The following is a 230,686-nucleotide window of genomic DNA, read 5'->3' on the forward strand; positions in this document are numbered from 1 at the left end:
GACCCGACCGAGACCACGGCGTCGAGCCCGCACCCGGCCGGGGCCAGCAGGGCCGCGGCCGCACCGGCCGACCGGTACGCCGCGTTCGCGCGCCCCACCCTCCAGCGGGGCCGGATCGCCGGCTGAACTTGCGTGCCGTCCCGGACAGGTCGGCACGCAGACTGCGGTCACCGCGGTTCGGCATGATTGGGATTATTCGAATTATTCGGACGGGTGGGTCCTGGCATGAGGGCGGAACGTCGCGTCTCACGCTAGGACCCACATGACCAAGAGTTCAGGCCCGACCGTTCGCCGGCTGCTGCCGCACGGCGCCGCCCACCACTTCTGACCGGCACGACGTGCAGGTCTGTCGGGTTCCCTGCGCTCGCTTGCCTGGACGGTGGTCGATTCCTAGCGTCGGGTCATGTCCTGGTTGCCGAGGTTGTGGCGTGCCCTTCCCGTCGGCCTCGTGCTGGCGTGGACGATCGTCCCCGCTGGCCCGGCCGTGGCCGCCCCCTGCACCGGCGTCACGTGCGTGCGGTACTTCGCGGACATCACCGTCGCGGCGACGGTCGACCCGCCGGTGCCCGTCATCGGCGGCGTCATCCACCGCTACACGGTCCAGGTGACCAACACGGGTTGGCGCGTCGGCGGGAACACCGCGCCGCGGCCGGGGATCGGCCCGGACTCGGGCCCGGTGTACGTGAACCTGCGCCGGGCGCCGGGTGAGCTGGACGTGCTCTTCACCAACGACAGCGGGGTGCCCTTCGACTGTTTCCGCGGGGGCAGCGGCGCGGGCCATGTGATCTGCCACGCCGAAAGCCTCCCGACGGGCACGGCCAGCCAGTTCACGTACTACTTCGAGACGCCGGGCGTGCCGGGGACCTACCAGTTCGTCGTCGACGTCGACAGCTACCGGTGGACCGAGTACGACGAGACCAACAACTCGGTCACCCTGACCTACGACGTGGGCTAGAGCGACGGTCCGGCCAGGGCGCGGGCGGCGCGCCGGCGGGATCGGGCGACCTCCGCCTCGGCCTCCGCGCGGCTCGCCCAGACACCGCGTTCGGCCTCGACGCTCTTGCCCGGATCAAGGGCCTGGTAGATCTCGAAGAAGTGCTGGATCTCGAGCCGGTGGAATGCGCCCAGGTCCGGAAGGTCCACCAGGTAGGCCATCCGCGGGTCCGCGGCGGGGACGCAGAGGACCTTTGCGTCCGGGCCTTTGGCGTCGCGCATTCGGAACATGCCGAATGCCCGGCAGCGGATCTGGCAACCGGGGAAGGTCGGCTCGCGCACCAGAATGAGCGCGTCGAGTGGATCGGTGTCCTCCCCGATGGTGTCCTCGATGAAGCCGTAGTCCTCTGGATATTGGGTGGCCGTGAACAGCGTGCGGTCCAAGCGGATCCGGCCGGTGTCGCGGTCCAGCTCGTACTTGTTGCGTGTTCCTTTCGGGCTCTCGACCGTCACGTCGAACTCCATGGGTGCCACGCTCCTTGACCTGATCAGTGTGCGGAAGTTCAGCGCCGGCATCGTGATCATGCCGGGGCGGGCGTTCGGGTCGATGCCATCGCCGCGATCAGCGTGCCGACGGCGATGGTGGCGAAGCCGACGCGGGCGTCGCCGGCGCCATAGGGCAGCCACAGGACCCCGTCGTGGACGAGGCCGCCGCAGGAGTAGACGACGTTGGGGACGTAGCCGTGGCGTTCGGTTTCGTCGGGTTCGAGGAGGGGGTCGGCGAGGTCGGCGATGACGTGTTCGGGTTGGTGCAGGTCGATGAGGAGGGCGCCGATGGCGTACTGGCGCATCGGGTCGGCGCCGTGGGTGAGCACGAGCCAGCCGGCGTCGGTCTCGATGCCAGATCCGCAGTTGCCGACCTGGATGAGTTCCCAGTCGTGACATGGCGCGCGCAGCGGTGTCGGCGTGCTCCATCGGCTCTGCCCGTCGAGGAGGCCAGCCCGCAGCGGGTCGGCGGACGCGTGCTGAGCAGCCTAAACGTTGCAGCCATCGCTGTAGGTCCGATCATCGCTGGTGTCAATGGAACGGGAGCGGGTCGACGATGCGTGCATGCGGCACGCGGGAGCGGCGACCTGGACAGCAACGTGCCAATCGACGGCAGGCCGTCAGCCACCAGGGTCCGGAGCGGCGCCCTCACCCTACGCTTTGAGTTGCGCGCCCTGATCCGGCCCGGTCAGCCAGACGACTTCGACGCGCACCGCGATGCCGCAGCCGGCCACTCGCACATGATCCTGCCGCGCGTGAACGACACAGGCGCTCAGCGATAGCGTGATCGTGTCGCTCCGGTCCCAGCGGCAGCTGGCGTACCAGGGCGTACGAGCGCGTTCACCTTCAGCGTGCGGCCGATCCGCGAGGTGCAGCGCAGGACCGAGTCAGGACCCGGTGGCCGGTCACTCTGCCTGGATGACGGCCGTGGTCCGTGGCGGCAGCACGGTGTTGGGGGACGTGATGGTGTCGAGGAGGAGCCGCTGTGCACATGGTTGTGGATCTCACCAAGTGTCAGGGCTACGCGCAGTGTGCGTTCCTGGCCCGAGTGCGTTTCAGATGCAGGGCGACGAGGCGTTGATGTACGACCCTGCGCCGAGCGACGAGCAGCGGGAGCAGGTGCTGCGCGCGGCCGCGGCCTGCCCGGTCCAGGCGATCCAGATCGACCGGGTGGGCGTCCACGACCTGCCGCCGGTCCACGGTGAGACCGTCAACCGGACGGAGCGGGTCGTCATCGTGGGGGCGTCGCTGGCCGAGCTACGGGCGGCGGAGGCGCTGCGCGAGGAGCGGTTCACCGGTTCCCTGACGCCGACGCCGACGCCGACGCCGACGCCCGTACGACCGGCCGCCGCTGTCCAAGCAGGTGCTCAGCGGCTGGGTACCGGCCTCGCACACCACGCTGCCGCAGCACCGGGACCTGGACGCGGAGGAGGTCGTCCGCTACGACGGCCGGGTGCAGTTCCTGCCCTGGCGCACCGCGCTGGACGACCTCGACGTGGCCGGGGTGACGATCCCGCGCGGCGCGCCGATCACCCTGATCCTCGCCGCGGGCAACCGTGACCCGGAGCACGTGCCCGACCCGGACGTGTTCGACCCGGACCGCTGGCCCGTCCTGCACCTCGGCTTCGGCGACGGCATCCACTACTGCTTCGGCGCCCCCTCGCGCGGCTGGAGGCGCAGCTCGCGCTGTCCGCCCTCGCCCCGATCCTGGCATCGGCGACGCTGGAGGAGGATCCCCCGCCGTACCGCGACAGTCCCGTCCTGCGCGGCCCCCGGCACGTCCGCTTGCGCCGCCGTTAGCCGGGGGTTGATGATCCGGGACCAGCCAGGAACCGCTCAGGGTTTGGGTACGCCCGCCCCGGGGCAGGTTCCAGCGCGTCGGGGGCACGAGTTCCCCGTCCGCCCGGTGCAACGAAAGGTGACGCAGGACGAACATCCTTTGTGGAGGGTCGTGATGTCGCTCGGCATGGCTTCGGAGCTGCCTGCAGGTGATCGTCGGCAGGTGCGGCCGCCATTGACTGCCTCGACCTGGGACGCCATGGCGGTGCGCGCGGACGTGGCCCGGTGGGCGGTGGACACGATCGACCCGATCGCTTACGTGATCGACGACTCCGGGTTCCCGACAGGCGCTGCGTCGCCGGGTGCTCCGAGGGCCCGGGCACTGACCGGGAGCTCGTTGACTGGCGTGAGCGTGCAACTGGCGACCGACATCGCGTCGGTGGCCGCGGACTGGCGGCTGTTCTGCCCGGCGTCCTGGGACGACAGGACCATCAGCGACCCGCCCGAAGCCGCCGCGGTCCGTGGCCGGCGCACCCGCGCAGGCATCGGCGGCGACGTGCGATACCGGGAGCAGTGGCGTCTCGTGCTGGACATGCTCGACGAGATGATCCAGGGGTGGAGGTTGCCGAAACTCCCGGTGGCCGCGGGCTGCGGCTACGGCGACCGCATTCCCTTCCGGCGCGGCCTGCGCGAGCGCGACCTGCGCTACACGGTCGAGGTCGACCCGGACCGACCCGGAGTGCCCGACCCAGTGGCCACGTTCAAGGAGACAGTCGTGGACGCCGGTCAGGACGCGACCCAGCAGGTGACATGGAGGCAGTGCGACCGGCGCACCGCCGGCAATCCGACGACGCTGCTGCATTCCCGGTTTCTGCGCCTGCAGAGCCGCCCGGCCGGTTGTGACGACAACGGCACCCTGCCCGAGGAGTGGCTGATCGCCGAGTGGCCGCCCGGCGTCGACGAGCCCGTCAGGTACTGGTTGTCCGACCTGGACAGCCGCACGTCCCTGCGGAGCGTGGTCCGCCTCGCGATGCTTTGCCGGCGGGTCGAACCCGCCGCTCGTGCGCGCGGCGACGCCGGCCATGCCCGCACGGCGTCGTAGGCGGTCAGACCTCGGGCGTCACGTAGAGGTTCGATCCGTCGACGAACGTGACCACCACGCCGGGTTGCTGGGACATGTCCGCGTCGGCATAGCTCTGCACCCCGGCGATCTCCCCATGGCCACCGGCCAGCACCTGCAGCAGCAACTGTCCGAGCTCGTCGAGTTGCGACACCGTCGCCGTGCCCGGCTTCGCGCGCGGCGCGTTCTCCAGCCGAGCGATGTTCGCCTGCAGGTCCGACGGATCTTCCCGATCGGTGCCCGGCGGATTGCCCCGAACCACTTGCACGTAGGCGACCCCGCCATCGAGCGTCTGCACCACCAGCCCGTACGGTTTCGGATAGTTCGCCGCAGCGAACGTCGTCACGAGTCCCACGTGTCCGACCATGCGTTCCAAAAGCAGTGCTTCGAACTGTTCCAATCTCATGGCCGCTCCCTCCTGGACCGACTCCCGGCGACACCCCGTCGCGGGATCCCCGCGGCACGCGCGGCGCTCAGGTCCCTTTCCGCGAGCATGCCGTGTCCCCCTCACGTTCGGAGGTCGACAACAGCCGTCGGTCCTGGACGCGGACCGCTGCTGACTGACGATGTCGCTTCCTCAGACTCATCCCGATCGCGCTCACCGGAACCGGCGAACACGTGACCTGTCCATGGCGGACTGCCAATCGCCGGGTCCAGGACGACGAGATCAGCGTACGCCGGTTCGACGCTCTTGGGTCGGCGTCTGGGTATCGGTTCCACGCAGTCGGGACACGTGCAGGTAACCAACGCCGCAAGCGGTGCGGTTTGCCGTCGATGTCCGGGTCTACGGGGTCGGGGCGAAGCGGTTGACGAAGGTCAGCGCCGTGTCGGCGACCTGTCGCCAGCCGTTGTCGATGGTCAACGAGTGGCCGCGGCCGGGCAGCTCCACGAACTCGGTGACGGCGGTGTTGCGCCGCTGCTTGTTGAATATGGCGTCGGAGATCGCTCTTGGCACCGTGTGGTCCTTCTCGCCGGAGATGATCAGCATCGGGCCGCGGGCGGGGTTGGTGCTGTTCACCTTCGCCTCGGTCCACGGGTTGAGGTTCGCGGCCGCCGCCTGGAAGATCGGCGCGCCGGAGGCGGGCACGGCGAACGTCTCGTACAGTTCTTTGGCCTCAACCTCGTCGACGGCGTTGGTGAACGCGTAGTGGAACTGCTCGAAGGTGAGCGGGACGGCGCGGTGCCGGTTGGCGGGGTTGCCCAGGGCTGGACTCGCGGCGCGCAGCGCGGAGATCGGCAGTGGCAGCACCCCCCGGAACGGGGCGGAGTCGATCGCGACGGTGGCTGCGGCGAGGCCCTGACCTGCGATGATCTGGGCGAGCAGACCGCCGAAGGAATGCCCGATCACGATCGGTTTCCTGTTCAGTTTGCCGATGATGGTCGTGTAGTGCTCGGCGACCTGACCAACGGTCTTGTTGGCGAAGACCGCCGGCTCGGCAATCGCCTCGGCGACGGTGTCAGGGTCGTCGGGCCAGCCGGGGCACATCGGTGCGTACCCGGCCTCGGTGAACACCGGACCCCAGCGGTCCCAGCTGCTCGGCAGCAGCCACAGGCCGTGGATGAACACGACCGGTGTCCGGCCTGTCGCGTTGGCCTGCTCAACCTGCTCGGCGTCAGTCAAGTGCGTCGGTGGTGGTTGTGCTCCCAGCTGGACGGACATGGCGTGCTCCTCTACTGCGGCCCCTGGTCGGGGTTCGGTGGTGTGTGGGTAGCGCCGGCTACGCGGCTGCGGTGACATCGTCGATCAGGGCGCCGAGCGCGCTGCCGGGCGTAGATCCGCAGCTGCGTCGATCCTTGCGGCATCGCGCCACGGACCTCTGGTTGCCATTGGATGATGTGCGGCTGCGGGAGCCAGTGAGCACAGCTCTGCCGCGATCTGCGTGGCCCAGTCGTCGATCGCGTCCCAGTCACGGAAGTCGCCGTCCGGCACGCGCAGCGCACGCACCATGGCCTTCTCCGCAAAGCCGAGCCGGCACCGGTCCAGACGGCCGGCGAACACGCGATGCCCGCGGGCGTTCATGGCCGCGACGATGCCGCGCACGTCGACCGGATCCTCGTCCGGCTTGGGCGGATCACCGATCGGACCGCTGGAGAACAACCACACCGACCGTGGCGGCCGGGCGGCGATCCGTACCGCGGCCAGGCGCGCCTCCTGCAGCCAATGTCCCATGTAGACGGCACTGCCCAGGACCACGGCGTCGTAGGAGGCCACGTCTGCGGTCTCGGCGGCCGGGCACACTTCGACAACCGCGCCGACCGGCAGCGCGTTGCGCACCGCCTCGGCGATACGGTCGGCGATCTGTGCGGTGGACCCGTGCTTGCTCGCGGCGCTGACCAGAACTCTCATGACGCTCTCCAGGTCTTGTCGATCTGCAGGTCCGGTGAGCGCGCTACGCAGGAAACAGCAACCACGCCCGGGTACCTCCGACCTCATTCGACCGTGCGCCTTGCGCGTCCACCAGGGCCGTTGGACCTGTGTCACGGGACGGGTCGTGGGGTTCGTGCACAGGGCGGGCCGAATCCCGGCCGGTTGGTGCCGTTCGGCCCGGGTGTCTGCGCCGTAGCAGTGCCATCGTGAGGCCATCGAGGATGCCACGACCTACCGGCCCCACCCAGCTGGTCGCCGCAGCAAGCGACGCAGCGGCGGCACGCAGGAAAGGAAACCCGATGATTCCTACTGACGCGCTCACGCATCCCACCGACGGCGCCGCGGTGACACACGCGCTGGTCGAGGCGGCCGCCGCGGCGGGGCACGCCCCGTCGATCCACAACACCCAGCCATGGCGTTGGCGGCTCGCCGACAACCTCCTGGACCTGCACATCGAGCGCAGCCGTGTCCTGGAAGCCACCGATCCGGACGCCCGGCTCGCGACGCTGAGCTGCGGCGCCGGGCTGCATCATGCCCGGGTCAGCCTGGCTGCGCAGGGCTGGCACGTCGCGGTGACCCGCACGCCCGATCCGGGCGACCCCGACCACCTCGCACGCCTCATCCTGGACCGGCGGGTGCCGGTCGAGCTGCCGTCACTGCGCCGTCTGCAGACGGTCCGGCTACGGCACACCGACCGGCGCCCGGTGACCGGCGAACCCGTCGGCACGGCGGACCTGCAGGCCATCACGGCGTCCGTCGAGGCCGAGGACACCTGGCTGCACATGCTGACCCCGGATCAGGTCCTCGAACTCGCCGGCGCCACCGACCACGCGCAACGCACCGAGGCAGGTGAGACCGCCTGGCAGGCAGAGCTGGCGTACTGGACCGGCGGCACCCGACCGGCCGGCACCGGCATCCCCGACGCCGCCATTCCCGACCGGGCCACCCGCACCACCGTTCCCGGCCGGACCTTCGGCCACCCGGGCGACCTGCCGATCAGCGCAGGACGGGACCGGGCCGCGATGTTCGCCATGTTGTACGGCCGTACCGACGATCCGGTCAGCTGGCTGCGTGCCGGCGAGGCCCTGTCCGCGGGGTGGCTCACCGCCACCGAACTCGGCATCTCGCTGCTGCCGTTCAGCGCCCCGATCGAGATGATCAGCACCCGCCAGGCGATGCGGGTCATCATCGCCAGCACCGGATACCCGTACCTCGTGGTGCGGCTCGGCCACTTCGACGCCGCCGAGGCCGGACCGCCGCACGCGCCGCGGCTGCCGACCGACCAGATCATCGACCGGGTGTAGTTTCGCCTCGTGGGCGGCCCAGCGGGAGGCGTAGGCTGCACGCGTCGCCCTGGACCCCGGTGGCGCGCCGCAGCGAGCCTTCGCCGTGGACATCGACGGGTCGGAGTCGCGACGTGGGCCTGCAGATCGCTCTTCGTGAGCGGCCGGTGCGGTGATGGCGGCACGCAAGCGGCTGTCGCCGCTGTTGCAGGCTGTCGTCGGGATCAGCGAGGACCTCGACCTGCGCAGCACACTGTCCCGGATCGTGGTCTCGGCGTGCCAGGTGGCGGACGCCCGCTACGGCGCCCTCGGTGTCATCGGACCGGACCGGACCCTGGTCGAGTTCATCACCGACGGGCTGACCGTCGCAGAACATCACGACATCGGTGACCTACCCACCGGCCGCGGCGTGCTCGGCCTGCTCATCGACGAACCGGAGCCGGTCCGGCTGGACGACATCAGCCTCCAGCCCCGTTCGTTCGGGTTCCCGCCCGGCCACCCGGTGATGCGCAGCTTCCTCGGTGTACCCGTGCGCATCCGTGACCAGGTGTACGGCAACCTGTACCTGGCCGAGAAGCGCGGCGCCGACCGGTTCAGCGACGCCGACGAGGAGATCGTGGTGGCACTCGCGGCCGCCGCCGGCATCGCGATCGACAACGCGCGCCTGTACGCGGCGGCTGGGCGGCGGCAGCGGTGGATGGAGGCGACAGCCGAGATCACCAACACGCTCGTCGGTCACGTCGACCGGACTGACGTGCTGCGACTCGTTGCCGAACATGCCCGTCACGTCGCCGATGGCGCGCTGGTCGCGATCCTGCTGTACGAGGAGACCACCGGCGAACTGCACGTCGAGGTCACGGCCCCGACCTCACCGACGCTCGACGGTGCGCTGATACCCATCGCGGGCACCCCGTTCGGGTCGGTGATCGCCGCCGGCTGCCACGTCCTTGTCGACGACCTCGCCGCCGCGGCGTCGTGGCCGGCCGCGGTCCCGAAGGGTCCGGCGCTGCTGGCGCCGCTGGCGATGACGGGCACGGTGCAGGGCGTGCTCGTGGTGGGCCTTGCGGCCGGCAACGTGGGCTTCGACGGCGACACCGACGTGAACATGATCCTCACGTTCGCGGCGCAGGCCGCGCTCGCGCTGGAACGCAAACGGGCGCAGGACGAACGGGAACTGCTGATGGTCGTGGCGGACCGGGAGCGCATCGCCCGCGACCTGCACGACGTGGTGATCCAACGCCTGTTCGCGACCGGTCTCGGTCTCCAGGCACTGACCCGCCGGACGCAACGTGATGACGTCCGGGAACGCCTCGACCAGGCGATCGACGAGCTCGACACGACCATCCACGACATCCGGACCGCGATCTTCGCGTTGCACACCCCGCCCACCGACTCGCTCCGCGCGGCTCTGGGGGCGGCCGTCGACGACGCGGCGCAGACCTTGGGCTTCCGGCCGCACCTGACGGTCATCGGTCCGATCGACCTGGCCGTCGCGGACACCCTGCGTGCCGACCTGCTCGCCGTCCTCGGCGAGGCACTGTCCAACGTGACCAGGCATGCCGGCGCGCACACCGTCGCAGTGGCCGTCGTGATCGAAACCGGTCGGCTCACGTTGCGGGTCGCGGACGACGGCGTCGGGGTGACCGGGTCACGCCCGGCGGCGCCCGGCGGCAACGGTCTCGTGAACCTGCAGCGCCGGGCCGAGTGCCGCGACGGCGTCTGCACCGTCACACCTGCCACACCCCACGGCACGGTGCTGACCTGGTCCGTGCCGCTCGACAGCTGAGTGCAGGAGGCACAAGGTCCTGTCCCTCAGGGCGGGCCGGCCCTGTTCCGACGCGCCCGCCGCCGGTGATGCTGATCGTGACAGGAGGCGCCGTGATGACCGGTACCCAGGCAATGATCGTGGTCGGTGTCGAAGGCACCGCCCGGTCCGAGGCCGGCGACACCGCCGCCATCGAGCTGGGTGCGTGGGAGGCGGCCCGCCGCCAGGCCGGCCTCCACCTCGTCCATGGTCATCAGGCAGCTCCGGAGTGGCTCCAGGACCGCACGACGGCGGACGACGGCGCGCCGGCACGCACCCGCACCATGCTCCACCGGATCGTTGACCGCACCACCATCGCGCACCCCGGCATCGTGGTCACCGGCGCCGTGGACGACGGTGGCCTGGCGGGCGCGATCACGGCCGCGTCGTGCGGCACCGGTCTCGCCATCGTGCCGGCTGACTCCAGGGTCCGTTACGGTGGGCTGCTCGCCGGCCTGGTCAGCATCCAGGTCGTCACCCACGCCCGGACGTCCGCGATTGTCGTGGCGCCGCCTGTTCCACGGCGAGCACCCGCCGTCGGTGCCCGGATCGTCGTCGGGGTCGACGGATCACCCGGATCGGCGGACGCGGTGGCGTTCGCGTTCGAGGAGGCGCAGGCACGCGGCGCACGACTGGACGCGATCTATGTCTGGGAGCCGTCGGTGCCCGACCGCGGCACCGACCTCGGTCCGTTCCACGCGGTGGCCGGCCGCATGCTCCGCGCGGCGACCGCACCCTGGGAGGACACGTACCCGGATGTCGTGGTCGGCCAGGCCGTCGTCTGCGGCGACAACCCGGTCCGAGCGCTCAACGACGCGGCGGACGGCGCCGACTTGATCGTCGTCGGGCGCCGCGGCAACGGCGGCTTCGACGATCTGCTCCTCGGCTCGGTCAGCGACGGGCTGGTGCGGTATTCGCGCCGCACCGTCGTGGTCGTCCGCAGCGCCGACGCCGGTTAGCGGACGCTGTCGCGGAGCAGGTTGGTGGCCAGGACCGCGGCCTGCGTCCGGCGTTCCAGCCCGAGCTTGGTCAGGACGCTGGAGACGTAGTTTTTGACCGTCTTGTCGGCGAGGTGCATCTCCTGCGCGATCTCGCGGTTCGTCATGCCCTGCGCCACGTACTGCAGGGTCCGGTGCTCCTGGTCCGTCAGCGACTTGAGCTCGTCGGGCGTGTCGGCGCCGTCGCGGATGCGGGCCAGGACCCGGGCGGTGACGGCCGGGTCGAGCAGCGACTGCCCGGCCGCGACCCGACGGACCGCGTCGATGAGGTCAGTGCCGCGGATCTGTTTCAGGATGTACCCGGACGCGCCGGCCATGATCGCCGCGAACAGTGCCGCGTCGTCATCGTACGAGGTCAGGATGAGCCCACGGATCGTCGGGTCGACGGCCCGCACGTCCCGGCACACGTCGATGCCGTTGCCGTCGGGCAGTCGGGCGTCCAGGACCGCCACGTCCGGCCGCAGCGCGGGGATGCGGTGCACGGCCTCGACCGCTGACCCGGACTCCCCGACGATCTCGATGTCGCCGTCCTGGCAGAGCAGCTCACGAATGCCACGCCGGACAACCTCATGATCGTCGAGCAGGAAGACACGGATCATTTGTCCAGTTGTACTCCTGACCGGCCCTGCCGGGCAGGGTCCAACGGCCCCTCAAGCCCGGGACCGGCCGTCGTTCCGGCACGACCCAACGGGGTCCTTTGCCCCTGACTGTCCGCTGCTGGACGGCGCACGCTCGAGGTACATCCAAGAAGTCCGACGTGCAGGAGACCGCCATGATCGATCAGACCGATGACACCACTCGCCGGATCGTCGTCGGCGTCGACGGCTCCCACGGCTCCAAGGTCGCGCTGCAATGGGCGATGGTGCAGGCACACCTGACCGACGCGACCGTCGAAGCCGTGGCCACCTGGCAGGAGCCGGCCCTGTACGGCTACGGCTACGGCTGGGTGCCCGCCACATACGAGGGCGAGAGCATCGCCACCATCACGGCGAAGGTGCTCGACGCCACGATCGCCGAGGTGTCCGCGACGATGGAACGGCCCGCCACGGTCCTGCCACGGGTGGTGGAGGGCCACGCGGCGCAGGTCCTGCCGGTCGCCGCGACCGGCGCGCAGCTGCTCGTGGTCGGCAGCCGCGGGCACGGCACCTTCGCCGGGATCATGCTCGGCTCCGTCAGCCAGCACTGCGTGCAGCACGCGCCGTGCCCGGTCGTCGTCGTGCCGCAGTCATGACCGCGCTGCGACCGCCCATCAACAGGCAGATCAATGCGCAACGCGTCGTGACCCACTGCTTCGGGTCCGGCGACTTCCTGCCCGCCTCCGACATCTTCGCCAACGCCGGCCAGACCGGCGCACGCAAGGTCGTCCTCAGCCGAACCGGCTGAGCGCACCTTCAACAAAGGAATGCCATGCCATACGTATGGATCGTCATCATCGCCGTCATCCTCGCGTTCATCGTCTTCACGCTCGCCGTGCGCGTGGTCAAGCAGTACGAGCAGGGTGTGCTCTTCCGGCTCGGCAAGGTCATCGGCGTCAAGCAGGCCGGCCTGACCGTCATCGTCCCGGTCGTCGACGTGCTGCACCGGGTGAGCCTGCGCATCGTCACCATGCCCATCCAGTCACAGGGCATCATCACCAGGGACAACGTCAGCGTCGACGTCTCCGCCGTCGCCTACTTCCGGGTCGTCGACGCGGTCAAGTCGGTCGTGGCCATCGAGAACGTCGGAGCCGCCATCAACCAGATCGCGCAGACCACCCTACGGAAGGTCGTCGGCCAGCACACCCTGGACGAGACCCTGTCCGAGACCGACCGGATCAACGTCAGCATCAAGGAGATCCTGGACCGCGCGACCGAGGAGTGGGGCGTCGTCGTCACCCTGGTCGAGCTCAAGGACATCCAACTGCCCGACAGCATGAAACGGGCGATGGCCCGCCAGGCCGAGGCCGAGCGGGAGAAGCGCGCAAAGATCATCGCCGCCGAGGGTGAAGCCCTTGCCGCCGACGCCCTCGGCACCGCGGCCGACATCATGATGGCCCACCCGCTCGCCCTGCAACTGCGCAACCTGCAGACCCTCGTCGAGCTCGGCGTGGACAAGAACACCACCGTCGTGTTCCCCGCCCCGCTGATGAGCACGATCGGTGAGCTCGGTTCCTTCCTCGCCCGCGAAGCCACCGCCGCCGCGGCGGCGCCGTCGGCAGGAGGCGACCGGGACCCGTCCGCGATGCTGCCCGAAACCAACGGGAGGCCGACCGTGTTCGCAACGTCCTAGTTGACCGGCTGAGGTCCCTTGAGGCGTCAGGGCGCTCCCCGTGCTTATCCGGTCTGCGCTCTGGCGGCCATCGCCCAGTTCCCGCTGCGGGTGCGGGTCAATACCGTGAGCCGGCCGGCGCTGCTCCCGGAAGACACCCGGCCGCGGTTGCGGCTACTCCGCGGTCACCGTCAGGCAGATCACTGTGAACGCCGTTGCTGCGCCCCCGGTGGTGAGCAGCAGGACCTGGCCGAACAGGCGGGCCGCCGGGTTGAACAGGCAAGGGACGGCGACGAGCGCGGCGACCGGGACGATCACGGCGTTGGTGAACACCAGGTAGCCCAGGTAGGGCCGGTGCTGTCCGGTGCTGGCGGACAGGAACAGCAGCAGGACGACGAGCAGCAGGAGCTGCGGGGCGACGCCGAGGATCAGCCCGGCCCGTCGGCCCCGGGTGCGCGGGGCAGGCGTCGACTCGTACCGGTCCGCCATCCGGCCAACCTACGCGTTGCGGCCGGTCCTTGATGGCGTATTGCCGCTGCTGGGAGCTCAGCGTGCTCCACCACTGCGCGACGGCCTTCGGTTCGGTACGCAGCGGTGGGACGATGCCGGTGAGCCGGCGCAGCATCGACGCAACCGGCCACCTGCCGGGCGCCTCGCTCGGGTCGTGGTCCTGCGGGGCGGGCCCGTCCGCGCCCGGGTAGGTTGCCTGCCATGACGGTGGGCAGCGCGTTCTGGATCGCCGCGGTCCGGGCCCGTGAGACAGAGCGTCCGGACCGGTTGTTTGCTGATGCCTTCGCTCGGGAGCTCGCCGGTCCACGCGGGTTCGCGATAATGGCCGCCTCGGAGCAGGCAAGTGGCGGCGAGAACAGCTTCATCCCGGTGCGGGTGCGGTGGTTCGACGATTTCACCATGGCGGCGGTCACCGCGGGCGTGCGGCAGGTGGTGCTGCTGGGTGCGGGGTTGGATACGCGGGCGTACCGGCTGGACCTGCCGGCGGACGTGGACTGGTACGAGCTGGACCGGCGGGAGGTGTTGGCCGGCAAGGACATCACCCTCGCCGGGCACGCGCCGCGGTGCCGGCGTCACGTCGTGGTGGGTGATGTCTGTGGTGATTGGGTGACACCCTTGCTCGACGCGGGTTTTGACCGGCACGGCCGGACGCTGTGGTTGGCCGAGGGCCTCTTCTTCTACCTGACCGAGCAGATGATCGTCGAGATGTTGCGCAGCGCCGCGCAAGGGTGCGGGGCGGGCAGCCTGCTCGGTGCCGATGTGATCGGCACGGCTGGTCTGGATTCCCCTGCCATGCGGCCCTATCGGGACTGGTGCCGGCAAAACAGTGTCCCGCCGCCGTTCGGTTCGGACGATCCGGAAGCGCTGCTGGTCAGCGGTGGCTGGCAGCTCGACCACATCACCGCGCCCGGTGCGCCGGATGCGAACTACGACCGGCTGCCCGCACAGCCTGATGGGCTGATGCCGGGCAGGACCCACCTGGTGACGGCGAGCCTGCCGGGGCTGTGAAGGCATCGAGCGTTCACGTCTTGACATTGGTCGATGTGGACTGGAACCTCTGAGAGAGCGCTCTCACGGGATAGCGCTTTCATCCCCTGTTGGAGGCAGTTGCATGCCCACCAGACGCACAGTGCTGCGCACTGTGATGGCCGCCGGCGTCGCCGGTGGCGCGGGTAGTCTCGTCGTGCCCAGCCCCGCCATGGCGGCACCGGCGTTGCTCTCGCTGCGCCGCCCTGCGACGGCGTCGTCGACGCTGAGCCCCGCGACCCCGCCCGCCGCCGCCGTCGACGGCAACCCCGGCACCGCCTGGACGAGTGCCTACCGCGACGGGCAGTGGATTCAGGTCGACCTCGGCCGCACCTACAGCCTCACCAGGGTCGACCTGTACTGGGGGGCCGCGTATGCCATGGGCTACGAGCTCCAGCTCTCGGTCGACGGCACGCACTGGACCACCCCCTACATGACCACCAACAGCGACGGCCCCGGCCTGAAGACCCCGCTCGCCACGGGGGACCAGGACGCGGGCTTCGCGGCCCGCTACGTCCGGGTCAACTGCCGGGTCGCCGCCACCCCGTCCGGGTTCTCGCTGTCGGAGATCCAGGTGTTCGGCCTGCCTTACGTCGCCGAGCCGCCCGGCAGTCTCGCCCGGGGCAAGTCCGCCACCGCCTCGTCGGTCGAGAGCCCGCACTTCCCCGCGTCGGCGGCGTTCGACGGCAACCCCGCCACCCGCTGGTCGAGTGCGTTCGCCGACAACCAATGGCTGCAGGTCGACCTCGGCGCGCTGTACACCGTCACCTCCTACAAACTGCTGTGGGAGGCCGCGTATGCGGTCGAGTACACCATCTACACCTCCGCCGACGGTGCCACCTGGCAGACGCAGTTCAGCACGGACTCCGGCTACGGCGGCGACGTGATCGGCGGCAGCTCCGGCTACCCGCCGTCGCGCTACGTGCGCCTCAACGCCGTGAAACGCGGCACCCGCTACGGCTTCTCGCTCTGGGAGTTCGCGGTGTACGGCGGCTGATGCGCTGCGGGCAACCGCGTCCCGCAAGGACACCCGGCTCCGTGTTGGCCCGGTCGAGATCGTCGGCCGGGCCTTGTCGTACCCCGTCACTATCGGCTGCGGCGCGGGGTATGGGCGGTAAGTACGCTTTGAAGTGGTTCCAACCGTGTGTGGAGGTGTCGGATGGGGAACGGCGGAATGCTGCCAGTCCCGGATCCACCTGCTCGGACCGAGGTGCTGCACGAGACCGAGCACACGCGCGTCACCCGGCTGGTGCTTGCTGGGTGCACGGTTGTCTGCAAGGAGCCGCTGGGGCCGGATGCGCAGCGGCGGGTGCGGCATGAGTCGGCGATCCTGGGGCGGCTGCGTGGTGTGGAGGGCGTGGCGCAGCTGGTGGAGACACCATGCCATCCGGGGGCGATCGCGGTGCGGGACGTCGGTGGCATCAGTCTGGCCGGGTTGGTGAAGCCGCTGGATGTTGCTGATCTGGTCGGGTGCGCCGTGGGGTTGGCGCGGGCGGTGGCGGGAATGCACCGCCGGGGTGTGATGCATCGGGACATCACGCCGGCGAATGTCGTGATTGCTCGCGACGGCACGCCGTGCCTGGTGGATTTCGGGTTGGCGTCGTCGTTTGCCGAGATTCGTCCGGAGTTCACGCATCACACGGAAATTGTGGGGACGTTGGCGTATCTGGCGCCGGAGCAGACGGGGCGTACGGCCCGGCCGGTGGATCAGCGCGCTGATCTGTACGCGTTGGGTGCGACGTTGTACGAGTTGGCGACGGGTGTGCCGCCGTTTGGCTTCGGTGATCCGTTGCGGCTCACGCATGCGCATTTGGCTCGGGTACCGGTGCCGCCGGTGGACGTGAATCCGGCGGTGCCGAGGTTGTTCTCGGACATTGTCATGCATCTGTTGGAGAAGGAGCCGGACAGCCGGTATCAGACGGCGGAAGGCGTGCTGCACGACCTGGAGTGGTTGCGGGACGCCGGTGCGGGTCGGGGAGCGGTCGGGGCGGTTGGGTTTCGGGTCGGCGCGCGCGATGTTCCGTTGCGGTTGTTGCCACCGTCGCGGCTGGTGGGTCGTGATGCGGAGGTGGCGGCGTTGGAGGCGGCGTTTGCGGAGGCGCTGTCGGGTGGATGTCGCGGGGTGTTGGTCGGTGGGGTGCCGGGGGTGGGCAAGACGGCGTTGGTTGACGAATTGCGGCCGGTGGTGACGGGTAGTGACGGCTGGTTCGTGGCAGGCAAGTTCGACCAGTACCGGCGGGATCTGGCGTTCGACGCGGTGCATCAGGTGTTTCGTGGGTTGGGCCGGTTGTTGCTGGCGGAGCCGGAAGGTGAGCTGGCCGAGGTCCGTGAGCGGATCCTGGACGCGGCCGGGTCGAATGCGGGGTTGCTGGCTGCGGTCGTGCCGGAGTTCGCGGCGTTGCTGGGAGTGCCGCCGGATTCGGGGGATCCGCTGACCGCGCAGGTTCGTTCGCAGCGGATGACTGCGGGGGTGTTGCGTGCGGTCGCATCGCGGAAGCGGCCGCTGGTGGTGTTCGTCGATGACCTGCAATGGGCGGGGCGGACGCCGTTGGGTCTTGTCGATCTGGTGTTGAGTGAGGAGCAGATCGACGGGTTGTTGTTGGTGGGTGCGTACCGCGAAGGTGATGTGGATGCGGCGCATCCGTTGGCGCCGCTGCTGTCGCGGTGGCGTGGGTATGCGGAAGTGCGGCATCTGCGGCTGGTCAACCTGTCGGTGCCCGATTCGGTGGCCATGGTTGCGGAGATGCTCCACGTGGATCAGGGCTCGGCGGCGGACCTGGTCGAGCTGATCAACCCGTCCATGTCCGGCAACCCGTACGAGACCGTGGAGTTGCTCAACGCGCTGCGACGCGACAGCATGCTGACCGTCACGGCTGCCGGCTGGCGGTGGGACGCGGCGGACGTGCGTGCGTATGTGGACCGGTCCGATGTGGCCGGGCTGCTGACGGCGGGCGTTGACGCCATGCTGCCGACGTCTCGGCAACTGGTGGAGGCGATGGCGTGTCTTGGCGGGCGTGCCGAGTTGAGCCTGTTGCAGGCGGCCACCGCCGAGCCTGCGGGTGTGGTGGAGCAGCGGCTGGGGCCCGTCCTCGACGACGGTCTCGTGCTGATGGTGCCCGGGGAACAGGAGGCGGTCCGGTTCCGTCACGACCGGATCCGCGAGGTGACCCTGCGCGGGCTGGGTCCGCAGCGGCAGCGTGCCGTGCAGTTGGCGATGGCACGGCGGTTGGCTGGTGTGCCGGAGTTGTTCGCGGTCGCGGCGGAGCAGTACCTGCCGGTGGTCGACGCGGTCGACGACGCCGCGGAGCGACGCCGCGTGGTGGAGCTGTTGCGGCGCGCCGCCGGTCAGGCGGCGTTGATCGGGGACTACGCGCTGGTGAACGCGCTGCTGACCGCCGCGTTGCAACTCGTCGACGCCCGCGACATCGCCGTGCTGGTCGAGGTGCACAGCGGCCGGCATGCCGCCCTGTACAGCGTGGGGCGCCTGGAGGACGCGGACGACGAATACCGCACGATCGAAGGGCTGTGCACCAACGCCTTGGACCGTGCGGACGCGACGGTGGTGCAGGTGCGCAGCCTGACCCACCGCAGCCGCCTGGCGGAGGCGATCGGGCTCGGCCTGGAGTCGCTGCGTGAATTCGGCATCGCCGTGCCGACCGCCGACCGGCTCCCGACGGAGGCCGACTGCCGGTTCGACTACCTGTCCCGGTGGCTGGACCACACGAAGGCCGCCGACGATCTGACCCGGCCGGACATCACCGAGCCGGCGCTGCTGGCCGCGATCCGTCTGATCAACGCCGTCCTGCCCGCGGCCTTCTTCGCTCCCGACCAGGCCCTGGTCGCCTGGCTGGGGTTGGAGGCGCTGCGGATCTGGATCGAGCACGGCCCCGCCGGTGCCCTGCTCGGACCGGCGAGCCACGTCGCCTTCAGCGCCCTGGAGATGCACGGCGACTACGCCTCCGGGTACCAGGCCCTGCGGCGGATCGTGGCGGTGGGCGAAGCCCGTGGCTACGAGCCTGACACCTCACAGGCGCGCTTTCTGTCCGCCCTCCTGAACTGCTGGTTCGAACCGGTCGAAGATGTCGTCCAGACAGGTCGGCGGGCCCGGGAGGGGTTGATCGCGGGGGGTGACCTGGCCAACGCCGCACACACCTACTTCACGACCGTGCCGGGCCTGCTGGACTGCGCGCCATCGCTGGACGTCTACGTTGCCGAGGTGGAGGCGGGGCTGGCCTTCGCCCGGCGGACCGGCGACGAACAGACCTCCGAATTGCTCGACGGCTACCGGCGGCTGGCCGGCGTGCTGCGCGGCGAGAGCCCCGCCGCAGCCGGTGCTGCAGTGAACGCCGACAGGTACCCCGACAGCCCGGTATCGCGGCTCCACACGCATGTCGCTCGCGGGATCACCGCTGCCATCCTCGGTGACCTGGCCGGCTTGACGCGGCACACCGCAGCGGCGATGCCACTGCTCCCGGCCGGCCAGGGCGTCTACCCGGTCGCCGGGGCGCAGGTGCTGCGTGGGTTGGCCCTTGCCGGGCAGGTCCGGGCCGGCCGTGGTGGTGAGCCCGCGGGTCTGCTGGCCGAACTGGACGATGTGACGCGGTGGCTGGCCGCCCGGGCGGAGGACGCACCGACGAACTTCCGGCATCTGCTGCGGCTGCTCGATGCGGAACGGGCCTGGGCGGTCGGCGACTTCCGCGCCGCCGTCCTCGCCTTCGACGCCGCCCGCCGCTACGCCGCCCAGGTGCAGCGGCCGTGGCAACGGGCCCTGATCGCCGAACACGCCGCCCGCTTCCACCTCGCCCACGGCGTCGAACACACCGGCCACACCCTCCTCGCCGAAGCCCGCCGGGAATACCTCACCTGGGGCGCAACAGCAAAAGTCAACCAACTGGACTGGGCCTACCCGACCCTGCGGCCGCAAGCCGACGCGAGCACCCGGCCCGACGGCGACCAGCGCTCCACCGTCACGACCGGCACGATCGACCTGCTCGGCATCCTGTCCGCCTCACAGGCACTGAGCTCCGAGACCAACGTTGCGGGCCTGCACTCCCGGCTGGTCGAGGTGCTCTCCACGATGACCGGCGCCACCGGCGTCCACCTGCTGCTGTGGAGCGAGGACCGGCAGGACTGGCTGCTCCCCGCACCCGTGGCCGGCGGCGTCATTTCGGCCGCCGGCACCGGCCACGAACGCGCGGTGCCATTGTCCGTGCTGCGATGCGCCCAGCGGTTGCGGGAACCCTTCGTCGTGAGCGACGCCACCCGTGACGACCGCTTCGCCCGCGACCCCTATCTCACCGACCTCACCTGCTGCTCGCTGCTGGCCGTGCCCGTCCTCAGCCGCGGCGCACTGCAGGCGGTACTGCTGCTGGAGAACCGCCTCATCCGCGGCGCGTTCACCACCGAACGCCTCGACGGCGTCAAGCTCATCGCCGGGCAGCTCGCCGTCTCTCTCGACAACGCCCACCTGTATGCCGAGTTCCGCCGCGTCGCCGACGAGCAGGCGGCGCTGCGGCGGGTGGCGACACTGGTCGCCCGCGGCGCCGCCCCCGAACTCGTGTTCGACGCGGTCGCCGACGAGGTCAGCACACTCTTCGGCGTCGACGGCACCCTGGTCGTGCGGTTCGAACCGGACGGCGACGCGACCGTGATGGGAAGCTACGGGTTCGAATACCCGCAACCCGGCTGGCGCGGCAGGCCTCCACCGGGCCGGGCCCTGGCGTCGGTGCAGGCCACCGGCCGAGCGGCGCGCCTCGACGTGGACGACCCGGACCCGATATCAGCGAGCGGCTTCGAGGCCATCGACCTCGGACTCCGCTCCGTGGTCGTCAGCCCGATCGTGGTCGAGGGTGGGCTCTGGGGCGTCATGGGCGTCGGATCCCGGCGCGAACGCCTGCCCGAGAACACCGAGCAGCGGCTGGCCGACTTCACCGAAATCGTCGCGACCGCCGTCGCGAACGCTGAAAGCCGGGCCGAACTCACCAGCTCACGGGCGCGGATCGTCGCCGCCGCCGACCAGACCCGCCGACGCATCGAACGAGACCTGCACGACGGCGCCCAACAGCGACTGGTCGCACTGGCGCTGCAACTGCGCACGGCGCAGGCCGAACTGCCGCCCGAGTTCGACGCGCTCCGGACCCACCTCGACGACGCCGTCAGCGGAGCGACCGGTGCCGTGGACGAACTCCGCGAAATCTCACACGGCATCCACCCCGCGACGCTGACCGAGGGCGGTCTCGGCCCAGCACTGCGCACGCTCGCCCGCCGCTCACCGACCCCCGTCGACCTCGACCTCGACGCCGTGCGGCGGCTGCCCGAACAGGTCGAGGTCAGCGCGTACTACATCATCGCCGAAGCACTCACCAACACCGCCAAACACGCACACGCCTCCATTGCCACGGTCACCGTCGCGGCGGACCCCGTCAACGCCGTCCTGCGGATCGAGATCCGCGACGACGGCACCGGTGGCGCCGACTTCGCCCGCGGCACCGGCCTGCTCGGCCTCAAAGACCGCGCCGAAGCAATCGGCGGCCGGATCGTCCTGCACAGCCCACACGGAGCGGGCACCAACCTGCGCGTGGAACTCCCGCTCACCCCCACGAACAGCGAGGACACGTCCCGGTAGCCGATGCCCCGGTCCAGCGACCCGGACCGGGGCACGGTCACCTTTCGTGCGGGGTCAGGGGACCCAGTAGTTGCCGCTGGCGACGATCATCACCTGCAGCTGGATGCTGGTGGAGTAGTAGTCGCTGCTGGTGAACGAGGTGTTGAGCATCTTGGTCCACAGCGCGTCGAGCCACGCCTGGCTGCCGGGGTCGGTCAGCGCGGCGACCGCGAACGGCGCGAAGAACGCCGGCTCGCTGCCTGAGGAGATCGCGCTGCCGCTGAGCGAGTAGCCGACCGCGATGCTGTTGGGGTTGCTGCCGGTCTTGCTCTTCACCCACGTGTTGAGCTTGCGGGCCGAGGCGAGCGACGCGGCGTTGCCGCTGGTGACCGCGTCCGTGCCGATGCGCCACGGCGTGCGGCAGGAGTTCCAGAAGTATTTGCCGTCGTTGGGATCCTCCAGTACCTCCCCGGGCGCCGGCTTCGGGGTGGTGTTGGTGTTCACCACGAAGTCGGGCAGCAGGCCGGTGCTCGACGCGTACTGGCTCTGCAGGTTGGTGATGAGGTTCTGGTGCGCGGTGCGGATCGTGTCCCACGCGGTGTCGCCGGTCGCGGCCCGGAACGCGCGGAAGTGGTCGATCATGAAGTCGGACGGGCGGGCGGTCCAGTAGAGGCTGTCACCCGGGGTGCTCCAGTCGCCGAGCAGCAGCAGGTGTGTGGTCGGGTTGACCTCGCTGGCCTTGATGGCGTTGATGTGCCGGATGGCCAGCTGCTTGTAGTTGTACGTGCCGGCGCTGCCCCACTGCTTGTCGGCCAGCAGCAGGCCGAACGCCACGTCCATGTCGCCGTCGGTGGCGGAGTCGGAGCCGTTGACGCTGCGGCACGAGGTGTCCTGTTCGGCCGCGAGCAGGTCCGGGTTGTTCACCGACGGGTGGGCGAGCATGTACTTCACCAGGCCGTCGAAGGCGCTCTTCGCGCCCGGGTCGGCGCCCGCCATCGTGGCGAGGACGACCATGCCGTAGCCCTGCGCCTCGGCGACGTAGGGGTGGTCGGCATCGGGGGAGATGATCTGGTACCACCCGTTGCCGCAGTTCTGCTTGACGAACGCGGCCTTCCACTTGTTGTAGTACGTCACGACCGCCTGGTCCACTGTGGACTGTGCGCCGCTCGGGCGCAGGGTGCCGGCGGCGTACGGGAACAGGTGGCTGCCGAAGGGTACCGCCGGTCCGGTCGGTGGGACGGTGGTGCCGGCGTCGACGCTGAGCCAGTCGACGTTCGGCCCGCCGTTGGCGGTGGTGGCGGTGGCCCGGATCGTGTTGGTGCCGGCGTTGAGGTTCACCGTGAAGGTCTTGCTCTGCCAGGTGTCCCAGTTCGTCGTGCTGCCGAACGACGTCGCCGCGGCGACCACTGCGCCGTTGACGGCGATGTCCATCGGGCGGTTGGTGGTGGTGCCGTTGGAGTACCGCAGGACGACCGTGGCGGCGCCGGCCGACGGCGCGGTCACCGACCACTGCACGGACGAGCCGCTGACGTTGTCGTAGTTGACGAATCCGGTGCCGCTGTAGCCGGCGTGGTTGGCCTCCACGACGCCTTGGGAGATGGTGGCCGACTCCGCCTCGTAGCGGGTCGTGGCCGCCGCGGCGGGGGAGGCCAGCGGCGTCAGCGCCGCCACGACCCCGAGCGCCACAAGCGGCACCGAAATGTGGAGCAGTCTCATGTGTACTCCCGAGTCAGCCGGTGTACTGGACGAGGATCTTGGTGTAGGCGTAGGCCGCCTGGGACACGCCGCTGCACGAGTCGGCGTCGCTGCCGCTGCCGCAGGCCCGGTCGCGGTTGATCGACCAGAAGGTCAGGCGGGCCAGGTGATGCTGCTGCGCGTAGGCCAGGATGGTCTGGAAGTCGGCGAGCGTGACGGTCTCGTCGGCCTCGTCGGTCTTGCCGTTCATCGACGAGATGCCGATCTTCGTGTAGGCGACGGTGTCGCTGTAGCCGTAGGCGCTCTTGACGGCGTTCTTCAGCCCGTCGGCGGCGCTGACGGAGGCGGCGCCCATCGTGCCGGTGTGGCCGCCGAAGTCGAACGGCATGATGGTCCAGCCGTCGTTGTCCAGGCCGGTCGCCGCGCCCTTGTTGATGAGGTCGATGCCGGCGGAGTCCGGCCCGGTCGGCGTCGTGCCGAACGTGATGAACGTCTTGATGCCGGGGTTGTTCGCCTTGACGGTCTTCAGCGCGCTGATGACCCGCTGCCGCACCGTGGCGTTGGAGAACTCGGTGTCCTCGATGTCGATGTCGATGGCCTTGAGCTGGTAGGCGTTGATGACCTTCTGGTACGCGCCGGCCAGCGCCGCCGCCGACGTGCACTTCTCGCCGAGCTTGTTGCCGCTCCAGCCGCCGAAGGAGACGATGACGTCGCCGCCGGCGCCGCGGATGGCGTTGATCTTCGCCTGGTCGTCGCCGCCGGTGAGCGGGCGGGAGCCGTCCCACAGCGGGTTGCAGCCGCCGTCGGAGAGCATGAAGGCCAGCGTGAAGAACTTGATGCCGGTCGCCGACATGACCGCCGTCGGGCTCTGCGGGTTGCCCCAGCCGAAGTACTCGTACGGGGCGACGGCCATGCTCGGCCCGCCGGTACCGCCGCCGTCGGAGACCGTGAGCTTGTCCACGTTGGGTCCGCCGTTGGCGGTGGTGGCGGTGGCCCGCACGGTGTTGGCACCCGCGTTCAGCGGGACGGTGACGTTGACGTCCTGCCAGGTGTCCCAGTTGCCGGTGCCGTTGAACGCCACGCCGGCGGCGGCGGTCGTGCCGTTGACGGCGATGGTCATCGGCCGGTTGGTGGTGGTGCCGTTGGCGAACCGCACGGTGAGGGTGGCGGTGCCGGCGGCCGCGGCGTTCACCGTCCATTGCACGGAGGAGCCGCTGACGTTGTCGTAGTTGACGAACCCGGTGCCGGTGTAGCCGGCGTGGTTGGACTCCACCACGCCGAGCGAAACGGTGGCGTTCTCCGCCTGGTAGGCCGTCGTGGCGGCCTCGGCGGACGGGACCTGCAGTGCGAGCGGTGTGAGCGCCGCCCCGACGCTGACCGCGAGCGCCGTCAGGCCCGCGCGCCGTCTGTTCAGTCGCATCGTTCCTCCCGAAGGAACTGTTAGGCAAGTTACCTGACAGTTGTAGGAGATGGGACCACCGCCCGAACGAGGTGTCAAGCGTCCATAGGTATCAATCCACATCCTTGACCGCCGCCCAGGTGGGTGTCTAGCATCGACCAACATCAGTCAGTCAAGGTGACTAACAATCTTTGACCGAGGGCGGACGCATGCAGACGACTCCCCGCTGGCCCGTGCGGTTGCTCGCGACCGTGCTCGTCGCCACCGCGCTGACCGGCCCCGCGACCGCCTCGACCGCCTCGACGGCCGCAGCCGCGACCGGTGTCACGGCGACCGCCGTCGGTGCCGCCGTGCCGCTCGCCGGCTACCAGATCCAGTCGACGGCGGCCACGGGCGACACCGGGGCGACCGTCTCCCAGCCCGGCTACACCGCGGCCGGCTGGTTCCCGGCCGCGCCGCGGTCGACCGTGCTGGCGGCCCTGCTGCAGAACAGCCGGTACGCCGACCCGTTCTACTCGACGAACATGCGGAACATCCCGGCGGGCGACTTCACCGTGCCGTGGTGGTACCGGTCGGAGTTCTCCGTCGCCGACGCGCCCGGCGTCGTGACGTTCCTCGACTTCAGCGGCGTGATCTCCAAGGCCGACGTGTTCGTCAACGGCACGCAGGTCGCCGGCAACACGCAGGTCGCCGGCGCCTACACCCACCACGAGGTGGACGTGACGGCGCTGGTGCACGCCGGGACCAACGCGGTCGCGTTCAAGGTCTACCCGAACGACGCCAACCGCGATCTCACCGTCGGCTGGATCGACTGGGTGCAGAACCCGCCGGACCGCAACATGGGAATCTTCCGCGACGTCCTCATCCGCCGCAACGGCGGCGTGTCGCTGCGGGGCGGGCACGTGCTGACGACGCTCACCGGTGCGCTGGACCGGGCGACCCTGACCGCGAAGGTCGACGCCCGCAACGACACCGCCGCCGCGGTGACCGCCACGATCGCCGGGCAGGTCGCCGGCGCCGCCATCAGCACGAGCGTGTCGCTGGCCGCGCACGAGACGAAGACCGTCACCTTCGGCGCGGTCACGCTCACCGGCCCGCAGGTCTGGTGGCCCGCCGGGATGGGCGCCCAGCCGCTGTACGACCTCAACCTCAGCGCCACCGTCGGCGGCACCGTCACCGACACCGCGCACGAACGGTTCGGCGTGCGGACCGTCACGGGCACGCTCGACGCGAGCGGGCACCGCGCGTACCGCATCAACGGCCGGCCGCTGCTGATCAAGGGCGGCGGATGGTCCCCTGACCTGTTCCTGCGCTGGGATCCCACCTTCGTCGAGGACAAGATCCGGTACACGCTCGACCTGGGCCTCAACACGATCCGCCTCGAAGGGCACCTCGAGCCCGACGAGTTCTTCGAGATGACCGACCGGCTCGGGGTGCTGACCCTGCCCGGCTGGGAGTGCTGCAACAAGTGGGAGGGCAACAACAACGGCGGCGAGCCCGGCGACGCGTGGGGCAGCGCCGACTTCGTCGTCGCCAAGAACTCGATGACCGCCGAGGCCGTCCGGCTGCGCAACCACCCGAGCGTCATCTCGTTCCTGATCGGCAGCGACTTCGCGCCGACGGCGACCGTCGAGCAGAACTACGTGGACGCGCTGCGCGCCGCCGACTGGCCCACCCCGATCGTCGCGGCGGCCTCGGACAAGTCCTCGCCGCTGCTCGGCTCGTCCGGCATGAAGATGACCGGGCCGTACGACTGGGTCCCGCCGAACTACTGGTACAACAAGCGCGAGGGCGGCGCGTTCGGCTTCAACTCCGAGACCAGCGCCGGGCCGGACGTCCCGACCCTCGACACGCTGCGCCGGATGATGACGGCCGGCGAGCTCACCACGCTGTGGCAGAACCCGACGTCGACGCAGTACCACCGCTCGCCGTCAGGCACCTTCAACAACCTGGGCATCTTCAACAACGCCATGATCGGCCGGTACGGCACGGCGACGAGCCTCGAGGACTACGTGCGCAAGGCGCAGCTGCAGCAGTACGAGAACGTGCGTGCGCAGTTCGAGGCGTACGGGCGCAACTTCAAGGACGGCACGAACCCGTCGACCGGCGTCATCTACTGGATGCTCAACAGCGGCTGGACGTCGCTGCACTGGCAGCTGTTCGACCGGTACCTGGACCAGAACGGCGCCTACTACGGTGCCAAGAAGGCCAACGAGCCGCTGCACATCCAGTACTCGTACGACACCAAGTCCGTCGTCGTGGTGAACTCGCGCCCGGCCGCGGCCAGCGGGCTGACCGCTCGCACCGCCGTCTACAACCTGGACGGCACGCAGCTGTTCACCAACACCGCGACCGGCCTGTCCGTCGCCGCCGACGGCGGGAGCACCACCGCGGTGACCATCCCGTCGATCAGCGGCCTGTCCACCACGTACCTGGTGAAGCTGACGCTCACGAACGCGGCCGGGCAGGAGGTCAGCCGCAACGTGTACTGGCTGTCCACGGCCAACGACGTGATCAACTACTCGGGCAACACCTGGTACTACGCGCCGACCTCCAGCTACGCCAACCTCAAGGGCCTCACCGGCATGGCCACCGCACCCGTGTCCGCGAGCGCGACGAGCACCGCCAACGCCGACGGCACGACCACCACGGCGGTGACGCTGCGCAACACCGGCACCGGCAAGGTCCCGGCGTTCTACCTCGACGCGCACGTGCTGGGGGCGGGCGCCGCGCCGGTACTGCCGATCACGTGGAACGACAACGCGGTCAGCCTCTGGCCGGGGGAGTCCACGACCCTGACCGCGACGTACCGCACCGCCGACCTGCACGGCGCGGGCGCGAGCGTGCGAATCGCCGGCTGGAACGTCGCGACGCAGACCGTCCCGGCCGGCGGCCCCGGCGGGCCGGGCGTCGTGCGGCTCGAAGCGGAGGGTGCGACCGTCTCGCAGGGCGCGGTCGAGTCCAACCATCTCAACTTCAGCGGCACCGGCTTCGTCAACGGCGACAACGTCGTGGGCAGTTCCGTGCAGTGGACCGTGAACGCGGCGGCGTCGGGCCCGGCCACGGTGACGATCCGGTACTCCAACGGCACGACCACCAACCGCCCGGCCAGCGTGGCGGTCAACGGCACGGTGGTGGCCGCCGGGCAGGCGTTCACCAGCACGAACAACTGGGACACCTGGGCGAGCGTCACACTCACGGTGAACCTCACCGCGGGCAGCAACACGATCCGGGTCACCGCCACCACGGCCAACGGCCCGGCCAACCTCGACTACCTCGAGGTCGGCTGACCGTTCCGGTGCGCGGCAGGGCGGCCGAGCCGCCCTGCCGCCGTGGTCACCGGCCGGGTGCCGCGCGGTCGAGGATGAGGGTGCGGGCCTCGGTCAGGCCGACGGCGAGCGCGCCGAGCAGCACGGCGTCGGTGCCGAGCGTGGAGACCTCGATGCGCGGCGGGCGCAGCGCGACGAGATGGCGGAGCCGCTCGGTGACCGGGCCGGTGAGCAGGTCGCCGGGCTGGCTGCCGACGCCGCCGCCGAGCACCACCAGCTCGGGATCGAGGACCGCGGTGATGCCGGCGAGCGCGTGGCTGACGTGGTCGACCTCGCGAGACACGACCAGACGCGCGGTCTCGTCGCCGGCGCGGGCGGCGTCGAAGACGTCCTTGGCGGTGACCGCGTCGTGCAGGCCCAGCCGTTGAGCCGTCCCGACGATGCCGTCGGCGGAGGCCACCGACTCGAACATGCCGCGGGGGCGCGCGGCAGGCTGGTCCAGCAGCGGGTCGCCCTCACCGACCGGCAGATAGCCGATCTCACCGGCGGCGCCGCGGAACCCGCGGTACAGCTTGCCGTCGATCATGATGCCCATGCCGGTGCCGGTGCCGATGGAGACATAGACGAAATGCCGGACGCCGCGGCCGAGCCCATAGGTCGCCTCGCCGACGGCCGCCAGGTCGACGTCGTTCTCCACCAGGTAGGTCGAGCCGGCGATGCCCGCGAGGCGTTCGACGCTGCCGCGCCGGTCCCAGCCGGGCAGGTTCGGCGCGAGGTGCAGGGCGCCGGTCGCCTTGTCGTGGATGCCGGGGGTACCGAACACGGCCAGCGTGATGTCGTCGCGGGCGATGCCGGCCGTGCCCGCCAACTCCTCGGCGAGGCGGGTGAGCTGGGCGACGAGGTCGCGGGCGCGGGTGCCGCGCGACGGCTCGTCCTTGCGCGCGACGATCGTGCCGACCAGGTCGGCGAGGCCGACGCGGACGTAGGAGCGCCCGACGTCGACCGCGAGCACCCAGCCGGCCTCGGGGCGCACCTCGTACAGGACCGCCGACCGCCCGGCGGCGCCCGCCCGCGACCCGGCCTGCCGCAGCAGCCCGGCGCGTTCGAGGTTGGTGAGCGCCATGGCCACGGTCGGCTTGGACAGCCCGGTCTGCTGGGCCAGCTCCGGGCGCGACACCGTGCCCAGCCGGAAGGTCTCGGCGAAGACGGCCCGCTCGTTCATCACCCGCAGCACGCTGGTCGTGCTGGCGGTGTTGGTGGTCTGCACGCAGACCAGCGTGCCACATCCTCTCGGAAAGGTCCTTTATCAATTTCGTAAAGGACCTTGCCAAGCGTCGCGGGGATGGCCGACCATGCACGCAGAACCCTCCGAGGAAAGGTGCCTCCGTGAGAGCCAGATGGTTCGTCGCAGTCATGACCGTCGCGGTCACCCTCGTCAGCGGGTGCGGCGGCGGCAGCACCGGGGACAAGAAGGGCGGCGGGGACGCGCCGACGATTGCGCTGTTCCTGCCGGAGTCCAAGACGACCCGGTACGAGGCGTTCGACCGGCCGCTGTTCGAGGCCAAGGTGAAGGCGCTGTGCGCCGACTGCAAGCTGCTCTACGCCAACGCCGACCAGGACGCCGCCAAGCAACAGCAGCAGGTGGAGGCCGCCCTGGCCCAGGGTGCCGACGTGCTGGTGCTCGACGCCGTCGACGCCAGCGCCGTCGCGTCGCTGGTGAACCAGGCCAAGCAGAAGAAGGTCCCGGTCATCGCCTACGACCGGCTGATCTCCGAGATCACCTACGAGTACTACGTCTCCTTCAACAACGTCCGGGTCGGCGAGATGCAGGGCCAGGCCCTGCTGGACGCCCTCACCAAGGCCGGAACGGCCGACAAGGGCAAGATCGTCATGCTCAACGGCGCGCCGACCGACCCCAGCTCGGCGGACTACAAGACCGGCGCGCACAAGGTCCTGGACGGCAAGGTCCAGATCGGCCGCGAGTTCGACACGCCCGACTGGAGCCCGGACAAGGCCCAGCAGGAAATGGAACAGGCCATCACGGCGCTCGGCCGGGACTCCATCGTCGGGGTGCTGTCCGCCAACGACGGCATGGCCGGCGGTGCGATCGCGGCGATGAAGCGGGCCGGCTACCCCGCCCTGCCGCCGATCACCGGCCAGGATGCGGAACTCGCGGCGGTGCAACGGATCCTGACCGGCGAGCAGTACATGACCATCTACCTCGACATCCGCCAGGAAGCGGAGAAGGCCGCGGAACTGGCGGTCGCACTGGGCAAGGGTGAGAAGCCGGCCGCGCCGACGAAGGTCGCCAACGGCACAGGCGACATCCCGGCGTTCCTGCTCGACCCGATCGCGGTCACCGCGGACCGGATCAAGGACACCATCGTCAAGGACGGCTTCTACAAGACGTCGGACATCTGCACCGGACCGGTCGTCGCGGCCTGCGCCAAGGCGGGAATCCAGTAGTGCTCGCCGCTTCCAACATCAGCAAACGGTACGGCGCGGTCCAGGCTCTGGACGGGGTGAGCCTGGACCTGCCGCCCGGTGAGGTGGTCGCCCTGGTCGGCGACAACGGCGCCGGCAAGTCGACCCTCGTGAAGGTCCTGTCCGGCGTCGTCACCGCGGACGACGGCACGATCGAGCAGGACGGCCACCAGGTCCGGATCGCCAGCCCGCACGACGCCCAACGGCTCGGCGTGTCGACCGTCCACCAGGACCTCGCGCTCTGCGAGAACCTCGACGTCGTCAGCAACCTCTTCCTGGGCGCCGAGCGGCGCCGCTGGACGGTCCTCAACCACATCCGGATGGAACGCTCGGCACGGGACCTGCTGTCCTCATTGGACGTTCGCATCCGCGACATCCGGGTGCCCGTCGCCATGCTCTCCGGCGGCCAGCGCCAGTCCGTCGCCATCGCCCGGGCACTCATCGGCGAACCGCGCGTCGTCATCCTCGACGAGCCGACCGCCGCGCTCGGCGTCGAACAGACCGCGCAGGTGCTCGGCCTGATCCGCCGCCTGCGCGACCGGGGACTGGCGGTGCTGGTCATCTCCCACAACCTGGCCGACGTCCGCGCGGTGAGCGACCGCATCGTGGTGCTGCGGCTAGGCCGCAACGCCGGCGAGTTCAACACCGCGGACGCCACGCCGGAAGCCGTCGTCGCCGCCATCACCGGGGGTACCGCGATCACCGGAGGTGCCGCGTGAAGCCGTTGCTGCGGGCGGCCGGCGGCCGCACCGACCTTGGCGCGTGGCCGGTCGTCGGCGGCCTGATCCTCATCGCGGTGGTGTTCGGCTCCCTCAACGAGCACTTCCTGTCCCCGGAGAACCTCACCAACCTGGCCCTGCAGATGGCCGCCACCGGCACCATCTCCCTCGGCATCATCATGGTGATCCTGCTCGGCGAGATCGACCTGTCGGCCGGCTCGGTCAGCGGCCTCTGCGCCGTCGTCATGACCATCCTGTACGTGCACCACGGCTGGAACCCGCTGCTCGCGGTGGCCGCGGCACTCGCCTGCGCCGCGCTGATCGGCCTGCTGCACGCCTGGATGTTCACCAAGCTCGGCATGCCCTCCTTCGTCGTCACCCTCGCCGGGCTGATCGGCTGGCAAGGTCTGATGCTGTACCTGCTGGGCCGCGGCGGCACGATCAACCTGCCGTTCGAGGGGCTGCTCGCCCGGCTGAGCGACACGTGGCTGCCGACATGGGCGGGCTGGCTGCTCGCCGCGCTCATCGTCGCCGGCCGCAGCGCCGGCTCGCTGCTCAACCGGAGACTGCGCCGCGCCGACGACCTGCCGGTCACCTCCGGTGCCGGGCTCCTGCTCCGGCTCGCCGGTCTCGCCGGCGTCCTCGCCGTCACGGTGCTCGTGCTGTCCGCCGACCGCGGCGTGCCGCTGCTGCTGGTCATCTTCGGCACGCTCGTCGTGTGCCTCGACCTGACGCTGCAGCACACCGTCTTCGGCCGCCACATGTACGCGGTCGGCGGCAACGCCGAGGCGGCACGACGGGCCGGCATCAACATCACCCGGATCCGCCTCCTCGCCTTCGTGGCCGCGTCCACCCTGGCCGCGTTCGGCGGCATCCTCGCGGCCAGCCGCCTCGCCGCGGTCAACCAGAGCTCCGGCGGCAGCGACACCCTGCTCATGGCGATCGCCGCGGCGGTCATCGGCGGCACGTCACTGTTCGGCGGCCGCGGCCGCGCCTACGCCGCGCTGCTGGGCATCCTCGTGATCCAGTCGATCACCAACGGCATGCTGCTGCTCAGCGTCGACTCCTCGGTGCGGTACATGGTCACGGCCGTGGTCCTCGCCATCGCCGTGGCGATCGACTCGCTCGCCCGACGGGGCCAGCCCAGGTGACGCGACACGTACTGGCAATCGACTTCGGTGGCACCAAGGTCGCGCTGGGAACGGCGGCCGTCGACGCGCTCGACGGCCGCCCGCACACCACGATGCGCCTGCCCACCGACGGCTCCCAGGGCGCGTTGCGGGTCCTCGAACGCACCCTCACCGCCGCCCGGGAACTGATCAGCACCCCGGCCGCGGTCGGCGTCTCGACCTTCGGCGTGGTCCGCGACGACGTGATCCGGCTGGCCCCGAACGTGCCCGGCTGGGACGGCATGGCCCTGCCCCCACTGCTGCGCGCCGAGTTCGGCGACACCCCCGTCGCGATCGACAACGACGTCAACGCCGGCGCCGCCGCCGAACTGCGCTGGGGCGCCCTGCGCGGCGTCGACGTCGGCCTGTACGTCAACCTGGGCACCGGACTCGCCGCCGCCCTGGTGGCCGGCGGCCGGGTCCTGCCCGGCGCCCACGGCGCGGCGGGCGAGATCGGCTACCTCCGCGACTCCGCCGCCGCCCCGACCTTCGCCGACGGCCACGCCCCGCTGGAGGAAGCCGTCTCCGGCAGCGCCCTGGCCCGCCGCGGCTCGGCCCTGCTGGGCCGCGAGGTGACCGCGGCCGAGCTGTTCGACCTGCGCGCCGAGCCCGGTATCGCCGCCCTGCTCGACGAGGCGATGGACACGCTGTCCCGGACGATCGCGAACCTCTGCATCACCCTCGACCCGCAGCGCGTCGTCATCGGCGGCGGCCTGATGGGCTCCGCACAGTACATCCTTCCGCAGGTCGCGACGGCACTGCGCCGCTCGGTGCCGTTCCCGCCCGACCTGATGACCGCCACGTTCGTCGACGACGCCCCGCTCGTCGGCGCCCTCGCCATGGCCCTGGCCGCCGCCGCCCGGTAACCAGCCGGCTCGGTTGCCGGGCTTCCCCCGGGTTCTGCGCGCGGGCCATTTCCTTGAGGGACCGCCAGTCCCGGCCATTGCTGTTACCGTCCGGCCATGACCCGACGTCCGCTGTGGCGACCGCTGCTCACCGTTGTGACGTATGTGGCCGTCACCGTGCTGGTGCTGTTGTTCGGCGTGATGAGCCTTCACCAGAACGCCTTCTTCCGAGGTGACGGCAGGGTCGTCGGGCTGCTCCTCGGCGGCATACTTCTCCTCCTTGGGGCGGGCCGGCTGGTCCTCGGTGCCGTCCGGACCGTGCACCGGTTCCGCGGTCACTGAGTTCGCAGCGCACCGGTCAGCCCTTGACCGCGCCCGCGGTGAGGCCGTCGGTCAGGAAGCGTTGGCCGAAGGCGTACATGAGCACCACGGGGATGCTGACGAGCAGCGACGCCGCGGCGAGCTGTCCCTGCGGCACGACGTCCCCGGCGATCATCGACTGCATGCCGACGGGGAGCGTCTTGTACTCGTCCTTCGTGATGAACACGAAGGCGAAGAGGAACTCGTTCCAGGCGTTGGTCAGGGTGAACAGCCCGACTGCCAGCAGCCCCGGCCTGGCCAGCGGCAGCACCACCCGGCGGAACGCCTGGACGCGGGTGCAGCCGTCGACCAGCGCGGCCTCCTCCAGTTCGATGGGGATCGACGAGAAGTATCCCGCCAGCAGCCAGGTGGCGAACGGTAGCGTGAAGGTCGGGTAGGTCAGCACCAGGGACCACAGCGAGTCGGTGAGCCGCACCCCGATGAGCAGCTGGTAGAGCGGGATGAACAGCAGCGCGCCCGGCATCACGTAGGTGAGCAGCACCGTGACGGTGAAGGTCTGTGCGCCGCGGAACCTCAGCCGGGCCAGCGCGTAGCCGGCCAGCGCGGCGCAGACCAGGGCCGCCACGGTGGAGGCCAGGGACACCAGCACGGTGTTGAGGTACCAGCGGCCGAAGGGCTGATTGGCGAACAGGTCGGTGAACTGCTGCAGGGTCCATGGTGTCGGCCACAGGTCGCTGTAGTGCATGACGATCTGGTCCTCGGACTTGAAGGCCGTGACGGCGATCCAGTACAGCGGGCCCAGCACGAAGACGAGCAACCCGGCCAGCGCGACACCGGAGCCCAGGCCCGACACCAGGGACGAGGTCCGGCGGCGACCCCAGGTCTGGAATGCGGAGACCACCCGGCCGACCGCCGCCGCGACGAGCATGATCACGCCGAGGACCACCGCCGCCTTCCAGAAGATGTGGGGCGACGCCCAGAGCATCAGCAGGGCGACCGCTGCGGCGATGACCCACGGCAGCGCCTTCCGCGCCGTCCCGGCCGGCTCTGATGCCCCGGTGCCGGCGTCCCGGCGCATCAACCGGACCAGGACGAACACCAGCCCGCCGATGACCGGCAACATCACGAGCGTGACCGCCGCCCCGGCGCCGTACTGCAGCTGCAGGATCGCCTTGGAGTACGCGACGAGCACGTACGGCGCGGTCGCGTCGCCCGGGCCGCCCTGCGTCAGCAGCCAGATGAGGTCGAAGTTGTTGAAGGTCCAGATCGACGACAGGGTCACCGTCACGGTGATGACGTGACGCAGCCCGGGCAGGGTCACGTGGAAGAACCGCCGCAATGACGAGGCGCCGTCAATGGTCGCCGCCTCGTACAGGTCGGCCGGGATGGCCTTCAACCCGGCGAGGAACGTGACGGTGAAGAACGGCACCCCTTTCCACACGTTGACGAGGATCACCGACGGCATGGCCAGCGACGCGTCGGACAGCCAGCCCGCGGGCCAGCTGTCGACCAGGTGCGCACTGGCCAGCAGCGGCCCGATCCCCGACTCGGTGAGCAGCGTGTTGACGCTGCCGAAGATCGGGTCGAGCAGGGCACGCCAGCTGAACGCCGTCACTACCGTCGGCACCACCCACGGCAGCAGGAGCAGCCCGGCCAGCAGGGCCCGCCCGCGACGCCGGTGATGCAGCAGCATTGCCGCGGACAGGCCCAGCACCACCTTGAACACCTCGGCGTACGCGGTGAACACGAACGAGTTCAGCACGCCCGTGCGGAACTGCTCGTCGCCGGCGAGGGCGATGTAGTTGTCCAGGCCGACGAACACGCTGTCCTGCCCGTGCCGCTCCGTGGTGCTGGTGACGACCGACCGGGCGATGGGCACGAGCACGAGCCCGCCGACCAGCACGGCCATGGGCGCCAGGAACAGCGCCGCCAACCGCCAGTCGCGACCCAGCCGCCGCTGGGTCGCCGTGAGGGAGCCGGACCCCGGCGACGAGGATGCCCTCGTCGCCGGGGGCGGCGCTTCCTGGACCGATCTCACTGCGGCAGGCCCTGCTGGTTGAAGATCTGCACCATCTTCGCGTGGGCGGCGGTCACGGCCTTTGCGGGCGCCGTTCCCTGGACGACCTGCTGCATCATGTCGGTGAGGACGTAGGCCGCGACGACTGCCTGCTGGCCGGCGTTGGCCTTCTGCGGGAAGGCCAGGCCGTTCTTCGTGGTCAGCGGCAGCGTCAGCTGGGTGATCTTGCGCAGCACCGGGAACGCGGGGTCGCCGCTGGTGAAGAACGGGTCGGCGTCCCAGACCTTCTCCCAGGCGGGCAGGGCCAGGCCGGGCGCCTCCTTCGCCACCCCGAGCAGTGCCTTGGCACTGACCAGGTACTGCGCCAGGAGCTTGGCGAGCGCGGCGTTCTTGGCGCCCTTGAAGATGACGAAACCCTGGGACTGGCCGAGCAGCAGGGGTTTGTCCGTCGCCGGCCCGATGCAGTCGGCGAAGACGTGCGTGTTGTCGTAGACGGGGTTCTTCTTGGTCTTGGAGTCCGCGTAGACGCTGAACTGGTTGCGGGTGTAGCCGAGGATTCCGGCGAGCCAGTTCTCGTTGTTGCTGGAGTCGGTCCAGGCGGCCACGCCCGGCGGCAGCATCGGCTTGTACTTGGGGTTGGTGTAGATGTCGCCCAGGAAGCTCACCGCCTGCACCGTCTCGGGCGAGTCGAAGATGACCTTCTTGCCGTCGTTGTCGACGATCGACCCGCCGTAGGCGTTGATCAGCCCCTCGATCATGCCGTTGGCGTCACCGGACCGGTTCACGGTCATGCCCCAGCCGTACCGGCGCTTGCCCGGATCGGAGATGGTCAGGCACAGGTCCCGCAGCTCCTCCCAGGTGTAGATCTCCTTGGGGGTGATGCCCTTGTCCTGCATCCAGTCCTTGCGCAGGAACGACCCGATGCCGATGAAGTGGTACGGGATGGCGAACCACTTGCCGTCGAAGACGCAGAAGTTCTTGGACTCCGCGGTGGGCTCGCCGTACTTGGCCGTCAGCGCCTTGACGATGTCCGTCACGTCCTCCAGGTCGCCCAGCGCGTGGAACTGCGCGACGAACCGTGAGTCGGTCATGAACGCCAGATCGCGCGCCACGCCGCCCTTGACCTCGGCGTCGATCTTGGCCACCACGTCACCGGCGTCCGCCTGGACCAGACTGTTCTCGATCTTCGTCCCGGTGGCGTCGGCGAACGTCTTGATCGAGCTGTCGAGCGCGGCGTTCGCCGCCGTTGAGTACAGCTTCTGCGACAGCACCCCCATCGCGGAGCCCTTCAACGACGCCGCGGCGTCGATCAGCTCCTGAGGAACCTCCGGCTGCACCTTGGGAGTCGACTTCGAGGGGCTGTCCCCGCACGCGGCCAGACCGGCCGCGCCGAGCATCCCCACCCCCATTCCCAGAAAGCCGCGCCGGGACCACAACGGGTTGTCATGCATGACCCTTTGCCTCCTTCGTCTCGCCTCATCGGTGCACGCCTAAGGGAGCCGGGAGGAACCCGAACGGGTCACGAACACCTCCCGGACCTCGTTCGATATTTCGAACACAGTTCGAAATATCGATTCGAGTGGAGGCGACGCTAGAGGACCCGCTGACGGGTGTCAATGTGTTCGAGCTGCGGCTGCGCCGGGCGGTCGGTCAGCCCGGTAACCGGTATCCCAGCCGGGCCGACAGCGCGGCGGCACCCTCGCGGACCAGCCGGGTCCACTCCGCGTACGCCGCGGGCGTCCAGCGGATGATCGGCGCGGAGACGCTCATCGCGGCGATGGTCGTGCCGGTGTGGTCGCGGATCGGCGCCGCGACGCAGCGGACCGCACTGTCGGACTCGCCGTCGTCGACCGCCACGCCCGCGGCGCGGACGCCGTCGAGCTCGGCGCGCAACCGACCCGGGTCGGTGATGCTGTCCGGCGTCATGCCAGGCAACTCGCCGTCCGGCACGAGCGCGTCGAGGTCGGCCGGATCGAGGCTCGACAGCAACATCTTGCCGACCGCCGTGCAGTGCGCGGGCAGCCGCCGGCCCACCGCGGACACCATCCGGACGGGATGCGTGCTGTCGACCTTCACCAGGTAGACCACGTCGGTGCCGTTGAGCACGGCGACGTGGACGGCCTCGTTGCAGGCGGCGGCCACGTCCTGCGCCACGTCCTGCGCCTCACGGACCAGGTCCAGCTGGCCGGCGAACGCGGCGCCGAGCTGGAACACCGGCATGCCGAGCCGGAACTGGACCGGTTGGCCGGGCACGGAGATCAGGTACGAGCGGGCGACGAGCGTGACGAGCAGCTCGTGAACGGTCGTGCGGGGCAGGCCGAGCCGCTCGGTGATGTCGCGGGCCGACAGCCGGGGGTTGTCAAGGAACAGTTCGAGGATGTCGAGTGTGCGGATGACCGCCGGTACCACGCGGGGCATGTGCAGTGTCCTTTCGAAATACCGGTCCGTGTCCGAGAACTCGACGCGGCGGTAGTTCGGCAGGATAGTGCTTTGACTTCGACCCACCGACGAACGTTGCGGTCGGCTCCCGCCCTGGAACGTTCCCAGGGCGGGAGCGGCCGCGTTATACGGTGCAGGTCAGTGCGGGCACGGCGTTCGTGCCGTTCCAGGTGCCGGTGAAGCCGAACGAGGTCGTGCCGTTGGCTGGGACGGCGCCGTTGTACGACGCGTTCGTCACGGTGATCGCCGAGCCGGACGTGCTCAGCGTGCCGTTCCACAGCTGGGTGATCGTCTGGCCGTTGGCGAACGTCCACTTGACCGTCCACCGGGAGATGGCGGCGGTCCCGGCCTTCACCGTGACCGAGGCCTGGAATCCGCCCTGCCACGGGCTGGTGATCGCGTACGTCGCCGAGCAGGCCCCGCCCGCCGGCGGCGGAGAGTTCGGCGGCTGTGACGTGCCGCCGCCCGGAGAGCTCGGCGGCGGGGTGGTCGGGTTGGTCCCGCCGTCCGGGGCGACCGCCCGGCCGGTCTGCGGGGAGATCATGCCCGCGCAGAGGTTGCGCGCCGCCAGGCCCTGCGCGATGCGCGGGATGGCGGCGACCGTGTTGGCCGGCCAGTCGTGCATGAGGATGATCTGGCCGTTGGTGAGGCGGGCGTTGGCCTGGACGATCGCGTCGACGCTGGCGTTGTTCCAGTCCTGCGAGTCGACATCCCAGATGATCTGGGTCAGGCCGTAGCGCGACAGGACCCCTTGCAGGGTGGAGTTGGTCTCGCCGTACGGCGGCCGGAAGAGCTTCGGGGTGCCGCCGCCGGCGTTGGCGATCGCCTGCTGGGTGCGGGAGACCTCCGAGTCGATCTGGGCCTGGCTCTGCTGGGTCAGGTGCGGGTGGGTGTAACTGTGGTTGCCGACCCACATGCCTGCGCTGACCTGAGCGCGGACCTGGGCCGGGTACTGGGCGGCGTACTGACCCTCGTTGAACATCGTGGCTCGTAGCCCGTTCTGGCGCAGCGCGTTGAGCAGGTTGCCGGTGTTGTTGCCGGGCCCGTCGTCGAACGTGAGCCCGACGTATCCGTTGCAGGTGGCGGCGTTCGCCGGGGAGGCGGCCCCGACGACGAAAGTGGTGAGAGCCGCGGCCGCCGATATGGCGGCGGCGGTGGCGAGCAGACGGCTACGCATGTTCATGGTGCGCGCGTTCCTCCTCAACAGGGGCAGCGTGCGACAACCCAGTCGGCGGCCGGGGTTGACGGATGTCGATGGCGCCAGTATTGGGCGACCTTCGCGGCGGTGTCAAAGCTTTCGAAACTCACTGCGCCGCTCCAACCGGCCGACCGAGGCCCATGACCGCCGGAACGGGCAGTCGTTCCTCCTGCGGTATTCGTTCGGCATGCAACTTTCAAGACCGGCCTCGGGTGCTGCGCAATTTCCGGACCCCTGTCGCGCTTTTCATTTGTGGTCGATGAGCACGCAGCTGAGCTGGCTCGAAATCAGCGGCTTACGGAAAGCCAACACGCACACGGCCGGCTCGCGGCCTCCGCCGTCCCGGTGCCGCATCCACCCCCGACGCTGCGCAATCATGTCCACGCCGCACCGAACACGCGCCGCCCGGCGGATGGACCAACCCGACAACCCGGTGAACTGTCAGGGACGCAACTGCCGTCCCCACGACAAGGAGCGCATCGGTGTCCGACGACCCTCCGCTCACACCCTTCGCGCGCCACCCCTTCCTCGCCCGTCCACCCGCCTGGCTGGCACCTGCCGGCTTCGCCGCGCTCGCCGTGTCGACCGTGGTGCTCTTCCTGGTCTTCTCCCGCTACAAGCTGTTCACCGGTATGGACGCGCTGGTCTACCGCCACGGCGCCGACGACCTCTGGCACGGTCGCACGCTGTACGCCTTCACACCCGGCGTCCTGCCGTTCACCTACCCGCCGATGGCCGCTGTCGCCTTCCTGCCGATGCTGCTCGTGCCGCCCTACGTGGCCGCCAAGGCGCTCGCCGCCGCGTCGCTGGCCGGCCTGTACCTCGTCATCTGGATCGGCCTGGGGATGATCGGCGTCCCTCGCGGCGGGGGACGGGCCGGCCTCGCCGCCGCCCTGACCGCAGCCGCCCTCTGGCTCGAACCCGTGGTGAGCGACCTCGAATTCGGCCAGATCAACCTGCTGATCCTGCCGCTGGTGATCGCCGACCTGGCAACCCCCAACCGCCGATGGCACAAGGGCATCGGCATCGGCCTGGCCGCCGCCGTCAAGCTCACCCCGGCCCTGTTCGTCGTCTACCTTCTGGCCACCAGGCGATGGCGCGCTGCCGCCGTGGCCACCGCGACCTTCCTGGCCGCCGCCGCCGTCGGCCTGCTGGCCGACCCGCACGACTCCACCGGCTTCTGGTCCGACCTGGGATCCTCCGACCGTGTCCGCGACGCGACCCCGCTCTGGTACGTCGGCGACCAGTCCCTGCACGGACTCCTGCTCCGCGCCGTCCACGGCGCCCAGTCGGCCGACCGCGCCTGGCTGGTGGCCGCGGCCGTGACCGTCGTCGCCACCCTCTGGCTCGCCACCCGAGCCAGCCGGACCGGCAACGAACTCCTGGCCGCAGTCCTGGTCTTCCTCGGCGCCGTCCTGGTGTCGCCCGTGTCCTGGACCCACCACTGGGTCTTCGTCGCCCTGCTCCCTGTGCTCCTTCTGGACGTAGCCCTGAACCGCCGCACCCACCCGTGGCCGGTCCTGCCGGCGGCGCTGCTCATCCTCGTCTTCCTGAACTGGCCCTCCTCGGCCACTGCCCACTTCGACCACAACCCCTGGGGCCTGGTCTTCCTCGACCCCCACTTCGACGCCGTCCCGTCCCAGGGCCCCCAACCCGAGCTGCACTGGACCTGGCCCCAGCACCTCCTCGGCGAGTCCTACACCCTCGCGGCCCTGGTCCTGCTCACCATGTTCGCGTTCCTGGCCTCCCGAACCCCACCACCAACCGCACCCGGCGACCCCCGGTTCAGCACCGCCGTGGTGCCCAGCGGAGGACGGTGAAGCACCCGGCGAACGCCGACGGTCAGCCCTCGTCCCGAATCGCCGCAGCCTCTTGCCGCGCGACCTCCGCCGCCTCGTGCTGCCCCGCCTGGTCGAGTCGGACGGCGAGCCGGTCCGAGAGTGCCCATGCGAGGTCGTTGCGTGGCCCCGGATTGGTTGGGTCGGCGTCGGCGAGTTGTCGGTACCAGGTGACGGCGGTCTGTGTGGGGTTGAGTCGTTCTTGAGTCGGCAGGTACCCGGCGACTTCGATGATCCGGCCGGTCAAGGCTTTGCGGTCCAGGTTGGTGGTGGCAGCGAGTTCCATGGTCAGCTTGATGGCCTCGCGGGCGGCGGCCGCCGACGCCTCGTCCATGCCGGCTTGGTTGAGTCGGACGGCGAGCCGGTCTGAGAGTGCCCATGCGAGGTCGTTGCGTGGCGCCGGGTTGGTTGGGTCGGCGTCGGCGAGTTGTCGGTACCAGGTGACGGCGGTTCGGGTGGGGTCGAGTCGTTCCTGGGTTGGTAGGTATCCGGCGACTTCGATGATCCGGCCGGTGAGGGCTTTGCGGTCCAGGTCGGTTGTTTCGGCCAGTTCGAGGGTGAGGGTGATGGCTTCGCGGGCGGCGGCGGCTGACAGGTCGTCCAGGCCGGCTTGGTTGAGGCGGACGGCGAGCCGGTCTGAGAGTGCCCATGCGAGGTCGTTGCGTAGCGCCGGGTTGGTTGGGTCGGCGTCGGCGAGTTGCCGGTACCAGGTGACGGCGGTTCGGGTGGGGTCGAGTCGTTCCTGGGTTGGTAGGTATCCGGCGACCTCGATGATCCGGCCAGTCAGGCCCTTGCGGTCCAGGTCAGTCGTTTCCGCCAGTTCGAGGGTCAGGGTGATGGCCTCGCGGGCGGCGGCCGCTGACAGGTCATCCAGGCCGGCTTGGTTGAGGCGGACGGCGAGCCGGTCCGAGAGTGCCCATGCGAGGTCGTTGCGCGGCGCCGGGTTGGTTGGGTCGGCGTCGGCGAGTTGCCGGTACCAGGTGACGGCGGTCTGTGTGGGGTCGAGTCGCTCCTGGGCTGGCAGGTATCCGGCGACCTCGATGATCCGGCCCGTCAAGCCCTTGCGGTCCAGGTCGGTTGCTTCGGCCAGTTCGAGGGTCAGGGTGATGGCCTCGCGGGCGGCGGCCGCCGACGGGTCATCCAGGCCGGCTTGGTTGAGGCGGACGGCGAGCCGGTCCGAGAGCGCCCAAGCGAGTTCGTTCTGCAGGTCGGCGGCCGTGGCAGGCGGTCCGTCGATGCCGGCGACGTAGCGGTCAGGGAAGATGTCGATGCCCAGGCGCATGGTGCGTGCGGCCTCGTCGCCGGCGGGTATCACTGCGGCGATCATGACGAGGTCATGGCCGATGTGCGCGGAGTCATCGACGCTGTACGGGCTCAACGGCAGCTCGGCCGCCGCCATCGCAGCACGGTCGCCGGCGCCCGCGGCCTGAGACTCCTGACCGATTGCCTGCAACTGCCGGACCTTGCCGAGCAGGCCCGTCAGGCGGGACCGGATGGAGACGGCGGACAGCGGTTCCAGGCCGGCGGCATGACTGAACGGGGTGCTGAAGACATCCGGCCCGCTCAGGTCCGGGCGCTGCAGGCCGAACGCGGTAACAGTCTCCCTCCATCGGGTCAGGTCCCTCTTGTACAGCCACGCCAGGTCCTCGGCCGAATGCCGGAACTGCTGTCCCCAGTGTGGTATCCCGCCGCATTGCAGCGCCGCGTCGTGGACGCGGTTCCAGAAGTCGGCGTAGATGTCTTCCTGGCGTACGCGGCCGGTGGCGACCTCGACGGTGGCCGTGCAATCGAAGCGTTGCATGGCGATGAACGCCGCCGATTTCGGCATGAACCGCAGGCCGATGAAGCCGAAGACCGTCGGCCGGTCGGGCGCCGCCAGCCGCCGCACCCTGTCGATGAACGTCAGATGATCGCCGGTGCGGACGTCGAATGCGAATTCCACGGAGTTGCCGCTCTGGGCGCCGTCCAGGGCGTAGTTGTGCAGGTCCAGCATGTCGCAGGCATGGCCGATCCGGACCGGCTTGCGAAAGTCGCCGCTCAGGGCATCGGCGACGCCGCGCAACACCTGCGGCCGCGCGATCGGGCCCAGGACCGGGTCGGTGATCAGGCGGTGCAGGATCAGCACGAGCGCTTCACCGCTGGTCGTGCTCTCCGCAGCGATGCGCCGCATCAGCGGGAAGAACACATCCAGGAGGCGCTGCGCCGCATCGACGCCGAGGGCGTGCCCCACGTGTAGCTCGAAGTCGGAGTATCCCTCCGTCAACATGTCGCCGAGCACGCCGAGAATCTGCTGCGGACTTCGGGGGTGATCGGCGACCGCCTTGGCAACACCGGTCGGCGCGGGGTTGGCCAGGTTCGCCTGCCCGACCCCGATGGATGTCGCCCACCGCCGCGTGATCCAGCACTGGTCGGTGGCGGACAGGTTGATCGCGATGTTGAGGTGGCGCAACGGTTTCTCGGGTCCGCCGCGAAGCCGGCGAGCGATCGCGGTCAGCCCCTGCTGCTGTTGCCAGATGTCGATCGGTGGCAGGTCCGGCTGCAGTCGCTTCAGGTACTCGTAGGTCCCGACGAACGTGCCGCCGTCGAGGTCCGTGAAGACGTCGTGGAACATCCCGGTGCGCCCGTCGGGTCCGAACCGGCTCGCCTCCAGCTTCTGGCGAATCGCCAGCCATGAGTGTGTGGTGTTCAGTTCGATGAGTGCGTAGTCCGGGATGACTTCCAGGATCACGGCGTAGACGACGCCGAGCCGCCCGACCGCCACGCGTGCGGTGTTCAGCCAGTCGTCGTTCTCGACGATCTTGGCGTCCGCGCACCAGTCCGGCAGGTGCCGGCTGATCGCGTCGCCGCCGAATTCGCCGGCCGTTGCCGTCACCCAGAATTCCTGGCCGCCGGCACCGACGATGAGCATCGCCCTGATCCAATCGGACAGTGGTGCCACCTCGAAGTCCGCACCGTGCGTGCCCGTGGAGACGGCACCGGCCAGGGTCTGACCGCCCCCGGCGCCCATCGTCGGCAGCGCGAGGCCACATTTCTTCAAATCGGTCAGCAACTGCCGGATCGGGATGCCGGCCTCGACGAACACGAAATGCCGCCCGGTGAGCTGGTCGGCGGCGACCGTGCAGATATTGGCCAGCAGTTTCCCGTCGTATCCCGCCGGCAACCGCCCTGATGGCAGCACCCCGCGCGGCGCGGGAAACGGCTGGCTCAAATGCCGGTCCAGGAACACCGTGGCGATCACGCTGTCGGCCACGTGCGCATCGGAGAGGGAATACATCGAACCCACGGCCCGTGTGCTCCGGCGCCGCTGCGTCGCCGCCAGCACCGCCGCGACCAGCGTCGCCTTGCGGTGCGGGGAATACACGTCCGCGCGGAACGGATGCAGCTCCAGCAGGTCCTCCAGCGACACTGCCTCGGAATACTCGTCGTCGCGGAGCGGATCGAAACACGACACCGGCTGCCCCCCATGGATCGGTGGTCGAATTCGACACGAGACACCGTGTCGAGGCTACTGCCACATCGGATCCCGGCCCACGCGATCGGCAATGTGACACCGGCGCTGTCATGAACCTCGATCTTCGTCGCCGCCTGCGGGTGGACGTTGCGCTGCCTGCGTTGGCGGCTTCGCTTTCGGGTCGGGACCTGCCGGCGTATCGACTGGCGCCAACTGTCCAGACGAGGCGGTGCCCGCTGCTCCTAGCGGGTCGATCGCCTTGGCGCCCAGGTAGCCCGCACCGGAGATACCCATCAGGACGAGCAGCGCGGAAGGAATTTCCGGCAGCCCCTTCGCCGGGTGTGAGATCACCTCGAGCAGGAAGTAGAGGATCGTGACCAGCGTGAATGCCAGGTATTGCGTATCCATCAGGGAGCCGTGGCCGCGGTCGTTGCACAGCAGATCGCGGATCCCGGCGGCGAAGCCGATCGCGTCGACGGTCGCCGGCGGCGACTTCGCCGACACCGGAGTGATCTTGCCCGATACGGCGACGTTGGTGTCCTTTTCCGACGCTGCCGGCGTGCCCGGCTGGACCTCTTTCTCCTTCGTGTCGGTGTTGACGCTCTTTCGGAGCTCGTCGAGAGCGTTGAGCACCTGCTTGCGTGCGGTGATCGCCACCGCCAGCGGATACCCCAGCAGGAGCAGGTACTCCCAGGCGAACGACGTGCCGAGCGTCGATGGGAATGTTGCGCCCGCCTTGACCACCGGGCAGCTCCCCACAACTTTCTGGCCTTCCGGGAACGGGCAGTTGGGGCTCCGGGCCAACAGGAGCAGGAACAGCAGGCCGAACAGCAGGGCCACGAACCACAGCACGGCTTGGAACTGCGACGTTGACGCGCGGCCGTCGGCGCCGATGATCAGGCCCTTGAGCCCGGCCCGCCGGAAGTCGAGGATTTTCGTCGCCATTTCCGCCGGGTCTTGACTGCCTTCTTCGGTCGGCCGTTCCGGAGCGTCTTTCGTGGACCTGATGGCGAGGTGCAGAATCATCGCCGGCACGACAACCATGAGCAGAGCCGTCAGCGCCGCCCAGCGAGCGGTGAATCGCCAGGCGAGCTGGTGGTCGAACCACAGGAACCAGCCCGGCCACAGAACGGCCACCGTCCAGCAGATCACGACGAGGAGGCTTATCGAAAACGCGGTCCGTGCCGTCGCAATCCTGGAGCCCTTGGACATTTCGTATCCTCTCGCCACGGCGTGATCGCATCGCGGTGAATTCGGCCGGCATTGACAAGCCCGGCAACTCAGCGTCACATCCCTGTGGATATTCGGAAACGCCCGCTCGGGCGATAGCTCGGTCCGGATCGGCGAAGTTCGTGACCGGCAGGTGGTCGATCCCCGAGAAGTGACCGAGGCGTTGTGCCTCTCGCAGCGGAAGCTGAAGGCCACTGGAGCGTCAAGAAGGTCCTACCACGTCGGCCGGCGCCGGCAGCTTGGTCAGGCGGGCGTTCCAGGCGGAGACGATCGAGTCCAGCAGGGTGTGCCTGGGATGCCACTGCAATTCGGCCCGGATGCGGTCGATCGCGGCGACGACCTCCGGCGGGTCGCCGAGCCGTGGCGGTCCGGCCTGGACCGGCACCACTGCGCCGGCGACCGACGCGACCGCACGGACGACATCCAGGACGGAGTGACCGCGGCCGGCGCCGGCGTTGTAGACCTCGGCGCAGCGTCTGCCGAGGAGACGGTGCGCGGCGAGCCGGTGCGCCTCGGCGAGGTCGGCGACGTGGACGTAGTCGCGGACGCCGGTGCCGTCCGCGGTCGGCAGCGCAGTCCCGGCGAGCATGAGCGGCACGCCCGTTTCCAGGGCGTTGAAGGTGAGGGGCAGGAGGTTTGTCGCGCCGCGGTCGCCGAGGTGTGCCGCGCCGGCACCGATGGCGTTGAAGTAGCGCAGCGCGATCCAGGAGATGTCGTGCGCCCGGCCGGCGGCGGCGATGAGCTGTTCCGCGACGAGTTTCGTCTGCCCGTACGGGTTGAGCGGCCGCAGCGGTGCGGTCTCAGCGACGGTTGCCGCGTCGGTCATGCCGTAGACGGCAGCGGACGAGGAGAACACCAACCGGGACACCCGCGTGTCGACCATCGCGGCGAGCAGCGCACCCACGACGCCGACGTTCTGCTGGTAGTACCAAATGGGGCGACGCACCGATTCCGGGGCGGACTTGCTGCCGGCCAGGTGCATGACCCCGGTGACGCGATGCCGGTCCAGCGTGGCGCGGAGCATGACGGGGTCGCCGGCATCGGCGACGACCAGGGGCACGTCGGCGGGCAGCCGGGCAGGGTCACCTGTGGACAGGTCATCGAGCGCGACGACGCGTTCACCGGCCGCGAGCAGGTCTGCGACCACGTGTGCGCCGATGTATCCGGCGGCGCCGGTGACCAGCCAGGTCATCGCGGCGCTGCCTGGTGCTCGCCGACGGTGCCGAGCCGCAGTCCCCGGTCGCGGGCCCAGTCGATCAGCCGGGGGAGTGCGGTGAGGGTCCGCTGCCATGAACCTGCGGCCGAGGTGCAGTCGGAGTCGTGCAGCAGGATCGTGCCGCCGCCGACAAGGGTGCTCGTCACGGTCCGCACGATCGAGGTGGGGGTGGCGCCGGCCTCCCAGTCGCGACCCCATGCCGTCCACAGCTTCGGCTGCAGGTCCAGGCGGCGGCAGGCGATGAGCGCGCCGGTGGTGAGCACGCCGTACGGGGGGCGGAACCAGCGCGGCCGGTCGCCGCCGAGCGAGGCGACGCGGTCGCGGGCCCTGGCGATGTCGTCGTAGGTTGCCCGCGGTGCGCGCCACAGCAGGCAGCGGTGCGCCCAGCCGTGCACCGCGAGTTCGTGCCCGGCGGCCAGGACCTCCCGGCCCAGTCCCGGGTCGCGGTCGAGCATCGAGCCGAGCACGAAGAACGTCGCCCGGATGTCGTGTTCGGCGAGGACCCGCAGGAAATGCGGGGTGGAGGTGCGGTCGGGTCCGTCGTCGAAGGTGAGCGCGACCCGGTCGCGCGGTCCGGTCCCGGCGAGTGCCGGCAGCAGCGCCCGCCGGCCCGGCGTGAACGCGGTGACCGCGGGCGCGGCGTGGATCGCCGCCGCGGCGAGCAGACCGGCGGCGAGCGGGCGCATCATGCCGCGGCCAGGTGAGCGGCGGCGAGCACGGCCTCGGGCAGCGCGGCGGCCGGGTTGAAGCCGCGCGGCCGGTCGAACGCCGCCCGCAAGCCGGCGTCGAGGTCGCCGCGGTGCCGGATCCATGGGACCCAGCCGATCCGGTCGAGGGCCTCGGCGTTCGTGGCGCCGTGACCCGGCAGGCACCGGTACGTGACGACCGGTACCCCGGCGGCGAGCGCTTCCAGGGACGATAGGCCACCGGCGTTCTGCACCACGACCTGGCAGGCGCGCACGAGGGTGGCCATGTCGTCGACCCAGCCGAGCGCGATCGTGCGTCCGGACCGGTTGAGCCGCCGGCGCAGGGTGTCGTTGCGGCCGCAGGCGACGACCGGCACGGCGAGCCCGGTCGCGGCGATCTCCTCGGCGGCGCGCTCGACGGAGCCGACGCCCCATGCCCCGGCGACGACGAGCGCGAGCGGCGCCGCCGGCAGGCCCCAGCGGCGCCTGGCGGCCGACAGGGTGTCTGCCGGGACGAGGCCGGTGAATGCCGGCGCGACGGCGGGTGCGACGACCCGCACGTCGGTCGCGCCGAGCTCCTTGGCCTGCCGGGCGGCGTCGTCGTGCAGGGCGAGGTGGACGTCGACGCCGTCGGCGATCCACAGTGGATGGACGGACAGGTCGGTGAGGTAGGTGATGACCGGCGCGGCGAGGCGCCCCTGCCGGCGGAGCCGTCCGAGGACCTGGCCGGCGAGGGGGTAGGTCGACACGACCGCCGCGGCGCCGGAGCCGATCGCCTCGAGGGTCATGTCGTCGGCGGAGGCGGTCAGGGCGGTGGTGGTGCCCGCCAGGCGGTGCGAGCCGGCCAGCGCCAGCAGCCACCCCCAGGTCCGCGGGACGGTGGTGAGCTGCCGCCGGTACAGGCCGCGCAGCAGCACTCCGGCCCGCCGGGGGACGAGGTCGACGAGGTCGTGCCGGTCGACCCGGTGGCCGTCGTTGCTCAGGCGCCGGGCCAGTTCGGCCGCGGCGCCGTCGTGCCCGGCGCCGAAGCTGGCGGAGATGATGACGATGCGCCGCCGTCCGTGCGGCGCTGGCTGGTGTTCCATTCCGGGCTCCCCTCGGGCCGGTGCGACCGGCCTGCGTCACGCTGAGGGGATGCTTGCCGTCCGGTGCTGAAAGATCGCTGAACCCGCAGCACCTGGGCCAGGGCCACGGTGACCGCCGTTGCCAGCAGCCAGCCGGCGAGCACGTCGGTGGGCCAGTGCGCCAGCAGCGCGACCCGGCTGACCCCGACGAGCACGGCCCAGCCGCCGACGACGGCGACCAGGACCCGCCGGGACCACCGGCCGGTCAGCGCGGCGCAGCCGAGGACGATGAGGACACCGGCGGCGACCGCGGACGATGTGGTGTGCCCGGACGGGAAGGCCCAGCCGGAGGTCGGGGTGAGCCGGTCGACCGGCCTGGGCCGGTGGACCAGCGCCAGCAGCGCGAGCCGGATGGCGGTCGCGGTCACCGCCGTGCTGAGCAGGAAGAGCAGGCCGATGCGCCGTCGCCGTACCAGCAGCGCCGCGGCCAGCAGCACCGCGGCGGGAAGCAGCACCCGGCTGTCCGCGCTGTGCGTCACCACCGACATCGCCGACCGCCAGCCGTCGTGGTGCAGCGCGAACCTGCGGGCGGCGGCACTGACCGCGGTGTCGAAGCGGATCAGCGGCCCCCACCGGGCCGCGACAAGCACGGTGAGGACGCCCAGCGCGACGGCGCAGAGCACGGGAACCCGTCGCATCAGCCGCCGTCCGGGTCCATGCGGTACCCGGCACCGCGGACCGTCCGGATCGCGGACCGCCCGTACGGATGGTCGATCTTCTTGCGGATGTAGCCCACGTAGACCTCGATGATGTTCGGGTCGCCGTCGAAGCTGGCGTCCCAGACGTTCTCGATGATGGCGGTCTTGGTGACCACGTCGCCGGCGTGCCGCATGAGGAACTCCAGCAGCGCGAACTCCCGCGGCGTCACCGCGATCTCGTCGTCGCCGCGGGTGATGCGCCGCCGCGCCGGGTCCAGGCGCAGGTCGCCGGCGCTGAGCACGACCGGGCGTTGCGGCGCACCCCGGCGGATCAGCGCCCGCAGGTGGGCGACCAGCACCACGAACGAGAACGGTTTGGTGAGGTAGTCGTCGGCGCCGAGGTCCAGCCCGTCGGCCTCGTCGTAGTCGCCGTCCTTCGCGGTCAGCATCAGCACCGGCGTCCACACGTCGCGCTGCCGCAGCTGCCGGCACACCTCGTAGCCGCTGAGCCCGGGCAGCATGATGTCCAGCACGATCGCGTCGTAGGCGCCGTTGGGCGACTCGGTCGCCGCCCACAGTCCGTCGACGCCGTTGAACATCAGGTCGGTGGTGAACCCCTCGGTGCGCAGCCCGTCCCGGATCGTCTCGGCCAGCCCGACCTCGTCCTCGACCAGCAGCAGCCGCATCCGGTCCTCCTACGGGTAGGCGCGGGCGTTGACGGGCGCCGGTGTCGTGGGCCGTTCGGCGGGTGCGTCGACCCGGCTGCGGGTCAGGTACCCGACCAGGGCGACCGAAGCGAGGAGGAACACCACGCTCGGCCCGACCGTACCCAGTCCCAGGCCGCCGTCGTCGCGGGATTGCGACAACCAGTCACCCAGCGACGCGCCGAGCGGGCGGGTCAGCACGTAGGCGGCCCAGAACGCGAGCACCGCGCCCAGCACCCGCAGCCGGAACCCGAGCGCGATGAGGGCGATCGCGGCGGCGAAGATGCCGGCGGACGGCAGGTAGCCGACGTTGATGCGCTCGGCGAGCAGGTCCCCGGCGGCGGTGCCGAGCGCGAAGGTGAACAGGATCGCCGCCCAGTAGTAGGACTCCCGCCGGGGCGTGGTGATGGTGTGGATCGACAGCGTGTGCTCGCTGCGGTGCCACAGGACGAACGTGGCGGCGAGCGCGGCCGCGAAGACGGCGATGGTGACCTCGAGCGGGACACCGAAGTTGTCGACGAGGTTGTCGGTGATGAGCGTGCCGACCACGCTGATCAGGATGACGACCAGCCAGTACCGCCACGGCACGTACCGTTGCGACCGGAACTGCAGCACCAGCGCGCCGGCGGTGAGGACGCCCATCACGACCGTCGTCCAGGTGAGCCCGAGCCCCAGGTTCATGTTGAGCAGATCGGCGGCGGTCTCGCCCACCGTCGTGGCCAGGACCTTGATGATCCAGAAGTAGACGGTGACTTCGGGCACCTTGTTCGCCATACGGCGGGCGATCGTCATTTCCGCAGCCTCACATGTTGGACCTGAACGGTCGCTGAAAGTGCCGGCACCCGCGGGGGTGATCAGCAGGAACGCGCACGCCGAGACGTAGGCGAGGGCCAGCCGGCCGTGCGCGGCGTCCGGCATCGGCACCCAGCGGGCGGTGAACAGGCCGAGGCAGGCGGTCGCGGTCCACCACGGCCACTCGGCGCGGGAGCCCAGGACGTCCCAGAGCGCCGCCCCGACCACGACGCCGGCGACGTAGTACTTGTTGGTGCCGGGATCCAGCACCACCCGGGCACCGACGGCGAGCAGCACCATGGCCGCCCACCGGCCGCGGCGCCACGCCAGCAGCGCCAGGACGGTGCCGAGCACCGCCTGCGCGGGCCGGTCCCACGGCGGGGTCCGGGCGTCGTGGACGCCGAGCACGCGCAGCGCCGACAGTTCGGTGTTGGGGATGGTGAAGTGCAGGGCGTTGCTGGTGGCCGGATCGGCGAGGAAGAACGGCAGCCACGCCGCGGCAATGACGGCCGTCATGGTCGTGGCCGCGGACAACGCCTTCCGCCGCCCGTCGAGCAGGAGCAGCAGGCACCCGAACGGCAGCGCCCACGGCTTGGCGTCGACGGCCAGGCCGAGCAGCGCACCGGTGAGCACCGGCCGGCCGACGGCCGTGGCCCGCAGCGCCAGGACCGCGAACAGCAGCGCCAGCACGTCGTCGACGTGGGTGACGCCGACCGCCAGGAACAGCCAGACGGGGACGAAGCACACGGCCGCGGCGGCGACCCGCCGGTCGAGCCGCCCGTCGTGCAGCAGGTCGGGACGGGCCGCTGCGCCGACCTGGCGGACCTGCCACAGCACGACCAGTCCGGCGGCCGCGCCCAGCACCTGCCAGATGGCCAGGCCACCGGCCGCGCCGGCCGGCATCGCGGCCATCGCGGCGAGCAGCGCGACCGGCCCGATCTGCAGGACCGGCGCGGCCGCGTAGGTGTGCAGCCCGCCGCGGATCGCGTCGTCGGTGTCGGCCAGGGCCTGTGCGCCCTGCACGAAGAAGTGCCATGAACCGCCGCCGTTCCAAGCCATGATCACGAACCAGGCCAGGGCCCAGGCGGTCAGCGCCACCGCCGCCGTGCGCTCGCGGCGCGTCATGCTCACCATGGCCGGACCGTAGGCAGGGAAGCCTGAAACCCGACTGAAGATTACTCCTACAGAATGTAGGTGCCACAGCGTTCACCGTATTCTCAGGTTCGGCTGCCTCCCTTCAGCGCCGGCTGTGCCGGTCGCACCGGCTGCTTCCGCAGCTGGTGCACGCTCCGGGACGGACCGAGCTCAGGGCAGCCAGATCAGTGCGACGCGGATGAAGTCGGCGAGCGCGGCGCCGCCGGTCACGGCGGAGCCCAGCACGACCACGGCGGCCAGGGTCATCGCCGCCCATGGCCGCCCGCCGCGCGGCAGGGCCAGCGCGCCCACCCGGCGCACCACGTTGGAGCCGCCGGCGCCGAGCGTGCCTGCAGGGCGCGGCCCACCGGCGACGGCGACCTTGGCGATCGCCCGGGCGACCAGGTCGCGGTCGCCGACCGCGGTGGCGGCGTCCTCGTCGGCGCTGCGCTCGACCAGCAGGACGACCGCGTCCGCGACGGGGCGCAGCAGCGGGTTGACCGCGGCTGCCGCGGCGGCGAGCGTGACCGTGCGGTGGTGGCGGCGCAGCAGGTGGGCGCGTTCGTGTGCGGCGACGGCCGCCCATTCGGGCCCGTCGAGCAGGCGCAGCAGGCCCGAGGTGACCAGGACGTGCCCGGCGCGGTCCGGCTTCGCCGCGGGCACCGCGACCGCGTGCGGCTCGGCCCAGTCGGCGACGAGCAGGCCGTCGTGCGGCGCGCCCGCCGCGTGCAGGGCCGCTGCGGTGGCCCGCTGCCGGCGCAGGTGGGCCAGTCCGCGCCACGCCCCGGCGGCGAGCAGCAGTCCGGCGACGACCGCGACGATGCCGGGGACCGGTTCCGGCAGTGGATACCCGGCGGTGCGCTCGCGGACCTCCGCGGCGGGCAGGTCGTCCAGGGCGGTCAGGGCGAGCAGCGCCAGGCAGCCGGCTCCCGCCGCGGCGGTGAGCGCGGCGCAGGCGGCGAACATGCGCGCCGCCGGCTCCGGCCGTGCGCCCGCCGGCAGCAGCTTGAGTGTCAGCGTGAGGAGCACGGGCAGCAGGAGCGGAAGGTACACCAGGACGCTCACGGCGATCGGTCCAGCAGTGCGCGGAGCGTGGCCAGGTCGGACTCGGCGAGGTCATCGGTGAAGCGGCGCAGCACCGTCTGCCGGTCGCTGGGGCCGTCCAGGACCGCCCGCATCTGCCGGGCCGCGGTGGTGGCCGCGTCCTGGACGGGCCAGTACACGTGGCTGCGCCCCTCCGGGCGCCGCTGCACCAGGCCCTTCTCGACGAGGCGGATCAGGATCGTCTGCACCGTGTTGTACGCCAGGTCCGGGTCGACGGCCGCTTTCACCTGTGAAGGGGAGAGCGGGCCGTCGGCCGCCCACAGCGCGGTCATCGTCTGCGTCTCCAGGGAGCCTGCCGCCCGCCGTCCTGTCACGTCAGCCACGTCCTCACGATAACCGTCCGTCCTCCGTGCCCCGGTTTGACACGCTCCTACAATCTGTAGGAGATTGGCTGGGTCAGGCACGAGGCCGGGGACGGTCCCGGGGCGCACCGGTGAGCCGGCGGTCGGGCGCCGTTCAACGGATTCTCAGGTTCGGGTCCTTACCTTGGCCACGCATGGAGGTGGCCAAGGTGAACTACCAACTGTTCCAGCTGATCAACGACCGGGCCGGCCGGGTCGACGGCCTCGACGACGTCATGGAGTTCGCCGCCGACCGGCTGATCTACGGCGTGTTCGCCGGGTTCGCCGCCATCGTCGTGTGGGCGCTGTTGCGCCGACGGCTCGAGGCGGTCGCGAAGGTCTTCGCGGCGCTGCTCCTGGCGTTCGCCGGTGCGCAGCTGCTCAGCCACCTCAACGGGCAGCCGCGGCCCTTCCAGACGCACCGGGTGCACCAGCTGATCGCGCACGCCCCCGGCGTCTCGCTGCCCAGCGACCACGCCACCGCGGCGTTCGGGATCGCGCTGGCGGTCGGGGTGTTCCTGCACCGCGGCTGGGGCATGGTCCTGCTGGTTGCCGCGGCGGCGCTCGGCCTGGCCCGGATCTGGGTCGGGGTGCATTACCCCGGTGACATCGCCGCCGCCCTGCTCGTCGCGGTCGCCGCAGTCGCGGTCGTCGCCCACACGCCATTCGCTACCTTCGTGAGGAAGTCGACGTGAAGTTCCTGGACCCCGAATGGCTCATCTCCACCTTCGGGATGCTGGGCATCCTGGTGGTCGTCTTCGCCGAGTCGGGTCTGCTGATCGGGTTCTTCCTGCCGGGCGACTCACTGCTGTTCACCACCGGGCTGCTCGTCGCCGACGGCAGGTACCTGCACCAGCCACTGTGGCTGGTGTGCCTGCTGGTGTCGGTCGCGGCGGTCGCCGGCGACCAGTTCGGCTACCTGTTCGGCCGCCGCGTCGGCCCGGCGCTGTTCCGGCGGCCGAACTCGCGGCTGTTCAAGCAGGAGAACCTCACCAAGGCGCAGGAGTTCTTCGCCAAGTACGGTGCCCGCTCGATCGTCCTGGCCCGCTTCGTGCCGATCGTGCGCACCTTCACGCCGATCGTCGCCGGCGCCAGCGGCATGCACTACCGCACGTTCGTGCTGTACAACGTCATCGGCGGCACGCTGTGGGGCACCGGCGTCACGGTCCTGGGCTACTTCCTCGGCCAGGTCGCGTTCGTGAAGTCCAACATCGAGCTCATCCTCATCGGCATCGTCGTGCTGTCGGTCGTGCCGATCGCCGTCGAGCTGCTGCGCGCCCGGTCCCGGTCCCGGCGGAGCTGAGCCGGTCGTCACAGGCCCTGGGTGTCGGCGAGGACGCGGCGCGCCACGTAGACGACATTGACGGCGTAGCGGTCGGCGCCGGGCACCAGGCGCGCCGCGGAGTCGACGCCACGGGCGAGCCGGTCCAGGCCGCGCCGCTCATACCAGCCCTGGGTCAGCATGGAGAAGCCGCGCCGCGCCACGATCTCGAAGGCGTGCCGCCGCAGCAGTCCGGCGACGTCGTCGTGCGACAGCTCGGCGAACCAGCGGTGCCCCCGGTGCCGGTGCGCCCGAAGGTGCCGCAGCGAGCGCGCGTTGCCGTGGTTCTCGATCACCAGCAGTCCGGCGTCGGCGTCCGGCAGCACCCGGGCCGCGAACGCGAGTGCCCGGTCACGGACGGTGTCGTCGACGTTGAGCAGCAACCGGAACATGGTGACCAGCGCCGGTCCCTCGGCGGTGGCGGGCCGGGGCACCGGGCCGTCGGCCGCGACCGCGTGCAGCCGGGCCGGGGTGTGCAGCTCGACCGCCTTCGCCAGCATGTCGGCCGAGGTGTCATAGCCGTGTGCCTCCCGGACTAGGCCGTCCAGGTTGCGGATGGCCCGTCCCGTGCCGCAGGCGAAGTCGTGCTGGACCGGCGGGCGGTCCGGGAAGGCGCTGCGGACCAGCTCGCGCAGGTAGACCCGCTGCCGTTCGTTGATGCTCGACGCATAACTGCCAGGTGCGTACGTGCGGTGCTCGTACTTGTCGACCGCGCCGATGTCCTGGAACACCCGCGCATAGTTCGTCCCCAAAGCCAGATCCCCGTCCGCCGTGCCGCATTGCTACACCTACAACGAGTAGGAGACCGCGCGGACGCGGCACGTCACCGCCCGGCGCCGGCGTCGCACGATCCTTGACGCTCTTCAGCACCGGTTCAGGTCCGCCCCGCTACGTTCGTGGTATGAGCAGCTGGTGGCGGCGCGGCACGGCCCGCATGTCCGGGCGGCTCGGGGTGCGGATGCGCTCCGCGCTCGCCGCCGCGGCCGTCGTCGCGCTCGCCGCCCTGGTCAGTGGGGCGACCCTGGTGGTCGCGGCCCGGCTCATCCTCACCGACAACATCGACCAGTCGACCGGTCAGCGCGCCGCGCAGGTCGCGGCGGCGCTCGCCGATGCCGACGGGACCGGCCTCACCGCCACGCTGCGCCCGTCGCCCGGCGACCGCACCGTCGTGCAGGTGGTCGACAGCACTGGCCGGGTCGTCGCCGCCACGGCCGCCGTCGCCGGGGTCGCGCCGATCTCCCCGCTGCGACCCCAGCCCGGGCAGACACAGCGCGAACAGCGCAGCCTCGACCTCGCCCACGACGAACGCTTCCGGATCGTCGCCGTCGGCGTCAGCACCGCCGACGGCCCGCGCACCGTCCTCGTCGGCCAGTCCCTCGACGAGGTCAACGACGGCACCGAGGCGATCATCGGCGCGCTCGTCCTGGGCATGCCGCTGCTCACCCTGGTCGTCGGCGCCGCCACGTTCCTGTTCGTCGGGCGGACCCTGCGCCCGGTCGACGCGATGCGCCGCCAGGCCGACACCATCACCGCCCGGAACCTGCACACCCGGCTGCCGGTGCCCGCCACCGCCGACGAGATCGCCGCGCTCGCCACCACGATGAACACCATGCTCGACCGGATCGAATCGGCCGCGGAGGCGCAGCGCCGGTTCGTCGCCGACGCCAGCCACGAGCTGCGCAGCCCGCTGTCGACCATCCACGCCGGCCTCGACCTGCTGGCCGTCGCGGACCTGCCGTCCTCCGCCGGTGCGCACGTGACCCGGATGCGCCACGAGAGCACCCGGATGGGCCGGCTCATCGCCGACCTGCTGCTCCTCGCCCGGATCGACGAGTCCGGGCCGCAACTGCGCCGCGAGGACGTCGACCTGGACGACGTCGTCTACACCGAACGCGACCGGCTCAGCGCCGGCCACCCGGACCTGAAGGTGGAGGCGCGGGTCGCCCCCGTCCGGGTCGACGGCGACCCGCACCAGCTGCAGCGGGTCCTGCGCAACCTGCTCGACAACGCTGCCCGGCACGCCCGCGGCCGCGTCACGATCAGCCTCACCGCCGCCGGCGGCACCGCCGAGCTCACCGTCGCCGACGACGGCCCCGGCATCCCCGCCGCCGAACGGGAACGCGTCTTCGACCGGTTCGTGCGCCTCGACGACGACCGCTCCCGCCAGGGCGGCGGCACCGGGCTGGGCCTGCCGATCGCCCGGGACGTGGTCATCGCGCACGGCGGCACGCTCACCGTCCACGCCGCGCCGGACGGCGGCGCGCTGCTGCGCATCCGGCTTCCCATGGCGCCGGACGACGGATCCTCGCGGGAGTCCTCGCGGGAGTCCTCGCGGGAGTCCTCGCGGGAGTCCTCGCGGGAGTCCTCGCGGGAGTCCTCGCGGGAGGACGACGGCGGGGCGGCCATCCGCAGGACGCGTCCTCATGAAGCCGGACGGACGAGACCGGCGTCGTAGGCCGCGATGACCAGTTGCGCCCGGTCCCGGGCGCCGAGCTTCATCAGCAGCCGCCCGACGTGCGTCTTCACCGTGGACAGACTGACGTGCAGACGCGCGGCGACCTCCTGATTGGACAGGCCGAGCCCGACCATGGTCAGGACCTCGCGCTCCCGGTCGGTCGTGTCGGCCAGCGCCCCGGTTGGCGACACCCTGGTGCCCGGCCGGCGAACGAACTCCTCGATGAGCCGGCGGGTGACGCCCGGCGCGAGCAGCGCCTCGCCCGCGGCGACGACCCGGATCGCGGCCAGCAGGTCGGCGGGCCTGGTGTCCTTGAGCAGAAAGCCGCTCGCGCCCGCGTGCAGGGCGGCGAACACGAACTCGTCGGCGTCGAACGTCGTCAGGATGAGCACCCGCACGCCGGCCGTCGCCGGGTCGGCGCAGATCCGCCGGGTGGCCTCGATGCCGTCCAGGTCCGGCATGCGGATGTCCATGAGCACCACGTCGGGCCGCTCCCGCCCGGCGAGCGCGACGGCCTCCGCGCCGGTGGCCGCCTCACCCACCGCGACAAGGTCGGCGGCGGTGTCGACGAGGATCCGGAAGCTGCCACGGACCAGTGTCTGGTCGTCGGCGACCAGAACCCGGATCATCGCGCCGTCCCCGAGCCGACCGGGAACGTGGCCCGGACCCTGAAGCCGCGCTCCGCCGCCGGACCGATGGTCAGTGTCCCCCCATACATGGCCACGCGCTCCCGCATGCCGCTGATGCCGTGCCCACCCGACGGTGTCGCGCTGCCGGGATCGGTGGCGACGCGGCCTGGACCGTCGTCGTCGACTTCGACGGTGAGCGTGTCGGGCTGGAAGCTGACCATCACCCGGCAACGGTCCGTGGCGGCGTGGCGCATCACGTTGGTGACCGCCTCCTGGACGATGCGGTACGCGACGAGGTCCAGCCCGGTGGGCAGCTCCCGCCGGGTGCCGTCCATCCGCAGGTCGACGACGAGTCCGGCGTCGGCGGTGCGGCGCACGAGGTCGTCGAGATCGTCGAGGCCCGGGCCGGCCGGCCGTGAGACACCTGCCGGTGGTGCGGGACCTGCCGGTGGTGCCGGACCTGCCGGTGGCGCGAGACTTGCCCGTGGTGCGGGATCTGCCGGCGGCGCGGGACTGTCCTCCGCAACGGCGCCGTCGCGGAGGACGCCGAGCATCGAGCGCATCTCGCGCAGGGCGTCGCGGCTGGTCTCCTCAATTGACAGCAGCGCGCGCCGGGCCTCGTCAGGCCGCTCGGCCGCGACGTGGTTGGCGACGCCGGCCTGCACGGCGATCACGCTCATCGTGTGCGCGACGACGTCGTGCAGCTCGCGGGCGATCCGCAGCCGTTCCTCGGTCATCGCGCGGCGGGCCTCAGCGAGCCGGGTCTGTGCCTGCTGCTCCTCCCGCTCGCGCACGCTGGCGGTGTGCAGGCGGTGCTGTCGCACCGCATGGCCCGTCGTCCAGGCAGCCGTGAGCAGCAGGGCGGTCTCGGTGAGCATCGCGACCCGGTTGGGACCGGGCCTGGCCCAGGGGACGCCGAGGGCGCCGGTGACCCCGAGCACCGCCGCGGCCACGGCGCCCGCGAGGAGCCACCCGGCTTCCCTGCGCGGAAACCGTTGCGGCACCACGTATACGACGAAGGCGACCCCGACCCACGGCGCGGGAAACGAACCGGAACTGGTGGCGAGCACCGCGACGACCAGGGTGAGGATGAGCGCCGTCCGTGTCCTGGTCCGCCGCAGGACACCGCCGAGCGTGGCGGCGGCGAGGACCGCCGCGTCGACCCACCCGGAGCCGTGCGGGACGGCGGTCTGCCACGCCAGGACCGTCGCCGCCGAGGCCAGTGCCGCGGCGGCGACCCCGTCGACCACGGTCCGTTGCGCCGGCCCGAGCGGGCCGGGCAACGGTGGCCAGGGTGGCCGGGGCGACTGCATGGACGAACCGTAGCCGCCGGTTCGCAACGCCGCGTCAGACCACAGCACGACGTCGGGGGTGTACCTGAGTCTGACGTGGCGTCCGAGGACTGTTCCCGGGCATGACGACACAGGAGCTGGCCGGGAACAGGATCGTCTGCACCGCAAGCGATCCGTGGAGGACGATGATGAGCACCGTCGTAGAGGCCAGGGGCCTGGGCAAACGGTATCGGGACAGGTGGGCGCTCCAGGAGTGCACCCTGTCGATTCCCGCCGGGCGCGTGGTCGGGCTCGTCGGCCCCAACGGGGCCGGCAAGAGCACGCTGCTGCAACTGGCGGTCGGTCTGCTGGCGCCGACCGCCGGCACCGTCGAGGTGCTCGGCCGGCGCCCCGGCGCCGACCGCCGGCACCTGGCGAGGGTCGGCTTCGTCGCGCAGGACGCACCGGTCTATCCGACCCTGACGGTCGCGGAGCACCTGAGGCTCGGCGCGCGGCTCAATCCCGGCTGGGACGCCGGCTACGCCGAGCGGCGGGTCGAGCGCCTGTGCCTGGACCCGGGCCTGCGCGCCGGGCGGCTGTCCGGGGGGCAGCGCGCCCAGCTCGCGCTCACCCTCGCGGTCGGCAAGCGACCGGACCTGCTGGTCCTCGACGAGCCGGCGGCCAGCCTCGACCCCCTTGCCCGGCACGACTTCCTGCGCGACCTGGCCGAGTCGGTCGCCGACCGGGACATGAGTGTGGTGCTGTCCTCGCACGTGGTCTCGGACCTGGCGCGCAGCTGCGACTACCTCATCGTGTTGAGCACCGCCCGGGTCCAGGTGGCCGGGCCGGTCGCGGCGCTGCTGGCCGGGCAGCCGGCGCTGAGCCTGGAGGACCTCGTCCTCACCCACCTGAGCCGGGGCCGGCACGACGACACGGAGGCCGCACGATGACCTGGTTGACCTGGCGCCAGACCCGGGCGCAGCTGTGGGCGGCGGCAGGGCTGCTCGCCGCGCTCGCCGCCGTGCTCCTGCTCACCGGCGCCCGCCTCAGCGACCTGTACACCTCCAGCGGCCTCGGCACGTGCGTCGCCGCCGGTGACTGCGGCCGGGCGCAGGCCGCGTTCGCCGCCGGGATCCAGGCCGACGACGTGCGACCGTTCCTGTACTTCGCCGGCATCGCGCTGGCATACGTCGTGCCGGCCGTGATCGGCATGTTCTGGGGCGCGCCGCTGGTCGCCAGGGAGCTGGAGGCCGGAACGCTGCGGCTGGCCTGGACACAGAGCGTCACCCGCCTCCGTTGGCTGCTGGTGCGGCTCGGGCTGACCGGCCTGGCCGCGGCGCTGACCGCGGGGCTGCTGAGCCTCGCGGTGACCTGGTGGGCGGGGCCGCTCGACCGGGCCGGCGGCCTGCCGGACCACGACCAGGGGCTGGCGCTGCCGAACCGGTTCGCGCCGCTGGTGTTCGGCGCACGTGACGTCGTGCCCCTCGGCCATGCGCTGTTCGCGTTCGCCCTGGGCGCCGGCGTGGGGCTGCTGGTGCGGCGCACCGTGCCGGCGATGGCGGTGACCGTCGCGGTGCTGGCCGCGACGCAGTTGCTCGTGCCGGCGGTGGTCCGCGAGCACTACCGTCCCGCGCTGTCGACCACGACGCCGCTCACGGTGACCGAGAAGCCGCACCAGGTGGTGGTCGATGACCAGGGTATGGCCGTGTCGATGCCGGTCGACATCCCCGGCGCGTGGATCACGTCCGTGCGGACGGTGGACGCGGCGGGCCACCCGTTCTCCGGACCGGCGCCGGAGGCGTGCACGTCGCCGGCGTTCCCACCGGCGGAGTGCGACGCCGCCATCGACCGGCTGCGGCTCGGCCAGCTCGTGACATATCAGCCGGCCGGTCGGTACTGGGCGTTCCAGTGGACGGAAACAGCGGCCTACCTCCTGCTGGCTCTCGGTCTGGCGGGGTTCTGCGCGGTGCGGATCCGCCGGTTGCGGCTGTCGTGACCCACTGCCGGCGCCGCGGTGGCGTCACCGACCCGCCGCCGGGCCGGCAGCGTCCGGTCTGCCACCGGATCGGGCCTACCGCAGCGAGATCGGGCTTCTGTCGGCTGACGCGCCGAGCGGTGGCAGGTCGTAGAGGTCCTGGATGGTCCGCAGCATCGTGTAGTGATCGACGCGTTCGGTGCGGTCGCCGGGGGTGACGCCGGCCCCGAGCAGGACGGTCGGGATGTGGTTGTCGTCGGTTCTGTTGTCCTCGTCGAAGGTCAGCAACAGCAGGCTGTTGTGCCGCTCTGCCCAGGTGATGTAGTTGCCGAGGGTGCGTTCCAGCCAGCTGTCCGCCTCGTTTTTGGGGCAGTCGTGCATGTCGTGGCACAGGCCGGGGATGACGAAGGACACCGTCGGCAGCTTGCGGTAGTCGGCCGGGAAGTCCCGAAGCGACCGGTTGCTGGCCGCGGGCACGTCGTCGAAGTTGACCCAGGGGTTGTGCCGGCGCACGTATTGCCGGTCGGCGCAGCCCGTCCAGCCGGTCGAGGGCAGGTCCTCGGAGTATCCGGCGAAGCTGTGCCCGGCGTCGATCAACTGCCGGCCGAGGTTCGGTGTGCCGGTGAACGTGTGCCCGCAGTGGTTGTCGACGACGCCTTGCGTGGAGCCGGAGAACAGGGCCAGGTAGTTCGGCTGGCTGGGGTGGGTCTCGCCGTAGGCATTGGTGAAGTTGGCGCCGCGCTCGGCGAGCGAGCTGATGTACGGGGTCCTGCGGTGGCCGATGACGGCGTCGTACCGCTTGTTCTCCATGACGACGACCACGACGTGGTCAGGACGGGCGGGTGTTGCGCCGGCGCGGATCGCGCCCACGCTGAGCAGCGTGAAGGCGGCGGCGGTCAGCACCATGATCGGGGCACGTCTCATACCGACAGCTTGTAGGAGTGAATACGGCATATCGGACTTGAATGCAGAAAATCACCGCTTGGAGGAGTACCGGGCCGAGCGCCGGCAGGATGCCACCGTCGCGGCCGGTCATGACGGTCAACGGGAGACCGCCATGACCGGCAACAGATCCTGGATGGAGCGCCAGGGGCGGCGTGCCCACCGCCCGGGGTGCGGGCTACCGGCCCGCGTGCGTGTTCTGGGTGAAGGTGGTGAGGTCGGCGCTGACGTCGTACATGACGTTGACGCCGTCTTTGGTGCCGAGGACGTCGTAGGAGCCGTCGGGGTCCTTGCGGACGCTGGTGACGGTGACTGTGGAGTCTTTGGCCTTCATCGCGGCGGTCACCTTCGTCAGTTCGTCACCGGTCACCGCGGTGTCCGCCGAACCACCCTTGGCGGCGCCGCCGGAGCCCGCGGCCGCACTGGACGAGGCGCTGGGCGACGGTGCGGTGGTCTCGGCATTGGCCAATGCGGCGGCACCGAACACGAACACGCCGGCCGTCACCACACCCGCCGCGGCCAGGCCGACCCGCTTGATGGCCTTCATGGAGTTCATCGACACGTCGTACGCTCCCTGCGATCGCGAGCGCCGGCTTGCTGCCTGCGCTGTCGTGATCTCGAGATTCAGCGGCTCACCTGGGCAACTGATGCCAGGAACCTGTCATGCGCCTGGCAGGCACGATTCTTAGCCGGCCGGTATGGCAGCTCTTAGCGAATCCTTATGCCCGGCCACCCGGGGCGCGACATTCAGTGGGCTTTCAGCATCGTCTCCTTACGGTGCGCGGTATGAAGACGGCAGGCAGGTTCACCGCTGGGGCGATCGTCGCGGCACTGGTGCTGTCCGGTTGCGGCCAGGGCGGCGGCACTCCGGACGCCGGCGGCGCCGGCGACATCCCGGACAACCAGGCGTTCGTCGAGTACCGCCCGGCGAACAACCGCTACGCCATCAAGGTGCCGGAAGGCTGGGCGCGCACGGAGTCCGCCGACGCGGCCACGTTCACCGACAAGCTCAACACGGTCACCGTCGTGCTCGGTTCCCGCGCCACCGCACCGGACGCTGCCGCCGGCACCGCGGACCTGGACGCGCTGCGCGGCACGACCGCCGGCTTCTCGCCGGGCAAGGTGTCCGTCGTCGACCGCAACGCGGGCAAGGCGCTGCTGGTCACGTACCGGGCCGACGCACCCGCCGACCCGGTCACCGGCAAGGTGGTCAACGACGACGTCGAGCGGTACCAGTTCTGGCAGTCCTCGTCGCTGCTCACCGTCACGCTCGCCGGGCCGCACGGCGCGGACAACGTCGACCCGTGGCGCACCGTCACCGACTCCGTGCGGTGGCTGGCGTGACCGCGCCGGCCGTGCGAGCCGAGCGGTTGTTCCGGTTCTTCCACAGCGGCGACGAGGAGGTCCTCGCGCTGCGCGGGGTGTCCGTGGCGGTGGCGGCGGGGGAGTGGCTCGCGGTGACCGGCCCGTCGGGGTCGGGCAAGTCGACGCTGCTGGCCTGCCTCGCCGGACTGGACGAGCCCGACGGCGGCAGCGTGTGGATCGCCGGTCGGCGGATCACCCGCCGCCCGGACACCGCCCGCGCCGTGCTGCGCGCCCGGCACATCGGCATCCTGTTCCAGTCCGGCAACCTCCTGGAGCACCTGACGGTCGCGCAGAACATCCGCTTCGCCCGCCGGCTGGCCCGGCAGCCCCGCGACACCGGCAGTCTCCAGGAACGCCTGAGCGCGGTCGGGCTCGAGGACCGTGGGGGCGCGCTGCCCGGTGAGCTGTCGGGCGGCCAGATCGCCCGGGCCGGCCTCGCCGTCGCGATGGCCAACGACCCGGCGGTGCTCATCGCCGACGAGCCCACCGGCGAGCTCGACGAGCTCACCGAACGCGCGATCCTCGGCCTGCTCGCCGCCCGGGCCGCCGACGGTACCGCCGTGCTCGTGGCCAGTCACAGCCCTGCCGTCACCCGTGCCGCCGACCGGGTGATCGAACTGCGGGACGGCCGGATCGTCGGGGGCGGTGAACGCTGACATGGGCCACGACGCGACGGTTTTCGTGGGCACCCACCTCAGGCGGGTCTTCGGTCCGGTCACCGCCGTGCGGGACGTGAGCTGCCTGGTGACCGCCGCGGACCGCATCGCGGTCACCGGCGCATCCGGCTCCGGCAAGTCGACGCTGTTGCAGCTCATCGCCGGCATCGACGACCCGAGCGGCGGCCACGCCGCCTGGCCCGCGATCGACGGCCACCCACGACGCCGTCCGGGCCGCATCGGGATCGTGTTTCAGAGCCCGGCGCTGCTGCCCACCCTCGACGTCCACGAGAACGTGGCCCTGCCCGTCCTGCTCGCCGGGCAGACCGCCGACACGGCACGGCAGGCCGCGTCCGAGGCGTTGCGGTTGCTGCACCTGGACAATCTCGCCGACCGGCTGCCGCACCAGCTGTCCGGTGGGCAGGCGCAACGTGTCGCCGTCGCCCGCGCCGTCGCCACGAACCCCGACCTCGTCGTCGCCGACGAACCGACGGCCGCACTGGACACCGCGACCGCCGCACACCTGCTCGACATCCTGCTGTCCACCGTCGACCGGCTCGGCGCCGCGCTGGTGCTGGCCACCCACGACAACGTGACCGCCGGCCGCCTGCACACCCGATGGCCCATGGCGGACGGCGTGATCTCCACCCGGACCCTCGCAGATACGGACCCGCCATGCTGATCTGGCTCACCGGCCTGCTCCGCCGGCGCACCGGCAGCATCCTCGGAACCGCCGCCGGGATCGCCGCCGCCGTCGCGCTGCTGGCCACCGTCGGCTCGTTCCTGGCCACGGCCCGGGCCTCGATGACGGCCCGCGCCGTAGCGCCGGTCCAGGTCGACTGGCAGGTGCACCTCAGCACCGGCGCCGATCCGCGGGCCGCCCTCGCCACCACCCGCGCCGAGCCGGGTGTCGCCGTCGCGTTGCCCGTCGAGTACGCGCACGTCCCCGCACTGTCCACGCAGGACGGTGCCACGGTGAGCACGACCGGTGCCGCCGTCGTCGTCGGTCTCCCACCGGACTACCGCACGGCATTCCCCGGGCAGGTTCGCGACCTTGCCGGCGCCGGCACCGGGGTGCTGATCGCGCAGCAGACCGCGGCGAACCTGCGCGCCCGGCCCGGCAGCGTCATCACCGTCGCCCGTCCAGGGCTTCCCGCCGCGCAGGTCACCGTCGACGGCGTCGTCGACCTTCCGCACGCCGACACGATGCTCACGCTCGACCCGGCGGCGACCGCTCCACCGGACAACGTCCTGCTGCTGCCGACCGCGACGTTCACCGCGCTGTTCGACCCGCTGCGAGCGGACCGGTCCGACCTGCTGGCCGGACAGATCCACGTGCGGACCACCCGGCAGCTGCCGGCCGACCCCGGCACGGCGTACACCGACAGCACCGGCGCCGCGCATCACCTCGACGCCGCGCTCGCCGGCGCGGGGCAGAGCACCGACAACCTCGCCGCCGCCCTGGACGCCGCCCGGTCCGACGCCGCCTACGCCGCCGCCCTGTTCCTGTTCCTGGCCACCCCCGGCGCGGCGCTCGCCGGCCTGCTCACCGCGGCCATCGTCGCCGCTGCCGCCGACCGCCGCCGCAAGGAGCAGGCACTGCTGCGCGCCCGCGGTGCCAGCACCCGGCAGCTGCTCTGGATCGCCGCGCTCGAGGCCACCGTCAGCGGAGTCATCGGCGCCGCCCTCGGCGCCACCGCGGCGGCTGCCCTCGGCCGCCTCGTCTTCGCCGACACCGGCACGGCCGCCTGGTCGGTGGCCGCCGCGGCGGCCGGGCTCGTCATCGCGGCCGGCACGGTGCTGCTGCCGGCGGCGCGGTCCCTGCGCACCGAGAGCGTGGCCGCCGGCCGGGCCGACGCCGCCCGCTCCCGGCTCCCGCTCGTCCTGCGGCTGGGTGTCGACGGCATCGCGCTCGTCGGTGCGTTGCTCGTCCTGCGGGCAACCACCGCCACGGGTTACCAGCTGGTCGTCGCACCGGAAGGGGCGCCGCGCATCGCCGTGGACCACTGGGCCTTCACCGGCCCGGTGCTGCTGTGGATCGGCGCCGCGCTGCTCACCTGGCGCCTGGTGGAGGCCGGGCTGCGGCTCGGCCGGCGACTCCTCACCGGCATGTTGCGGCCGTTGGCGGGGCCGCTCGCCGGCACCGTCGCGGCCACCCTGCGCCGGCGCAGCCGCCCGATCGCCACGGCCGCCACGCTGATCGCCTGCGCCATCGCGTTCGCGGTCTCCACCGCCGCCTTCACCGCGACGTACCAGCAGCAGGCCGAGGTCGACGCCCGCCTCACCAACGGCGCTGACGTCACCGTCACCGCCACGCCCAGCGACCTGAGCGGCGGCCTCGCCGACGCCATCCACCGCACGCCCGGCGTCCGGCACGTCGAAACCATCCAGCACCGGTTCGCCTACGTCGGCGCCGACCTGCAGGACCTCTACGCCGTGCAGCCCGCCACCGTCACCGGCGGCGCGCACCTCGCCGACGCCTGGTTCGCCGGCGGGACCGCCGGTGCGCTCATGCGCCGCCTCGAGCAGCAACCCGACGGCATCCTCGTGTCCGCCGAGACCGTCACGGACTTCCAACTCCAGCCCGGCGACCGGCTCGTCCTGCGGATCACCGACACCCGGACCGGCAACCCGACCCCGGTCACCTTCCACTTCCTCGGCGTCGTCAACGAGTTCCCGACGGCACCCACCGACAGCTTCCTCGTGGCCAACCAGCGTTACGTCACCGGAAAGGCCGGCGCCGGCCCGGGCACCCACCTCGTCGACGCCGGCGGGCACGATCCGGCAACCGTCGCCGCGGCACTGCGCGCCCGGATCGGGCCCGGCCCGGCCATCACCGACATCACCACCAGCCGGACCACCATCGGCTCGAGCCTGACCGCTGTCGACCTCGCCGGCCTCACCCGGATCGAGCTGAGCTACGCCCTCCTGCTCGCCGTGGCCGCCGCCGGTCTCGTCCTCGCGCTCGGCCTGACCGAGCGCCGCCGTACGTTCACCATCGCCACGGCGTTGGGCGCGAGGAGCCGCCACCTCGCCGGCTTCATCGCCGGGGAGGCCCTCGTGGTCACCGTGCCGGCGTTGGTCATCGGCGCCGCGTCCGGTGTCGGGCTGGCCCAGGTCCTGGTCGTCATGCTCAAGGGCGCCTTCGACCCGCCACCGGATCGTCTGGCGCTGCCGTGGACGTACCTCGGCGCGCTCGGCGTCACCACGCTCGCCGCCGGTGCGGTGACAGTGGTGGGCGTCCTCGCGCGGACCCGGACCCCGCGCCTGACCCTACTGCGCGACGTCTGAACGTCACCGTCGTGGCCCGCCTGGCTACGGCGTCGTGAGGTCCGCGCCTTCGCGAAGATGACCCGCGTAGGCGTGCACCGGTCCGTGCACGGTGACGGTGATCGGTTGTCCTGGGTGGTATGTGGTGGTGCCGGTGGCGCGGGCGCGGATCGTCGCGCCACCGGCGAGTTGCGCGGTGACGACCATGTCGGCGCCGAAGAATTCGCACCTGACGACCGTGGCGGCGCCGGTTGTGGCGGCGTCGCCGGACAGGTGGATCTGTTCGGGGCGGATGAGGATGGTGGCGTCGCCGTCGGGGCAGTGCCGGATGAGCGGCAGGGCACCGAGCGGGCAGATCGCCCGGCCGTTGTCGACCTTGCCGTGCAGGGTGCTGGCCGGTCCAAGCAGGAGCGCGGTGTCCAGGGTGGCGGGCTGTGCGTAGAGCTGTTGCGGCGGCCCGGTCTGGGTGAACCTGCCGCCGGTCATGACCGCGATGTGATCGGCCATGGACAGCGCTTCGGCCTGGTCGTGGGTGACCAGGAGGGTGGAGACGTTCTCGGCCTTGAGCGCGGCGGCGACGGCGGTCCGGGTGGCTTCGCGGAGGGCGGCGTCGAGGGAGGAGAACGGCTCGTCGAGCAGGACGAGCGAGGGTTTGCGGGCGAGGGCGCGAGCGAGGGCGACACGTTGTTGCTGGCCGCCGGAGAGCTGATGCGGGTACCGCCGGGCGAGGGCCGGATCGAGGCTGACCAGTTCCAGCAACGCTGCGGCGCGGTGCCGGCGCTGGTGCCTGCCGGTGGACAGGTACGGCAGGCCGAAGGTGATGTTGGCCTGGACGTCCAGGTGTGGGAACAACGCGCCTTCCTGCGCGACGTAGCCGATGTCGCGCTTGTCGGGCGGCAGGACGTTGCGGCCGCTGGACACGTTCGTGCCGTTGAGGGTGATGGTGCCCGCGTCGGCCCGGTCGAATCCCGCGACCAGCCGCAGCAAAGTGGTCTTGCCGCAGCCGGAGGGTCCGAGGATCGCGGTGATGGATCCTCGGGCGATGTCGAGGTCGACGCCGTTGAGGACGTGGACCCGCCCGTAGCGCTTGAACAGTCCCTGCACGGACAGGGCGGTCATCGGGTGACTCCTCGGGCTGATTGGCGCAGCAGCAGGTATGCCGACGGGAGCGACAGGACGATCATGCAGACGGCGTAGGGTGCGGCGGCCGGGTAGTCGATCTCGGCGGCGGCGGACCAGAACTCGGTGGCCAGCGTGTGGGTTCCGGTCGGTGCGAGCAGGATCGTGGCGGTCAGTTCGGTGGTGACGGCGAGTGACACCAGGGCGGCCGCGGACAGCACGCCCGGTGCGGTGAGCGGGACGACGACCCGGCGGAACGTGGCGAACGCGGTCTGGCCGAGCCCGCGCGACGCTTCCTCGAGCACCGGGGGTGCCTGGCCGATCGCCGAGCGCAGGTTCACCATCGCTCTGGGCAGGAACAGCATCACGTATGCGGCAACCACGAGGGCGGTGGTCTGGTACAGCGGCCGCGCGTAGCGGATCGACACGGTCACCAGGGCGAGGCCCACGACGACGCCGGGGACGGAGCTGGCCAGGTAGGTGCTGCGTTCCAGGACGGTGGTCAGCACGCTGCGGTGCCGCACCGACAGCCACGCCAGCGGGAACCCGGCGGCGACGGTGGCGGCCGCGGCGAGCGCCGCGAGTTTGGCGGTGGTCGTCAGCACCGGAAGCAGGGTGGACACGGCGAGATCCGCGGAGCCGGTGTGGCCGAGCCAGTGGGTGACGCTGTAGACGGGCACACCGACGGCGAGACCGAGCACGGCGAGCGGCACCGCGACGGCCGGCGCGGTGAGCCGGCCGAGCCGCATCGGCGTGGCCGCGCGGGCGGCACCGGAGCCGAGCCGGGCGGTTCGTGCCCTGCCGCGGGTCAGCACCTCAAAGGTGATGAACAGCAGGCAGCAGGCGATGAGGACGGCGGCGAGCGCGTTCGCCGCCGTGGATGCGAACGTCGACTCGTACTGGGCGATGATCGCGGTGGCGAAGGTGGCGTACCGCAGCTGCTCGATGGCGCCGAACTCGGCGAGCAGGTGCAGCGCGACGAGCAGGGAGCCCCCGAGCATCGCGGGTCGCAGCTGCGGGAGCACGACCCGTCCCCACACCCTGGCCGGGCCGAGGCCGAGGCTGCGACCCGTCTCCTCGAGCGCCGGGTCGAGACCGCGCAGGGCGGCGGCGACCGGCAGCAACACGAACGGGTAGTAGGACAGGGAGGTGATCAGCGTGGCCGCCCAGAGCCCGTGCAGCTCAGGGACGAGGCTGATCCAGGCATAGCTGTTCACGAACGCGGGGATCGCCAGCGGGCTGGCCAGCAACGCCAGCCACAGGCCACGGCCCGGGAGGTCGGTGCGCTCGACCAGCCATGCCAGGGCCACGCCGGCCGTCAGGCAGCAGATGGTCGTGGTGGCGCACAGCAGGATTGTGTTGGTGAGCAGCTCGCCGATGAGCGGCCGGAACACCAGCGGTTCGACGACGGCCCAGCCGACGTCGAAGCAGTAGTAGGCGATGACGACGAGCGGGATCGCGGCGAAACCCGCGATCAGCAGGCACGGCACGAGCAGGCGCAGCGGCGGCAGCGACCGGAGTCGCCGCGTGGCTGCGCCTGCTGCCGGCGCGGCAGGAGTCATGACTGGAGCGCGCATTACCGGATTCGGGCGATGCTTCAGATGAGCCCGGCGGCGGTCATGAGGTCAACGACCTTCTTGCCGTTGAGCTTCGACGGGTCGACCTTCGGCGCGCCGAGCTCGCTGAGTGGCTTCAGCGCGGGGTTGGACGGCACGTCCTTGCCGACGCAGTACTCGAACGCGGTGCTGTCGGCCAGCAGCTTCTGGCCGTCCTTGCCGGTGATGTACTGCAGCAGCGCCTGCGCCTCGGCCGGGTGCTTGCTGGACTTGAGCACGCCCCCACCGGACACGGATACGAACGCGCCCGGGTCCTGACCGCCGAAGAAGTGCAGTTTGACGTTGTTGCTGTTCTCCTTCGTCTTGGCCTGGTCGCCGTACCAGTAGTAGTGGTAGATGACGGCGGTCGCGGACGTGCCGGCGTTGACGGCCTTCATGGCCGCGCTGTTGCCGGTGTGTGCCTGCCCGCCGCTCTTGAGCGCGGCCAGCCACGTCTTCGTGGCCGCTTCGCCCTTGAGCTCGAGCATGGCCGAGACGATTGCCTGGAAGTCCGCGCCCTTCGGGGCGGCGCCGAACTTGCCGCTCCACTTCGGGTCCTGCAGGTCCATGATCGACTTCGGCAGTTCCGCCTCGGTGACCTTGGCAGGGTTGTAGGCCAGGACGGTGCTGCGGGCGGCGATGCCCACCCAGTTGCCGGTCGACGGGGAGTACTCGGCGGGCACCTGTGCCAAGGTCGCCTTGTCGACCGGTGCGAACAGGCCGGCGTTCTCGACCAGCGACATGGCGGGGGAGTTCTCGGTCAGGAACACGTCGGCCGGTGACGCGGTGCCTTCCGCGGCCAGCTGGTTGGCCATGGTCAGGTCGCTGCCCTGCCGGATTTCGACCTTGATCCCGGTCTTGGCGGTGAACGCCTCCACCCATGCCTTGGTCAGCGTGTCGTGCTGTGCGTTGTACAGCGTCAGGGTCGCGTTCCGGTTCAGCGCCGGCGCGGACGCGCCGGTGGGCGCCGGCGAGCCGGCGCCGGTGTCGGTGCTTCCGCATGCGGCCAGCGCCGCGACGGGAATGGTCAGCAGCGCTGCGAGCACCCGCCGGCGGGTCGAGCTGGAAGTGGTCAACAAGAGGGTGGTCCTCACTGGGAAGTTCGCGCGTGTATTACGTTAGGCTTACCTAAGTACGGTAGGGCTGAGCAGACCCCGGATGAGTCCCCAAAATTGGGGGGACCGTCCTCGGAAGGGATCGGTACCGCGATGAGCACGGCAACCATGCCCGCCGTATCCGGCACGTGCCCGGCGGTGCGAGCACCGCGGACGGTGCTGCTCGTCGACGACCACCGGATCTTCACCGACGTGCTCGCCTTCGCTCTCGACGCCCAGCCGGACCTGCGATGTGTCGCGGTGGCCAACTCCGCGCGGGAAGGGCTGGCCAAGGCCGCCGCGTACGACTTCGACGTCGCCATCGTCGACCTGCACCTGCCGGACGCCGGCGGCCTGGCCGTCGTCGAGGAACTGCGGGCGATCCGTCCGGCGGCGCTGCTGGTCGTGCTGACCGGGCACCCGCGTGCGGATCTGGCCGCCGCCGCGCACCGTGCCGGTGCGGATGCGTTCCTGGCCAAGGACGACGCCCTGCATGCCGTGCTCGGTGTCCTGCGCGGTGCGCCACCACCATCACCCCGGCGCCGCCTCGCCGACACCGCCGGACCGCAACTGACCCCGCGGGAGCACGAGGTGCTGGCCTCGCTCGCCTCCGGTGCCGACGCCCGGACGATCTCCCACGACCTCGGGCTGTCGATGCACACGGTGCGCGACTACATCAAGACGATCCTGGCCAAGTTCGGCGTGCACACCCAGCACGCCGCCGTCGTCGCCGCCATCGAGTCCGGCCTGGTCACCGCGGGGAAGCGGCATCCGTGAGCGCCGGCCGTGGGGTGAGCTGGCGACAGGCCGTGCCGCGCCACCTCGCCGTCACCGCCCTGATCGCCGTCGTGGCCGCCGCGGGCGCGGGCCCGGGCATGGTGGGCACCGCCCGCGCGGCTTCCGCGCAGGGGGCCATCGGCACCGTCTCGGCCGTCAGCGCCACGGTGATCGACACGCTGTCCACCGCGGACTACAGCACCTCCGACGGGTACCACCGGGATCGCCTCCTGAACACGCTGGATCCGTTCCTGCGCTCCGGTGTGCTCTTCCGCGTCAAACTGTGGATCATCAGCGGCGACACCGCCCGGATCGTCATCTCCGACCGGCCGCAGCTGGAGGGCTTCACCCGCGCCGCCGAGGGCCCTCTGGCTTCCTCCGCGCCGGCCGGCCGCGTCGGGGCGGTGGAAGCCCTGGCAGTGCCGGACGACGGCGAGCACCGACTCGAGGCCGACGACCGCACCCGGCTGCTCGAGGTGTTCACCAACTTCCGCGACGCCGGCAACAACCTGCTGAGCCTGGAGGCCTACGTGCCCACCAGCGTGCGCGCCACCGCGTGGCAGGTCTCCCGGATGCGGCTCCCGCTGCTGCTGTGCATCGTCCTGGGTGCCTCCGCCGCCGCGCTACCGCTCACCGCGAACGCCGTGCGCCGTTCCCGTCGCCTGGCCGACCAGCGCACCGATCTTGCCGCGATCGCCGCTGCCATGCGCGACCGGCACCGCCGCGAACTGGCCCAGGCGCTGCACGACGGCCCGATCCAGAACCTCGCCGCGGCCGGCATCGTGCTGTCCGACGCCACCGCGGGCAGGTCCGACGCCGGCGGCCACCGGATGGCGGCGGCCCGGGAGATCGTCCAGACCAGCATCGCGCAGCTCCGTGCGCTCACCGCCGGGCTGCTGCCCGCCGTCCCGACGCCGGGCGATCTCGCCGGGAACCTGCCGGGGCTGCTCCGCAAGGAGGTCGGCGAATCTGTCACGCTCGATGTCAGTGTGACCGCGGCGGCCTCCCGCCTGATCACCGGACCGCACCAGGTGCTGTTCAGTCAGGCGGCACTCGAGCTGGTCCGCAACGCTGTGCGGCATGGCAGGCCCTCGCGGATCACCGTCACTGTCACCGCCGTCGCGGGCCGCCGCGAGGTCATGCTGCTGGTACGTGACGACGGCGCGGGATTCGCCCCCGGTCGGACGCCCCCGGACGGGCACATCGGACTCGCGCTGCTGGCACAGGCGACGGCCACGGCCGGCGGAACGCTGACGATCACGTCAAGCCGGGCGCCGGCTGCACCGCCACCGTCGCGCTCCGGGTGCCGGGAACAGAGGGGTAGGCGACGTCAACTCCAGGGGCGGCGGGCGCTAGTTCTGCGTCCTGTTCTGCCTGGGCCGGCGCGGCCGGTGGGGCTTGCATGGAGTGCGACGCGGCGGGCGACATGCCGGCCGCTGGAACCGAGGAGCACTCGATGATTCGCAACGTCGTGCTGGTGCATGGTGGGTTCGTCGACGGATCGGGCTGGCTGGGCCTGCACCGGTTGCTGACCGCCGACGGGTTCACCGTCAAGATCGTGCAGAACCCGACGCTGTCGCTGGAGGGCGACGTCGCCGCAACGCGCTTCATCCTTGACGGGCTCGACGGGCCGGCCGTGCTGGTCGGCCACTCCTACGGCGGGGCGGTCATCAGCGAGGCCGGCACCCACGACGCCGTGGCCGCGCTCGTCTATGTCGCGGCGTTCGCCCCGGACAAGGGCGAGTCCGTCAACACGCTGATCGCCGACCCGCCGGCCGGCGCGCCCGTACCGCCGATCCTGCCGCCCCGTGACGGGTTCCTGTTCCTCGACCGGGACAAGTTCCACGCCTCGTTCGCCGCCGACCTGCCCGAAGACGAGGCCGCGTTCCTGGCCGACGCGCAGGTGCCGTGGGGCGTCGGCGCGCTGGCCGGCGCCGTCACCGAGCCGGCCTGGCGGCACAAGCCCAGCTGGTACCTGGTCGCCACCGCCGACCGCATGATCCCGCCGCCGGCGCAGCGGGCCATGGCCACCCGAGCCGGCGCGGTCACCACCGAGGCGATCGGCAGCCATGCCATCTACGCCTCCCAGCCCGGCGCGGTCGCCGACCTCATCCGCCAGGCCGCGGCCGGCCGCTGACCACCACTGTCAGACGGACTGCCTCGTCATGCGGTGCGTGGCACCGCCAAACCAAGTCAGCACAGCTCAGCGAATATGGAGATCACCATGGCACCGAATGTTTCACGCCGTCAGGTGCTGGCGACCGGCGCGGCGTTGGCCGGGTCGGCAGCGCTGCTGACCCCGCTCGGGGCGCAGTCGGCGAGCGCCGCGACGCCCCAGGCGGACCGGCCGGGGGCGAAGACCAAGCCGACCATCGTGTTGGTGCACGGCGGTTACGCCGACTCGTCGTGCTGGAACGGGGTCATCCCGAAGCTGCAGCGCGCGGGCTACACCACGATCGCGGCGTCGAACCCGCTGCGGGGTATCCCCACCGACGCCCCGTACATCGGGAGTCTGCTCGCCTCCATCAGCGGGCCGGTCGTGCTGGTGGCCCACTCCATGGGCGGCACCGTCATCACCAACGCGGCCGCCGGCAGGAGCAACGTCAAGGCCCTGGTGTACGTCGCGGCGTTCGTGCCCGACGTGGGTGAGACGCAGGGGGACCTCATCAACAAGTTCCCCGGCAGCGAGGTGCTGCCCGTGAGCGTCCCGGTCCCGTACACGAAGCCCGACGGCACCACCGGAACCGACCTGTACCTGAGCAAGGACGGCCAGGCGGCCTTCGCCGCCGACATCTCCACGGATGCGTTCCGGCTCCTGCAGGCCACGCAGCGGCCCTTCGATGCGGACTCCTTCATCTACCCGACCCAGGCCGCGGCGTGGCGGACCATCCCGTCGTGGGGACTGGTCGCCGGCCGGGACAAGGCGATCCCACCGGCGTGCGAACGCTTCATGTACAGCCGCGCGAAGGCCCGCAAGGTCGTCGAGGTGCCGACCGCGTCCCACGTGGTCATGATCAGTCACCCGAGGACCGTCGCGGACCTGATCCAGGACGCCGCTACGGCGACCTCCTGACGTCGCAGGTTGTCGCCAGTGCCCCGGCTCACCACGGTGAGCCGGGGCACTGGCGTTCTGAGCTGTGGAAACGCCTGCTGCCGCGCACTCGCCGAACGGCATCAGTCACAGCGGAACATCGCGAAGATCGCCCAATAGTTGCCAAGCGGATAATACGAATGTTCGCCGTAATTCGGACTTTACAGGTATAAACCGAGCGGCTACAGTCGCTGGCAGTTGGGCCGCTTCCGCAAGGTTTCGCTGTGGAGCCGGCGCCGACCGCCGCCGCGGAGGCCGGGTGCGCTGCGCTGTTGATCGCATTGCACGAAGCTGTCGTCCTGCTAGCGCCTCCGCCGCGGCCTCGCGTCCGTGCCCGGTCGACCGGGCCGGCGACGGCCCCTGGGCCGACCTCGGATTCGGGAAGCACCCGTCGTGTGGCGGTGCCGTGCCCTCATTGCTCCGCATCCGATCCTGCCGGCAGTCCGAACACCTGAAGGAGATCCGATGCGCACCCGCAGGCCCGCAACGCTGACGGCGCTGATGCTGGGTTGCTTGGCGCTCGTCGTCACGGCGGCCGGCGCGTGCGGCTCCGCCAAGCCGGGCCAGACGCAGCTCGTGGTCGAGATCTTCGGCGACATGGGATACCGCGACCTGTACACCAAATATGAGCAGAGCCATCCCGGGGTCAAGATCGTCGAGCACGTGGTCTCGTACGACGACCACCACAAGAACCTGCAGGCGCACCTGCTGGGCGGATCGGGAACCGGCGACATCGAGGCCATCGACGGCGGCTACATCGCGCAGTTCAAGGTCATGTCCGACAAGTTCGTCGACTTCAGAGACTACGGCGCCGACCCGGGCCAGTGGCTGTCGTGGAAGTCGCAGCAGGCGACCGGCGCCGACGGCAGCCTGATGGGGCTGGGAGCCGACGTCGGCGGCCTGGCGATGTGCTACCGCCGGGACCTGTTCGCGCAGGCCGGCCTGCCGACCGACCGCGACGAGGTGGCCGCGCTGTGGCCGGACTGGGAGTCGTACATCGCGACCGGCAAGCGGTTCAAGGCCGGCGCGCCCGACGGCGTGGCCTGGTTCGACTCCGGTTCCAACATCTTCAACGCCATCATCGGCCAGGCGCCGGTCGGCTACACCGCACCCGGCAACGAGGTGGTGGTGGCGAACAACCCCGCCGTCAGGAACGCGTTCAACCTGGCGGTCGAGGCCGTGCAGGCCGGCGAGTCGGCGAAGCTGGCGACGTTCAGCCAGCAGTGGAACGCCGGGTTCCAGCAGGGATCGTTCGCCACCGTGGCCTGCCCGGCCTGGATGACCGACACCATCAAGCAGAACGCGCCGCAGACCAGCGGCAAGTGGGACATCGCCACGATCCCCGGCGGCAGCGGCAACTGGGGCGGCTCGTTCCTGACCGTGCCGAAGCAGAGCAAGCACCGCGAGGAGGCGGCCGAGCTCGCCAGGTTCCTGACCGCACCCGAGCAGGCGAGCTGGATCTTCCGCACCCAGGGCCACCTGCCCAGCCAGGCCGCGCTCTACGACGACCCGGCCGTGCTCGGCAACACCAACGCGTTCTTCAACAATGCGCCCACCGGCCAGATCTTCACCGAGGCGGCGAGAACCCTGCGACCGCAGTACCAGGGCCCCAAGGACGGCGACATCGGACCGTTGATCGGCCTCGGGATCACCCGGGTCGACAAGGGCAAGCAGCGACCCGACCAAGCGTGGCGCCAGGTTCTCAAGGACGTCGCGAATGCCACCGAGCCGTAGAAAGGAACGACGAGCCAGATGGCAGTAATCGCACCTCCGCCGGCGTTGAGCGAGCCGCGGAACACCGAACCGGTCAAGGTCGAGCGATGGTCGCACCTGCGCCGCAGGTTCGACGTGGGTGGCACGCCGTACCTCTACATCGCACCGTTCTTCGTGGTGTTCGCGGCGTTCGGGCTGTTCCCGCTGCTGTACACCGGCTGGATGGCGGTCACCCAGTGGAACCGCGACATCCCCGGCAGCGACCACACCTTCGTCGGGCTGGGCAACTTCGAGCGGCTCATCCACGACGACTTCTTCTGGAACGCGCTGCGCAACACCGCCGCGATCGGCGTGCTGAGCACCGTGCCGCAGCTGCTGCTCGCCATGTGGATCGCCCACCTGCTGCAGCGCAAGATGCGCGGCCGCACCCTGCTGCGGATGGGCGTCCTGCTGCCCAACATCACCTCGGTGGCCGCCGTCGGAGTGATCTTCGCCCAGCTGTTCGGGCGGGACCTCGGCGTGATCAACTGGGTGCTCAGCCTGGTCGGCCTGGGCAAGGTCGACTGGCAGTCGGGCACCTGGCAGTCGTGGCTGGCGCTCGCCGTCATCCTGACCTGGCGCTGGACCGGCTACAACGCCCTGATCTACCTCGCCGCGCTGCAGGCCGTGTCGGACGACCTCTACGAGGCGGCGGACCTCGACGGCGCCAGCCAGTTCCAGAAGTTCAAGACCATCACCGTCCCGGCGCTGCGCCCGACCATCATCTTCAGCGTGATCATGTCGACCATCGGCACGATCCAGCTGTTCACCGAACCGCTGATGTTCAACCCGGGGATGAGCCCGACCGGCGGCGACTCCCGCCAGTTCCAGACCCTCGCCATGTACGTGTACGAGCAGTTCTGGACCCACGGCAAGTACTCCTACGCCGCCACCGTCTCCTGGGCCATGTTCATGATCATCGTGCTGGCGGTCGGCGCGAACTACCTGCTGTCCCGACGCATTCGGAGCTCCTCATGACGACCCTGATACCGGTCTCCCGTGCCATGACCGGCGCCCGCCGCGGCCGCGGGCAGCCTGCCGCGCCGGGCCAGCGCCGCGCCGGAACGAGGATCTACCTGCTGCTGGGGCTCATCGCCGCGGTGTCGGCGTTCCCGCTGTACTGGTCGCTGGTCGCGGCGTCCAACGACAACTCCGCGGCGGGCAGCTGGCCGCCCCGGCTGCTGCCCGGCAGCCATCTGTGGGAGAACCTGCAGCGGGCGTACCTCCAGGCGAACTTCGGTCTCGCCCTGCTCAACTCGATGATCGTCGCGACCGCCATCACGGTCTCCGTCGTGCTCACCAGCACGCTGGCCGGTTTCGCGTTCGCGAAGCTGCGGTTCCGCGGCAAGAACGCCCTGCTCGGGTTCCTGCTCGTGACGATGATGGTGCCGGCCCAGCTGGGCATCATCCCGCTGTACATCATGATGTCGCAGTGGCTGGGCTGGACCGGGCACCTGCAGGCGGTCATCGTCCCGGCGGCCACCTCCGCGTTCGGCGTCTTCCTGATGCGCCAGTACCTCTCCGAGGCGCTGCCCGACGCGCTGCTGGAGGCCGGCCGGATCGACGGATGCTCGACGCACCGGCTGTACTGGCACGTCGTGCTGCCGGCGGCGCGACCCGTCGCCGCGGTGCTCGCGCTGTTCACCTTCATGAACGCCTGGAACGACTTCTTCTGGCCGCTGCTAGCCCTGGGCCAGGGCAACCCGACCACCCAGGTCGCACTGTCCACACTGGCCGGTGGCTACTACATGGACTACTCGCTGGTGCTCGCGGGAACCCTGATCAGCACGGCACCCGTGCTGCTGGTGTTCCTCTTCCTCGGCAAGCAGATCATCGGCGGGATCATGCAGGGGGCGGTGAAGGCGTGACCTGGACCGTCTGGCTCATCCCGCACTTCCACTACGACCCGGTGTGGTGGAACACCCAGTCCGCGTACACCCAGACCTGGGATCAACCGCAGGACCAGACCGCCTCCGACGCGGGCGAGGCGCGCTACGCCTGGCCCGGGCACAGCGCGTTCAGCCTCGTCAAGGCGCACCTGGCGAAGATCCGCGAGGATCCGCAGTACAGCGTCGTCCTCGCCGAGGTCGACTACCTCAAGCCCTACTGGGACACGTATCCCGAGGACCGCGAGTTCATCCGGCGACTGATCGCGGACGGCCGCCTGGAGCTGGTCGGTGGCACCTACAACGAGCCCAACACCAACCTCACCGGCATCGAGACGACGATCCGCAACGCCGTACACGGCACCGGGTTTCAGCGGCACGTCGTCGGAGGCGTCCCGTCCACCGCGTGGCAACTGGACGTGTTCGGCCACGATCCGCAGTTCGCGCAGGTCATGGCCGGCGCCGGGCTGACCTCGATCGCCTTCGCCCGCGGCCCCTACCACCAGTGGGGGCCCATGCTGACCAGCTGGAACATCCGCGAGCACCGCAAGCCGTTCGCGCCGACCCAGTTCCCCACCGAGTTCGAGTGGGTGTCGCCCGGCGGAGACGGCCTGCTCACCCACTACATGGCCGGCCACTACTCGGCCGGCTTCAGCCTCGACGCCGCCAAGGACCCGCAGACCGCGGCGGCGGAGCTGCACGAGCTGTTCACCCAGCTGCGCCCGGCCGCCGCGACCCGCAACGTCATGATCCCGATGGGCAGCGACTTCAGCCCTCCCATGCGCTGGGTCACCGAGCTGCGCGCGGCCTGGGACGAGCGGTACCCACAGGTGCGGCTGCGGTACGGCCTGCCACGCGACTTCTTCGCCGCCGTTCGGGACGAGCTCGCCGCGCGGGGAGTGCACGCCACGCCGCAGACCCGCGACATGAACCCGATCTACACCGGCAAGGACGTCACCGCGATCGACACCAAGCAGGCTCACCGCCTGGCGGAGACGCTGCTGCTGGACGCCGAGAAGTGGGCCACCTTCGCCGCGCTGCACGGCGCGGCCTACCCCGCCGCGGCCGTCGACAAGGCGTGGCGGCTGCTGCTGTTCGGCGCGCACCACGACGCCGTCACCGGCACCCAGTCCGACCAGGTGTACCTCGACCTGGTCGCCGGCTGGCGCGAGGCGCACGACCTGGCCGCCGACGTGGACAGCTCGGCCCGCCGGCACCTGGCCCGCCACGTCGACACCCGCGGGGAGGGCACCGCGGTCGTCGTGTTCAACCCCCTCGCGCACCCCCGGACGGACACCGTCGGCCTGGAGATCGACCTCGACCCGGCCGTGGGTGTCACGCTCACCGACGACGGCGGAGTCCCGGTCCCGCACCTCACCGAGATCCTCGCGCACGCCGCCGACGGCCGGCCGGGCCGGGCGCTGCTGCGGTGGGTCGCGCGCGACGTGCCGTCAATGGGCTACCGCACCTACCGCCTGCTGGCCGGCACCACTGCGTTGTCGGCGTCCGCCTGGCAACCCGTCGAGGCCACGGGCATCGCCAACGACCGCTACCGGGTGCGTGCGGATCCCGCGAGGGGTGGCGCCCTGACCGAGATCACCGACCTCACCGCCGGCCGGGACCTCCTCCCGCCGGGCCGGGTGGGCAACGAGCTGGTCTGCGTCGCCGAACACCGCGACCATCCCGAGTTCGGCGAGGGCCCGTGGCACCTGCTCCCGCATGCCGTCGCCTGGCGCAGCGCGGACGCCGCGGCCACTGTCACCGTCGAACGCTGCCCGATCGGCGAGCGCATCACGGCCACCGCGGAGATCGACGGATGTCGCTACACGCAGCAGACCACCCTGTGGTACGGCATCGACCGGATCGACTTCGCCACCGGCATCGACGGGTTCGCCGCCACCGACCAGCTCCTGCGGGTGCGCATGCCCTGCGACGTCCCCGGCGGCATGCCCGTCAGCGAGACCGCGGCCGCCGTCATCGGCCGGGGCTTCGCCCTGCTCGACGTCGACGCGGCGGAGCACCCCCGTACCCTGGACAACACGGCACACCAGTGGTTCGGTCTCGCCGCGGCACTGACCGTCCACCTGCACGACCCACAGGAGCGCTCAGGGAGTTCTGAGCGTTCGCGAGCCGTGTCCATCGCCGAGATCGTGGTCCCCGACGGCGACGAGGGTCTGCCCTCGACCCGGCGGATCGCCGTCGGCCTGGCGCGGGCGGGTGTCACCGCCACCGTGACGGGCGCGACGGGAAACCGTTACGGCGCGCTGGACACCGACTCCAACCTCCCCGACTGCCGCGTCGCGGTCGGCACCCCGCAGCGCAACGCGTTCGTCGCCGAGCTGCTCGACCGGGCGCCGGCGCCGTTCGCCGCCGAACTGGCCGCCCGGCTCGCGGCCACCGGCACGGCCCGCCTCTGGATCCCGGCCGAGCGGCCGCTCGGCGAGGTCTGGCAGCCGGGTGCCGACGTGCGCCCGATCCGGGACCTGCCCGTCCTGCTGCTCGCCGGCAGCGACGCGGACGCCGAACGGCGGGTCCTCGACGAGTTCCTCGACGACGTCGGCGACGCGGACGTGCACGTCACGCAGCCGTCCGCGCTGCACCACGGCGAGACGGCCGTCGCGGACTACGCCGTCGCGCTGCTCAACCGGGGCACCCCCGGCTTCGCGGTCGAGCCCGACGGCACGCTGAACATGTCGCTGGCCCGCGCGTGCACCGGCTGGCCCACCGGAGTCGCGATCAACTTCCCGGACCGCAACGCACCGGGCGGGCGCAGCTTCCAGCACCACACCAGCAGGCGCTTCGAGTACCACCTGGTGAGCGGCGCCGGCGGATGGCGCGCCGCCGGGTTCGTCGCCGCCGGGCAGTCCGTCAACCATCCGCTCGCCGCGACCGCCGCGCCGGCCGGCGACGGGGCGCTGCCGGCCACCGGGTCCTTGTTGAGCGTCGAGCCCGCCGACAGCTTCGTCGTCACCGCGGTCAAGCCGCTGGGGGAGCCGCTCGCCAACGGCTCCGCGGCGCCCGCCGACGCGTGCGACGGCCTGATCGTCCGCGGCTACGAGCCCCACGGCCGGTCCGGCAGCGTCGCGATCCGCCTCGCCGGCGGTATCGCCTCGGCCACCGCCGCCGACCTGCTCGACCGCCCCGGCGCGCCCCTCGAGCACGACGGCGGGGAGCTGCGGTTCGACGTCGAGGGGTACCGGATCATGTCGCTGGCCCTGTCACCGGCTCGCGCCGAGCGTGGCGGGACGGTGCTCGCGGCGAGCGCAGAGCCCGTGCAGCCCGTGTTCACCCGGTACTGGCTGCACAACTGCGGCCCCGCGCCCATGGGCAACCTGCCGGTCGCGCTCACCCTCCGGCCGGACGGCGAAGCCGGCGGCGGCGCGGCGTTCTGCGCGCAGGTCGTCTGCGACGACACCGACGCCGGCTACGACGGGGAGCTGCTCGTCAGTGCGCCGGAGGGATGGGTCGCCACCCCCCGGTCGAGTCACGTGACCGTCGCCGCGGGCGGCCACGTCGGCGTGCCCGTCACCGTCACGGCTCCCGACGACGCCGAGCCCGGCTGGTACGCGGTCGCGGCGAGCATCACCCACCGGGGGCAGGAGCTGCAGGACGCCCTCGTCGTGCCCGTGGGCGGGCCCGCGCCCGGGCCGCTGCTGCACGTGCGCGCCGAGAACCGGGAGCTCACGCTGACCCCTGGGGCGAGCGGCCACGTCCGCGTGCGGGTGAGCCACGACCTGCGCACCCCGTTGCGGGGGCACGCCCAGCTCATCACCCCGCACTACATCTGGCCGCTGACGAGCGAGCCGACCCAGGGCTTCACCATCGCGCCCGGGTCCGCGCAGAGCGTCGAGTTCCCCGTCGCCGTCCCGGTCGGGACGCCACCCGGGGAGTTCTGGGGCCAGCCCAAGATCTGCGCCTTCGGCCAGATCGCCTACTGCGAACCCGTCCGCATCGTCGTCCGCCCCGGCGGCGCCTGACTCCCAGGGGTGTGCGCGCCTGCACTACGGCCGGTAGACGGTCGCCTCGTGGGAGGTCTGCCGGATGCCGTTGGGACCGTCGAAGACCCGCTTGCCCCACCAGGTGAGCGACTTGGCGTTGAACTGGTCGACCATGTCGAGGTTGCTGACGTCTCCGCTGTTGCCGCTCCAGGACCAGGCGAGATAGCCGACGCGGTCCGCCTGCGCCTCGGACATGATCGCGTCCTCGTCGATGTCGCCGTCGTGATGCGTGTACGCGAACTCGGTCACCGCGATGGGAAGCTTCGCCTGGAGATACCGGCCGAAGTAGTCGTGGACGTTGGTGGCGCGGAAGAAGGCGCCGTACATGTGAATGGAGAAGACGGTGTTGCGATCCGGATCGCCGGCGAAGACGCCGGCGGCGTGGTCCCGCATGGTGAAGGACAGGTCCTGACCCCAGTCGGGCGCGTCGACCATGAGGGTGTGATGGATGCCCGCCCGGCGCAGCCGCCGGATCGAGTCGACCGTGTCACCGGGCCAGCTGCGGAAGTTGTCGAGGACGTAGGGTTCGTTCGCGACGTTGATGATGGCGTACTTCTCCTGGCCGATCAGCGCCTGACGAACGCTGATCCAGTAGTCCACCGCCCGCGCCTGCGGAATGGCTTCCTTGCGGTAACCCCACCCCGTGGTGTCGTGGACCACCAGGACGCAGACGACGTGGTTGCGCCGGCACAGCCCGATCAGGTGCGCGACATCGGCGGCGTCGTCCCGTTTCGCGGTGACCCCGGTGGACACCTCGACACGGACGGTGTTGGCACCCATGGCCTTGACGTCACTGAGCATCTGGGCCGTCTGCTGCGGGTACACGGCATAACTGTGGCCCACACCGCGCATGACGAACTCGTTGCCGTTGGCGTCGTAGAGACGCCCGTCGGCCACGTGGAACCCGGTTCGCTGCAGTGCCCTTGCCTCAGCTGAATGATCCGGTCGCCCCACGAGATCTGAACGGTGCAATCGCCCCACGAGGATGACCGAGACGACGACGGCGATGAGCACCGTACCCGCGATCATGGTGCGCATGCTCATGACCCACCTCGGACCTCACCCTGCTCACTCAGAGGGCCCGACGAGCGGGCGCAGGACACACTTCCCCGGCTCCGCCGCGCCAACCCCTCCCGCAGCGATCTCGTTGCGCCGTTGAGGACATGTGTCGGATCGACGACTCCACCGTGCCGTTTCGGCTGGCGGGACGTGCCATGCGGTACACGTCACATCCTGTCGGGAGCGCACCATGGACGAGCGCAGCAGCGAGCCGCAGCCGACCGCCGATGAAACTCCGCTGCTGCGCCGGATCCGCGACGCCGTCATCGGCGACGGCGCCGCGATACCAGGACCGTTCGGGCCGCGACCGCTGGTCTACGCCGACCACACCGCCTCCGGCAGGGCGTTGTCGTTCATCGAGGACTTCCTCCGCGACCAGGTCGTTCCCTGGTACGCCAACACCCACACCGAAGCGTCGGCGACCGGGCGGCGGACCACCCAGCTCCGGGAGGAGGCGCGCCAACTGGTGCTGGAGGGGGTCGGCGGCGATGACGCGCACGCCGTGATCTTCTGCGGCTCCGGGGCGACCAGCGCGATCGACAAGCTGTTGCGCATCCTGACCCGGTCGCCCGGCTGGTCCACGCAGCCACCGGCGCGGCCGGTCGTGTTCGTCGGCCCGTACGAGCACCATTCCAACGAGCTGCTCTGGCGGGAGAGCACCGCCGACGTCGTGCGGATCGGGGCCGACGCGTCCGGCCGCATCGATCCCGCGCAGCTGGAGACGGAACTGTGCCGGCACGCGGACCGGCCGCTGCGGATCGGCTCGTTCTCGGCCGGCTCCAACGTCAGCGGCGTGCTCGCCGACGTCGATGCGATCTGCGACCTGCTGCACCGGCACGGGGCGATCGCCTGCTGGGACTACGCGGCCGCCGGTCCGCACGTCGGTCTCGCCATGAACGGCACCGGCCGGTACCCCCTGGGACAACGCGACGCCATGTTCCTCTCGCCCCACAAGTTCGCCGGTGGTCCCGGCACCCCGGGCGTCCTGGTCGTGCGGCGCGACCTGGTCCGCAACCCCGTGCCCACCGTGCCGGGCGGCGGCACGATCGCCTACGTGGACTCCGGCGACCGGTTCTACCTGGACGACCCGGTGCACCGTGAGGAGGGCGGCACGCCCGCGATCGTCGAATCCATCCGGGCCGGCCTGGTGTTCCAGCTGCACCGCGCGGTCGGCGTCGAGGTGATCGGCCGCCGCGAGACCGGCTTCGTCCGTCGGGCGCTGACGTCGTGGGGCCGGAACCGGTCCATCGAGCTGCTCGGCGACCCGGACGGCGAACGGCTGCCGATCGTCTCGTTCGTGGTGCACGGGCCGAACGGGCGCCGGCTGCACCACAATCTGGTGGTCGCGCTGCTCAGCGACCTGTTCGGCATCCAGAGCCGGGGCGGGTGCTCGTGCGCCGGCCCGTACGGCCACGACCTGCTGCGTATCGGCCCGGACCGGGCCCGCCGGCTGGCCGCGCAGGCGGTGGACGGATGGTCCGGGATCAAGCCGGGCTGGACGCGGGTCAGCTTCAGCTACTACCTGTCGGAGGCGGCGTTCGAGTACATCGTCGCCGCGGTCCACCTGGTTGCCACCTACGGCGCCCGGCTCCAGCCGTGCTACCGGTTCGACCCGCGCAGCGGCCTGTGGTCGCACCGGGACCGGCCCGCCCAGGCGCCCGGCCTGACCGGCGTCTCGTATGACGGGACGGGCGCGCTCTGCCATCCCGGTACAGGGCTCGGCGCCGCGCCGGCGGTCCCGCTGGACCGGTACCTCGACGACGCGCGGGCGATCTTCGCCGCAACGGACCCGATCCACGGTGGCGACGCCTCGCCGGCGGTGTCCGCGGGGGCTGACGTGCCGGCCGAATTCGAGCGGCTGCGCTGGTTCGACCTGCCTCCCGACTGCGTCGACCAGCCGCGGTCACGCCAGTCATCGACCGGACCTGTCCGCACTCCTCCCGTGGTCCTCCCATCCGGTTGATCTTTCCAGGCGGTCAGGCGGGTGAGCACGACGCTCGCACGGGCGGGAGCCACCGAGCCGTCAGCCTTCGCCGACTCGCAGCCAGACGTGTCGCATCCAAAGGTGCTGACGTCCCGGGGAACCGGGTGACAAGGGCTTCGCGACGGCTAATGTCGACCGCGCCGACCACCCACCGCGGCGCCGACGTGCGCAAACGGTAAGGCGGCCGAGCGGTCGCGGCGGATTCGGCCGATATGGCGGACAGGAGCACTGCATGGCGCGTATGTCCGGAGCCGATGCCGACGAACTCGAACGGCTCGGGCACCGCATGCAGGAGGCAGCCGACCGGCTCGAGATGATCCGCAACGAGGTCGCCTCCGCGGTCGCCCGCGCGCACTGGGACGGCGACGACGGCCAGCACTTCCGCGACCTGTGGCAGCACCGCCTTTCGGGCCTGCTGCGCAACGCGACGGATGCCACCCGCGGGGCCGGTGCCGTCGCCGTGCGCAACGCCCAGCAGCAGCGCTACGCCAGCGGCGACGACGGCTCGGGCAGTCGGGCCGGGCTCGTGCCGTACCCCGGCGGCATTTGCAAACCGGTCGACAAGAACGGCTGGGGCTGGAAGGAATTCAAGGATCTCTTCGGCATGGTGGCCGGCGGGGTGTCGACCGCCGTCGAGAAGCTCGACTGGAAGAAGGTCAAGACCTTCGGCAAGGTCGCGAAGACCGCCGGCTTGGTCGGCGACGTCGTCGGCGGGGCCATCGATCTGGGGTCCTACGTGCACGCCGTCTTCACCGGTGACGAACGGGGCCGGAAGATCGCCGCCGCGGACGTCGCCGCCGACGTGCTGTTCCCGATCCTGGAAACGGGCGCGATCGCCGGCGGGGTGATCGTGGGTGGGTTGATCGGCGGACCGGTGGGCGCCGTCGCGGGCGGGGCCGGCGGCTACGTCGCCGTGACCGGCCTCGAGGCGTACTGGAACTTCAAGGTCTCCGACGACTTCAAGGAAGACGTCGGCGGCGCCGTGGAACGCCAGGCCGTCCGTCAGATCCTGGGGCCGTTCGCACCCGCGGTGGACCTCGGCGGGGCGGTTGCGGGCATCGCCTCCGGCGGCTTCAACAACGCCAAGAAACTCTTCGGTCGCTAGGCCGGCTCGTGACAGCAGAAGGGGCGTTCCCGGCCATGGCCGAAAGCACGTTGATCACGTTTGCCGAGCTCGAGTTCCTGCTGCGCGCGGCCGCCGGGACGAACCAGGCCTCCATCGACGCCGTCCGCACGCGGCTGGACCTGCAACCGGAGGCGGCGAGCGACATCGTCACCGCGGCCGGCGTGGCGTCGCTGCTCACCCGCGGCCTGTGCACGGAACGCGGCGGCGATGTCATCCCCGGCGACCAGGTCCTCGGGATCGTCGCGGCATTGGCGACGTGGCACACGATGTCGGAGGCCGCCGGCTGGATCGAGGGCCAGCCGGCCGTGGTACACCTGTTCAGCGGCCCCACCGCCCGGCTCGTGGTTTCCCCGGGGAAGCTGGGGATCTACAGCGTCGAGGTCGTCGACCCGGCCGAGTCACTCGCCGCCCCGCTGACCCGTTTCCTCGACCTGTGCACGGCAGGCCAAGGCGAAGCCGCAGCGGTGTTCCGGTCGAGCAAGGACAACGAGCCGGAGGTCGGCCTCGCCGCCGCCCGCAACGCCGACGGTGACTGGCTGCTGTCGGACACCGTCGACAGCCCCGACGAGGGCCGCCCATCAAGCCGGGACGCCGTCACGGCGCGACTCGTGGCCCTCTACGGCGACAACGTCGTCGTGTGACGGGTCAGCTCGGCCGCCGCCTACGCGTTCGGGAACACCACGACGCGGAACTGGTCGTCCACCAGGACGCCGTATTCGACGCGCTGGGGGACGTCTGTCGAGCCGTGGGGCGGGTACGCCATTCTCACGAAACAGTAGATGCCTGGATGCGCGGCGAGGAACGTCTCGATGTCGCGCCAGAGGTTTCCCGTCGCCGTCCCGCGCTGGTTGACCCGGGGATCCTGAGGAAAGTAGTTGGGGCCTCCCTCGCGGCCACCGTGCGCGTGTGCCATGCCGTGGGCCCGGTCGAATCCGGGCCGCGCCGGGAAGCCCCGGTGGTAGGCGTCGTCGCGGCTCTTCGGTGGCGTCGACCGGGACAGGCCGTGGATCAGGACGGTCCGCTCGTGGGCGGCGTCGAACATGACGTCGAACGCGCCGTCGGAGAACTCCAGGAGCTCCGACGGCGGTTCGGTCTCGGCCGTGTACAGCTCGTCGGCAACGTCGACGACGGCCCGGCGCAGCACTGCGAGCCGCGGTGCCCCGCCGGTCCAGCCCAGTTCGGTCAGGCGGCGAAGGTACGGTGCGTCCCCGGCGGTCACGGCGGGGACGCCGCCGCTGAGCGCGGCGTCGATGCGTTTGATCAGCGACATGATCGCTCCTGCGTCAGGGAGCCGTAGTGGACGAACGCCGCCCACTCGGACGGGTTGGACGGGTATCGCCGGCGGTGCTGCCGGACCGCGATGCTGAGCGCCTGGTGTGGCGGTGCGACCGCGAGCGCGGTGTAGAAGTCGGTGGCGACGTCCAGGGCGGCCCGGTCGGACACCCGCCACAACGTGCCGATGACGTGGTCGAAGCCGGCCAGCTGGAAGGCTGACGCGATGTGGATCGCCTCGTCCGCCAGGCCCGGGCTGCCCGCTGCCGTCTGGCATGCGGACAGGTACGCCAGGTCCCCTCCGGTGCTGCGGCCGGCGCTGATCTCGCGCACGCTGAGCACGTCGTCGGCGAACTGCAGATGACTGTCGGACGGGTGCCGCGGATCGGTCACCGCGTGGCAGGCCAGGTGCAGGCGTCCGGCGGCCGGCAGTTCGGCGAGGACCGCGGCCTTGGTCGCGGCCGGGCCCGTCAGCGAGACCACCGGCGGCGTCGCGTGTGCTGCGGCCATGGCGGTCTCAGCGATCATGGCCGGCAACGGCATCGCCTCGGTGTCGGCGCCGACCACGAGCGTGGAGCCGGGGCGGCGTGCACCGGGCATGCCGTGAGCCGACCCGTCCGCGGCATGGGCCGACAGCGGCCGGATGGCGGGCAGGTAGGAGCTCACCAGCTGGTCCAGTGCTGACGGTTGAGCGGCGTCGTCGTACCGGCCCGCGGCGTGCACCGGGAGCAGGCTCAGCGGCCCGGTCGGGATCCACCGCACGTGCGCGTCCGGCCCGTGCAGGCGCAGGGCCGCCACGATGGGGCCCACGGCCGCGTCCCAGAGCCAGGACAGCGTCTGCGACAGCACCTCGTTGGTCTGCCAGGTGTTGGCCGACACCGCCTGCGCAAAGGCCTGCAGCCGGGAGGTGCACTCGTCCTGGGTCAGGTCCGGCAGATGCACGACGTCGAGGTCACCGTTGGCGGCGATCAGGGCGTCACAACGGGTCGGCGCCACATTGACGGTGACCACCGTCGCGTCGTGGATGTCGCGCAGCAGCTGGTCCGCGTCGGGAGGGAGCAGGAAGCGGGTGAAGCCGGGCCGGCACCGGATCCGGTCGACCACGCCGGCGCGTTGCATCTCGAGGCGTTGCCGTTCGAGCAGTGGGATGCCGGCCGGTGCGGATTCGATGGCGTCGAGCACGTCGTGCAGCTCCCGCGCCAGGTCCGGCTCGCGGGCCGCCAGCTGCCGATGGCGGGACCGGCGGTCCAGCGCACGGCCGAGCAGGATTGCCCGCCCCTGCTCCGACATCGTGATGGCCCGTCCGGCGTCGCCGTGTGCGACGGCGCACGCCGTGGCCGAGCGCCCGAGGCCGCCGTACAGCGCCAAGGTGCGTTCCTGGTCGTCGCGGCGCAACCCTTGCCAGGCGGCGAGGTCGAGCAGGGCCAGCGCGGTCGAGTAGGTGTCGAGCGCGTCCGCCGTGTGCCCGCCGTGTTCGTGCAGCTGGGCGAGGTGCCGGCCGGCCGCCAACCGGATTCCCGCCGGCGCGGTCGGGGTGTGCAGCGCCTGGCCGAACGCGTCGATCCCGTCCTGGTACGCCGCCCGGCTCCATGCGTGCCGGCAGCTCGCCGCGTACGCCAGGCCGAGGTTCAGGTGCAGCTCTGCCCACGTGGGCGTGCCGGCGGCGGTGATCGCCATCGCCTCGGACATGGTGGCGACCGCACGGTCGTACATCGCCTGGTCCCACCGCAGCTCGATGATGCTGACCAGGACGCCGCCGAGGTTGCTGCGGTGCATGACGGCGTCGCGGTGATCCAGGCCGGTGGCGGCGACAGCGGCGCCGAGCCGCCCGGCCGCCTCCGCCAGCGGGGCCGGATCGCGTTCGGCGATGCCGAGGCGGTGCAGGACGTGGGCCATGTCGCCCTGCCATTTCTGCCACTCGACGTGCTGTTCGCCCACGGTGCTCAGCACCCGGTCGAGCAGGGCCCTCGCCTCGTGCAGGTCCGCGGTGTCGTGGTGGGCCTCGAACCTGTTCCGCAGGGCCATGGCGAGATCGGCCTGGCGGCTGACCCGCTGGGCGTGGGACTCCGGCGTCCGCTGCAGGGCGTCCCGGCGGGCGGTGATCGAGGCGTCCAACGCCTGGGTGTCACCGGTGATGGCGTAGCTGGCACGGAGGGCCTCGGCCAGCTGCATCAGGAACAGGGGCGCGTCCGGGTCGTCGGGCCTGAGCCGGTCCACGGAGGTCTGCAGCGTCTCGATGGCCTCGACGGCGGCCGCCGGGTCGGCGTCGAACGACGCCGACGCGGCGAGTGCGTCACCGAGGCCCGCCAGGCATCCCCGCGCGAAAGCGTGCTCGACCGGCACCGTGCGGACCGCTTCCTGGGACGCGGCCACCGCTTCCCGGAGGTGCCGCGGGTCAGCGGTGATGCGGAAGCGCAGCATCAGTGCGGCGCTGACGTTGGACAGCATCGCGGCCCTGGCGGCCGGGTCGCGCTCGGCGGCGGCTGCCTGGCGGCGCACGGTGACGGCTTCCTCGGCCGGTGCGTCGCGTCCGGTGTGCTCAGCGAGCCCGAGCAGCGCCAGTCCATGGTTGGCCAGGTAGGACGCGCGGCGGGGGTGGTCGTCAGCGACCAGTGCCACCGCCTCGCGGAGATGGACGACGGCCTCGGTGAGGGCGTCGATGTCGTCGTGGTGTTCGAAGGTGCGGTACAACGCGAGGCCGAGGTTCGTCCGCGACCTCGAACTGTCCGGGCGCGCGTCGACCGCCGCCCGGTACAGGTCGACGGACTCGCGCAACGCCTCGGTGTCGCCGGTCAGTTCGTACCGCACGAGGAGCGCCACGCCGAGGTTCGCCGCGTGCGCGACCGGGTCCGCCGGTCGGCCGGCTCGCAGCATGGCGACGGCGCGGCCGGCGAGCGACGGATCGCCGGTGGTGACGGCCTGCCGGAGGAGGTCCGCCGCGGTCGGCGGCGGTTGGTCCCCGCTCATCCGCGGCCTCGGATCACCCGTGCCGCGCGGCGGCGACACGCGGCGGCGGCCGATGCCGGAGCGGGTTGTCGGGTCACCGCGCCGGCTCGAGTCTGTCCAGGTCGGCCGCCACGCGGGCGGTCGCCGGATGGTGCTGGCCGAGCATGCGCCGGCTGGTGGCGAGGACCCACTGCAGCGTGGTGCGGGCGCTCTCGACGTCGCCCAGGTCGTGCTGGATGAGTGCGAGCCTGCGGTGGGAGGCCAGGGTCGCCGGGTGCTGCGGGCCGATGGTCCGGGTGCGCCGGTCGAGGACGTCGCGGGTCAACCGCATGGCTTCGGGGAGGTCTGCGCGGGCGTGCCGCACGTCGGCGAGGGCCTGCAGCGCGCTCAACGTCCGCGGGTGCTCGGCGCCGAGCACCCGCGCGCCGGTCGTCGCCAGCGCCCGGAGCTGGTCCTCGGCGGCCTCCAGGTCACCGCGGTCGTTGGACACCATGGCCAGGTGGAACAGCGTGACGAGGGTGGCCGGATGATCGTCACCCAGCTGCCGGCGGCGGGCCTCGAGGACCTGGTTCAGGAGCCGTTCGGCGTCGTCGAGCCGGCCGAGGCCGCGGGCCAGGTCGGCCACGTTGTTGAAGCTGGTCAGGGTGTCGGGATGGGTGTCGCCCAGCACCTGCCGGCGTGATGCGAGCACCTCCTGGAACAGGTGCTCGGCGTCGCCGAGCTGCCCGTGGTCGCGCAGGACCCGGGCCAGGTAGTGGGCGGTGGTCATGGTGTCCGGGTGGTGCGGGCCGAGCGTGCGGCGTTGCGCCTCCAGCACCTTGTGGAACTCCCGCTTCGCCTGGTTGTACTCCCCGGCGTCGTACAGGACCCGGCTGAGTTCGTGGCGCAGGGCCAGGACGGTGGGATGATCCCGGCCGACGACGGCGCCACCCTGGGCGACCAGCGCACGGGCCTGGCCTTCGGCGCGATGCAGCAACCCCGAGGCGCGCAGGTATCGCACCGCCAGCAGCGCCGGCTCCAGCACGTCGGGCGCAGGGCCGGGCGGTTCGATCCGGCGGTCGTGGATCAGGTCGAGCGGGGCGCCGCAGTGCTCGGCAACCGCCGACCAGGTGGTCCACGACGACGGGTGCTTCGGGTCGAGGTCCCGCACCGCGGCGTGCAGGAGCTCGACGAGCAGCTCGAGGTAGGTGTCGGGATTGCCGTCGACGTCGTGATGGACCCGCGACGCGTCACGGACCAGCGGATGCAGGACAAGGGCGTCGGCCGCGGTGTCGTCGGCCGGATCGCGGTGCCGGTCGAGCAGGCCGATGTCGAGCAGATCGCAGACGGTCCGCCACAGCTGGCGGGCGGTGATGCCGGTGAACGGCGCGACCCTTGCCATGATGTCCGCGCGGAGCAGTCCGAGCGGCACGTCCGCCGGGCGGAAGCAGGACAGCAGGCGCAGCAGCGGGCGGGCGTACCGCGCACCGCGTGCGGCCAGCAGGTCCAGCGACAGCTCCCAGGTCAGGCCCACCACCTCACGATTGCGGCGGTCGGCCGGCCCGGCGCCGGCAAGGTTGTCGTCGAGCAGCCGCCGGCGGTTGCCCTCGTCCAGGGCGGCACGGTAGTCCTCGAACGTCCGGACCTCCTTGACCGCCGTGAAGCCGGCCGGCATCGCCGCCGTCTCACCGAGGTAGCGGCCGACGATGCCGAGCGCGAGCGGCAGCCCGCCGAGCCGCTGCGACAACCGCCGCGCCGACGCTGCCGAACCGGCATCCGGACCGGCCAGCTCCTGCAGCACCAGGGCGCCGTCGTCCGGGTCGAGCACCTGCACGGGATGCAGGGTGAACCATGGTGGATCACCCGCGCTCCAGGTCTGCGCACCACCGTCGCGGGTCGTGACGATCACCGCGCCGTACGGCGCCGTCACCGCGCGGACCCATCCGTTGCCGTCGGAGACCTGCGCCCCGGGGATGCTCAGGGTCCGGCGGGGGTCGTCGGCGTCGTCGATGACGAGCAGCCAGGGAAGGGTCCGGTTGGCGAGCAACCGCCAGACCTGGTCCGGGAGGCTGCCGACGCGCAACTGATCCGGCGTTGCGCCCAGGTCGACGGCGATGGCGTGCATGCTCGTCAGGAACACGCCGGGATCGCCGGCCGACGCCCACCAGACCTGCACACCGAGGCGCTCGGCCAGGCGGGCCACGGCGAGGGCGACGGTGCTTTTGCCGCATCCGCCGAGGCCGTGCAGGACGTGCACGTGGACCGGCACGTCGGGTGGGTGCGGCTGCTGGAGCGTGCGCGCCAGGACGGTGAGCAGCGCGTCACGGCCGCGGATGTCGGGCTGGCGGGCGAGACGGTCTGTGGGTGCCCGCGTCGACACGGCGACCGTGTCCGGGCCGGGAGGCGCTGCGTTCGCGGGATCGTCGGGGTACGCCGGTGCCGGGACCGCCGGTGGTGCGCCGGCGGTGCCTCGCCGGGCCCGGCGCAACGCCAGGAGCCATTGCCCGATTGCGTGCCGGTCCGTGACGCCGCAGGTCAGCAGGACCTTCTTGAACTGCTCGACCGCCCCGCGGCCGGGCAGGTGCGTGCCGGCGAAGTAGCCGCCGAGGGTGCTGGCCGGCACGCCGCTGCGGGCGGCCACGTCGCGGACGGTCAGCCCGGCGCTGTCGCGCAGGAGGCCGAGCTCCCGGGTGAAGTCGCCCCGGTCAACGACTCTCAGCGGCTCCGGCTCCATCGCTGGCGTCGCACTCGGCACCGGGCACCTCCTCGGCCGACGTCGGCTCGCTCCGTTGTACCGCAGTGCCTTCGCCGCGGCCACCATGGGCGCGTCGGCGGCGCGTCGCGGCGGTGAACCCCCACACCACCGCCAGCGCGCAGACGACCTGCGACTGGCTGCTGGGCAGCATGACGCTCTGCAGGACTGCCAGCGAGGTCTGCAGGTCCAGCGCGTCGACGTCGGTCAGCACAGACCGGATGCGGGCGCGCCAACCACCGGGGTTCGCAGCGGATGGGCTGATCATGGACTACCTCCGTTGTCGTGTGCCGTCCACGATCCGGTCGGCGGTCGGCCGCGGTTGACGTTCCCGCCGAAGGTCGGGCAAGGTCGTACAGTCCGCAGCCGGCTCGTACAGGGTGGTCATCACATGCACGACGTGCGGCGATGGCTGGAGCTGGCCGGTGCCGGTGACGGTGCCGGTGACCCGGACGTCGTCCTCGACCCGGCCGCGTTGGTGGCCGTCCGGGCGCTCGCCGCGACCGCCCCGAGCGACGATCTTGATACGGCGCTCGTGATCGCGGTGGCCTACTGGTTGCGATACCTGCAGCTGCCCGAGGGCGAGGACGAGGCCGACCTGGCCGAGGCCGTCCACTGGTTCGGCCGCGTGTTTCCGCACGCCCCGGATCAGGTACCGCGGAGCCTGCACGCCGGGCTCGCGGTCGAGCTGCCGCCGGCGGGCGACGACCCGGACAGCTGGAGTGCGGAGGCCGCGCGGTACCTGACGGGCGGGGCAGTGCGGACGCCGGAAGTCCTCGATCGGGTGATCCGGCTGCTGGAGGCCGCCGCCGGTGCCGGCGCCGACCCACAACGCGCCATCTACCTGATCAACCTGTGCAGCGCGCAGCAGTCCCGGTTCGCGATGACCGGCGCCGTCGAAGCACTCGACGCGGCGGTGCGGGCGGGGACCGTCGCGGTCAGCATCGCGGACGTCGCGGTTCGAGCGGCGGCGGCGGGCAATCTCGGCAACGCGTTCCGGGCCAGGTACGAGGCACGCGGCAGCGACGACGATCTGACCGCCGCCGTCGAGTACGGCCGGAAGGCGATCACGCTCGGCGCGCCGGACGATCCCCGCATGGCGGCCTACCGGTCGAGCCTGGGCACGGCGCTGCAGACCCGCTACGACCGGCACGGGGACGCGGCCGACCTCGACGCCTCGATCGTGCTCGGCGCCGACGCGGTCGAGCTGACCCCACGCGACGACCCGGCCCGGTGCGGGCGACTGTCCAATCTGGGAAACGCGCTGCGGCTGCGGTACCTGCGAACGGGCTCCGTCGATGACCTCGAACGGTCGATACGGGTCGGCACCGAGGCGGTCAGCTCGGACCCGGCCGCAGCGGACCTGGCCATCTACCGGTCCAACCTCGCGTCCGCGCTGCGCGATCGGTTCGACGCGACCGGCGACCAGCGGGATCTCGACGCCGCGATCGAGCACGTGCGCGCGGCGGCCGAGGCGGTCGGACCAGGGCATCCGCGCCGACCCGGATATCTGTCGAACCTCGCCTCGATGCTCCGCAACAGGGCGGAGACCACCGGGTCGCAGCCGGATCTGGATGCGGCGGTCGACGCCGCGGACGCCGCCGCAGCTGCGGTGGGCGACCTCGATCCCGACCGTCCGGTCATCCTGTCGGCGCTGGCGCTGGCACTCGACGCGCGGTTCGGGGCGCGCGGGGCGATCCAGGACCTGCACCGTGCGGTCGACGTGATGGAACGTGCGGTCGCCGGATCGCCGCCCGGCAGCACCGACCGGCCGCGATGCCTGTCGGGGCTGAGCAACCTGCTGCGCCGGCGGTTCGAGCGCACCGGCGCCGCCGACGACCTCGACCGGGCTGTCACGCACGCGGGTGAGGCCGTGCGCGAGACCCCGCCACAGCACGTCTATCGCGCCGCCTATCTGGCACATCTGGCCAACGCACTGCACGGCCGGTTCGAGTACGCGGGCGCGACCGGTGACCTCGATCAGGCCATCACGTTCGCCCGGGAGGCCACGCGTGCCGGGCGCGGCCTGCCGGAGGCGGATCCGGACCGCGGTCGCTACCTGACGAATCTGTGCGGGTTCCTGAACGACCGGTACACCCGCCATGGCCAGGTCACCGACGTCGAGGAGGCCGTCGTCGCAGGGCGGGCGGCGGTCGCCGCCGTCCCGGCCGCGCACCCTGAGCGCGGCACGACCTTGTCGAACCTCAGCAACGCCATGATCTCCTGGTTCGGGGAGACCGGTGACGTCGACGACCTGGGTCGCGCCGTCGAGCTGGCGATCGGCGCGCTGGTGGCGGTCGACACCGCGCATCCCGAACGGGCGAGGTTCGCCTCCAACCTGGCGGCGGTCCTGCTGATGCGCTCGGAGCACGACCCGCAGCCGGGGTCGCTGGCACTGGCGTCGGCCGCGGCGCAGGAGGCGGTGGCCGCCACCGACGCGGCGAGCCTGTACCGGGCCGGCCGGATCGGCAACCTCGCGGAGATCCTCTCGCTGCAGTACACCCAGGACGGGCAGCCGGCGACCCTCGATCGGGCACTGGCCGCGTTCGCCGAAGGCGCGGCGGCGCAGTCGGCGCCGATCGTGCGGCGCGCGCGTCTTGCCCGGTCACTGGCACGCCTTGCCGGCCGCGCCGGACGGTGGGAGACCGCCGACCGCGCCTGGGCCGACGTCGGGCTGCTGCTGCCGGCGCTGGTCGACCACACGCTCGTGCGGGCGGACCGGCAGCGGCATCTCGAGCTGCTCAACGGGTTCGGGCCGGAGGCCGCCGCCGTCCGCACGCACCTCGGGGACCTTGAAGGCGCCTGGGCGGCGCTCGAGGCCGGCCGGGGAGTCCTGCTCAGCCAGGCGCTGCAGACCCGCGCCGACGTCGACGAGCTCGAGGCCCGCCACCCGGACCTGTTCGAGCAGTTCGAGCAGCTGCGACTCGTGCTCAACGACCCTGCCGGTGACGGGCACGGTGTGTTGACGCCGGCGGCCGCCGACCGTCAAGCCGCGGCGCGCCGCGCCGCGGCGCAGGCCTGGACGGCGCTGCTGGAGCGGATCCGGCAGCTGCCGGGTCTGACCCGGTTCGGCCTGCCGCCGACCACCGCGCAGATGCGCGACGCGGCCGGGGACGGTGTCATCGTCGCGATCAACATCACCGAGATCGGGTCGGCCGCCCTGACGCTGACCCGCGACCGCATCGACGTGGTCCACCTTGACGTGACCGCGGCCGAAGCCCTCGCCAACATCAACGGGTTCCTGGCCGCCGCGGCGGATCCTGACGGTTTCGCGGCCAACGACCGCCGCGGCGCCGTGCTTGCCTGGCTCTGGGATGCGATCTGCGAGCCGGTGCTGCGCCGGCTGGGGCATCTCGGCCCGCCACCATCCGGCGATGCCTGGCCGCGGGTCTGGTGGATGCCGACCGGCCCGCTGGCGCTGCTGCCGATCCACGCGGCGGGCCGGCAGCCCGCGGACGCCGGCGACGCGGCGGCCGTTCCGGAACGGGTGGTGTCGTCCTACACGCCGACGGTCCGGACGCTGCTGCATCAGCGCCGGCGCCGGTCACCGGGCGACGGCGGCGTCAGCGCGGTGGTGGTCGGGGTGCAGACGGCGGCGGGGCTGCCGCCGCTGCCCCGTGCCGGTGCGGAGGCCAGGGAGGTGGCCCGGCGCTTCGGGGTGGCGCCGCTGCTTGACGCCGCGGCGACCTCGTCGGCGGTGCGCGCCGGCCTGGTCGGCGCGACCCACGCCCATTTCGCCTGCCACGCCGTCACCGGAGCGGACGATCCCAGCGACGGGCGGCTGGAGCTGCACGCGGAGTCGCTCATGATCAGGGATCTTGCCGCGCTGACCGTCCCGCGCGGCCACCTGGCCTACCTGTCCGCGTGCGGGACGGCGTTCGGTGGCATGGTGTTGCTGGACGAGTCGGTGCACATCGCCTCCGGGCTGCAGCTTGCCGGCTTCGCCCACGTCATCGGCACGTTGTGGCGGGTCGCCGACGCGGACGCCGCCGAGATCACGGCGATGTTCTACGAGGAGCTGGCGGCGGGCGCCGGCCCGGCCCAGGCCATGCACCACGTCACCCGTGGCATGCGCCGCCGGTACCGCCGCAACCCCGGCATGTGGGCGGCCTATGCCCACTTCGGGCCCTGAGCCCTACGCCTGCGTGTTCCGCGCCGGACCGGCCGCGCCGATCCGGCCGGACTCCCGCGGCGGCGCCTCCAGCGCCAGCAGGTCGAACCAGAAGTCGTCCACCGACCGGTAGCGTTTGACGATCGACGCATAGCGCAGATAGCTCGCCTGGTCGAGCACCCGGAGCGACTTCAGCGCCTCGGCGGCGATCTGCTGCGACGTCACCAGGGCCTGCCCGGCAAGCTCCCGGGTCACCGCCGAGGTCACGTTGAGCGCCAGGCTGCGGCCCTGCCGGGCAGCTCCCGCACCGGCGGCGAGCTCGATGCTGCGGGACAGCTTCTCGGGCTGGAACGGCTCGACCTTGCCGTTGGTCTTGGCGACCGCGGATGGTGTGCCGGCCGCCACGGAGATCCGCGGTGGCCCGTACTGCCGCTCGAGCCACGCGCGCACCTCGGCCGCGCTCCACTGCCCGCCGGGCGTCGCCTTGCTCTCGAACACCATCGCGAACCGGATGTAGGTCACGTCGGTGATGGCGGCGTTGCACCGGAGCTGCTTGAGCACCAGGCCGCCGATGTCCTTGCTGCTCACGGGCAGATCGGGGGCGTCGGGATTGAGCAGCTGCACGACGCCGTCCACGAACGCGTTGACGTCGGCGACGGACAGCTGCGACCCGACCGCCGCGTTGAGGATGCCGTTGCGGATCTTCGCCCTGGAGAACGGCTCGGTCCGGCCGTCGCGCTTGCGGACCTGAAGGTATTCGGCCGTGATCCGCTCCGCGGTGGAGAACCGCTCGCCGCACTTCTCGCAGACCCGCTTCCGGACGAGCTCACCCTTGCATCGACGTGTGTCTTTCACGCGGGTCGCATCGCTTCCACAAAACGGACATCGCATGAGAGGAACGCTACATCTAGTCGATGTGACGGCGGAACCCTCAAGACAGTGCCATATCTAGTGAGATCGGTGGTGCTGGGCACTGCGCGCTGCAAATCACCCACATCTTGGAGGGTGTTTGCAGGGAACCACGGCAGCATGACCCTCAGCGCAGGTATCTGCGGCGGCGGTCCGGGATTTGCCCCTGTGGCGGGCGGTTCCCGGCCCGCTGCCGATCGGGGCGGGGGCCTGCGGCATCTCGATTCCCGTGCATCGGCAGATTGGACTGCGATGGCGACAGCACCGGCCCGATTCGCGCGGTGCGGCGCCTGCGGCACCGTCGATCACGAGCGCCTGGCTGCGGCGGCATGACCGCAGGCGAGCCGAGGTTGTGCAACGCTCCGGACGCAGGGGGCCAGCTCAGCAGGTCCGGAGCGGTTGCGCCGGTGTCGGGGGGCACCGGCGGCATCGGGCAGGCCATCGTCAAGGGCCTGTCCGGTGCCGGCGCCCCGGTCGCGTTCGTGCCCGCGGAGCACCGATGATCCGCAGCTCCGACCGGCGGACCGGCGGACCCGGCCGCGTGTTCACCGGCGTTGCCTGGCCGGGTGCGAGCGGTCCCCGGCATCTCGGCCACGTCGCGGGCTTCGGGGTGCCGTCGGACATCTTCAGCAGGTATCAGCGCATGGCCGGCAACCAGGTGCTGATGATCAGCGGGACCAGCGAGCACGGCACCGCCGTCCTTCTCGAGGCCGACCGGGACGGCGTCGCACCGCGGCAGGTTGCCGACCGCTACAGCCGGGTGATCGCCGAGGACCTCCAGGCGATGGGGCTGTCCTTCGACCTGTTCACCCGGACCACCACACGCAACCACTACGCCGTGACGCAGCAGGTCTTCCGGTCGCTGCTGAACAACGGCTACGTCAGCCGGCGCACCGTGCCCGGCGCGATCTCACCGTCGACCGGACGACCCCTGCCGGACCGCTGCATCGAGGGGACCTGTCCGGTCTGCGCCGCCCCGGCTGCCCGCGCCGACCAGTGCGGGCACTGCGGCAACCTGCTCGATCCGGCCGACCTCATCGACCCGCGGAGCAGCATCACCGGTGAGGCGCTGACATTCGCCGGCACCGAACACTTCTTCCTCGACCTGCCGGCCTTCGCCGAGGTCCTCGGCGGCTGGCTGCAGTCCCGTGACGGATGGCGCTCCAACGTCCTGAAATGCACGCTCGACCTGCTCGACGACCTCAGACCGAGGGCCATCAGCCGTGACCTCGACTGGGGCGTGCCGATCCCGCTCGACGGGTGGGTGGGGCGGCCGGACAAGCGCCTGTGCACGTGGTTCGACACGGTGATCGGCTATCTCTCCGGCTCGGTCGAATGGGCCCGGCGCACCGGTGACCCGGACCTGTGGCGGGCATGGTGGCACGACCCGGCCACCCGTGGCTGCTACTTCATGGGCAAGGACGACATCGCGGTCCACAGCGTCATGTGGCCGTCGATCCTGCTCGGCCAGAACGGCACCGGTGACCGGGGTGGCCGAAGCGGCACGTACGGACTGCTGCAACTGCCGCAGGAGGTGGTGTCCAGCGAGGTGCTCACCATGCAGGGACACAAGGGCTCGGCGCCGCGCGACGCCGCCGTGTACGTCACCGACGTCCTGTCGCGGTACTCCGCCGACGCGTTGCGCTACTACCTCGCGGCGTGCGGTCCGGAGACGTCGGACACCGACTTCACGTGGTCCGAGTTCGTCCGCCGCACCAACGACGAGCTCGTCGCCGGATGGGGGAACCTGGTCCACCGGGTCGTTTCGCTGGCGCACCGCAACTTCGGCGCGGTGCCGGAGGCGGAGTCCTTCACCCCGGCCGACGTCGAGCTGCTCACGACCGTCAACGACGCGTTCGACACCGTTGGAGAGCTGCTCGACCGGCACCGGCACCGGGCCGCGCTCAACGGAGCGATGCAGACCGTCGCCGCCGTCGACGCGTACGTCACGCAAGAGGCTCCGTGGACCCTGCGCGACACCGATCGGGCGCGGATGGGGACCCAGCTGCACGTGATGCTGCAGGCGGTGCAGGACTGCAATGCGCTCCTGACGCCGTTCGTGCCGGCCGCGGCGAACCGCGTCCATGCGCTGCTCGGAGGAGCGGGAACCTGGGTCGGCATGCCGCAGCTGCGCGACGTCGAGGACGGGACGCGGTACACGGTGCTGATGGGTGACTACCAGGGGGCGGCGCGTTGGGGCACCAGTCGCATCCGGCCGGGAACGCCGCTCGAGGCGCCGGTCCCGGTGTTCACGAAACTCGATCCTGCCCTGGTCGAGGGTGAGGTGTCCCGGCTGCGTGCCGGCTGACGCGCGGTCCGGGCCGGTGGTCACGGACCGAGATGGACGAACGCCCCCCACAGCATCGGGTTCGCCGGATAGCGTTGGTACTGGGCGCGAACGGCGGCGTTGACGGCCGCTGCGGGCTCAAGACCGGCGGCGAGCCGGTGATAGGTCGCCACGGCCAGGTCGTAGGCGGCGTCGTCGTCGACCCGCCACAAGGTCCCCACCACGTGCCGGAAACCGATCAGCTGGAACATCGACGAGATGTGCATCGCCTCGTCGACGAGCAGGCCGCCGGTCAGCGCGGTGGTACACGCCGAGAGGTACGCCAGGCGACGATCGCCGCTGGGCAGGATCCCGATGTCACGGACCCGCAGCGGCCCGTCATCGAGGATCAGGGCGCTTGCCGCCGGGTCCGACAGGTCCGTGACCGCATGGCAGGCGAAGTGCGCCCAATCGGCGTCGCGCAGCCGGTCCAGGACCTCGCCGCACGCGGCGCCGGCGCCGGTCTGGATCGCGGTGGCATGCAGACGGCCGGCGGCGGCCCGGCACTCGTCGGCAGCGCGGCGCAGGGTGGGTCGGGCGCCCGCGTCGGGCACCGCGACGACGAGCGGACGCGAGGCCAGGTCCGGTGCTGTCCCGGCGGTCGCGGCCGTCCCGGTGGAACCGCGGGCGCGGATGAGTGCCCGCAGCGTCGAGGTGTACGACGAGACGCTCACGTCGAGCAGCGACAGCTCGCCGCGCCCGGCGGCGTGCAGCGGCAGCACCCCGAGCGCACCGGTCGGCAGCCACCAGAGCCGGCCCGCCTCGGCGGCTGTCAGCGAGGCGAGCACCGGCGCGACGACGTCGTCCCAGAGCCAGCCCAGGATCCGCAGGATCGTCGGGTTGCTGTCCCAGTCGTTGGCGGCTGTCGCAGCCAGGAACAGCTGCGCGTTCGCCGTGACGTCCTCGTGCCGGAGCGTGGGCAGCGGCACGACCTCCACACCGGCCGTCCGGATGATCAACCCGTCGCAGCGGTACCGCGAGACGTTGACGACGACGACCGGCCCGCCGGCCGCCGCCGCCAGCAGGTCCTCAGGTTCCGGATCGCGGAGCAGGCCCAGCGCCCGGACGCGGGCCATCACGTCGTCGAAGCGGGCGGCCGCCGCCCGCCGCCGGGTCGCCGAGGCGGCGACCACGCCCGGTGACGCGTCCAGCTCGCTGGTCGGCGTGGTGTCGGCGTTGATGACGTCGCGGATCTCCTCGAACTCGTCGGCCAGCCGCGGGTCGGCGAGGCGCAATGCGCCGATGTCCCGGCGCTGGTCCGCGGCCTGTCCGAGCAGGATGCCTCTGGCCTGCTCCAGCACCGCCACCGCGCGGAGCCGGTCGCCGGCGTGCAGGGCCACGGCGGCGGCGTCACTGCCGAGACCGGCGAGGCGGGCCAGCTGCGCGTGGCGGCTGTCCCAGCCGAGGCTGCGTCCGGCGAGCATCGGCAGCAGGTCCAGGGCCTCGGCGTACGCGGTGCCCGCAGGAACCCAGTCCTCAGGTGTCGCGGCGGGGGACATGGCCGCAACCAGTTCGGCTCGGTAGGCGGCCGCGGCGGCGCGGATCACCGGCATCGTGGTGGGGGAGCGGGAGCACCGCTGGAACGCCTCGGCGGCCGCCGCGACGTCGCCGGCCGGGGCCGTTGACGATGTGCCGGCGACGCTGACGAAGCGGGCGCGCAGGGCCATGGCGAGGTTGAACTGGAAGCCGCCGTTGTCCGGCGCGCCGCTGTCTGCGGACACGGCCGCCTCGGCGGCGGCCACGGCATCGGCGAGGTCGGCGTCGCCGCCGTCCAGCGCGTGCCGGCGCAGCAGCGGGGCGACGAGGTTCGACAGGTAACCGGGCCGGTCCGGGTGATCCGCGGCGCTGGCGACGACGGCCTGACGGTCGGCGTCGATGGCGCGATCGAGATCTGCCCGGACGTCGAACGCCTCGAACCGCCGGAACGTCATCAGGCCCAGATTCGCCGCGTACATCGACCGGTGCGGGTGATCTGCGGGGGTGGCGTCGATCGCCGCGGCGGCCGTGTCGACGGCCTCGTCGATGTCCGTCCGCTGCCGGAGGCTCTCGAAGCGGCGCAGCACCGAGGTGGCGAGCATCGCCAACCGCCGCGGGCGCAGAGCATCGTCGCCCGGCGTTGCGGCAACGGCCGCCCGCGCGTCCAGCACGGCTTCGTCGAGGTCTGCCAGATCGCCGGTGCGTTCGTAGCGGACGCGCAGCGCATTCGCGACGTTGACCAGCATCCGGGGGCGCAGCCGGCGGCCGGCCGGTGTTGCGGCGAGTGCCAGCCGGCCGAGCTCCACGGCCTCGTCGAGCTCGCCGGCATCGCCGGTCCGAGTGGCGCTGCGCAACAGCACGAGCCCGAGTGCCGAGCGCCGGCGGGGGAGGCCCGGGTCGTCCGGTGCGGTCGCCTGGACCGACGCGCGTCCCGTTCGGAGTGCTTCGGTGAGATCGGCGACGTCGCCGGTCCGGTCGTAGCGGGCCCGGTGGGCGGCGCAGAGGTTTGCCAGGAAGCGGCCGCGCTCCGGCGAGCGGTCCGTGGTGGCGTTGACAGCGCGCTGACCGGCGGTGACGGCGGCGTCGATGTCGTCCGGATCGCCGAGCCGCTCGTAGCGGTCCAGCAGCGTGGTGGCCAGTCCCGACAGCAGGGTCGCCAGCTGCTCGGGCCCGGGTCCGGCGGCGATGGCGTCCCGGCGGAGCGTCACCGCGGCGTCGAGGTCGTCGGTCGACCCGGTCCGCTGCCAGCGCGACAGGTAGGCGGACGCCAGGTTGGCCGCCGCCGCGACCCTGGTGGCGCCGCCCGGCGGGGCGGTCCGCACGGCGAGCTCCCCGACGGTGATCATCGAGCTGAGGTCCGCCGGATCGGCGGTGGCGTCGTACCGTGCGTGCAGCACGGCGGCAAGGTTCGTGGCGATCGCCGACGTCCCGGTGTGGTGCGCCGGCATCGCATCCAGCGCCGCGGTGAGCACCAGCGCCGCACGACGCAGGTCCTCGGCCGTGCCGGAGTGCTGGTACCGGAGGAAGAGCGCGGCACCGAGCGTCGAGTGCACCGAGGGGCCGTCGGGGTGGGTGAGCGGCAGGTCCGCCGCGGCGCCGGCCAGTGCGACGCACCGGTCCAGATCCTCCGGGTCGCCGTTCCTGATGAAGCGCAGGCGCAGCAGTGCGCTGCCGGTGAGCCGCAGCCGCCGTTGCTCCGCCGGGTCCCCGGTGCCGTCCAGCTCCGCCGTGACCAGGTCGATCGCCTCGGCCAGGTCGCCGGGAGCGCTGCTGTGCTCGGCCGCGGTGCGCAGCACCGAGACGATCGCGGCGCGCAGTGCGGCGCGCTGCGGATGATCGGCGACAGCGGGTGCCGCGGCCCGCGTGAGCGCCACCGCTCGGTCGAGGTCCGCGCGGCTGCCGGTCCTGGTGAAGCGCACCCGCAACGACACCGCAAAGTTGATCATCAGCGCCGGGCGGTCCGGGTCGTCGGGCGCGGCGGCATCGATGGCCGCCTCATGCACCTGCAGGCAGCTGTCCAGCAGCTGCGGGTCGCCCTCCACCCGAAATCTGGAGCGGAGCATCAACGCCAGGTTCGACAGGTAGCCGGCGCGCGCCGGGTCGTCGGGAGGGCACTGCGCGACGACCCGGCGGGCGAGGGACTCGGCGTGGATGAGGTCGGCAGGATCGCCGGTCTCCTCAAATCTCGCCAGCAGCTGCCGCGCGTACTCCGCGCGGGCGGCTCGGGGTAGCACGACGGTACGGTAGCACCGTCGTGGCCGCACTACCGTGCGACACTGAACTGGGCCGGGTCGGTGAACCGCCGAGGCAGCCGGATCAGCTTCTGGACCGGAAACCCTTCGGCCAGACCGGCGAAGACCACACTGCTCTGGCCTCTGGTCTCCGCGGTCAGGGCAGAGCGCGCCGCCGGGCTGTAGATCCGGACGTGTTTGAGCCAGGCGGCCTCCTCACCGTGCCGGTCGAAGCCGCGCCCCGCGGCGGCGTGACCGAACACGTCATGCACCGCGCGGAACATGTCGTTGTCGTCGTCGCTCAGCCATGGATGAGGATTGCCGCACGCCGCGGTGGAGAAGATGTCGAGCCGCCCGCGGCGCAGGTCCGCGATCATCTCGACTGCGTCCTCGTAGGGGTCTTCCGAGGTGATCCGCACGTCGAGGCCGACCCCGCCACGGCCGGCCGGCCTGGTCAGCAGGTCGAACTGCCGCTGGGTGTCCAGCCGGAAGGCCCGGTACGACGGCAGCGCGGCCCGGCTGAACATCGGGCTGCGGAGGTACGCGCGGGCGATGAGCTGTTCCCGGACCGGGCACGAGACCACCGCGCGGTAGTCCACCGCGGGCGCGGGGACCGTTGACGTCGTGGACGGGAACCGGCGCAGCACGGCGTTGATGTCGGCCGCGACGTCGGGGTCGAGCAGGACCCGGGGACTGCCGTCCGTGTGGCGGCAGATGCCCCGGCAGGGAGTGGGGTACTTTCGGCGGTGCCTGCGCAACATCGCATTCGGGCTCCCGCAGGGTTATCGGGCGCGGGAGGCGCGCGTTGCGAGGCCGCCGCCGGCAGGCGACGGTGCTGGAGCCGAGAGCTGGCGGAGCAGGCGGGTGTACCGCCGTTCGCGGTGCGTTCGCTGGAACGAGTCCCGCCGGCGGTCGCCGCGGGTCCTGACGATTCTGGACATGGTCTGCCGCAATCCTTCCGGAGCTCGCTGGTAGCGGCCCGGAGGTGTGTTGCGGTGGCCGCCAAGGGCGACACTGCGCCGTTGCGGCGGCGGGATACACGTTGTACGACGGGCCGGGACAACCCCGGCACCGCTCGTACAAACTCGTTCAGGACATCACCAGAACTCGCGGTTCATGACGCCGGGGCGCAGCTCGCAGCGCGGGTCGGCGGCCTGAGGGCCGGCGGGCTTCGCGACGCGGTCGCAGGGCAGTTGCATCGGGCACGAGTAGACGACGTCGTTCAGCGCCAGCTCGTCCTCCGGTGAGCGGAGGTGGTCGGCCGGGCCGCCGAGCACCCGTACGAGCTCGCGGAACTCGTCGGTGCGGTTCGTGCCGGTTCTCGCGGCCTCCAGCAGGCGGTCAAGCTCGGGCCGGTGCTCCGGCCGATGCTGCGTGGTGGCCTCCATGAACGGCAGGTACGGGCAGAACGCCGCGACCCACGTGTGACCTGGCTGCGGCGTCTTCCTCGCAACCAGGTCCGCGACCGTGCCCGCGGTGACGGTCGTCCCGGCGTGCTCGGCGGCCGTGAATGTCGGCCCCAGGTACGCGCCGGCCGCGCGCCCGGCCAACTGCAGCAGCCACAGTTTGGCGGCGTCCGGGGTGGTGCTGCGGCTGAGCAGGATGAGGGCGCAGGCAACCAGGGACAGCAGCCACTGCTCCCGCCATTCGCGGAGCATGCCGGTCTCGTGCGCGAACCGTTCGCCGGTGTCCCTGATGGCCCGTACGAGCTTCTGCAGCCATCCGGGCAGGAGCGTGCCGCGGCCGCTGTCCGGATCGATGATGAACTCGATCAGGGCACTTCGATGATCAGTGTGGATGTCGAGCAGCGTCCGGACCACGATGTACAGCATCAATCCGGCGGGGTCGCGGGCGAGCGGGCCCTCCGACTGGTACTTGGCCAGGTCGACCAGGCGGAAGGCGGTGGGCGCCTTCAGGTTGTTCACCGGCACCAGGATGTTGCCCGTGTGCAGGTCACCGTGGCACCTGCCGAGGACCGCGGAGATCATCCGTTGACCGCCGGGCTGGTCGGGTGCCAGCACCACGAACGGGTTGGGCAGTGCCTCGCGCTGGCCGGGCAGGCGCATCGTCGCACCGTTGAGCCGCGCGGACAGCGTGTGCAGCGGCTTGCCGGGCTGCAGGCGTCCCCGCAGGAGCCGGTCGAGGTACTTTGCGGCGTCCATCCGCTCCACCCGGCCTCTGGTCGCCCAGTCCCACAGGACGACGCTCGTGACCTGGGCGCAGATGTCGGCGAACGTTTCGGGATCGCAGACCACGGGTGCGTCCAGGCCGCGCCCGGTTGCGTTGACGGAGCCGTCGGCGCGCACCGCCGCCAGGGCTTTGGTCAGCATGTCCAGTTCGTCAATACCGCCGCGCAGCTCGATGTCCTGCGGGTCGAGTCCCGCGATCCGCTGGAACACGATCCAACGGCCGTCGCCGACCCGTACCAGATCATGGCCTTCCGGCGCCAGCTCGGTGAGATGCCGCCGGGCGAACTGCGGTGGTGCTTCGCGCAGGGCCGTCCGCTGCCGCTGGAACTCCGACTTGTCGAGGGGTCCGTCCGGAAAGTTGTCGAGCTTCAGCAGCAGCTTGCATGAGCCGCCGGCGTGGGTGTCGGTCTCGAACACGAAGCACACGAGCGCGCCGGAATGCCCGTTGGTCAGCACCCGGTCCATCTGATACGTCAGACCTCGTTGCCGGCCCCATTCGCGAAGTGCGGGCGCCGCACCTCCAAGGGCAGTGGTCAATGCCTCGTCCAAGGTGCCGTCGCGCTCCATGGCCCACCTCCGGAGAACCACGGTATCGAGTCCGAAACAGTTCCGAACCGGCATACGTGCCGATCCGCTCATGTGATTCACGGTTGCTGGCGGCCGTCGCCGCCCCGGATCGGGAGTTTGACGCGGTCGCGGTGGGGGAGTACCGGCTCTGGCCGATGCGCGGAAGGCAGGTGTGGGATGCCCGACGATCACACGGGCCCTGCGCCACCGGGTCCGTTCCGGCGCGGGTTCTGGCGCAGCCCGATCCGTGGTCCGTGGCTCACCTCAGTGTTCGGCCTGCTGCTGCTGGTCGGCGTCACGCTGCTGTTCGTGACCGGTCTGCTGTCCTACGCCGCCTACAACCCCGATCTGGGCAACGACACCACCCCGGACAAGGGGTGGTTGGGGTTCTACCTGTTTGCCTGGCCGACCCACCCCGCCTGGCTGTACCGGCTCACGCAGGGACTCCACGTCACGCTCGGCGTGGTCCTCGTTCCGGTGCTGCTGGCCAAGCTGTGGTCGGTCATCCCGAAACTGTTCGACTGGCCACCGGTGCGCAGCGCCGCGCAGGCCCTGGAACGGCTGTCGCTGCTCCTGCTGGTGGGTGGGGCGATCTTCGAGTTCGTGACCGGGATCCTCAACATCCAGCTCTTCTACGTCTTCCCCGGCTCCTTCTACAGCCTGCACTTCTACGGCGCCTGGGTGTTCATCGCCGCGTTCGTCGCCCACGTGGCCCTGAAGATCGGCCGGATGACGCGTGCCCTGCGCGCTCGCAGGCTGCGCGACGAACTGCGCACCGACCTGGCCCACACCCGGCCGGAGCCCGCGGACCCCGACGGCCTGGTGCCGCCCGAGCCGACCGCGCCGACGATGACGCGCAGGGGCGCGGTGGGGCTGGTCGGCGCCGGATCCCTGGTGCTGTTCGCGCTCACGGTCGGACAGAGTCTCGGGGGTCCGTTTCGGCGTACGGCGCTGCTGGCGCCCCGCAACCGCGACCCCGGCAGCGGGCCCAACGGCTTCCAGATCAACAAGACGGCCGCCGCTGTCGGCATCACCGCCGCCGACGTCGGCGCCGCGTGGCGGCTGGTGGTGCGTGGCGACGATCGCGAACTGAGCCTGACCCGGGCGCAGGTCCTGGACCTGCCGCAGCACACCTCCGCGTTGCCGATCGCCTGCGTCGAGGGGTGGTCCACCGAAGATCAGCACTGGAGCGGGGTGCGGCTTGCCGACCTGGCCGCCCTCGTCGGCCCGCCCGACGTGGCGAACGTCCTCGTGGAGTCCTTGCAGCAGAGCGGGTCCTTCCGCTCCGCTGTCCTGCGGGACAACCAGATCCGCGACCCGCGCTCCCTGCTCGCGCTCCGGGTGAACGGCGCAGAGCTCTCGCTCGACCACGGCTACCCCGCCCGTGTCATCGTCCCGGCCAACCCTGGCGTGAACAACACCAAATGGGTGGCCGGACTGACCTTCCGGACGTGACCATGGCCCGATTCGTCCGCTGGTACGGCGCGAACCCCCTGCATCTGCTCGCCCTCATCTGCTCCTTCGCCCTGGCGGCCTATGCAGCCATGCGGCTATTCGCCGTGCGGCCTCTCGGCGTGGCCGTCTGGCTCGTCGGCGCGGCGGTCGGCCACGACCTCATCCTGTTCCCCCTGTACACCATCGCCGACCGGTCGGCCCAGTCGGTGTTGCGCCACCGCGCCGGCCGTCTGCCGGCCGTGCCCTGGGTCAACTACCTGCGCGTCCCGGCGTTCCTGTCCGGCCTGCTCCTGCTCGTCTGGTTCCCGCTGATCTTCAGGATGGTCGACGGGTTCCACGCCGCCACCGGGCTGTCCCTGGACGTCTACCTCGGTCGATGGCTGGCGATCACCGCCGTCCTGTTCGGCGTGGCCGCGGTCGCCTTCGCCCTGTCGCTTCGCCGTGCCCGCCGGGTCATCGGCACTCAAGAGCAACGCCGCGCACCCGGCCGCGACGATGACGAGCCGCAATGACGAACGGGAGGTGCCGGGGGCGAGATCGTTGCCCGCCTCCGGCGGATGGCGGCCACCATGACTGCGATGAGGGCAGCGCCGTATCCGATGCGCTGTGCGGTGCCGGTGGCGAGGTGTACGCCGGCGGCGTACTGCGCGAGATATCCGGCGAAGGCCACCGCCAGCCATTCGGTGCGACCGGACAGGGCGACGAGCAGCAGGAGCAGCAGCGCGTACCAGGGGTAGCTGGGAGCGGCGACGATGAGGGCGGCACCGGTCATGGTGGTGGCGGCCAGCCACGGTCGGTCGGGTTGTGCGGTGCGGGCCGTCAGCAGCGCGACGGCGGCGAGGACGGCGACCGCGGCGGGCCCGGCCCAGGCGTCCGGCAGGACCAGCGTCAGCAGGGCGAACCGTGGACCGGTGAGGTAGCCCTCCTCGTTGAGGTATCCCGGGAGGTAGCCGATCGCGCGGGCGCCGACGACCGCCAGGTGCGGAAGGTAGACCACGGCGACCGCGCCGGCGGTGGCCGCGGCGACGAGGACCGGGCGCCGGCGCAGCACGGCGGGCGCGACGAGGATCGGCGTGAGCTTGGTGGCCACCGCGAGCCCGAGCAGCACACCACCGAGCGCGGTGGCGCGGCGGGTGCCGGCCCGGGCGAGGACCAGCAGGGCCAGGCCGGTGACGAACACGGCGACGACGTCGACGTGGGCGTTGTTGCCCGCCTCCAGCGCGACGGTCGGGCACCACGCCCACAGGACCGCCAGTCGCGGATCGGCCCCGCCTGACCGCAGCCCGACCAGCAGCAGGATCGTCGTGGCCAGGGCGAACGCGGTCATCACCAGCTGGAGTGGCCGCTCCCGGCTGTGCGGTGGCGACAGCTGCTGGGTGGCCCAGAACAGCGCCTGCGCGACGGGCGGATAGACGGTGTGGACGGCCGGCCGGTTGATCAGCGTGCATCCGGGCGTGAGCGGGCGGCCGTGATCGGGGTCGACGGCACCGGCCGGAACGCACCAGGTGGCCCGTGGGGGCCACAGGAAGTCGTCGCGTTGCCCAGCCAGTTCGGGTGCCGCCGGGACGTAGCGGTAGGCGTCGATGCCGGCGGCCTGCACCCGGCCGTCCCAGATGTAGCGGTACATGTCGTCGCTGCTGCGCGGCGGCGCGGACGCGGCCGCCAACGGCAGCGCGGCGCCGCCAAGGACGATCAGGACGGTCGCGGTCCGGACCGGAAGCCGGCGCACCAGCCAGCCGCCGGCGGCGAAGACCAGCCAGGCGCCACCGACGAACACGACCGCGCGGACCGGTCCGGCGAGTCGCGGCAGCACCTCGGCCGGCTGGGCCACCAGCACGGCGAGCACGGCGCCGGCCAGCGCCGCACCCGCGGTGGCAACGCTGTGCCGGACGGGTCGCCAGCGCCACATCGAGCGCGGGTCCCGCGTTGCCGGCCCGGCGTCGTCGGCCGTCGTTCCGCGGCCGTCGGGCGGCAGCGGCGGGGTCATCCCCAACCGGGTCCGGAGCGTGGCGCGGCCGGGTCGTGGGCGGGCAGGTTGGCCCGGACGGCGGCGGCGAAGCGGCCGCCGCGGCACAGCGCGGCGACGGCGTAGGCGTCCTCGGCGGTGTCGACGTCGCGCAGGGTGTCCAGCAGGGTGACGGCCAGACCACGCCGGCGCAGCGCGGTGAGGGTGTGCCTGCCGGTGTCGGGGGTGGACATCGGTACGTCGTGCAGCGCGGCGGCGACCGCCGGGTCGGGCAGTCCCAGCGTCCACCAGCCCCCGTCGTCGGCCGGGCCGAGCACGGCGTCGGCGCCGCCGTCGAGGGCCGCGACGGCGGAGCCCAGCATCACCGTGGTCAGTTGCGGGGTGTCCATGCCCAGCAGCAGCGTGGCGGTGCCCGGCAGGGCGGTGTCGGTGTAGGCGTGGACGAGACGCTCGGCGAGGCCGGTGCCGTGCTGCGCCACGGTGCGCCAGCCCGGCGGCGACGGATACTGCCCGCTGAGCACGAGGGTGCGCCGAACGGCGGGGGTCACGTCGAGCACGTCGATGGTGTCGGCCAGGGCGGCGGCGGCGATCGCGGCGGCCTGCGTGGCGCTCGCGGGCGGGCACAGCCGGGTCTTCACCCGCCCGGGCACCGGCGCTTTGGCGAAGACCAGCAGCTGGACGCTCACCGGGCGAGGACCTTCGCCATGTCGTGCACCGCCCGGGCGGTGCCCCGCACGGTGCCGGTCACCTTGGACCGCGTGCCGTCCGCGCGGGGAGCATAGTCGACGTCGGTCTCCTGGATGCGCCAGCCGGCCCGCGCCGCCGCCATGACCATCTCGAGTGGGTAGCCGAAGCGCCGGTCGCGCAGGTCCAGGGCGAGCAGGTCCGCGCGGCGTGCGGCGCGCATCGGCCCGAGGTCGTGCACCGGTACGCCGCTCGCACGGCGCAGCCGCCGGGCGAGCAGTGCGTTGGCGAGGCGGGCGTGCAGCGGCCAGGCCCGCCTCGTCGTGGGGCGGCGCCTGCCGAGGACCAGGTCGGCGGCGCCGAGCCGGACCGGCTCCACGACCCGGCGGAGCTGCTCGGGGTCGAAGGAGCCGTCGGCGTCGCAGATGCACACGATGTCGGCGGTGGCGGCGAGCAGCCCGGTGTGCGCGGCGGCGCCGAACCCGCGTTGCGGCACGTGTACCACGACAGCGCCGTGGTCCGCGGCGATCTGCGCGGAGCCGTCGGTGGAGCCGTTGTCCGCGACGATCGGGCGGTATCCGGCGGGCATCCGGGACAGCACCCAGGGCAGCGCGGGCGCCTCGTTGAGGCAGGGCAGCACCACATCCGTCACGACCCCGACGCTAGCGAGGCGGCACGGCGACGGCACCGTACGGCGAAGGTGAAAACGCCACGAACCGCCGCCATTGCTGGAAGAATCGGTGGGTGCGGGTCCTGGTCACCGGCGGCGCCGGGTTCATCGGTTCACACGTGGTGCAGGCGCTGGTGGGTGCCGGGCATGACGTGGTCGCGTTCGACGCGTTCCACCCGGCCGCGCACGGCACCGCCGCGGCCGCACTGTCCGATGTGGACGCTCCGGTGGTGCGTGGCGACGTCCGCGACCGCGCGGCCGTGGCCGCCGCGCTGGGCGGGGCCGACGCGGTGGTGCACCAGGCCGCGATGGTCGGCATGGGCGTGGACATGGCGGACCTGCCCGACTACGTGAGCTGCAACGATCTGGGCACCGCGGTGCTGCTGGCCGAGATGGCCCGGGCCGGGGTCCGGCGGCTGGTGCTGGCCAGCTCCATGGTGGTCTACGGCGAGGGCGGATACGCCTGCCCGGTGCACGGCCCGGTCCGGCCGCGGCCGCGCGACGTGGCCGACCTGGCGGCGGGCCGGTTCGAGCCGACCTGTCCCCGCTGCGCCACGCCCCTGGTCTCAGAACTGGTCGACGAGGACGCGCCGCTAGAGCCGCGCAGCGTGTACGCGAGCACCAAGCTGGCCCAGGAGCACCTGACCGCGGCCTGGACCCGCGCCGTCGGCGCGCACGCGGTGGCGCTGCGCTACCACAACGTGTACGGGCCGCGCATGCCACGCGACACCCCGTACAGCGGCGTGGCCGCGATCTTCCGCTCCGCCCTTGAGCGCGGCGCCGCGCCGCGCGTGTTCGAGGACGGCCGGCAGCGCCGCGACTTCGTCCACGTCCGCGACGTGGCGGCGGCCAACGCGGCCGCCCTGGACGCCACCGGCGCCGGTACGCCGGGCGGCTTCCGGGCGTACAACATCGCCTCCGGCCGGCCGCGCACGGTCGGTGAGCTGGCCGCGGAGCTGGCAGTGGCCATCGGCGGACCGCCGCCGGTGGTGACCGGCGAGTTCCGGGCCGGCGACGTGCGGCACGTGGTCGCCTCGCCCGAACGCGCCCGCCGGGAACTCGGCTTCACCGCCTCGGTCGCCTTCGACGCAGGCATCGCCGAGTTCGCACACGCCCCACTGCGGGCGTGACCACCAGCGACCGCAGCTCCGCCGGTGGTACCGGTCGACCCCCTCGGGCTGCAGCATCCCGTATTCGACCAGTTCGTCGAGGCGCTCCTCGACCTCGGGCAGCGCGGTCCCGGTGAGCACCGCGGCGAGGGGCGCCGCGAAGTCGGTGCCCGGCACCTGCGCCAGCCGGCGGAACAGGGTGGCGGCCGGGCCAGGACGAACGATCAGGTTCTGCGTAATTTCCTGCGTGGATCCGCCCGTACCGCGCTGCTTGCATGACCTCACGGCGCAACCTGCGGAGGGCCCATGAAGCTGCAGATCCTCGGACCGCTGCGGGTGTGGCGCGACGATGTCGAACTCAACGCCGGGCCCCGGCAGCAGGCGTACCTGCTTGCCGTGCTCCTCGCCCACGCGGGGCGGCCCATCAGCACCAGCGCGCTCATCGACCTGCTCTGGGGCGACGACGTTCCGGCGTCCGCGATGAACATCGTGCACAAGTACGTGGGTGCACTGCGGCGGGTGCTGGAACCCACGTTGCCGTCCCGTGACACCGGACGGTTCCTTCTCCGTCACGGCGACGGGTACCTGTTCGCGGCCCGTCCCGGCATGGTCGACGTCGCCACGTTCCAGGACCTGGTGCGGACCGCCCGCACCCAGCGGCACGACCAGGCTCTCACCACCTACATCCAGGCATTGGAGCTGTGGCGGGGACGGGCGGGCGACGGCCTGAGCCACGAGCCGACGGCGGCACCGGTCTTCTCCGCGCTCGACGACGAGTTCTTCGACGCGTGCGTGACGGCCGCGCACCTGGCGGTGCAGGGCGGCCGGCCAGAACAGGTCCTCCGGCCGGTGCGGTTGGCGGCCTGGCTGGCGCCACTGCACGAACCCGTCCAGGCCGCGCTGGTCAATGTGCTCGCCGCCACCGATCGTCAGGCCGAGGCGTTGTCGACGTTCCAGTGCATCCGTGCACGGCTCGCGAAGGAACTGGGCGTTCACCCGGGGCCGGCGCTGCGGGCGGCGCACCAGGACGTTCTGCGCCGGACGATCGCGCTCACGGCGGCCCACCGTCAGCCACCGACCTGGCCGGCCGCCGACGGTGGGCGACCGGCGACGGCGCCGCCGAGGCAGCGGCTGGCCGGGCGGACCGCGGAGATGACGGTGTTGCGGCGGTCGGTCGACGCGGCGTTCGCCGGAGAAACGGCGTTCGTCGTGGTCGAAGGAGAGCCCGGAGCCGGCAAGTCCCGGCTGCTCGAAGAGATCGCCGGGGAAGCACGTGAGCGCGGTGCCCTCGTCGCGTGGGGTCGTTGCCTCGCGGGTGAAGGGACGCCGGCGCTGTGGCCGTGGACGCAGGTCGCCCGCGCGCTGCCGGAGCGCGAGGGCACTGGCGATCCCGCCGCTCCCGCCGTACGGGGTGGCTTCCGCCAGTACGAGCGGGTGGTCGCACGTATCGGCGCGGTGTCGGCGGAGCGGCCAGTGGTGCTCGTCGTCGACGACCTCCAGTGGGCCGACCCGGCCTCGCTCGACATGCTGAACCATCTGGCGGCACGGCTACCGGCCGGCACCGTCGTCGTTGCCGCGCTCCGCGACCGGGCGCCCACGCCCGACCCGCTGCTCACCCGGACCCTCGCCGTGGCGAGCCGGCTGCCCACGCACCGCCGGATTCGGCTCGGCCCGCTCAGCCCCGACGAACTGGCCGACATGGTCCGGCAGGAGACCGGCCGGGAGCCTGCCGACGGCATGCACGCCCGAACCGGCGGCAACCCGTTCCTCGTCCGGGAACTGTGCCGCTACCCGGTCGGGGTGCCCTCGACCGTCCGCGATGTCGTCCGCGACCGGACCGCCGGCCTCGACGATGACACCAGGGACCTTCTGTGGCTCGCCGCGCTCATCGGTCGTGAGGTGGACGTCGCGCTGCTCGCCTGCGCCGCCGGCATCGACGGCCAGACGTGCCTCGATCACCTCGACCCACTGGAGGCCCTCGGCGTGCTCGAACCGTGCGGTCCGTTCTCGGTGCGGTTCCGGCACGACCTGGTCCGCGAGTCGATCGCCGCGGCCATCCCACGACGGCGGGCCGCCGCACTGCACCTGCGCATCGTCGGCGGGCTCGACGGTACCAACACCACGCGGATGGCCCGCCACCTGTGGGCGGCCGGGCCACTCGGCTCAGCCATCCTCACGAGCGTCGTGGACGGACGATGACGTGCTGCCGCGGTCGGCAGCGGCCGCCATCGCCCGGGCTAGTCGTCCCGCGGCTGAGCGACTTCGGCGGCCAACCCGTCGGCGATCCGTCGGATACGCCAGAGCCGGCGGGCGCGGAGCTCCGTAGCCCGGGCATCCCGAACCTGTCGGCCCAGGTCGTCCAGGTATGTATCGCTCCATCCGTACTCGATGCGCATTTCCTCCTGCTCAGCAGGCTGATGACCGCTCAACACGAGGTCGAAGTGGTTGCCGAACTGACCGAGGCCGTCCTCTCGGCGCCGCGATGCGTACCGATTACGGCACCAGCGACACCTACCGGGAGGACCTCGACCGGGAGGTCGCGGCGGCCCGGACGGTGGAGTTGACGGCCCGGCATGAGTGGCGGGTACGACACATCGTCGGATCTCCGTAGACTGTCATCGACGGGGCAGGATGCCGATGACCATCATTGATGGTGTCCACGTCGAAGTCCTGACCTGTATGAGCGGCGCCCGTCAGCCGAGCGCGTCGGTGATGGGCGTGTCCGCGGGCATGGTCACGACCAGCTTCCGGTTGGCGAACTCCTTGAAGCCGATGCAGGACAGCTCCCGTCCGTACCCGGACAGTTTGATGCCGCCGAAGGGCAGGTGCGGCTCGGACGACGTCGGGTGGTTGATCCACACCATCCCGCTGTCGATCCGGCGTGCGACCGACCGGGCCCGTGCCAGATCGCTGCCGAACACGGCACCGCCGAGGCCGTAGGGTGAGTCGTTGGCGAGCGCGACCGCCTCGTCGTCGCTGTCCACCTGATGAACGACGGCGACCGGCCCGAACAGTTCCTCATGGAAGGCGCGCATCGTCGGGGTGACACCGACGAGGATCGTGGGTTGCATGAATGCGCCGGGGCGATCGACCCGCCCGCCACCGACGACCGCGATGGCGCCCTTGTCGAGGGCATCGAGGACCTGGTCCGACAGCTTCTCGGCGGCCCGCTCCGAGGACAACGGCGCCAGCGTGGTGGCCTCGTCGGCGGGATCGCCGGGCTGCAGCGCGCGCATACGCTGGGCGAGCGCGGTCACGAACCGGTCGAACGCACCGGACAGCACGATCATCCGTTTCGCGCTCACGCAGCTCTGTCCCATGTTGTGCATGCGTCCCGCCATGGCCGCATCGACGGTGTGCTCGAGATTGTCGCCGTCGAGAACGACGAACGGATCGCTGCCGCCCAGTTCCAGGACGCTCTTCTTCATGCTGCGCCCGGCGGCGGCCCCGACGCTGGCGCCGCCGTGCTCGCTGCCGGTCAGCGACGCGCCGCGCACGACGTCGAGTTCCACGACGCGATCGACCTCGGAGCCGGTGATCAGCAGGTTGGTGTACACCCCCTGCGGTATCCCCGCGTCGCTGAACAGCCGCTGCATGGCGAGCGCCGACTGCGGGGTGTTGCTCGCATGCTTGAGCAGGATCGTGTTGCCCAGCACCAGATTCGGTCCGGCGAACCGCACCACCTGGTACACCGGGAAGTTCCACGGCTGGGCGCCCACGATCACGCCCAGGGGATCGTTGACAACACTGGCCGACCCGCCGTCGACCTCCAACGGCTCGTCGGCGAGCAGCCCGGGCCCCTCATCGGCGCAGTACTGCAGGATCCTCGCGGACAGGTCCATCTCGGCGCGGCTGTGCCCGATGAGCTTGCCCATCTCCAGTGTCACCAGCTGGGCCAGCTCCTCGCCACGCTCGCGGAGCAGCCGGGCCGCCCGGCCGAGCAGGGCGGCCCGTTCGTCGACGCCGACCCGGCGCCAGGACTGGAATGCGTGGTGCGCGTGCTGCGCCGCGTCGTCGACGGCCTCCCGGCTCATCGGCGGGAACTCACGGACGAGCTGGTTGTTGTAGGGGTTGACGGTGGCGATCGGGCTGTGCCGGACAGCGGAGGACGTGGACACGGGGTACTCCTCGCGCAGCGGGGTCGGGGACCCCGATTGGCTACCCTGCGAGCACCGCCTGAACCACCCGGGGAGTTTGCCCGCCCGAGGCCGAGGTAGTGCGCTGCCATGAAGACGTTGAGCATGCGGATGGTGGACCTGCCGGCCAGTGAACAGATTCCCGTGCTGGGACAGGGGACCTGGGGCCTCGGTGAGGACCCGATGCGCCGCGACGAGGAGCTCACCGCGCTGCGGCTGGGCCTCGACCTGGAGATGACCCTCATCGACACCGCCGAGATGTACGGCGACGGCGCCGCCGAACGGCTCGTCGGTGACGCGGTCTTCGACCGCCGCGACGATGTGTTCCTGGTGACGAAGGTCCTGCCGGAGCACGCCGATCGGGCGGGCGCGATCGAGGCCTGCGAGCGTAGCCTGCACCGGCTGCGGACCGATCACGTCGACCTGTACCTGCTGCACTGGCCCGGCCCGGTTCCCGTCGAGGAGACGGTCGAGGCGTTCACGCTGTTGCAGCAGCAGGGCAAGATCCGGTTCTGGGGGGTCAGCAACTTCGACACCACCGACCTGCTGGAGGTCACCGCGGTGCCCGACGGGCACGCCGCGCAGGCCGATCAGGTGCTGTACAACCTGGCCCGTCGCGGCATCGAGTGGGATCTGCTGCCGGCGTGCCAGCGCTCCGGGCTGACCGTCATGGCCTACGCGCCGTTCGACCATCGGGGGACCGTTCTGCGCCACCCGGCGGTCATCGCCGTCGCCGAGCGGCACGGCGTCACCCCGGGACAGGTGGCGCTGGCGTGGGTGATCCGCCAGGACGGCATCACCACGATCCCGAAGGCCGCCCACCCGGAACACACCGCGGAGAACCGTGCCGCGCTGGACGTGCGACTCACCGCCGAGGACTTCACCGACCTGGACCGCGCGTTCCCGCCGCCGGACGGCCCGGCTCCGCTCGAGGTGCTCTGACCTCGATCACCTCATCGGGAGTCGCCTGACGGGAGTCGCATGACGAGCACCGGGCCGGTGCATGACGGCCACGGCTGCGGGTAGGCGCGGCGCATGAGCGGTGAGATCGTCGTCTGCTCGCACTGCGGGCGCAGGAACCGCGTCCCCGGGGCGTCCCCAGGCGTCCCGCGGTGCGGCAACTGCCATCAACCCCTGCCGTGGATCGCCGACGCGACCGACACCACGTTCGCCGCGGTGGCCGAGCAGTCGGCCCTCCCGGTGGTGGTCGACCTGTGGGCGACCTGGTGCGGGCCGTGCCGCATGGTCACTCCCGCCCTGGAGCAGGTCGCCCGGGACCTCGCCGGCAAGGTAAAGCTTGTCAAGGTCGACGTGGACGCCGCTCCGACGCTGTCGCACCGCTTTGACGTGAAGGCGGTGCCGACACTGTTGATCATGCACGACGGGAAGGTCCTCGCGCGCAAGTCCGGTGCCGCGCCCGCGCCTGCGTTGCGGCAATGGGCCGAGGCGACCCTTGCGGGCGTCCGCTGATCACCCCGGCGCCGCGGGCGAACGCATCAGCGGACCCGAGGCCGGGCAGCCCACGGTGATCGTCGGGCTGGTCGCGTCGCCCGGACCGGCCGCGGACCTGGCCGGCCAGGTCGTCGACCAGCTCCCGGACATGCTCGCCAGGAGTTCGCCGGGCGTTGCGTGGACCGTTCGCGTCATCATCGACCGGCTTGTCGACCGCCCGGCTGACCTCACCCAGCTGATCGACGCCGCCCGCCGCCGCATGTTGCACGAGGGCTGGCAGCTCACGGTGTGCTTGACCGACCTGCCGTTGCAGACGTCCCGGCGGCCGGTTGTCGCGCATGCCAGCGCCACCCATTCGGTCGCGGTCCTGTCAGTTCCGGCACTCGGCCCGATCGCGGTCGCCAGCCGTGCGCGCGAGACGACCGTCCGGCTCGTGACGGCCCTGCTCGCCGGTGACGACGAGCACACCGCCCGCCAGTTCGGCGGCCCGGCACCGGCCGACCACGGCGGCATCGGCCTGGTCGCCGGCGTGGTGACCGGAAATCTGCGTCTCCTGCTCGGCATGCTGCGCGCCAACCGGCCGTGGCGGCTGACGATCGGGCTGTCAAGGGCGCTCGTCGCGGCGATCACCGCCGAGGTTTTCGCACTGGTCACCAGCGACATCTGGCGGCTCGCGGTGGAGTACAGCCAAATGCGGCTGGTCCTGCTCAGCGCCGGTGCGGTGCTCGCGGTCGTGGTGACCATCATCGTGGGCGCCTCGCTGTGGGAACGCACACCATCGGGCGCAGCGCGCAGGTCACCCGCAGGGCAACAGGTGATCCTGTTCAACATGGTCACCCTGCTGACCGTGGTGATCGGCGTCCTCGCCCTGTATCTGGCGCTGTTCGTCCTGGCGCTCGGCGGCGTCCTGCTGCTGGTGCCCGAGGCCGGCTTGACCGACGCGCTCGGCCGTCCGGCCGGCACCGGTGATTTCCTGGACATCGCCTGGTTGGCGTGCTCGGTGGCCACGATCGGCGGCGCACTCGGCGCCGGCCTGGAGAGCGATGAGTCGGTCCGGGAGGCGGCGTACCTCTACCAGCCGGACGAGGTCATCGATGAGCGCCGGAGCTGAGCGGGCCGTGCCGTCTGCATGGCCGTGCACCGGCAGGGTAGTGCACGCTCCTACCTATCGGAGGAGGACCAGATGAGCGGCGGTACAGGTTACGACTCATTCGACGCCACCGTGGACAAGACGAACCGGTTGCTGCACGACATCGAGCGTGAGTTCGGGTGGCCCAGGACCCGGCGCAACCGGTCGTACGCCGCGCTCAGAGCGGTGCTGCACGCCCTGCGCGACCGCCTTCCGGTCGACGAGTCTGCACAACTCGCTGCGCAACTACCGATGCTGGTGCGCGGCATCTACTACGACGGCTGGGATCCCAGCCGGGTGCCGGTGAAGATGCACCGCGCGGAGTTCGAGGCGCGGGTGCGGCAGGAGTTCCCGTTCGAGGTGGAGGGCGGCATCGAACGCGTCATCACCGTCGTGCTCAACGCGTTGAAGCGCTTCGGCACCACGGCCGAGTGGGCGGACGTCAAGGGCAACATGCCCAAGCAACTCGCTGCCGTGATGCCCTGACGGATCGCGGCACCGACTGAAGGAGCGAGGCGGACGGCGGTCACCCGCAACGACGCCGCATACCGGCGCATGCTCGACGCACTGCGATGCGCCGACCGGCACATTGCCCCGGTCGTCGTCCGATCGGGTGAGGGCGGCGATCAGGGACGTGCCTCGTCGTGGCGGATGACGTGGAAGACCGCGTTGATGACGGCCAGGTGGGTGAGCGCCTGCGGGAAGTTGTCGAGATGTCGGCAACTGCCGGGTTCGATCTGCCCGGCATACAGTCCGCCGTGACCAACGCACTGCTCGCGATCGATGTGGCACTGCAGCGCTGAAGCGAGAGCGCAGGAGCGAACAGGAGGCCAGGACATGTCGTCACACCCCGAGTACGACCTGAAGGCCCCGCGACCGGAGCTCTCGGTGAACCCGCTGTTCACCAGGGAGCCGGTCCGGATCCCGCGGGACCGGCTGCCGCGCACCGAGCTCGACCCACAGGTCGCTTACCAGTTGGTCCACGACGAGCTGCTGCTCGACGGCAACCCGCGGCTCAACCTCGCCACGTTCGTCACCACCTGGATGGAGCCTGAGGCCACTCGGCTGGCGACCGAAAGCCTGACCAAGAACATGATCGACCGCGACGAGTACCCGCGCACCGCCGACCTCGAGACCCGTTGCGTACGGATGCTGGCCGGGCTCTGGCATGCCCCCGACGCAGGGCAGGCACCCGGCTGTTCGACGTCCGGTTCGAGCGAGGCGTGCATGCTCGGTGGGCTGGCCCTCAAGCGCCGCTGGCAGCACGCGCGCCAGGCCGCCGGACTGCCGACCGAGCGGCCGAACATCGTGATGGGCATCAACACCCAGGTCTGCTGGCAGAAGTTCGCCAACTACTGGGATGTGGACGCTCGGCTGGTACCGATGGAGGGGGATCGGTTCCATCTGTCGGGGCCCGCGACGGTGGAGCACTGCGACGAGAACACCATCGGCGTGGTGGTGATCCTGGGCTCCACTTTCGACGGCAGCTACGAGCCGGTCGCGGACATCTGCGCCGCCCTGGACGAGTTGCACGGGCGCACCGGATGGGACATCCCGGTGCACGTCGACGCGGCGTCCGGCGGGATGATCGCGCCGTTCTGCGACCCGGACCTGGACTGGGACTTCCGGCTGCCCAGGGTCGCCTCGATCAACGTGTCCGGGCACAAGTACGGCCTTGTCTGTCCGGGTCTCGGCTGGGTGGTCTGGCGCGCCGCCGCCGCACTGCCGGAGGATCTGGTGTTCCGGGTCAACTACCTGGGTGGCGAGATGCCGACGTTCGCGCTCACGTTCTCCCGTCCTGGCTCGCAGGTCGTCGCGCAGTACTACAACTTCCTGCGCCTCGGCTTCGACGGGTATCGCAGAGTGCAGCTCTACAGCCGGGACGTCGCGACGACCCTTGCCGACCGGATCGCCGGGCTGGGGCCGTTCCGGGTGCTCACCAGGGGTGACGAGCTGCCGGTGCTGGCGGTCACGCTGCGCGAGGACGTCACCGCGTACAGCGTGTTCGACGTCTCGTTGGCGCTGCGTGAGAGCGGCTGGATCGTGCCGGCGTACACGTTCCCCGAGCGCCGTACCGACCTGGCGGTGCTGCGCATCGTGGTGCGCAACGGATTCAGCCACGATCTGGCCGGGCTGCTGCTGAGCGACCTGCGCCGGGCGCTGCGCCGGCTGGAGCGGCAGGCCGCCCCGGTCCATGGCCCGGAGTCGGTGTCGTTCGCGCATGGCGCCGGCTCCAGTGATCACGGATGAGGAGCTTGATGAGGAGCTTCCGGTACGCCTCGATCGGGTTGCGGGCGTTCAGGACGTGAACGGAAGCGGCACGGTGGCCTGACATGGCCGTCGCCCGTCCGGGTAGTCCGGCACCATGACCAGCGGAGTGCTTTTCGATCTGGACGGCACGCTCGTGGACACCTTGTATCTGCACACGGTGTCGTGGTGGCAGGCGTTCCGCCAGTATCAACGCGACGTCGAGATGGCGAGGATCCATCGAGCCATCGGGATGGGTGCCGACCGGATCGTCGACCATCTGCTCGGACCCGGCCACGACCGGTACGACGACGACAACATCCGCGCCGCACACACCAGCCTGTACGCCCAGTACTGGTGGCGGGTGCGTGCCACGCCCGGCGCGCGCGAACTGCTCCAGGCCGTCGACGAGCGCGGGATGCGCGCCGTGATCGCCTCTTCCGCGTCCCGGGCCGAGCTGGACATCATGCTGGTCGCCCTCGACGCCCACGACGTCGTGGACACCGCCACGTCGCTCGACGACGCGGGCGCGAGCAAGCCGGCACCGGACGCCATCCAGGTCGCGCTCGCCCGGACCGGACTCTCTCCGCAAGAGGTGGTGTTCGTCGGCGACTCCGTCTGGGACGTGCACGCCGCCGCCGCGCTCGCCATCCCTTGTATCGGCCTGACCTGTGGCGGCATCAGCGCCGCCGAGCTGCAGGAGGCCGGTGCGGTCCGCGTGTACGACCACCCGCGTGCGCTGCTGGAGGCAGGCGACGACGCGCTCAGCCGCTGACGTGCCGGCATGCGCGGCCCGATTGCGGGTAGCACCCGACAACTCGACAGAACGGGAGGTACCGGGATGCCAGTGGTGGCCATTGATCGGTTTGAGCGCTTCTTCCGGGCGGCGGCGAGCCTGGACATGGACAAGAACGACCTCAAACGCTACGGAGACTTCGTCGATGAGAAGGTCTACGACCTGCTGCTGATCGCACAGGCGAAGGCGAAGGCGAACGGTCGCGACGTCATCGCGGCCTACGACATACCGGTGACGAAGGGCCTGCAGGAGCGCATCCACGAGTTCCGGAAGCTGGACGAGGAGATCGAGCTGCGCCCCATCCTGGACACGCTCACCGCCCGGCCGCCGCTGGACCTGGCACTCGGCGACGACGCCGAGCATCGCCTGCCGGACATCGTCGGCGGCCTGAGCGTCGCGCTCGCGCGTACCTTCAAGATCATGGATCCGGAACTGAAGAACCCGCAGACCGCACACTGGGAACGGGCGCTGCGGACATTCAACCTTCTGCTCTGAAGCCAGCTCCTGCGCAACGTCGAAGCATCACCTGGATGCCTGGAGATCATTGCCGACCACGTCCAGCGGTTCGCCTGCCCCTTGGCTTCGCCCGGCAGGTCAGTTCAATATCCACCGGCTGGGTAGTGCGCGGTCATGAAAGCAGTCGTATATGAGGGACCGCGCAGCGTCGCGGTCAAGGACGTGCCGGACCCGCGCATCGAGCACCCGCAGGATGTGCTGGTCCGGATCACCACCACCAACATCTGCGGTTCGGACCTGCACATGTTCGAGGGCCGCACCGACATGGAGACCGGTCGGATCCTCGGCCACGAGAACCTCGGCGAGGTCGTCGAGGTGGGCGCGGGCGTCGACAAGGTCCGCGTCGGTGACATGGTGTGCCTGCCGTTCAACATCTCCTGTGGGCACTGCGCGAACTGCGAGCACGGCCTCACCGCATTCTGCCTGCGGACGAACCCGGATCCGGACATGGCCGGCGCCGCGTACGGCTTCGCCGGCATGGGCCCGTACAACGGCGGGCAGGCCGAGATGCTGCGGGTACCCTTCGCAGACTTCAACTGCCTCGTGCTGCCGGAGAACGCCCGCGACCGGGACCGGCAGCGCGACTACGTGATGCTGGCCGACATCTTCCCGACCGGCTGGCACGCGACACAGCTCGCCTGCGTGCAGCCAGGCGACTCGGTGGTGATCTACGGCGCCGGGCCGGTGGGTCAGATGGCCGCCCTCTCGGCGACGATCAAGAACGCTGCGAAGATCATGGTGGTCGATCATCATCAGGACCGTCTGGAACTCGCCGCGAAGATCGGCGCGATCCCGATCGACGCCGCCAAGGAGTCCGTGGTGGATCGGGTGATGGAGGAGACGGACGGCCTCGGCGCGGACCGCGGCTGTGAGTGCGTCGGCTACCAGGCCCACGACCCGTCGGGGCGGGAGCATCCGGAGATGACGGTGAACGCCCTCGTGCAGACCGTCAAGTTCGCCGGCACGATCGGCGTCGTCGGCGTCTACACACCCGAGGACCCCGGCAGCCCCGATCAGCTGTACAAGCAGGGGAAGGTCGCCTTCGACTACGGCACGTTCTGGACCAAGGGCCAGACAATGGCCACCGGGCAGTGCAACGTCAAGACATACGACCGGCCGCTGCTCAACCTCATCATGCAGGACAAGGCACGGCCGTCGTACATCGTGTCGCACGAGCTGCCGCTGCACCGGGCCCCGGAGGGCTACGAGCACTTCGACAAGCGCGAGCGCGGCTGGACCAAGGTGATCATGCACCCGGACCTCTGACGCGGAACGAGGGTTTGCGAGCGACGCTTCGGGTAGCTCGCATTCCTGCTTTCAGGGGGTGGATTCGAACATGCTGGTCGAAACGCCGGACCGCGACGGAGCCTATCCGCGCCTGGAGGACGCCCACATCCAGGCTCTGGCCGCGGAGGGGCAACGCCACGATACGCAGACCGGCGAGGTACTCATCCGGGAGGGCGAGGAGCACTACGACTTCTTCGTGGTGCTCGCCGGCAAGGTGGCCGATGTCGAAGGGTTCGGCGGCGACGAACGCGTCATCAGCGTGCACGGCCCCAAACGGTTTCTGGGGGAGCTGAGCCTGCTCACCGGCCAGGCGGCCTTCTGTACTTCGCAGGTGCGCGAGCCCGGCGAGGTCCTCAGGGTGCCGGTCGACCGCCTCAAGGTTGTTGTCGCGCAGGACTCCACCCTGGGTGACCTGATCCTGAAGGCGTATCTGAGCCGCCGGTCCCTGCTCATCGGCCGCGGCGCCGGGCTGCGGATCATCGGATCCCGCTTCTCGCCGGACAGCCGCCGGCTGCGCGAGTTCGCCGCTCGCAACCGCATCCCCTACCAGTGGGTCGACCTGGAGAAGGATCAGGACGCCGAGACGCTGCTGCGCGAATTGCATGTGCGGCCGGAGCAGACCCCGGTGGTGATCTGCCCGTCCGGGCAGGTGCTGCGGAACCCGAGCAACGCGGAGCTGGCACAGGCGATCGGCCTGCCGGCACCCGGACCTGGCGTCACGGTGTGCGATCTCGCCGTCGTCGGGGCGGGCCCGGCGGGTCTCGCCGCCGCCGTCTATGGCGCGTCGGAGGGGCTGGTGACGGTCGCCCTCGATGAGTTCGCCGCCGGCGGTCAGGCCGGCCGATCGTCGCGGATCGAGAACTATCCCGGCTTTCCCGCCGGGATATCCGGCGGGGAACTGGCCGAGCGGGCGGTCGTGCAGGCGGAGAAGTTCGGCGCCACGTTCAGTGTGCCTGCTCGGGCGTGCGGGCTGCAGGAACGGGAAGGCAACTATGTCATCGCGCTCGACAACGGCGGTGAGGTCACGGCCCGGACCGTCCTGATCGCGACCGGTGCCCGGTATCGCAAGCTCGATGTTGCGCGGTTCGAAGAGTTCGAAGCGAGCAGCGTGTACTACGCGGCGACCCTGTCGGAGGCCTTGTTCTGCCGCGACGACCCGGTCGCGGTCGTGGGCGGTGGGAACTCGGCGGGCCAGGCGGCGCTGTTCCTGTCGAGGTACACACGGGTCGTGCACCTGCTGGCCCGCTGCAGGGACCTCGGCGAGACCATGTCGCGCTACCTGGTTGATCGGATCGAGACGACACCGGGCATTGCGACGCACCTCCGTACCGAGGTGCGGGAGCTGCTGGGCGGCGACACCCTCGAACGGCTCGTGGTCCAGGACGATCGCACCGGGCAACGCCAGGAGATTCCCGCCCGTGCGCTGTTCGTCTTCATCGGCGCACAGCCGTGCACCGATTGGCTGGCCGGCCAGGTTACGACCGACGAGGACGGCTTCATCCTCACCGGCCCGGACAGTGCCGCGCCGGGCCCGCAGGGACGGCCTCTGCTGCAGACGAGCCGGCCCGGCGTGTTCGCCGCAGGTGATGTGCGCAGCGGGTCGATCAAGCGGGTCGCCTCCGCCGTGGGCGAAGGCGCCGCGGCAGTACAGCTGGTGTGGAAGCACCTGCAAAGCACCGGTCGTGCGGCCGACCACACCGCCGCCACCCTCACGTAGTCGCCGGCGCCCGTGCCGACCCCATCGCAGGGGCTCGGATCGCGCTCCCGCTGTCGTGATGCCAGTTGGGATTGCCGCCCACGTCACTCCGATCGGGTGGTACCGCGCCGGTCAGGTCGAAGAAGCGTTGAACGTGGTCCGACGGAAGGAGGGGTACCCCGAGCAGCGGCACGGAAGGAGCAGACATGAGTACCGCAACCTTCACGCGCGCAGATGCCGACATCGAGCGGGACGTGACGGAGGAACTGCGGTGGGATTCCCGCCTGCAGCCCAACGCCATAGCGGTCGGGGTACACGACGGCGTGGTGACATTGGCCGGATGGGTCGACAGCTACCCGAAGAAATTGGCCGCCGAGCGTGCGGTGCACCGAATCCGCGGGGTGAGGGCGGTCGCCAACGACATCGAGGTCCGGTTGCCGATCGCGGCGCAACTGCCGGACTCCGAGATCGCCGCGTCAGCCGTCCGCGCCTTGGAATGGGATGCGTTCATCCCGATCGAGCATGTCGAGGTGACGGTATCCAACGGCTGGGTCACGCTGCGTGGCGAGGTCGAGTGGGAGCATCAGCGCAGGGCCGCGCAACGCGCCGTCGACAAGCTGCCCGGTGTGCGCGGAGTGACCAATCTCCTCTCGGTACGTCCGCGTCCGCAGGTGCTGCCGTCGCCGAAAGACCTGCGCACGCGGATCCAGGAGGCACTGGTCCGCAGCGCCGAGACCGACGCCGAGCACGTGAACGTCGACGTGCGCAACGACAAGGTCGTGCTCACCGGTCAGGTCCGGTCGTGGGCCGAGCGGGAGGAGGCCGAACGGGTCGCCTGGTCGGCGCCGGGCGTGACCGCCGTCGAGAACCGCATCGTCCTCGTCCGGTGAGGTGGATCGCCCGCGCCGCGGTCGTGGCTCGCGAGGCAGACCGCGACCGGGTCGGATTCGCATGGGCGGTGATGCCTGACGACACTCGTCGAAGCACCGGCCCGGCGGTCATCCGGGACAAGCGACGTGGATTCATCTGCGTCCGAACAACGGTTGGGGAAACGCCAGGATTCGCGCTCGGAAAGGAAACCGATCACGATGACACTCGCACCCTTCTCGTCCCGGCAGCGCCGCGGCGGGCTGCTGGCTGGCACGCCGGCGTACCGCTGGGACCCACGCCGCGAGGTGGACGAGCTCAACAGCAGGTTCGGTCAACTCATCCAGTCGCTCATCAGCGGTGAAGCTGGGATCGGCGGATCGGCCGGCTGGTCGCCGCCGGTCGACGTAGAGGAGACCGAGGACGCCTACGTCGTCGACGTCGACCTGCCCAACGTGAACCCGGAGGACGTCAATCTCGAGATGCGCGGCGAGGAGCTGCGAATCTCCGGTGCGTTCGAGGAGCGCAGCCGCGGCGGCGTCGTACGCCGCCAGGGCCGTCAGACCGGCGAGTTCGAGTACATGATCGACCTGCCCAGCGACATCGACAGCGACCGGGTGCAGGCCGCCTACAGCAACGGCGTGCTCACGGTGACGGTCCCGAAGACCAGGAACGCGCAGCCGCGCCGGATCGAGATCCAGGCGCAGGGCGACCAGCAGGGAGACCAGCAGGGCCGCCAGCGACAGGGTCAGCAGCAGACGGGTCAGCAGCAGACGGGCCAGCAGCAGACGGGCCAGCAGCAGACGGGCCAGTCCGCCACGGGCCAGCAGCAGGCGGCGCAGCGCGGCACCCAGCAGTCCGGCTCGCAGCAGTCCGGCGGCCCTCAGCGAGGCGGGCAGAACCCGGGCCAGCGGAGCTGACCGGGCCGTACTGCCGACGTGCATCGACATGGTGTGAAGGCACGGCGCGAGGGCACCTCGGCCGACGTGGCGCGACGTCACGCAGCCGGGGTGCTCACGGGCCGGAGACCGGGCCGAGGCGCTCGTCGGCGACCTCAGACCCGCTGCAGCGAGCCGTGCCCGCGCGGCGGGTGGGTCAGAGCATCAGTCAGCTGCGTCGGAGGAAGTCGCCCGACTGCGAGCACGACAGGCTTTCAGCGATGCACCAGCCGTATCCCGAAAGGAGCCGGTCATGGCAAGAGCTGTAGGTATCGATCTCGGCACGACCAACTCGGTGATCGCTGCGTTCGAGGGTGGCCAGCCGACCGTCGTGCCGAATGCGGAGGGTAGCCGGACCACGCCGTCGGTCGTCGCGTACACCGACACCGGTGAGCGGCTCGTCGGTCAGCTCGCCAGGCGGCAGTCGGTGCTGAATCCCAAGGGCACTGTGTACTCCGCGAAGCGGTTCATCGGCCGGAAGTTCGACGAGATCACCGAAGAGGCCAGGACGGTCACGTACGACGTCGTACCCGGGCCCGACGGGGCGGTCCGGTTCGACATCCGGGGCAAGCAGGTCTCGCCGGAGGAGGTCTCCGCACAGATCCTGCGCAAGCTCGCCGACGACGCGGCGAAGTACCTCGGCGAGAAGGTCACCGAGGCCGTCGTCACCGTCCCGGCGTACTTCAACGACGCCCAGCGGCAGGCCACCAAGGACGCCGGCCGGATCGCAGGCCTCGAGGTGCTGCGGATCATCAACGAGCCGACCGCTGCGGCGCTGGCCTACGGCCTGGACAAGAAGGGCCACGAGACGGTGCTCGTGTTCGACCTCGGCGGTGGCACGTTCGACGTGAGCATCCTCGACGTCGGCGACGGTGTGGTCGAGGTCCGCTCCACGTCCGGCGACACGCACCTGGGTGGCGACAACTTCGACCACCGCCTGGTCGACCACCTCGCCGACGGGTTCCGCAAGGAGCAGGGCATCGACCTGCGCCAGGACCCGCAGGCGCTGCAGCGGCTCACCGAGGCCGCCGAGCGGGCGAAGATCGAGCTGTCGTCGGTGACGCAGGCCCAAGTGAACCTGCCGTTCATCACCGCCGACGCGTCCGGCCCGAAGCACCTCACGGCGACGGTCACCCGCTCGACGTTCGAGGAGCTCACCCACGATCTGCTGGAGCGCACCAACGGCCCGGTGCGGCAGGCGATGAGCGACGCCGGCGTCAAGGCCGACGACCTCGACGAGGTCATCCTCGTCGGCGGCGCGACCCGGATGCCGGCGGTGCAGGCGCTGGTCCGCCGGCTCACCGGTGGCAAGGACCCCAACATGACGGTGAACCCGGACGAGGTCGTCGCGCTCGGCGCCGCGATCCAGGCCGGCGTGCTCAAGGGCGACGTCCGCGACGTCGTGCTGCTTGACGTCACCCCGCTGTCGCTGGGGGTGGAGACCCTCGGCGGGCTGATGACGAAGATCATCGACCGGAACACGACGATCCCGACCCGCCGCACCGAGACGTTCTCCACGGCGCAGGACAACCAGCCCGCCGTCGACGTGGTGGTGCTGCAGGGCGAGCGGGAACGCGCCGCCGACAACCGGGTCCTGGGCCGGATGCGGCTGGAGAACATCCGCCCCGCGCCGCGCGGTGAACCGCAGGTCGAGGTCACCTACGACATCGACGCCAACGGCATCCTCAACGTGTCCGCGAAGGACAAGGACACCGGCGCTGAGCAGAAGATCACCGTCACCGAGAGCGGTACGCTGGACAAGGGCGAGGTCGAGCGGATGGTGCGCGAAGCCGAGCAGCACCGCGCCGCGGACCAGCAGGCGCGTCAGGAGATCGACGCCCGCAACGAGCTCGACAGCGTCGCGCACCAGGTGCAGCGCCGCCTCGACGAACTCGGCGATCAGGTCCCCGAACATGAGCGGGCCCGCGCCGACATGCTCGTGCAGGAGGCCCGGCAGGCCGTTGACGGGCAGGCGCCGATGAATCGGGTGCAGAGCCTGACCTACGACCTCCAGCAGATCCTGTTCGCGCTGCAGTCCTCCGCGCAGCAGCAGGCCGGTGGGGGACAGACCGCGGGCCAGGAAGCAGGGCAGACCGCTGGGCAGTCCGGCGGGTCGGCTCCGGCCGATGACGTCATCGACGCCGACTTCAGCGGAGGGTGAGCCATGGCCGAGCCGAACGGCGAGCGGACCAGGACCGCCGCCGATGACCCGGCCCGACAGGCGCCCCGGCCCGATGCTGAGGGGGCGGCCCGGCCGGAGGACCCGGCGCTGGCCGAGGTGCGGGAGCGGGCGCAGCGGGCGATCGCCGACGCGGACAACGCCCGCAAGCGGGCCGAGCGGACAGCCGCCGAGCGGGTCGCCGCCGAGCGGCAGCGGGTCGCCGCGGCGTGGCTGCCGGTGCTGGACAACCTCGATCTCGCGCTGCGTCACGCCGGCGCGGACCCCGAGGCGATCGTGCAGGGCGTGGCGCAGGTCAGGGACCAGGCCGGGGATGTCCTGGCCCGACTCGGCTTCGGCCCGGTCGGCGCGGTCGGTGAGCCCTTCGACCCGGCCCGGCACGAGGCGGCCGAAGCGGTCGATGAGCCGGGCGTACCGGCCGGCACGATCGTGCGGGTCATCCGCCCGGGCTACGGCGGCGGCACGCTCCTGCTGCGCCCGGCCGTGGTGGCCGTGGCCCGCGCCGGCGGCGGGGGTGCCGAGGGGGCGGACGCGGATCGGGGCTCCGATGGCGGCTGACCGGCGCGACTTCTACGAGGTTCTCGGCGTCCCGCGGACTGCGACGGCGGAGGAGATCCAACGCGCGTACCGCACGCTGGCCCGCCGCAACCATCCGGACGTCAACAAGGAGCCAGGCTCCGAGGACCGGTTCAAAGACATCACCGAGGCCTACGACGTGCTCTCGGATCCGAAGAGCCGCCGCAAGTACGACCGGTTCGGCGCACAGTGGCGGCAGGTGCCCGACGATGTCGACCAGCGCGCCGGGGCACGGCAGCGTGCGTCGGCTGGCGCCGGGTTCCCCGGTCAGGGCGCCGGGTTCCCCGGTCAGGGCGCCGGCTTCGGCGGTCGGGGCGCCGGCTTCGGCGGTCGGGGTGGCATCGGTGAGGAGGTCGACCTCGAGGACCTGCTCGGCAGCATCTTCGGCGGGAGGCCGGGCGGTGGCGGCGACCGTTTCGGACGTGGGCCGGTGCCCGGCGCCGACACCGAGGCCGAGATCACCATCAGTGTCGAGGACGCCTACCACGGCGGCCGGCGCCGGGTCACGCTGCCCGGCGCCCTCGGCGGCCGCACCCGCGAGTACGAGGTCAACATCCCGGCCGGGGTCACCGAGGGGCAGCGGATCCGGCTCGCGGGGCAGGGCTCGGGCGGCGCCGGCGGCGGCCCGTCCGGCGACCTGTACCTGGTGGTGCACATCGCGCCGCACCCGCGGTACAAGCTCAGCGGCCGCGACATCACGGTGGCAACCCCGGTGACGCCGTGGGAGGCGGCCCTTGGCGCCACGGTGCCGGTCGAAACGCCCGGCGGCGCCGTGCGGGTCGACGTCCCGCCAGGCACGTCGTCCGGGCGGCGGCTGCGGCTGCGCGGCCGGGGCCTGCCGAACCCGCGCGGCGCCCCCGGCGACCTCTACGCCGAGATAAGGATCATGGTGCCGGCGCAGCTGAGCGACGCCGAGCGGCGCCTGTTCGAGGAACTGGCGACGGTGTCGTCGTACAACCCGCGAGGTGACCGATGACGTACGCCCTGATGCGCCGCCCCTACCTGTCCGCCGACGCGTTCGCCGCCGCCGGCGGCCTGCACCCGGACCTGATCTCCCGACTGGTCGCGCTCGGCCTGCTCGAACCGTACGTCGACGAACTCGGCAACCGCTGGTTCGCCCAGACGCAACTCATCCGGCTCGCCCGGATCCGCCGGCTGCTCGCCGGCCTGCCACTGAACTACGAGGCGGTCGGCATCGTGCTCGACCTGCTCACCCGCATCGACGAACTCGAGGCGCAACTCAGGAGGCGGACATGGACATGAACCGACTCACCGAGAAGTCCCAGCAGGCGCTGCACGACGCCCAGACGAAAGCGATGCGGCACGGCCACACCGAAGTCGACGGCGAGCACCTGCTGCTCGGCCTGCTCGACCAGTCCGACGGTGTCACGGTGCGGCTGCTCACCGGCTTGGGCGTCGACATCGAACAGCTGCGCGAACGCGTCGAACGCGACCTGCGGCGCCGGCCGAGCGTGACCGGGCCCGGCGCGCAGCCCGGCCAGGTGACGGTCACCCGACGGCTCGCCGCGGATCTCGACGCCGCCGAACGCGAGGCCGGCCGGCTCAAGGACGAATACATCTCCGTCGAGCACCTGCTCCTGGCGCTCGTCGACGAGGGCAGCTCCACCGACGCCGGCCGGGCGCTGCACGACCTCGGCGTCACCCGGGAGCGGCTGCTCAACCAGCTCATCGAGCTGCGTGGGGCGCAGCGGGTCACCTCCGCGAACCCGGAGGCCGCCTACGAGGCCCTCACCAAGTACGGCCGGGACCTCGTCGCCGACGCCCGCGCCGGCCGGCTCGACCCGGTCATCGGCCGCGATGAGGAGATCCGCCGCGTCGTGCAGATCGTGTCGCGCAAGACGAAGAACAACCCCGTCCTCATCGGCGACCCAGGCGTCGGTAAGACCGCGATCGTCGAGGGCCTCGCCCAGCGGATCGTCAACAACGACGTGCCGGAGGGGCTGCGCGACAAGACGGTCTTCGCGCTGGACATGGGCTCTCTGGTGGCCGGGGCGAAGTACCGCGGCGAGTTCGAGGAGCGGCTCAAGGCCGTGCTTGCCGAGGTGACCGCCGCGCAGGGCCGGATCCTGCTGTTCGTCGACGAGCTGCACACCGTGCTGGGCGCCGGGGCCGCCGAGGGTTCGATGGACGCCGGCAACATGCTCAAGCCGATGCTCGCCCGCGGCGAACTGCGCATGATCGGGGCGACCACCCTCGACGAGTACCGCAAGCACATCGAGAAGGACGCCGCGTTCGAACGCCGGGTCCAGCCCATTCTGGTGCAGGAACCCACCCCGGACGACGCGGTCACCATCCTGCGCGGGCTGCGCGAACGCCTCGAGGTGTTCCACGGCGTGCGCATCCAGGACGGCGCCCTCATCGCCGCGGTCCAGCTGTCCCACCGGTACATCGCCGACCGGTTCCTGCCGGACAAGGCCATCGACCTCGTCGACGAGGCCTGCGCGATGCTGCGCACCGAGATCGACTCACAGCCGGCCGAACTCGACGAGGCCTCCCGGCGCCTGCTGCGGCTGGAGATGGAAGATGCCGCGCTGTCCAAGGAGGACGACCCGGCCAGCACCGCCAGGCTGGACCAGATCCGGCGGGAGATCACCGACCTGCGCGGCGAGGTCGACGCGATGCGCGCCCAGTGGAACGCCGAACGCCAGGCGATCCGCAAGGTGCAGAGCCTGCGCGAGGAGACCGAGCGGATCCGGCGGGAAGCGGAGGCGGCCGAACGCGGCTACGACCTGGACCGCGCCGCGGAGCTGCGCCTGGGCAGGCTGCCGGAGCTGGAACGCCGGCTCCGCGCCGAGGAGGAGCGGCTCAGCGCCAAGCAGGGCGGCCATCGGCTGCTACGCGAGGTCGTCACGCCCGACGAGATCGCCGGGATCGTGGCCCGCTGGACCGGCATCCCGGTCAGCCGGCTGCTGGAGGGCGAACGGGACAAGCTGCTGCGCCTGGAGGACATCCTGCACGAGCGCGTCATCGGCCAGGACGAGGCCGTCCAGCTCGTCGCCGACGCCGTTATCCGCGCCCGCTCCGGCATCAAGGACCCGCGCCGCCCGATCGGCTCGTTCCTGTTCCTCGGCCCCACCGGCGTCGGCAAGACCGAACTGGCCAAGACGCTCGCCGCGGCGCTGTTCGACACCGAGGACAACCTTGTCCGGCTCGACATGAGCGAATACCAGGAACGGCACACCGTTTCCCGGCTCGTTGGAGCACCGCCCGGCTACGTCGGCTACGAGGAGGGCGGACAGCTGACCGAGGCGGTGCGCCGTAAGCCCTACTCGGTCATCCTGCTCGACGAGATCGAGAAGGCCCACCCTGACGTGTTCAACACGCTGCTGCAGCTGCTCGACGACGGACGGCTCACCGACGCGCAGGGCCGCACCGTCGACTTCCGCAACACGGTCATCATCATGACCAGCAACCTCGGATCGCAGCATCTCCTGCAGGGCGTCACCCCGGACGGGCAGCTCACCGAGCAGGCCCGCACCGCGGTCATGACAGCGCTGCGCGAGTACTTCCGCCCGGAGTTCCTCAACCGCATCGACGAGACGGTGCTGTTCAAGCCGCTGACCCTGCCGGAGATCGAGCAGATCGTCGACCTGCTCCTCGACGACCTCCGCGCCCGCCTCGCAGACCGGCGGATCATCGTCGAGGTCACCGAAGCGGCCCGACGCTTCATCGCCGAAGCGGGGTTCGACCCGGTCTTCGGCGCCCGCCCACTGCGCCGCTTCCTGCAGCGCGAGATCGAAACCCGCATCGCCCGCACGCTGCTGACCGGCGACGTCCTCGACGGCGCCACCATCACCGTCGACCGGGCGCCCGACGGGATCGCCATCGACTGGAGCAACGAGCCGGCGGCCGTCACGGCAGCCGCCTGACCGCCCGCCGCGAACGCCCGCACCCCACGCCCATCCGAAACCGTTCGATGAACCTCGGCGGTCATCGGTATTTGCCGCTCGGCAAGTTTCAGTGCCAGAAACGGATGGTACTGGCACGGTCGGGATCGGAGGTGTGCGCGATGACAGTACGCGTCGAGGTCAGTTCGTCCGGTGGGGTGATCACGGTCGCGGCCGTCGGAGAGATCGACTTCCGCAACGCCGCCGCCGTCGGTGAGGCCCTCCGCGAGGTCCTGACCGCCGGCGCCGGCGAAGTCCGGATCGACCTGTCCCAGGTGCCGTTCATGGACTCGACCGGCATGACCACGCTCGTCGCCGCGTACCTGGGCGGCCGCCGGAACGGCATCCCAGTGGTCATCTCCGCGGTGCACCCGTACTTGCGCGAAAAGCTGCAGATCACCGGCATCCTGCCGTTGTTCGAGGTGATCGACGCCGCACCGGAAACCGTCGGTGCGCTGGCCGGCCCGAACGCCCTCCTGGCCGGTCCCTTACCGGCAGCACCAGATGTGGCCGAGGACAACGGCTGCATCTCGCCGGGCGTCGCCACAAACCTGCTTCCGCCGCCGTCCGCAACACCAATGTCGCCCGCTGATCCCGACGAATGAGGGCGTCGGCGCGTTCGAAACGACCATCCCGTCCAAGCCGATCAGGACGTTCCAGCGCGGGCTTCAGCCGCGCAAGGTCTGTGACGGCGGGACGCCGTACCGGGCGCGGTAGGCGGCGGCGAACCGGCCCAGGTGAGCGAAACCGGCGGCGTAGGCGACCTGCGCAACGGTAGTCTCCTCCGGCCCGGCGCGGTGCAGTTCCCGGTGTGCGTTGGCCAGCCGCAGCTCGCGCAGGTACGTCATCGGTGGTGTCCCGACGTGACTGCGGAACGCATCCTGAAGCGCGCGGGCGCCGACGCCGGCGATCTCGGCGAGCGCGGCCATCGTGAACGGGTACGCGGGACGGGCGTGCATCGCCTCGACGACGCGCTTGACGGTGCGGGGCGCCCAGCCACGGATGCCCGGCCCAGCCGCTTCCCGGTATTGCGGCGACGCCAGCGCCAGCAGGCCGGCGATCACGCTCTGCTGGAGGTGCTCAGCCGGCCCGGCCTGACCGAGCAGACCGCCGGAGACGCGGGACTCCGTTGCGAGGACCCGCACCAGCCCCGCCCAGGTGCGGCCAGGGCCGGACGATACGTCGAACTCGCTGTCCAGGGCGACCGGGGTTCGGACGGGGGCGTCGAGCAGGCTCGCCAGCTGCGTTTGCAGGACCCATCGATCGATCTTGACGGCCAGCAGCCGGCAGTCTGCATGCCACCGCTCGAGAATGGTGTCACCCACGGGCTGGAACACCGCTGCGGTGGCCGGCGTGGCGACCGCCGGCCGCCGGCCCTGCCGCCACCACAGCTCGCCGGTCAACGGCAGGTCGACGTGGTATGCGCCCAGTTCGCCGAACCGCATACCCACGTCGACACCGAAGCGCATGTCGCCGATCGTCACCGGCCCCGACGCCACCAGGTCGAGCCGGGCCGACAGATCGGCGGCGGGCCCGAGCACGTCGAGGAAGGTCGGGTAGAAGTACGTGCTGATGGCGGCCCGCGCCTCGTCGGCATCGGCGGTGGTCATCGAGCGCGTGCTGATCGGCCGCTCCGAACGATCTGGGACATACATTGTTGAGCAGGGTACCGGGCATCGACGGGTGCCGCGCAGGGTTGCATCAACGGCTCAGCACAGACGCACGGACGGCCACCTGGCGCAGGTCGCGCGGTGCCCCGTCCCATCCGATCTCGGCCCCTTCGACCATGACCCACGTGTCATTGTCGTGGATGAACCGGTGGGTGGACACGCGCTCGACGCGGAGCCGCAAGGTCCCGGCGCCGTACATGTAGTCGCGTTCGGCGAGGATCAGCGTCTGGGAAACGGCGGCGGACACGGGCCGGGATCCAATCTGTTCGGGCGGGCGTAGCGCAGTCAACGATCGTCTGGCGGCGCATGCGCTGCGAGCCGGTTTACGCAGACGTGAGCCGGTTGGCGTGGTTGCGGCAGGTCGATCCGGTCAGACGATCGCTCACGGGGCGAGCAGGTCGGTGCGGAGTCGGTACACGTAGTCGTCCCGGTCGCGGCGGCCGGCCGGGCCGGGGCCTTCGCGCGGGACGAACATGTTGGCCTCCGAGCGGGTCCATTCCCGCGACGCGTAGCGTTCCAGGATGCGCCACTCGCCGTCGCGCTGCTCGAGCAGGTCGATGTAGCGGAAGCCGCTGGTGAAGTTCAGCTGCGCGGAGTCCGACGGGGTGCCCCAGTGCACGGCGGTGCCGTAGGTCTCCGACAGGGCCCGGGTTCCGGCGAACTCGACCAGGTGGTTGGCGACCAGGTGCATCGTGCCGTCGAAGCCGCGCAGCTTCGGCTCGACCCAGGTGACGTACTCCTCGACGGGGCCGTCGAAGCCGGTGTGGTGGTCGATCGCGCCGGGGTGGTAGCAGGAGCGGACCAGCTCCATGTCGAGGCGGTCGACGCCCCGGCAGTACCGGCACACCAGCTCCCGGATGGCGGCCCGGTCGGCGTCCTCGTTCGTCATCAGAACCTCCCGCAACTGTCTGCTGTGGACCCGCTCGGAGCCGCACGGCCTGGTGTTTTCCCGAGCCGCACAGGTAAGCTACCAAGCACTTGCTTGGTTCGGGAACCCGTTGGCTGCCAACGGTTTCCGTGGGTGGAAGTGGGAATGCGATGGCTCGGCTGGGCTTCAACCTGATGGGCGTGGACGAGCTGTACGGCGGCCGCTTCACCGGCATCCTGGAAGCGGCCGGACTGGCCGACCGGATGGGCGTGGACCTGCTGGTGCTGCCCGACCACGTGACGATCAGCGAACAGGCCCACCGCGACCGGGTGACCGTCGGCTTCCCGTACCCCATCGACACCAACTGGTTCGAGCCGCTGACCGCCCTCGCCGCGGTCGCCGGGGTCACCGCCCGGGCCCGGCTCGGCACCAACGTCCTCATCGCGCCGATCCGCCCGGCCGTGCTGCTGGCCAAGCAGCTCGCCACGCTCGACGTCATCTGCGGCGGGCGGCTCGACATCGGGCTCGGGGCGGGCTGGCAGGAGGAGGAGTACCGGGCCACCGAGCGGCCGTTCGAGCGCCGCTTCGGCTACCTGGAGGAGCAGGTCGCCGTCTGCCGGGCACTGTGGGCCGGGGGACCGGCGGCCCACGCGGGGCAGCGGGTGGACTTCACCGACCTGTACAGCATGCCGGTGCCCGTGCAGGGCGCGGATCTGCGGCTGTCGTTCGGCTTCCACCCCACCCCGCGGGCGATCGAGCGGGTGGTGCGCCATGGCCTGGGGTGGTGGGCGGCGCCGATGCCGGTCGAGGAGGTGCGGGCCGCGGTCGCCGCCATCCGCGCCGAGTGCGTGCGGGCCGGCCGGGACCCGGCCACGATCCCGGTCACCGCGGCCGCCACGCTGGTCACGCACGGCAGGACCGCCGAGGAGGCCGGTGCGCTGCCGGTACTGCAGGAGGCGCAGGCGCTGTGGGAGGCCGGCGCCGACTGCGTCATCGTGCACCCCCTGGCGTTCGTGCGGACACCGGAGGAGCTGCCGGCGTTCCTGCGGCCCCTGCTCGACGCCCGGGATGCGATTCACGCCTCGACGACCACCTTGAGCTGACCGGCCCGGGGCGCGGCGGCCCGGTCGTAGGCGTCCTGGACGCTGGTCATCGGCAGCCGGTCGGTGACGTAGGCGTCCAGGATCGACGGGTGCTCCCGCAGATACCGCTGGGCCAGCCACAGCACCCGTCCGCGGTCCTTGGTGGTGCCGGCCCGCAGGGTCAGGTCCTTGCGGAAGAACGTGTGCATCGGCACCGGGTAGACCAGGTCGTCGGGCACCCCGAAGTAGTAGACCAGGCCGCCGTCTGCGGCCGCGTCGACGGCGCAGCCGAGGGTGCCGACCTGGTGCCCGATGGACTCGACCACCACCCGCGGCCGGTCGGCCGGGGCGAGCGAGGCCACCCACCGGTCGCACGAGGCCCGCACCGGCTCGTCCACCCCGAACGTCCGCGCCTGCGCCGACCGGTCGACCCGGTCGACGCCGACCACGTGGGCCGCGCCCGCGGTCTTCAGTACGTGGCTGAACAGCATGCCGATCGGCCCCTGGCCGAGGACGGCCACCCGCTGCCCGGTCACGTCCCCCATCCGTTCGACCGCGTAGATGACGCACGCGAGGGGCTGCGCGACCACGGCGTGCGCCGGCGGGAGCGTGCCGTCGTCGGGCACCAGCGAGTCCCCTTCGGTGACGACGAGCTCGGCGAGCGCGTCCTGGCCCAGGGCCCAGCCGACCGCGGTGGTGCCGGGCTCGAAGCCGGGGTGGCGGGAGGCGACCACGTCGCCGACCACCTCGTGCATCGGGCAGCCCGGCCCGGGTGGCGCGCCGTCCGGGTGGTTGCCCAACCCGCCCTGCAGCTGGACGGCGCCCTTGAACAGGGGCATGTCGCTGCCGCAGATCGCGCCGGCCCGGACCCGCAGCAGCACCTCGCCCGGTGCAAGCGCCGCCGGGGAAGGTGCCGCGACGCGCACGTCGGCGAACGTCGACGGGGCAACGAGCTGGGCCGCCCACATGTCACTCAATGCTGGCTCCCTCAAAGAAAGAGGCCGGGCGGCCCCGGAGGACCGCCCGGCAACGTGCACTACGGCCGCATGGACGCGACGTAGTTGCGGATGACCTCGATGCCGTCGAACAGCTCGGTGAACGTCCACTCGCGTGGTGCGTCCGGTGCCGAGCGCAGCATCGCCAGCAGGGTCTCCTCGTCGTCGACGTTGGCGACGATCAGCCGGCCCCCGCCGGCCATCGAGTACAGGCAGTCGAAGGTGCCGTCGGCCAGCTTGGCCGAGATCCAGTCCACGGCCACGTCGGCGATCCGCAGTCCCAGCTCCGGATCGACCGGGCCGTGGTAGCCGACGGCGAGGAACTTCCGCATCGGCTACGCGGCCAGCGCCGTCTGGCGCGGCGTGTCGTCGAACAGCTTGTCGTCGGCCAGGGGCTTGGCGAAGTTGACGATGCCACCGATCTCGGCCCAGGCGGCCTCGATCGGTGCGATGTTGCCGATGGGGAACTTGAAGTCCGGGTCGAAGATGAGGCTGGACGGCCCGGTCACCTGCGCCTCGGTGGCGCCCATCGCCTTGATCAGCCCTTCCTTCACCTGCGGGTTGCTGCGGTAGTCGCCCTGCAGGTAGGTGCGGCTGGTGCGGACCAGCGCGCGCACGACGGCCGCGGCCACGTCCGGCTTCTCGGTGCGGATCTTGCCCATCCAGTAGCTGGTGATGGACGCGGTGAACGGGATGATGAGCTTGTGCCCGGCCTTCTCGGCGGTGGTCCAGACCGGGTCGCTGAGGTTGCCGGCGTCCACCGAGCCCGAGTCGAGCCCGGCCAGCAGGTCGGCGCCGCCGAGCGGCACGATCGTAACGTCCTTGACGGTGAGGTTGCAGGTCTTCAGGTAGGCGGCCAGCTCGACGACGGCGGGGGAGCCGAGGCCGGTGGCGGAGCCGGTGGAGACCTTCTTGCCCTTCAGGTCGGCGCAGCTGAACGAGCCGTCCGGCTTGAGCAGGCTCTTGCGCACGTAGTAGCCCTGGTGGTTGGACGGGGCCCAGCCGACGCCGCCGCCGATGCCCTTGATGTCGGCGCCACCGGCGATCGCGTTGAACAGCCCGGCCGACGGCGCGGCAGGTGCGACGTCGACGTCGCCCTTCTGCATCAGCACGACGAGGTTGTTCGTCTGCACCAGCTGGATGTTGATTTTGATGTTTTCCTTTTTGAACTCGCCGAAGTACTCGGCGAGCAGTAATGGCGCGTACGCCTCGATGTTGCGGAAGGGCAGCGAGGCGTTGACGGTGACCTCGCTCGGCAACGGCTTCGGCGCGGGGGTGTTCGGCCCGGTCGGGCCGGGGGCCGGGGCGTTGGTGGCCTGGGTTCCGGTGGAGGTGGAGGCGGGGGTCGAGCCGTCGTCGCCACCACAGGCGGACAGCAGCGGGGCGGCGAGGACGGCGACGACGAACAGGGCGGCTGATCGGCGCATGTGCGAATTCCTTACTGGGGGAGGGAAACCGACTTACAGGAGGTTCCGGTCGCCGCCTTCGATCTCGACGCGAGCCCACGGCAGCACGAGCAGCGACACCCACTTGACGGCATTGCTCAGCAGCAGACCCATGAGGGCGACCGCCACGATGCCGACGTACATCCGGGGCGCCTGAAAGAGCGTCCAGGAGTACCAGATGAGATAGCCGATGCCCTTGTTCGCCTGGGTGAACTCGACGCCGACCATCATCAGCACGGCGACGCTGACCGACATCCGCAGACCGATGAACATCTGCGGCAGCGCGGCCGGGAACAGGACGTGACGGAAGGTCAGCCACGGGCCGGCCTGGAAGCTCTGCGCCACCTCGCGGTGACCGGGGCTCACCGCCAGGAACGCGGCCATGGTGCTGACCCACATGAAGAAGAAGACGGTCATGCCGATGGCCACGTTCAGGGCCGTGTCGGTGAGCCCGAAGATGAGCAGCAGCAACGGGAAGATGGCCAGCTTCGGCACCGTGTACAGCGCCGAGAGCAGCGGTTCGAGGGTGGCCCGGACCCAGCGGGAGGCGCCGAGGGCGATGCCGGCGGCCACGCCGGTCACCACACCCATGGCGCAGCCGATGAGCACCCGGGTCAGGCTGGCCCAGAGGTGGTCGAACAGCTCGCCGCTCTCGACGAGCTGCAGCGCCGCCTTCCAGACCTCGGTGGGCGGCGGGAAGAACAGCGGGTTGACCGCGCCGCTGGTCGCGGCCACCTGCCACACCACGAACAGCACCACCGGCGCGCCGAAGCCCAGCACGATCTCGGCCAGCCGGCGGCGGCGCCGGCGGACCGCGGCCCGCTCCGGGGTGGCGGAGGCCTCGCGGCGCACCAGCCGGCCGTTCCCCGGTGCCGGCGCCGGCGACGTCTTCTGCATGATCTGGGCCACGGCTACTCCTCTCCCGCCGCGAGCGAGGCCTGGACCTCGTCGCGCAGCACGTCCCACACGTTCTGGTGCAGCTCCGCGAACTCGGGCGTGCGGCGCACGTCGCTGGCGCGGGGCCGCCCGAACGGCACGGTGATGTCACTGACCACCCGGCCGGGCCGGGCCGACACGACGACCACGCGGTCGCCGAGGACGAGCGCCTCCTCGAGGCTGTGGGTGACGAAGACGACGGTGCGCCGGTCCTCCTCCCAGACCTTGAGGAGCACCTCTTGCAGCACCACCCGCATCTGCGCGTCCACGGCAGCGAACGGCTCGTCCATGAGCAGGATCTGCGGTTGTACGGCGAGGGCCCGCGCGATCGATACCCGCTGCCGCATGCCGCCGGACAGCGTCGCCGGGTAGGCCTTCTCGAAGCCGGTCAGCCCGATCCGGCGGATCCATTCCATCGCCCGCTCGTTGGCCTCCCGCCGGGGGACCTTCGCCATCTCCAGGCCGAACCGCACGTTGGCGAGCACGGTCTTCCAGGGCAGCACCCCGTAGTCCTGGAAGACCATGGACGTGGCGGCCCGGCCGTCGTCCAGCCAGAGGTCCAGGGTGCCTGCGGTCGGTGGCAGCAGGCCGTTGACGATGCGCAGGAACGTCGACTTGCCGCAGCCGGACGGGCCGACCAGGCAGACGAACTCGCCGTCGGCCACCCGCAGGTCGAACGGGCCGAGGGCGTGCACGCGGCTCTTGCCGGAGATGAACTGCCGCTCCACGCCCGACGCGAGCAGCTTGGCGCCTGCGGGTGCCGTCGGCGGGGCGGCGGTCGCTTGCCGTGTCTGTGTGTCCACTGTGCTCCAGGTGTCCTCAGGGGCGGGCTGTCTGACGGGTCAGCCGAACCATTGGCCTGCGTTGACGTCGAGCGTCTGCCCGGTGACGCCGGCGGCGGCGGGCGAGCCGAGGAAGGCGGCCACGTCGGCCACCTCCCGGGCCGTCACGAACCGGCCCAGGCAGGTCGCGTCCTGCGCGGCCTGCCGGGCCTGGGCGGCGCTGGTGCCCTGCCGGGTGCCGGCGTCGGCGAAGAACGCCTCGAGGTTGTCCGACTCGATGTAGCCGGGCACCACGGCGTTGACCCGGACCGAGTGCGGGCCCAGTTCGCGGGCCAGGACCTGGACCAGGGTGAGCATCGCCGACTTCACCACGGCGTAGATGCCGGAGTCCGGGTAGGGCCGGCGCGCCGAGATGGAGCTGACCAGCACGACCGCCGCCGAGCGTCCCCGCATCAGCGGCAGCAGCTCGTACAGCAGGTTGGTGGCCGACAGGATGTTGCCGTCGACCGCCGCGTGCCAGTCGGCGGCGGTGCGGTCGCCGAGCGAGCCGAGCGGCGGCCGGGAGAACGCGTTGTGCACGAGGACGTCGACGGCGCCGTACCGCTCGCCGATGCGCTCGGCGGCCTCGGCGCAGCGGGCCCGGTCGGTGAGGTCGGCCGGCAGGCGCAGCGCGGCCCGGCCGGCCGCCTCGACCTCGCCGGCGACCTGCTCCAGGTAGCCGCCGTTGCGGGCCAGCAGGGCCAGGTCCGCGCCGGCCTCGGCGAAGGTCAGGGCGAGCTCGCGGCCCAGTCCCGGGCCGACGCCCGCGACGGCGGCAACGCGTCCGGTCCGGCTTCCGGTCAGGTCCATGCCGCCACCACCTCGTCCACTGTGGACAGCGTGGCCAGGTGGCGCAGGCTGTACCGGATCACGTGTGCGGCGTAGTCGGCCGGGACGCCGGCGACCGCGTCGACCGGCACCACCACGCGGTACCCCAGCCCCACCGCCTCCATCGAGGCGCCGAGGATGCCCATGTTCACCGACACGCCGACCAGGACGATCGTGCGCACGCCGAGGCCTCGCAGGGTCGCGTCGAGCTCGGTGCCGGTGAACGGGGTCACGCCGTGCAGCCGCTCGACGGTGACGTCGCCGTCCTCCGGCCCGATCTCCGCCAGCACCTGCGCGGACACCGAGCCGGTGCGCAGGTGCTCGGGCATGGCCGCGGCGCGCTCCAGGATCGGCGCGTTCGTCAGGCCCGGCCGGCCGCCGGCCCGGCGGGCGACGGTGGCGTGCACGACCGCGACCCCGGCGGGGCGGGCCGCGGTCAGCAGGCGGCGCACGTTGCCGACGCCACCGCCGGCCCGCAGCTGCTCGCCCAGCTCCGGCACCAGGCTCTCGGGGCCGACGATGCCGCGCTGCAGCTCCATCGTCACGACCGCGGTGCCGGCGGGGCGGACCACCGCGGGGTCGAGTGGCCGGCTCATGAGGCACCTCCGGGCTGGACGGTGACGGCGTTGCGCTGCTCGGCCGAGGCCTGGATCGCCTCGACGACCCGCAGCACGGCCAGGCCGTCGGCAAACGTGGCCGGGCGTTGCTCGCCGGTGCTGCCGTCTTCGAGGCGGCGGTACAGCCAGCCGGCGAGACCGGTGTAGGCGGCGATCTCGGCCGCGGTCCACGGGCGGCTGCTGTCGGATGCGTCCGGTGGCGCCGGTGCGGCGCTCAGGTCCTGGGTCCCGTCGGCGGTCTCGAGGCGGGCTCGACCGTCCACGATGGACACGGTGCCGGCGGTGCCGGCCACCCGGGTCACCTCGACCGGCGCGCCCCAGACCGCCGCGCACTCCTGGATGATCCCGACGACGCCGGACGCGGTGCGCAGCAGCACGCCGTAGCCGTCGTCGGCGCCGCCGCCGGGGCGCGGCACCGCCTGGCCCAGCGTGGCCGACACCTCGGCGATCGGGCCGAGCCACAGGTGCAGCTGGTCCAGCAGGTGGGTGCCGTTCGCGCGCAGCCACCCGCCGCCCCGGGCCGGGTCGAACCACCAGCCGGGCGCGCCCGCGCCGGCGTCGGCGAGGATCGGGTAGGACCGCACGACCGTGACCGTGTGCGGCCGGCCGATGCGGCCACCGGCGATCGCCGCGCGGACCGCCTCGACCGCGGGGTCCCAGCGGAACTCGGTGCCGACCAGCGCGACGACGCCCGCCGCGTCGGCCGCCTTCGTCATCGCCTCGGCCTGCTCGACCGACAGCGCGAGGGGCTTCTCGCAGATGACGTGCCGCCCGGCCGCGACGGCCAGCCCGGCGAGATCGGCGTGCGTGTCGGGGGGTGTGGCGATGGTGACGACCTCGGCGTCGGTGGCCAGCAACGCGGCCTGGAGGGAGTCGAACCCGGCCGGCACGCCGACCCGCGCGGCCCGCCGGGTGGTCCGCTCGGCGTCCTGACCGACCAGCGCGGCCACCTCGAACCCGGCCGCCCGCAGCGCCGGCACGTGCACCCGCAGCCCGAATCCGGTACCGACGACAATCGCCCGGCGGGTCATGCTGCCGTCCCGCGGTCGGCGCGGTCCAGGCCCAGCACGCGCTGCGCGTTGGTGCGCAGGAACTTCTCCCACACGTCGTCGTGCAGCGGCAGGTCGTCCAGCTCGGTGAAGATACGCTCCAGGGACAGGCCCATCGGGAAATAGCCGGCGTAGAGGACCTTGTCCGCGCCGCGGGTGTTGGCGAAGTCCAGGATCTGCCGCGGGTAGTACTTCGGCGCGAACGCGCTGGTCGAGTAGTACAGGTTGGGCCACTTCAGCAGCAGCTTCACGGCCAGGTCGACCCACGGTTCGCAGCCGTGCCGGGTGACGAAACGCAGCTCAGGGAAGTACCAGCAGACCTCGTCGATGAGGGCGACCTCCTGGGCCGCGAACGGGATCCGGGGCCCGGGCACGCCGGCGCAGACGAAGATCGGGATGTCCAGGTCGACGCAGGCGGCATACAGCGGGTAGAACCGCTTGTCGTTGATCGGCACCGGCGGGTTGAGACCGCTGGGCATCGCGCTCGCCGCAACCACGCCGAGCTCCTCGACCGCCCGGCGCAGCGCCCGTACGCCCTCCATCCCGGCGTTGGGGTCGACGGGGAACGCCCCGAGGAACCGCTGCGGGTGGTCCTTGAGCGCGGCGACGGCGAGCTCGTCGTCGAAGCTGACGGTGATCATGCCGCGCTCGACGCCGAAGCGGTCCATCTCGGCCAGCACGGCCGCCGCGCCGTCGGCGCTGAACCGCTGGTCCGGCAGGCTCTTGTACATGTACTCGGCGGGGAACCGGTAGGTCTCGCGGCTCTCCTGGTCGCGCAGCTGGGTGCCGAGGAACCGGCGCCAGCTGTCGTCGCCGGGTCCTTTCGGGATCCCCATCATCAGGTCGATCACGCCGATGTCGGTGGGCCTGGGCATCGCGTCACCACCCCCGGAAGACCGGGTCGCGCTTCTCCGCGAAGCTGCGCAGCCCTTCGGCGCTGTCCTCGGTCCACACGTTCATCGCCACCGCCATCTCCTCCTGGTGGAACGCCGAGACCCGGTCCGAGTCCAGCGACTGGTTCAGCAGGCGCTTCGCCAGGCCGATCGCGACGGTCGGCCCGGCCGCGAACCGGGCCGCGAGCGCATCGGCGGCGGCCGGCAGGTCGTCGGGCTCGACCACCTGGTGCACGATGCCGAGACGTTCGGCGTCGGTGACGCTCAGGTCGCCGCCGAGCAGCAGCAGCCGCTTCGCCAGGTGCAGCCCGAGGATGCGGGGCAGCAGGTACGCCGCCGCGGCGTCCGGCACGATCCCGCGGGTGATGAACAGCTCGGCGAACCGGGCGTTGGTCGAGGCGATGACGACGTCGGCGGCGAGGGCGAGCTGGGCGCCCATGCCGGCGGCCACCCCGTTGACCGCGGCGATGACCGGCTTGGGGCAGTCGAGGACCGCGGCGATGAGGGCCTGGGCGCTGCGGACCGCGGGCCCGGTGGCGCCGACCACCCGGTCCGGCCGGCCGTCGGCGGGCGGAGCGGGCTTCGGCAGGCCGAGGTCGCCACCGGCGCAGAAGGCCCGGCCGACCGCGGAGAGCACGACCGCCCGCACCTCGACCGCCGCGCCGGCCTCGGCCAGCAGCGAGATCAGCCGTTCGCGCTGCGGCGGGCCGAGCGCGTTGCGCCGCTCGGGCCGGTCGAACACGATCCGGGCCACCCCGCCCTCGACGGTGCAGCGCACCTGTTGCGTCACGTCGTGCTCGGCTGCACGGCCGGCGGTCACGACGCGGCTCGCCGGGCGGTGGCACGGGGCAGACCCAGGTGCCGTTCGGCGATGATGCCGCGCTGGATCTCGCTGGTACCGGCATAGATGGTGGTCACGACCGAGTGCCGGAACTCGTGCTCGATCCAGCCGTCGGCGGGGGCGCCGGTGCCGTGCCCGGCGAGGAGCCCGTCGGCGCCGACGACGTCCATCAGGGACGCCGCGGCCCGCATGAGCGCCTCGGAGCTGAACAGCTTCGCCAGGGAACCCTCGGTGTGCGGCAGGACGTCGCGTGAGGTCAGCCAGGTCATCCGGTTCCCCATGAGGCGGCTCACCTCGAGGTCGGTGTACGCCAGGGCCAGGCAGGCGCGCACCTCGGGCCGCTCGATCGGCGGCGACCCGTCCGGGCCGGGCGTGCGGGCCCAGCGCAGTGCGCGGCCCAGCAGGTGCAGCAGGTGCCCGGCCGCGGCCGGCTGCCGCTCGAAGGCGAGCGCCACCATCATGACGTCCCAGCCGCCGTCGACCTCGCCGACCCGGGCGCTGTCCGGGACGCGGACCCGGTCGTAGAACGTGGCGTTGGTGCGTTCCCCGCCGAGCGTGTGCACCGGGCGGACCTGGACCCCGCCGGCGTCCAGCGGCACCAGGAACATGGTCAGGCCCCGGTGCTTGGGCACGTCAGGGTTGGTGCGGGCGAGCAGGAAGACGTAGCTCGCCTCGTGCGCCATCGTGGTGAACATCTTCTGCCCGTCGATGACCCAGTCGTCGCCGTCGCGGGTGGCCCGGGTGCGGGCCGCGGCCACGTCGGAGCCCGAGTCCGGCTCCGAGTAGCCCAGGCACAGCAGGATCTCGCCGCCGAGGATGGCCGGGATGACCTCGTGCCGCTGCTGCGGCGTACCGACGATCTGCAGCGTCTTGGCCACCAGTTCGGCGATCAGCCAGCCCTCGATCGGGATGCCGGCCCGGGCGAACTCCTCGTTGAGCGTGGCCATCTCGAACGGGTCCCGGCCCTGCCCGCCCTGCTCGACCGGCCAGGCCGCCTTCAGCCAGCCGCGCCCGGCCATCGCCCGGTGCACGTCCCAGCTGTGCAGCGTGCCGGTGTCGTGCACGGCCGCCGACGTCTGCGGTGGCAGCCCGGCCAGGAACTGCCGGACCTCGTCGCGGAAGCGCAGCTGCGCCGCGGAGAGCTCGAAGTCCATCTACCGCCGCCCTGTGTCTGTGTCTGTGTCTGTGCCGGAGTCGGTGTCGGCCAGCGCGAGCGCGACGACGGCGTCGACGGCCGCGGGCTCGCCGCCGCTGAGCAGGCTCAGTGCCTTGGCCCGGCGGAAGTACAGCTGGATGTCGTATTCGAGGGTGTAGCCGTAGCCGCCGTGCGCGTGCAGGCTGCGGTCGGTGGCCTGGCGGGCGGCCCGGCCGGCGAACGCGACGGCCATCGCGGCCAGGCCGTGCCGGCGGGGGTTGCCGGTGTCGGCGGCCCAGGCCGCCTCCTGGACCAGCAGCTGCGCGCCGTCGACGAGGGCGGCGGCGTCGGCCAGCTGGTGGGCGAGGGCCTGGAAGGCGCCGATCGGCTGGCCGAACTGGTGGCGGGTCTTCGCGTACTGCACGCCGAGGTGCAGCCCGGCGGCGGCGACACCGGCGAGGGTGGCCGCGGTGAGGATCTGCCAGTCGGCCCGGGCCTCGGCGAAGGCCGTCGCCGCCGCCGGTCCCTCGGCGAGGACGGTCGCGCCGGTGAGGTCGGCGTGGCCGATCGCCAGCGCGGCGAGGGTCTGCTTCGGCCGTTCGACGTCGTGGCCGGGCCCGGCGATGACGATCCGGCCCCCGGCACCGTCGTGCCGGCGCCCGTCCTGCGCCCCGTTCCGGCCGCCGTCCGGGCTTCGGTCCGGGCTTCCGTCGGGGCTTCCGTCCGGGCTGCCGTCCCATGCGATCACGCGGTCGGCGACGGCGGCCCACGGGACGGTCCGGGCGACCCCGGCCATGGCCGGGCGGGGGGAGAAGGTGACCAGGTCGTCGCCGGCGGCGACGCCGAGGCGGTCCAGCAGCCGGGTCGCGACCAGGGTCTCCACCAGCGGCGCCGAGGCGAGGCAGGCGCCGGCGTCCTGGGCGGCGACGACCAGCTCGGCCAGCCGGGCCGGGGTGCCGTCGCGGGAGCCGGCCAGGTGCGGGAAGCCGAACCCGCCGAGCACGGCCCACAGCGCCGGGTCGAAGCCCAGCGGCTCGGCCGCCCGGACCCGGGCCGGCGTCGAGTGGTCGGCGAACAGGGCGGTCAGGCCCGCGCGGAGGTCGAGCTGCTCGCTGGAGAGGGCGAAGTCCATCATCGCAGCCGCCACTTCGGCCGGCCGCCGGCGCGGAACGCCTCCTGGCCGGCGGCGAGGGCGGCCGGATCGGTGCCGGCGGCGACGAGCGCGTGCGCGACGCCGAGCGCCTGGCCGGGCGCCATCTCCGAGCCGATCCAGATGGCCCGCAGGGTGGCCTGGACCGCGAGCGGCGGCAGCGCGGCGATGGTGCCGGCGACCGCCGCCGCCGCCGCGCGCAGCTGGTCGCCGGGCACCACCTCGGACACCAGGCCGATCTCCAGCGCGCGCCGGGCGGACATCCGCTCGGCCGAACCGAGCAGGGTCAGCCGCAGCACCTCGCCCAGCGGCATGCGGCGCAGCAGGTGCAGCGGCTCGAACACGGCGGGCATGCCGAACGTGGTGTGCGGGTCGAAGAACGTGGCGGTGTCCGCGGCGATGATGATGTCGGCCTCGCCGAGCAGGTAGAACGCGCCGCCGCAGGCGATGCCGTTGACCGCGGCGATGACCGGCTTCCACAGCCCGCACGACTTGGGGCCGAGGAAGTCGCCGACATCGGCGCGCAGGAACGGGCTGCTCGCCTTCAACAGCCGGGCCGACTCGTCATCGGCGGCCGCGTCATCAGTGGGGTCGCCGGCGGGGTCGAGGCCGGAGCGGTCGTAGCCGGTGCAGAACGCCTTCTCGCCGGCTCCGGTGACGACCACGGCCCGCACCTCGTCGTCGAGGCGCAGCCGTGCCCACAGGGCGGCCAGCTCGCGCAGCATCGTCTCGTTGAACGAGTTCAACACCTCGGGGCGGTTGAGCTCGACCCACGCGACGCCGGCGTCGATGGCGACCCGCACTGTCGTGGGTTCCGCATCTTCGCTGGTCATCAAGTGTGTGTTGTGCATCACAGGCCGAAGGTTATAAGGTTATATCCTTAGCGTCAAGGGTGGCCGGGGAGGGCGACGTGACCGCAGGTCGGCAGGATCGGGTGTGCACCGAAGAAGAGCTCCGGGAGCTGTCCACGTCGCCCCGGGACCGCGTGCTCGCCGCATCGAGGTCCACTGTGGACGACCTCCGGGGGCACCTCGCGATCCTCGAACGGGAGCACCGGGGCCAGCGCGAGCGCTACCTCGACTGGGTCGCCACCATCCTCGACACCGCCGCCGAACGGCACGGCCGGGACGGCCTGCGCCTGCTGACCACCCGTACCCTGGCCTTCTTCGCCGCCTACCCGGGTGTCGACCCGGTCCGCGACGAGGTGCCGGCGCCGATGGCCGACGACGTCGCCGCGGCCGTCGCCCGCGGCGACACCGGTGGCGCGCTCGCGCTCTTCGACGACCGGGAGGCCGCCTGGCGTTGCGTCATCGACGTGCTGCGCGACTGGCTGTCCGCGCTGCTGTCACAGGTGCACGCCAGTTACGGCCCGGACGAGCTGGAGGCGTTCCACCGCCGCCGCGGCGAGGACGCCCTGCGTGGCCTCATGCGCGACATCGACCGCCCCGCGGCCGAGCGCCTGGCGAACCTCGTACACCTGCTGCAGGGCCACTTCACCGAGCTTGCGGTCACCGAGGACGACGAGAAGTTCACGATCGTGCAGGACCCCTGCGGCACCTGCGCCCGCCAGGTCACCGACGGCCGGTTCGCCGCCGGGCTCGGGCTCGCGCTCGTCACCGACCCGCACCCGGTCACCTGGGGCGGCCGGCCGACCACCATTTACCGCACCCACGTGCCGATCTGGCACGTCGAGATGGCCCGCGAGCGCCTCGGCGCGCCGTGGCCGGTGAACCTCTGTCCGGCCGGTCTCGACCCCGGCACCTGCACGATCCTGCTCTACAAGGATCCGCGCGACCCGTCCGCCGTGACCCGGCTGCCCACGGCCGCCGACGCGTCCGCCATCCCCGCAACGAAGGGCTCAGGAACCCCATGACCGACGTGGTGACCACGCCGCCGGCCGGCCGGCAGCCCACCGGGTACCAACTGACGGACCGCTACGACGCCGACGACGGCACCGTCGTGCTCACCGGCACCCAGGCGATCACCCGGATCCTGCTGGACCGGCACCGCCTGGACCGGGCCGCCGGGCTGCGCACCGGCGGGCTCGCTTCCGGGTACCCCGGATCGCCCCTCGGCGGACTGGACCTCACCCTGCACCGGGCCGCCGCGACCCTGGCCGCCGAGGACATCCGGCACGTGCCCGGCGTCAACGAGGAGCTCGCCGCCGCCGTCGTGTTCGGCACCCAGCAGCCGTCCCCCGGCGGGTTCCGCGACGGGCTGCAGGGCGTGTTCGGCCTCTGGTACGGCAAGGCCCCGGGCGTGGACCGGTGCGGCGACGCGTTCAAACACGCCAACCAGTTCGGCGTGCACCCGCTCGGCGGGGTCCTCGCGGTGGCCGGCGACGACCCGGCGGCCAAGTCCTCGTCGCTGCCGAACCAGAGCGAGACCGCCTTCTACGACGCCCTGATGCCCGTGCTGGTGCCCGGATCCGTCCAGGAACTGCTCGACTTCGGCGTGACCGGCCTGGAGCTGTCGCGGTACTGCGGCTGCTGGGTCGGCCTGAAGGTGGTCACCAGCGTCGCCGACTCGGTCGGCTCGGTGCGCCTGGACCCCGGCCGGCTGTCGCTGCAGCACCCGGCGCTGGAGATCGACGGCGAACCCTGGCAGCACCGGCAGCGCATCCAACTGGTCCCCACCATCCTCGTCGACCGGGAGCGGGACCTGCTCGAACGCCGGCACGTCGCGGCCGTCGCGTTCGCCGCCGCCAACAACCTCAACGTCATCGACGGCGCGCAGGACGGCGCCCGGATCGGCATCGTCGCGGCCGGCAAGACCTACTACGACGTCCGGCAGGCCCTCACCGACCTCGGCCTGGACGACGACGGCCTGCGCGAGCAGGGTGTGCGGCTGCTGAAGCTCGGCATGATCTACCCGCTGGACCGTGCCGTGGTGGAGCGGTTCGCCGAAGGGCTGCAGCACATCGTGGTGGTGGAGGAGAAACGCGACTTCATCGAGTCCGCCGTCCGCAACGCGCTGTACCCCACCCCGCACCGGCCGACCGTGGTGGGCAAACGCGACCGCGCCGGCCGGCTGCTCGTGCCGGCCCACGGCGAGCTCGGCCCCGACCAGCTCAAGCCGATCCTGCGGCGCGAGCTCGGCCTGCCCGAGCCCGCCCCGGCCCGCCCCGCGGCGAAGGGCCCGATCCTGCTGCCGCTGCTGGGCCGGGCACCGGCCTACTGCAGCGGCTGCCCGCACAACCGGTCCACCGTCCTGCCCGACGGCGCGGTCGTCGGCGGCGGCGTCGGCTGCCACGGCATGTCCTACTTCGACCCCCGCATCGCCGGCAACGAGAAACTGCCGGTGGTCCCGATGGGCTCCGAAGGGGTGCCGTGGATCGGCATGGCCCCGTTCTCGCAGACCGGGCACATCTTCCAGAACCTCGGCGACGGCACCTACTCCCACTCCGGCCTGCTCGCGGTCCGCGCCTGCATCGCCGCCGGCGTGAACATCACCTTCAAGATCCTGTTCAACGGCTACGTCGCGATGACCGGCGGCCAGCAGATCGCCGGCGGCATGTCGGTGCCCGCGCTGACCCGGGAACTCGCCGCCGAGGGGGTCAGCCGGATCATCGTGTGCGCCGAGGACACCGGCCGGTACCGCGGCGTGCGCGACCTCGCCGACGGCGTCACCGTGCTGCCACGCGAGGAGATCCTCACCGCGCAGGAACGCCTCAGCACGATCGAGGGCGTCACCGTGCTCATCTACGACCAGGTCTGCGCGGCCGAGGCCCGGCGGATGCGCCGCTCCGGCAAGCTGCCCACCCCCGACCGTAGGGTGGTCATCAACGAGCTGGTCTGCGAAGGCTGCGGCGACTGCGGGGTGAAGAGCAACTGCCTGTCCGTCCAGCCGGTCGACACCGAACTCGGCCGCAAGACCCAGATCCACCAGACCTCGTGCAACTCCGACTTCAGCTGCCTGGACGGCGACTGCCCGTCGTTCGTCACGGTCCGCACCGTCCCGGCCGCCCGCCCACGGCTGCCCCGGCCGCGGCCCCGCACCGCGGGCGAGGTGCCCGCCGAACCGGCGGCGAAAGCGGCGCTCGGCGACCGCGCCTACGGCGTCTACCTGGTCGGCATCGGCGGCACCGGCGTGGTCACGGTGAACCAGATCCTGGCCACCGCGGCGCTGCTCGACGGGCGGTACACCGCCGGCCTCGACCAGACCGGGATGAGCCAGAAGGCCGGAGCGGTGGTGTCCCACCTGCAGATCAGCGCCACCCCGGTCGACGACCGCACCGCCGCGGTCAGCGCCGGCCAGGCCGACCTCTACCTGGTGTTCGACCTGCTCAGCGGGGCGGCACCGCAGCACCTGGCGCGCACCGACCCGCAGCGCACGGTGTCGGTCGTCGCGTCCTCGATCACCCCGACCGCGGCCGTGGTCACCAACATCGCCACCACCCTGCCGCCGGCCGGTGAGCTGCTGGACCGCATCCGGGACGCGGCCGGGCGCACCACCGCCATCGACGCGGCCCAGCTCAGCCGCAGCCTGTTCGGCGACGAGACCACCGCCAACATCCTGCTGCTCGGCGTGGCGTACCAGACCGGCGCGGTGCCCCTCGCCGCCGCGTCGATCGAAGAGGCGATCCGGCTCAACGGCGTCGCCGTCGAGCAGAACATCGAGGCGTTCCGGGCCGGCCGCCGGCACGTGCTCGCCCCGGTCACGCTCGACGAACCCGCCGCAGCCACCCGGCTGGGTGCCGCCGGCCTCGACCCGACCCCCGGCGCGCTGTCGGCCGCCCGTCGGCTCCTCGACGCGGCCGCGCTCCCGGCCTCGGTGCGCGAGGTCGCCGAACCACGCGCCGCCGACCTGGTCGACTACCAGAACGCCCGGCTCGCTGGCCGCTACGTCGACACGGTCCGGCGGGTCGTGGCCGCCGAGGCCGGCCGGTCCGGCACGGACACGGTGTCCGTGGAGTTCGCCCGGTACCTGTACAAACTGCTGGCCTACAAGGACGAGTACGAGGTCGCCCGGCTGCACCTGAAGGTCGACATCGGCGCGCAGGCCGCACCCGACGGCACCCGGGCCCAGGTGCGCTATCACATCCACCCGCCGTTCCTGCGGGCACTCGGCCTGCGGCACAAGCTTGCGCTGGGCGCCTGGATCCGGCCCGCGTTCGCGGTGTTGCGAGCGATGCGGTCGGTACGCGGCACCGCGTTCGACCCGTTCGGCCTGGCCGAGGTCCGCCGGGTGGAACGCGCCCTGCCGCAGGAGTACACCACCGCGGTGCTCGCCGCGCTGGACGCCGACGACCTCGACCGCTGCCTGGCGGTGGCGCGGGCACCAGATCTGGTCCGCGGATATGAGACCATCAAGCTCGCCAATGTGACCCGGTTCCGGGCGATCCTGGCGCGACCCTCCCAGGTGGACGGATGAAAGAGGCGAAGATCATGACGGACCCCGCCCCCGGCCGGGCCGTGCAGCAGCGCGAAGGCGGCACGAAAGGCCCGCTGCTCACGCGACGCCGGGTCGGTGAGCGCCTCGCCGACGAGCTGCGCGACCGGATTCTGCGCGGCGAGCTCACCACGGAGAACGGGCTGCTGAAGCAGGACGACCTGTTCGAGGAGTTCCGCGTCAGCATGCCGTCGGTCCGTGAGGCCATGCGCACCCTGGAGACCGAGGGCCTCATCACCATCCGCCGCGGCAACCGCGGCGGCGCCGAGGTGCACCCGCCCCAGCTCGAACGGGCCGGCTACGTCTTCGGCCTGGTCCTGCAGTCCCGCGACGTCAGCGTCCACGACCTCGGCCTGGCCGTGCGCCGCCTCGACCCGGTCTGCGCTGAGATGTGCGCGACCAGACCGGACCGCCTGGAGACGGTCGTGCCCGCCCTCCGCGAGATCCAGCAGCGCACCGAGGAGAGCCTCGGCGACTTCGCCAAGTTCGTGGCCTGCATGAAGGAGTTCCACGAGGCGCTGGTGCGCAACTGCGGCAACCAGACCTTCGAGCTGCTGGCCGGCATGCTGGAAGGACTCTGGTACGCCCACGAGGAGGAATGGGCCGCCCGCACGGTGATCGAGGGCGGCATCCCCGGCGACGCCGCCACCCGCCGCAGCCTCAACAGCCACGCCGAGCTGATCCAGGCCATCGAACAGGGCGACGGCCCAGGCGCCGCCATCCTGGCCCGCCGCCACCAGGAGGACACCCAACCCCAGGCCAACCTCGGCGACGAACCCTCCGTGGTGGTCAACGCCCAGCTGATCCGCCCGCCGGACTACTGACCCCGTCGTTCTCCGACCAGCGCCCGCCCGCGTCGTCGCCCCGGGTGCGGACCTCGCCATCCTGTCGCCGCTCGGCCGACCCGCCCCTGCGTGCGGTCAGCCTGCTGACCGCCGTCCTGGCTGCCGTGCGCCGCCCGTCCACGACCGCGGTGTGGTCCAGGCGGGCGAGCAGGCGAGCGTTCTCGCGGCGGTGGAGGCCGTGGCGTTGACTGCGTTGGTGGTGTGACGGCAGACCACGGTGTTCCGCGAGAACGACCAGCAGCAGTGTGTCGACAGCAGCCACCGCGACGTAGGGGAGGTTGCTCGACGGCCGGGCGCTCGTCTGACGTCGCCGGCCCGGCGCGGTGGGCGCCTGCCACTGCCGTTTCGCCGCCGCCGTCGCGCAGATCATCACCAGGGGGTTGGTGATCTGGGGCAGCCCCAGGTGCGGCTCGTCCATGATGAACCGTTGCAGGAAGCCGCTGAGTGCGCCGGCGACCATGCCTGCGGCGAACAGGTGCAACGCACCGCGCGCCACGAACCTGTGCCCGGAGCTGCAGGATGGACGACGAGCAGGCTTCGGGTGATGTCGGCGGCCAGGACCACGAGCTCGCCGGTGTTGATGCGCACATCTGCTGGCGCGACGGCGCCACCGGTGCGCTGGGCGCCCTGGCCGGGGATGTGAACCCCCACCCATAGTCCGCAAACTCGACGGCGTCGAACAGATCCCCCTGCTCAAGAAGCTCGGCCGCGCCGTCGGCGCTCAGATCGACCTCGACACCCGCTTTGCCGGCTTCTTTACCTGAACGTCTCCTCCAACTGCCGAAGCACAGGGTTGTAGGGGTAGATCCTCAGTGCGGCCTGCACCAGCAGTCGCACGCCGTCGTCGATGAGCCCGTTTTCCAGGTCGTCGAGGATCGACTCCCAGAACAGCTTCGGGGTGGAGTACGCAGCGAAGCGTGGCATACGCTCGGGCGGGAAATCGATGCTGGCGAGCAGAATCCGAGCTTCGTGTGCATCGGAAAAAATGTTGGAAAGTTCCATGAGAAGGGTTTGAGTTTCGTGAGGTCCTAGTCCAATCCTCGGAACCGGCTCGGCCAGCAACCTCAATCGTTCGTCGGGGAACAGTGCGTCGACGCGATGCAGCGTTATTGCTGCCCCATCGCCGTCGTTGCTGGTCGAAACGATCATGCCGACCACGGCGTCGTGTTCCGGTGACCACAATGGCGCACCTTGGAACCCGTCGGTGACGCCGCGCCGCGAGGTGGGATCCACCTGCACCACGCCGAACGTCAAAGTAGCCACGATCGTGCCGTAGGCGGGCGTGCCGTGTGGACCAGAGTTGCGGGGGATGCCGAAGGTCCACCAGCGGTGCCCGATCAGAGCCACCGGCTCCACGAAACTGAGTCGAGGTAGCCTCACTGCCGTCGGAATCGGGTCGCTCAGGACCAGCACGGTGGCGCCAGCGTCACGTGCACGCCTGGTTGTCCTTGCCTCGGCGATTCGGACGGGCTCATCGAGTCCGGCCTTCACGAACCGCACTGCGAAGCCCTGCGTGTTCACACCCATGCCAATGGGCACCAGCACTCGGTGGCGATCCAGTGCGAATGCCATGCAGACAAAGTCGTCCTGGTAATACACGGCCGCGATCCAGGAATCGTCCGCCGGTCCGAGCAGGGCCGCTGGCGGGGTAGTGAGCGGAGGTTTCGTGGGGGCGATGCTGGAGATGTCCTGGAGCCGGGTGTCAATGAGGTGCGCCACGGTGTCAAGGGCATAGCCGAGGGAGTCGGGGTCGGTCACGCCCTGCAGGAGGACGGCGAGCTTCTCGCCGAAACCGAAGTAGGCGACGTACGGGAGCTTGGTGCGCTCCAGCGCAACCCTCGGGTCGACGTGGCGTGGGAGCCAGTCGGCGTAGAACTCGCCGAACCGCTGGGCGGCGATGCTCAGCCACTCGTTGACGAACTCCAGCTCGGTCCGGCTGTCGAAGCGGGACAGCAGCGGCAGCACCAGCGCCGGCGGCCGGTCATAGGCGAGCGCCTGGCGGCCGGCCTGGGCGCGGCGCAGGACGTCAACGACGCCGTCGACATTCTGACGGTTCGCGACGAACACCGGCACGATGAGATCGGGCAGGGCGATGAGACAGACCCCGCCGATGTCCGTGATACCGGTCCGGCTGTCGACCAGCACGAAGTCGTACTCGGTGAGCCAGTCGTTGCGCAGTTCCTCGAAGTACCGCCCGCCGCCGTGCAGGTCGAAGAACGCGGACCAGTCGAAGGCCAGGACCCGGGCCGGATAGTCCGGGTCCTGCCGGCCGGTGGTCATGATCGACACCGACTCCACCCCCACGCGGATCCGGGTGGTGTAGTCGTGCCAGTCCGGCGGGTCGGAGCGGGGCCGGACGACGTGGTCCTGCAGCAGGTCGAGCAGGCCGGGCCGGCTGTCGAGACCGGAGTAGCTGTCGGCGAAGTACCGCCAGACACCCGGCGCCTCGAGGTCGAAGTCCACGACCAGGACCCGCCGGCCGGCCTTCGCCAGCAGCACCGCGATGTTGACCAGCGCCATCGTCCGGCCGGTGCCACCCTTGTACGAGTAGAACGTGACGATCATGCCGGGTCCCCTCCGAGGCTGGGGACGGTCCGCTGCAGCGTGCGCTTGCGGTGCAACTTGATGAACTCCTCGGTGGCGAGCCCGCGCCACCCGGTGTCATGCTCAGGCGCCTGGCGCAGCGCGCTCGCCACGTGCGACGCCAGGACGCGGACCCGGTTCGACAGCTCCTCGGCCGTCGAGCTGCCCGCTGCCAGCCAGGGGTTCGCGTACTGCTGGATGTCGTAACGCTGGATCGAACGCAGCTCCGCCGGCAGATCCTCGCCGTCGTGGATCACCGCGGCGAGCACCAGCGGCAGCGGCACCGGCCGCCCGTTGCCGACCGCATCCCGCCGGGCCAGCATGTGGCCGAGTTCGGCCAGGCACCACTCGCTGCTGAAGTACTCCCGCGACCACAGACACAGCAGCACCTTCGACCCGGCGATCCCGTCAGCAAGCCTGTGCGGCCAAGAATCGCCGGTCTCGATGACGTCGGCGTCGAAGAAGATCCGCGGCGCCGCGTCCAGCTCGGCCCCGAGCCAATGCCGGAACATCGGCAGAAACGTCTCGCCCACGAACCTCGGCCAGGCGTTCGCCCGCCGGTAACTAACGAACACGTCGTACGAATACGGCACAGGCGATCCCGGAGGGAGGAGGCGTCGGGCAAGGGCTGAGTGTAACGGCAGGTTCACGCTCCAGAGCCGGACGGGTCAGGGTCGAGTGAGGCGGACGATCTGGAGGCCGAATCCGGCGAGGTCGTCCCAGAGGACCATGGTCGCGGTGCTGCCGATCGCGTGGCCCTTGGCCAGCTCGCGACGCAGGTACTGGTGATGGGTGAGCTGGGGCCAGGCATTCGTGGATGTCCTCGTGGATGCGGTCCGTGCCGCCGGGACCGTGCCCGACGACCAGGTCGCCGACCGCACCGGATGCAGCCGGCCCTCGACGTCGTCCAGGAGGCTGCCGGCGCTGCTGTCAAGGACGCCGGCGAGACCGGCGAGCCGGTCCAGCCGCAGCACGACCGATCGTGCGCCGCCACACCACAGCGGCGCAATGGTGAGCGCGGCGCGCACCGACTCCGTCTCGGCCTGGAAGCAGAAGTAGATGCGATGGGGAGGTGGTGTGGGCGCGGTGGCGAAAGCGGCCGGGAGGTTGGTGAATGGTCGCAGGTCGCGACCTCGGCGACCGCTGTCCAGCGGTGCCGCAGCTGCTCTGCAACGGTTGCGGCGTCGTGGTCCATGAGCAGCACGGTCAGCTTCTCGCGGGCGCGGGACGAGAGCTGCCACGTCCGGCCAGCTCGACGACCGTCCGGCTGCCCGAACGGGCCCGAGGCCGGCGACGACGACCAGCGGGCTGCCGCGCCGTGGGAGGGCGAGCGGCGCCCGACCCTGTTCGACGCGGCGGCGTACGACGCCGAGGTGACCCGGTCCGGCGCCGATCACAGCTGGGAGACGGCGATCCGCCGGGCCGGGCGGCTGAGCGCAAGCGTCCTTGTGCCGACACCCGTGCCGGTCTAGATTGTGTACAAAATCTGGAAGCAGCGGGAGACGTCGTGACCTTCACGATCTGTGAGGTGGGCCCGCGTGACGGCCTGCAGAACGAGCCTGACCAGCTGAGCCCGGAGGTGCGCGCGGAGTTCGTCGACCGGCTGTCGGCCACCGGGTTGACGAGGGTCGAGGTGGTCAGCTTCGTCAACTCCGCCCGGGTACCGCAGATGAGCGGCGCCGAAGAGGTCTGCGCCGCGATGCGGCCGGTGGGCGGCGTCGACCACGTCGCGCTGGTGCTCAACGAACGCGGCTACACGCGCCTGGCGTCCACGCCGTGCGTCGAGGCCAGGATGGCCCTGTGCGTGACCGAGACGTTCAACCAGCGCAACCAGGGGCGCGCCGTCGAGCAGTCTCTCACCGAGGCGGCCGCGATCGTGGCCCAGGCACACGCCGACGGCCGGCGGGCCAGCATCACCCTCGCCGCGTCGTTCGGCTGCCCGTTCGAAGGCCTGGTCGACCCGGGACGGGTCCTGGCCATCGCGGAGCGGGCCGCAGCCGCCGGCGCGGACGAGATCATCTTCGCCGACACGATCGGTGTCGGCGTGCCGCGGCAGGTCACCCGCCTGCTCACCGGGGCGGCAGGGCTCGGGATCCCCCTCGGGCTGCACCTGCACAACACCCGCAACACCGGCTACGCCAACGCGATCGCGGGTCTGGAGGCAGGAGTGTCGGTCCTCGACAGTTCCGTCGCGGGGGTCGGCGGCTGCCCGTTCGCGCCGAACGCGACCGGCAACATCGCCACCGAGGACCTCGTCTACCTCCTCGAAGGTCAGGGTGTGAGCACCGGCGTCGACCTCGACGCACTGCTGTCGGTCGCGGCCTGGATCACGAAGGTGCTCGGCCGGCAGTTGCCCGGCCAGCTGCTGCGAGCGGGACGGTTTCCGTAGGTCGCGGCGCAATATTGTGTACAATAAACCGCATGGGTCAGCTGTCGCAGTTCGAGGGCCGGACGGGTGCCGGGTTCACGATGACGGTCGAGCGGGGCAAGATCCGCGAGTTCGCCGCCGCCGTCGGCTCGGACCATCCGCGCTACTTCGGCGACGCCCCGGCCTCCCCGCCCACGTTCCTTGCGTCGAGCAACTTGTGGACGACGGACGCCAGCTCACCGTGGGGCGACGACCTGCCGGACCTGTCGCGCATCCTGCACGCCGGCCAGCAGTACGTGTTCCACGGACCCCCACCGCGGGCCGGCACGGTGCTGCACGGCCGTCAGCGCATCGACCGCGTCTACACCAAACAGGGCAGCCGCGGCGGCACCCTCGAGTTCGCCGAGGTCGTCACCGAGTTCCGCGACGATGACGGGCGGCTGGTCGCCGAGGAACGGTGCACGCTCGTCGTGACCGAGCAGGCGCCGGCGGCGGCCGGATGACGCCCCGCCCGACGGTCGGAGCCCTCGGAACGCCGCTGGTGGAAGGGCCGCTGACAGTCACCGACTTCGTGCGGTACCAGGGCGCGTCCGGCGACATGAACCCGATCCATCACGACGCCGAGTTCGCGCGCGCCGCAGGGTTCCCGACAGTGTTCGCCGTCGGGATGCGGCAGGCAGGTGTCCTGGCCGCGTTCGCAGCGGACACCCTCGGCCCGGACAACGTCCGCCGGTTCGAGGTGCAGTTTCGCGGCATCGCGTGGCCGGGCGACGTCATCACGTACACCGGTGAGATCACCGCCGTCGAGGAGACCGCGACGCACACCGTCTGCACGGTCGCCGTCCGGGCGACCCGGCAGACCGGCGAGGTCCACCTCGCCGGCACCGCCGTGTTCGAAGTGCCGTTCTAGAGCCGTTCCACGATCGTGGCGTTCGCCTGTCCGCCGGCCTCGCACATCGTCTGCAGCCCGTACCGGCCGCCGGTCTGTTCGAGGTGGTTCACCAGGGTCGCCATGAGCCGTACCCCGGAGGCGCCGAGGGGATGGCCGAGGGCGATCGCGCCGCCGCGCGGGTTGAGCCGTTCCGGGTCCGCTTCCAGGTCGGCCGCCCAGGCCAGGGGGACCGGTGCGAACGCCTCGTTCACCTCGTACGCGTCGATGTCGCCGATGGTGAGGCCGGCCTTGGCAAGGACTTTGCGGGTCGCCGGGATCGGCGCGGTCAACATCATCACCGGGTCGTCGCCGGCGAGGGCGAACGCGTGGAACCGGACCCGGGGCCGCAGCCCGAGCTCGGCCGCCCGCGTCGCGCTCATGATCAGCGCGGCAGCTGCCCCGTCGGTCAGCGGTGAGGAGTTCCCGGCGGTGATGTGCCACCCGATCTGCGGGAACCGCTCCCCGGCGGCGGCATCGTGGAAGGCGGGCCGCAGCTCGGCCAGGCCGGCCGGTGAGGTCGCCGGGCGGATCGTCTCGTCGTGCTCGTGCGGGGTGTCACGACCCGGTACGCCGACCGGGACGATCTCGTCCGCGAAGGCCCCGGAGGCAGCGGCCGCGGCGGCGAGGGTGTGCGACCGGGCGGCGTAGCCGTCGAGGTGTTCGCGGGTGAGGTTCCAGCGGGCGGTCATCAGCTCGGCCGCGATGCCTTGCGACACGAGGCCGTTCCCGGCCAGCCGCGCGGCGACCCCCGGGCCGAACGGGTCGGCGCCGCCCACCATCGCGGTGCCCATCGGGACCCGGCTCATCGATTCGACACCGCACGCCACGACGACGTCGTACGCCCCGGCCATGACGCCCTGGGCGGCGAAGTGCATCGCCTGCTGACCCGATCCGCAGGCCCGGTCGACGGTCGTGCCCGGGACGGTCAGCGGCCAGCCCGCCGCGAGGACGGCGTTGCGGCCGATGTTGGCGGCCTGTTCGGCGGCCTGCCCGACGCAGCCGGTGATGACGTCGTCGATCAGCGCCGGGTCGATGCCGGTCCGGGTGGTGAGCGCGCGCAGCACCCCGGCCAGGAGGTCCACGGGGTGCAGCCCGGACAGTGCACCGCCGGGCTTGCCGCGCCCGGACGCGGAGCGGACGATGTCGACGATCACGGCGTCATGCATGAGCGATTCCTCTGTCAAGGGCTGACGCCGACGGCCACTGCGCGACCGCGTCGGCGAGTTCGGGGTTCACACCCCAGGCGCGCACGACGTCGGCGGCCGACGCCACCGTCGTCGCGTGGCCGAGGGGCAGCCGGGGCATACCGCCGGCGAAGATGTCGCGTGCCAGGGCCTGGCCGTGCCGCGGCGCCTCGCTGAGGTTCAGCACCGGGGTGAGGCAGGCATCGGTACCGGTGGCGAGGGCGGCCCACTCGTCGCGGGTCCTGGTGAGCACCGCCGCCGTGATCGCCTCGCGCAACGCCGGCCAGCGGGCCGGATCGTCGCGGTCCGCGCGAACCTCGGGGGCGAGCCCGAGCAGATCGGCCAGGGCGGCGAAGAACTGGGGTTCCAGGGCGCCGATCGCGACGTGGCGGCCATCGGCGCACTCGTACACGTCGTAGTAGGGCGCGCCGGTGTCGAGGAGGTTCGTGCCGGCCTCGTCGCGCCACTGCCCGTCGCGGTGCATGCCGTACAGCATCGACGTCAGGTACGTCGTGCCGTCGGTGATCGCGACGTCCAGGACCCGTCCGGTGCCGGTGTGGGCACGTTCGACGAGGGCGGCCAGCACGGCCGTGACGAGGTACATGCCGCCGCCGCCGAAGTCGCCGAGCAGGTTCGCCGGTGGTGTCGGTGGCTGGCCGTGCCGTGTTGCGGCGTGCAGGGCGCCGGTGACGGCGATGTAGTTGATGTCGTGACCGGCGGTGGTGGCGAGGGGCCCGGTCTGTCCCCACCCGGTCATCCGGCCGTAGACGAGGCGCGGGTTGACGGCGTGGCAGTCCTGCGGGCCGAGCCCGAGCCGTTCGGCGACGCCGGGGCGGTAGCCCTCGATGAGGACGTCGACGGAAGGCAGCAGCCCGCGCACGACGTCCGCGGTGACGGTGTCCTTCAGGTTGACGCCGGCGACGGGCCTGCCCCGTTCGAGGCCGCCGCCGCCGGGTACCTGCCCGGGGCGGCGCAGCGCGAGCACGTCGGCGCCGAGATCGGCCAGCATCATTCCGGCGAAGGGTCCGGGTCCGATCCCGAGCAGTTCGAGGACCCGAATGCCGTGCAGTGGTCCCTCGCTCATGTGCGCCTGCCTTCCATGTCCGCGGCGGGTGGCGCGGCCGCGATCGCCGCCCGCAGGGCCCGGCCGAGCTCGTCGGGGTCGTCGGGCTGGGTGAACGTCGGCTGGAGGTGCCAGCCGGAGGCGATCCCGACCTGCCGGCCGCGGATGTCGAAGACGTGCCCGGTGACGTCGCGGGTGTCCGGCCCGCACAGCCACGCGACGACGCGCGCGACCCAGTGCGGGTCGAGCTCCTCACGCCGCCGGTCGGTGATCTCACCTTCGAAGCGGCGCAGCGGGGCCTCGGTCAGGCGGGTGAGGGCGCTCGGGGCGACACAGTTGGCGGTCACACCGTACGGGCGCAGTTCCTGGGACGCGACGAGCGTGAACGCGGCGATCCCGGCCTTCGCCGCGGCGTAGTTCGACTGCCCGATGTTGCCGTACAGGCCGGAGGCGGACGTCGTGGTGATCAGCCGGCCGTCGACCGCTTCACCCGCTTTGGCCCTGGCGCGCCAGCGGGCGGCGGCGTGGTGGGCGACGGTGAAGGTGCCTTTGAGGTGGACCGCGATGACGTCGTCCCATTCGGCCTCGGTCATCGACGCGAGGGTCCGGTCCCGCAGGATGCCGGCGTTGGCGACCACCACGTCGAGCCCGCCGAACCGTTCCTCCGCGAGCTCGATCAGCCCGGCGGTCGCGGCGAAGTCCGTCACGTCGTGATCGCTGGCGACGGCGGTACCGCCCGCGGCCCGGATCTCGGCAACGACGTCCGCGGCCGGTCCGTCGCCGAGGTCGTTGACGACGACGGCGTGGCCGGCAGCGGCCAGGAGCATCGAATAGGCCCGGCCGAGGCCGCGCCCGCCGCCGGTGACGACGGCCGTCCGAAGCGCGCTCACTGCGCCACGATCCCGCGCTGCAGCAGGTCTTCGAGGGTTCCGTCGTCGATTCCGGCAAGCTTGCCGAGGACGGCGCGGGTGTGCTCACCCAGGCGCGGCCCCACGGTGGACACCTCGCCCGGGGTGCGGCTGAACTTCGGGACGATGCCGGCCATCGGCCCGGCCGTGCCGTTGTCCGTCTCCGGCCGCAGTACCATCTGCCGAGCGGCGTAGTGCACGTCGGTGAGCATGTCGGCCGCGGTGTAGATCTTGCCGGCCGGCACACCGTGGTCGGCGAGGATTCGCAGCAGCTCCGCCGCGGGCAGCGACGCCGTCCAGCGTTCGATCTCTTCGTCGAGGACGTCCGAGTTGCGGCCGCGGGCCTCGTGCCCGTCGAAACGCGGGTCGGTCGTCAGGTCCGGGCGGCCCATGGCGTCGCAGAGCCGCCGGTACACCGCGTCGGCGTTGCCCGCGATCGCGACGTCGGCCCCGTCGGCGGTGCTGTACACATTGGACGGTGCAACCCCCGGCAAGACGCTCCCGGTGCGGGTGCGCAGCTTCCCGGCCTGCTCGTAGTCGACCATCGTCGACTCCATGAGCGCCACGACGGCCTCGTAGATGGCGACGTCGACCTCCTGCCCGCGGCCGCTGCTCGCGCGTTCGACCAGCGCCGCGGACGTGCCGACGACGGCGAACAGCGCCGCCAGGGAGTCACCGAGGCTGATGCCGGTCCGCGCCGGGCGGGAACCCGCGTCGCCGGTCGTGAACCGGATGCCGCCCATGGCCTCGCCGATGCTGCCGAAGCCGGCCTCCCGCGAGCGCGGGCCGGTCTGGCCCAGCCCGGAGACGTGCACGACGATGATGCGCGGGTTGACGGCGGCGAGGGCCTGGTAGCCGAGTCCCCAGCCGTCGAGGGTGCCGGGCCGGAAGTTCTCCAGGACGATGTCGCACTGCCCGGCGAGGGCCCGCAGCACGGCCTGGCCGTCCGGGTGGCGCAGGTCCAGCGCGACCGACTGTTTGTTCCTGGCGATGGCCGGCCACCAGAGGCTCTGCCCGTCCTTGACGACACCCCAGCGCCGCATCGGATCACCACCGGCCGGCGGCTCGACCTTGATCACCTCGGCGCCGTAGTCGGCCAGCAGCTGGCCCGCGAACGGCCCGGCGATGAAGCTGCCGAGCTCGAGGACCCGGACGCCCGACAGCGGACCTGAAGAACTCACGGTTGCTCCCCTAGTTGTGCACAATCTGATCGCTGAGACACGAAGAATTGGCATTCTGGCGGTCTCGGTCTGCACTATTGCACACAATCCTCGACTGCGGCACACTCCGAACCATGTACGCCGCACCCATCGCGCAGGCCCACCCGGACCGCACGGCGATCCTCATGGCGGAGTCCGGCACGCGGATCACCTACGGCGAGTACGAAGCCGGAGCCAACCGGCTGGCGCACCTCTTCCGGCGCGCGGGCCTGCGCTTCGGCGAGCACGTGGCGATGCTCATGGAGAACAACCCGCGCCTGCTGCAGAGCGAGGCCGCCGCCGAACGCAGCGGCCTGTACTACACCTGCGTCAACCACTACCTGGCCCCGGACGAAGCGGCGTACGTCATCAACGACAGCGCCGCCCGGATCGTGGTCACGTCCGCCGCCAAGCTCGACCTCGCCAGGCAGCTCCCGCAACGCTGCCCCGGCGTCGAACGGTGGCTGATGGCCGACTGCGACGACCCGCCGGCACCGTTCGAGTCCTACGACCGGGCCGTCGCCGGCCTGCCCGCGGATCCGATCCCGGACGAGCAGCTCGGCATGGCCATGCTGTACTCGTCCGGCACCACCGGCCGCCCAAAAGGCATCTACCATCCGCTCACGCTTGCCCACCCGTCCGAGGAGCCGCTCGGGTCGAGGATCCAGCGCGAGCGGTGGGGCCTGGAGGAGTCCAGCGTGTACCTGTCACCGGCCCCGCTGTACCACTCCGCACCCCAGGGCAGCGTGTCCATGACGCTCCGGGCCGGCGGAACGGCGGTGATCATGGAGTCGTTCGACCCGCGGCGGTACCTCGACCTCGTCGCCGCCCACCGCGTCACCCACTCGCAGCTGGTCCCGACGATGTTCTCCCGCCTGCTGAAGCTGCCGGACGACCTGCGCAGGCAGGCCGACGTCTCGTCGCTGCGGACGGTCATCCTCGCGTCGGCGCCGTGCCCGCCGCAGGTGAAACGCCGGATGATCGACTGGTGGGGCCCGATCATCCTGGAGTTCTACGCCGCGAGCGAAGGGATCGGGTACACGTTCTGCTCGTCGCGGGAGTGGCTCGGACACCCGGGTACCGTCGGGCGGGCCGCGAGCGGCGAACTGCTCATCCGCGCCGAGGACGGCAGCCTGTGCCCGCCCGGCGTGACCGGGACGGTGTGGTTCCGGGGTCCCGCCGGCTTCCAGTACTTCAACGACCCCGGCAAGACGGCCGCGACCCGCGACCCCGAACTCGGCGCCAGCTCGGTCGGTGACATCGGCTACCTGGACGAGGAGGGCTACCTGTACCTCACCGACCGCGAAAGCTTCATGATCATCTCCGGTGGGGTCAACATCTACCCGCAGGAGACGGAGAACCTCCTGATCACCCACGAGAAGGTCGACGACGCCGCGGTGATCGGCGTCCCCGACGACGACCTGGGGGAGGCGGTCAAGGCCGTGGTCCAGCTCGCCCCCGGCGTCGATCCCGGACCCGGCACCGCCGCGGAGCTGATCGCGTTCTGCCGGGCGTCGATCGCCCACTACAAGTGCCCCCGCTCCGTGGACTTCGTCACCGAACTGCCCCGGCTGCCCACCGGCAAGCTCTACAAGCGGCAGCTGAAGGATCAGTACTGGGCCGGGCGGAAGACGCTGATCCAGTGACCGGCGACGAACTCCGGCAGTGGGTCGCCGGCTTCATCCGCGACACCGACGGCACCGACCGGGTCGCGGCGCTGGGGGCTCAGTTCGACGCCGGACTTGCCTGGGTCCACCATCCCCCCGGTGCCGGTGGGCTCGGCCTCGGCCCGGACCGCCAGGCCGAGGTCGACGCCGCGCTCGCGGCGGTCGGGCGCCTCGGCTCCTGGGAACGCAACCCCATGGGCATCGGCATGGTCGCCCCGGCGCTGATGGCCCACGGCACACCCGCCCAGCGGGGGCTGCTCCGGCCGATCTTCACCGCCGAGCACATCTGGTGCCAGCTGTTCTCCGAGCCCGGCGCCGGGTCGGACATCGCCGGCCTGGCCACCCGGGCCGTCCGCGACGGTGACGGGTGGGTCGTGGACGGGCAGAAGACGTGGACCTCCCTTGCGCACACCTCCCGCTTCGGCCTGGCCCTCACCCGTACCGATCCCGGCGCCCCGAAACATGCCGGGCTGACCGCGTTCCTGATCGACATGCGGGCCGCGGGCGTGCAGGTGCGGCCGTTGCGCGACCTGACCGGAGGGACGCACTTCAACGAGGTCTTCCTTGACGGTGTACGGCTCGCCGACGACGCACGGCTCGGCGACGTCGGGGCCGGCTGGGCGGTCGCCACCACCATGCTCGCCAGCGAGCGCGCCGTGATCGGCGGGTCGGGCGGGGACCGCGGATCCGGTGCCATCGCCCTGGCCGTCGACACCTGGCGCCGGACCGGCGCCGACCCGGGCCGCCGCGCCGAACTGACCCGGCTCTGGGTCGAGGCCGAGGTGCTGCGCCTGACGGCCCTGCGCGACGCCGAGACGCGGGCCGGAAGCGGGCCCGGCCCGGCAGGATCCGGTCTCAAACTGCGCCGGGCACTGCTGGAGCAGCGCATCGCCCGCTTCGCGCTGGAACTGCTCGGCCCGGCCGGGCTCGTCTACGACGCCGATGCAGTCCGGGACGGCGGGCCGGCCCCGGACGACCCGGTGTGGACATGGCTGCAGTCGCAGGCCTACACGATCGCCGGTGGGACCTCCGACGTCCTGCGCACGATCATCGGCGAGCGGGTGCTGCACCTGCCCAGGGAGCCAGGTCTGCCCCGCGACACACCCTGGTCGCAGATCCCGCGCTGACCAATCGGGCGGTTGACCAGCGTCGCCGCGACAGAGTAGAACTAAAACTGACGTTAGAATCATTTCCCCACCGGAGGTGGCGTCCATGTCCATTGCGGCCCAGACTCGGCCGAGCCGAGACTTCGCCCAGCAGCGCCAGGACGTCCGGCGGTTCGTCGACGACGAGCTCATCCCGCGGGAGGCGGTCCTGGACCGCAACGACGCGAGCAGCGCCGAGGCGATGGCCGACCTGAAGCGCCTGGCCAAGGAGCGGGGCGTGTGGGCGCTCGGGCACCCGGTGGCGATCGGCGGCGGCGGCCTGCCGTTCATGGAATACGTCATGATCAACGAGATCGTCGGGCGGTCCTACTGGGGGACGGAGGCCCTCGGCACCCTGTCCTTCCAGGACTGCCTGATGCTGCGGGAGTTCGGCACCGAGGCCCAGCAGGCGACGTGGATTCCGCTGCTGTTCGAGGGCGTGACCGGGCCGACGATCGGCATGACCGAGCCCGAGGTCGCCGGCTCCGACCCGACGCTGATCCAGACCACCGCGGTGCTCGACGGCGACGAATGGGTGATCAACGGCCACAAGTGGTTCACCTCCGGCGCCAACAAAGCCCTGTACACCACGCTCTTCGCCAAGACGGACCCGGACGCACCCAAGCATCAACAGTTCTCGATGATTCTGGTGCCCACCGACACGCCCGGCTACAACCTGCAGCGGGTCGTGCGGACCATGGGCCATTACGGCGGCAACCACTGCGAGGTCCGCTACGACAACGTGCGCGTGCCGGCCGGGAACCTGCTCGGGCCGCGGGGCGGCGGCTTCGCCGTCGCGCAGGCGCGGCTCGGGCCGGGCCGGATCACCCACAGCATGCGCTGGCTCGGGCAGGCACAGCGCGCCTTCGAATTGATGTGCGACCGGGCGAAGACCCGCTACGCGCACGGCTCCCTGCTGGCGGAGAAGGGGGAGATCCAGCGTTACATCGCCGAGTCGGCCGCGCACATCCAGGCGGCCCGGCTGATGACGCTGGACGCCGCCCGGAAGATCGACGCCGGCCAGGACGCCCGGATCGAGATCTCCCTGATCAAGTTCTTCGGCGCGCAGATGCTGCACGACGTCGTCGACCGCGCGCTGCAGGTCCACGGCGCGCTCGGCGTCACGGAGGACACCCCACTGGAGCGGATGTACCGCGACGCCCGCTACGCGCGCATCTACGACGGCCCGGACGAGGTGCACCGGATGGTGGTCGCCAAACGTCTCCTGCGCAGCGACTACCGGGAGCAGGCGCCGTGGTCGGAGATCGTGTGCTGACCGTCCCTTGTAGACCATGACCGTGAGGAACTGCGATGACGACAAGCGAGTACACACATGTCCCGGCGGACGTCTCGCTCGCGCTGGCCGAGCGGCTGGTCGCGGCGATCGACGCCAACGACCTCGACGCGCTGCGCAACGAGATCTACACCCCGGACGTGGTGGTGTGGCACAACGACGACCAGCACGAGCAGCGCGTCGACGAGAACCTCAAGGTGCTGAACTGGCTGCACCGCAAGGTTTCCGGCAAGCGTTATGAGGATGTCGTACGCCATGCGACGCCGACCGGCTACGTGGAGCAGCACGTGCTGCGGGGCACCGCACCGAACGGCACCGAGCTGAACATTCATGCCTGCCTGGTGGTGACGGTGTCCGGCGGCCGGATCTCCCGCATCGACGAGTACCTCGACAGCCAGGCCGCCGCCGCATTACGGGCATGAGCGGGCAGCGGAGCGGCTCGGGCCGCTCATCATGTGACGGGTTTGGCTCAGGCCGACGCCGGAGCGCAGCGGAGGTGGCGGCATGAGCGGGCTCAGCGGGCCCGAGCGCACCCAGTGGCGTTCCTCGGTCGCCGCCGTCGTCGCCCGTTGCGCATCCGGCGGAGCATGGGACGCGCTCTTCGATCTCGGCGTGCTGGACACCGGCGGGCTCGAGGACCTGGCGGTGGCGATCGAGGAGTGCGGCGCCGTCACGGTGGCCACACCGTTGCTGGGGCACGTGTTCGGGCTGCGGGCGCTGTACTGCGCACCGGCGTCGCCGATCCGCGACCGCCTCGTCGACGGCGGTGTCAGCGGCCGCGAACGGCTGGCGCTGGCAGCCGGCGGGATCTCGGCAACGCCCATCGGCGACGACTGGGCCCTGCACGGCGAAACGCGGTACGTCCTGGAGTGCGGGGCCGCCGACTGGCTCGTCGTCGAGGCCACGACGAGCGACGGCCCCGGTGCGTTCGTCGTCCCGGCCGATGCCATCGGCGTCACCCGGCGGCCGCTGCCGACGCTCGATCCGTCGCGCGTCCTCTGGCGCGCCGATTTCCACGGGGCGGCAGCGACGCTGCTCGGCATGGACACCGGCCGGCACGTCGAACGGCTGCGATCCGAACTCGCCACGCTCGTCGCCGCCGACTCGATCGGTGGCGCCCGGGCCGTCCTCGGAGACGCGGTGGAACATGCCCGGCAGCGGATGCAGTTCGGGCGCCCCATCGGCTCGTTCCAAGCGGTCAAGCACCGCCTCGCCGACGTGTCGAGCCAGCTCGATGGCGCGGTGGCCGCAGTCGGGTACGCGCTGCGCCGCCTCGACCTCGGCGCACCGGACGCGGCCCTGGCCGCCTCGGTCGCCAAGCTCGCCGCCGCGGACGCCTACCTGACGGCCGCCGAGGGTGCGATCCAGACGTACGGCGGCATCGGCTTCACGTGGGAACACCCGGCGCACATCCATTTGAAGCGCGCCTACACCAACAGTCAGCTCGCCGGCGGTGCGGCGCTGCACCTGGACCTTGTCGCCGACCGCGCCGGCATCGGCTCGTACACCTGAAACCCTGGAGACACATCATGGCCGAGAGAGCTTTCGAGATCGGCGGCATCAACCACCTGGCGCTGGTCTGCAGCGACATGCGCCGCACGGTGGACTTCTACACCAACGTGCTCGGCATGCCGCTGATCAAGACGGTGGAGCTGCCGGACGGGATGGGGCAGCACTTCTTCTTCGACTGCGGCGGCGGCAACGCCCTCGCCTTCTTCTGGTTGCCCGGCGCGCCCGCGAAGGTCCCCGGCGTGACCCATCCCGGTGTGCTGCCCGGGCGCGGCGACATCGCCAGCGCCGTCGCGTCGATGAACCACGTCGCGCTGCAGATCCCGGTCGACAAGTTCTACGAGTACCGCGAGAAGCTCAAGGCCAAAGGCGTGGAGGTCGGGCACGTCCTGTTCCACGACGACAGCCCGTCCACGATCGCCACGCAGATGCACGACGGCGTCTACGTCGGCTCGCTGTACTTCTTCGACCCGGACGGCATCCTCCTCGAATTCGCGGCCTGGACCAGGGCACTCACCGCGGCCGACGTCCGCCACGAGCCGGCTGGGCCGATGGTGCAGCCGGCCGCGAAAGCCTGAACGATCACCCGTTCCATTTTTCTGAAACTGATGTAAGTATCAGGTCCGCGCCGCATCCCTGGCACACCCCCACACCCCCCACACCCCCCCTTTTTGCCTTGATGGAGGCATCCTTGAGGACCCTGCGAACCCGCCTCGCGGCAGCGCTCGTCCTGCCGCTCGTCGCCGTATCCGCCTGCAGCAACGACAAGACCCAGTCACCCGCCGTCACCGGCGGCACCGCGTCGGCCGGCAGCCCGGTGAAGGTGATGCTGATCTACGACGAGACAGGCTCGGGCACCGCCCCGGAACTCGTCGACGGCGCCAACGCCGGCCTCGCGCACGTGAATGCGAACGGTGGCGTCAACGGCCGGCCGATCGAGCTGACCGTCTGCAAGACCGGCAACGACCCCAACATCGCCGACAACTGCGCCCGCCAGGCCCAGAGCCTCGGCGTGGCGGCCGTGGTCGGCGAACTCACCCTGCAGAAGGGGCACGAGAAGATCCTCAGGGAGGCGAAGATTCCGATCATCGGTGCCGTCGCCTCCGGCACGGACCTGGCGGAGCCCGCACAGTTCCCCCTCGACGGCAGCACGCCGATCCAGACCGCGTCGCTGGCCAACGCCCTGGCGGCGCAAGGCTTCAAGAAGATCAGCATGGCCCGCATCCAGATCGACGGCGGCGGCGCGTTCAGCGGCTTCGCCAATCAGGGCCTCACCTCCACCGGGCAGAAGATCCTCAACGACGTGCCCGTGCCGACAGGTGCCGCCGACATGGCACCGTACGTCCAGGCCGTCCTTGCCAACGGCACCGACGCCGTCCTGACGGTCTTGCCGGGCACCGACTCGACCGCGTTCATCAAGCAGCTCAAGAAGGACGCGCCGAACATCGCGATCGGCATCATCGGCACGCAGAAGGAGAAGGTCGCCGATGCGCTCGGCGCGTCCTCCGAAGGCCTCTACATCGCGCTCGGCTACCTGCCGCCGTCGTACGAGAACACGGCGACCAAGGCGTACGTCGCGGCCATGTCGAAGCAGGGCATCAGCGAGACGCGCGGGTTCCGGCTCAACGCCTACGCCGCCGTCCTCGCCTTCGCCGAAGCGGCCAAGAAGGTGCCCGACCCGACCAACACGGCGCTGTGGGACGCGCTGCCGACGATGAGCGGCCTCGACATCGGCCTGACGCCGCCGATCCAGTGGCAGAAGGGCAACGTCGGTGGCTACCCGCGGATCTTCACCTCCTGCGGGTTCATCGTGAAGTACAGCGGCGGCAAGGAAATGCCGGTGTACGACACGTTCCGCGACGCTTACACCGGCCAGAACTGCCCCACGCCGCCCAAGAGCTGAGGACAGGGCCCGACATGCTGACCGACATCATCAGGTTCGCCGTACTCGGACTCGGGGCCGGCGCGATCTATGGCCTGTCCGCCCTCGGGATCGTGCTGATCTACCGCGGTTCCGGAATTTTGAACTTCAGCCAGGGCGCGGTCGGCATGCTCGGCGCCTACGTGTTCTACCTGCAACGCGAGAACGGCGTCTCCACGCCGGTGGCGGCACTGCTCGCCATCGGCGTGGGGCTCGGCATCGGCGCGCTGGTCCATCAGCTCGTCATGCGACCGCTGCGGGACGCGCCGCCGGTGTCGCGGCTCATCGCGACACTCGGGGTCTTCGCGTTCCTGTTCGGCCTCGGCCAGTTCCTGTTCGGGGTCGGGAAGGCCCGGATCGTCACCTCGATCCTGCCCGACGGCTCGACGACCGTGCTGCCGGGCATCCGGATCGGGACCGACCGGCTCGTCATCCTCGGCGTCGGGATCGCCCTGACCGTCGTGCTCACCGTCGTGTACCGCTCGACCCGGTTCGGCCTGGCCACCTCGGCCGTGGCCGAGAACGGCAGGGCGAGCTCGGCGCTGGGCATCTCCCCGGACACCGTCGCGACCGTGAATTGGATGGTCGGCTGCGCGCTCAGCGTCGTGTCGGCCGTGCTCATCGTCAGCATCGGCACGCTGCAGGTCGAGAACCTGGCGATGCTCATCGTGCCGGCCCTCGCCGCGGCCCTGCTCGGCGGCTTCAGGTCCTTCCCGCTGACGATGGCCGGCGGGCTGCTGATCGGCATGCTCGAATCCGAGGTCGCGTGGATCGGCACCCGGTACCAGTCCGAGGGCTGGGGCCAGACGGTGCCGTTCGTCGTCATCATCCTCGTCCTTGTCATCTCCGGGCGGTCGCTGCCGCTGCGCGGCGAGGCGATCCAGCGCCCGCCGCAGCTCGGCACCGGCGTCGTGCGCCCCCCGGTGCTGATCGGCGTCGGGCTCGTCGCCCTCGGCCTGCTGTACTTCGTGTTCCCGCCGGCCCTGCTCAGCGCCACCGAGATCACCCTCGCGCTCGGCCTCGTGGTGCTGTCCCTCGTGGTCGTCACCGGCTACACCGGGCAGCTGTCGCTGGCGCAGATGGCCCTCGCCGGGATGGGCGCCTGGATCGCCGCCCGCCTCGTCGCCGACCACGGCGTGCCGTTCTGGCTGGCGATGCTGGCCGGTGTCGTCGGCGCGGTCCCGATCGGCATCATCGTCGGCCTGCCGGCGCTGCGGACCCGCGGCATGAACCTGGCCGTGGTGACGCTGTGCCTCGCCGTGGTCCTGGAGCACCAGATCTTCTCCTCGACCGAGCGCACCGGCGGGTTCACCGGCATCAACGTCGGCTCGCCGAAGATCTTCGGCATCGACATGGACACGTACTTCTGGCCCAGCCGGTACGCGGTCTTCTGCCTGGTCGTGTTCATCCTCGCCGCCCTGATGGTGGCGAACCTGCGGCGGGGCCGGGCCGGGCGCCGCCTCGTGGCCGTGCGGTCCAACGAACGCGCCGCGGCAAGCCTCGGCATCAGCGTCGCCCGGGCCAAGATCTTCGCCTTCGGGATCTCGGCCGCCCTCGCCGCGGCCGGTGGTGTCCTGCTGTCGTTCCGGCAGCCGACCGTGACGTTCGTGCCGACGTACACCGCCTTCCAATCCATCTTCGCGGTCGTGTTCTCGATCATCGGCGGGATCGGCTACCTCGCCGGTGCCGTCGTCGGCGCGATGTACGCACCGGCCGGGCTGCTGTCCGGGGTGATCTCGCAGCTGTTCCCCGGTACGGCGTTCGCGCAGTTCATCACCCGCAACGAGGTCGGGCAGATGATCCTCGGCCTGACCCTGCTCCTCGTCCTGCCGCAACTGCCGAACGGCCTCGCCACGCAGCGCCTGCCCGCCTGGCTGATCCCGTCCTGGGTCAAGGCCCGCAGCGGCCGCCGCACGCATCGGCGCGACGCGACGGAACTGGCGGGGGAGGAGACCTTCAGCGTCACCGAACGGTCCGTGGACATCCGCGGGCTGACGGTCCGCTTCGGCGGGGTCACCGCCCTCGACGACGTGGCGCTCACGCTCGTGCCGGGGCAGGTCCACGGGCTCATCGGGCCGAACGGGGCGGGCAAGACGACCCTGATCGACGCGCTGACCGGCTTCGTCGACGGCCCGGGCGCCGTGATGACCCTGGACGGGCAGGACATCGGCCGCTGGCCGGCCCAGCGCCGCGCCGCAGCCGGCATCAGCCGCTCCTTCCAGAGCCTGGAACTGTTCGAGACGATGACCGTCCGGGAGAACCTGCTCGCCGCCGGCGACCGGCAGGACTGGCCGGCGTTCCTGTCGAACCTCGTGCGTCCAGGGCGGGACCGGTACTCACCGGCTGCGCTCGCCGCCATCCGCGAGTTCCACCTCGAGGACGACCTCGAACGCAAACCTGACGAGCTGCCGTACGGCCGCCGTCGGCTCCTGGCGATCGCCCGCTCGGTCGCCACCGGCGCGTCGGTCCTCCTGCTGGACGAGCCGGCCGCCGGGCTGGACGACACCGAGACCGCCGAACTCGGGCACCTCATCCGCCGGCTCGCCACCGAACTGCGGATGGCGGTGCTGCTGGTGGAGCACAACGTGTCCGTCGTGCTGGACGTCAGCGACCAGGTCTCGGTCCTCAACTTCGGCAAGGTGATCGCGTCGGGTACCCCCGCGGAGATCCGGTCCGATCCGGCCGTCATCACCGCCTACCTCGGTACACAGGACACCGCCGACGCCACCGCGGGCGGCACGGTGCAGGTGATCGAACGCGAACCGGCGCCCGGCGCGGCCGTGGACGGTGAACCGCTCATCGAGGCCCGCGGGCTCAGCGCCGGCTACGGGGACCTGGCCGCGCTGCGCGACCTCGACCTGGTGGTGCGGCCCGGCGAGATCGTGGCGCTGCTCGGACCGAACGGCGCGGGCAAGACGACGACGCTGCTGACCCTGGCCGGGGAACTGCAACCCCTCGCCGGGAGCGTGCACTGGCGGGGCAGGCCCGCGTCGGCGCGGCTGCACCGGCGGGTCCGTGAAGGAATGGCGTTCGTACCGGAGGAACGGTCGGTGTTCATGCAGCTCAGCGCGGCGGAGAATCTGCGCCTCGGCCGCGGCCCGCGGTCCCTGGCCCTCGACGCGTTCCCCGAACTGACCCCGCTGCTGGACCGCCGGGCCGGTCTGCTGTCCGGTGGAGAGCAGCAGATTCTGACCCTGGCCCGGGCCCTCGCCGGCCGGCCTGCCCTGCTGCTCGCCGACGAGCTCTCCCTCGGCCTGGCGCCCCTCGTCGTCGACCGGCTGCTGCGCGCCATCCGCCGGGCCGCCGACGAAGGGCTCGGTGTCCTGCTCGTCGAACAGCAGGCGGCGCGGGCCCTGGAGGTCGCCGACCGGGCGTACGTGTTGCGCCGCGGCCGGGTGATCGCCGAAGGCACGTCGGCCGAACTTGCCACGGACTGGTCGAGGCTGGAACGCAGCTACTTGAGCGAGGTTGCCGGTGGATGACGCCGTGACACAGCAGGTGCTGCCCGGCCTCCTCCGCCGGCGAGCGGCCGAGCTGGCGGACCGGGACTTCCTGATCGACGTCGAGCGGGGCCGGGTCACGTACGGCGCGTTCCAGCGACGGGTCGAGCAGTTTGCCGCGCTCCTGCTGGAGCGGGACGTGCGGCCGACGGACCGGGTCGCGGTGCTGCTGCCCACGTGCGCCGACGAACAGGCGCTGTGGATCGCCTGCGGATGGCTGCGGGCCGTGCAAGTGCCGATCAACCCCGCCTACCGCGGCGAGATGCTCCGGCACGTCCTGCACGACTCCGCCCCGAAGCTTGTCGTCACGGTGGAGGCCCGGGCCGACGAGATCCGGCACGCCGTGGACGCCGGGGACGGCGGGGACGCCGCGGTCTTCGTGCTGGAGGTCGGGCAGCCGCTGCCGCCGGCCGGGGCGGTGCTGACCGGGCTCGACGATCCGCGACCGTGGGACACCGCCGCCGTCATCTACACCTCCGGCACCACCGGGCCGTCCAAAGGCGTCATCACACCGTGGGGGCAGCTGACCACCGGCATCGACGCCTTCGATGACATCGGCCCCGGTGACGTGCTGTACGCGCCGTTCGCCGCCTTCCACCTGGGCGGCAAGGTCCCGCTGCAGATCGTCGCGCACCGGCGCGGGACGTACGTCTTCCGCGACGGCTTCAAGACCGACAGGTTCTGGCCGGACGTCCGCACGCACGCCTGCAACCGGGCCTGGTCCTTCTACGCGATGACGAACTTCCTCTGGCGGCAGCCGCCCCGCCCCGACGACCGGGACAATCCCCTGGAGAGCATCACCGGTGGCCCGCTGCTGCCCGACTACGCCGCGTTCGAGGAACGGTTCGGCCTGCGGATGCGGACCAACTACGGCATGACGGAGGCCGGCTGGCCGATCGCGACCGGCGACCACGTCGTCGACCACCGCAGCTGCGGCCGCGCCCGCGACGGCTACGACCTGCGCATCGTCGACGAGTACGACACCGAGGTCCCGGACGGGCACATCGGCGAGCTGATCGTCCGCGCCGACCGGCCGTGGACGATGAACACGGGCTACCTCGGGCGGCCCGCGGACACCGCGCGGGCGTGGCGCAACGGCTGGTACCACACCGGCGACGCCTTCCGCCGCGACGAACACGGCAACTACTACCTCGTCGACCGGGTCAAGGACGCCGTGCGGCGGCGGTCGGAGAACATCTCCTCGTTCGAGGTCGAGTCGATGGTCACCGCCCACCCGGACGTCCTGGAGTGCGCCGCGATCGGCGTGCCGTCCGACGACGGGGAGGAAGAGATCAAGATCTGCGTCGTGCCCATGCCGGACGTACACCTCGAAGCCCCGGCCCTCGCGGAGTTCCTCACGGCCACGATGCCCCGGTTCATGGTGCCCCGCTACATCGAGTTCCTCGACGAACTGCCGAAGACCCCGACCAGCAAGGTGCGCAAGGTGGAACTCAAACGCGACCCGTTCACCGCGCGCACGTGGGACCGGGTGAGCGGCCGATGACTGTCGACGCGACCCTCGCCAGAGTGTTCGGCGAACCGGTGACCGGGCTGGAACGCCTCGCCGGTGGCGCCTCCCGGGAGGTCTGGGCCTTCACCGTCGCGGGGCGCAGGCTGATCCTGCTGACCGATCCGGCCGGGGAACAGCGCGGCGGCGGAGCCACCCTCGAGGCGAGCGTCATCCGGGCCGCCCGCGCGGCAGGTGTTCCTGCGCCCGAGGTGGTCGCGGTCGTGCCCGGCGGGCTCGTCCTGCGGCGCCTCGACGGTGACACCGTGCCGAAGCGGATCCTCGGCGGGCTGACGACCGGAACCACCGGGCCGCGGCTGGCCCGCCAGTGCGGCGACGCCCTCGGCCGGCTGCACACCGCCGACCCCGGCGCGATCGCCGCCCTGCCGGACGAGGACCGGCTCGTCGAGTACCGCACCACCCTGACCCGGCTCGACCCCGACCGGCCGGTCCTCGAACTCGCCTACGGGTGGCTCCTCGAACACCGGCCGCCGCACCGCCGGACCGCTCTGACCCACGGCGACTTCCGGCTCGGGAACTTCGTCGTGGGCCCGGACGGTCTCGTCGGCATCCTCGACTGGGAGTCCGCCCACCGCGGCGACCCGCTTGAGGACCTGGGGTGGATCGCGGTGCGCAGCTGGCGCTTCCGCGGGCCGGGTGTCATCGGCGGCTTCGGCGACGTCGAGGACTTCCTCGACGGGTACCGGGCCGCGGCGGGCGTTGACGTGTCCGCCGCCGACTTCGCGTGGGCGGTCGTGCTCGGCACCTGGATCTGGGCCGTCGGCTGCCTGCAACAGGCGGACCGGCATCTGTCCGGCACGACCCGCTCGATCGACCTGGCGCTGGTCGGGCGGCGGGTCGTCGAAGTGGAACACGACCTGCTGGAGCTGCTCCGATGACTACGGGAGAACCGACGGGGGCCGTCCACGCGGCGGTACCCGGCCACGACGACCTGCTCACGGCGGTCGTGGAGACGCTGCGCGCCGAACTGCTGCCGGTGGTGAGCGGGCGATCGCGGTACCTGCTGAAGGCGTGCGCCGCCGCGATCGAGGTGGCGCAACGCGACCTGGCCGCCGGAGCTGAGCGCCGCGCCGTCGACCGCGCCGTCTTCGCGCAGCTCGGCGTCGCCGACGAACGGGCCCTGGTCGCCGAGATCGGCGCCGGGCTGACCGCGGACCGGTTCGCCGAGATCGCCGCGGCCCTGGCCCGGCGGACCGAGGTCGAGCTGCGCATCCTGGGCCGTGATGACCGCCCGGCGTGAGGCCTCAGCCCTGATCGGCTGGGCGCCAGTAGATGGCGTGGTACCAGATGCTCGCCAGGGAGTCGATCGCCGCTTGCTCGTCGACGTGGGCGTCGCCGTTGTCGCCGCCCTGTACCAGCCAGACGTAGCAGGACAGCTCGAGCATCGACGACAGTGCGGACGATGTCATCCGCACGTCGATGCCGGGGCAGTACCCGTCCTTCTGGGCCTGCTCGACGCCCTGGACGATGAAGTCGATGGCCGACTTGCGGATGTCGCGCCAGCTCTGCAGGAATGCCGGGTCCTCCATCGACGCCTGGAACACCCCGCTGAGCGCGCCGAGCCGGTCGCGGTAGGTCTCCCAGAAGATGGTGATCGCCATCCGGATGGCCTCGCGCGGCGGGCGGCCCTCCTGGTACGGCACAAGGATCTGGGCGCGGGTGTCCTCGTGGAAGGCCTGAGCGAGGGCGGCGAGGACGTCGGCCTTGTCGGTGAAGTAGTTGTAGAAGCTCGCCGACGACCGGCCCGCGGTGCGCGCGATGTCCTCGACCTTCGTCGACAGATACCCGCGGGCCGCGAACTCCTTGCGGGCCGCTTCGAGGAATGCAGCCGCGGTGCGCGCTCCCTTGGTGTACTGGCGTGGCATCGCTCCTGCTTTCGTCGTGCCGCATCGCTCGGGTCGTACCGCGTCGTTTGGAACCTGAAAGTGATATTAACATCAATTTTGTCGTCCGATTTCGGGCGTGCGCGACAGGAGACAGCGGCATGATCGAGACGCGCTTCACCCGCGAGTTCGAGGTCCAGCACCCCATCGTGCAGGGCGGGATGCAATGGGTCGGCCGGGCCGGCCTCGTCGCCGCCGTGGCGAACGCCGGTGCGCTCGGCTTCCTCACCGCGCTCACGCAACCGACCCCCGAGGACCTCGTCAAGGAGATCGCCCGCTGCCGGGAACAGACCGACCGGAACTTCGGCGTCAACCTGACGATCCTGCCCGCGATCTCGCCGCCCCCGTACGCCGAATACCGGGCCGCGATCATCGAATCGGGGATCCGGGTCGTCGAGACAGCCGGGTTCAGCCCGAAGGAGCACATGCCCGCCTTCAAGGCCGCCGGCATCAAGGTCATCCACAAGTGCACCAGCGTCCGGCACGCCCTCAAGGCCGAGTCGCTCGGCGTGGACGCGGTCAGCATCGACGGATTCGAGTGCGCCGGGCACCCCGGCGAGGACGACGTGCCCGGGCTGATCCTCCTGGCCGCCGCCGCCCGACGGGTCACGGTCCCGATCCTCGCGTCGGGCGGGATTGCCGACGCCCGCGGCCTGGTCGCCGCCCTGGCGTTGGGGGCCGACGCGGTGAACATGGGCACCCGGTTCATGTGCACCGTCGAAGCTCCGGTGCACGAGAACGTGAAGCGGCAGATCATCGCCGCGACCGAACTCGACACCACCCTGATCTTCCGGACGCTGCACAACACTGCCCGGGTCGCGACGAACACCGTCAGCCGTGAGGTCGTGGAGATCCTGCGCGCCGGTGGCGAGTTCGCCGACGTGCGCGACCTCGTCGCCGGAGTCCGCGGCCGGGAGGTCTACGAGACCGGCGAACTGGAGCGGGGGCTGTGGACGGTCGGACAGGCGCAGGCCCTGATCGACGACATCCCGACCGTGGCCGAACTCGTCGAACGCATGGTCGCCGAGGCCGAAACACTCATCACCGATCGGCTGTCCACGCTGGTCTCGGTGGGACGATGACCGACGAGGCCGTCCTGCTCACGGCCGACGGCCCGGTCGCGACCGTCACCCTGAACCGCCCCGGCCGGCTCAATGCCCTCGACCTCGAAGGGCTGCGGCTGCTCGGCAGCCGCCTGCGTGCCGCGGCGGCCCTTCCCGGGGTGCGCTGCGTCCTGCTCACCGGGGAAGGGCGGGCCTTCTGCGCCGGCGCCGACGTCTCCCCGGCCGGCGCGGCGACCGGCGGCGCGGATGGCCGCGCGATCGTCGCCGCCGCCAACGACGTCGTCCTCACCGTGCTGCGCGCCGACGTGCCGGTCGTCGCCGCCGTGAACGGCCCGGCGCTCGGGGTCGGCGTCTCGTTCGCCATCGCCTGCGACGCGGTCGTGGCGGCCGACACCAGCTGGTTCCAGCTGCCGTTCGTCAAGATCGGGCTGGTACCGGACGGGGGAGCGAGTCACCTGGTGCCGGCGGCGGTCGGGCGGGTCCGCGCGAACCGGATGGCGCTGTTCGCGGAACGGGTACCGGCACCGGCCGCGCTTGCGTGGGGCCTGGTCTCCGACGTCGTCCCGGCCGCCGACCTCCTCGATACCGCCCGGGCTCTGGCGGCCGGGACGGCCGGTGCGTCGCGGGAGGCGCTCCGGCGCGCGAAACACGCCCTGCTGCAGTTCGATGCCCTTGAGGCGGCCATGCGCCGCGAGCTCGACGACCAGGCCGACCTGCTGGACGGCCCCGACTACGCGGAGGGCATGGCCGCGCTGCGGGAACGGCGGGACCCGGTCTACCCCGCGTAGGGGCGTTCGCGACGCAGTTCCTCGCGGGCGATGCTCCGGCGGTGCACGGCGTCGGGGCCGTCGACGATCCGCAGGACCCGCGCCCACGCGTAGAAGTACGCAAGGGGGGTGTCGTCGCTGACTCCGGCACCGCCGAACACCTCGATCGCCCGGTCGATGACGGCGGTCGCCATCGCCGGCGCGGCGACCTTGATCGCGGCGATCTCGGTGCGGGCACCTTTGGCGCCGTGCCGGTCGATCAGCCACGCCGTCTTCTGGACCAGCAGCCGGGCCTGGTCGATGTCGATCCGCGACTGCGCGATGAGCTCGCGGACGACCCCCTGCTCGGCGAGGGGCTGACCGAACGCGACCCGCGCCTTCGCCCGGCCGACCATCAGCGCCAGGGCCCGTTCGGCCATGCCGACCGCCCGCATCGCGTGGTGGACGCGGCCCGGTCCGAGCCGGGCCTGCGCGATCGCGAACCCGTCGCCTTCCTGACCCAGCAGGTTGGCCCGTGGCACCCGTACGTCATCGAACACCAGCTCGGAATGGCCGTGCTGGTCCTGATAGCCGAAGATCGGCAGGTGCCGGACGATCTGCAGGCCGGGACTGTCCCGGGGGACCAGCACCATCGACTGCTGCCGGTGCGGGTCGGCGCGCGGGTCGGACTTGCCCATCACGATGAACACCCGGCACCGTTCGTCGGCGACGCCGGTGATCCACCACTTGCGGCCGTTGACGACGTAGTCGTCGCCGTCGCGCACGATCGTCGTCCTGATGTTGGTGGCGTCCGACGACGCGACCTCCGGCTCCGTCATCGCGTACGCCGAGCGCAGCGTCCCGTCCAGCAGGGGCTCCAGCCACCGCTGCCGCTGTTCGGGGGTGCCGAACCGGTGCAGGGTCTCCATGTTGCCGGTGTCGGGGGCCTGGCAGTTGATCGCCTCCGGGGCGATCACCGGCGACCATCCGGAGACCTCGGCGACGGCCGCGTATTCGAGGTTCGTCAGCCCGGACAGTTCGGGCAGGAACAGGTTCCACAGGCCGCGCCGGCGTGCGGACGCCTTCAGTTCCTCCATCACCGGCGGATGGGTGTGCGGCCCGTGCTCGGCCAGGTGGGCGGCCCACACCCGCTCCGCGGGGAAGACCTCCTCCCGCATGAAGTCCCACATGCGCCCGACGGCGTCCGCCGCCTTCGGTGACAGCTCGAAATCCACGTGTTCAGCCTTTCCGGTCGATGACGGCCAGGCCCTCGGCGGCGATGCGCCGCACCTCGCCGTCGAGGTCGCCGAACGTCTGCCCGGCCATCGCCCCGGCCGCGGCCCGGGCGGCGACTCCCTGGGCGATGATGGCGAACTTGAAATGCGCGAACGCCTCGAAGAAGGCCAGCTCCTTCAGGTGCGTCCCGGTCCGGCGGGCGTAGCGTTCGGCGAGGTGGGCACGTCCGGGGAACCCTTCGCCACGCGTGATCGCCGGGGTCAGCAGCGGCTCGGGCTCGCCGGGTTCCCGCCAGTAGAACAACAGCATGCCCAGGTCCGCCAGGGGATCGCCGAGTGTCGACAGCTCCCAGTCGAGCACCGCGCGGACACGGGCGGGGTCCCGGTGGTCGAGGAGGCAGTTGTCGAGCCGGAAGTCGCCGTGGACGATCGCGGATCTCTTGGCATCGGGGACCGCGGCCATGAGGCGGGTGCCGAGTTCGTCGAGTTCGGGCAGGTCGTGGGTCTTCGACGCATCCCATTGGCTCCGCCAGCGGCGTAGCTGCCGGGCCATGAACCCGGCCGGCCGGCCGTAGTCGCCGAGCCCGGCCGCCGCCGGGTCGATGCGGTGCAGATCGGCGAGGACGTCGACGAGCGCGTCGGCCATCGCGACCCGGTCCGCCGCCGCGGGGGCGTATCCGGGCGGAAGCTCGTCGCGGACAACGAGGCCGTCGACCTTGCCCATCACGTAGAACGGCACACCGATCAGGTCGCCGGTGCGGTCCTCGTACAACACCTGCGGCACCGGGACGGGTGTGCCCGCCAGGGCCTGCTGGACCCGCGCCTCACGGGCCATGTCGTGGGCGCTGGGCAGCACGTTTCCTGTCGGTGGGCGGCGCAGGACGACCGACCCGGCTGGGCCGGTGAGCTCGAACGTCAGGTTCGACTTCCCGCCGGCGATGAGCGTGACGTCGAACTCGCGCCAGTCGTCGTCGCCGAGCGCCGCGGCCAGCACAGGCCCGAGCCGGTCCGGGCGCACCAGTTCACGCACGAGAACTACCGGCCTTCCCAGACCGGTGCACGCTTCTCGGCGAAGGCCGCCGGTCCTTCGACGGCGTCGCGGCTGCCGAAGACGGCAGCGGTCGCCTCGTCGTTGACGCTCCACGGCTCGCGCCGCGACCAGTCCGGGTCCCAGTCGGAGTCTGCTTCGGCGACCTGATACATGACCTTCTTGGTGTACTGCACCGACAGTGGCGCGTTCGCGGCGACGCGTTCCGCGAGGGCCATCGCTTCCGCGAGGGCGGTCCCGGGCCGGGCGACGACGTTGACGAGGCCCCATTCGGCGGCCTCCTGCACGTCGACGGCGTCGCCGGTCAGTGCCATCTGCAGAGCGCGTTTGAGCGGGATCTGCCGCTGCAGCCGCACCACCCCGCCCGCTGCGGCGAGCAGGCCCCGTTTGACCTCGGGCAGGCCGAGCCGGGCGTCCTCGGCCGCGACGACCAGGTCACAGGCGAGGGCGATCTCGGTGCCGCCGCCCATCGCGAACCCGTTGACGGCCGCGATCAGCGGCTTGTCGATCCAGTGCCGGACGATGCCGGCGAAGCCCCATTCGGGGTGTTCCGGCGCGGCGACGGACCGCCCGGCGGCGAGTTCCTTGAGGTCGGCACCGGCGCAGAAGGCCCGGCCGTTGCCGGTCACGACGACGACCCGCACCTCGGGGTCGGCGGCCGCCTGTTCGAGGGCCTCGCCGGCCGCGGTGGACAACGCCGCGTTGACGGCGTTGAGGGCCTGCGGCCGGTTCAGCCGGATCACGGCGATGTGCCCGGCCCGTTCGTAGCGTGCCGCCGGTTCGGTGGCGCCGGTGGTGTTCGGGTCGGTCATCGGGTCTCCAGCACGTCGCGCGCAATGATGTGTTTCATGATCTCGGTGGTGCCGCCGTAGATGGTGGTGACGCGGGTGTCGGCGTACGCCCGGGCGATGGGGTACTCCTGCATGTAGCCGTAGCCGCCGAACAGCTGGACGCAGCGGTCGACGACGCGCTTGTGCATCTCCGTCGCCCACCATTTCGCCTTGGCAGCGTCGACGGCGTTCAGCTCGCCGCGGTCGAACCGACGCACGGCGTCGTCCACGTACACCTGGGAAACCTCGAGCTCGGTCAGCATCTCCGCGATCGCGAACCGGGTGTTCTGGAACGCCGCGATCGGCTGGCCGAACGCGTGCCGCTGCGTGACGTGCTCCAGGGTCCAGGCGAGCGCCGCCCGGGCACCGGCGCAGGCGGCCACCGCGATCCCGAGGCGTTCGAGGGGCAGGTGACTCATGAGGTGGTGCAGCCCCCGGCCGACCTCGCCGAGCACGTTGCCGGCGGGGACTCTGGCGTTGTCGAAGAACAGCTCCGCCGTGTCCTGGGCCTTCAGGCCGACTTTGGCGAGCTTGCGGCCACGTTCGAACCCCGGCATCCCGCGCTCCACGACGAGCAGGCTGAACGCGCGGCTGCGGGCGTCGGGGTCCGGGTCGGTGCGGGCGACGACGATCACGAGGTCGCTGTTGATGCCGTTGGTGATGAACGTCTTGGCCCCGTCGAGGACCCAGTGCTCGCCGTCGCGCCGGGCCGTCGTGCGGATGCCCTGCAGGTCCGAGCCGGTGCCCGGTTCGGTCATGGCGATCGCGCCGATCGCCTCCCCGGAGCAGAGCGCCGGCACCCACCGCTTCGCCTGCTCCGTTGTGGCGAGGTCGAAGAAGTACGGCAGGACGATGTCGGCGTGGGCGGAGAACCCGGAGCTCAGCGACGTGGCGCCGACCTTGGCGAACGCTTCCATCATGGCGCAGCGGAACCCGAAATCCCGCAGGGAACCCCCACCGCCGTGCTCCTCGGGCGCGTTGATGCCCAGCAGCCCCTGGCGGCCGGCTTCCAGCCACGGCGCACGCGGGATGATGCCGGCCTCGTCCCACGCCTCGACGTGCGCGGTGACGTGCCGGCTCAGGAACTGCGCGACGGTGGCGCGGAACGCCTCGTGGTCGGCGGTGAAGAACGGGCGGCGGGCCCACAGATCCTTGACCATGCCGTCAGAGCCGTTCGATGACGGTGGCGTTGGCCATGCCGCCGCCCTCGCACATCGTCTGCAGCCCGTAGCGGCCGCCGGTGGCCTCCAGGTGATGCAGCATCGTGGCCATCAGCCGGATGCCGGAGGCGCCGAGCGGGTGACCGAGGGCGATCGCCCCGCCGCGCGGGTTGAGCCGATCCGGGTCGGCCTTGAGGTCGGCCGCCCAGGCGAGGGGTACCGGCGCGAACGCCTCGTTGACCTCGTAGGCGTCGATCGCGTCGATGTCCAGGCCGGCCCGCTGCAGCACGAGCCGCGTCGCGGGGATCGGTGCTGTCAGCATGAGCAGGGGGTCGTCGCCGGCGACCGCGAACGCGTGGAAGCGGGCCCGCGCTCGCAGGCCGAGTTTCGCGGCGACGTCCTCACCCATGATGAGGGCCGCGGAGGCGCCGTCGGTCAGCGGCGAGGAGTTGCCGGCCGTGATCCGCCAGTCCAGGTCCGGGAACCGCTCGCGCATCTCGGGTGTGTCGAAGGCCGGCCGCAGGGCGGCGAGGCCTTCGGCGGTCGTCGCCGGCCGGATCGTCTCGTCGGCTGCGAGGGTGTCCACCGGCACGATCTCCCGGTCGAACCCGCCGTCCTTCGCGGTCTCGGCGGCCAGGTGGTGCGAGCGGGCCGAGTATTCGTCGAGCCGCTCCCGCGAGAGCCCCCAATTCCTGGCGATGAGCTCGGCGGAGATGCCCTGGTTGACGAGGCCTTCCGGGTAGCGGCGGGCGACTGCGGGCCCCTGCGGGTCCTCGCCGAGTGTGGCGGCGCCCATCGGTACGCGGCTCATCGATTCGACACCGCCGGCGACGACGATGTCGTAGGCGCCCGCCATCACGCCCTGCGCGGCGAAGTGCACCGCCTGCTGGCTGGACCCGCACTGCCGGTCGATGGTCGTGGCCGGCACCGACTCCGGCCAGCCGGCGGCGAGGACGGCGTGGCGGCCGATGTTCAGCGCCTGCTGGCCGGCCTGGCCGACGCAACCGGTGATGACGTCCTCGACCCGCTGCGGGTCCAGGTCGTTGCGTTCCGCGAGGGCGCGCAGCACGGTGGCGTACAGGTCGACGGGGTGCACGCCCGCCAGCGCCCCGCCGGGCTTGCCCTTGCCGGACGGGGTCCGGACGATGTCGACGATGACGGCTTGACGCATGATCTCTTCCCTTCGTCAGTACGGCTCAGCGCGGGGCCATGCGGATGGCGCCGTCGAGCCGGATGGTCTCGCCGTTCAACATGGGGTTGGCGACGATCGCCGTGACAAGCTGGGCGTATTCCGCCGGGTGGCCGAGGCGGTTCGGGTGCGGCACCTGGGCGCCGAGGGAGTCGCGGACGTCCTGCGGCAGCTGGCCCAGCAGCGGGGTCTCGAACGTCCCCGGGGCGATCGTGACGACGCGGATCTTCAAGGCCGCGAGGTCGCGGGCGATCGGCAGGGTCATGCCGACGATGGCGCCCTTGGAGGCCGAGTAGGCCGCCTGCCCGATCTGGCCGTCGAACGCGGCCACGGACGCGGTGTTGACGATGACCCCGCGTTCCTCGCCGGCCACGTCGTTGGCGGCCATCGCCGCGGCGGCCAGGCGCAGCACGTTGAAGGTGCCGAGCAGGTTCACCCGGATGATCCGTTCGAAGTCGGCGAGGGGGAACGGGCCCTGCTTGCCGACGGTCCGGATCGCGTTGCCGATGCCGGCGCAGTTGACGAGGACGGCAAGTGCGCCGTCGTCGTTGGCGAGCGTGACCGCCGACTGCACGGCCTCCTCGTCGGTCACGTCGGCGCCGGCGAACCGGACCGCTTCGCCCAGCGCGTCGAGGCGGCCGCGGTCGGCGGTGGGCAGGTCGAGGGCCACCACGCGGGCTCCTGCCGCGGCGAGGGCCGCCACCGTCGCCAGGCCGAGCCCCGACGCGCCGCCGGTCACCAGCGCCTGTTTGCCCCGTACATCCATGCCACGACCTCCACACCTGGACGACTTAGTTAGCGATCGCTAAGCTAGCCTCGGCGGGCCTGCGGAAGCAATCACTCGTGACAAAGTCGGCGGACCGGCAGAGGTGAGGACGACCGTGAGCGATGACGCGCCCGGCTGGCGGGAATACCCACCGCTGCAGCTGCAACCGCTCCTGGCGCTGGCATTGGACGAGATCGTCGAGCACGGCTACGACGGCACGTCGGTCCGCAAGATCGCCGGCCGGGCGGGGGTGACCGTCCCGGCGTTGTACTACCACTTCGAGAACAAGCAGGCGATGCTGAGGGAACTGCTCGACCACGCGATGCGGATCGTGCTCACCCACGCCAGGGCCGCCCTCGACGAGGCAGGCGACGACTGCACGGCCCGGCTCAGCGCACTCGTCGAGGCCATCGTCCTGTACATGGCACACCATCGTGACCTGGCGTTCCTCGACTCCGAACGGCGCAGTCTCACCCCGCAGAACCGCGCGGACTACGTCGCCCGCCGCGACGAACTGGAGAGCGAACTGCGGGACACGATCCGCAGGGGAGTGGCGCAGGGCGTCTTCGCCACCCCGCACCCGCAGGAGTGCGGCCGAGCGATCCTGTCGATGTGCCAGGGCGTCGCCGGCTGGTTCCGGCCGGGCGGCCCGGTCGACGCGGCCACCATGGCCCGGCGGTACGCCGACCTGGCCCTCGCCACCGTGCAGTACCAGCGATGAGCCGGCCGGTGCAGGGGCCGCTGGACGTGTTCCGGCTGGACGGCCGGGTGGTCCTCATCACCGGCGCGAGTTCCGGGCTCGGCCTGGGCTTCGCGCGGGCTGTCGCGGCCGTCGGCGGCATCCTGGTGCTCGGCGCCCGCCGCCTGGACCGCCTGCAGGAACTGGCGGAGGAACTGCGGGCACAGGGTTCGACGGTCCTCGTCCAGGCCGTCGACGTGACGGTGCCGGAGCAGTGCCAGGCCCTGGTGGACGCGGCGGTGGCGGAGTACGGGCGCGTCGACGTCCTCGTCAACAACGCCGGCCTCGGCGGCTCCGTCCCGGCCTCCCGGGAGACCCCGGACGGATTCCGGCAGGTGATCGACGTGAACCTCAACGGCACGTTCTGGATGGCCCAGGCCTGCGCCCGGGTGATGCCACCGGGCTCGTCGATCGTCAACGTCGCGAGCGTCCACGGCGTCGTCGCCTCGCGGTTCCCGCAGGCCTCGTACGCGGCGAGCAAGGCCGGCGTGATCGGGCTGACCCGTGACCTCGCGCAGCAGTGGTCCCGGCGCAAAGGCATCCGGGTCAATGCCCTGTGCCCCGGCTACGTCGCGACCGAGATGACGGCGACGGGCGAGGACAAGCTGCGCGCGATGGTTGCCGAACACAGCCTGCTGGGCCGCTTCGGCGAGCAGTCCGAGGTCGACGGGGCGCTGCTGTTCCTGGCCAGCCCAGCGTCGTCGTACGTCACCGGCACGACGCTGCTCGTGGACGGCGGCCTCGCCGCGATCTGACGCACTAGACTCGCGGTTTCCGGGTCTGTGACGACGAGCGGGTGGGAGCTTCGATGGCCAAGGCTGCCGAAACGGCGTACGAGGCCGTCCGCGCCGGCATCCTGTCCGGGGAGTTCGCCCGGGGCCAGCGGCTGCGGGAGGAGGAGCTCGCCCTGCGGGCCGGGGTGTCGCGCACACCCGTCCGCGAAGCGTTGCGCCGGCTGGACGCCGAAGGCCTCGTCGAGTTCACGCCGAACCGGGGTGCGCGGGTCGTCGCCTGGTCCGAGCAGGAACTCGAGGACAACTACGAGGTCCGCGCGATGCTCGAGAGCTACGGTGCCCGGCTCGCCGCACAACGCATCACCGACGAGGAACTCGGCACCGTCGCGCAGATCGCACACCGGATGACCGCGCTGAGCCGCAAAGGCGCGGCGGCCGCCGACGAGCTCACCGTCCTCAACGGCGACTTCCACCGCGCGATCCTGCGGGCCTCCCGGCACACGCAGCTGGACAGCATCGTTCGCGGCATCATGGACACGCCGCTGATCTTCCGCACGTTCCAGCGCTACGACGGCGAACGCATGCGCACCAGCGTGCGGCAGCACGCCGAACTCGTGCAGGCGCTTCGGGTCCGCGACGGCGCGTGGGCCGAGGCCGTCATGCGCGCGCACATCCTCGCCGCCCGCTCCGTCGTCGTGCTGTCGCTGCGCGACGAAGAGAGCGGCGAGTGACGCCTTAGGGCTGCGCCCGCCCGGTGAGCCAGTCCGCGAGGGTGTCGGCGACCGTATCGCGGTGCTGCTCCGAATCCGCGAAGTAATGGTCCCCGGGCAGCGTCACGAACGCCTTGTCCTTCGTCGCGGCCCCGTCGTAGAGGCCCTGGGCGTCGGCGGGGAAGACCCCGCTGTCGGCGTCGGGCTGCACCACGAGGGTCGGCAGGTCCAGGCGGGCCAGGTGCTTCGCGGCGACGCAGTCGGACTCCTCCAGGCTGAACATGTTGAGCCAGGTGCGCATCGTGCTGACCACACCGACGCCGAGAACGCCGTAGTTGGCGCGTTTCGGGTCGCCGAAGTAGCACAGCGGCGTCGGCCGGTTCGACGGGTCGATGCCCGGGTCGACGTAGCGGGGGTCTGCCCACGTGCGGCCCATCGTGAAGATCCGGTCGCGGGCCGGGCGGTCCCGGGCGGCGTCGAGCTGCTCCTTGCACCACGCGGTCAGCCGGTGGTTGCGGGCGATCTGCGCGGCCCGGTAGCGCTGCAGGAACCCCGCGGAATAGGTACCGCCGTGGCGTGGGTCGTACATGTCGAGATCGGGGTCGACGGCGTTCGGGTCGTTCTCGTCGATCACCGACGGGTCCATCGTCCGCGTGATCCACTCCGGCCGGCCGGGGTGGGCCGCGAGGAACACCATCAGGTCGCCGGGCGGCAGATGCAGGGCCGGCTCGAACACCTTGGACCGGCCGTACGGCGGGCGGATGTTCGGTTCGCGTGACTGCGAATGGTACGCCGCCATCAGGGAACCGCCGCCGGAGTTGCCGAGCAGGACGACCTTCTCGACGCCGCGGTCGCGCAGCAGCTGCACACCGACGCCGATCTCGGCGAGGGCGTGGTCGAGGGTGAAGAGGTGTTCGGCCCCGCGGAACCTGGTGTTCCAGCCGAGGAATCCGTACCCGCGTGCCGCCATGCGGGTCGCCATGTAGTGCTCGGAGAAGTCGACGTTGTAGTGCGCGGCGATGAAGGCCGTCCGCGGGGACCGGCCGGACGGGGTGTAGTAGACGCCCTGGCACGGGTGGCCACCGGCTCCGGCCCGGCCCAGCGCCGGCGACGCGACGCCGATGAACTCTTGCTCGATGGTGCTCACGCGGAGTCCTCCCCGTGTTCGGTGGGCCATGGTGGTAGGTCGGTCGACGGCCGCCCGGTCCAGACCGGGCGGCGTTTCTGCAGGAAGGCCTGGACACCCTCATGGGCGTCGGGGCGGTCGAGGAGCGCCTCCATGACGAGGCGTTCCCGGCGGGCGTGCTCGAACGGGCCGGCCTGTGCCGCCTCCCAGAGCAGGCGTTTGGTCGCCGCGACCGCGACCGGGGCGGCGTGCTCGACGATCTCGCGGGCGAGCGCCCGGGCGCGTGGCAGCACCTGCTCGGCCGGCAGCGCCGCGACGGCAAGCCCCCACTCGGCAGCCTCGGTACCGGTGAAGCGGCGGCCGGTGAGCAGCAGCTCCTGCGCCCGTCCCAGACCGACGTGCCGGACCAGGTTCCAATGCCCCATCAACTCCGCGGTCACGCCGAGCCGGACGAACGGCAGCGAGAGCACGGCGTCGCCGGCGACGAACCGCACGTCGCACTGCATGGCGAGGGTGACCCCGAGGCCTGCCGCGGCGCCCTGGATCGCGGCGACGACAGGCTTGCGGACCTGGTGCGGCGCGATCCACCCGGCCTCCGGGGTCTGCGTGTCCGCGCCGCCGAAGCCGTCCGCGGTCATCTCCGAACCGGCGCAGAAGGCCCGCCCGGCGCCGGTCAGCACGACCGCCCCGACGTCGTCCGCCCGGTCGCACCACCGCAGCACGGTACCGAGCTCGTTGTTCATGGTGCGGTCCATCGCGTTGAGCCGGTCGGGCCGGTCCAGGGTCACCGTGGCGACGCCGTCGTCGACGTCGAACCGGATCCGCGTGAGCCCGCCGGGCGGCCTGGCGCATGACGTGTCGGCCCAGGCGAAAGTGTGCTCCTCGTACCGCATCAGGCGGCGAATCCGTGCGGGCCGAAGCGGTGCAGGTCGCCGAGCACCTCGCCGGATTCGGTGATGCCGGCGGTCTTGCGGGCCAGGGCCTTGGCCGTCTCCATGTCGAAGTGGTTGGTGACGACGACCTTCTGGGCGTAGAGACCGCCGCCGGCCTGGATGACGGTCACGTGTTTCCAGCCGCCGTACGCGTCGGCGGTGAAGTCGCGGATCGTGTGGAACAGCCGCATCCGGTAATCGGCGTCGACGCCGTCCATCGTGCGCATGTACTTGCGCAGGTCGGCCTCGGTCTCCGGGTTGTGCAGGTCACGCAGGCTCGGTGCGGTCAGCACCGAGCCGCCGGCGATGTCGTGCAGGTTGCGCACCATCGTGCTGAACTGCGCTGCCGCGTGATACTTCGCGGCGTTGGTGAACAGTTCGTCCGGTGAGGCCCATCCCTCGGGGGTGAACGTGGAGTGGGTCATCGCTGCCTCGAACGCGGCGCGGATCAGCGTCGCATACGTGATCATCTCGGCGATCTTGTCCTTGATGTGCGCGACCCGCTGCAGGCCGTTGGCCTCGGCGATCAGCTGCGCGAGACCGACAAGGGTGTCCGCGAGGCGCACGTAGCTGCCGACGCTGCCGAGCCGCTCCCACAGGCCGAGGGAGTGCACGAAGGTCGCCGAGTGCTCCAGTTCGCCGGACAGGAAGACGCGTTCGTTGGGGACGAACACGTCGTCGAAGACGATGAGTCCTTCCGTCATCACGTTCCGGGAGCTGTACGGGTAGAAGTCCGGGTCCAGGTCGGGCCGCGGCGCGAACGACGCGTTGATGATCCTGACCCCGGGGGAGTTGACCGGCACCGCGGCGGCCACGCTCCAGTCCTCCTCGCCGGGCTTCATCCGTTTGGTGGGCATGACCATGACGTCGTGCGAGACCGCCGCCGAGGAGATGTGCATCTTCGCGCCGCGGATGACGACCCCGTCGGGTCCGCGGTCGACGATGCGGACGTACAGGTCGGGGTCGTCCTGTTTGCCGGGGGGCAGCGCGCGGTTGCCCTTGGCGTCGGTGATCCCCTGCACGATGCGGATGTCGCGGCGTTTGCTGTCGTCGAAGTAGGCGAGTGCCCGCTCGGCGTAGACCGGGTGCTGGGCCCGCATCCGGCTCGCGGCGGTGAGCACCATGAGCAGGCTGGCGGACGTGGAAATGGTCGGGAAGTCCCAGTGCAGCTGCCGCTGCTGGGCTTCGCGAAGTTCCTCGACTGAGGTGGGGATGAAGAAGTACGGGCCGTGGACGTCGTCGCCGGGCCGGTAGTGCGTGTCGTAGCCGAGTTTCGCGGCGAGGGCGGGACCCCGCAGGAGCGGTTCGGCGGTCACGTCGGGCACCGAGTGGCCGTTGACGAAGATGCGCCGGCCGTCGCGCAGGGACTGCAGGTACTGATCGCCGGTGAGCATCAGGTCAGCTCCTCTGTAGTGAACGGGTTCATGTGATCTGGCTTCCGGCCAGCAGCTCCCGCAGCCGGATCTTGTCGATCTTGCCGGCCGGGTTGCGGGGGAAGGTTTCGACCACGACGATGCGCTGCGGCACCTTGTAGCTGGCCAGCCGGCCGCGGCAGTGCTCCTTGACCTGCGCTGCCGACAGTGCGTCGTGGCCGTCGCGCAACGCCACGACCGCGGTCACCACCTGGCCCCAGTGCGGGTCCGGCTCGCCGACGACCGCGATCTCGGCCACGGCGGCGTGCCCGCCGACGACGTCCTCGATCTCGACGGGGTAGACGTTCTCGCCGCCCCGGATGATCATTTCGTCGGCCCGGCCGGCCAGGTGCAGGAACCCTTCCGGGTCCTTCCAGGCGAGGTCGCCGGCGCAGAACCATCCGTCGCGGACGGCGGCGGCGGTGAGGTCGGGCCGGTCGAGGTAGCCGCTCATCACCGTGTCGCCGCGGCTGGCGATGACGCCGATCTGCCCGTCCGGCACCTCGGCGCCGGACGGGTCGAGGAGCCGCACGTCGCAGCCGAACGCCGGCCGGCCGATCGTGCCGAGGAGCCACTCCTCGCCGCCGAGGGCCCGCCGGTGGTCCTCGGGCCGCAGGACGAGCTGCCCGCCGGCCTCGGTGCCGGCGCCGAAGCCGTTGTGCAGGTCGCAGCCGAAGACCTCGGCCATGCGCCGCACGACCGACGTCGGCATGGGCGCGCCGCCGTACATGATGGAGCGCAGCCCGGAGAAGTCCGCCTCGGCGAGCCGCGGATGTTCCAGCAGTTGGATGATCATGCTGGGGACGAGTGTCGCGTGCCGCACCCGCCCGGACCCGAGCCACGACAGCGCCAGGTCGGCGTCCCACTGCGGCATGATCACCGAGGCCCCGCCGCGGGCGACGCCGTAGAGCAGGTGCCCGAACCCGGCGGCGTGGAAGAGCGGGGCACCGGAGTAGATCAGGTCACCGGGTCGCAGTCCGAGCTCCAGGACCCCGGACTGCGTGATCGCCTTGATCATCCGCTGTGACTGCAGCACACCTTTCGGGGTGCCGGTCGTCCCGCTGGTGAAGGAGATGCTCAGGATGTCGTCGTCGCCGGTGACGGCCGGCAGTTCGCCGCCGTCCGGCCCGCCCGTCAGGAAGTCCTCATGGCCGGACTCGAACTCGATGGTGTGCCGGAGCCGGCAGTCCTCGACGATCTCCTGGTAGCGGGCGCTGTGGAAGATGACCTGGGCGCCGCTGGCTGCCAGGACGGTGCGGATCTCCGCCGCCGACAGCCGGAAGTTGAGCGCCACGTAGGTCGCGCCGAGCTTCATGCAGGCCAGCAGCACCTCGACGTACTCGGGGGAGTCCACGCCGAGCAGCGCAACCCGGTCGCCGCGGCCGACCCCGATGCGCTGCAGCGCCCGGGCGAGCCGGGTGATCCGCGCCTCGCCCTCGGCGTAGGTGCGGGTCCGGCCGTCCGCGGCTACCAGGAAAGCGGCCTGCGGGGTGAAGCGGGCTTGCACGGTGACCCAGTCACCGGGGGCCAAGCCGGAAAGCTGCACGGGGGTACCTCCATCCATCAACGGGCGACTTTCCCGGCGTAGAACGTGGCGAGTTGGGTGTCCTCACCGTGGGCGGCCAGGACGGACGCCGTGAGCAGCCGCGGTTGTTGCCCGGTGGAGTCCAGCAGTTGCCGGTTCGACACGGCGCGCCGGTAGTACAGGTGGGCCGGGTGCTCCCACGTGAACCCGATCCCGCCGTGCAGGTGGATCGCCTCGCGGGTGATCTCGGCGCCGATCCGGCCGCAGTACATCCGCGCGACGGCCAGCCCTGCCAGGGACTCCGGCCGCCGGCCGATCGCGTCGTTGTGCTGCACGGAACGCACGGCGACCGACAGCGCCGACCGCGCCCGTTCGAGGGAGACCAGCAGGTCGGCGCACTTGTGCTTGACCGCCTGGAACGACCCGATCGGCCGGCCGAACTGGGTGCGCACCTTCACGTACTCGACGGTCATCTCCAGGGCCCGCTCGGCCGCGCCGACGCACTCCGCCGACATGCCGAGGATGGCGCTCTGGCGGATGGCGGCGACACCGGCGCGGGCGCGGTCGTCCTGCGCGACGAGTTCGGCGCGGGCGCCCGTCAGCCGGACCGTGCCCATGCGCCGCGTCAGGTCGAGGGTGGCGAGGGGGACGACCTCGACGCCGGGGTCGTTCGCGTCGACCCAGAAGAACGCGTGGAACCCTTGGTGCTCGGCGAGCACGAGCAGGGCGTCGGCCGCGGTCGCGTCGACGACGCAGGGCAGCTCGCCGCGGATCTCGAACTCGCCGCCGGGGCCGGCTGTGGCGTGCGGGTACTGCAGCGGGAACGTCTCCTCGATCGGCAGCACCGGCACCGCGACAAGGTCACCGGCGGCGATCCGCCGGAGCCGGCCACGGTTCTCCTCGTCGTCGGACAGGGCGACCAGGGCCGCAGCCGCGAGCGACGTGGTCAGGAACGGCCCGTCGTCGAGGGCGCGGCCGAGCTCGGTGTGCACGGCGACCTCCTCCGCCAGGCCCATGCCCGCGCCGCCGAACTGCTCGGGAATCCGGACCCCGGGCAGGCCCAGCTCGTCCGCCTGCCGGCGCCACCGGTCGCGGTCCAGCCGCCGGACCTCAGCCGGGTCGAGGGACCCGCCGCGCAGGGCGGCCCCGGGGTCCCGTTCGAGGTGGGCGCGGACGACGTGCCGCAGCTGCTCGATCTCGTCCATGCTCACGCACTCTTCTCGGTGACCGGGCGTTCCTCGCGCGGAAGACCGAGCACACGCTCGGCGAGGATGTTGCGTTGGATCTCGTCGCTGCCACCGGCGATCCGGTGCGACGGCGCGCTGAGCAGCAGCTGCGACCACGAGTACGTGCCCCAGGCGCCGGTGTCGGCGACCATCCGGTACCCCAGGAGGCGGGCGGCGACATCGGAGTAGTACTCCATGTCGGACGTCGTCATCAGCTTCACCACGGATCCCGGGGCCGCCCCGCCGGCGTCGCGCAGCCGCGTGGCGGTCTCGTGCAGCACCTGCTCACGCGCCCAGCACTCCGCGAGAAGGTCCTGGATGGCCGGGTCCTCGATGGCGCCGGTCGAGCGCGCCAGGGCGAACAGCCGGATGACCGGCTCGATCATGATGCCGTTGTGGGCCCGGCCGAGCACGGAGCGCTCGCTGCCGACCGTGGTCATCGCGATGCCCCAGCCGCCGTCGACCGGGCCGAGCCGCCGGGAGTCCGGTACCCGTACACCGTCGAGGAAGACCTCGTTGAAGTGCTCGGACCCGGTCACCTGGCGCAGCGGGCGGACGTCGATGCCGGGGGACTGCATGTCGATGAGGAACACGCTCAGGCCCCGGTGGCGGCTCTCCGGCGGCCCGGTCCGCACGAGGAGCTCACCGAGCTGCGCGACGTGCGCGAAGGACGACCAGACCTTCTGGCCGGTGACGATCCAGTCGTCGCCGTCGCGGACCGCGGTGGTGCGCAGGCTGGCGAGGTCGGACCCGGCCTCCGGCTCGGAGAACAGCTGGCAGCAGATCAGGTCGCCGCGCCAGATCCCGGGCAGATACGTCTGTTTCTGCTCCTCGGTGCCGTGCGCCAGGATGGTCGGCGCCACGATCCCGTGGCTCACCATGTACGTCGACGTGGACGGCACCTCGTACTGCGCGGCGATGCCGGCGACAAGTTCGACGTAGTCGTGCTCGAGGCCGCGCCCGCCGTACCGCGTGGGGCCGTCGAGCCAGGCGAGGCCCGCGTCGAACAGTTCCCGCTGCCACTGCTGGGCCCGGGCGACCTCGGCCGCCTCGGCGTCCGGCTGGGTGAGCCCGACCCCGACCACGTCGTCGTCGCCGACGCCGTGCAGCATGCCGCGCCGCTCGCGCCGCTGTGCGCGGGCCGCGAAGAACGCGTGCGCCTCTGCGGCCACGGACTCGTGCGTCGCCGGCGTGCTCATCGGCTTCTCCTTCGGGCTGGGTGCTGAGACGTCGACCGGGCCGGCGTTCACACGCGGGCGCTGTCGTCGGACTCGTCCGCTTCGCGACCGAGGTAGGCGGAGATGACCCTGGGGTCCCGGGCGACGTCCTGGGGTGTTCCCCGGGCGAGGACGGCGCCGGCCTCCAGCACGGTGACCCGGTCGCAGGTGCTGAGCACCAGGTCGACGTTGTGCTCGACGAGCAGGATGCTCATGTCCCAGTCGCGGGCGAGGGTCCGGATGAGCGTGCCGAGTTCCCGGGCCTCCTCGTCGCTGAGCCCGGCCGCCGGCTCGTCCAGCAGCAGCACGCGCGGGTCGGCCGCCACCGCTCTGGCGATCGCGACGAGCCGCCGCTTGCCGAACGCGAGCTCGCCCGGCCTGCGGTCGAGGTCGTCCTCGAGGCGGAACTCCCGGACGGCGGCGAGGGCGGACGGTGTCAGCTGGATGCGGCCCGGTGCGACGAGGTCGGTGGCGTACCGGCGGGCACTGCCGTCGTCGCAGGCGACCGCGAGGTTCTCCCGGACGGACAGGTCGGCGAAGAGTTCCAGGGACTGGAAGGACCTGGCCACCCCGGCGCGGGCCCGGCGCCGCGCGCTCCACGGCCCGATCGAGGTGTCGTCGAGTCTGATCGTGCCGCGGGCAGGTCGCACGAACCCGGTGAGGGCGTCGATGACGGTCGTCTTGCCGGCCCCGTTCGGGCCGATCAGGCCGTGCACCTCGCCCGGGACGAGGTCCAGCGACACGTCGTCGACGGCCACGACGCCGCCGAACTGGACCCGCAGGCCGGACACGTGCAGCGACCGCGACGGGCGGCGGTCGTGCTGCGGCGTGACCGGGTCCTCCTGGCGCGCCCGGGGGCGGGCCGGGTCCTCCTGGCGCGCCCGGGGGAGGGTCGGCAGGGACGGCACCCGCAGGAGCCGGCCGATGCGGCGCACGAGGTGGGCGTTCATCTCGTACAGGCCGTTGCGGCCGCTGCGCAGGACGTACAGCAGGAACAGCCCGCTGACGAGGGGCAGGTAGCTCTCCAGGTTGTCGACGCCGTGCAGGACCTGCGTGCCGACCCCGCCGGGCAGCAGGGTCGAGGCGAGCATCGCACCGCCGATGGTGCCGATCCCGCCGACGACCGAGACGCCGATGACGGTGATGGAGGTGAGCACGTCGAACTGGGCCGGGAGGACGGCAACGCCCTGGAAGGCGAGCAGGACCCCGGCGAGCGCCGCGAGCGCTGAGGCGAGGGCGAAGGCGTAGACCTTGCCGACGTACACGTTGACGCCGAGGGCGGCCGCTGCCCGCTCGTTGGACCGGACCGCGAGCAGGCGCCGGCCGGCCCGGCCGCGGCGGAGGTTCGCCACGGCCAGGGCACTGAGGGTCAACGCCGTGAGGGTCACGAGCCCGTAGTTGTAGGGATGTCTGATCGCCCCGAAGTCCCAGCCGAAGATCGAGGGTTCGCCGATCCGGATGCCGGCATCGCCGCCGGTGAGCTGGAAATCGCTGAGGACGAGGCTGAACAGCACGATGCCCATGCCGAGCGTCGCGATGGCCAGGTTGATCCCGCGGGTCCGCAGGGCCGGCAGCGCGACCAGGGCTCCGACGAGTGCCGCGGCCAGCATCGCGCCGATCAGCGCCGGCAGGAAGCCCCAGCCGGCGTGGTGGACGAGGGTCGCCGCGGCGAAGGCTCCCGATCCGGCGAGCACGTACTGGGCGAGGGACAACTGCCCGGCGTAGCCGGTGACGACGGTGATGGACAGGGTGAGGATCGCGAACGCCATCGTGACCGTCAGCGCCTGCGCCCAGACCGGTGGCACCACGAGTGCGATCAGGACGGCGAACACGCCGACGATCACGACGGCCGGGACGACGCGGATGCGGCCGTCGCCGACGCTGGGCAGCCGTTCCAGGACGTGACTGCGCAGCGGAAGCGAGCTTCCCCGCAGGACCAGATAGGCGACGATGACCATGAACGGGACGCTGTCGCCCCAGCCCGTCACCGTGACGTAGCGGGTGATCAGGGACTGGACGACGCCGATGCCCAGGGCGCCGGCGAAGGCGATCGGGAACGAGACGAACCTGGCCAGCAGCGCGGCCGCGAGAGCCGGCACGATCAGCAGGGTGAGCTGCGTGGGCTGCAGGTAGGTGATCGGGCCGATCAGTGCGCCGGCCAGGGCCGCGATACCGGCGGCGAGGGCCCAGTTGGCGGTCGCGATCCGGTCCGGTGAGTGGCCCAGACCCGCGACGGCGCGCTGGTTCTCGGCCATCGCGCTGGCGATGCGGCCGAACGCCGTCCAGCGGAACACCATGTACAGCACGGCGGTGAGCGCGGCGCCGATCAGCAGGATGATGAGCCGGTCGACGCCGAGGGTCGTGCCGGGCAGCGGCTCCACGGCGTCGGTCGGCAGGAACGAGGGCACGCTGATGGGACCGACCCCGTACCGCAGGACGGCTGCGGCCTGCAGCGTGAGCAGCATGCCCAGGGTGGCGATCACCCGTTCGATCGGTGACGAGGTGCGCATCGGGCGCAGGATCAGGTACTGCACGGCGACGCCGAGCAGGACGCCGGCCGCGGTCGCGGCGACGACGGCCGGGATCGCCGGCCAGCCGGCCGCCACCCGGAACTCGTAGTAGGCGTAGCCGCCGACCATCACGAACGAGCCCTGCGCGAAGTTCACGATCCCGGAGCCCCGGTAGATCAGGACGAGGCCCTGGCCGAGGAGGCTGTAGATCGCGCCGATACCCAGGCCCAGCAGCACGAACTGGACGATTTCCACGGTCACTCCGTTCCGGTTGCGGTGGCGTCACCGAGGTAGAGGGACTCCACGGCCCCGATGCCGTCGGCCGCGTTGCCGCTCGCCGCGACGGCACCGCGCCGCAGGAGGTACCAGCGGTCGGCGACCGCCATGGCCCGACGGGCCTGCTGCTCGACCAGCAGCACGGCCACCCCGTCCTGGTCGGCCGCCCGCCGCAGCGCGGCGAACAGGCGGTCGACGACCAGCGGTGCGAGGCCGAGGGACAACTCGTCCAGCAGCAGTGCGACCGGGTTCGCGGCCAGGGCCCGGGCCAGCGACAGCATCTGCTGCTCGCCGCCGGACAGCAGCCCGGCCCTGGTCGTGAGGAGCGGTTCGAGTTCGGGGAAGAGCTGGGTGGCCCGGCCGATGCCACCCGGACCGAGCAGGAGGTTGTCGCGTACGGACATCCCCATGAGCACGGACCGCTCCTCCGGGACGAAACTCATCCCCATGCGGGCCCGCACGTGCAGCGGGGCGGTGGTGGCCGTCCCGCGCCACCGCACCTCACCCCCGATCGGAGGCAGCTCACCGGCGGCGGTCAGGATCGTCGTGGACTTCCCCGTGCCGTTGGCACCGAGGAGGGCGACGATCTCGCCGCGCATCACGTGCAGATCGATGTCGCGCACCACCGCCAGGTCGTCGTAGCCCGCGCTCAGCCCGCGCAGTTCGAGGACCGGTGCGTGTTCGGCCGTCGCTGCCGCCGCCGGGGTCATCTGCCGTCCCTTACTTCGTGGCCAGCGGGTCGATCGCGTCGCCGTCCTGCTGCAACGTCCCGCCCGTCGCCTCGGAGACGAAGACTTTGAACGTGGGCACGCGGGGGTAGTTCGTGGCGACCGGCGGGCTGGGGATGCCGGCGTAGTCGGACACGGTGCCGAGCACGATGGGCTTGTCGAGCTTGTTCAGCAGGCCGGTGATCGCGGCGGCGGAGACGTTGCCGCCGAGCCGCTGCACGATCTCGACGAGGAACGTGATCGACGTCCAGGTGCCCAGGGAACCGTTGTCGGTCACGGCCTCCGGGTGGTACTTGGCCATGTCGGCCAGGAACTGCTGCACCTGCGGCACGGAGGTGCTGCTGACCGGGACCGCCGACGACGTGACGAACACGCTGTTCGCGAGATCACCGAGGGCCTTCTGGTCGGCGGGCTTGAAGATGTTCGCCAAGGTCGAGATGTTGCCCTTGAAACCGGCCTGGCGGATCGCCCTGATGATCCGCGGCGCGTCGGTCGCGGTGGAGGCGACGGCGACGGCGTCGGGGGTCTTCGCCAGGGCCGAGGAGGCGACGGCGCTGAAGTCGGGCGCGCCGAGCGGGGCGAGGATGCGGTACGACTGCGCACCGCCGGCTTTGGCTCCGTTGGCGATGTCGTCGGCGGCGGCGTAGGCGGCGGCCGCGTCGGCGACGATGACCGCGATGTTCTTGGCGCCCTTGTTGGCCAGCAGCCTGCCCATGCCGACCTGCATCGACTGGGTGCCGCCGGTGATCGGGTACGACATCGCGCTGGTGCCCTCGATGGGGCCGCCCGATCCGGCGCCGGCCAGCCACGGGATGCCGGCGGACTCGAGGACCGGCAGTGCCGCGGGCGCTTGTGAGCTGGCCGCGCCGACGACGGCGACGACGCCGTCACTGACGGCCTTGCGGGCGCATGCCGCGCCGGTGTTGGCGTTGTACGCGTCGTTGCAGAAGTCCACCTCGATCTTACGACCGTCGATGCCGCCGGCGGCGTTGATGGACTGCACGTGCGCGTCGAGACCTGCCCTGGCGTCCTTCAGTGACAGGTTGGGGCTGTCGAACGTCCCGATCTGCATGATCTTGATCGGGCCGCTGCTGCTGGCGCCGGAACTTGGTTGGTCCTCGCCCCGGCAGGCGGCGAGGCTGGCGAGCAGGGTGAGGGCGGCGAACGGGACGAGGACATGGCGGGGGGAAGGGGTGGGCATGTCGGTCCTTTCGGATCTTCCGAGCCGGTTTCGTTTGGGGTGTCCGGCCCGGGACCGGGTCAGCGCAAGCTTTGGATGTTCGCCCCGGCGGGCAGTTCCCGGCCGGAGTCGGAGTACGCCTTGGAGATCGCGGCCTGCGCCAGTGGCTTGTAGGACGGCCGCTTCTCGGTGACGACGCGGGCGGACCGCTGCGCGGCCGCGAGCGTGCCCTGGAAGTGCGGCATGACGTAGCGGGCGAAGAGTTCGAGGCTTGTCAGGGCCTTGTCACGGCTGGCCCAGTCGTGGGTCATGACCATGAAACCGCCGAAGCCGCCGGTCTGCTCGAGCATCCGCTCGATGGCCGCGATGGCGTCCGCGGGCGTGCCGATGATGGAACTGTCGTCGGCGATCTCGTCGGCGAGGGTGTAGTCGTTCTCCAGGCCGAGCACCGGCTTGAAGTAGTTCTCCCGCTCCGCGAGCCGGGCCTTCTCCACGTCGCGGATCGCCTGCTCACGGTCCTCGGCGAGGTGGACCCGCACGACCATCCGCCAGCCGTCGCGGCTGATGGTCGTACCGGCGTCGGCGGCGGCCTGCTCGGCGATCGCCCACTGGGCCTTCATGTCCTTCTTCCCGCCGATGAACCCGGCGCTCAGTGACAGCACGCCGACGCCGTGCCGGCCCGCCGTCGTCACGCCCGAGGGCGAGGTCGTGCTGGCGACGGCGATCGGGACCCCGTTCGGGCTGAGGGGGAGGAAGGCCAGCTGCGCCTCGCGCAGCTCGAACCAGTCGGTGGAGGCGGTGACGGTGTCGCCGTCGAGGAGCCGGATGATGACATCGAGTGCCTCGTTCATCCGTGACCGCTGGGTCACCGGCGCGATGCCCATCATGTCAGCGTCGGAGATGAGCGCGCCCGGGCCGACGCCGAGCATCGCGCGGCCGAAGCTCAGGTGGTCCAGCATGACGACGCGGTCGGCGACCATCAGCGGGTGGTGGTACGGCAGGCTGGTGACGCCCGTCCCGAGCCGGATCCGTGAGGTGCGCACGGCCGCCGCGGACAGGGCCATGAACGGGTCGGCGATCCGTTCGACGCCGGTCGAGTGGTGTTCGCCGACCCACGCCTCGTCGAACCCGAGCCGGTCCGCGAGCTCGATGAGCGCCAGGTCGTGGCGCAGGGTGAGCGTCGGGCTGTCGTCGTTGGCGTGGAACGGGGCGATGAACACGCCGAAAGTCATGGGCGCCGGACGAGCCATGGAGATCCCCCTCATAAGCGGGTGTCGATCGAGATCGGGAGCAGGCGGCTGCGTGGGGTGTGTCGCCGATCTTCAGGAAGTGAGTGCTGAATCTACTCAGAAACTTGGTGAGCGCAAGGGACTACCGAAAACTCGTGCACCGGTGTCCACTGCGTGCGGTTCAGCTGATATGCCCGGATCTTGCCCCGTTGGGCGATGCTGCCGCGCCCAATCGAATTACTGAATCTATTCAGATTCAGGGTGGCGCGCGCCACAACGATGGCGCTATGGTTCTCCGGCGTTCACCAGGGAGTCCTGGCTACGGAAAGGGGGCGGCATGCCGGAACCACACGACGTGCCGGATGCGGCGCGCAGCCGGCGCCTGGAACGGGTCGCCGCCAACCTGCGCGGAGCGGTGCGGCGCCAGGACGGGCGGGAGACCCCGGTCGGCCCGCGCGCCATGCGGACCCGCAAGAAACTTCTCGAGGTCGCCGAGCAGCTCTTCGCCCGCGACGGCTACGCGAACATCTCCCTCAACGACATCGCCCAGCATTCCGGGGTGAGCCTGGGGACCGTCTACCAGTACTTCGCCGACCGCGACGACATCGTCGCGACGCTCGCCGGCGAGAGCGCCCTGCGCATGCTGAACCTCGGCGCCGACTTCTGGGACGCTGCCACCGGCCGCCTCGGCCTGCGCCGCGCGATCAGCGCGATCGTCACCACACAGTGGGAGAACCGCGACTTCTTCAGCCTGTGGGAGACCGCCAGCCACAGCGACGCCCGTCTGGCCGAGCTGCGCCGGGAATGGGTCGGCGACTTCCGCCGCTCCTTCGCCCGGTCCCTGGCCCGCGGCATGAAGAGCGGCCACGTCCGGCCGGGCCTCGACCCGGAGGAGACAGCCCGCGCCCTGAGCCTCATGGTCAGCGCGTACTGCTACGACGCCTTCGTCGCCGACCCGCCCGACCCGCCGCTGGACCCCGAGGGCGTGATCGACCACCTGACGTCCTTGTGGGCGGACGCGATCGGCCTGCGTGAGGACCGCGAACTGCGGGCCGCGGAGGCATGAGCCCGATGTCGCTCAGTCCCGACCGCCGCCCGCCCGGCCCGGCCGACGACCCCGCCTTTTTCCGTCACGTCCTCGGGCAGTACCCCACCGGCGTCTGCGTGATCACCGCTCAGCCGGCGGACGGCCCGCCGATCGGCATGGTCGTCGGCTCCTTCTCCTCGGTGTCGCTGAACCCTCCGCTCGTCGGGTTCTACCCGAGCGTCACCTCGGAGACCTGGCCGCACCTGCAGCGGGCCGGCAACTGGTGCGTCAACATTCTCGCCGCCCACCAGAGCGACGTGTGCCGCCGCATCGCGACGGCGCCGCTCGCCGACCGGTTCGACGGTGTCCCGTGGCACCCCGCTCCGTCCGGGGCCCCGATCATCGACGGCGCGGTCGCCTGGATCGACTGCGTCCCGGTCGCGGTGCACGACGCCGGCGATCACAAGATCGCCCTTGCCGAGGTGCGGCACCTCGACACCGCGAGCACCGAGCTACCCCTGCTGTTCTTCCGCAGCGGCTACGGCAGTTTCGCGCCGCTCACCCTGACCGCCTACGACCCGGAGATGCGGCTCACCCGCCCGCTGCGCCACTTCGAGCTCATCCGCTCCATCGCGCAGGAACTGCCCGATGCCGGCCTGCGCTGCCTGGTGACCGCACCCGTCAGCGACAGCGTCGTCGTGGTCGGCCAGCTCGACCCGCCGTCGGCGACCCCCTCGGCGCAGCCGACCACCCTCGTCGGTCAGCGGCTGCCGTTCCGGCCGCACGGCCCCTCGATCTTCGAGGCGTGGGCACCGGAGCGGGAGCAGGAGGCGTGGGTGGCCCGGTTCGCCCCGGACTCCCAAGAAGCCGAGATCCAGGCCCTGGCCCGGATCCGGCAGCGCGGATTCTCGATCGGCCTCGGCAGCGAAGGACACCGCCGTTTCGCCGCGGCCCTGCAACGCCTCGCCGCCGAACCGGGCACGGTCGCCAACGAGGAACTCGACGCCCTGGTGGCCTCCCTCGACTACGAGCCCGCCGAGCTGTCCGACGACGTCCTGGCGCAGGCCCGCGTCATCTCCGCACCCGTCTTCGACACGGACGGCCAGCCGGTCCTCGCGCTGACCGTCTTCGGCTTCAAGACCCAGCCGGACGTCGTCCGCGCCGCAATCGCAGCCGTCACCGCATGTGCCCGCAGGGCGACGGGTTCGCTCGGGTCGTGACGCCGGGCGTCACTCGCAGCTGACCGCGGCGTCAGCGTGCACGCAGGTGTCGGTGCCGCTGCCGCCGTCGGTGAAATCGGCCGGTCCTGACACACCGTCCAGGATGTCGTTGCCCTGCAGGCCGACAGTGGGTCCGACCCGGCGCCGCCGGACAGGGCGTCGGCTTCGTCGGTCTTGCGGCCGTGGCCGTGGCCGGTGGACGGCATCCGGACCCGGCGGGCCAGTTTCGCTGGCACGTCCAGGGCTTCGACGCCGTCGGCGGCGAGCCGGTCGCGTAGCGGTGCGCCGAGTCCGGCGGCGCCTTCGATGGCCCAGGTCACCTGCGGGAAGCGCCGGGCGAAGCGTTGCAGGGTGCGGTAGCCGTTGGGCAGCGGGCTGGTCTGTGGGCGAGCAAAGCCACCAGGTAGTCGCCGTTGCGTAGCTTCGCGATGCGGCGGTTACTGGAGCGGTGTCCTGCCAAGGCTGGACGAGTTCCTGCGCTGCAGCCGTCACGCAGCGTCTTCGCAACGACTCACGAGAGATGGTCCATGCGTGCCACGTCTACAACTGTCGAGCCGTCCAGGACGGTGATCGCACACGACGGAATGCCGTGATGCACCACCTCGGCCGGTACCCTGTCGTCGCCCACAAGAGTGCGCAGCAGATCAGCGGTGACTCCGCCGTGCGTGACCGCGGCCACTGCCCCGGGTTCGTCCACCCGGTCCTGGAGGAAGGCGTGCAGCCGCGCGCCGGCCTGCCGCGAGGAGTCACCCATACGTGGCACGAAGTCCCGGTCGCGCACACAGCGGGACCAGGCCGCGAGGAAGTCCTCGATCGGCTCGACGCCGTCCCAGTTCATGCGTTCCCTGAGCCGCTCGTCGCGACGAACATCAAGCCCGGTAGCCCTGGCGATCGGTGCGGCGGTCTGCCATGCCCGGCACAGCGGACTGCTGTAGACCGCGTGCAGGCCGACGCCACTCAACCACAGCGCCGTCTGGGCGGCTTGCCATCCGCCCCGCTCGGTAAGCCCCGGATCCCCGGGTTCCGATCGCTTCTCCGCGTGCCGCACCAGGTAAACGAGGCTCACGGCCAGCAGTCTGACCGACCGTAAAAGCCAGCGCGACCCGGTTACGGCCACGGGACTCGGCAGGCGCTGGCGGTCACGCTCCGCAGCCGCAAGACGTTGCCGGCCGATGTCCGCGGCGTTGGATGAGTCACGACGAGATCTCCGACCTCGTCACTGGGTTAGGCCGTGACTCGCGGATCATGGTGTGAGTCGTTGTACCGGCGTGGCGCGTTTCGATTTGACGGCCCGCTGGTCGAGTCCGACCCGGAGGTCCGCACGGCGCTGGCCGACGGCTTCGACCGGCTGCTCGACCTGTTCCGCAAGGGCATGCTGGCCATGCGCGAGCGGGGCGATCTACGCCCCCGACGCCGACCCGGAACGGCTGGCCCGCGTCCTGGTCAGCGCGATGCAGGGAGGCATGCTGCTGACCCAGACCCTGCGCCGCCCCGAACCGTTGCGCGACGCGCTCGACGGAGCGATCGCCCACGTGGAGTCCTTCGGCGCGGTGTAGCACCGGCTGGACCGGGTACGCCTTCCAGCCACAACAAGGAGGCACCGATGCAGACTGCGACCATTCCCGGGTACACCTACGGCACCGACGAGGCAGCCACCTCGCCGCTGACGATGCAGGACCTCGAGCGGCTCAAGGCGGTGGTCGGCCTGACCGAGGACGACCGGCAGTCGCTGCTCGAGGCGGCCGACATCCTCGCCGACCAGGCCGACGACATGGTGACCGAGTACCGTCGCCGCCTCGGCGAACTGCCCTTCATGCGGCCCTACTCCGGCCACCCCGACGGCACGCCCGACCCGCAGTACAGTGCGGCGTCCAAGCCGCGGTTCGACCGGTTCATCATCGATGCCTGCACCCGCCCGCTGGACCAGGACTGGCTCAACTATCAGCAGGAGATCGGGCTGCGGCACACCCGGGCCAAGAAGAACGCCACCGACCACGCCGACTCGCTCGATCACATTCCCATGCGGTACCTGCTCGCCTTCACCGCCGTCGTGATCGCCACGGCGCGTGACTACCTGGCGGCGAAGGGCGCACCGCCCGAGCGGGTCGACCGCATGCACGCCGCCTTCACCAAGTCGGTCATGTTGCACGTGACCGTCTGGACCCGCCCATATGTGGACGCCGCCAACTGGTGACCGCCCACCGCAGAGGGGGATGAGCACGATGAACTACGACCGGACCGTTGGCGAGCCGAAGGTGCTCGTCTTCGACGTGAACGAGACGCTGATCGACTTCGAGTCGATGAACCCGCTGTTCGAGAAGATCTTCGGCGACGCCCGGGTCATGCGCGAATGGCTCGGCCACCTGATCATGTACTCGATGACCACCACGCTCTCCGGCCTCTGGGAGGGGTACTTCACGCTGGGCCAGGGGCTGCTCAAGATGGTCGGCGACGTCCACGGCGTCCAGGTCAGCGACGACGATGTGGAGGACATCCGCCAGGCCATGCTGACCATGCCTGCCCACCCCGACGTGCGGCAGGGTCTGACCAAGCTCAAGGACGCGGACTTCCGCCTCGTCACGCTGACCAACTCGCCGGCCAACCCCGGCGGCCAGAGCCCGCTGGAGCACGCCGGTCTCGCGCCGTTCTTCGAGCGGCAGTTCACCGTCGAGACCGTCCGCGCCTACAAGCCCGCCCCGCTGACCTATCACCAGGTCGCCCAGGAGCTGGCGGTGCCGCCGTCGTCCTGCTGCATGGTTGCCTGCCACGTCTGGGACACCATGGGCGCGCAGAGCGCCGGCTTCCGTTCGGCCCTGATCACCCGGCCCGGCAACGCGCCGCTGCCGGTCGCCTCGCTGCCCCAGCCCGACTTCGTCGCGCCGGACCTGCCCGGCCTCGCCGACCAACTCGTCCCGGCGTCATGAGCCGCGAAGTCATCCGGGTCGAGCCCCTTTCGACGTACCTCGACAACTGGAAGGCGCCCACCTCCGTCGTCACCGCGGCGGGGGACACGGTCTGCGTGTCCGGGCTGCCGCCGTTCGACGCCGCGACCGGCGAGGTTGTGGACGCACCGATCCAGAGACAGACCGAACTGGTACTTGAGCAGCTGAAACTCTGCCTGGAGACCGCCGGTTCGTCGCTCGACCAAGTGCTCCGGTGCACGGTCTACTGCACCTCGGTCGACATGTTCGCCGCGGTCAACGACGTCTACCGCCGCTACTTCCCGGTCGATCCGCCGGCCCGGACCTTCGTGAACGTCCCGGCCTGGCCCGACCACTTCGACATCGAGATCGACTGCATCGCCCTACGATCCGAGCGACGATGACCGACCGCGCGGCACGGCGGGCCTACGATGACCTCGCCGGGCGGGACCCCGTGCTCGCGCGGCTGATCGACGAGTACGGACATCCGGCCGCCTTCGAGTGGCATGACGGCGGCCGCACCGGCACGAGTCAGTTCGCGGCGATGCTGCTGCACATCGTCGGGCAACGCATCTCCGCGACGTCCGCCTTCACGGTGTACGACCGGATCATTGCCGCGACCGGTGGCGTCCCGACGCCTTCCGGCGTGCTCGAACTGGGCGTGGCCGGCCTGCGCGGCTGCGGCATCTCGACGGCCAAGGCCACGTATGCACTGAACCTGGCCGAAGCCCAGGCCGAGCACCGCATCGACATCGAACGTATGGACCGCCGCAGCGACACCGAAGCCCTCGCCGCCCTGACCGGCGTCCCTGGCATCGGCACATGGTCGGCCGAGACCTTCCTGATCCACAACCTACGCCGCCCGGACGTGCTGCCCGCCGACGACCGCGGACTCCGCGAGGCCGTACGAAACCGCTGGCAACTCGACCGGCTGCCCACCGTCGGCGAGGTGCGGACCAGAGCGCTGGCGTGGTCGCCGTACCGCTCCTACGCCGCCGCGTTGCTGTGGCGCTCCCTGCGCCCGCCCGGCGAACTGTCCGACCCCAAAGCCCGCGCACTCCGTACCCGATCGGCTCGCCACGGCCGTGCGCATGGTAAAGCTCGCGGAGCTTGGTGAATTTGGCCGCCTGGTGTCGCCGCGGACGACGACGGGTTCGTCATCACGGACATCCCCGTCCCTACCGTTCCGGACCAGCGCGGCCCGGGTCTTCGTCGTGGGCGACCTCCGCTCGGACTCGACGAAACGCGTGGCCAAGAGTGGGTGACGGTGCGGGCGTCGGCTCCTCCGTCCACCGGACTCTCGCCGATCTATCATGATGGGGTGCCGGGCCAGACGTCCCCGTTCGGCGACCGCCTACGGGCACTGCGCCGGGCCGCCGGCCTGACCATGGAGCAGTTGGCCGAAAGGTCCGGCGTCAGCGCCCGGGCCATCTCCGACATGGAACGTGGGCACAGCCGCGCACCGCAGACCCGCACCCTCGCCGCTCTCGCCGACGGGTTGGGCCTCGACGGTGACGCCCGGTCCGGCCTGACGGCCGCGGCGAAGAACGCCCGCTCCGCAAGCGCAGCCGGCCGTCCCCGGCTGTGCGAGCCGCCACGCGGCGTCGCGGACTTCGTCGGCCGGCAGGCCGAACTCGAGATCGTCCGGCACGCCGCGAAGCACGCCGTCGAGGGCAACGACCTGTCGCCGGTCCTCGTTGTGCACGGGCAGCCGGGGCTGGGCAAGACCGCGTTGGCGGTCCGGGCTGCGAACGAACTGCGCGACGACTTCCCCGACGGCTGCATGTACGTCGACCTGCGCGGGGTCGACGCCACGCCGCTCACCGTCGGAGACGCCCTGCTGCGACTGCTGCGTGCACTCGGCGTCAGGCCCGACCAGATCGCCGATAACGACGACGAACGCTGTGCCCACCTCCGCGGGATCCTGCGTGATCGGCGATGCCTGCTGGTCCTCGACAACGCCGGTTCGGAGGCGCAGGTCTGGCCGCTGCTACCCGCGGGCGGCAGGTGCCTCGTCGTCGTGACGAGCCGGCGCGCGCTCAGTGGCCTCGAAGGGGTGCTGCGGATCGCTCTGCGGCCCCTCGCGCCGGAAGAGTCCGCCGGCCTGCTTCGTTCCATCGCCGTGCAGGCCGGCGACCCGCGGGCGGCGTCGCAGGTCAACAGGGTCACTGAGCTGTGCGGGCACCTGCCGTTGGCCCTCCGGATCGCCGGGACCCGCCTCGCCAGCCGTCCACAATGGTCGGTCGGACATCTGGTCGACCGGCTCGCCGACGCCGGCCGCAGGCTGGCCGCGCTGGCCGCGGGCGACACCGCAGTGGCGACGGCGTTCGCGTTGTCGTACACGCAGCTCCCCCCTCCCACCGCCCAGCTGTTCCGCCGCCTCGCCCACGTTCCGGCCGCCGATTTCGCGCCGCCGCTCGCAGCGACGCTCATCGAGGCCGCCTTGCCGGACGCGCAGGACCGCCTGGAGGATCTGGTGGAGGTCGGGCTGCTGCAAACGGAGGGCGTTGACCGGTACCGGTTCCACGACCTGATCCGGCTCTATGCCGACGAGCGGCTGCGCGCCGAGGAGCCGCCCGGCGTCCAGGCGGAGACCACCGAACGGATGAACACCTGGCTGCTGGATACCGTCGTCGTCGCCGGCCGGTGGTACGAACCCGGGTACGGCGGGTTGCCCGACGGCTGGGCCGGCCTGGCGCCCCTGGCCACCCTGGAGGAAGCTGACGCCTGGCTGCGGGCGGAGGTCGACAACTGGCTGCCGGCGTTGCGCACCGCCGCTGCCGAACGCCGGCACCAACTCGTCGCCGACGTCGCCGCGGCAACCCGCTGGTACTCCGAGTCGACGCTGCGGTGGCTCATCTGGTACGAGGTTCGCCGGATGGCCCGCGCCGCGGCCGACGCGCTGCCCGACCGTCGCCAGCAGGCTTTCCACACCACCCTCTACGCCACGACCGCGGTGTACCTCATGGGCCTGTACGAGGAGGCCGCGGAGGCAGCGATGGAGGCATACCAGCTCGCACAGTCGATCGGCGACCTCCAGGAGCAGGCCCGTGCCCTCAACGCGGCCGGCGCCGCCTGGCTGAATCTCCGCCGTTTCGACGATGCGTTGTGGGCCCACCGCACTGGATGCGAGCTGTCCGACCGGGCCGGCGATCACGCCGGGTTCGCGGATCATGTGGTGGGCGTCGGCTATGCGTTGGAGTATCTGGGCCACTACGACGAGGCGGTCGTCGAGTTCCAGCGGGCCGTGACCGAACTCGACCGACGTCCGGTGGCCGCCCGCCCGGCCCTCCTGGCCCGGGCCGGTGCGATGTACGGCGTGGCGTCCTCCTTCGACCGCGCCGGACGCCACGAGGAGTCGCTGCGCGCGGTCGAACGGGCGCTGCCGGTGCTGATCGAGAACCGTGACGACGACATGGTGGCCTTCGCACTCGTCCTGCGAGGCAAGGCCCGGGCCGCGCTCGGCCAGCCCGCCGAGGCCCGCGCCGACCTGACCCGCGCCCTGGAGATGCTCGCCGACAGCCTGCCCAGCCGGCTAGGGGACGAGGCCCGGGCGATGCTGCCCACGCTGGACGACACCGGTCCGGCCGAGGCCCGCGCCGACCTGACCCGCGCACTGGAGGCGCTCGCCGACAGTCTGTCCAGCCGGCTCGAGACCGAAGCCCGGGCGACACGGGCCATCCTGGACGGCACGGATCCTGCCTGACGTTTGCGTGTTGTAGTTAATTGTCCGAATCAATGACGTTCAGTGGGTGTACGACCACGGCAACACGAGGCAGGCCGCTCAAGCCTGCCTCGGTCATGCAGAACAGCGAATGCAACAGCGCACTCCAGCGCGCCCTCCGATCGGCAAACGCAACAGCGCCCTCCAGGGTCACCGGGCGATGAGGGTGTCGAGTTCCGCTGCCCTGTCCGTGTTGCCGAGCGATGTGTAGAGTCCGCGCGCTTCCGTCCAGGCCTGCCGGCTCGCCGTCGGGTCGGTCTCCCGCGTCGCCGTCCCCAACCGTTCCAGCGCGCCAGCCAGGAACGACGGCCAGCCGCGGGTGCGCCACAGCTGCACCGACTCCGCGAGGTGGGCGATCGCCTCGCCGGTGCGCCCCTCCCGCAGGGCGATGTCGCCGAGGACGCCCAGGGCGTCGGCGATGTGGTGCGGCAGGTTGTACTCCCGGCCCAGCGCCAGCGACGCCTCCGCCGCCGCTCGGCCGCCCGGTTCGGCGCGGGCGTTGTGCAGCCGGGCCAGGACCAGCATGGTCAGCGCCTCGGCGTAGTGGTCCCGGTAGCGGCGGGAGATCGCCAGCGAGTCGTCGACGGCGTGCCGGCTGGCGTTGAGCTCGCCTGCCTCGAAGTGGGCCACCCCGATGAACTGGAGCACGGTCGCCTCGTATCGGGGGTTGCCCAGCTTCCGCGCCTGGACCAGCGCACTGCGCAGGTGCCCCAGCGCCAGGTCGACCCGGCGTTGCTCGCGCCAGGCCAGCGCCAGCGCCACGTTCGCCCGGGCCTGACCGCCCACGTGTCCGGTGGCGTCGGCCAGCCGCAGCGCGTCGTTGCCGGTGTCGACTGCCTCGGCGTACGCGCCGCGGGCGGTCAACCCCCAGGAGACGATGACCGCGGCGTCGGCGATCCCCCGCTGGTCGCCGACCTTCTGGAACAGGATCCGCAGGCGCAGGCCGGCGTCGTAGAGCAGGGCCATCGCCTGGTCGTCGCCGTTGTGGCTGGTGTTCCACGCCATCACGTCGATCAGGCCACGCAGCATGACCGCCTCACCGAGCAGGTTGCCGTGCCGCTGGCAGACCTCGATGACCCGCTCGTTGGTCGCGCCCCACTCGGTGTACATGCCGCGCAGGTCGAAGTACTTCTCCAAGCTGCCGGCCAGGTCGAAGGCGAGCTCGTGCCGGTCGAGATCGCAGGCCTGCCGTACCGACGACATCAATGCCGCCCGCTCGGCGTCGAACCAGGCGAGCGCCGCGTCGCCGCCATCGCCGGGCGGGTAGACCGCCTCGAGGTCGACCACCGGGCGGAACGCAGTGCCGTTGATCGTCGCGTAGCAGGGCCCGGGGACCCGGCTCGCGGCGTCCGCGGCGACCGCGAGCCAACCGCCGAGCCCCCGGTCCAGCGCCGTCTCCCGGTCGGCGTCGCTGTCGTCGGCCTCGGCCCGCTGCCGAGCGAACAGCCGGACCAGGTCGTGGAAGCGGTACCGGTCATGGCCCCGCTGATCGACCCCGGCGATGCTGAGCAGTTGCGCGTCGACCAGCGCGTCGAGATGCGGCAGGACCCCGTCGGTGTCCGACTCCAGCAGGCAGGCGGCGAACCAGTCCGGAAACTCGGCCAGGTCGAACAGCCCGAGCAGCCGGAACAGCCGGCGCGTCATCGGGTCGAGCCCCTCGTAGCTGAACGCGAGCGAGGCCCGGACCTCCAGGTCACCCAGCGATAGGTGATCGAGCCGGCGCCGTTCGTCGCGCAGCATCCCGGTCAGGTGCGCCAGCCGCCAGGACGGCCGGGCCGCCAGCCGGGCGCCGGCGACCCGTACGGCGAGCGGCAGCTGACCGCACAGCCGGACCAGCTCCGCGGCCTCGTCCGGCTCGTCTGCGACACGCTGCCGGCCAGCCAGGTTCGACAGCAGCCGGACCGCGTCCTCGGGCTCGAAGACATCCAGGTCGACCCACTGCGCGCCCTCGACGCCGGTCAACCTGGCCCGGCTGGTCAGCAGGACCGCGCAGGGTGGAGCACCGGGCAGCAGCGGCCGGACCTGCTCGGCCGACGCGGCGTTGTCCAGCACGACGAGCATCCGCTGGCCGGCGAGCCGATTGCGGTACAGCGCGGCCCGCTCCCCGACGTCGTCCGGGATGGCGCGGCTGTCGACCCCGAGGAACCGCAGGAACCGGCTGAGCGCGTCGCCCGAGTCGACCGGGTCCGGCTCGGCACCGCGGAGGTTGACGTAGAGCTGCCCGTCGGTGAACGCGTCGGCCAACCGGTGGGCGACGTGCAGCGCGAGTGCGGTCTTGCCGATCCCGCCCATGCCGGAGATCGCGGCGACCGGCAGCGCGGTCCGCCGCTGACCCGATCGGGACACGGTGGCCTCGATTCGGTTCGATTCAGCGGTACGGCCGGAGAAGTCGGCGATGTCCGGCGGCAGCAACGACGGGGCGCCGGCCCGGTCCTGCTGCACGATCGTGACCGTGGCCCGCGGGGTGCCAGCCGTCTCGTCGCGCAGCACGCGCAGGTAGGCGTCCTGCATCTCGCGGGCCGGTTCGACGCCGAGCTCGTCGACCAGCCGGCGCCGAAACTCGGCGAAGGTGCGCAGCGCGGTGGCCCGGTCGCCGGAGCCCGCCTGGGCCAGCAGCAGGCGGGCGTGCAACGCCTCGTGATAGGGCTCGTCGCCGGCAATGCTGCGCAGGTGCCGGACGACCGTCGGGTAACGGTGCGCGGCGGCTGTTTCGCCGGCCGTCGCATTGGCCAGGTCGGCGAAGCGCAGGGCGACGGCGATCCGCTGCTGGTTGAGCGCCTGCGCGTCGGGATGGTCACGCAGGCGGGTGCCGGCGTCGACGAGCACCGCTCCGCGCCACCCGCTCAGTGCCTCGTCGAGCAGGTCCAACTGCTCGGCGCTGCGCGTTTGCGCCCGCGCGATCAGGGCCTCGAACCGGACCTGGTCACAGTGCTCGGCGTCCAGGCGGAGCAGGTAGGCGTCGCGGACGCGTTCGATCGGACCACCCGGCTGGCGCAGCGGGCGGTGCGGGTCGAGCACGCTCCGCAGGTGCGCGACCGCCATGTGAATCTGGGTGGCGAAGGTCTTCGGCGGCGACGGACCCCAGAGCACGTCGACGATCTCGTCCCGGCCCACCGGCTGACCGACCCGCAGGGCGAGCAGCGCGAGCAGCCCCCGCTGCGCGGCGACCGGCAGCGGCACCCGACCGGCACCACGGGTCACGACCAGCGGGCCGAGCATGTTAACGCAGACGGTATCGACGCCGGAGTGCGCAGAGTGGACGGTCTGGATCCGGACGCGGTCGGCCGCGGTGAGGTTCAACGCGTCCGCCAGCCGGCGCAACGACTCCGGTTGCGGTTGGCGGACCCGGTCGCGCTCGATGTCGCGGATCGCCCGGGCGCTGACCCCGCTGCGTCGGGCCAGCTCGTCCTGGGTCAGCCCGGCCCGGACGCGGAACTGCTGCAGGAGCGCGCCGAACCGGTCACCGCTGTCGGATGGGTCCACCCGAAAGAGCCTCGAATCATGAAGTGATTCCCGCCTGCGTTCTGCCGAGCCGATTCTGCCGGTTCGGGGCCATGCGGTCAACGATGCACGAGGCCAGGTATCGAGCCAGCCGACATAGTCGCGACTTAGTCGCCGGTTCGATGTGATCAATAGGCTCATCTCACGGGATCGGGTATCTCACTAGCCGATCCCGCTGTCCACTGTGGACGTGCCAAAGAGTTTCACCAATCACGGAGGGAGCAACACCATGCGTACGTCCGTCTCCGCCCGTTCGCGGCGGAACCTAGCGAGGGCCACTGGAACCCTTGCTGCCGCCGCAGCTCTCGTCCTGGCGATGGGCAGCAATGCCTGGGCCAGCCCCAAGGCCGATGCCTTCAACCGTCTGCTGGCCCTCAACCCCGGGCTGAGCGCGACTGAGCTCAAGCGCAGCATGCTCGAGGCCGCGGCCGCCACCGGCCTGACCTACAGCCAAGCCGTGGCGACCGCGTTGGGCGAGGCCGAGAGCCACCTGTCGATCTCCTCCGCCAACGGGGTCATTGCCAGCAGTGGCGGCGGTTCGTGCACCACGGTCAACATCCAGCCGGCCACGTGGAAGGGGGACATCTACTACACCGCGTCCTCCACCTACGGAATCTCCCACGGACACGTAGGAATCTACTCCGAGAAGGACTACCTCACCGAGGCCCGCGGCTCGGGCCAGAACAGCGGCGAGTGGTACTACTACGGCCGGAAGTACTGCAAGAACATCGAGATCATGACGACGCCGTACAGCACCGCCACTCAGACCAGCGCGGCCGACTACGCGTCCGCGTACCTGGTCAACAAGCCCTACAACAGCAATTTCGCGTGGAACAAGGGTGGCAACATCGACTCTCTCAACTGCTCGGAGCTGGTGTACAAGGCGTACAAGCGCTCGGTGAACATCGACCTCGACGGCGATGGCGGCCTGGGCGTGTACCCCAACGACATCGTGAACGACTCTGAGACGTCCATCTACCGGACCATCAGCGCCTAGCAGCAATCGCCCGTGCTGGTTCAGCGCGGGCGTGTGAAGGTCACGCGGAGGACTTGGGCATCGCGTGTGGTCCAAGCCCTCCGCGCTCGACGGAGAAGCGAAATCCGCGGGGGAGAAGACAATGGTGAAGCGAACGGGACGCAGGGTCGTCACCGCAATGGCGGTGGCACTGGCTCTGGCTCTGGCGGGCTGCACCAACGCGTCCAACACGTCCGACGCGCAGCAACTGTACGACCGGGCGGCGGTATCCGAGAGCGATGTTCGGCTCGACAACGCGGTCATGGCGTTCTTCGTGGGACCCCAGAACAGCGAGATGTACACGGTGGTCGGCGAAGTGCACCGGCCGGGATACCTGGTGCTCGTCAACGCGGACGGCTCCTTTAGGACCGTGAAGACCAAGCGCATGGACATGATGAGCCCGATCTGGTCCCGACATGGCCTGTACTTCACGGACGAGAGTGACGACTATCAGCTGACGGCAACAGGGCTGACGAAGACCGCCAACACCAAAATCAATGCGCAGAACCAGATGTTCGCGTTGCCGGAAGGCGGCGCCGTCGGGGTGTACAACGCCGGGTTCGTCGATGGCGGCGGCTACAACAACCAGGTCAGTGTCACCAAAGCCGGCACGGCCCGTCTGTACAACGTGCAAGGCAACTACTTCACCGGTGCCCTTTGCGGCAGTGAGATCTTCGGGCTCACCAACCGACCGGGCACCCATGACCGCGAGGCCGCGCAGTTGCCGAACATGACCTCCTCGATGGACCAGAGCTCGCGACCGCAGATGCTGGCGCGCCTGTACCCGGCCGACGGTGGCGAGAAGGTCGTCGCCTGGCGGCCCCACTTCGGTGGAGGTACCCCCGCCGGGCGGGTGCCGTGCCGCGAGAACGTGATCACTTTTCTGTCGTGGGACCGCGACAGCCAAGGCGGCGAACAGCCCAACGTCGTCTCGTGGGACACCAGAACCGGGGAGTATCAGGCCCATCCGCTGACCTTCGACGACGGCACCCGCCTGAACTTCGAATACTTCGGGGGCATCGTGCAGGACGTCCAGGCAGGCAAACTGCAGTGGATCTACGGCGACGGTCGGGTCTTCTCCACCGACTCCCGCACGGGACAGACCACCACCGAGTTCGACACCAACCTCGGCGCCGGTGCCCGGGTCCCCTCGCAAACCACCTTCGTGTTCTCCGGCGCCCAGCTGCACGCCCTCAGCACGGTTCCCGGCGGCGAAGGCGAGATGGTCTACACGGTCCTGAGCCGCACCGACGGGAAGGTGTTGAGTAGGGTTTCGGTCCACATTCCCAACACCTCCGTCAACGTCTCCTACCTCAACCTGTCACACATGGCCGTGCGTCCCGCGCTGTGACCGGTGGAGCACTGCTCAGTTAGGACTGGGATGACGTGGTGGTGACCGGCTGTCGGGCTCGTAAATTCGGTTCGCGGTTGTGATGTGCGGTTTTGTGTGGAGTCTGCCCGGCGGTCGCTGAGAAGGTCGTCGACCTCACCGCCGCCCGCGTTCAACGACGCCCGATCCTGGGCTCTACGGCAGGCAGACGAACGGCTCCGCTACGGGCGCACGCTGAGCGTGACGCAGGTGTATACCTTCAAGACATGCGCTGGTTCATCGGCATCTGGGGCACGTTCCTGACGGTCGTGTTGGGGATGGCGCTGTGGCAGACGTGGGAGGACGCCCACGGCGGCGAGGCCGTTGCCACCGCGCAGCGGGTCGAGCTGCAGCCGCTCACCGTCGGCTCGGTGACCGTCGATCAGCCGCCGCGCTACGCCGCGGTGTTCGTCCTACCTGACGGCACCCGGTGTGAGGCCACCACCAAGGTCTTCCCGGACCTCGACAACATCGCGGCCGGCGACACCGTCACCGTGCACTACTCGCGTTGGCTGCCATGCGACAACGTCCGGCGGGCCGACCAGTGGCATCCGACGCTGGCCGGGGTGCTCACCGTGGGTGTCGGCGCGCTGGTCTTCAGCGGGACGGTGTTCGCCGCGCTGATCAGCCGTGCCCGGGCCCGCGGCAACGACCAGGACGCCACCTCGGAGAACGACGGCCCAGGCTTCGAGACGGGACCCGAGGATCACGGGCCGGCCGGGTTCCTGCGGAAGTTCCCGGGTTGGCACTCGTAGGGTCGGCCGGCGCCGATGTACACGAACGTGGTGCCGCCGGGCTGTCCGCTGGCCTGGGCGAGCGCGGCGGACGGGCTTGGCCGTGCGCACCTTCCGGTGGTTGCGGTCATCAGTTCGGTCGCGCCGTGGTTGATGGGAGGGCCGCCGTCGGCGGCAGCGACCATCGTCGAGCCGGACCACAGCAGGCCGCGGCCGTGCCCGGCGGGCCGGGTGGCCGGCCAGGGGCGGCGTGGCGGTCCCAGCGGTGGCCGAGCCGCGGTCACGTCCGACTCGCCGACCTGGTTGGACGACTGCGATGTGCTCGCCCATCAGCAGGTGGAGGCCGTCAGCCGGGGCCGGGGTCGTGCAGGCGGCGCCGCTCGGGCGGGCGTCGCCGTAGCGGGCGCGGAAGCGTCGGCGTCACCACCGAGGTCCTCCTGACCTCGGCCGCGCGTGACGACGGCCGAGGTTTCCGGCCGCGCCGACCGGAACCTCGGCAACCGAAAGAGCTCCGGCATCCGTCTGTTCCGTAGCATCGTCGAGCCCTGACGGGGCCGGACCGAATTGGAGTACCTCCGTGCCGTTGCGCCGCCTCGCCGTACTCGGGTTGACCATCCTGACCCTGACGCTCGGCGGCAGCCGCGGCAACAGCGGCCCGCCCGCGCCTCCTGCGGCCGTGCCGGTCGCGGCGGTGCCGGTGGTCGCCGGGCACCAGGAGCCGACGGTCCAACCCAGCGTGCCGAGCCCCATGGCCTCGCCGTCCGCGTCGTCGCCGGTCATCGCGACCGGCGACGGCCCGGCCGGAACGGTGCGCAAGACGGGATCGGACGCGGTCGCGCTGACCTTCGACGACGGCCCGTGGGACGACACCCCCGCCGTGCTGGACCTGCTGGCCCAGCACCACGTCAAGGCTACCTTCTGCATGGTCGGCCGGCAGGTCGCTGCGCGCGCCGAACTGGTCCGGCGGATGGTCGCCGAGGGGCACACCCTGTGCAACCACTCGTGGAGCCACGACGAGATGCTGCGCACCCGAACGCCCGATCAGATCAGATCCGACATGCAACGCACCAACGACGCGATCCGGGCGGTCGCACCCGGCGCGGTGATCGGCTACTTCCGCGCCCCCGGCGGCAACTGGTCGCCCGACATCGTGAGCATCGCGGCCGGCCTGGGCATGACGTCGATCTCGTGGACCGTCGACCCGCGGGACTGGAGCGGCCCGGGGGTCCAGTCGATCGTCAACACCGTGCTGACGAAAACTCGCCCCGGCGGGATCGTGCTCCTGCACGACGGCGCGGGGCCGCAGACGGTCGCCGCGCTGCGAACGATCCTGCCCGACCTGGCCGGCCGGTTCACCCTGATCGCCCTCCCGGCGCCAACCAGCGTGGCCAGCACCTTGCGATAGGAGACCGCCCGGTTCTGTTGCATTCCGTGTTCGACATGATCGAGGCAGGGTTGAGCAGTGATGTCTGCAAGCCGCCGGCTGTCGTCTCGGATCGATGCGCGGGTTGCGCACCGACCGGACCGCACAGACGGCCATCGCCGGACACGCGTTCATGCAGAACCTCCGCCGCGGCCACTACGAACTCGGCATCGACGCCGCACGCGGACTCCGCGTCGCCGCAGCGTTCACCGAACTCGCCACCGCCATCCGAAGACCGAGCCGGGCCTCGCTCGAATGCGCCCGCCGATCGGCAAACGCAACAGCGCCCGTAGCCGCAACATGCAGACCGGCGGCGCGGCTGGAAAGCCGTCCAGCCGCTCGCCGGCATCCATCGGGAGACATGAGCGTTGACCCCGATTCACGTCGAGTTCGCTCCACATAGCTTCCTGCCTGGCGCACCGAGAACCTGCCCCAGTTCGCCGGATCTCGCCGGCGAACTGAGCCCCCGTTAACTGCGGCTTCGGTGCGCGTCGCAAGTCATGCCGGGTATGGCGTGGAGTTTGCTCGCTCGTGCCATCGTGACCAGTGCCGTCATCGTTTCGTCCTCGATCGGTCTCCTCGCGATCGGACCGCTCCTCGTACACTCGCCAGGAGCTTGACGAGGGTGGGAGGCGGCATGGAGTTCGGAATCCTGGGGCCGCTCGAGGTCCGGCATGGCGACGGTCCAGTCACGATTGGCGGGACGAAGCAGCGGCGTGTTGTTGCGACTCTGGCGCTCAACGCGGGCCGGGTAGTTACGTTGGGCCAACTCGTGGACGCCGTGTGGGATGGTGAGCCTCCGGTTACGGCGCGTAAGCAGGTCCAGAATGCGGTGTCCGCGTTGCGGCGTACACCTGTGGGCGCAGCGCTGGCGGCGGTCGGCCCCGGGTACGTGTTACGGGTCTCGGTCGAACAGGTGGACGCCGGGAGATTTGAACGATGCCTGGCCGAGGCGCATGCTGCCCGGACCCGCCACGATCTGATGCGCGCAGCCGAGACATTGCGGGCAGGGTTGGCGATCTGGCGCGGGCCCGCGCTCGCGGGCGTCGGGGGCAGGACCGCATTGGCTGCCGCGGGACAGCTCGAGGAAAGGCGCTTGTCGGCAGTCATCGCTTGGGCCGAGATCTCTCTGGAGCTGGGATCGCATGGTGTCGTCGCCGACGAGCTGAGCGCAGAGCTCGATCGATATCCATTGTGTGAGCCTCTGGCCGGCCTGCTGATGCTGGCGCTGTACCGTGCTGGGAGGGCCGCGGAGTCGCTGGTGTGCTACCAGCGGATTCGCCACACGATTGCGGAGGACTTGGGCGTGGACCCAGGTCCTGAACTGCAAAGTCAGTATCATCGGATCCTCGCCGCTGATCCGGCGCTGAATCACCGGTCTGAGGCGCTCCAGCGCAACTATCTGCCCCGAGACATCGGGCATTTCACCGGCCGCCTCGCCGAACTGGACCGGCTGATGTCCATTGCGGACAGTGGCGGCGTGACTGTGATCCAAGCTATTGACGGGATGTCGGGGGTCGGCAAGACGACCATAGCGGTGCACGCGGCACACCGGTTCGCGGGGCGCTTCGCTGATGGCCAATTGTTCATAGACCTGCATGGGTACACCGCCGGCCGTGATCCGTTGACTGCTGAGGAGGCCCTGGGTGTGCTGCTGCGCGCCGTCGGGGTTCCCGACGCTCGAATCCCGAAGAGCCTGGATGAGAGGGCCGCTGTGTGGCGGGGGGAGCTCGCCGGAAGGCGTGTCCTGCTCGTCCTCGACAATGCGCTGAATTCCGCCCAGGTCATGCCACTGTTGCCGGGTTCAGCCAGCTGCGCCGTCATGATTACCAGCAGACGCCGATTGACCGGGCTGAACAGTGCGGAAGTGTTGTCGCTGGACACCCTGCCCCCGGACGATGCCGTTGCCCTGTTCCGGGCAGTCGCCGGGCCGGACCGCTGCGAGGCCGAACCAGCCACAGTCGTCGAAGTGGTCAAGCTTTGCGGCCATTTGCCACTCGCGATATCCATCGCCGCAGCACGCTTGCGTACCCGTCCACAATGGACAGTGTCTGATCTGGTTGAGCAGCTTGCCGATGACCATCGCAGGACGAGGTTGCTGCAGTCAGAAGACAGGGGCGTCACCGCTGCCTTTTCCCTGTCATATCAACACCTTGTCGATGCTGAGCAGCGCATGTTCCGCCTGCTCGGTGTGCACCCGGGCTCAGACATCGACGTCTTCGCCGCGGCGGCGCTGGCCGGCCTGACCGTGGACGAGGCCGAGAACCTGCTCGACGCCCTGTGCGACATGCATCTGCTGATACCGCACCTCCCCGGCCGGTACCGTCTGCATGACCTGGTGCGCGACTTCGCCCGGGCCAGCGTCGACGCTGAGGAGACCGCATCGGAACGATCGGCCGCACTCGACCGACTCCTGGACTACTACCTGCATGTCACGCAGATCGCCGCCGAACTGGACGCACCCGGGCGGCCCAGCCTTGGCGCAGGCCCTCGATATCGGCCAACTGCCGTCCCTCGACTCACGAAGACTTCAGAAATTCGGTCGTGGGTCAACGCCGAATATGCCAATCTCCTCGCCGTCGCCCGGCTCGCGGCGCAGCACCGGGCCGGCGAAACCGGCTGGCAGCTCCCGCGCAATGTGGGGTCACTCCTGTACGAGAATGGTCAGCTCTCCGCGAGCCTCGAGGTGTTCAGGATCGCGCTGGCTGCATGCGGGCCCGAGACCCCGCCCGTAGTGAAGTCCGCCTGCCTGTTGGACGTCTCCTTGATGCACAAGGTGCTGGGCCAATACCGGCTTGCACTCGACTTCCTCAACCAGGGCACAGCCAATGCCGCTCATTCGGGCGATCGCGACGGCATCGCGCGATCGCTGATTCACAAGGCTGACCTGAGCTACCTGATCGGCTCGTTCACCGATGCCGTCACATACGCCACCCGCAGTTTCGAGATTTACCATGACCAGGCCGACCTGTGGCGTGAAGCAGCAGCCTTGACGGTGATCATGGATGCCCTGAGTCGGCTGGGACGCCACCGTGAGGCGATCGACGCCGCGGATCGGGCGGCGCTCCCCCTCGACGGATTCGCGAACCTGCGGCAGGCTAGCGCTGTTCTGAGTCGACGGGGCACCGCCCACAGCGGACTGGGCGAGCACGACAGCGCGATCCGGCTGCTTCGCCAAAGCGTAGACCTTGCCCGACAGGGTGAGGACCGGCGCTTTGAAGCTGATTACTTGCACCGGCTCGCAGAGGCGACTCGAAGATCCGGGCAGCCTCATGAGGCGCTGAACCACGCGCATGAGGCACTCGCCATCCTCCACGACATCCCCGATCCGGTGGATCTGGCCGAGACACACAACGTTCTGGGCGCGATCCACAGCGACATCCATGACTATGAGGTTTCGCTTGCCCACTACCGTCAAACGCTTGAGATCACGGCAACCGTTGAATACCGCGTGGCGAAAGCACACGCTCACAGCGGAATCAGTCGGTGCCTGACTGCACTGGGGCATCCTGGCGCACAGATGCACCGGCAGCAAGCTCTGGCGATCTACGCCGAACTCGGCGTCCCGGACGCCGATTCGCTGCCTGATGACGTCGCAGAGCGAACGATGTTTCAGCGGTCCACGTCATAGGCGGCAATGATCACGCCGATGCCGGCGTCGACGAGCAGTCCAGCTGGCGAGGCCTCGACGAGCAGCTCAGCGCGGTGCTACGGCAGCTCGCGCCGGGGCACTGAGGACCTCGACCGCGTGCGCGCCCGGCTGTACATCCTGGCGAACGTGAAGTACACCGGGCGGCAGATCTGGAAGCGGCAGCCGCGCACCACTCGCTAGCGCACCTGCCGGGGCCGTTCAAAGACGCAGCGGTGGGCAAGGACGAGCGATTGGGTGAGCAGAACGTGGCCCTGGAAGGTCAGCCGGTCTGGATGCTCAGCGGGCTCCGATACATTCAACGCGCTGCTTTCTCGGTGCGCCCCTACAGCACGTCCTCGATGCGCATCGGCAGCCTGCGCAGGCGCCGGCCGGTCGCATGGAACACGGCGTTGCCGATGGCGGCGGCCACCCCGACGAAGGACACCTCGCCGAGCCCCTTCACGCCGACCGCATTGAGCAACGGGTCGGGCTCGTCGATGAAGTCGACTTCGATCCGGCCGACGTCGGCGTTGACCGGGGTCGGGTACTCCTCCAGCGTCGTGTTCTGGAACCCGCCGAAGCGCGGGTCGACCTCACTGCGTTCGCGCAACGCCGCGCCGATGCCCCAGACCACGCCGCCGCGAACCTGACTGGCAGCGGTCGCCGGGCTGGCGACCCGACCGCAGTCGGCGACACTGACCACCCGGGGGACCCGAATCCGACGGGTCGTCGGCTCGACGCGGACCTCGACAAAGTGGGCGGCGAAACTGAACGTCGTGAAGCCGGGGAACACCGGACCGGCGATGCAGAGCTGACCGGCGCGCAACCGGTCCATGATCGCCGGTGGCTGTCCGGGCGCCACAACTACCGCCTCGGCCTCGGCGGTGGGCTGCCCACTCATGGCGAGGGCGTCGGACAGGTGGAACGGCCCGACGTCGGCCACCCCGAGCGCCCGGCGCAGTTGACGCAGCGCCGCGTGGACCGCCGGCAGCGAGGTGGCCGTGCCCCACGAGCCGGCCGTCAGGTGCTGGGGTGCGTGGCGCGTGTCGCCGATGTCCACGATCACGTCCGTCACCGCAATGCCGAGGTCCTCACTCACCAACCGGGCGATCGCGGTGCGCATGCCCTGCCCCATCTCGTGCCCGTCTACCCCGACGGCGACCCGGCCGTCGGCGTCGACGCGCAGCCGAGCGACCGCCGGGGCGGCCAGACCTGGGTAGGCGCCGAGCGCGACACCCCAGCCGAGCTGCGCACCGTCGTCGCCGCGCATGGACCCGGGCTCGGGGTCGCGCTCGGCCCAGCCGAACCGTTCCGCGCCCCGGCGCAGGCACTCGGCAACATGCCGGGATGAGAACGGTTGGCCGGTGACCAGGTCCGTGTCGGTGTCGTTGGCCAGCCGCAGCGCGACGGGATCCCGGCCGGTGGCGTACGCGAGCTCGTCGACCGCGGTCTCGAACGCGAACGTTGCTGGGTGCTCCCACGGCGCGCGCATGAAGCCGGGGGTCTGCGTGTCGGTTCGAACCAGTTGTTGCTGGCCCCGGAAGGCGCCGATGCCGTAGAGCCGGGCGCTGGTTTCGGTGTAGCTGGCCGGGTACAGGTCGTGCCGGGACGTCTGCTGATCGACGTCGTGGATCGCCGCCATCAGCTGCCCCGACCGGTCGGCGCCGAGCCGGATCCGGTGCCGGCTGGCCGGTCGGAAGCTCGTCCCGAGAAACGTCTGCGGCCGGGACAGCACGAGTTTGACCGGCCGGCCGAGTCGCCTGGCCGCGATCGCGATCGGGCCGAGGTACGACTGCACGCTGACCCGCTGACCGAATCCGCCTCCCGCGTACGGGGAGATGACGGCCACTCGATCGGCGTCGACCCCGAGCTGGTGGGCCACGCCGTGGCGCAGCGCGCCGGCGCTCTGGGTGCTCTCGTGGACGACGAGCGTGCCGTCGCGCCATTCGACCACGGCACCCAGCAACTCCATCGGGTTCTGGTGCTGTGTCGGGCTCTGGTACACCTCGTCGATCTGCACCGGGCTCGCCGCGTACACCGCATCGGCGTCTCCCACGGCGATGTCGGCGAACATCGGATCGGGCAGCGCGACGGCCTGCGCGACCGTCTCGGTGCCGGCCGCGTCCAGCTCCGCCGCGAACGGCTCCACCGCGTAGCGGGCCTGGACCAGGTTGGCGGCCCGGCCGGCGGCGATCAGCGTCTCGGCCACCACCAGTGCGATGGGCTGCCCGCGGTACGCGATGCGGTCGTCCAGCAGCGGTTGCAGGCTCTGGAACCCGTACCCGTCAGCCATGAAGAACCCGGTCGGGCGCAGCTCGTCGGCGTCGAAGCGGGTCAGTACCAGCAGCACGCCGGGCACCGCCCGGGCCGCGGTCGCGTCGAGTTCGACGATCCGGCCCTTGCCGACGGTGGCGACGGCGAACACGGCGTGCGCAAGATCCACGGGTGCCCGGTCGGTGCCGTAGCGCGCCGCGCCGGTGACCTTCTCGCGGGCGTCGACCCGGGCGGTGGAGATGCTCATCGGACCGCCCGCTTCCCTGCGATCTGCAGCGCGTCGGCGACGGTACGGGCACCGAGCTCGACCTTGAAGGCGTTGTGTGTGCCCGGCCGCGCGTCCATGAAGGCGATCTCACCGGCGCGGCGGGCGCTGTGCGCGGTCAGTCGGGTACCGATCATTGCCTGCTCGGCCGCGGCGGACCGCCAGGGACGGGTCGCGACTCCACCGAGCGCAATCCGGCAGTCCTCGACCACGCCGCGGTCGTCGACGGTCAGCGCCGCGGCCGCCGAGACGAGCGCGAACGCGTACGATTCCCGGTCACGGATCTTGTGATATGTGGAGCCTTTGCCGGCGGCGGTCACCGGCACGCGGATGCGCACGATCAGTTCGTCGGCGGCGAGTGTGTGCTCGCGTTGGGGCGTGTCTGCCGGCTCGACGTGCAGGTCGGCGAGCGCGACGGTCCGTTCCCCCGCCGGGCCGGTGACATCGACGCTGGCGTCGAAGGCGAGCAGGGCGACGCCCCAGTCCGCAGGGTAGGTGGCGATGCACGCATCGCTCGCGCCGAACAGGGCATGGCCGCGGTCCAGGCCGCCGCGAGCGGCACAGCCGCTGCCCGGGTCTCGCTTGTTGCAGGGGAAGGTGGGACCGCCACGGAAGTAGCTGCAGCGGGTGCGTTGCAGCAGGTTGCCGCCGAGCGTGGCCATGTTGCGCAACTGCGGGGACGCCGCCTGCGAGAGCGACTCCGCCAATGCCGGGTAGTCGCGACGCAGGATCGGGTCGTCCGCCACGTCCGCCATCCGGGCGCCGGCGCCGAAACGCAGCTCATCTGGCCGACTGGTGTCGACGGCGCTGAGTTCGGCCAGCCGGCTGATGTCCACCACGGTCCGTGGGGTCTCGATCTCCAGCTTCATCAGGTCGTAGAGCGTGGTACCGCCGGCCAGCAGTCGGCTGCCGGGCCCAGCTGTGTGCAGCGCCTCGATCGCCTCGGCGACGGTGGCGGGTGCGGCGTAGGCAAACGCGTGCACGGGTCAGCTCTCCTCTCGCCGGGCGACGTCGCGGACGGCCGCGACGATGCCCACGTATGCACCGCACCGGCACAGGTTGCCGCTGAGGGACTCGCGGATCTCGTCGTCGGCGGCATGCCCTTCGGCGATACAGGCCAGCCCAGACATCACCTGGCCCGGGGTGCAGTAACCGCACTGGAGCGCGTCGTGGTCGATGAAGGCCTGCTGCAGCGGATGCAGCGTCCCATCGGGATCCGCGACCCCTTCAATGGTGGTGACCGACCGGCCGTTCGCCTGTACCGCCGGGGTCAGACAGGACAGCACCCGGCGGCCATCGACGTGCACCGTGCAGGCACCGCACTGCCCCTGATCGCAGCCCTTCTTCGTGCCGGTCAGGCCCAACTGCTCACGCAGCAGGTCAAGTAGCGACTCGCGGGGATCCAACGCCACCCGGACGGTGCCCCCGTTAACGGTGAGAGCGGTTTCCACCAGGCGGACGGTGGTTGTGTCCTGCCCCGTGGTACCGGTCACAAGTGTCACGATGTTCGTCCTTTCCGCGCGCGGTGCAGGCTCGCATCCCACTGTGTGACCGGCCGGCCCACCACGACGGACACCTCGGCGGAACTCACCTGCGGATCACCTGACACCCGCCCTGCGAAACGCGCTCGACAACTCCTACGGCGGCATCGCCGCCGCTCGTGCGCTGTGGCGGCTCGGTACGGACGTTGACGACCTCGTCGAGCCGCTGCTCGTGGCCGCCGCCGATTCGTCCGGTGACAAGGGCGCCACTGCGGTAGGCGTGCAGCGCGCCGGGACCGGTCGCGGCGAGGACCTGCGGGAGGTAGTCGTCGAACGTCGGCACTGGCGGCCGGGTGTCGCCTGCCTGACCAGGGCAATACTCAACGCAACTGACCCCGCTGCCGTTCGGGGTGCCACGTCGACGGTGGCGAACAGGTCACGGACGATCGCCAGATCCCGCTGTCGCCGTCGAGCGTGCCGTGCGCCGCATGGTCGACGGCGCCGTCCGCGCCCTGCTGGGTGGATGAGTGAGCAACGCCGCACCCGTGTGTCGGAGACCTGATCTACGGAATCGACAACGTCGTGCATCATTCCGAGGACAGCGCCAACCACGGACGGAAACCGCCATGACCCGCACCCGCAGAGCCATCATCGCCGCCTTCGCGGCCCTGCTGCTCACGCCGGCCCTCAGCGCCTGCAACCTCGTCTCGGGCAGCACCTGCGACACGATCACCATGAGCATCGCCGGCAAACCAGGCGGGAAGAGCGGTGGCAGCAGCAAGAGCAAATCGAAGAGCGGATCGAAGTCGAAAAGCGGACACGACTGCGACTGAGGGGACCACTGCGCCCCGAGCCTGCCGGGGTAGGTCCACACCGCCGGCCCGCCGGCTGGTGCTCTGACCACGAACGTTCACGGTGTTGGATGACACGCCGCTCAGCCTCCGGGCCGGGCTGTGTGTCTGCGTTCAGGCAGTGCCGATGGCAGAACCCGTGCGCGTGCGGCGGCTGTCTGATCAGGAAGGTCAGCAGCTGCTGCGAATAACCAGACGAGGAACCGGGTCCGCGATCAGGCTCCGCCGGGCGGTGGTGGTCCTGATCCGGCCCGAGCCGCCACTCGGTCGTGTGCTACCCAGCGGACAACCCGTGCAGGGTTGAAATCGGCGCAGCTGTCGTGGGCGATGGATGCGACGTCGTGGCGGAGTTCATGGAGCCGGGCCGGTGGGGCATCGCCGGCGCGTTGCTCGGTTGACGCACGCCGCAGCCGAGTTCGACGTCGCTCCAGCGCAGCCCGCAGGCTTCGCTGCAGCGCAGTCCGCGCGAGCCGATGAGCCACCACAGCGCGATCGAGGGCTTCGCCGCTCGGGCGATGGACCTGGCGTATGAGGCAGCGGGTGAGATCCCTGGCTGTCGCCAGCATGGCACGGCACGCGATTCAGGGCGTCCTCGCCGAGTGGGTGATCTCGTAGTGAGAAATCTTTGCCAACCGGCCCGGGCCTGAGCCGAGAACTGCCAGCATCGGTCAGCGCCGTCCGTACGGCGTCAACTCCTTCCTCCGATCAAGTCGGCGCTGGCGGGCCGCGCCCCGAGGCCGCCGACGACTGATACACCGACGCCGGGCCGGCCATCGACGAACTCGGCATCGACCTCGGACTCGACCTCGAAAATGCGGGATGCAGCCATGACACAGCTCGCGACACAGAGACCCGACCTGGCCAGCCCGGCCGGCACTGCGCCGCCGCCACCGGCGACGCCGGACCAGAAACGGGCGCGGCTGGTCGGGGTGGACGCCGCCCGGGGCGTGTCCCTGTTATGCATGATCACCTTGCACGCCCTGTACGAGGCCGACGCAGCCGGCCACCCGACCTGGTCGGAACTCGCGTTCAGCGGCAAGGCCGCGGCCGCGTTCGCACTGCTGGCCGGGGTCGGCATCACATTCGCGACCGGCCGCCGGCCGGTCCGCCGGGCCGACGCCCGGCCCACGGTGGCGATGCTCGCCGTCCGCGCACTGGCGATCGGCACGATCGGACTGTTCCTCAGCGGCTCCGACACGATGCTGAACTCGGTGATTCTGCCCTACCTGGCCGTGGTGTTCCTGCTGGCGATCCCGCTGGTGTTCCTGCCGACCTGGGCCGTAGCCGTGATCGGCGTGGTCCTGGCCACCGCCGGGCCGGTCGCCAACCACATCCTGCTGCCGCACTTGCCGGAACCCAGCCTGGCGAACCCGACATTCGCCCGCCTGGCCGACGACCCGGTCGGAATGCTCACCGAACTGTCACTCACCGGCTTCTACCCGTCGCCGGTCTGGCTGGCCTACATGTGCGCCGGGATCGTCATCGGCCGGCTGAACCTCGCCAAGATCCGGACCGGGGCCGTGCTGCTCGCCGGCGGCACGGTCCTCGCCGTCGCCGCGAAGACGGCCTCGTCCTTCCTGCTGCACCGGTACGGGCTGGCGCACATCTGGTCGGCGCAACCGGCCAGTGGATTCAGCGTGGCGCAGACCAACGA

General features: G+C 71.2%; 196 protein-coding genes and 1 pseudogene (2 of these 197 running past the window's edge). 105 read left to right on the forward strand and 92 right to left on the reverse strand.

The features are described from left to right. Together AB0K00_RS09305 and AB0K00_RS09310 are read left to right on the forward strand one after the other, a co-directional pair. Positions 1 to 126: the 3' portion of a cell wall-binding repeat-containing protein gene (locus AB0K00_RS09305; protein WP_363517901.1), read on the forward strand. Its footprint begins 1,836 nt before the window's first position; only the last 126 of its 1,962 coding nucleotides appear in the window; its start codon lies off the left edge, out of view; the stop codon is at positions 124 to 126. Positions 127 to 403: 277 nt separating this feature from the next. Next, on the forward strand, positions 404 to 955 hold the full coding sequence (locus tag AB0K00_RS09310) for a hypothetical protein (protein WP_363517904.1): 552 nt from the start codon (positions 404 to 406) through the stop codon (positions 953 to 955). Here the strand turns inward: AB0K00_RS09310 and AB0K00_RS09315 are convergent. Together AB0K00_RS09315 and AB0K00_RS09320 are read right to left on the reverse strand one after the other, a co-directional pair. Continuing rightward, on the reverse strand, positions 952 to 1,458 hold the full coding sequence (locus AB0K00_RS09315) for an inorganic diphosphatase (RefSeq protein WP_363517907.1): 507 nt from the start codon (positions 1,456 to 1,458) through the stop codon (positions 952 to 954). The genes AB0K00_RS09310 and AB0K00_RS09315 overlap by 4 nt on opposite strands. A 56-nt stretch (positions 1,459 to 1,514) precedes the next feature. Then, positions 1,515 to 1,940, reverse strand: coding sequence for a hypothetical protein (locus AB0K00_RS09320; protein ID WP_363518328.1), 426 nt, complete (start codon positions 1,938 to 1,940; stop codon positions 1,515 to 1,517). A 902-nt stretch (positions 1,941 to 2,842) separates the two neighbouring features. On the opposite strand from AB0K00_RS09320, the gene AB0K00_RS09325 reads away from it, so the two are divergent. After that, a complete protein-coding gene (locus AB0K00_RS09325; protein WP_363517910.1) occupies positions 2,843 to 4,360 on the forward strand; it encodes a cytochrome P450 in 1,518 nt (505 codons plus the stop codon). A 4-nt stretch (positions 4,361 to 4,364) separates the two neighbouring features. Here the strand turns inward: AB0K00_RS09325 and AB0K00_RS09330 are convergent, their stop codons facing one another. The 3 genes from AB0K00_RS09330 to AB0K00_RS09340 form a co-directional block, all read right to left on the reverse strand. Next, positions 4,365 to 4,784 carry a hypothetical protein gene (locus AB0K00_RS09330; protein ID WP_363517913.1) on the reverse strand — a complete coding sequence of 140 codons (420 nt, stop codon included), beginning with the start codon at positions 4,782 to 4,784 and terminating at the stop codon, positions 4,365 to 4,367. A gap of 378 nt (positions 4,785 to 5,162) precedes the next feature. Further along, a complete protein-coding gene (locus tag AB0K00_RS09335; RefSeq protein ID WP_363517916.1) occupies positions 5,163 to 6,038 on the reverse strand; it encodes an alpha/beta hydrolase in 876 nt (291 codons plus the stop codon). A gap of 84 nt (positions 6,039 to 6,122) precedes the next feature. Further along, the gene (locus AB0K00_RS09340; RefSeq protein ID WP_363517919.1) at positions 6,123 to 6,725 is read right to left on the reverse strand and encodes a flavodoxin domain-containing protein; all 603 of its coding nucleotides are present in this window, start codon (positions 6,723 to 6,725) and stop codon (positions 6,123 to 6,125) included. Between the two features lie 320 nt (positions 6,726 to 7,045). Between AB0K00_RS09340 and AB0K00_RS09345 the strand changes: the two genes are divergently transcribed. The 3 genes from AB0K00_RS09345 to AB0K00_RS09355 all read left to right on the forward strand — a co-directional run bounded on the left by AB0K00_RS09345 (position 7,046) and on the right by AB0K00_RS09355 (position 10,792). Next, positions 7,046 to 8,050, forward strand: a complete 1,005-nt coding sequence (locus tag AB0K00_RS09345; RefSeq protein ID WP_363517922.1) for a nitroreductase — start codon at positions 7,046 to 7,048, stop codon at positions 8,048 to 8,050. Positions 8,051 to 8,204: 154 nt separating this feature from the next. Beyond that, the gene (locus AB0K00_RS09350) at positions 8,205 to 9,815 is read left to right on the forward strand and encodes a GAF domain-containing protein (RefSeq protein WP_363517925.1); all 1,611 of its coding nucleotides are present in this window, start codon (positions 8,205 to 8,207) and stop codon (positions 9,813 to 9,815) included. Positions 9,816 to 9,910: 95 nt separating this feature from the next. Further along, positions 9,911 to 10,792 (forward strand): universal stress protein, encoded by an 882-nt coding sequence (locus AB0K00_RS09355; protein ID WP_363517928.1) that lies wholly within the window; start codon positions 9,911 to 9,913, stop codon positions 10,790 to 10,792. Here the strand turns inward: AB0K00_RS09355 and AB0K00_RS09360 are convergent. Further along, a complete protein-coding gene (locus AB0K00_RS09360; RefSeq protein ID WP_363517931.1) occupies positions 10,789 to 11,430 on the reverse strand; it encodes a response regulator transcription factor in 642 nt (213 codons plus the stop codon). The two genes, AB0K00_RS09355 and AB0K00_RS09360, sit on opposite strands and share 4 nt — an antisense overlap. A 173-nt stretch (positions 11,431 to 11,603) precedes the next feature. Here AB0K00_RS09360 and AB0K00_RS09365 point away from each other — a divergent pair, with 173 nt between their 5' ends. Genes AB0K00_RS09365 through AB0K00_RS09375 form a run of 3 tightly spaced genes read left to right on the forward strand, consistent with a single transcriptional unit; the run spans position 11,604 to position 13,099 of the window. Beyond that, positions 11,604 to 12,062 carry a universal stress protein gene (locus AB0K00_RS09365; RefSeq protein WP_363517934.1) on the forward strand — a complete coding sequence of 153 codons (459 nt, stop codon included), beginning with the start codon at positions 11,604 to 11,606 and terminating at the stop codon, positions 12,060 to 12,062. Then, the gene (locus tag AB0K00_RS09370) at positions 12,059 to 12,214 is read left to right on the forward strand and encodes a hypothetical protein (RefSeq protein ID WP_363517937.1); all 156 of its coding nucleotides are present in this window, start codon (positions 12,059 to 12,061) and stop codon (positions 12,212 to 12,214) included. Before AB0K00_RS09365 ends, AB0K00_RS09370 begins: the two co-directional genes overlap by 4 nt. A 24-nt stretch (positions 12,215 to 12,238) precedes the next feature. Beyond that, complete coding sequence (locus AB0K00_RS09375) at positions 12,239 to 13,099, forward strand: SPFH domain-containing protein (RefSeq protein WP_363517940.1); 861 nt, start codon at positions 12,239 to 12,241, stop codon at positions 13,097 to 13,099. A 153-nt stretch (positions 13,100 to 13,252) separates the two neighbouring features. Here AB0K00_RS09375 and AB0K00_RS09380 read toward each other — a convergent pair whose 3' ends face one another. Next, the gene (locus AB0K00_RS09380; RefSeq protein WP_363517943.1) at positions 13,253 to 13,567 is read right to left on the reverse strand and encodes a hypothetical protein; all 315 of its coding nucleotides are present in this window, start codon (positions 13,565 to 13,567) and stop codon (positions 13,253 to 13,255) included. Between the two features lie 222 nt (positions 13,568 to 13,789). Between AB0K00_RS09380 and AB0K00_RS09385 the strand changes: the two genes are divergently transcribed. The 3 genes from AB0K00_RS09385 (at position 13,790) to AB0K00_RS09395 (ending at position 21,239) form a co-directional block, all read left to right on the forward strand. After that, positions 13,790 to 14,596, forward strand: coding sequence for an SAM-dependent methyltransferase (locus tag AB0K00_RS09385; protein WP_363517946.1), 807 nt, complete (start codon positions 13,790 to 13,792; stop codon positions 14,594 to 14,596). A gap of 103 nt (positions 14,597 to 14,699) precedes the next feature. Next, entirely contained in the window at positions 14,700 to 15,611 is a 912-nt protein-coding gene (locus AB0K00_RS09390) for a discoidin domain-containing protein (protein WP_363517948.1), read from the forward strand. A gap of 177 nt (positions 15,612 to 15,788) precedes the next feature. After that, positions 15,789 to 21,239 carry an AAA family ATPase gene (locus AB0K00_RS09395; protein ID WP_363518330.1) on the forward strand — a complete coding sequence of 1,817 codons (5,451 nt, stop codon included), beginning with the start codon at positions 15,789 to 15,791 and terminating at the stop codon, positions 21,237 to 21,239. Positions 21,240 to 21,293: 54 nt separating this feature from the next. Here the strand turns inward: AB0K00_RS09395 and AB0K00_RS09400 are convergent, their stop codons facing one another. Continuing rightward, the gene (locus AB0K00_RS09400; RefSeq protein ID WP_363517950.1) at positions 21,294 to 22,934 is read right to left on the reverse strand and encodes a glycosyl hydrolase family 8; all 1,641 of its coding nucleotides are present in this window, start codon (positions 22,932 to 22,934) and stop codon (positions 21,294 to 21,296) included. 13 nt (positions 22,935 to 22,947) lie between these two features. Further along, positions 22,948 to 24,333 (reverse strand): carbohydrate-binding protein, encoded by a 1,386-nt coding sequence (locus tag AB0K00_RS09405; protein ID WP_363517952.1) that lies wholly within the window; start codon positions 24,331 to 24,333, stop codon positions 22,948 to 22,950. 188 nt (positions 24,334 to 24,521) lie between these two features. Here AB0K00_RS09405 and AB0K00_RS09410 point away from each other — a divergent pair, with 188 nt between their 5' ends. Then, complete coding sequence (locus AB0K00_RS09410) at positions 24,522 to 27,602, forward strand: CBM35 domain-containing protein (RefSeq protein WP_363517954.1); 3,081 nt, start codon at positions 24,522 to 24,524, stop codon at positions 27,600 to 27,602. Between the two features lie 46 nt (positions 27,603 to 27,648). Here the strand turns inward: AB0K00_RS09410 and AB0K00_RS09415 are convergent, their stop codons facing one another. Beyond that, positions 27,649 to 28,848, reverse strand: coding sequence for an ROK family protein (locus tag AB0K00_RS09415; protein ID WP_363517956.1), 1,200 nt, complete (start codon positions 28,846 to 28,848; stop codon positions 27,649 to 27,651). Positions 28,849 to 28,967: 119 nt separating this feature from the next. On the opposite strand from AB0K00_RS09415, the gene AB0K00_RS09420 reads away from it, so the two are divergent. The 5 genes from AB0K00_RS09420 (at position 28,968) to AB0K00_RS09440 (ending at position 33,140) form a co-directional block, all read left to right on the forward strand. Then, positions 28,968 to 30,047 (forward strand): sugar ABC transporter substrate-binding protein, encoded by a 1,080-nt coding sequence (locus tag AB0K00_RS09420; RefSeq protein ID WP_363517958.1) that lies wholly within the window; start codon positions 28,968 to 28,970, stop codon positions 30,045 to 30,047. Beyond that, on the forward strand, positions 30,047 to 30,784 hold the full coding sequence (locus AB0K00_RS09425) for an ATP-binding cassette domain-containing protein (protein WP_363517960.1): 738 nt from the start codon (positions 30,047 to 30,049) through the stop codon (positions 30,782 to 30,784). The genes AB0K00_RS09420 and AB0K00_RS09425 overlap by 1 nt, the downstream gene beginning before the upstream one ends. After that, on the forward strand, positions 30,781 to 31,935 hold the full coding sequence (locus AB0K00_RS09430) for a sugar ABC transporter permease (protein WP_363517962.1): 1,155 nt from the start codon (positions 30,781 to 30,783) through the stop codon (positions 31,933 to 31,935). Before AB0K00_RS09425 ends, AB0K00_RS09430 begins: the two co-directional genes overlap by 4 nt. After that, positions 31,932 to 32,819 carry an ROK family protein gene (locus tag AB0K00_RS09435; RefSeq protein ID WP_363517964.1) on the forward strand — a complete coding sequence of 296 codons (888 nt, stop codon included), beginning with the start codon at positions 31,932 to 31,934 and terminating at the stop codon, positions 32,817 to 32,819. The genes AB0K00_RS09430 and AB0K00_RS09435 overlap by 4 nt, the downstream gene beginning before the upstream one ends. Before the next feature lie 96 nt (positions 32,820 to 32,915). Beyond that, on the forward strand, positions 32,916 to 33,140 hold the full coding sequence (locus AB0K00_RS09440) for a hypothetical protein (protein WP_363517966.1): 225 nt from the start codon (positions 32,916 to 32,918) through the stop codon (positions 33,138 to 33,140). Between the two features lie 16 nt (positions 33,141 to 33,156). Here AB0K00_RS09440 and AB0K00_RS09445 read toward each other — a convergent pair whose 3' ends face one another. The 4 genes from AB0K00_RS09445 to AB0K00_RS09460 form a co-directional block, all read right to left on the reverse strand. Beyond that, positions 33,157 to 35,157 carry an ABC transporter permease subunit gene (locus AB0K00_RS09445; RefSeq protein WP_363517968.1) on the reverse strand — a complete coding sequence of 667 codons (2,001 nt, stop codon included), beginning with the start codon at positions 35,155 to 35,157 and terminating at the stop codon, positions 33,157 to 33,159. Then, positions 35,154 to 36,587: an extracellular solute-binding protein gene (locus AB0K00_RS09450; RefSeq protein ID WP_363517970.1), complete on the reverse strand. Its 1,434-nt coding sequence runs from the start codon at positions 36,585 to 36,587 to the stop codon at positions 35,154 to 35,156. Before AB0K00_RS09450 ends, AB0K00_RS09445 begins: the two co-directional genes overlap by 4 nt. 199 nt (positions 36,588 to 36,786) lie before the next feature. Then, on the reverse strand, positions 36,787 to 37,554 hold the full coding sequence (locus AB0K00_RS09455) for an IclR family transcriptional regulator (RefSeq protein WP_363517972.1): 768 nt from the start codon (positions 37,552 to 37,554) through the stop codon (positions 36,787 to 36,789). Positions 37,555 to 37,699: 145 nt separating this feature from the next. After that, complete coding sequence (locus AB0K00_RS09460) at positions 37,700 to 38,752, reverse strand: polysaccharide deacetylase family protein (RefSeq protein WP_363517974.1); 1,053 nt, start codon at positions 38,750 to 38,752, stop codon at positions 37,700 to 37,702. A gap of 503 nt (positions 38,753 to 39,255) precedes the next feature. Between AB0K00_RS09460 and AB0K00_RS09465 the strand changes: the two genes are divergently transcribed. Then, positions 39,256 to 40,593, forward strand: a complete 1,338-nt coding sequence (locus AB0K00_RS09465; RefSeq protein WP_363517976.1) for a glycosyltransferase 87 family protein — start codon at positions 39,256 to 39,258, stop codon at positions 40,591 to 40,593. Positions 40,594 to 40,615: 22 nt separating this feature from the next. Here AB0K00_RS09465 and AB0K00_RS09470 read toward each other — a convergent pair whose 3' ends face one another. The 10 genes from AB0K00_RS09470 to AB0K00_RS09515 all read right to left on the reverse strand — a co-directional run bounded on the left by AB0K00_RS09470 (position 40,616) and on the right by AB0K00_RS09515 (position 53,013). Beyond that, positions 40,616 to 44,017: an FAD-binding protein gene (locus AB0K00_RS09470; protein ID WP_363517978.1), complete on the reverse strand. Its 3,402-nt coding sequence runs from the start codon at positions 44,015 to 44,017 to the stop codon at positions 40,616 to 40,618. 153 nt (positions 44,018 to 44,170) lie between these two features. After that, positions 44,171 to 45,274 carry a hypothetical protein gene (locus AB0K00_RS09475; protein WP_363517980.1) on the reverse strand — a complete coding sequence of 368 codons (1,104 nt, stop codon included), beginning with the start codon at positions 45,272 to 45,274 and terminating at the stop codon, positions 44,171 to 44,173. A gap of 220 nt (positions 45,275 to 45,494) precedes the next feature. Then, positions 45,495 to 46,484: a UDP-glucose 4-epimerase GalE gene (galE, locus tag AB0K00_RS09480; RefSeq protein WP_363517981.1), complete on the reverse strand. Its 990-nt coding sequence runs from the start codon at positions 46,482 to 46,484 to the stop codon at positions 45,495 to 45,497. Continuing rightward, complete coding sequence (locus tag AB0K00_RS09485; RefSeq protein WP_363517983.1) at positions 46,481 to 47,197, reverse strand: polysaccharide deacetylase family protein; 717 nt, start codon at positions 47,195 to 47,197, stop codon at positions 46,481 to 46,483. The genes galE and AB0K00_RS09485 overlap by 4 nt, the downstream gene beginning before the upstream one ends. After that, positions 47,194 to 48,279, reverse strand: a complete 1,086-nt coding sequence (locus AB0K00_RS09490; protein ID WP_363517985.1) for a glycosyltransferase — start codon at positions 48,277 to 48,279, stop codon at positions 47,194 to 47,196. The genes AB0K00_RS09485 and AB0K00_RS09490 overlap by 4 nt, the downstream gene beginning before the upstream one ends. Continuing rightward, entirely contained in the window at positions 48,174 to 48,956 is a 783-nt protein-coding gene (locus AB0K00_RS09495) for a phosphatase PAP2 family protein (RefSeq protein WP_363517987.1), read from the reverse strand. Before AB0K00_RS09495 ends, AB0K00_RS09490 begins: the two co-directional genes overlap by 106 nt. Continuing rightward, entirely contained in the window at positions 48,956 to 49,642 is a 687-nt protein-coding gene (locus AB0K00_RS09500; RefSeq protein ID WP_363517989.1) for a response regulator transcription factor, read from the reverse strand. The genes AB0K00_RS09495 and AB0K00_RS09500 overlap by 1 nt, the downstream gene beginning before the upstream one ends. Positions 49,643 to 49,651: 9 nt before the next feature. Further along, positions 49,652 to 51,586, reverse strand: a complete 1,935-nt coding sequence (locus AB0K00_RS09505; protein ID WP_363517991.1) for a hypothetical protein — start codon at positions 51,584 to 51,586, stop codon at positions 49,652 to 49,654. 171 nt (positions 51,587 to 51,757) lie between these two features. Further along, positions 51,758 to 52,651, reverse strand: coding sequence for a M56 family metallopeptidase (locus tag AB0K00_RS09510; protein WP_363517993.1), 894 nt, complete (start codon positions 52,649 to 52,651; stop codon positions 51,758 to 51,760). After that, positions 52,648 to 53,013 carry a BlaI/MecI/CopY family transcriptional regulator gene (locus tag AB0K00_RS09515; protein ID WP_363517994.1) on the reverse strand — a complete coding sequence of 122 codons (366 nt, stop codon included), beginning with the start codon at positions 53,011 to 53,013 and terminating at the stop codon, positions 52,648 to 52,650. The genes AB0K00_RS09510 and AB0K00_RS09515 overlap by 4 nt, the downstream gene beginning before the upstream one ends. Positions 53,014 to 53,186: 173 nt before the next feature. Between AB0K00_RS09515 and AB0K00_RS09520 the strand changes: the two genes are divergently transcribed. Together AB0K00_RS09520 and AB0K00_RS09525 are read left to right on the forward strand one after the other, a co-directional pair. After that, a complete protein-coding gene (locus AB0K00_RS09520) occupies positions 53,187 to 53,726 on the forward strand; it encodes a phosphatase PAP2 family protein (protein WP_363517996.1) in 540 nt (179 codons plus the stop codon). 38 nt (positions 53,727 to 53,764) lie between these two features. Then, entirely contained in the window at positions 53,765 to 54,334 is a 570-nt protein-coding gene (locus AB0K00_RS09525) for a VTT domain-containing protein (RefSeq protein ID WP_363518332.1), read from the forward strand. Positions 54,335 to 54,342: 8 nt separating this feature from the next. On the opposite strand, the gene AB0K00_RS09530 is transcribed toward AB0K00_RS09525, so the two are convergent. After that, positions 54,343 to 55,104 (reverse strand): class I SAM-dependent methyltransferase, encoded by a 762-nt coding sequence (locus AB0K00_RS09530; protein WP_363517998.1) that lies wholly within the window; start codon positions 55,102 to 55,104, stop codon positions 54,343 to 54,345. 149 nt (positions 55,105 to 55,253) lie between these two features. Between AB0K00_RS09530 and AB0K00_RS09535 the strand changes: the two genes are divergently transcribed. Then, positions 55,254 to 56,807, forward strand: a complete 1,554-nt coding sequence (locus tag AB0K00_RS09535; protein ID WP_363518000.1) for a HAMP domain-containing sensor histidine kinase — start codon at positions 55,254 to 55,256, stop codon at positions 56,805 to 56,807. Here AB0K00_RS09535 and AB0K00_RS09540 read toward each other — a convergent pair. Together AB0K00_RS09540 and AB0K00_RS09545 are read right to left on the reverse strand one after the other, a co-directional pair. After that, complete coding sequence (locus tag AB0K00_RS09540) at positions 56,774 to 57,436, reverse strand: response regulator transcription factor (protein WP_363518002.1); 663 nt, start codon at positions 57,434 to 57,436, stop codon at positions 56,774 to 56,776. The two genes, AB0K00_RS09535 and AB0K00_RS09540, sit on opposite strands and share 34 nt — an antisense overlap. Continuing rightward, positions 57,433 to 58,749 (reverse strand): sensor histidine kinase, encoded by a 1,317-nt coding sequence (locus AB0K00_RS09545; protein ID WP_363518004.1) that lies wholly within the window; start codon positions 58,747 to 58,749, stop codon positions 57,433 to 57,435. The genes AB0K00_RS09540 and AB0K00_RS09545 overlap by 4 nt, the downstream gene beginning before the upstream one ends. 167 nt (positions 58,750 to 58,916) lie before the next feature. Between AB0K00_RS09545 and AB0K00_RS09550 the strand changes: the two genes are divergently transcribed. Together AB0K00_RS09550 and AB0K00_RS09555 are read left to right on the forward strand one after the other, a co-directional pair. Further along, on the forward strand, positions 58,917 to 59,657 hold the full coding sequence (locus AB0K00_RS09550) for an ABC transporter ATP-binding protein (RefSeq protein ID WP_363518006.1): 741 nt from the start codon (positions 58,917 to 58,919) through the stop codon (positions 59,655 to 59,657). After that, complete coding sequence (locus AB0K00_RS09555; RefSeq protein ID WP_363518008.1) at positions 59,654 to 60,703, forward strand: ABC transporter permease; 1,050 nt, start codon at positions 59,654 to 59,656, stop codon at positions 60,701 to 60,703. The genes AB0K00_RS09550 and AB0K00_RS09555 overlap by 4 nt, the downstream gene beginning before the upstream one ends. Positions 60,704 to 60,778: 75 nt before the next feature. On the opposite strand, the gene AB0K00_RS09560 is transcribed toward AB0K00_RS09555, so the two are convergent. Together AB0K00_RS09560 and AB0K00_RS09565 are read right to left on the reverse strand one after the other, a co-directional pair. Further along, on the reverse strand, positions 60,779 to 61,606 hold the full coding sequence (locus tag AB0K00_RS09560; RefSeq protein WP_363518010.1) for an alkaline phosphatase family protein: 828 nt from the start codon (positions 61,604 to 61,606) through the stop codon (positions 60,779 to 60,781). A 196-nt stretch (positions 61,607 to 61,802) separates the two neighbouring features. Next, complete coding sequence (locus AB0K00_RS09565) at positions 61,803 to 62,180, reverse strand: hypothetical protein (RefSeq protein ID WP_363518012.1); 378 nt, start codon at positions 62,178 to 62,180, stop codon at positions 61,803 to 61,805. Between the two features lie 230 nt (positions 62,181 to 62,410). Here AB0K00_RS09565 and AB0K00_RS09570 point away from each other — a divergent pair, with 230 nt between their 5' ends. The 4 genes from AB0K00_RS09570 to AB0K00_RS09585 are packed head-to-tail and all read left to right on the forward strand — an operon-like array spanning position 62,411 to position 66,936. After that, entirely contained in the window at positions 62,411 to 62,968 is a 558-nt protein-coding gene (locus AB0K00_RS09570; RefSeq protein WP_363518014.1) for a hypothetical protein, read from the forward strand. Continuing rightward, positions 62,965 to 63,645 (forward strand): ABC transporter ATP-binding protein, encoded by a 681-nt coding sequence (locus AB0K00_RS09575; protein ID WP_363518016.1) that lies wholly within the window; start codon positions 62,965 to 62,967, stop codon positions 63,643 to 63,645. Before AB0K00_RS09570 ends, AB0K00_RS09575 begins: the two co-directional genes overlap by 4 nt. Next, a complete protein-coding gene (locus AB0K00_RS09580) occupies positions 63,635 to 64,327 on the forward strand; it encodes an ATP-binding cassette domain-containing protein (protein WP_363518018.1) in 693 nt (230 codons plus the stop codon). The genes AB0K00_RS09575 and AB0K00_RS09580 overlap by 11 nt, the downstream gene beginning before the upstream one ends. Continuing rightward, a complete protein-coding gene (locus AB0K00_RS09585) occupies positions 64,321 to 66,936 on the forward strand; it encodes an ABC transporter permease (RefSeq protein WP_363518020.1) in 2,616 nt (871 codons plus the stop codon). The genes AB0K00_RS09580 and AB0K00_RS09585 overlap by 7 nt, the downstream gene beginning before the upstream one ends. A 24-nt stretch (positions 66,937 to 66,960) precedes the next feature. Here AB0K00_RS09585 and AB0K00_RS09590 read toward each other — a convergent pair whose 3' ends face one another. From AB0K00_RS09590 to AB0K00_RS09600, 3 genes are read right to left on the reverse strand one after another with little or no spacing between them, the layout of a single operon-like run. After that, a complete protein-coding gene (locus AB0K00_RS09590; RefSeq protein ID WP_363518022.1) occupies positions 66,961 to 68,034 on the reverse strand; it encodes an ABC transporter ATP-binding protein in 1,074 nt (357 codons plus the stop codon). Beyond that, the gene (locus tag AB0K00_RS09595) at positions 68,031 to 69,596 is read right to left on the reverse strand and encodes an iron ABC transporter permease (protein WP_363518024.1); all 1,566 of its coding nucleotides are present in this window, start codon (positions 69,594 to 69,596) and stop codon (positions 68,031 to 68,033) included. Before AB0K00_RS09595 ends, AB0K00_RS09590 begins: the two co-directional genes overlap by 4 nt. 35 nt (positions 69,597 to 69,631) lie before the next feature. After that, positions 69,632 to 70,708, reverse strand: coding sequence for an iron ABC transporter substrate-binding protein (locus tag AB0K00_RS09600; RefSeq protein WP_363518026.1), 1,077 nt, complete (start codon positions 70,706 to 70,708; stop codon positions 69,632 to 69,634). 129 nt (positions 70,709 to 70,837) lie between these two features. Between AB0K00_RS09600 and AB0K00_RS09605 the strand changes: the two genes are divergently transcribed. The 8 genes from AB0K00_RS09605 (at position 70,838) to AB0K00_RS09640 (ending at position 82,206) form a co-directional block, all read left to right on the forward strand. Beyond that, entirely contained in the window at positions 70,838 to 71,500 is a 663-nt protein-coding gene (locus AB0K00_RS09605; protein WP_363518028.1) for a response regulator transcription factor, read from the forward strand. Continuing rightward, positions 71,497 to 72,960 (forward strand): ATP-binding protein, encoded by a 1,464-nt coding sequence (locus AB0K00_RS09610; protein WP_363518030.1) that lies wholly within the window; start codon positions 71,497 to 71,499, stop codon positions 72,958 to 72,960. Before AB0K00_RS09605 ends, AB0K00_RS09610 begins: the two co-directional genes overlap by 4 nt. Then, entirely contained in the window at positions 72,957 to 73,637 is a 681-nt protein-coding gene (locus AB0K00_RS09615) for an alpha/beta hydrolase (protein ID WP_363518032.1), read from the forward strand. The genes AB0K00_RS09610 and AB0K00_RS09615 overlap by 4 nt, the downstream gene beginning before the upstream one ends. A gap of 87 nt (positions 73,638 to 73,724) precedes the next feature. After that, on the forward strand, positions 73,725 to 74,573 hold the full coding sequence (locus tag AB0K00_RS09620) for an alpha/beta hydrolase (RefSeq protein ID WP_363518034.1): 849 nt from the start codon (positions 73,725 to 73,727) through the stop codon (positions 74,571 to 74,573). A gap of 483 nt (positions 74,574 to 75,056) precedes the next feature. Further along, complete coding sequence (locus AB0K00_RS09625; protein ID WP_363518036.1) at positions 75,057 to 76,325, forward strand: ABC transporter substrate-binding protein; 1,269 nt, start codon at positions 75,057 to 75,059, stop codon at positions 76,323 to 76,325. A gap of 18 nt (positions 76,326 to 76,343) precedes the next feature. Next, positions 76,344 to 77,321 carry a sugar ABC transporter permease gene (locus AB0K00_RS09630; protein ID WP_363518038.1) on the forward strand — a complete coding sequence of 326 codons (978 nt, stop codon included), beginning with the start codon at positions 76,344 to 76,346 and terminating at the stop codon, positions 77,319 to 77,321. Further along, positions 77,318 to 78,211, forward strand: a complete 894-nt coding sequence (locus AB0K00_RS09635) for a carbohydrate ABC transporter permease (RefSeq protein ID WP_363518040.1) — start codon at positions 77,318 to 77,320, stop codon at positions 78,209 to 78,211. Before AB0K00_RS09630 ends, AB0K00_RS09635 begins: the two co-directional genes overlap by 4 nt. After that, positions 78,208 to 82,206: a glycoside hydrolase family 38 C-terminal domain-containing protein gene (locus AB0K00_RS09640; RefSeq protein WP_363518042.1), complete on the forward strand. Its 3,999-nt coding sequence runs from the start codon at positions 78,208 to 78,210 to the stop codon at positions 82,204 to 82,206. The genes AB0K00_RS09635 and AB0K00_RS09640 overlap by 4 nt, the downstream gene beginning before the upstream one ends. Positions 82,207 to 82,230: 24 nt before the next feature. Here the strand turns inward: AB0K00_RS09640 and AB0K00_RS09645 are convergent, their stop codons facing one another. Further along, positions 82,231 to 83,271 carry a cellulase family glycosylhydrolase gene (locus tag AB0K00_RS09645; protein ID WP_363518044.1) on the reverse strand — a complete coding sequence of 347 codons (1,041 nt, stop codon included), beginning with the start codon at positions 83,269 to 83,271 and terminating at the stop codon, positions 82,231 to 82,233. Positions 83,272 to 83,476: 205 nt separating this feature from the next. On the opposite strand from AB0K00_RS09645, the gene AB0K00_RS09650 reads away from it, so the two are divergent. The 3 genes from AB0K00_RS09650 (at position 83,477) to AB0K00_RS09660 (ending at position 87,037) form a co-directional block, all read left to right on the forward strand. Further along, positions 83,477 to 85,249, forward strand: coding sequence for an aminotransferase class V-fold PLP-dependent enzyme (locus tag AB0K00_RS09650; RefSeq protein ID WP_363518046.1), 1,773 nt, complete (start codon positions 83,477 to 83,479; stop codon positions 85,247 to 85,249). 262 nt (positions 85,250 to 85,511) lie between these two features. After that, positions 85,512 to 86,375, forward strand: a complete 864-nt coding sequence (locus AB0K00_RS09655) for a hypothetical protein (protein WP_363518048.1) — start codon at positions 85,512 to 85,514, stop codon at positions 86,373 to 86,375. 35 nt (positions 86,376 to 86,410) lie between these two features. Further along, positions 86,411 to 87,037 carry a hypothetical protein gene (locus tag AB0K00_RS09660; protein ID WP_363518050.1) on the forward strand — a complete coding sequence of 209 codons (627 nt, stop codon included), beginning with the start codon at positions 86,411 to 86,413 and terminating at the stop codon, positions 87,035 to 87,037. A gap of 20 nt (positions 87,038 to 87,057) precedes the next feature. On the opposite strand, the gene AB0K00_RS09665 is transcribed toward AB0K00_RS09660, so the two are convergent. The 4 genes from AB0K00_RS09665 to AB0K00_RS09680 all read right to left on the reverse strand — a co-directional run bounded on the left by AB0K00_RS09665 (position 87,058) and on the right by AB0K00_RS09680 (position 93,613). After that, on the reverse strand, positions 87,058 to 87,666 hold the full coding sequence (locus AB0K00_RS09665; protein ID WP_363518052.1) for a hypothetical protein: 609 nt from the start codon (positions 87,664 to 87,666) through the stop codon (positions 87,058 to 87,060). Then, positions 87,657 to 90,635: a CHAT domain-containing protein gene (locus AB0K00_RS09670; protein ID WP_363518054.1), complete on the reverse strand. Its 2,979-nt coding sequence runs from the start codon at positions 90,633 to 90,635 to the stop codon at positions 87,657 to 87,659. The genes AB0K00_RS09665 and AB0K00_RS09670 overlap by 10 nt, the downstream gene beginning before the upstream one ends. A gap of 73 nt (positions 90,636 to 90,708) precedes the next feature. Next, positions 90,709 to 93,348, reverse strand: coding sequence for a tetratricopeptide repeat protein (locus tag AB0K00_RS09675; protein WP_363518056.1), 2,640 nt, complete (start codon positions 93,346 to 93,348; stop codon positions 90,709 to 90,711). After that, positions 93,299 to 93,613 carry a hypothetical protein gene (locus tag AB0K00_RS09680; protein WP_363518058.1) on the reverse strand — a complete coding sequence of 105 codons (315 nt, stop codon included), beginning with the start codon at positions 93,611 to 93,613 and terminating at the stop codon, positions 93,299 to 93,301. Before AB0K00_RS09680 ends, AB0K00_RS09675 begins: the two co-directional genes overlap by 50 nt. Positions 93,614 to 93,736: 123 nt before the next feature. Here AB0K00_RS09680 and AB0K00_RS09685 point away from each other — a divergent pair, with 123 nt between their 5' ends. Then, positions 93,737 to 97,477 (forward strand): CHAT domain-containing protein, encoded by a 3,741-nt coding sequence (locus AB0K00_RS09685; RefSeq protein ID WP_363518060.1) that lies wholly within the window; start codon positions 93,737 to 93,739, stop codon positions 97,475 to 97,477. Positions 97,478 to 97,480: 3 nt separating this feature from the next. On the opposite strand, the gene AB0K00_RS09690 is transcribed toward AB0K00_RS09685, so the two are convergent. Beyond that, on the reverse strand, positions 97,481 to 98,311 hold the full coding sequence (locus tag AB0K00_RS09690; protein WP_363518062.1) for an ATP cone domain-containing protein: 831 nt from the start codon (positions 98,309 to 98,311) through the stop codon (positions 97,481 to 97,483). A 553-nt stretch (positions 98,312 to 98,864) separates the two neighbouring features. Here AB0K00_RS09690 and metG point away from each other — a divergent pair. Beyond that, positions 98,865 to 100,673 (forward strand): methionine--tRNA ligase, encoded by a 1,809-nt coding sequence (gene metG, locus AB0K00_RS09695; RefSeq protein ID WP_363518064.1) that lies wholly within the window; start codon positions 98,865 to 98,867, stop codon positions 100,671 to 100,673. 20 nt (positions 100,674 to 100,693) lie between these two features. Here metG and AB0K00_RS09700 read toward each other — a convergent pair whose 3' ends face one another. From AB0K00_RS09700 to AB0K00_RS09710, 3 genes are all read right to left on the reverse strand, one after another. Further along, a complete protein-coding gene (locus AB0K00_RS09700; protein WP_363518066.1) occupies positions 100,694 to 104,401 on the reverse strand; it encodes a CHAT domain-containing protein in 3,708 nt (1,235 codons plus the stop codon). A gap of 29 nt (positions 104,402 to 104,430) precedes the next feature. Next, positions 104,431 to 105,159 carry a hypothetical protein gene (locus AB0K00_RS09705; protein WP_363518068.1) on the reverse strand — a complete coding sequence of 243 codons (729 nt, stop codon included), beginning with the start codon at positions 105,157 to 105,159 and terminating at the stop codon, positions 104,431 to 104,433. Positions 105,160 to 105,495: 336 nt separating this feature from the next. Beyond that, positions 105,496 to 107,154: a hypothetical protein gene (locus AB0K00_RS09710; RefSeq protein WP_363518070.1), complete on the reverse strand. Its 1,659-nt coding sequence runs from the start codon at positions 107,152 to 107,154 to the stop codon at positions 105,496 to 105,498. A 177-nt stretch (positions 107,155 to 107,331) separates the two neighbouring features. Between AB0K00_RS09710 and AB0K00_RS09715 the strand changes: the two genes are divergently transcribed. Beyond that, a complete protein-coding gene (locus tag AB0K00_RS09715) occupies positions 107,332 to 108,609 on the forward strand; it encodes a molybdopterin-dependent oxidoreductase (protein WP_363518072.1) in 1,278 nt (425 codons plus the stop codon). Then, entirely contained in the window at positions 108,606 to 109,121 is a 516-nt protein-coding gene (locus tag AB0K00_RS09720; RefSeq protein WP_363518074.1) for a hypothetical protein, read from the forward strand. Before AB0K00_RS09715 ends, AB0K00_RS09720 begins: the two co-directional genes overlap by 4 nt. Here the strand turns inward: AB0K00_RS09720 and AB0K00_RS09725 are convergent. Genes AB0K00_RS09725 through AB0K00_RS09735 form a run of 3 tightly spaced genes read right to left on the reverse strand, consistent with a single transcriptional unit; the run spans position 109,073 to position 111,911 of the window. Further along, positions 109,073 to 110,596 carry a glycosyltransferase 87 family protein gene (locus AB0K00_RS09725; protein WP_363518076.1) on the reverse strand — a complete coding sequence of 508 codons (1,524 nt, stop codon included), beginning with the start codon at positions 110,594 to 110,596 and terminating at the stop codon, positions 109,073 to 109,075. The genes AB0K00_RS09720 and AB0K00_RS09725 overlap by 49 nt on opposite strands. Further along, positions 110,593 to 111,261: a DUF2064 domain-containing protein gene (locus AB0K00_RS09730; RefSeq protein ID WP_363518078.1), complete on the reverse strand. Its 669-nt coding sequence runs from the start codon at positions 111,259 to 111,261 to the stop codon at positions 110,593 to 110,595. Before AB0K00_RS09730 ends, AB0K00_RS09725 begins: the two co-directional genes overlap by 4 nt. Beyond that, complete coding sequence (locus AB0K00_RS09735) at positions 111,258 to 111,911, reverse strand: glycosyltransferase family 2 protein (protein WP_363518080.1); 654 nt, start codon at positions 111,909 to 111,911, stop codon at positions 111,258 to 111,260. Before AB0K00_RS09735 ends, AB0K00_RS09730 begins: the two co-directional genes overlap by 4 nt. Positions 111,912 to 112,003: 92 nt before the next feature. Here AB0K00_RS09735 and AB0K00_RS09740 point away from each other — a divergent pair, with 92 nt between their 5' ends. The 4 genes from AB0K00_RS09740 to AB0K00_RS09755 all read left to right on the forward strand — a co-directional run bounded on the left by AB0K00_RS09740 (position 112,004) and on the right by AB0K00_RS09755 (position 115,649). After that, on the forward strand, positions 112,004 to 113,059 hold the full coding sequence (locus AB0K00_RS09740; RefSeq protein ID WP_363518082.1) for an NAD-dependent epimerase/dehydratase family protein: 1,056 nt from the start codon (positions 112,004 to 112,006) through the stop codon (positions 113,057 to 113,059). A gap of 24 nt (positions 113,060 to 113,083) precedes the next feature. Beyond that, entirely contained in the window at positions 113,084 to 113,317 is a 234-nt protein-coding gene (locus AB0K00_RS09745) for a hypothetical protein (RefSeq protein WP_363518084.1), read from the forward strand. Positions 113,318 to 113,344: 27 nt separating this feature from the next. After that, positions 113,345 to 115,237, forward strand: coding sequence for a BTAD domain-containing putative transcriptional regulator (locus AB0K00_RS09750; RefSeq protein ID WP_363518086.1), 1,893 nt, complete (start codon positions 113,345 to 113,347; stop codon positions 115,235 to 115,237). Positions 115,238 to 115,520: 283 nt separating this feature from the next. After that, positions 115,521 to 115,649, forward strand: a complete 129-nt coding sequence (locus AB0K00_RS09755) for a hypothetical protein (protein WP_363518088.1) — start codon at positions 115,521 to 115,523, stop codon at positions 115,647 to 115,649. Positions 115,650 to 115,731: 82 nt separating this feature from the next. Here AB0K00_RS09755 and AB0K00_RS09760 read toward each other — a convergent pair whose 3' ends face one another. Beyond that, positions 115,732 to 117,156: an NAD-dependent succinate-semialdehyde dehydrogenase gene (locus tag AB0K00_RS09760; protein WP_363518090.1), complete on the reverse strand. Its 1,425-nt coding sequence runs from the start codon at positions 117,154 to 117,156 to the stop codon at positions 115,732 to 115,734. A gap of 108 nt (positions 117,157 to 117,264) precedes the next feature. On the opposite strand from AB0K00_RS09760, the gene AB0K00_RS09765 reads away from it, so the two are divergent. From AB0K00_RS09765 to AB0K00_RS09850, 18 genes are all read left to right on the forward strand, one after another. Further along, positions 117,265 to 118,116, forward strand: a complete 852-nt coding sequence (locus tag AB0K00_RS09765; RefSeq protein ID WP_363518092.1) for an aldo/keto reductase — start codon at positions 117,265 to 117,267, stop codon at positions 118,114 to 118,116. 93 nt (positions 118,117 to 118,209) lie between these two features. After that, on the forward strand, positions 118,210 to 118,644 hold the full coding sequence (gene trxA / locus AB0K00_RS09770; RefSeq protein ID WP_363518094.1) for a thioredoxin: 435 nt from the start codon (positions 118,210 to 118,212) through the stop codon (positions 118,642 to 118,644). Continuing rightward, entirely contained in the window at positions 118,628 to 119,737 is a 1,110-nt protein-coding gene (locus tag AB0K00_RS09775; RefSeq protein WP_363518096.1) for a hypothetical protein, read from the forward strand. Before trxA ends, AB0K00_RS09775 begins: the two co-directional genes overlap by 17 nt. A gap of 72 nt (positions 119,738 to 119,809) precedes the next feature. Continuing rightward, on the forward strand, positions 119,810 to 120,241 hold the full coding sequence (locus tag AB0K00_RS09780) for a DUF2267 domain-containing protein (protein WP_363518098.1): 432 nt from the start codon (positions 119,810 to 119,812) through the stop codon (positions 120,239 to 120,241). 158 nt (positions 120,242 to 120,399) lie between these two features. Then, positions 120,400 to 120,558 carry a hypothetical protein gene (locus tag AB0K00_RS09785; protein ID WP_363518100.1) on the forward strand — a complete coding sequence of 53 codons (159 nt, stop codon included), beginning with the start codon at positions 120,400 to 120,402 and terminating at the stop codon, positions 120,556 to 120,558. A 34-nt stretch (positions 120,559 to 120,592) separates the two neighbouring features. Continuing rightward, positions 120,593 to 122,005, forward strand: a complete 1,413-nt coding sequence (locus tag AB0K00_RS09790; RefSeq protein ID WP_363518102.1) for a glutamate decarboxylase — start codon at positions 120,593 to 120,595, stop codon at positions 122,003 to 122,005. Between the two features lie 127 nt (positions 122,006 to 122,132). Beyond that, positions 122,133 to 122,777, forward strand: coding sequence for an HAD family hydrolase (locus AB0K00_RS09795; RefSeq protein ID WP_363518104.1), 645 nt, complete (start codon positions 122,133 to 122,135; stop codon positions 122,775 to 122,777). Between the two features lie 9 nt (positions 122,778 to 122,786). Then, positions 122,787 to 123,293 carry a DUF1931 family protein gene (locus AB0K00_RS09800; protein WP_363518105.1) on the forward strand — a complete coding sequence of 169 codons (507 nt, stop codon included), beginning with the start codon at positions 122,787 to 122,789 and terminating at the stop codon, positions 123,291 to 123,293. Positions 123,294 to 123,428: 135 nt separating this feature from the next. Beyond that, the gene (locus AB0K00_RS09805; RefSeq protein ID WP_363518107.1) at positions 123,429 to 124,580 is read left to right on the forward strand and encodes a glutathione-independent formaldehyde dehydrogenase; all 1,152 of its coding nucleotides are present in this window, start codon (positions 123,429 to 123,431) and stop codon (positions 124,578 to 124,580) included. A 70-nt stretch (positions 124,581 to 124,650) separates the two neighbouring features. Then, positions 124,651 to 126,318, forward strand: coding sequence for an FAD-dependent oxidoreductase (locus AB0K00_RS09810; protein ID WP_363518109.1), 1,668 nt, complete (start codon positions 124,651 to 124,653; stop codon positions 126,316 to 126,318). 185 nt (positions 126,319 to 126,503) lie between these two features. Then, positions 126,504 to 127,187 (forward strand): BON domain-containing protein, encoded by a 684-nt coding sequence (locus tag AB0K00_RS09815; protein ID WP_363518111.1) that lies wholly within the window; start codon positions 126,504 to 126,506, stop codon positions 127,185 to 127,187. Between the two features lie 198 nt (positions 127,188 to 127,385). After that, positions 127,386 to 128,084, forward strand: a complete 699-nt coding sequence (locus AB0K00_RS09820) for an Hsp20/alpha crystallin family protein (protein ID WP_363518113.1) — start codon at positions 127,386 to 127,388, stop codon at positions 128,082 to 128,084. 271 nt (positions 128,085 to 128,355) lie between these two features. Next, complete coding sequence (dnaK, locus tag AB0K00_RS09825; protein WP_363518115.1) at positions 128,356 to 130,263, forward strand: molecular chaperone DnaK; 1,908 nt, start codon at positions 128,356 to 128,358, stop codon at positions 130,261 to 130,263. Positions 130,264 to 130,266: 3 nt separating this feature from the next. Further along, positions 130,267 to 130,839 carry a nucleotide exchange factor GrpE gene (locus AB0K00_RS09830; protein WP_363518117.1) on the forward strand — a complete coding sequence of 191 codons (573 nt, stop codon included), beginning with the start codon at positions 130,267 to 130,269 and terminating at the stop codon, positions 130,837 to 130,839. After that, the gene (locus tag AB0K00_RS09835) at positions 130,829 to 131,833 is read left to right on the forward strand and encodes a J domain-containing protein (protein ID WP_363518119.1); all 1,005 of its coding nucleotides are present in this window, start codon (positions 130,829 to 130,831) and stop codon (positions 131,831 to 131,833) included. Before AB0K00_RS09830 ends, AB0K00_RS09835 begins: the two co-directional genes overlap by 11 nt. Continuing rightward, the gene (locus AB0K00_RS09840) at positions 131,830 to 132,120 is read left to right on the forward strand and encodes a chaperone modulator CbpM (RefSeq protein WP_363518121.1); all 291 of its coding nucleotides are present in this window, start codon (positions 131,830 to 131,832) and stop codon (positions 132,118 to 132,120) included. Before AB0K00_RS09835 ends, AB0K00_RS09840 begins: the two co-directional genes overlap by 4 nt. After that, on the forward strand, positions 132,111 to 134,747 hold the full coding sequence (gene clpB, locus AB0K00_RS09845) for an ATP-dependent chaperone ClpB (protein WP_363518123.1): 2,637 nt from the start codon (positions 132,111 to 132,113) through the stop codon (positions 134,745 to 134,747). Before AB0K00_RS09840 ends, clpB begins: the two co-directional genes overlap by 10 nt. A 47-nt stretch (positions 134,748 to 134,794) precedes the next feature. Then, positions 134,795 to 135,370 carry an STAS domain-containing protein gene (locus AB0K00_RS09850; RefSeq protein ID WP_363518125.1) on the forward strand — a complete coding sequence of 192 codons (576 nt, stop codon included), beginning with the start codon at positions 134,795 to 134,797 and terminating at the stop codon, positions 135,368 to 135,370. Positions 135,371 to 135,433: 63 nt separating this feature from the next. On the opposite strand, the gene AB0K00_RS09855 is transcribed toward AB0K00_RS09850, so the two are convergent. From AB0K00_RS09855 to AB0K00_RS09865, 3 genes are all read right to left on the reverse strand, one after another. Beyond that, positions 135,434 to 136,375: an AraC family transcriptional regulator gene (locus tag AB0K00_RS09855; RefSeq protein ID WP_363518127.1), complete on the reverse strand. Its 942-nt coding sequence runs from the start codon at positions 136,373 to 136,375 to the stop codon at positions 135,434 to 135,436. A gap of 91 nt (positions 136,376 to 136,466) precedes the next feature. Further along, on the reverse strand, positions 136,467 to 136,682 hold the full coding sequence (locus tag AB0K00_RS09860; RefSeq protein WP_363518129.1) for a hypothetical protein: 216 nt from the start codon (positions 136,680 to 136,682) through the stop codon (positions 136,467 to 136,469). Between the two features lie 135 nt (positions 136,683 to 136,817). After that, positions 136,818 to 137,324 (reverse strand): nuclear transport factor 2 family protein, encoded by a 507-nt coding sequence (locus AB0K00_RS09865; protein WP_363518131.1) that lies wholly within the window; start codon positions 137,322 to 137,324, stop codon positions 136,818 to 136,820. Positions 137,325 to 137,473: 149 nt separating this feature from the next. On the opposite strand from AB0K00_RS09865, the gene AB0K00_RS09870 reads away from it, so the two are divergent. After that, the gene (locus AB0K00_RS09870) at positions 137,474 to 138,406 is read left to right on the forward strand and encodes a TIGR03619 family F420-dependent LLM class oxidoreductase (protein WP_363518133.1); all 933 of its coding nucleotides are present in this window, start codon (positions 137,474 to 137,476) and stop codon (positions 138,404 to 138,406) included. Here AB0K00_RS09870 and AB0K00_RS09875 read toward each other — a convergent pair. The 13 genes from AB0K00_RS09875 to AB0K00_RS09935 all read right to left on the reverse strand — a co-directional run bounded on the left by AB0K00_RS09875 (position 138,379) and on the right by AB0K00_RS09935 (position 149,928). Beyond that, positions 138,379 to 139,353 (reverse strand): zinc-binding dehydrogenase, encoded by a 975-nt coding sequence (locus tag AB0K00_RS09875; protein WP_363518334.1) that lies wholly within the window; start codon positions 139,351 to 139,353, stop codon positions 138,379 to 138,381. The genes AB0K00_RS09870 and AB0K00_RS09875 overlap by 28 nt on opposite strands. A gap of 68 nt (positions 139,354 to 139,421) precedes the next feature. Beyond that, positions 139,422 to 139,712, reverse strand: coding sequence for a hypothetical protein (locus tag AB0K00_RS09880; RefSeq protein WP_363518135.1), 291 nt, complete (start codon positions 139,710 to 139,712; stop codon positions 139,422 to 139,424). Positions 139,713 to 139,715: 3 nt separating this feature from the next. Continuing rightward, positions 139,716 to 140,807, reverse strand: a complete 1,092-nt coding sequence (locus AB0K00_RS09885; protein WP_363518137.1) for an ABC transporter substrate-binding protein — start codon at positions 140,805 to 140,807, stop codon at positions 139,716 to 139,718. Between the two features lie 33 nt (positions 140,808 to 140,840). After that, positions 140,841 to 141,734 (reverse strand): ABC transporter permease, encoded by an 894-nt coding sequence (locus AB0K00_RS09890; protein WP_363518139.1) that lies wholly within the window; start codon positions 141,732 to 141,734, stop codon positions 140,841 to 140,843. Between the two features lie 2 nt (positions 141,735 to 141,736). Next, positions 141,737 to 142,564: an ABC transporter ATP-binding protein gene (locus AB0K00_RS09895; protein ID WP_363518141.1), complete on the reverse strand. Its 828-nt coding sequence runs from the start codon at positions 142,562 to 142,564 to the stop codon at positions 141,737 to 141,739. Positions 142,565 to 142,603: 39 nt separating this feature from the next. Continuing rightward, positions 142,604 to 143,392: an SDR family oxidoreductase gene (locus AB0K00_RS09900; RefSeq protein ID WP_363518143.1), complete on the reverse strand. Its 789-nt coding sequence runs from the start codon at positions 143,390 to 143,392 to the stop codon at positions 142,604 to 142,606. Next, the gene (locus tag AB0K00_RS09905) at positions 143,383 to 144,006 is read right to left on the reverse strand and encodes an isochorismatase family cysteine hydrolase (protein WP_363518145.1); all 624 of its coding nucleotides are present in this window, start codon (positions 144,004 to 144,006) and stop codon (positions 143,383 to 143,385) included. Before AB0K00_RS09905 ends, AB0K00_RS09900 begins: the two co-directional genes overlap by 10 nt. Continuing rightward, entirely contained in the window at positions 144,003 to 145,058 is a 1,056-nt protein-coding gene (locus AB0K00_RS09910; protein WP_363518147.1) for a Gfo/Idh/MocA family oxidoreductase, read from the reverse strand. The genes AB0K00_RS09905 and AB0K00_RS09910 overlap by 4 nt, the downstream gene beginning before the upstream one ends. Next, positions 145,055 to 145,951, reverse strand: coding sequence for an amidohydrolase family protein (locus tag AB0K00_RS09915; RefSeq protein WP_363518149.1), 897 nt, complete (start codon positions 145,949 to 145,951; stop codon positions 145,055 to 145,057). The genes AB0K00_RS09910 and AB0K00_RS09915 overlap by 4 nt, the downstream gene beginning before the upstream one ends. A 4-nt stretch (positions 145,952 to 145,955) precedes the next feature. Further along, positions 145,956 to 146,789: an enoyl-CoA hydratase/isomerase family protein gene (locus AB0K00_RS09920; RefSeq protein ID WP_363518151.1), complete on the reverse strand. Its 834-nt coding sequence runs from the start codon at positions 146,787 to 146,789 to the stop codon at positions 145,956 to 145,958. Next, complete coding sequence (locus AB0K00_RS09925; RefSeq protein ID WP_363518153.1) at positions 146,786 to 147,964, reverse strand: acyl-CoA dehydrogenase family protein; 1,179 nt, start codon at positions 147,962 to 147,964, stop codon at positions 146,786 to 146,788. Before AB0K00_RS09925 ends, AB0K00_RS09920 begins: the two co-directional genes overlap by 4 nt. Continuing rightward, entirely contained in the window at positions 147,965 to 149,080 is a 1,116-nt protein-coding gene (locus AB0K00_RS09930; RefSeq protein WP_363518155.1) for an acyl-CoA dehydrogenase family protein, read from the reverse strand. Further along, the gene (locus AB0K00_RS09935) at positions 149,077 to 149,928 is read right to left on the reverse strand and encodes an enoyl-CoA hydratase/isomerase family protein (protein ID WP_363518157.1); all 852 of its coding nucleotides are present in this window, start codon (positions 149,926 to 149,928) and stop codon (positions 149,077 to 149,079) included. Before AB0K00_RS09935 ends, AB0K00_RS09930 begins: the two co-directional genes overlap by 4 nt. A gap of 77 nt (positions 149,929 to 150,005) precedes the next feature. Between AB0K00_RS09935 and AB0K00_RS09940 the strand changes: the two genes are divergently transcribed. The 3 genes from AB0K00_RS09940 to AB0K00_RS09950 are packed head-to-tail and all read left to right on the forward strand — an operon-like array spanning position 150,006 to position 155,310. Continuing rightward, a complete protein-coding gene (locus AB0K00_RS09940; RefSeq protein WP_363518159.1) occupies positions 150,006 to 150,968 on the forward strand; it encodes a hypothetical protein in 963 nt (320 codons plus the stop codon). Further along, on the forward strand, positions 150,965 to 154,468 hold the full coding sequence (locus tag AB0K00_RS09945; RefSeq protein ID WP_363518161.1) for an indolepyruvate ferredoxin oxidoreductase family protein: 3,504 nt from the start codon (positions 150,965 to 150,967) through the stop codon (positions 154,466 to 154,468). Before AB0K00_RS09940 ends, AB0K00_RS09945 begins: the two co-directional genes overlap by 4 nt. Beyond that, the gene (locus AB0K00_RS09950; protein WP_363518163.1) at positions 154,465 to 155,310 is read left to right on the forward strand and encodes an FCD domain-containing protein; all 846 of its coding nucleotides are present in this window, start codon (positions 154,465 to 154,467) and stop codon (positions 155,308 to 155,310) included. The genes AB0K00_RS09945 and AB0K00_RS09950 overlap by 4 nt, the downstream gene beginning before the upstream one ends. Here AB0K00_RS09950 and AB0K00_RS09955 read toward each other — a convergent pair. Next, on the reverse strand, positions 155,276 to 155,827 hold the full coding sequence (locus tag AB0K00_RS09955) for a hypothetical protein (RefSeq protein ID WP_363518165.1): 552 nt from the start codon (positions 155,825 to 155,827) through the stop codon (positions 155,276 to 155,278). The genes AB0K00_RS09950 and AB0K00_RS09955 overlap by 35 nt on opposite strands. A 23-nt stretch (positions 155,828 to 155,850) precedes the next feature. Here AB0K00_RS09955 and AB0K00_RS09960 point away from each other — a divergent pair, with 23 nt between their 5' ends. After that, positions 155,851 to 155,988 carry a hypothetical protein gene (locus AB0K00_RS09960; protein ID WP_363518167.1) on the forward strand — a complete coding sequence of 46 codons (138 nt, stop codon included), beginning with the start codon at positions 155,851 to 155,853 and terminating at the stop codon, positions 155,986 to 155,988. 99 nt (positions 155,989 to 156,087) lie between these two features. Here AB0K00_RS09960 and AB0K00_RS09965 read toward each other — a convergent pair whose 3' ends face one another. The 3 genes from AB0K00_RS09965 to AB0K00_RS09975 form a co-directional block, all read right to left on the reverse strand. After that, complete coding sequence (locus AB0K00_RS09965; protein WP_363518169.1) at positions 156,088 to 157,896, reverse strand: effector-associated domain EAD1-containing protein; 1,809 nt, start codon at positions 157,894 to 157,896, stop codon at positions 156,088 to 156,090. Continuing rightward, positions 157,893 to 158,507 (reverse strand): toll/interleukin-1 receptor domain-containing protein, encoded by a 615-nt coding sequence (locus AB0K00_RS09970; protein ID WP_363518171.1) that lies wholly within the window; start codon positions 158,505 to 158,507, stop codon positions 157,893 to 157,895. Before AB0K00_RS09970 ends, AB0K00_RS09965 begins: the two co-directional genes overlap by 4 nt. A gap of 75 nt (positions 158,508 to 158,582) precedes the next feature. Next, entirely contained in the window at positions 158,583 to 158,942 is a 360-nt protein-coding gene (locus AB0K00_RS09975; RefSeq protein ID WP_363518173.1) for a hypothetical protein, read from the reverse strand. Between the two features lie 165 nt (positions 158,943 to 159,107). Here AB0K00_RS09975 and AB0K00_RS09980 point away from each other — a divergent pair, with 165 nt between their 5' ends. Genes AB0K00_RS09980 through AB0K00_RS09995 form a run of 4 tightly spaced genes read left to right on the forward strand, consistent with a single transcriptional unit; the run spans position 159,108 to position 161,192 of the window. Then, on the forward strand, positions 159,108 to 159,386 hold the full coding sequence (locus AB0K00_RS09980) for a hypothetical protein (RefSeq protein ID WP_363518175.1): 279 nt from the start codon (positions 159,108 to 159,110) through the stop codon (positions 159,384 to 159,386). A 35-nt stretch (positions 159,387 to 159,421) separates the two neighbouring features. Further along, positions 159,422 to 160,303, forward strand: a complete 882-nt coding sequence (locus tag AB0K00_RS09985) for a hydroxymethylglutaryl-CoA lyase (protein ID WP_363518177.1) — start codon at positions 159,422 to 159,424, stop codon at positions 160,301 to 160,303. A gap of 32 nt (positions 160,304 to 160,335) precedes the next feature. Then, the gene (locus AB0K00_RS09990) at positions 160,336 to 160,785 is read left to right on the forward strand and encodes a MaoC family dehydratase N-terminal domain-containing protein (RefSeq protein ID WP_363518179.1); all 450 of its coding nucleotides are present in this window, start codon (positions 160,336 to 160,338) and stop codon (positions 160,783 to 160,785) included. Further along, positions 160,782 to 161,192, forward strand: a complete 411-nt coding sequence (locus tag AB0K00_RS09995; RefSeq protein ID WP_363518181.1) for a MaoC/PaaZ C-terminal domain-containing protein — start codon at positions 160,782 to 160,784, stop codon at positions 161,190 to 161,192. The genes AB0K00_RS09990 and AB0K00_RS09995 overlap by 4 nt, the downstream gene beginning before the upstream one ends. Here AB0K00_RS09995 and AB0K00_RS10000 read toward each other — a convergent pair. From AB0K00_RS10000 to AB0K00_RS10015, 4 genes are read right to left on the reverse strand one after another with little or no spacing between them, the layout of a single operon-like run. Further along, a complete protein-coding gene (locus tag AB0K00_RS10000) occupies positions 161,189 to 162,379 on the reverse strand; it encodes a thiolase family protein (RefSeq protein ID WP_363518182.1) in 1,191 nt (396 codons plus the stop codon). The genes AB0K00_RS09995 and AB0K00_RS10000 overlap by 4 nt on opposite strands. Continuing rightward, on the reverse strand, positions 162,372 to 163,481 hold the full coding sequence (locus tag AB0K00_RS10005) for a CaiB/BaiF CoA-transferase family protein (protein ID WP_363518184.1): 1,110 nt from the start codon (positions 163,479 to 163,481) through the stop codon (positions 162,372 to 162,374). The genes AB0K00_RS10000 and AB0K00_RS10005 overlap by 8 nt, the downstream gene beginning before the upstream one ends. Then, positions 163,478 to 164,350 carry an SDR family NAD(P)-dependent oxidoreductase gene (locus tag AB0K00_RS10010; RefSeq protein WP_363518186.1) on the reverse strand — a complete coding sequence of 291 codons (873 nt, stop codon included), beginning with the start codon at positions 164,348 to 164,350 and terminating at the stop codon, positions 163,478 to 163,480. Before AB0K00_RS10010 ends, AB0K00_RS10005 begins: the two co-directional genes overlap by 4 nt. Beyond that, positions 164,347 to 165,549 (reverse strand): CoA transferase, encoded by a 1,203-nt coding sequence (locus AB0K00_RS10015; protein WP_363518188.1) that lies wholly within the window; start codon positions 165,547 to 165,549, stop codon positions 164,347 to 164,349. Before AB0K00_RS10015 ends, AB0K00_RS10010 begins: the two co-directional genes overlap by 4 nt. 113 nt (positions 165,550 to 165,662) lie before the next feature. On the opposite strand from AB0K00_RS10015, the gene AB0K00_RS10020 reads away from it, so the two are divergent. The 11 genes from AB0K00_RS10020 (at position 165,663) to AB0K00_RS10070 (ending at position 179,371) form a co-directional block, all read left to right on the forward strand. Beyond that, positions 165,663 to 167,213, forward strand: a complete 1,551-nt coding sequence (locus tag AB0K00_RS10020; RefSeq protein ID WP_363518190.1) for an AMP-binding protein — start codon at positions 165,663 to 165,665, stop codon at positions 167,211 to 167,213. Continuing rightward, entirely contained in the window at positions 167,210 to 168,361 is a 1,152-nt protein-coding gene (locus AB0K00_RS10025) for an acyl-CoA dehydrogenase family protein (protein ID WP_363518192.1), read from the forward strand. Before AB0K00_RS10020 ends, AB0K00_RS10025 begins: the two co-directional genes overlap by 4 nt. 85 nt (positions 168,362 to 168,446) lie before the next feature. Further along, positions 168,447 to 169,655, forward strand: coding sequence for an acyl-CoA dehydrogenase family protein (locus tag AB0K00_RS10030; RefSeq protein ID WP_363518194.1), 1,209 nt, complete (start codon positions 168,447 to 168,449; stop codon positions 169,653 to 169,655). Between the two features lie 35 nt (positions 169,656 to 169,690). Beyond that, positions 169,691 to 170,095, forward strand: coding sequence for a nuclear transport factor 2 family protein (locus tag AB0K00_RS10035; protein ID WP_363518196.1), 405 nt, complete (start codon positions 169,691 to 169,693; stop codon positions 170,093 to 170,095). 82 nt (positions 170,096 to 170,177) lie between these two features. Continuing rightward, a complete protein-coding gene (locus tag AB0K00_RS10040) occupies positions 170,178 to 171,185 on the forward strand; it encodes an acyl-CoA dehydrogenase family protein (protein WP_363518198.1) in 1,008 nt (335 codons plus the stop codon). A 17-nt stretch (positions 171,186 to 171,202) separates the two neighbouring features. Beyond that, positions 171,203 to 171,760: a VOC family protein gene (locus AB0K00_RS10045; protein ID WP_363518200.1), complete on the forward strand. Its 558-nt coding sequence runs from the start codon at positions 171,203 to 171,205 to the stop codon at positions 171,758 to 171,760. Between the two features lie 113 nt (positions 171,761 to 171,873). Next, entirely contained in the window at positions 171,874 to 173,085 is a 1,212-nt protein-coding gene (locus AB0K00_RS10050; protein WP_363518202.1) for an ABC transporter substrate-binding protein, read from the forward strand. A 14-nt stretch (positions 173,086 to 173,099) separates the two neighbouring features. Further along, the gene (locus AB0K00_RS10055) at positions 173,100 to 176,585 is read left to right on the forward strand and encodes an ATP-binding cassette domain-containing protein (protein WP_363518204.1); all 3,486 of its coding nucleotides are present in this window, start codon (positions 173,100 to 173,102) and stop codon (positions 176,583 to 176,585) included. Between the two features lie 4 nt (positions 176,586 to 176,589). Then, on the forward strand, positions 176,590 to 178,107 hold the full coding sequence (locus AB0K00_RS10060) for an AMP-binding protein (RefSeq protein ID WP_363518206.1): 1,518 nt from the start codon (positions 176,590 to 176,592) through the stop codon (positions 178,105 to 178,107). Beyond that, on the forward strand, positions 178,104 to 179,009 hold the full coding sequence (locus AB0K00_RS10065; protein ID WP_363518208.1) for a phosphotransferase family protein: 906 nt from the start codon (positions 178,104 to 178,106) through the stop codon (positions 179,007 to 179,009). The genes AB0K00_RS10060 and AB0K00_RS10065 overlap by 4 nt, the downstream gene beginning before the upstream one ends. Then, positions 179,006 to 179,371, forward strand: a complete 366-nt coding sequence (locus AB0K00_RS10070) for a DUF6285 domain-containing protein (RefSeq protein WP_363518210.1) — start codon at positions 179,006 to 179,008, stop codon at positions 179,369 to 179,371. Before AB0K00_RS10065 ends, AB0K00_RS10070 begins: the two co-directional genes overlap by 4 nt. A 4-nt stretch (positions 179,372 to 179,375) precedes the next feature. Here the strand turns inward: AB0K00_RS10070 and AB0K00_RS10075 are convergent, their stop codons facing one another. Continuing rightward, a complete protein-coding gene (locus AB0K00_RS10075; RefSeq protein ID WP_363518212.1) occupies positions 179,376 to 179,996 on the reverse strand; it encodes a TetR/AcrR family transcriptional regulator in 621 nt (206 codons plus the stop codon). A gap of 119 nt (positions 179,997 to 180,115) precedes the next feature. Between AB0K00_RS10075 and AB0K00_RS10080 the strand changes: the two genes are divergently transcribed. Both AB0K00_RS10080 and AB0K00_RS10085 read left to right on the forward strand, forming a co-directional pair. Next, positions 180,116 to 181,096: a nitronate monooxygenase gene (locus tag AB0K00_RS10080; protein ID WP_363518214.1), complete on the forward strand. Its 981-nt coding sequence runs from the start codon at positions 180,116 to 180,118 to the stop codon at positions 181,094 to 181,096. Beyond that, positions 181,093 to 181,866, forward strand: a complete 774-nt coding sequence (locus AB0K00_RS10085; RefSeq protein ID WP_363518216.1) for an enoyl-CoA hydratase-related protein — start codon at positions 181,093 to 181,095, stop codon at positions 181,864 to 181,866. The genes AB0K00_RS10080 and AB0K00_RS10085 overlap by 4 nt, the downstream gene beginning before the upstream one ends. Here AB0K00_RS10085 and AB0K00_RS10090 read toward each other — a convergent pair. From AB0K00_RS10090 to AB0K00_RS10115, 6 genes are read right to left on the reverse strand one after another with little or no spacing between them, the layout of a single operon-like run. Next, entirely contained in the window at positions 181,854 to 183,014 is a 1,161-nt protein-coding gene (locus AB0K00_RS10090; RefSeq protein ID WP_363518336.1) for an acyl-CoA dehydrogenase family protein, read from the reverse strand. The two genes, AB0K00_RS10085 and AB0K00_RS10090, sit on opposite strands and share 13 nt — an antisense overlap. 49 nt (positions 183,015 to 183,063) lie before the next feature. Next, complete coding sequence (locus AB0K00_RS10095; RefSeq protein ID WP_363518218.1) at positions 183,064 to 184,089, reverse strand: phosphotransferase family protein; 1,026 nt, start codon at positions 184,087 to 184,089, stop codon at positions 183,064 to 183,066. 5 nt (positions 184,090 to 184,094) lie between these two features. Continuing rightward, entirely contained in the window at positions 184,095 to 184,919 is an 825-nt protein-coding gene (locus tag AB0K00_RS10100) for a crotonase/enoyl-CoA hydratase family protein (RefSeq protein ID WP_363518220.1), read from the reverse strand. Then, complete coding sequence (locus AB0K00_RS10105; protein WP_363518222.1) at positions 184,916 to 186,097, reverse strand: acyl-CoA dehydrogenase family protein; 1,182 nt, start codon at positions 186,095 to 186,097, stop codon at positions 184,916 to 184,918. Before AB0K00_RS10105 ends, AB0K00_RS10100 begins: the two co-directional genes overlap by 4 nt. A 4-nt stretch (positions 186,098 to 186,101) precedes the next feature. Beyond that, positions 186,102 to 187,268: a thiolase family protein gene (locus AB0K00_RS10110; protein WP_363518224.1), complete on the reverse strand. Its 1,167-nt coding sequence runs from the start codon at positions 187,266 to 187,268 to the stop codon at positions 186,102 to 186,104. 25 nt (positions 187,269 to 187,293) lie between these two features. After that, entirely contained in the window at positions 187,294 to 188,052 is a 759-nt protein-coding gene (locus tag AB0K00_RS10115) for an SDR family NAD(P)-dependent oxidoreductase (RefSeq protein WP_363518226.1), read from the reverse strand. Between the two features lie 115 nt (positions 188,053 to 188,167). Between AB0K00_RS10115 and AB0K00_RS10120 the strand changes: the two genes are divergently transcribed. The 3 genes from AB0K00_RS10120 to AB0K00_RS10130 are packed head-to-tail and all read left to right on the forward strand — an operon-like array spanning position 188,168 to position 190,256. Beyond that, positions 188,168 to 188,773, forward strand: a complete 606-nt coding sequence (locus AB0K00_RS10120) for a TetR family transcriptional regulator (RefSeq protein ID WP_363518228.1) — start codon at positions 188,168 to 188,170, stop codon at positions 188,771 to 188,773. Next, a complete protein-coding gene (locus AB0K00_RS10125; protein WP_363518230.1) occupies positions 188,770 to 189,546 on the forward strand; it encodes an SDR family NAD(P)-dependent oxidoreductase in 777 nt (258 codons plus the stop codon). The genes AB0K00_RS10120 and AB0K00_RS10125 overlap by 4 nt, the downstream gene beginning before the upstream one ends. 53 nt (positions 189,547 to 189,599) lie before the next feature. After that, positions 189,600 to 190,256, forward strand: coding sequence for a GntR family transcriptional regulator (locus AB0K00_RS10130; protein ID WP_363518232.1), 657 nt, complete (start codon positions 189,600 to 189,602; stop codon positions 190,254 to 190,256). Between the two features lie 4 nt (positions 190,257 to 190,260). On the opposite strand, the gene AB0K00_RS10135 is transcribed toward AB0K00_RS10130, so the two are convergent. Genes AB0K00_RS10135 through AB0K00_RS10180 form a run of 10 tightly spaced genes read right to left on the reverse strand, consistent with a single transcriptional unit; the run spans position 190,261 to position 203,599 of the window. Further along, the gene (locus AB0K00_RS10135; RefSeq protein ID WP_363518234.1) at positions 190,261 to 191,382 is read right to left on the reverse strand and encodes a hypothetical protein; all 1,122 of its coding nucleotides are present in this window, start codon (positions 191,380 to 191,382) and stop codon (positions 190,261 to 190,263) included. Next, a complete protein-coding gene (locus AB0K00_RS10140; RefSeq protein WP_363518236.1) occupies positions 191,379 to 192,254 on the reverse strand; it encodes an enoyl-CoA hydratase-related protein in 876 nt (291 codons plus the stop codon). Before AB0K00_RS10140 ends, AB0K00_RS10135 begins: the two co-directional genes overlap by 4 nt. After that, positions 192,254 to 193,687, reverse strand: coding sequence for a 4-hydroxyphenylacetate 3-hydroxylase N-terminal domain-containing protein (locus AB0K00_RS10145; RefSeq protein ID WP_363518238.1), 1,434 nt, complete (start codon positions 193,685 to 193,687; stop codon positions 192,254 to 192,256). The genes AB0K00_RS10140 and AB0K00_RS10145 overlap by 1 nt, the downstream gene beginning before the upstream one ends. 28 nt (positions 193,688 to 193,715) lie before the next feature. Then, positions 193,716 to 195,251, reverse strand: a complete 1,536-nt coding sequence (locus AB0K00_RS10150) for an AMP-binding protein (RefSeq protein WP_363518240.1) — start codon at positions 195,249 to 195,251, stop codon at positions 193,716 to 193,718. Between the two features lie 17 nt (positions 195,252 to 195,268). Next, the gene (locus AB0K00_RS10155; RefSeq protein WP_363518338.1) at positions 195,269 to 196,435 is read right to left on the reverse strand and encodes an acyl-CoA dehydrogenase family protein; all 1,167 of its coding nucleotides are present in this window, start codon (positions 196,433 to 196,435) and stop codon (positions 195,269 to 195,271) included. 2 nt (positions 196,436 to 196,437) lie between these two features. After that, the gene (locus tag AB0K00_RS10160; RefSeq protein ID WP_363518242.1) at positions 196,438 to 197,655 is read right to left on the reverse strand and encodes an acyl-CoA dehydrogenase family protein; all 1,218 of its coding nucleotides are present in this window, start codon (positions 197,653 to 197,655) and stop codon (positions 196,438 to 196,440) included. Between the two features lie 47 nt (positions 197,656 to 197,702). Beyond that, the gene (locus AB0K00_RS10165; RefSeq protein ID WP_363518244.1) at positions 197,703 to 200,438 is read right to left on the reverse strand and encodes a branched-chain amino acid ABC transporter permease/ATP-binding protein; all 2,736 of its coding nucleotides are present in this window, start codon (positions 200,436 to 200,438) and stop codon (positions 197,703 to 197,705) included. 2 nt (positions 200,439 to 200,440) lie between these two features. Continuing rightward, positions 200,441 to 201,169, reverse strand: coding sequence for an ATP-binding cassette domain-containing protein (locus tag AB0K00_RS10170; RefSeq protein WP_363518246.1), 729 nt, complete (start codon positions 201,167 to 201,169; stop codon positions 200,441 to 200,443). Between the two features lie 10 nt (positions 201,170 to 201,179). Beyond that, positions 201,180 to 202,388, reverse strand: coding sequence for an ABC transporter substrate-binding protein (locus tag AB0K00_RS10175; RefSeq protein WP_363518248.1), 1,209 nt, complete (start codon positions 202,386 to 202,388; stop codon positions 201,180 to 201,182). A gap of 59 nt (positions 202,389 to 202,447) precedes the next feature. Continuing rightward, the gene (locus tag AB0K00_RS10180) at positions 202,448 to 203,599 is read right to left on the reverse strand and encodes an LLM class flavin-dependent oxidoreductase (protein ID WP_363518250.1); all 1,152 of its coding nucleotides are present in this window, start codon (positions 203,597 to 203,599) and stop codon (positions 202,448 to 202,450) included. 334 nt (positions 203,600 to 203,933) lie between these two features. Between AB0K00_RS10180 and AB0K00_RS10185 the strand changes: the two genes are divergently transcribed. Further along, positions 203,934 to 204,662, forward strand: a complete 729-nt coding sequence (locus AB0K00_RS10185; protein ID WP_363518252.1) for a TetR/AcrR family transcriptional regulator — start codon at positions 203,934 to 203,936, stop codon at positions 204,660 to 204,662. 5 nt (positions 204,663 to 204,667) lie between these two features. Beyond that, the gene (locus AB0K00_RS10190) at positions 204,668 to 205,843 is read left to right on the forward strand and encodes a flavin reductase (RefSeq protein WP_363518254.1); all 1,176 of its coding nucleotides are present in this window, start codon (positions 204,668 to 204,670) and stop codon (positions 205,841 to 205,843) included. Positions 205,844 to 206,354: 511 nt separating this feature from the next. On the opposite strand, the gene AB0K00_RS10195 is transcribed toward AB0K00_RS10190, so the two are convergent. Continuing rightward, positions 206,355 to 206,909: a histidine phosphatase family protein gene (locus tag AB0K00_RS10195; RefSeq protein WP_363518256.1), complete on the reverse strand. Its 555-nt coding sequence runs from the start codon at positions 206,907 to 206,909 to the stop codon at positions 206,355 to 206,357. Between the two features lie 537 nt (positions 206,910 to 207,446). Between AB0K00_RS10195 and AB0K00_RS10200 the strand changes: the two genes are divergently transcribed. From AB0K00_RS10200 to AB0K00_RS10220, 5 genes are all read left to right on the forward strand, one after another. Then, positions 207,447 to 208,037: a protoglobin domain-containing protein gene (locus AB0K00_RS10200; RefSeq protein ID WP_363518258.1), complete on the forward strand. Its 591-nt coding sequence runs from the start codon at positions 207,447 to 207,449 to the stop codon at positions 208,035 to 208,037. A gap of 28 nt (positions 208,038 to 208,065) precedes the next feature. Further along, on the forward strand, positions 208,066 to 208,767 hold the full coding sequence (locus AB0K00_RS10205) for a haloacid dehalogenase type II (RefSeq protein WP_363518260.1): 702 nt from the start codon (positions 208,066 to 208,068) through the stop codon (positions 208,765 to 208,767). Further along, a complete protein-coding gene (locus tag AB0K00_RS10210) occupies positions 208,764 to 209,168 on the forward strand; it encodes a RidA family protein (protein WP_363518262.1) in 405 nt (134 codons plus the stop codon). Before AB0K00_RS10205 ends, AB0K00_RS10210 begins: the two co-directional genes overlap by 4 nt. Next, positions 209,165 to 209,881 carry a hypothetical protein gene (locus AB0K00_RS10215; protein WP_363518264.1) on the forward strand — a complete coding sequence of 239 codons (717 nt, stop codon included), beginning with the start codon at positions 209,165 to 209,167 and terminating at the stop codon, positions 209,879 to 209,881. The genes AB0K00_RS10210 and AB0K00_RS10215 overlap by 4 nt, the downstream gene beginning before the upstream one ends. 204 nt (positions 209,882 to 210,085) lie before the next feature. Continuing rightward, a complete protein-coding gene (locus AB0K00_RS10220) occupies positions 210,086 to 212,470 on the forward strand; it encodes a helix-turn-helix domain-containing protein (protein WP_363518266.1) in 2,385 nt (794 codons plus the stop codon). 168 nt (positions 212,471 to 212,638) lie between these two features. Here the strand turns inward: AB0K00_RS10220 and AB0K00_RS10225 are convergent, their stop codons facing one another. Next, positions 212,639 to 215,971, reverse strand: a complete 3,333-nt coding sequence (locus AB0K00_RS10225; RefSeq protein ID WP_363518268.1) for a BTAD domain-containing putative transcriptional regulator — start codon at positions 215,969 to 215,971, stop codon at positions 212,639 to 212,641. 334 nt (positions 215,972 to 216,305) lie between these two features. Between AB0K00_RS10225 and AB0K00_RS10230 the strand changes: the two genes are divergently transcribed. The 6 genes and pseudogenes from AB0K00_RS10230 to AB0K00_RS10255 all read left to right on the forward strand — a co-directional run bounded on the left by AB0K00_RS10230 (position 216,306) and on the right by AB0K00_RS10255 (position 224,161). Continuing rightward, positions 216,306 to 216,986 carry a YiiX/YebB-like N1pC/P60 family cysteine hydrolase gene (locus AB0K00_RS10230; protein WP_363518270.1) on the forward strand — a complete coding sequence of 227 codons (681 nt, stop codon included), beginning with the start codon at positions 216,306 to 216,308 and terminating at the stop codon, positions 216,984 to 216,986. 121 nt (positions 216,987 to 217,107) lie between these two features. After that, the gene (locus AB0K00_RS10235) at positions 217,108 to 218,355 is read left to right on the forward strand and encodes a hypothetical protein (protein WP_363518272.1); all 1,248 of its coding nucleotides are present in this window, start codon (positions 217,108 to 217,110) and stop codon (positions 218,353 to 218,355) included. A 245-nt stretch (positions 218,356 to 218,600) separates the two neighbouring features. Further along, complete coding sequence (locus tag AB0K00_RS10240; RefSeq protein WP_363518274.1) at positions 218,601 to 219,128, forward strand: hypothetical protein; 528 nt, start codon at positions 218,601 to 218,603, stop codon at positions 219,126 to 219,128. Positions 219,129 to 219,684: 556 nt separating this feature from the next. Beyond that, entirely contained in the window at positions 219,685 to 220,512 is an 828-nt protein-coding gene (locus AB0K00_RS10245; RefSeq protein ID WP_363518276.1) for a polysaccharide deacetylase family protein, read from the forward strand. Positions 220,513 to 220,594: 82 nt separating this feature from the next. Continuing rightward, positions 220,595 to 220,759, forward strand: a pseudogene (locus tag AB0K00_RS10250) (IS6 family transposase); the annotation flags it as partial. Positions 220,760 to 221,167: 408 nt separating this feature from the next. Next, positions 221,168 to 224,161, forward strand: coding sequence for a BTAD domain-containing putative transcriptional regulator (locus tag AB0K00_RS10255; protein ID WP_363518278.1), 2,994 nt, complete (start codon positions 221,168 to 221,170; stop codon positions 224,159 to 224,161). 343 nt (positions 224,162 to 224,504) lie between these two features. On the opposite strand, the gene AB0K00_RS10260 is transcribed toward AB0K00_RS10255, so the two are convergent. From AB0K00_RS10260 to AB0K00_RS10275, 4 genes are all read right to left on the reverse strand, one after another. Next, positions 224,505 to 226,682 (reverse strand): xanthine dehydrogenase family protein molybdopterin-binding subunit, encoded by a 2,178-nt coding sequence (locus AB0K00_RS10260; RefSeq protein WP_363518280.1) that lies wholly within the window; start codon positions 226,680 to 226,682, stop codon positions 224,505 to 224,507. Continuing rightward, positions 226,679 to 227,683, reverse strand: coding sequence for a xanthine dehydrogenase family protein subunit M (locus AB0K00_RS10265; protein ID WP_363518282.1), 1,005 nt, complete (start codon positions 227,681 to 227,683; stop codon positions 226,679 to 226,681). The genes AB0K00_RS10260 and AB0K00_RS10265 overlap by 4 nt, the downstream gene beginning before the upstream one ends. A gap of 3 nt (positions 227,684 to 227,686) precedes the next feature. Beyond that, a complete protein-coding gene (locus tag AB0K00_RS10270) occupies positions 227,687 to 228,154 on the reverse strand; it encodes a (2Fe-2S)-binding protein (protein WP_363518340.1) in 468 nt (155 codons plus the stop codon). Between the two features lie 133 nt (positions 228,155 to 228,287). Next, on the reverse strand, positions 228,288 to 228,524 hold the full coding sequence (locus AB0K00_RS10275) for a hypothetical protein (protein ID WP_363518284.1): 237 nt from the start codon (positions 228,522 to 228,524) through the stop codon (positions 228,288 to 228,290). A gap of 283 nt (positions 228,525 to 228,807) precedes the next feature. Here AB0K00_RS10275 and AB0K00_RS10280 point away from each other — a divergent pair, with 283 nt between their 5' ends. Together AB0K00_RS10280 and AB0K00_RS10285 are read left to right on the forward strand one after the other, a co-directional pair. Then, a complete protein-coding gene (locus tag AB0K00_RS10280; RefSeq protein ID WP_363518286.1) occupies positions 228,808 to 229,014 on the forward strand; it encodes a hypothetical protein in 207 nt (68 codons plus the stop codon). Between the two features lie 845 nt (positions 229,015 to 229,859). After that, positions 229,860 to 230,686, forward strand: partial view of a heparan-alpha-glucosaminide N-acetyltransferase domain-containing protein gene (locus AB0K00_RS10285; protein WP_363518288.1) — the 5' portion only. The gene runs 550 nt beyond the window's last position; 827 of the gene's 1,377 nt are visible here — the first part of the coding sequence; it begins with the start codon at positions 229,860 to 229,862; its stop codon lies beyond the right edge, outside the window.

The sequence above is a fragment of the Dactylosporangium sp. NPDC049525 genome, from assembly GCF_040676755.1.
In the GTDB taxonomy this organism is placed as follows: domain Bacteria; phylum Actinomycetota; class Actinomycetes; order Mycobacteriales; family Micromonosporaceae; genus Dactylosporangium.

Bases quoted from the DNA above. Each gene is read 5' to 3' on its own strand.
- AB0K00_RS09310 (WP_363517904.1), top strand. From the start codon at position 404: ATGTCCTGGTTGCCGAGGTTGTGGCGTGCCCTTCCCGTCGGCCTCGTG.
- AB0K00_RS09315 (WP_363517907.1), bottom strand. From the start codon at position 1,458: ATGGAGTTCGACGTGACGGTCGAGAGCCCGAAAGGAACACGCAACAAG.
- AB0K00_RS09330 (WP_363517913.1), bottom strand. From the start codon at position 4,784: ATGAGATTGGAACAGTTCGAAGCACTGCTTTTGGAACGCATGGTCGGA.
- AB0K00_RS09335 (WP_363517916.1), bottom strand. From the start codon at position 6,038: ATGTCCGTCCAGCTGGGAGCACAACCACCACCGACGCACTTGACTGAC.
- AB0K00_RS09340 (WP_363517919.1), bottom strand. From the start codon at position 6,725: ATGAGAGTTCTGGTCAGCGCCGCGAGCAAGCACGGGTCCACCGCACAG.
- AB0K00_RS09345 (WP_363517922.1), top strand. From the start codon at position 7,046: ATGATTCCTACTGACGCGCTCACGCATCCCACCGACGGCGCCGCGGTG.
- AB0K00_RS09350 (WP_363517925.1), top strand. From the start codon at position 8,205: ATGGCGGCACGCAAGCGGCTGTCGCCGCTGTTGCAGGCTGTCGTCGGG.
- AB0K00_RS09355 (WP_363517928.1), top strand. From the start codon at position 9,911: ATGACCGGTACCCAGGCAATGATCGTGGTCGGTGTCGAAGGCACCGCC.
- AB0K00_RS09360 (WP_363517931.1), bottom strand. From the start codon at position 11,430: ATGATCCGTGTCTTCCTGCTCGACGATCATGAGGTTGTCCGGCGTGGC.
- AB0K00_RS09365 (WP_363517934.1), top strand. From the start codon at position 11,604: ATGATCGATCAGACCGATGACACCACTCGCCGGATCGTCGTCGGCGTC.
- AB0K00_RS09370 (WP_363517937.1), top strand. From the start codon at position 12,059: ATGACCGCGCTGCGACCGCCCATCAACAGGCAGATCAATGCGCAACGC.
- AB0K00_RS09375 (WP_363517940.1), top strand. From the start codon at position 12,239: ATGCCATACGTATGGATCGTCATCATCGCCGTCATCCTCGCGTTCATC.
- AB0K00_RS09380 (WP_363517943.1), bottom strand. From the start codon at position 13,567: ATGGCGGACCGGTACGAGTCGACGCCTGCCCCGCGCACCCGGGGCCGA.
- AB0K00_RS09385 (WP_363517946.1), top strand. From the start codon at position 13,790: ATGACGGTGGGCAGCGCGTTCTGGATCGCCGCGGTCCGGGCCCGTGAG.
- AB0K00_RS09390 (WP_363517948.1), top strand. From the start codon at position 14,700: ATGCCCACCAGACGCACAGTGCTGCGCACTGTGATGGCCGCCGGCGTC.
- AB0K00_RS09395 (WP_363518330.1), top strand. From the start codon at position 15,789: ATGCTGCCAGTCCCGGATCCACCTGCTCGGACCGAGGTGCTGCACGAG.
- AB0K00_RS09400 (WP_363517950.1), bottom strand. From the start codon at position 22,934: ATGAGACTGCTCCACATTTCGGTGCCGCTTGTGGCGCTCGGGGTCGTG.
- AB0K00_RS09405 (WP_363517952.1), bottom strand. From the start codon at position 24,333: ATGCGACTGAACAGACGGCGCGCGGGCCTGACGGCGCTCGCGGTCAGC.
- AB0K00_RS09410 (WP_363517954.1), top strand. From the start codon at position 24,522: ATGCAGACGACTCCCCGCTGGCCCGTGCGGTTGCTCGCGACCGTGCTC.
- AB0K00_RS09440 (WP_363517966.1), top strand. From the start codon at position 32,916: ATGACCCGACGTCCGCTGTGGCGACCGCTGCTCACCGTTGTGACGTAT.
- AB0K00_RS09450 (WP_363517970.1), bottom strand. From the start codon at position 36,587: ATGCATGACAACCCGTTGTGGTCCCGGCGCGGCTTTCTGGGAATGGGG.
- AB0K00_RS09455 (WP_363517972.1), bottom strand. From the start codon at position 37,554: ATGCCCCGCGTGGTACCGGCGGTCATCCGCACACTCGACATCCTCGAA.
- AB0K00_RS09460 (WP_363517974.1), bottom strand. From the start codon at position 38,752: ATGCGTAGCCGTCTGCTCGCCACCGCCGCCGCCATATCGGCGGCCGCG.
- AB0K00_RS09475 (WP_363517980.1), bottom strand. From the start codon at position 45,274: ATGTCCAAGGGCTCCAGGATTGCGACGGCACGGACCGCGTTTTCGATA.
- galE (WP_363517981.1), bottom strand. From the start codon at position 46,484: ATGACCTGGCTGGTCACCGGCGCCGCCGGATACATCGGCGCACACGTG.
- AB0K00_RS09485 (WP_363517983.1), bottom strand. From the start codon at position 47,197: ATGATGCGCCCGCTCGCCGCCGGTCTGCTCGCCGCGGCGGCGATCCAC.
- AB0K00_RS09490 (WP_363517985.1), bottom strand. From the start codon at position 48,279: ATGGAACACCAGCCAGCGCCGCACGGACGGCGGCGCATCGTCATCATC.
- AB0K00_RS09495 (WP_363517987.1), bottom strand. From the start codon at position 48,956: ATGCGACGGGTTCCCGTGCTCTGCGCCGTCGCGCTGGGCGTCCTCACC.
- AB0K00_RS09500 (WP_363517989.1), bottom strand. From the start codon at position 49,642: ATGCGGCTGCTGCTGGTCGAGGACGAGGTCGGGCTGGCCGAGACGATC.
- AB0K00_RS09505 (WP_363517991.1), bottom strand. From the start codon at position 51,586: ATGGTGAGCATGACGCGCCGCGAGCGCACGGCGGCGGTGGCGCTGACC.
- AB0K00_RS09520 (WP_363517996.1), top strand. From the start codon at position 53,187: ATGGAGGTGGCCAAGGTGAACTACCAACTGTTCCAGCTGATCAACGAC.
- AB0K00_RS09525 (WP_363518332.1), top strand. From the start codon at position 53,765: ATGCTGGGCATCCTGGTGGTCGTCTTCGCCGAGTCGGGTCTGCTGATC.
- AB0K00_RS09535 (WP_363518000.1), top strand. From the start codon at position 55,254: ATGAGCAGCTGGTGGCGGCGCGGCACGGCCCGCATGTCCGGGCGGCTC.
- AB0K00_RS09540 (WP_363518002.1), bottom strand. From the start codon at position 57,436: ATGATCCGGGTTCTGGTCGCCGACGACCAGACACTGGTCCGTGGCAGC.
- AB0K00_RS09545 (WP_363518004.1), bottom strand. From the start codon at position 58,749: ATGCAGTCGCCCCGGCCACCCTGGCCACCGTTGCCCGGCCCGCTCGGG.
- AB0K00_RS09550 (WP_363518006.1), top strand. From the start codon at position 58,917: ATGAGCACCGTCGTAGAGGCCAGGGGCCTGGGCAAACGGTATCGGGAC.
- AB0K00_RS09555 (WP_363518008.1), top strand. From the start codon at position 59,654: ATGACCTGGTTGACCTGGCGCCAGACCCGGGCGCAGCTGTGGGCGGCG.
- AB0K00_RS09560 (WP_363518010.1), bottom strand. From the start codon at position 61,606: ATGAGACGTGCCCCGATCATGGTGCTGACCGCCGCCGCCTTCACGCTG.
- AB0K00_RS09565 (WP_363518012.1), bottom strand. From the start codon at position 62,180: ATGAACTCCATGAAGGCCATCAAGCGGGTCGGCCTGGCCGCGGCGGGT.
- AB0K00_RS09570 (WP_363518014.1), top strand. From the start codon at position 62,411: ATGAAGACGGCAGGCAGGTTCACCGCTGGGGCGATCGTCGCGGCACTG.
- AB0K00_RS09585 (WP_363518020.1), top strand. From the start codon at position 64,321: ATGCTGATCTGGCTCACCGGCCTGCTCCGCCGGCGCACCGGCAGCATC.
- AB0K00_RS09590 (WP_363518022.1), bottom strand. From the start codon at position 68,034: ATGACCGCCCTGTCCGTGCAGGGACTGTTCAAGCGCTACGGGCGGGTC.
- AB0K00_RS09595 (WP_363518024.1), bottom strand. From the start codon at position 69,596: ATGACTCCTGCCGCGCCGGCAGCAGGCGCAGCCACGCGGCGACTCCGG.
- AB0K00_RS09605 (WP_363518028.1), top strand. From the start codon at position 70,838: ATGAGCACGGCAACCATGCCCGCCGTATCCGGCACGTGCCCGGCGGTG.
- AB0K00_RS09615 (WP_363518032.1), top strand. From the start codon at position 72,957: ATGATTCGCAACGTCGTGCTGGTGCATGGTGGGTTCGTCGACGGATCG.
- AB0K00_RS09620 (WP_363518034.1), top strand. From the start codon at position 73,725: ATGGCACCGAATGTTTCACGCCGTCAGGTGCTGGCGACCGGCGCGGCG.
- AB0K00_RS09625 (WP_363518036.1), top strand. From the start codon at position 75,057: ATGCGCACCCGCAGGCCCGCAACGCTGACGGCGCTGATGCTGGGTTGC.
- AB0K00_RS09630 (WP_363518038.1), top strand. From the start codon at position 76,344: ATGGCAGTAATCGCACCTCCGCCGGCGTTGAGCGAGCCGCGGAACACC.
- AB0K00_RS09635 (WP_363518040.1), top strand. From the start codon at position 77,318: ATGACGACCCTGATACCGGTCTCCCGTGCCATGACCGGCGCCCGCCGC.
- AB0K00_RS09645 (WP_363518044.1), bottom strand. From the start codon at position 83,271: ATGAGCATGCGCACCATGATCGCGGGTACGGTGCTCATCGCCGTCGTC.
- AB0K00_RS09650 (WP_363518046.1), top strand. From the start codon at position 83,477: ATGGACGAGCGCAGCAGCGAGCCGCAGCCGACCGCCGATGAAACTCCG.
- AB0K00_RS09655 (WP_363518048.1), top strand. From the start codon at position 85,512: ATGTCCGGAGCCGATGCCGACGAACTCGAACGGCTCGGGCACCGCATG.
- AB0K00_RS09660 (WP_363518050.1), top strand. From the start codon at position 86,411: ATGGCCGAAAGCACGTTGATCACGTTTGCCGAGCTCGAGTTCCTGCTG.
- AB0K00_RS09665 (WP_363518052.1), bottom strand. From the start codon at position 87,666: ATGTCGCTGATCAAACGCATCGACGCCGCGCTCAGCGGCGGCGTCCCC.
- AB0K00_RS09670 (WP_363518054.1), bottom strand. From the start codon at position 90,635: ATGAGCGGGGACCAACCGCCGCCGACCGCGGCGGACCTCCTCCGGCAG.
- AB0K00_RS09680 (WP_363518058.1), bottom strand. From the start codon at position 93,613: ATGATCAGCCCATCCGCTGCGAACCCCGGTGGTTGGCGCGCCCGCATC.
- AB0K00_RS09685 (WP_363518060.1), top strand. From the start codon at position 93,737: ATGCACGACGTGCGGCGATGGCTGGAGCTGGCCGGTGCCGGTGACGGT.
- metG (WP_363518064.1), top strand. From the start codon at position 98,865: ATGATCCGCAGCTCCGACCGGCGGACCGGCGGACCCGGCCGCGTGTTC.
- AB0K00_RS09705 (WP_363518068.1), bottom strand. From the start codon at position 105,159: ATGTTGCGCAGGCACCGCCGAAAGTACCCCACTCCCTGCCGGGGCATC.
- AB0K00_RS09710 (WP_363518070.1), bottom strand. From the start codon at position 107,154: ATGGAGCGCGACGGCACCTTGGACGAGGCATTGACCACTGCCCTTGGA.
- AB0K00_RS09715 (WP_363518072.1), top strand. From the start codon at position 107,332: ATGCCCGACGATCACACGGGCCCTGCGCCACCGGGTCCGTTCCGGCGC.
- AB0K00_RS09725 (WP_363518076.1), bottom strand. From the start codon at position 110,596: ATGACCCCGCCGCTGCCGCCCGACGGCCGCGGAACGACGGCCGACGAC.
- AB0K00_RS09750 (WP_363518086.1), top strand. From the start codon at position 113,345: ATGAAGCTGCAGATCCTCGGACCGCTGCGGGTGTGGCGCGACGATGTC.
- AB0K00_RS09755 (WP_363518088.1), top strand. From the start codon at position 115,521: ATGCGTACCGATTACGGCACCAGCGACACCTACCGGGAGGACCTCGAC.
- AB0K00_RS09765 (WP_363518092.1), top strand. From the start codon at position 117,265: ATGAAGACGTTGAGCATGCGGATGGTGGACCTGCCGGCCAGTGAACAG.
- trxA (WP_363518094.1), top strand. From the start codon at position 118,210: ATGAGCGGTGAGATCGTCGTCTGCTCGCACTGCGGGCGCAGGAACCGC.
- AB0K00_RS09780 (WP_363518098.1), top strand. From the start codon at position 119,810: ATGAGCGGCGGTACAGGTTACGACTCATTCGACGCCACCGTGGACAAG.
- AB0K00_RS09790 (WP_363518102.1), top strand. From the start codon at position 120,593: ATGTCGTCACACCCCGAGTACGACCTGAAGGCCCCGCGACCGGAGCTC.
- AB0K00_RS09800 (WP_363518105.1), top strand. From the start codon at position 122,787: ATGCGCGGCCCGATTGCGGGTAGCACCCGACAACTCGACAGAACGGGA.
- AB0K00_RS09805 (WP_363518107.1), top strand. From the start codon at position 123,429: ATGAAAGCAGTCGTATATGAGGGACCGCGCAGCGTCGCGGTCAAGGAC.
- AB0K00_RS09810 (WP_363518109.1), top strand. From the start codon at position 124,651: ATGCTGGTCGAAACGCCGGACCGCGACGGAGCCTATCCGCGCCTGGAG.
- AB0K00_RS09815 (WP_363518111.1), top strand. From the start codon at position 126,504: ATGAGTACCGCAACCTTCACGCGCGCAGATGCCGACATCGAGCGGGAC.
- AB0K00_RS09820 (WP_363518113.1), top strand. From the start codon at position 127,386: ATGACACTCGCACCCTTCTCGTCCCGGCAGCGCCGCGGCGGGCTGCTG.
- dnaK (WP_363518115.1), top strand. From the start codon at position 128,356: ATGGCAAGAGCTGTAGGTATCGATCTCGGCACGACCAACTCGGTGATC.
- AB0K00_RS09830 (WP_363518117.1), top strand. From the start codon at position 130,267: ATGGCCGAGCCGAACGGCGAGCGGACCAGGACCGCCGCCGATGACCCG.
- AB0K00_RS09835 (WP_363518119.1), top strand. From the start codon at position 130,829: ATGGCGGCTGACCGGCGCGACTTCTACGAGGTTCTCGGCGTCCCGCGG.
- AB0K00_RS09840 (WP_363518121.1), top strand. From the start codon at position 131,830: ATGACGTACGCCCTGATGCGCCGCCCCTACCTGTCCGCCGACGCGTTC.
- clpB (WP_363518123.1), top strand. From the start codon at position 132,111: ATGGACATGAACCGACTCACCGAGAAGTCCCAGCAGGCGCTGCACGAC.
- AB0K00_RS09850 (WP_363518125.1), top strand. From the start codon at position 134,795: ATGAACCTCGGCGGTCATCGGTATTTGCCGCTCGGCAAGTTTCAGTGC.
- AB0K00_RS09855 (WP_363518127.1), bottom strand. From the start codon at position 136,375: ATGACCACCGCCGATGCCGACGAGGCGCGGGCCGCCATCAGCACGTAC.
- AB0K00_RS09865 (WP_363518131.1), bottom strand. From the start codon at position 137,324: ATGACGAACGAGGACGCCGACCGGGCCGCCATCCGGGAGCTGGTGTGC.
- AB0K00_RS09870 (WP_363518133.1), top strand. From the start codon at position 137,474: ATGGCTCGGCTGGGCTTCAACCTGATGGGCGTGGACGAGCTGTACGGC.
- AB0K00_RS09875 (WP_363518334.1), bottom strand. From the start codon at position 139,353: ATGTGGGCGGCCCAGCTCGTTGCCCCGTCGACGTTCGCCGACGTGCGC.
- AB0K00_RS09880 (WP_363518135.1), bottom strand. From the start codon at position 139,712: ATGCGGAAGTTCCTCGCCGTCGGCTACCACGGCCCGGTCGATCCGGAG.
- AB0K00_RS09885 (WP_363518137.1), bottom strand. From the start codon at position 140,807: ATGCGCCGATCAGCCGCCCTGTTCGTCGTCGCCGTCCTCGCCGCCCCG.
- AB0K00_RS09900 (WP_363518143.1), bottom strand. From the start codon at position 143,392: ATGGACCTGACCGGAAGCCGGACCGGACGCGTTGCCGCCGTCGCGGGC.
- AB0K00_RS09905 (WP_363518145.1), bottom strand. From the start codon at position 144,006: ATGAGCCGGCCACTCGACCCCGCGGTGGTCCGCCCCGCCGGCACCGCG.
- AB0K00_RS09910 (WP_363518147.1), bottom strand. From the start codon at position 145,058: ATGACCCGCCGGGCGATTGTCGTCGGTACCGGATTCGGGCTGCGGGTG.
- AB0K00_RS09915 (WP_363518149.1), bottom strand. From the start codon at position 145,951: ATGCCCAGGCCCACCGACATCGGCGTGATCGACCTGATGATGGGGATC.
- AB0K00_RS09925 (WP_363518153.1), bottom strand. From the start codon at position 147,964: ATGGACTTCGAGCTCTCCGCGGCGCAGCTGCGCTTCCGCGACGAGGTC.
- AB0K00_RS09930 (WP_363518155.1), bottom strand. From the start codon at position 149,080: ATGATGGACTTCGCCCTCTCCAGCGAGCAGCTCGACCTCCGCGCGGGC.
- AB0K00_RS09935 (WP_363518157.1), bottom strand. From the start codon at position 149,928: ATGACCAGCGAAGATGCGGAACCCACGACAGTGCGGGTCGCCATCGAC.
- AB0K00_RS09945 (WP_363518161.1), top strand. From the start codon at position 150,965: ATGACCGACGTGGTGACCACGCCGCCGGCCGGCCGGCAGCCCACCGGG.
- AB0K00_RS09950 (WP_363518163.1), top strand. From the start codon at position 154,465: ATGAAAGAGGCGAAGATCATGACGGACCCCGCCCCCGGCCGGGCCGTG.
- AB0K00_RS09960 (WP_363518167.1), top strand. From the start codon at position 155,851: ATGGACGACGAGCAGGCTTCGGGTGATGTCGGCGGCCAGGACCACGAG.
- AB0K00_RS09965 (WP_363518169.1), bottom strand. From the start codon at position 157,896: ATGATCGTCACGTTCTACTCGTACAAGGGTGGCACCGGCCGGACGATG.
- AB0K00_RS09980 (WP_363518175.1), top strand. From the start codon at position 159,108: ATGAGCAGCACGGTCAGCTTCTCGCGGGCGCGGGACGAGAGCTGCCAC.
- AB0K00_RS09990 (WP_363518179.1), top strand. From the start codon at position 160,336: ATGGGTCAGCTGTCGCAGTTCGAGGGCCGGACGGGTGCCGGGTTCACG.
- AB0K00_RS09995 (WP_363518181.1), top strand. From the start codon at position 160,782: ATGACGCCCCGCCCGACGGTCGGAGCCCTCGGAACGCCGCTGGTGGAA.
- AB0K00_RS10000 (WP_363518182.1), bottom strand. From the start codon at position 162,379: ATGCATGACGCCGTGATCGTCGACATCGTCCGCTCCGCGTCCGGGCGC.
- AB0K00_RS10005 (WP_363518184.1), bottom strand. From the start codon at position 163,481: ATGAGCGAGGGACCACTGCACGGCATTCGGGTCCTCGAACTGCTCGGG.
- AB0K00_RS10020 (WP_363518190.1), top strand. From the start codon at position 165,663: ATGTACGCCGCACCCATCGCGCAGGCCCACCCGGACCGCACGGCGATC.
- AB0K00_RS10030 (WP_363518194.1), top strand. From the start codon at position 168,447: ATGTCCATTGCGGCCCAGACTCGGCCGAGCCGAGACTTCGCCCAGCAG.
- AB0K00_RS10035 (WP_363518196.1), top strand. From the start codon at position 169,691: ATGACGACAAGCGAGTACACACATGTCCCGGCGGACGTCTCGCTCGCG.
- AB0K00_RS10040 (WP_363518198.1), top strand. From the start codon at position 170,178: ATGAGCGGGCTCAGCGGGCCCGAGCGCACCCAGTGGCGTTCCTCGGTC.
- AB0K00_RS10045 (WP_363518200.1), top strand. From the start codon at position 171,203: ATGGCCGAGAGAGCTTTCGAGATCGGCGGCATCAACCACCTGGCGCTG.
- AB0K00_RS10055 (WP_363518204.1), top strand. From the start codon at position 173,100: ATGCTGACCGACATCATCAGGTTCGCCGTACTCGGACTCGGGGCCGGC.
- AB0K00_RS10065 (WP_363518208.1), top strand. From the start codon at position 178,104: ATGACTGTCGACGCGACCCTCGCCAGAGTGTTCGGCGAACCGGTGACC.
- AB0K00_RS10070 (WP_363518210.1), top strand. From the start codon at position 179,006: ATGACTACGGGAGAACCGACGGGGGCCGTCCACGCGGCGGTACCCGGC.
- AB0K00_RS10075 (WP_363518212.1), bottom strand. From the start codon at position 179,996: ATGCCACGCCAGTACACCAAGGGAGCGCGCACCGCGGCTGCATTCCTC.
- AB0K00_RS10080 (WP_363518214.1), top strand. From the start codon at position 180,116: ATGATCGAGACGCGCTTCACCCGCGAGTTCGAGGTCCAGCACCCCATC.
- AB0K00_RS10085 (WP_363518216.1), top strand. From the start codon at position 181,093: ATGACCGACGAGGCCGTCCTGCTCACGGCCGACGGCCCGGTCGCGACC.
- AB0K00_RS10090 (WP_363518336.1), bottom strand. From the start codon at position 183,014: ATGTGGGACTTCATGCGGGAGGAGGTCTTCCCCGCGGAGCGGGTGTGG.
- AB0K00_RS10100 (WP_363518220.1), bottom strand. From the start codon at position 184,919: ATGACCGACCCGAACACCACCGGCGCCACCGAACCGGCGGCACGCTAC.
- AB0K00_RS10105 (WP_363518222.1), bottom strand. From the start codon at position 186,097: ATGGTCAAGGATCTGTGGGCCCGCCGCCCGTTCTTCACCGCCGACCAC.
- AB0K00_RS10110 (WP_363518224.1), bottom strand. From the start codon at position 187,268: ATGCGTCAAGCCGTCATCGTCGACATCGTCCGGACCCCGTCCGGCAAG.
- AB0K00_RS10115 (WP_363518226.1), bottom strand. From the start codon at position 188,052: ATGGATGTACGGGGCAAACAGGCGCTGGTGACCGGCGGCGCGTCGGGG.
- AB0K00_RS10125 (WP_363518230.1), top strand. From the start codon at position 188,770: ATGAGCCGGCCGGTGCAGGGGCCGCTGGACGTGTTCCGGCTGGACGGC.
- AB0K00_RS10130 (WP_363518232.1), top strand. From the start codon at position 189,600: ATGGCCAAGGCTGCCGAAACGGCGTACGAGGCCGTCCGCGCCGGCATC.
- AB0K00_RS10140 (WP_363518236.1), bottom strand. From the start codon at position 192,254: ATGCGGTACGAGGAGCACACTTTCGCCTGGGCCGACACGTCATGCGCC.
- AB0K00_RS10145 (WP_363518238.1), bottom strand. From the start codon at position 193,687: ATGCTCACCGGCGATCAGTACCTGCAGTCCCTGCGCGACGGCCGGCGC.
- AB0K00_RS10155 (WP_363518338.1), bottom strand. From the start codon at position 196,435: ATGGACGAGATCGAGCAGCTGCGGCACGTCGTCCGCGCCCACCTCGAA.
- AB0K00_RS10160 (WP_363518242.1), bottom strand. From the start codon at position 197,655: ATGAGCACGCCGGCGACGCACGAGTCCGTGGCCGCAGAGGCGCACGCG.
- AB0K00_RS10170 (WP_363518246.1), bottom strand. From the start codon at position 201,169: ATGACCCCGGCGGCGGCAGCGACGGCCGAACACGCACCGGTCCTCGAA.
- AB0K00_RS10175 (WP_363518248.1), bottom strand. From the start codon at position 202,388: ATGCCCACCCCTTCCCCCCGCCATGTCCTCGTCCCGTTCGCCGCCCTC.
- AB0K00_RS10180 (WP_363518250.1), bottom strand. From the start codon at position 203,599: ATGACTTTCGGCGTGTTCATCGCCCCGTTCCACGCCAACGACGACAGC.
- AB0K00_RS10185 (WP_363518252.1), top strand. From the start codon at position 203,934: ATGCCGGAACCACACGACGTGCCGGATGCGGCGCGCAGCCGGCGCCTG.
- AB0K00_RS10190 (WP_363518254.1), top strand. From the start codon at position 204,668: ATGTCGCTCAGTCCCGACCGCCGCCCGCCCGGCCCGGCCGACGACCCC.
- AB0K00_RS10200 (WP_363518258.1), top strand. From the start codon at position 207,447: ATGCAGACTGCGACCATTCCCGGGTACACCTACGGCACCGACGAGGCA.
- AB0K00_RS10205 (WP_363518260.1), top strand. From the start codon at position 208,066: ATGAACTACGACCGGACCGTTGGCGAGCCGAAGGTGCTCGTCTTCGAC.
- AB0K00_RS10210 (WP_363518262.1), top strand. From the start codon at position 208,764: ATGAGCCGCGAAGTCATCCGGGTCGAGCCCCTTTCGACGTACCTCGAC.
- AB0K00_RS10215 (WP_363518264.1), top strand. From the start codon at position 209,165: ATGACCGACCGCGCGGCACGGCGGGCCTACGATGACCTCGCCGGGCGG.
- AB0K00_RS10230 (WP_363518270.1), top strand. From the start codon at position 216,306: ATGGGCAGCAATGCCTGGGCCAGCCCCAAGGCCGATGCCTTCAACCGT.
- AB0K00_RS10235 (WP_363518272.1), top strand. From the start codon at position 217,108: ATGGTGAAGCGAACGGGACGCAGGGTCGTCACCGCAATGGCGGTGGCA.
- AB0K00_RS10240 (WP_363518274.1), top strand. From the start codon at position 218,601: ATGCGCTGGTTCATCGGCATCTGGGGCACGTTCCTGACGGTCGTGTTG.
- AB0K00_RS10255 (WP_363518278.1), top strand. From the start codon at position 221,168: ATGGAGTTCGGAATCCTGGGGCCGCTCGAGGTCCGGCATGGCGACGGT.
- AB0K00_RS10260 (WP_363518280.1), bottom strand. From the start codon at position 226,682: ATGAGCATCTCCACCGCCCGGGTCGACGCCCGCGAGAAGGTCACCGGC.
- AB0K00_RS10280 (WP_363518286.1), top strand. From the start codon at position 228,808: ATGACCCGCACCCGCAGAGCCATCATCGCCGCCTTCGCGGCCCTGCTG.